General features: G+C 68.8%; 212 protein-coding genes, 1 tRNA gene, 1 other RNA gene and 3 pseudogenes (2 of these 217 only partly in view). 102 read left to right on the top strand and 115 right to left on the bottom strand.

The genetic code is table 11. The features are described 5' to 3' along the window. The 4 genes from ACFO5K_RS14575 to ACFO5K_RS14560 all read left to right on the top strand — a co-directional run. Positions 1–636, top strand: partial view of a CaiB/BaiF CoA transferase family protein gene (locus ACFO5K_RS14575; protein WP_378561823.1) — the 3' portion only. The gene continues 585 nt to the left of window position 1, outside the view; only the last 636 of its 1,221 coding nucleotides appear in the window; its start codon lies off the left edge, out of view; it ends in the stop codon at positions 634–636. A gap of 163 nt (positions 637–799) precedes the next feature. Next, entirely contained in the window at positions 800–1,708 is a 909-nt protein-coding gene (locus ACFO5K_RS14570; RefSeq protein WP_378561820.1) for a hydroxymethylglutaryl-CoA lyase, read from the top strand. 54 nt (positions 1,709–1,762) lie between these two features. Next, positions 1,763–2,539, top strand: coding sequence for an ABC transporter ATP-binding protein (locus tag ACFO5K_RS14565; RefSeq protein ID WP_378561817.1), 777 nt, complete (start codon positions 1,763–1,765; stop codon positions 2,537–2,539). A 50-nt stretch (positions 2,540–2,589) separates the two neighbouring features. Continuing rightward, on the top strand, positions 2,590–5,109 hold the full coding sequence (locus ACFO5K_RS14560; RefSeq protein WP_378563856.1) for an ABC transporter permease: 2,520 nt from the start codon (positions 2,590–2,592) through the stop codon (positions 5,107–5,109). Between the two features lie 116 nt (positions 5,110–5,225). On the opposite strand, the gene ACFO5K_RS14555 is transcribed toward ACFO5K_RS14560, so the two are convergent. The 5 genes from ACFO5K_RS14555 to ACFO5K_RS14535 form a co-directional block, all read right to left on the bottom strand. After that, entirely contained in the window at positions 5,226–6,257 is a 1,032-nt protein-coding gene (locus ACFO5K_RS14555) for an alpha/beta hydrolase (RefSeq protein WP_378561814.1), read from the bottom strand. Between the two features lie 109 nt (positions 6,258–6,366). Next, a complete protein-coding gene (locus ACFO5K_RS14550) occupies positions 6,367–7,539 on the bottom strand; it encodes a VWA domain-containing protein (RefSeq protein WP_378561811.1) in 1,173 nt (390 codons plus the stop codon). Positions 7,540–7,857: 318 nt separating this feature from the next. After that, positions 7,858–10,641: a DUF5682 family protein gene (locus ACFO5K_RS14545; RefSeq protein WP_378561808.1), complete on the bottom strand. Its 2,784-nt coding sequence runs from the start codon at positions 10,639–10,641 to the stop codon at positions 7,858–7,860. A 45-nt stretch (positions 10,642–10,686) separates the two neighbouring features. Continuing rightward, positions 10,687–11,787 carry an ATP-binding protein gene (locus ACFO5K_RS14540; RefSeq protein ID WP_378561805.1) on the bottom strand — a complete coding sequence of 367 codons (1,101 nt, stop codon included), beginning with the start codon at positions 11,785–11,787 and terminating at the stop codon, positions 10,687–10,689. Then, a complete protein-coding gene (locus ACFO5K_RS14535) occupies positions 11,784–14,813 on the bottom strand; it encodes an SWIM zinc finger family protein (RefSeq protein WP_378561802.1) in 3,030 nt (1,009 codons plus the stop codon). Before ACFO5K_RS14535 ends, ACFO5K_RS14540 begins: the two co-directional genes overlap by 4 nt. Before the next feature lie 419 nt (positions 14,814–15,232). Between ACFO5K_RS14535 and ACFO5K_RS14530 the strand changes: the two genes are divergently transcribed. The 5 genes from ACFO5K_RS14530 to ACFO5K_RS14510 all read left to right on the top strand — a co-directional run bounded on the left by ACFO5K_RS14530 (position 15,233) and on the right by ACFO5K_RS14510 (position 20,569). Further along, the gene (locus tag ACFO5K_RS14530; RefSeq protein WP_378561799.1) at positions 15,233–17,674 is read left to right on the top strand and encodes an AAA family ATPase; all 2,442 of its coding nucleotides are present in this window, start codon (positions 15,233–15,235) and stop codon (positions 17,672–17,674) included. 61 nt (positions 17,675–17,735) lie between these two features. After that, entirely contained in the window at positions 17,736–18,110 is a 375-nt protein-coding gene (locus tag ACFO5K_RS14525) for a hypothetical protein (RefSeq protein ID WP_378561796.1), read from the top strand. Positions 18,111–18,173: 63 nt separating this feature from the next. Continuing rightward, the gene (locus ACFO5K_RS14520) at positions 18,174–18,563 is read left to right on the top strand and encodes a YchJ family protein (RefSeq protein WP_378561793.1); all 390 of its coding nucleotides are present in this window, start codon (positions 18,174–18,176) and stop codon (positions 18,561–18,563) included. 19 nt (positions 18,564–18,582) lie between these two features. Further along, positions 18,583–18,858 carry a SelT/SelW/SelH family protein gene (locus tag ACFO5K_RS14515; RefSeq protein WP_378561790.1) on the top strand — a complete coding sequence of 92 codons (276 nt, stop codon included), beginning with the start codon at positions 18,583–18,585 and terminating at the stop codon, positions 18,856–18,858. A 118-nt stretch (positions 18,859–18,976) separates the two neighbouring features. Further along, the gene (locus ACFO5K_RS14510) at positions 18,977–20,569 is read left to right on the top strand and encodes a carboxylesterase/lipase family protein (protein ID WP_378561788.1); all 1,593 of its coding nucleotides are present in this window, start codon (positions 18,977–18,979) and stop codon (positions 20,567–20,569) included. A gap of 57 nt (positions 20,570–20,626) precedes the next feature. Here the strand turns inward: ACFO5K_RS14510 and ACFO5K_RS14505 are convergent, their stop codons facing one another. The 3 genes from ACFO5K_RS14505 to rfbD are packed head-to-tail and all read right to left on the bottom strand — an operon-like array spanning position 20,627 to position 23,504. Then, positions 20,627–21,706 (bottom strand): sugar phosphate nucleotidyltransferase, encoded by a 1,080-nt coding sequence (locus ACFO5K_RS14505; protein ID WP_378561785.1) that lies wholly within the window; start codon positions 21,704–21,706, stop codon positions 20,627–20,629. An 11-nt stretch (positions 21,707–21,717) separates the two neighbouring features. Then, positions 21,718–22,635 carry a glycosyltransferase family 2 protein gene (locus ACFO5K_RS14500; protein WP_378561782.1) on the bottom strand — a complete coding sequence of 306 codons (918 nt, stop codon included), beginning with the start codon at positions 22,633–22,635 and terminating at the stop codon, positions 21,718–21,720. 11 nt (positions 22,636–22,646) lie between these two features. Continuing rightward, positions 22,647–23,504, bottom strand: a complete 858-nt coding sequence (gene rfbD, locus ACFO5K_RS14495) for a dTDP-4-dehydrorhamnose reductase (RefSeq protein WP_378561779.1) — start codon at positions 23,502–23,504, stop codon at positions 22,647–22,649. 151 nt (positions 23,505–23,655) lie between these two features. On the opposite strand from rfbD, the gene ACFO5K_RS14490 reads away from it, so the two are divergent. From ACFO5K_RS14490 to ACFO5K_RS14480, 3 genes are all read left to right on the top strand, one after another. Then, positions 23,656–25,113 (top strand): LCP family protein, encoded by a 1,458-nt coding sequence (locus ACFO5K_RS14490; RefSeq protein WP_449289683.1) that lies wholly within the window; start codon positions 23,656–23,658, stop codon positions 25,111–25,113. 3 nt (positions 25,114–25,116) lie between these two features. Next, positions 25,117–25,830, top strand: coding sequence for a TIGR03089 family protein (locus ACFO5K_RS14485; protein ID WP_378561777.1), 714 nt, complete (start codon positions 25,117–25,119; stop codon positions 25,828–25,830). 113 nt (positions 25,831–25,943) lie between these two features. Beyond that, complete coding sequence (locus ACFO5K_RS14480; protein WP_378561774.1) at positions 25,944–27,272, top strand: cytochrome P450; 1,329 nt, start codon at positions 25,944–25,946, stop codon at positions 27,270–27,272. 80 nt (positions 27,273–27,352) lie between these two features. On the opposite strand, the gene ACFO5K_RS14475 is transcribed toward ACFO5K_RS14480, so the two are convergent. Then, positions 27,353–28,051 (bottom strand): response regulator, encoded by a 699-nt coding sequence (locus tag ACFO5K_RS14475; RefSeq protein ID WP_378561771.1) that lies wholly within the window; start codon positions 28,049–28,051, stop codon positions 27,353–27,355. Then, complete coding sequence (locus ACFO5K_RS14470) at positions 28,048–29,601, bottom strand: sensor histidine kinase (RefSeq protein WP_378561768.1); 1,554 nt, start codon at positions 29,599–29,601, stop codon at positions 28,048–28,050. The genes ACFO5K_RS14475 and ACFO5K_RS14470 overlap by 4 nt, the downstream gene beginning before the upstream one ends. 218 nt (positions 29,602–29,819) lie before the next feature. Between ACFO5K_RS14470 and ACFO5K_RS14465 the strand changes: the two genes are divergently transcribed. After that, a complete protein-coding gene (locus tag ACFO5K_RS14465) occupies positions 29,820–31,289 on the top strand; it encodes a phytoene desaturase family protein (protein ID WP_378561765.1) in 1,470 nt (489 codons plus the stop codon). 39 nt (positions 31,290–31,328) lie between these two features. Here ACFO5K_RS14465 and ACFO5K_RS14460 read toward each other — a convergent pair whose 3' ends face one another. From ACFO5K_RS14460 to ACFO5K_RS14425, 8 genes are all read right to left on the bottom strand, one after another. After that, a complete protein-coding gene (locus ACFO5K_RS14460) occupies positions 31,329–32,267 on the bottom strand; it encodes a cation diffusion facilitator family transporter (RefSeq protein WP_378561762.1) in 939 nt (312 codons plus the stop codon). Positions 32,268–32,583: 316 nt separating this feature from the next. Continuing rightward, the gene (locus ACFO5K_RS14455; protein ID WP_378561759.1) at positions 32,584–33,501 is read right to left on the bottom strand and encodes a cation diffusion facilitator family transporter; all 918 of its coding nucleotides are present in this window, start codon (positions 33,499–33,501) and stop codon (positions 32,584–32,586) included. Between the two features lie 73 nt (positions 33,502–33,574). Beyond that, positions 33,575–34,801, bottom strand: a complete 1,227-nt coding sequence (gene manA / locus ACFO5K_RS14450; RefSeq protein ID WP_378561756.1) for a mannose-6-phosphate isomerase, class I — start codon at positions 34,799–34,801, stop codon at positions 33,575–33,577. Then, positions 34,801–36,024 carry a tobH protein gene (locus ACFO5K_RS14445; protein ID WP_378561753.1) on the bottom strand — a complete coding sequence of 408 codons (1,224 nt, stop codon included), beginning with the start codon at positions 36,022–36,024 and terminating at the stop codon, positions 34,801–34,803. The genes manA and ACFO5K_RS14445 overlap by 1 nt, the downstream gene beginning before the upstream one ends. 241 nt (positions 36,025–36,265) lie before the next feature. After that, positions 36,266–37,645, bottom strand: a complete 1,380-nt coding sequence (locus tag ACFO5K_RS14440; RefSeq protein WP_378561751.1) for a phosphomannomutase/phosphoglucomutase — start codon at positions 37,643–37,645, stop codon at positions 36,266–36,268. 50 nt (positions 37,646–37,695) lie between these two features. Further along, a complete protein-coding gene (locus tag ACFO5K_RS14435) occupies positions 37,696–38,070 on the bottom strand; it encodes a DUF3499 domain-containing protein (RefSeq protein ID WP_378563850.1) in 375 nt (124 codons plus the stop codon). Between the two features lie 85 nt (positions 38,071–38,155). Beyond that, entirely contained in the window at positions 38,156–38,638 is a 483-nt protein-coding gene (locus ACFO5K_RS14430) for a metallopeptidase family protein (RefSeq protein ID WP_378561748.1), read from the bottom strand. 115 nt (positions 38,639–38,753) lie between these two features. Further along, on the bottom strand, positions 38,754–38,987 hold the full coding sequence (locus tag ACFO5K_RS14425) for a WhiB family transcriptional regulator (RefSeq protein ID WP_133733920.1): 234 nt from the start codon (positions 38,985–38,987) through the stop codon (positions 38,754–38,756). 518 nt (positions 38,988–39,505) lie between these two features. Between ACFO5K_RS14425 and cofD the strand changes: the two genes are divergently transcribed. The 9 genes from cofD (at position 39,506) to ahcY (ending at position 47,604) form a co-directional block, all read left to right on the top strand. Next, a complete protein-coding gene (gene cofD / locus ACFO5K_RS14420; RefSeq protein WP_378563846.1) occupies positions 39,506–40,474 on the top strand; it encodes a 2-phospho-L-lactate transferase in 969 nt (322 codons plus the stop codon). Continuing rightward, a complete protein-coding gene (locus tag ACFO5K_RS14415) occupies positions 40,471–41,817 on the top strand; it encodes a coenzyme F420-0:L-glutamate ligase (protein WP_378561745.1) in 1,347 nt (448 codons plus the stop codon). Before cofD ends, ACFO5K_RS14415 begins: the two co-directional genes overlap by 4 nt. Further along, complete coding sequence (locus ACFO5K_RS14410; RefSeq protein ID WP_378561742.1) at positions 41,814–42,335, top strand: NUDIX hydrolase; 522 nt, start codon at positions 41,814–41,816, stop codon at positions 42,333–42,335. Before ACFO5K_RS14415 ends, ACFO5K_RS14410 begins: the two co-directional genes overlap by 4 nt. A gap of 198 nt (positions 42,336–42,533) precedes the next feature. Beyond that, a complete protein-coding gene (locus ACFO5K_RS14405) occupies positions 42,534–43,769 on the top strand; it encodes an alkane 1-monooxygenase (RefSeq protein WP_378561739.1) in 1,236 nt (411 codons plus the stop codon). Continuing rightward, positions 43,766–43,939, top strand: coding sequence for a rubredoxin (locus ACFO5K_RS14400; protein WP_378561736.1), 174 nt, complete (start codon positions 43,766–43,768; stop codon positions 43,937–43,939). The genes ACFO5K_RS14405 and ACFO5K_RS14400 overlap by 4 nt, the downstream gene beginning before the upstream one ends. Then, positions 43,936–44,118 (top strand): rubredoxin, encoded by a 183-nt coding sequence (locus tag ACFO5K_RS14395; protein ID WP_378561733.1) that lies wholly within the window; start codon positions 43,936–43,938, stop codon positions 44,116–44,118. The genes ACFO5K_RS14400 and ACFO5K_RS14395 overlap by 4 nt, the downstream gene beginning before the upstream one ends. Then, positions 44,115–44,774, top strand: a complete 660-nt coding sequence (locus ACFO5K_RS14390; protein ID WP_378561730.1) for a TetR family transcriptional regulator — start codon at positions 44,115–44,117, stop codon at positions 44,772–44,774. Before ACFO5K_RS14395 ends, ACFO5K_RS14390 begins: the two co-directional genes overlap by 4 nt. 152 nt (positions 44,775–44,926) lie before the next feature. Then, positions 44,927–46,063 carry an alkane 1-monooxygenase gene (locus ACFO5K_RS14385; protein ID WP_378561727.1) on the top strand — a complete coding sequence of 379 codons (1,137 nt, stop codon included), beginning with the start codon at positions 44,927–44,929 and terminating at the stop codon, positions 46,061–46,063. Positions 46,064–46,119: 56 nt separating this feature from the next. Beyond that, positions 46,120–47,604 (top strand): adenosylhomocysteinase, encoded by a 1,485-nt coding sequence (ahcY, locus tag ACFO5K_RS14380; RefSeq protein ID WP_378561724.1) that lies wholly within the window; start codon positions 46,120–46,122, stop codon positions 47,602–47,604. Positions 47,605–47,696: 92 nt separating this feature from the next. Here ahcY and ACFO5K_RS14375 read toward each other — a convergent pair whose 3' ends face one another. Beyond that, on the bottom strand, positions 47,697–47,942 hold the full coding sequence (locus ACFO5K_RS14375) for a hypothetical protein (RefSeq protein ID WP_378561721.1): 246 nt from the start codon (positions 47,940–47,942) through the stop codon (positions 47,697–47,699). Positions 47,943–48,169: 227 nt separating this feature from the next. Further along, positions 48,170–48,460 carry a hypothetical protein gene (locus ACFO5K_RS14370; RefSeq protein ID WP_378561718.1) on the bottom strand — a complete coding sequence of 97 codons (291 nt, stop codon included), beginning with the start codon at positions 48,458–48,460 and terminating at the stop codon, positions 48,170–48,172. Between the two features lie 116 nt (positions 48,461–48,576). Between ACFO5K_RS14370 and ACFO5K_RS14365 the strand changes: the two genes are divergently transcribed. The 6 genes from ACFO5K_RS14365 to hpf all read left to right on the top strand — a co-directional run bounded on the left by ACFO5K_RS14365 (position 48,577) and on the right by hpf (position 55,153). Next, positions 48,577–49,224 carry a dTMP kinase gene (locus tag ACFO5K_RS14365; protein WP_378561715.1) on the top strand — a complete coding sequence of 216 codons (648 nt, stop codon included), beginning with the start codon at positions 48,577–48,579 and terminating at the stop codon, positions 49,222–49,224. A gap of 78 nt (positions 49,225–49,302) precedes the next feature. Beyond that, positions 49,303–49,980 (top strand): MtrAB system response regulator MtrA, encoded by a 678-nt coding sequence (gene mtrA / locus ACFO5K_RS14360; RefSeq protein WP_378561712.1) that lies wholly within the window; start codon positions 49,303–49,305, stop codon positions 49,978–49,980. A 70-nt stretch (positions 49,981–50,050) separates the two neighbouring features. Then, positions 50,051–51,775, top strand: a complete 1,725-nt coding sequence (gene mtrB / locus ACFO5K_RS14355) for an MtrAB system histidine kinase MtrB (protein ID WP_378563843.1) — start codon at positions 50,051–50,053, stop codon at positions 51,773–51,775. Further along, entirely contained in the window at positions 51,772–53,586 is a 1,815-nt protein-coding gene (gene lpqB / locus ACFO5K_RS14350) for an MtrAB system accessory lipoprotein LpqB (RefSeq protein ID WP_378561709.1), read from the top strand. The genes mtrB and lpqB overlap by 4 nt, the downstream gene beginning before the upstream one ends. A gap of 33 nt (positions 53,587–53,619) precedes the next feature. Then, the gene (locus tag ACFO5K_RS14345) at positions 53,620–54,267 is read left to right on the top strand and encodes a ComF family protein (protein WP_378561706.1); all 648 of its coding nucleotides are present in this window, start codon (positions 53,620–53,622) and stop codon (positions 54,265–54,267) included. Positions 54,268–54,451: 184 nt separating this feature from the next. Further along, entirely contained in the window at positions 54,452–55,153 is a 702-nt protein-coding gene (gene hpf / locus ACFO5K_RS14340) for a ribosome hibernation-promoting factor, HPF/YfiA family (RefSeq protein WP_378561703.1), read from the top strand. A 51-nt stretch (positions 55,154–55,204) separates the two neighbouring features. On the opposite strand, the gene bluB is transcribed toward hpf, so the two are convergent. The 6 genes from bluB to ACFO5K_RS14310 form a co-directional block, all read right to left on the bottom strand. Continuing rightward, the gene (gene bluB, locus ACFO5K_RS14335) at positions 55,205–55,867 is read right to left on the bottom strand and encodes a 5,6-dimethylbenzimidazole synthase (protein WP_378561700.1); all 663 of its coding nucleotides are present in this window, start codon (positions 55,865–55,867) and stop codon (positions 55,205–55,207) included. A gap of 172 nt (positions 55,868–56,039) precedes the next feature. Beyond that, entirely contained in the window at positions 56,040–57,284 is a 1,245-nt protein-coding gene (locus tag ACFO5K_RS14330; protein ID WP_378561697.1) for a fatty acid desaturase family protein, read from the bottom strand. Between the two features lie 94 nt (positions 57,285–57,378). Beyond that, positions 57,379–58,713, bottom strand: coding sequence for a fatty acid desaturase family protein (locus ACFO5K_RS14325; protein ID WP_378561694.1), 1,335 nt, complete (start codon positions 58,711–58,713; stop codon positions 57,379–57,381). A gap of 197 nt (positions 58,714–58,910) precedes the next feature. Continuing rightward, positions 58,911–60,041, bottom strand: coding sequence for a ferredoxin reductase (locus ACFO5K_RS14320; protein WP_378561691.1), 1,131 nt, complete (start codon positions 60,039–60,041; stop codon positions 58,911–58,913). 102 nt (positions 60,042–60,143) lie between these two features. Continuing rightward, the gene (locus ACFO5K_RS14315; protein WP_378563840.1) at positions 60,144–60,695 is read right to left on the bottom strand and encodes a DUF6912 family protein; all 552 of its coding nucleotides are present in this window, start codon (positions 60,693–60,695) and stop codon (positions 60,144–60,146) included. 10 nt (positions 60,696–60,705) lie between these two features. Beyond that, positions 60,706–62,115, bottom strand: coding sequence for a WS/DGAT/MGAT family O-acyltransferase (locus tag ACFO5K_RS14310; protein WP_378561688.1), 1,410 nt, complete (start codon positions 62,113–62,115; stop codon positions 60,706–60,708). Positions 62,116–62,340: 225 nt separating this feature from the next. Here ACFO5K_RS14310 and secA point away from each other — a divergent pair, with 225 nt between their 5' ends. Beyond that, positions 62,341–65,151 carry a preprotein translocase subunit SecA gene (gene secA / locus ACFO5K_RS14305; RefSeq protein WP_378561685.1) on the top strand — a complete coding sequence of 937 codons (2,811 nt, stop codon included), beginning with the start codon at positions 62,341–62,343 and terminating at the stop codon, positions 65,149–65,151. A gap of 131 nt (positions 65,152–65,282) precedes the next feature. Here the strand turns inward: secA and ACFO5K_RS14300 are convergent, their stop codons facing one another. The 3 genes from ACFO5K_RS14300 to ACFO5K_RS14290 form a co-directional block, all read right to left on the bottom strand. After that, positions 65,283–65,894 carry a Uma2 family endonuclease gene (locus tag ACFO5K_RS14300; protein WP_378561682.1) on the bottom strand — a complete coding sequence of 204 codons (612 nt, stop codon included), beginning with the start codon at positions 65,892–65,894 and terminating at the stop codon, positions 65,283–65,285. A gap of 76 nt (positions 65,895–65,970) precedes the next feature. Beyond that, positions 65,971–66,294 carry a hypothetical protein gene (locus ACFO5K_RS14295; protein ID WP_378561679.1) on the bottom strand — a complete coding sequence of 108 codons (324 nt, stop codon included), beginning with the start codon at positions 66,292–66,294 and terminating at the stop codon, positions 65,971–65,973. Beyond that, complete coding sequence (locus ACFO5K_RS14290) at positions 66,291–66,569, bottom strand: hypothetical protein (RefSeq protein ID WP_378561676.1); 279 nt, start codon at positions 66,567–66,569, stop codon at positions 66,291–66,293. The genes ACFO5K_RS14295 and ACFO5K_RS14290 overlap by 4 nt, the downstream gene beginning before the upstream one ends. A gap of 105 nt (positions 66,570–66,674) precedes the next feature. Here ACFO5K_RS14290 and ACFO5K_RS14285 point away from each other — a divergent pair, with 105 nt between their 5' ends. Beyond that, positions 66,675–68,003 (top strand): phthiocerol/phthiodiolone dimycocerosyl transferase family protein, encoded by a 1,329-nt coding sequence (locus ACFO5K_RS14285; protein ID WP_378561673.1) that lies wholly within the window; start codon positions 66,675–66,677, stop codon positions 68,001–68,003. Positions 68,004–68,217: 214 nt separating this feature from the next. Here the strand turns inward: ACFO5K_RS14285 and ACFO5K_RS14280 are convergent, their stop codons facing one another. From ACFO5K_RS14280 to ACFO5K_RS14255, 6 genes are all read right to left on the bottom strand, one after another. Next, positions 68,218–68,499, bottom strand: a complete 282-nt coding sequence (locus ACFO5K_RS14280; protein WP_378561670.1) for a hypothetical protein — start codon at positions 68,497–68,499, stop codon at positions 68,218–68,220. A 76-nt stretch (positions 68,500–68,575) separates the two neighbouring features. After that, entirely contained in the window at positions 68,576–70,093 is a 1,518-nt protein-coding gene (locus tag ACFO5K_RS14275; RefSeq protein WP_378561667.1) for a class I adenylate-forming enzyme family protein, read from the bottom strand. Continuing rightward, entirely contained in the window at positions 70,090–70,845 is a 756-nt protein-coding gene (locus tag ACFO5K_RS14270) for a glycosyltransferase family 2 protein (RefSeq protein WP_378561664.1), read from the bottom strand. The genes ACFO5K_RS14275 and ACFO5K_RS14270 overlap by 4 nt, the downstream gene beginning before the upstream one ends. Before the next feature lie 10 nt (positions 70,846–70,855). After that, positions 70,856–71,206, bottom strand: coding sequence for a hypothetical protein (locus ACFO5K_RS14265; RefSeq protein WP_378561661.1), 351 nt, complete (start codon positions 71,204–71,206; stop codon positions 70,856–70,858). Between the two features lie 23 nt (positions 71,207–71,229). Further along, a complete protein-coding gene (locus ACFO5K_RS14260; protein ID WP_378561658.1) occupies positions 71,230–72,096 on the bottom strand; it encodes a hypothetical protein in 867 nt (288 codons plus the stop codon). Positions 72,097–72,102: 6 nt separating this feature from the next. Further along, a complete protein-coding gene (locus tag ACFO5K_RS14255) occupies positions 72,103–73,146 on the bottom strand; it encodes a 3-oxoacyl-ACP synthase III family protein (protein ID WP_378561655.1) in 1,044 nt (347 codons plus the stop codon). Positions 73,147–73,255: 109 nt separating this feature from the next. Here ACFO5K_RS14255 and ACFO5K_RS14250 point away from each other — a divergent pair, with 109 nt between their 5' ends. After that, a complete protein-coding gene (locus tag ACFO5K_RS14250) occupies positions 73,256–74,464 on the top strand; it encodes a cytochrome P450 (RefSeq protein WP_378561652.1) in 1,209 nt (402 codons plus the stop codon). 1 nt (position 74,465) lies between these two features. Here ACFO5K_RS14250 and ACFO5K_RS14245 read toward each other — a convergent pair whose 3' ends face one another. Genes ACFO5K_RS14245 through ACFO5K_RS14225 form a run of 5 tightly spaced genes read right to left on the bottom strand, consistent with a single transcriptional unit; the run spans position 74,466 to position 79,377 of the window. Next, positions 74,466–75,104, bottom strand: coding sequence for an ABC transporter ATP-binding protein (locus tag ACFO5K_RS14245; protein WP_378561649.1), 639 nt, complete (start codon positions 75,102–75,104; stop codon positions 74,466–74,468). Next, a complete protein-coding gene (locus ACFO5K_RS14240; RefSeq protein WP_378561646.1) occupies positions 75,098–75,985 on the bottom strand; it encodes an ATP-binding cassette domain-containing protein in 888 nt (295 codons plus the stop codon). The genes ACFO5K_RS14245 and ACFO5K_RS14240 overlap by 7 nt, the downstream gene beginning before the upstream one ends. Next, positions 75,982–76,803, bottom strand: coding sequence for an ABC transporter permease (locus ACFO5K_RS14235; RefSeq protein WP_378561643.1), 822 nt, complete (start codon positions 76,801–76,803; stop codon positions 75,982–75,984). The genes ACFO5K_RS14240 and ACFO5K_RS14235 overlap by 4 nt, the downstream gene beginning before the upstream one ends. Further along, positions 76,796–77,749, bottom strand: a complete 954-nt coding sequence (locus tag ACFO5K_RS14230) for an ABC transporter permease (RefSeq protein ID WP_378563837.1) — start codon at positions 77,747–77,749, stop codon at positions 76,796–76,798. Before ACFO5K_RS14230 ends, ACFO5K_RS14235 begins: the two co-directional genes overlap by 8 nt. A 32-nt stretch (positions 77,750–77,781) precedes the next feature. Then, positions 77,782–79,377 carry an ABC transporter substrate-binding protein gene (locus ACFO5K_RS14225; protein ID WP_378561640.1) on the bottom strand — a complete coding sequence of 532 codons (1,596 nt, stop codon included), beginning with the start codon at positions 79,375–79,377 and terminating at the stop codon, positions 77,782–77,784. 82 nt (positions 79,378–79,459) lie between these two features. Between ACFO5K_RS14225 and ACFO5K_RS14220 the strand changes: the two genes are divergently transcribed. Continuing rightward, positions 79,460–79,795 (top strand): ArsR/SmtB family transcription factor, encoded by a 336-nt coding sequence (locus ACFO5K_RS14220; protein ID WP_378561637.1) that lies wholly within the window; start codon positions 79,460–79,462, stop codon positions 79,793–79,795. A gap of 48 nt (positions 79,796–79,843) precedes the next feature. Continuing rightward, positions 79,844–80,533, top strand: a complete 690-nt coding sequence (locus ACFO5K_RS14215) for a type 1 glutamine amidotransferase domain-containing protein (protein WP_378561634.1) — start codon at positions 79,844–79,846, stop codon at positions 80,531–80,533. Positions 80,534–80,621: 88 nt separating this feature from the next. Here ACFO5K_RS14215 and ACFO5K_RS14210 read toward each other — a convergent pair whose 3' ends face one another. Next, positions 80,622–81,209, bottom strand: a complete 588-nt coding sequence (locus ACFO5K_RS14210; RefSeq protein WP_378561631.1) for a DUF4352 domain-containing protein — start codon at positions 81,207–81,209, stop codon at positions 80,622–80,624. A gap of 26 nt (positions 81,210–81,235) precedes the next feature. After that, complete coding sequence (locus ACFO5K_RS14205) at positions 81,236–81,535, bottom strand: hypothetical protein (protein WP_378561628.1); 300 nt, start codon at positions 81,533–81,535, stop codon at positions 81,236–81,238. Between the two features lie 324 nt (positions 81,536–81,859). Between ACFO5K_RS14205 and ACFO5K_RS14200 the strand changes: the two genes are divergently transcribed. From ACFO5K_RS14200 to ACFO5K_RS14185, 4 genes are all read left to right on the top strand, one after another. Further along, positions 81,860–83,809, top strand: a complete 1,950-nt coding sequence (locus ACFO5K_RS14200) for an N-6 DNA methylase (RefSeq protein WP_378561625.1) — start codon at positions 81,860–81,862, stop codon at positions 83,807–83,809. 275 nt (positions 83,810–84,084) lie between these two features. Then, a complete protein-coding gene (locus ACFO5K_RS14195) occupies positions 84,085–85,614 on the top strand; it encodes a serine/threonine-protein kinase (protein ID WP_378561622.1) in 1,530 nt (509 codons plus the stop codon). 142 nt (positions 85,615–85,756) lie between these two features. Further along, positions 85,757–86,770, top strand: a complete 1,014-nt coding sequence (locus ACFO5K_RS14190; RefSeq protein ID WP_378561619.1) for a DUF3320 domain-containing protein — start codon at positions 85,757–85,759, stop codon at positions 86,768–86,770. 61 nt (positions 86,771–86,831) lie between these two features. Continuing rightward, positions 86,832–87,488 carry a hypothetical protein gene (locus tag ACFO5K_RS14185; protein WP_378561616.1) on the top strand — a complete coding sequence of 219 codons (657 nt, stop codon included), beginning with the start codon at positions 86,832–86,834 and terminating at the stop codon, positions 87,486–87,488. Between the two features lies 1 nt (position 87,489). Here ACFO5K_RS14185 and ACFO5K_RS14180 read toward each other — a convergent pair whose 3' ends face one another. The 3 genes from ACFO5K_RS14180 to aroA all read right to left on the bottom strand — a co-directional run bounded on the left by ACFO5K_RS14180 (position 87,490) and on the right by aroA (position 90,210). Next, positions 87,490–87,807, bottom strand: coding sequence for a hypothetical protein (locus ACFO5K_RS14180; protein WP_378561613.1), 318 nt, complete (start codon positions 87,805–87,807; stop codon positions 87,490–87,492). Positions 87,808–87,898: 91 nt separating this feature from the next. Beyond that, entirely contained in the window at positions 87,899–88,768 is an 870-nt protein-coding gene (rsgA, locus tag ACFO5K_RS14175) for a ribosome small subunit-dependent GTPase A (RefSeq protein ID WP_378561610.1), read from the bottom strand. A gap of 131 nt (positions 88,769–88,899) precedes the next feature. Next, positions 88,900–90,210, bottom strand: a complete 1,311-nt coding sequence (gene aroA / locus ACFO5K_RS14170; protein ID WP_378561607.1) for a 3-phosphoshikimate 1-carboxyvinyltransferase — start codon at positions 90,208–90,210, stop codon at positions 88,900–88,902. 84 nt (positions 90,211–90,294) lie between these two features. Between aroA and ACFO5K_RS14165 the strand changes: the two genes are divergently transcribed. Continuing rightward, positions 90,295–91,080: an SOS response-associated peptidase gene (locus ACFO5K_RS14165; protein WP_378561604.1), complete on the top strand. Its 786-nt coding sequence runs from the start codon at positions 90,295–90,297 to the stop codon at positions 91,078–91,080. Between the two features lie 25 nt (positions 91,081–91,105). Here ACFO5K_RS14165 and ACFO5K_RS14160 read toward each other — a convergent pair whose 3' ends face one another. Together ACFO5K_RS14160 and ACFO5K_RS14155 are read right to left on the bottom strand one after the other, a co-directional pair. Continuing rightward, positions 91,106–91,420: a hypothetical protein gene (locus ACFO5K_RS14160; RefSeq protein WP_378561601.1), complete on the bottom strand. Its 315-nt coding sequence runs from the start codon at positions 91,418–91,420 to the stop codon at positions 91,106–91,108. A gap of 87 nt (positions 91,421–91,507) precedes the next feature. Continuing rightward, complete coding sequence (locus ACFO5K_RS14155; RefSeq protein WP_378561598.1) at positions 91,508–91,999, bottom strand: aminoacyl-tRNA deacylase; 492 nt, start codon at positions 91,997–91,999, stop codon at positions 91,508–91,510. A gap of 140 nt (positions 92,000–92,139) precedes the next feature. Between ACFO5K_RS14155 and ACFO5K_RS14150 the strand changes: the two genes are divergently transcribed. Further along, a complete protein-coding gene (locus tag ACFO5K_RS14150) occupies positions 92,140–92,835 on the top strand; it encodes a sigma-70 family RNA polymerase sigma factor (protein WP_449289686.1) in 696 nt (231 codons plus the stop codon). A 17-nt stretch (positions 92,836–92,852) separates the two neighbouring features. Continuing rightward, on the top strand, positions 92,853–93,110 hold the full coding sequence (gene rsrA / locus ACFO5K_RS14145; protein WP_378563834.1) for a mycothiol system anti-sigma-R factor: 258 nt from the start codon (positions 92,853–92,855) through the stop codon (positions 93,108–93,110). Positions 93,111–93,175: 65 nt separating this feature from the next. Here the strand turns inward: rsrA and ACFO5K_RS14140 are convergent, their stop codons facing one another. Next, positions 93,176–93,250 (bottom strand): 50S ribosomal protein bL37, encoded by a 75-nt coding sequence (locus ACFO5K_RS14140; RefSeq protein WP_022597109.1) that lies wholly within the window; start codon positions 93,248–93,250, stop codon positions 93,176–93,178. 147 nt (positions 93,251–93,397) lie between these two features. Between ACFO5K_RS14140 and ACFO5K_RS14135 the strand changes: the two genes are divergently transcribed. Both ACFO5K_RS14135 and ACFO5K_RS14130 read left to right on the top strand, forming a co-directional pair. Continuing rightward, entirely contained in the window at positions 93,398–93,613 is a 216-nt protein-coding gene (locus ACFO5K_RS14135) for a biotin/lipoyl-binding carrier protein (RefSeq protein ID WP_378561592.1), read from the top strand. Positions 93,614–93,642: 29 nt separating this feature from the next. Beyond that, positions 93,643–95,157, top strand: a complete 1,515-nt coding sequence (locus ACFO5K_RS14130; protein ID WP_378561589.1) for a sensor histidine kinase — start codon at positions 93,643–93,645, stop codon at positions 95,155–95,157. Positions 95,158–95,272: 115 nt separating this feature from the next. On the opposite strand, the gene ACFO5K_RS14125 is transcribed toward ACFO5K_RS14130, so the two are convergent. Both ACFO5K_RS14125 and ACFO5K_RS14120 read right to left on the bottom strand, forming a co-directional pair. Then, a complete protein-coding gene (locus tag ACFO5K_RS14125) occupies positions 95,273–95,527 on the bottom strand; it encodes a WhiB family transcriptional regulator (protein ID WP_022567051.1) in 255 nt (84 codons plus the stop codon). 252 nt (positions 95,528–95,779) lie between these two features. Then, positions 95,780–96,724, bottom strand: coding sequence for a diacylglycerol/lipid kinase family protein (locus ACFO5K_RS14120; RefSeq protein ID WP_378561586.1), 945 nt, complete (start codon positions 96,722–96,724; stop codon positions 95,780–95,782). Between the two features lie 92 nt (positions 96,725–96,816). Between ACFO5K_RS14120 and ACFO5K_RS14115 the strand changes: the two genes are divergently transcribed. After that, positions 96,817–97,266 carry a hypothetical protein gene (locus ACFO5K_RS14115; protein ID WP_378563830.1) on the top strand — a complete coding sequence of 150 codons (450 nt, stop codon included), beginning with the start codon at positions 96,817–96,819 and terminating at the stop codon, positions 97,264–97,266. Here ACFO5K_RS14115 and ACFO5K_RS14110 read toward each other — a convergent pair whose 3' ends face one another. The 4 genes from ACFO5K_RS14110 to ACFO5K_RS14095 are packed head-to-tail and all read right to left on the bottom strand — an operon-like array spanning position 97,267 to position 101,646. Next, on the bottom strand, positions 97,267–97,944 hold the full coding sequence (locus ACFO5K_RS14110) for an endonuclease V (protein WP_378561583.1): 678 nt from the start codon (positions 97,942–97,944) through the stop codon (positions 97,267–97,269). A 5-nt stretch (positions 97,945–97,949) separates the two neighbouring features. Further along, the gene (locus ACFO5K_RS14105) at positions 97,950–98,573 is read right to left on the bottom strand and encodes an acid phosphatase (RefSeq protein WP_378561580.1); all 624 of its coding nucleotides are present in this window, start codon (positions 98,571–98,573) and stop codon (positions 97,950–97,952) included. 7 nt (positions 98,574–98,580) lie between these two features. Further along, a complete protein-coding gene (locus ACFO5K_RS14100; protein WP_378561577.1) occupies positions 98,581–99,825 on the bottom strand; it encodes an Rv3212 family protein in 1,245 nt (414 codons plus the stop codon). A 24-nt stretch (positions 99,826–99,849) separates the two neighbouring features. After that, a complete protein-coding gene (locus ACFO5K_RS14095) occupies positions 99,850–101,646 on the bottom strand; it encodes a DEAD/DEAH box helicase (RefSeq protein WP_378561574.1) in 1,797 nt (598 codons plus the stop codon). 430 nt (positions 101,647–102,076) lie between these two features. Here ACFO5K_RS14095 and ACFO5K_RS14090 point away from each other — a divergent pair, with 430 nt between their 5' ends. From ACFO5K_RS14090 to ACFO5K_RS14080, 3 genes are read left to right on the top strand one after another with little or no spacing between them, the layout of a single operon-like run. Continuing rightward, positions 102,077–103,129 carry an alpha/beta fold hydrolase gene (locus ACFO5K_RS14090; RefSeq protein ID WP_378561571.1) on the top strand — a complete coding sequence of 351 codons (1,053 nt, stop codon included), beginning with the start codon at positions 102,077–102,079 and terminating at the stop codon, positions 103,127–103,129. A gap of 28 nt (positions 103,130–103,157) precedes the next feature. Then, a complete protein-coding gene (locus tag ACFO5K_RS14085) occupies positions 103,158–103,847 on the top strand; it encodes a ferritin-like fold-containing protein (protein ID WP_378561568.1) in 690 nt (229 codons plus the stop codon). Between the two features lie 49 nt (positions 103,848–103,896). Beyond that, positions 103,897–104,124 carry a DUF3107 domain-containing protein gene (locus ACFO5K_RS14080; RefSeq protein WP_378561565.1) on the top strand — a complete coding sequence of 76 codons (228 nt, stop codon included), beginning with the start codon at positions 103,897–103,899 and terminating at the stop codon, positions 104,122–104,124. 59 nt (positions 104,125–104,183) lie between these two features. Here the strand turns inward: ACFO5K_RS14080 and ACFO5K_RS14075 are convergent, their stop codons facing one another. Next, positions 104,184–104,846: a TetR/AcrR family transcriptional regulator gene (locus tag ACFO5K_RS14075; RefSeq protein ID WP_378561562.1), complete on the bottom strand. Its 663-nt coding sequence runs from the start codon at positions 104,844–104,846 to the stop codon at positions 104,184–104,186. Positions 104,847–105,040: 194 nt separating this feature from the next. On the opposite strand from ACFO5K_RS14075, the gene ACFO5K_RS14070 reads away from it, so the two are divergent. The 6 genes and pseudogenes from ACFO5K_RS14070 (at position 105,041) to ACFO5K_RS14045 (ending at position 110,279) form a co-directional block, all read left to right on the top strand. Further along, the gene (locus ACFO5K_RS14070) at positions 105,041–106,129 is read left to right on the top strand and encodes a DUF3152 domain-containing protein (RefSeq protein ID WP_378561559.1); all 1,089 of its coding nucleotides are present in this window, start codon (positions 105,041–105,043) and stop codon (positions 106,127–106,129) included. Positions 106,130–106,238: 109 nt separating this feature from the next. Next, positions 106,239–107,420 (top strand): adenylyltransferase/sulfurtransferase MoeZ, encoded by a 1,182-nt coding sequence (gene moeZ / locus ACFO5K_RS14065; RefSeq protein ID WP_378561556.1) that lies wholly within the window; start codon positions 106,239–106,241, stop codon positions 107,418–107,420. Positions 107,421–107,530: 110 nt separating this feature from the next. Further along, entirely contained in the window at positions 107,531–108,382 is an 852-nt protein-coding gene (locus ACFO5K_RS14060) for a TIGR02569 family protein (protein ID WP_378561553.1), read from the top strand. Between the two features lie 71 nt (positions 108,383–108,453). Beyond that, positions 108,454–108,555 (top strand): annotated as a pseudogene (locus tag ACFO5K_RS14055) (helix-turn-helix domain-containing protein); the annotation flags it as partial. A gap of 48 nt (positions 108,556–108,603) precedes the next feature. Continuing rightward, positions 108,604–109,080: a helix-turn-helix domain-containing protein gene (locus tag ACFO5K_RS14050; protein ID WP_378563827.1), complete on the top strand. Its 477-nt coding sequence runs from the start codon at positions 108,604–108,606 to the stop codon at positions 109,078–109,080. Further along, positions 109,077–110,279 carry a HipA domain-containing protein gene (locus ACFO5K_RS14045; protein WP_378561550.1) on the top strand — a complete coding sequence of 401 codons (1,203 nt, stop codon included), beginning with the start codon at positions 109,077–109,079 and terminating at the stop codon, positions 110,277–110,279. Before ACFO5K_RS14050 ends, ACFO5K_RS14045 begins: the two co-directional genes overlap by 4 nt. 54 nt (positions 110,280–110,333) lie before the next feature. Here the strand turns inward: ACFO5K_RS14045 and ACFO5K_RS14040 are convergent, their stop codons facing one another. Then, positions 110,334–111,815 carry an MFS transporter gene (locus tag ACFO5K_RS14040; protein WP_378561547.1) on the bottom strand — a complete coding sequence of 494 codons (1,482 nt, stop codon included), beginning with the start codon at positions 111,813–111,815 and terminating at the stop codon, positions 110,334–110,336. Between the two features lie 161 nt (positions 111,816–111,976). Beyond that, a complete protein-coding gene (locus ACFO5K_RS14035) occupies positions 111,977–112,666 on the bottom strand; it encodes a FadR/GntR family transcriptional regulator (RefSeq protein WP_378561544.1) in 690 nt (229 codons plus the stop codon). A gap of 335 nt (positions 112,667–113,001) precedes the next feature. On the opposite strand from ACFO5K_RS14035, the gene ACFO5K_RS14030 reads away from it, so the two are divergent. The 6 genes from ACFO5K_RS14030 (at position 113,002) to ACFO5K_RS14005 (ending at position 120,821) form a co-directional block, all read left to right on the top strand. Beyond that, positions 113,002–114,150: an MFS transporter gene (locus ACFO5K_RS14030; RefSeq protein WP_378563824.1), complete on the top strand. Its 1,149-nt coding sequence runs from the start codon at positions 113,002–113,004 to the stop codon at positions 114,148–114,150. A gap of 227 nt (positions 114,151–114,377) precedes the next feature. Continuing rightward, positions 114,378–115,832 (top strand): nitrate/nitrite transporter, encoded by a 1,455-nt coding sequence (locus ACFO5K_RS14025; RefSeq protein WP_378561541.1) that lies wholly within the window; start codon positions 114,378–114,380, stop codon positions 115,830–115,832. A gap of 29 nt (positions 115,833–115,861) precedes the next feature. Next, the gene (gene nirB / locus ACFO5K_RS14020; protein WP_378561538.1) at positions 115,862–118,402 is read left to right on the top strand and encodes a nitrite reductase large subunit NirB; all 2,541 of its coding nucleotides are present in this window, start codon (positions 115,862–115,864) and stop codon (positions 118,400–118,402) included. Between the two features lie 63 nt (positions 118,403–118,465). After that, entirely contained in the window at positions 118,466–118,843 is a 378-nt protein-coding gene (gene nirD, locus ACFO5K_RS14015; RefSeq protein ID WP_378561535.1) for a nitrite reductase small subunit NirD, read from the top strand. Further along, positions 118,840–120,072: a uroporphyrinogen-III synthase gene (locus ACFO5K_RS14010; RefSeq protein WP_378561532.1), complete on the top strand. Its 1,233-nt coding sequence runs from the start codon at positions 118,840–118,842 to the stop codon at positions 120,070–120,072. The genes nirD and ACFO5K_RS14010 overlap by 4 nt, the downstream gene beginning before the upstream one ends. Continuing rightward, the gene (locus tag ACFO5K_RS14005) at positions 120,069–120,821 is read left to right on the top strand and encodes a sirohydrochlorin chelatase (RefSeq protein WP_449289682.1); all 753 of its coding nucleotides are present in this window, start codon (positions 120,069–120,071) and stop codon (positions 120,819–120,821) included. Before ACFO5K_RS14010 ends, ACFO5K_RS14005 begins: the two co-directional genes overlap by 4 nt. Positions 120,822–120,904: 83 nt before the next feature. Here ACFO5K_RS14005 and ACFO5K_RS14000 read toward each other — a convergent pair whose 3' ends face one another. Beyond that, entirely contained in the window at positions 120,905–121,099 is a 195-nt protein-coding gene (locus tag ACFO5K_RS14000) for a hypothetical protein (RefSeq protein WP_378561526.1), read from the bottom strand. Positions 121,100–121,180: 81 nt separating this feature from the next. On the opposite strand from ACFO5K_RS14000, the gene ACFO5K_RS13995 reads away from it, so the two are divergent. Together ACFO5K_RS13995 and ACFO5K_RS13990 are read left to right on the top strand one after the other, a co-directional pair. Beyond that, complete coding sequence (locus tag ACFO5K_RS13995) at positions 121,181–122,419, top strand: hypothetical protein (protein ID WP_378561523.1); 1,239 nt, start codon at positions 121,181–121,183, stop codon at positions 122,417–122,419. 134 nt (positions 122,420–122,553) lie between these two features. After that, positions 122,554–123,519: an alpha/beta hydrolase gene (locus ACFO5K_RS13990; RefSeq protein WP_378561520.1), complete on the top strand. Its 966-nt coding sequence runs from the start codon at positions 122,554–122,556 to the stop codon at positions 123,517–123,519. A gap of 62 nt (positions 123,520–123,581) precedes the next feature. On the opposite strand, the gene ACFO5K_RS13985 is transcribed toward ACFO5K_RS13990, so the two are convergent. Then, positions 123,582–124,013 (bottom strand): Ig-like domain-containing protein, encoded by a 432-nt coding sequence (locus tag ACFO5K_RS13985; RefSeq protein ID WP_378561517.1) that lies wholly within the window; start codon positions 124,011–124,013, stop codon positions 123,582–123,584. Between the two features lie 185 nt (positions 124,014–124,198). Here ACFO5K_RS13985 and ACFO5K_RS13980 point away from each other — a divergent pair, with 185 nt between their 5' ends. From ACFO5K_RS13980 to ACFO5K_RS13965, 4 genes are all read left to right on the top strand, one after another. Then, positions 124,199–124,420, top strand: coding sequence for a hypothetical protein (locus ACFO5K_RS13980; protein WP_378561514.1), 222 nt, complete (start codon positions 124,199–124,201; stop codon positions 124,418–124,420). Positions 124,421–124,554: 134 nt separating this feature from the next. Beyond that, positions 124,555–127,176: a LuxR C-terminal-related transcriptional regulator gene (locus tag ACFO5K_RS13975; protein WP_378561511.1), complete on the top strand. Its 2,622-nt coding sequence runs from the start codon at positions 124,555–124,557 to the stop codon at positions 127,174–127,176. A 108-nt stretch (positions 127,177–127,284) separates the two neighbouring features. Next, a complete protein-coding gene (locus ACFO5K_RS13970; RefSeq protein WP_378561508.1) occupies positions 127,285–128,922 on the top strand; it encodes a class I adenylate-forming enzyme family protein in 1,638 nt (545 codons plus the stop codon). A 47-nt stretch (positions 128,923–128,969) separates the two neighbouring features. Beyond that, positions 128,970–129,302: a hypothetical protein gene (locus ACFO5K_RS13965; protein WP_378561505.1), complete on the top strand. Its 333-nt coding sequence runs from the start codon at positions 128,970–128,972 to the stop codon at positions 129,300–129,302. Between the two features lie 7 nt (positions 129,303–129,309). On the opposite strand, the gene ACFO5K_RS13960 is transcribed toward ACFO5K_RS13965, so the two are convergent. From ACFO5K_RS13960 to ACFO5K_RS13935, 6 genes are all read right to left on the bottom strand, one after another. Further along, a complete protein-coding gene (locus ACFO5K_RS13960; protein ID WP_378561503.1) occupies positions 129,310–129,957 on the bottom strand; it encodes a maleylpyruvate isomerase family mycothiol-dependent enzyme in 648 nt (215 codons plus the stop codon). 99 nt (positions 129,958–130,056) lie between these two features. Continuing rightward, positions 130,057–131,220 carry an NADH:flavin oxidoreductase gene (locus ACFO5K_RS13955; RefSeq protein WP_378561501.1) on the bottom strand — a complete coding sequence of 388 codons (1,164 nt, stop codon included), beginning with the start codon at positions 131,218–131,220 and terminating at the stop codon, positions 130,057–130,059. A gap of 80 nt (positions 131,221–131,300) precedes the next feature. Beyond that, positions 131,301–132,056, bottom strand: a complete 756-nt coding sequence (gene narI, locus ACFO5K_RS13950; RefSeq protein ID WP_378561499.1) for a respiratory nitrate reductase subunit gamma — start codon at positions 132,054–132,056, stop codon at positions 131,301–131,303. Next, a complete protein-coding gene (narJ, locus tag ACFO5K_RS13945; protein WP_378561497.1) occupies positions 132,053–132,733 on the bottom strand; it encodes a nitrate reductase molybdenum cofactor assembly chaperone in 681 nt (226 codons plus the stop codon). The genes narI and narJ overlap by 4 nt, the downstream gene beginning before the upstream one ends. After that, on the bottom strand, positions 132,730–134,379 hold the full coding sequence (gene narH, locus ACFO5K_RS13940; protein ID WP_378561494.1) for a nitrate reductase subunit beta: 1,650 nt from the start codon (positions 134,377–134,379) through the stop codon (positions 132,730–132,732). Before narH ends, narJ begins: the two co-directional genes overlap by 4 nt. A gap of 127 nt (positions 134,380–134,506) precedes the next feature. Beyond that, on the bottom strand, positions 134,507–138,232 hold the full coding sequence (locus ACFO5K_RS13935) for a nitrate reductase subunit alpha (RefSeq protein WP_378561491.1): 3,726 nt from the start codon (positions 138,230–138,232) through the stop codon (positions 134,507–134,509). A 439-nt stretch (positions 138,233–138,671) separates the two neighbouring features. On the opposite strand from ACFO5K_RS13935, the gene ACFO5K_RS13930 reads away from it, so the two are divergent. Continuing rightward, a complete protein-coding gene (locus tag ACFO5K_RS13930) occupies positions 138,672–140,219 on the top strand; it encodes an alanine/glycine:cation symporter family protein (protein WP_378561489.1) in 1,548 nt (515 codons plus the stop codon). 48 nt (positions 140,220–140,267) lie between these two features. Here the strand turns inward: ACFO5K_RS13930 and mtnC are convergent, their stop codons facing one another. From mtnC to ACFO5K_RS13895, 7 genes are all read right to left on the bottom strand, one after another. Beyond that, positions 140,268–140,948: an acireductone synthase gene (gene mtnC / locus ACFO5K_RS13925; protein ID WP_378561486.1), complete on the bottom strand. Its 681-nt coding sequence runs from the start codon at positions 140,946–140,948 to the stop codon at positions 140,268–140,270. Beyond that, a complete protein-coding gene (locus ACFO5K_RS13920) occupies positions 140,945–141,514 on the bottom strand; it encodes a 1,2-dihydroxy-3-keto-5-methylthiopentene dioxygenase (RefSeq protein WP_378561483.1) in 570 nt (189 codons plus the stop codon). Before ACFO5K_RS13920 ends, mtnC begins: the two co-directional genes overlap by 4 nt. A gap of 3 nt (positions 141,515–141,517) precedes the next feature. Next, positions 141,518–143,317 (bottom strand): S-methyl-5-thioribose-1-phosphate isomerase, encoded by a 1,800-nt coding sequence (mtnA, locus tag ACFO5K_RS13915; RefSeq protein WP_378561480.1) that lies wholly within the window; start codon positions 143,315–143,317, stop codon positions 141,518–141,520. A gap of 453 nt (positions 143,318–143,770) precedes the next feature. Then, positions 143,771–143,926 (bottom strand): hypothetical protein, encoded by a 156-nt coding sequence (locus tag ACFO5K_RS13910; protein ID WP_378561477.1) that lies wholly within the window; start codon positions 143,924–143,926, stop codon positions 143,771–143,773. A gap of 205 nt (positions 143,927–144,131) precedes the next feature. Next, complete coding sequence (locus tag ACFO5K_RS13905) at positions 144,132–145,877, bottom strand: NTP transferase domain-containing protein (RefSeq protein WP_378561474.1); 1,746 nt, start codon at positions 145,875–145,877, stop codon at positions 144,132–144,134. 76 nt (positions 145,878–145,953) lie between these two features. Continuing rightward, on the bottom strand, positions 145,954–146,244 hold the full coding sequence (locus tag ACFO5K_RS13900) for an MGMT family protein (protein WP_378561471.1): 291 nt from the start codon (positions 146,242–146,244) through the stop codon (positions 145,954–145,956). 3 nt (positions 146,245–146,247) lie between these two features. Continuing rightward, positions 146,248–147,036, bottom strand: coding sequence for an alpha/beta fold hydrolase (locus ACFO5K_RS13895; RefSeq protein WP_378561468.1), 789 nt, complete (start codon positions 147,034–147,036; stop codon positions 146,248–146,250). Between the two features lie 110 nt (positions 147,037–147,146). Between ACFO5K_RS13895 and ACFO5K_RS13890 the strand changes: the two genes are divergently transcribed. The 4 genes from ACFO5K_RS13890 to nudC all read left to right on the top strand — a co-directional run bounded on the left by ACFO5K_RS13890 (position 147,147) and on the right by nudC (position 156,854). Further along, positions 147,147–150,962: an ATP-dependent helicase gene (locus tag ACFO5K_RS13890; protein WP_378561465.1), complete on the top strand. Its 3,816-nt coding sequence runs from the start codon at positions 147,147–147,149 to the stop codon at positions 150,960–150,962. After that, positions 150,959–154,771, top strand: a complete 3,813-nt coding sequence (locus tag ACFO5K_RS13885) for an ATP-dependent helicase (protein WP_378561462.1) — start codon at positions 150,959–150,961, stop codon at positions 154,769–154,771. Before ACFO5K_RS13890 ends, ACFO5K_RS13885 begins: the two co-directional genes overlap by 4 nt. A 103-nt stretch (positions 154,772–154,874) precedes the next feature. Then, positions 154,875–155,930: a potassium channel family protein gene (locus ACFO5K_RS13880; RefSeq protein WP_378561459.1), complete on the top strand. Its 1,056-nt coding sequence runs from the start codon at positions 154,875–154,877 to the stop codon at positions 155,928–155,930. Positions 155,931–155,963: 33 nt separating this feature from the next. Continuing rightward, on the top strand, positions 155,964–156,854 hold the full coding sequence (gene nudC / locus ACFO5K_RS13875) for an NAD(+) diphosphatase (protein ID WP_378561456.1): 891 nt from the start codon (positions 155,964–155,966) through the stop codon (positions 156,852–156,854). 961 nt (positions 156,855–157,815) lie between these two features. Here the strand turns inward: nudC and ACFO5K_RS13870 are convergent. Next, a complete protein-coding gene (locus ACFO5K_RS13870; RefSeq protein ID WP_378563821.1) occupies positions 157,816–158,046 on the bottom strand; it encodes a mycoredoxin in 231 nt (76 codons plus the stop codon). Positions 158,047–158,136: 90 nt separating this feature from the next. Here ACFO5K_RS13870 and ACFO5K_RS13865 point away from each other — a divergent pair, with 90 nt between their 5' ends. The 3 genes from ACFO5K_RS13865 to ACFO5K_RS13855 all read left to right on the top strand — a co-directional run bounded on the left by ACFO5K_RS13865 (position 158,137) and on the right by ACFO5K_RS13855 (position 161,194). Continuing rightward, a complete protein-coding gene (locus ACFO5K_RS13865) occupies positions 158,137–160,293 on the top strand; it encodes an ATP-dependent DNA helicase UvrD2 (RefSeq protein WP_378563818.1) in 2,157 nt (718 codons plus the stop codon). Positions 160,294–160,402: 109 nt separating this feature from the next. Then, complete coding sequence (locus tag ACFO5K_RS13860; protein WP_378561453.1) at positions 160,403–160,732, top strand: hypothetical protein; 330 nt, start codon at positions 160,403–160,405, stop codon at positions 160,730–160,732. Between the two features lie 138 nt (positions 160,733–160,870). Continuing rightward, complete coding sequence (locus ACFO5K_RS13855) at positions 160,871–161,194, top strand: WhiB family transcriptional regulator (protein WP_378561450.1); 324 nt, start codon at positions 160,871–160,873, stop codon at positions 161,192–161,194. Between the two features lie 73 nt (positions 161,195–161,267). On the opposite strand, the gene ACFO5K_RS13850 is transcribed toward ACFO5K_RS13855, so the two are convergent. The 3 genes from ACFO5K_RS13850 to ACFO5K_RS13840 all read right to left on the bottom strand — a co-directional run bounded on the left by ACFO5K_RS13850 (position 161,268) and on the right by ACFO5K_RS13840 (position 165,176). Continuing rightward, positions 161,268–162,620, bottom strand: a complete 1,353-nt coding sequence (locus ACFO5K_RS13850; protein ID WP_378561447.1) for an ABC1 kinase family protein — start codon at positions 162,618–162,620, stop codon at positions 161,268–161,270. A 46-nt stretch (positions 162,621–162,666) separates the two neighbouring features. Beyond that, positions 162,667–163,542 (bottom strand): TOMM precursor leader peptide-binding protein, encoded by an 876-nt coding sequence (locus ACFO5K_RS13845; RefSeq protein ID WP_378561444.1) that lies wholly within the window; start codon positions 163,540–163,542, stop codon positions 162,667–162,669. A 209-nt stretch (positions 163,543–163,751) separates the two neighbouring features. Further along, a complete protein-coding gene (locus ACFO5K_RS13840; protein WP_378561441.1) occupies positions 163,752–165,176 on the bottom strand; it encodes a zinc-dependent metalloprotease in 1,425 nt (474 codons plus the stop codon). Positions 165,177–165,303: 127 nt separating this feature from the next. Between ACFO5K_RS13840 and ACFO5K_RS13835 the strand changes: the two genes are divergently transcribed. Continuing rightward, positions 165,304–166,332 (top strand): YlbL family protein, encoded by a 1,029-nt coding sequence (locus tag ACFO5K_RS13835; RefSeq protein ID WP_378561439.1) that lies wholly within the window; start codon positions 165,304–165,306, stop codon positions 166,330–166,332. A 40-nt stretch (positions 166,333–166,372) separates the two neighbouring features. Here the strand turns inward: ACFO5K_RS13835 and ACFO5K_RS13830 are convergent, their stop codons facing one another. Further along, positions 166,373–166,951, bottom strand: coding sequence for a PPA1309 family protein (locus tag ACFO5K_RS13830; protein WP_378561436.1), 579 nt, complete (start codon positions 166,949–166,951; stop codon positions 166,373–166,375). A 157-nt stretch (positions 166,952–167,108) separates the two neighbouring features. Here ACFO5K_RS13830 and ACFO5K_RS13825 point away from each other — a divergent pair, with 157 nt between their 5' ends. Beyond that, on the top strand, positions 167,109–170,087 hold the full coding sequence (locus ACFO5K_RS13825) for a UPF0182 family protein (protein ID WP_378561433.1): 2,979 nt from the start codon (positions 167,109–167,111) through the stop codon (positions 170,085–170,087). A 61-nt stretch (positions 170,088–170,148) separates the two neighbouring features. Here ACFO5K_RS13825 and ACFO5K_RS13820 read toward each other — a convergent pair whose 3' ends face one another. After that, entirely contained in the window at positions 170,149–170,736 is a 588-nt protein-coding gene (locus ACFO5K_RS13820; RefSeq protein WP_378561430.1) for a transglycosylase family protein, read from the bottom strand. Between the two features lie 377 nt (positions 170,737–171,113). On the opposite strand from ACFO5K_RS13820, the gene ACFO5K_RS13815 reads away from it, so the two are divergent. The 3 genes from ACFO5K_RS13815 (at position 171,114) to ACFO5K_RS13805 (ending at position 172,102) form a co-directional block, all read left to right on the top strand. Continuing rightward, positions 171,114–171,187, top strand: a tRNA-Met gene (locus ACFO5K_RS13815). A 223-nt stretch (positions 171,188–171,410) separates the two neighbouring features. Continuing rightward, complete coding sequence (locus ACFO5K_RS13810; protein ID WP_378561427.1) at positions 171,411–171,746, top strand: ArsR/SmtB family transcription factor; 336 nt, start codon at positions 171,411–171,413, stop codon at positions 171,744–171,746. A 2-nt stretch (positions 171,747–171,748) separates the two neighbouring features. Then, complete coding sequence (locus tag ACFO5K_RS13805) at positions 171,749–172,102, top strand: hypothetical protein (RefSeq protein WP_378561424.1); 354 nt, start codon at positions 171,749–171,751, stop codon at positions 172,100–172,102. 60 nt (positions 172,103–172,162) lie between these two features. Here ACFO5K_RS13805 and ACFO5K_RS13800 read toward each other — a convergent pair whose 3' ends face one another. From ACFO5K_RS13800 to ACFO5K_RS13780, 5 genes are all read right to left on the bottom strand, one after another. Continuing rightward, a complete protein-coding gene (locus tag ACFO5K_RS13800) occupies positions 172,163–172,420 on the bottom strand; it encodes an HPr family phosphocarrier protein (RefSeq protein WP_378561421.1) in 258 nt (85 codons plus the stop codon). A 23-nt stretch (positions 172,421–172,443) separates the two neighbouring features. Continuing rightward, positions 172,444–174,786 carry a PTS fructose transporter subunit IIABC gene (locus ACFO5K_RS13795; RefSeq protein ID WP_378561418.1) on the bottom strand — a complete coding sequence of 781 codons (2,343 nt, stop codon included), beginning with the start codon at positions 174,784–174,786 and terminating at the stop codon, positions 172,444–172,446. Between the two features lie 44 nt (positions 174,787–174,830). Further along, complete coding sequence (locus tag ACFO5K_RS13790; RefSeq protein WP_378561415.1) at positions 174,831–175,817, bottom strand: 1-phosphofructokinase family hexose kinase; 987 nt, start codon at positions 175,815–175,817, stop codon at positions 174,831–174,833. Continuing rightward, positions 175,814–176,581 (bottom strand): DeoR/GlpR family DNA-binding transcription regulator, encoded by a 768-nt coding sequence (locus ACFO5K_RS13785; RefSeq protein ID WP_378561412.1) that lies wholly within the window; start codon positions 176,579–176,581, stop codon positions 175,814–175,816. The genes ACFO5K_RS13790 and ACFO5K_RS13785 overlap by 4 nt, the downstream gene beginning before the upstream one ends. A 329-nt stretch (positions 176,582–176,910) precedes the next feature. Further along, complete coding sequence (locus ACFO5K_RS13780; protein WP_378561409.1) at positions 176,911–177,120, bottom strand: hypothetical protein; 210 nt, start codon at positions 177,118–177,120, stop codon at positions 176,911–176,913. Between the two features lie 121 nt (positions 177,121–177,241). Between ACFO5K_RS13780 and ACFO5K_RS13775 the strand changes: the two genes are divergently transcribed. Continuing rightward, a complete protein-coding gene (locus ACFO5K_RS13775) occupies positions 177,242–178,417 on the top strand; it encodes an alpha-hydroxy-acid oxidizing protein (RefSeq protein WP_378561406.1) in 1,176 nt (391 codons plus the stop codon). Positions 178,418–178,558: 141 nt separating this feature from the next. Beyond that, positions 178,559–179,329: a DUF6319 family protein gene (locus ACFO5K_RS13770; protein ID WP_378561403.1), complete on the top strand. Its 771-nt coding sequence runs from the start codon at positions 178,559–178,561 to the stop codon at positions 179,327–179,329. A 24-nt stretch (positions 179,330–179,353) separates the two neighbouring features. Here ACFO5K_RS13770 and ACFO5K_RS13765 read toward each other — a convergent pair whose 3' ends face one another. Continuing rightward, positions 179,354–180,856, bottom strand: coding sequence for a diguanylate cyclase (locus tag ACFO5K_RS13765; RefSeq protein ID WP_378561400.1), 1,503 nt, complete (start codon positions 180,854–180,856; stop codon positions 179,354–179,356). Between the two features lie 288 nt (positions 180,857–181,144). Here ACFO5K_RS13765 and ACFO5K_RS13760 point away from each other — a divergent pair, with 288 nt between their 5' ends. From ACFO5K_RS13760 to ACFO5K_RS13745, 4 genes are all read left to right on the top strand, one after another. Further along, the gene (locus ACFO5K_RS13760) at positions 181,145–181,291 is read left to right on the top strand and encodes a hypothetical protein (RefSeq protein ID WP_378561397.1); all 147 of its coding nucleotides are present in this window, start codon (positions 181,145–181,147) and stop codon (positions 181,289–181,291) included. Between the two features lie 75 nt (positions 181,292–181,366). Further along, entirely contained in the window at positions 181,367–182,488 is a 1,122-nt protein-coding gene (gene galK, locus ACFO5K_RS13755) for a galactokinase (protein ID WP_378561394.1), read from the top strand. 152 nt (positions 182,489–182,640) lie between these two features. Further along, a complete protein-coding gene (locus ACFO5K_RS13750; RefSeq protein WP_378561391.1) occupies positions 182,641–184,362 on the top strand; it encodes a sodium:solute symporter family protein in 1,722 nt (573 codons plus the stop codon). A gap of 12 nt (positions 184,363–184,374) precedes the next feature. Continuing rightward, a complete protein-coding gene (locus ACFO5K_RS13745) occupies positions 184,375–184,623 on the top strand; it encodes a hypothetical protein (RefSeq protein WP_378561388.1) in 249 nt (82 codons plus the stop codon). A gap of 3 nt (positions 184,624–184,626) precedes the next feature. Here the strand turns inward: ACFO5K_RS13745 and ACFO5K_RS13740 are convergent, their stop codons facing one another. The 11 genes from ACFO5K_RS13740 to ACFO5K_RS13690 all read right to left on the bottom strand — a co-directional run bounded on the left by ACFO5K_RS13740 (position 184,627) and on the right by ACFO5K_RS13690 (position 197,535). After that, positions 184,627–186,207 carry an alkaline phosphatase D family protein gene (locus tag ACFO5K_RS13740; protein WP_378561385.1) on the bottom strand — a complete coding sequence of 527 codons (1,581 nt, stop codon included), beginning with the start codon at positions 186,205–186,207 and terminating at the stop codon, positions 184,627–184,629. Between the two features lie 158 nt (positions 186,208–186,365). Continuing rightward, positions 186,366–187,877, bottom strand: a complete 1,512-nt coding sequence (locus ACFO5K_RS13735; RefSeq protein WP_378561382.1) for a PepSY-associated TM helix domain-containing protein — start codon at positions 187,875–187,877, stop codon at positions 186,366–186,368. 882 nt (positions 187,878–188,759) lie between these two features. Then, the gene (locus ACFO5K_RS13730) at positions 188,760–189,242 is read right to left on the bottom strand and encodes a hypothetical protein (RefSeq protein ID WP_378561379.1); all 483 of its coding nucleotides are present in this window, start codon (positions 189,240–189,242) and stop codon (positions 188,760–188,762) included. Positions 189,243–189,736: 494 nt separating this feature from the next. Continuing rightward, entirely contained in the window at positions 189,737–191,395 is a 1,659-nt protein-coding gene (locus ACFO5K_RS13725; RefSeq protein WP_378561376.1) for an acyl-CoA synthetase, read from the bottom strand. A 131-nt stretch (positions 191,396–191,526) separates the two neighbouring features. Further along, a complete protein-coding gene (locus ACFO5K_RS13720) occupies positions 191,527–193,152 on the bottom strand; it encodes an acyl-CoA synthetase (protein WP_378561374.1) in 1,626 nt (541 codons plus the stop codon). 159 nt (positions 193,153–193,311) lie between these two features. Beyond that, positions 193,312–193,809: an ArsR/SmtB family transcription factor gene (locus tag ACFO5K_RS13715; protein WP_378561371.1), complete on the bottom strand. Its 498-nt coding sequence runs from the start codon at positions 193,807–193,809 to the stop codon at positions 193,312–193,314. Positions 193,810–193,861: 52 nt separating this feature from the next. Continuing rightward, on the bottom strand, positions 193,862–194,821 hold the full coding sequence (gene sph / locus ACFO5K_RS13710) for a sphingomyelin phosphodiesterase (RefSeq protein WP_378561368.1): 960 nt from the start codon (positions 194,819–194,821) through the stop codon (positions 193,862–193,864). 168 nt (positions 194,822–194,989) lie between these two features. Further along, positions 194,990–195,622, bottom strand: a complete 633-nt coding sequence (locus tag ACFO5K_RS13705) for a hypothetical protein (RefSeq protein WP_378561365.1) — start codon at positions 195,620–195,622, stop codon at positions 194,990–194,992. A 113-nt stretch (positions 195,623–195,735) separates the two neighbouring features. Then, the gene (locus ACFO5K_RS13700) at positions 195,736–196,113 is read right to left on the bottom strand and encodes a hypothetical protein (protein ID WP_378561362.1); all 378 of its coding nucleotides are present in this window, start codon (positions 196,111–196,113) and stop codon (positions 195,736–195,738) included. Beyond that, a complete protein-coding gene (locus ACFO5K_RS13695; RefSeq protein ID WP_378561359.1) occupies positions 196,110–196,424 on the bottom strand; it encodes a type II toxin-antitoxin system Phd/YefM family antitoxin in 315 nt (104 codons plus the stop codon). The genes ACFO5K_RS13700 and ACFO5K_RS13695 overlap by 4 nt, the downstream gene beginning before the upstream one ends. Before the next feature lie 127 nt (positions 196,425–196,551). After that, the gene (locus ACFO5K_RS13690; protein WP_378561356.1) at positions 196,552–197,535 is read right to left on the bottom strand and encodes an AurF N-oxygenase family protein; all 984 of its coding nucleotides are present in this window, start codon (positions 197,533–197,535) and stop codon (positions 196,552–196,554) included. A 206-nt stretch (positions 197,536–197,741) separates the two neighbouring features. On the opposite strand from ACFO5K_RS13690, the gene ACFO5K_RS13685 reads away from it, so the two are divergent. Genes ACFO5K_RS13685 through ACFO5K_RS13675 form a run of 3 tightly spaced genes read left to right on the top strand, consistent with a single transcriptional unit; the run spans position 197,742 to position 200,438 of the window. After that, positions 197,742–198,845, top strand: a complete 1,104-nt coding sequence (locus ACFO5K_RS13685; RefSeq protein WP_378563815.1) for an LLM class flavin-dependent oxidoreductase — start codon at positions 197,742–197,744, stop codon at positions 198,843–198,845. Beyond that, a complete protein-coding gene (locus ACFO5K_RS13680; RefSeq protein WP_378561353.1) occupies positions 198,842–199,468 on the top strand; it encodes an FMN reductase in 627 nt (208 codons plus the stop codon). Before ACFO5K_RS13685 ends, ACFO5K_RS13680 begins: the two co-directional genes overlap by 4 nt. Positions 199,469–199,475: 7 nt before the next feature. After that, complete coding sequence (locus tag ACFO5K_RS13675; RefSeq protein WP_378561350.1) at positions 199,476–200,438, top strand: DUF5996 family protein; 963 nt, start codon at positions 199,476–199,478, stop codon at positions 200,436–200,438. A 28-nt stretch (positions 200,439–200,466) separates the two neighbouring features. On the opposite strand, the gene ACFO5K_RS13670 is transcribed toward ACFO5K_RS13675, so the two are convergent. The 3 genes from ACFO5K_RS13670 to ACFO5K_RS13660 form a co-directional block, all read right to left on the bottom strand. Further along, positions 200,467–200,943: a hypothetical protein gene (locus ACFO5K_RS13670; protein ID WP_378561347.1), complete on the bottom strand. Its 477-nt coding sequence runs from the start codon at positions 200,941–200,943 to the stop codon at positions 200,467–200,469. Between the two features lie 129 nt (positions 200,944–201,072). Next, on the bottom strand, positions 201,073–202,281 hold the full coding sequence (locus ACFO5K_RS13665; protein ID WP_378561344.1) for an acyl-CoA dehydrogenase family protein: 1,209 nt from the start codon (positions 202,279–202,281) through the stop codon (positions 201,073–201,075). A gap of 30 nt (positions 202,282–202,311) precedes the next feature. Further along, positions 202,312–203,706: an acyl-CoA dehydrogenase family protein gene (locus tag ACFO5K_RS13660; RefSeq protein WP_378561341.1), complete on the bottom strand. Its 1,395-nt coding sequence runs from the start codon at positions 203,704–203,706 to the stop codon at positions 202,312–202,314. Positions 203,707–203,963: 257 nt separating this feature from the next. On the opposite strand from ACFO5K_RS13660, the gene ACFO5K_RS13655 reads away from it, so the two are divergent. Further along, a complete protein-coding gene (locus ACFO5K_RS13655; RefSeq protein WP_378561339.1) occupies positions 203,964–204,101 on the top strand; it encodes a hypothetical protein in 138 nt (45 codons plus the stop codon). Between the two features lie 31 nt (positions 204,102–204,132). Here the strand turns inward: ACFO5K_RS13655 and ftsX are convergent, their stop codons facing one another. The 9 genes and pseudogenes from ftsX to ACFO5K_RS13610 all read right to left on the bottom strand — a co-directional run. Next, positions 204,133–205,035 (bottom strand): permease-like cell division protein FtsX, encoded by a 903-nt coding sequence (ftsX, locus tag ACFO5K_RS13650; RefSeq protein ID WP_378561336.1) that lies wholly within the window; start codon positions 205,033–205,035, stop codon positions 204,133–204,135. Continuing rightward, positions 205,035–205,724, bottom strand: a complete 690-nt coding sequence (ftsE, locus tag ACFO5K_RS13645; protein ID WP_378561333.1) for a cell division ATP-binding protein FtsE — start codon at positions 205,722–205,724, stop codon at positions 205,035–205,037. The genes ftsX and ftsE overlap by 1 nt, the downstream gene beginning before the upstream one ends. A gap of 55 nt (positions 205,725–205,779) precedes the next feature. Beyond that, positions 205,780–205,929, bottom strand: a complete 150-nt coding sequence (locus ACFO5K_RS13640; protein ID WP_378561330.1) for a hypothetical protein — start codon at positions 205,927–205,929, stop codon at positions 205,780–205,782. After that, on the bottom strand, positions 205,916–206,773 hold the full coding sequence (locus tag ACFO5K_RS13635) for a mechanosensitive ion channel family protein (RefSeq protein ID WP_378561327.1): 858 nt from the start codon (positions 206,771–206,773) through the stop codon (positions 205,916–205,918). Before ACFO5K_RS13635 ends, ACFO5K_RS13640 begins: the two co-directional genes overlap by 14 nt. Positions 206,774–206,901: 128 nt before the next feature. Further along, positions 206,902–208,020 carry a peptide chain release factor 2 gene (gene prfB / locus ACFO5K_RS13630; RefSeq protein WP_378563812.1) on the bottom strand — a complete coding sequence of 373 codons (1,119 nt, stop codon included), beginning with the start codon at positions 208,018–208,020 and terminating at the stop codon, positions 206,902–206,904. A gap of 111 nt (positions 208,021–208,131) precedes the next feature. Next, positions 208,132–208,602 (bottom strand): annotated as a pseudogene (locus tag ACFO5K_RS13625) (MmyB family transcriptional regulator); the annotation flags it as partial. Between the two features lie 180 nt (positions 208,603–208,782). Continuing rightward, positions 208,783–208,932 carry a hypothetical protein gene (locus ACFO5K_RS13620; RefSeq protein WP_378561324.1) on the bottom strand — a complete coding sequence of 50 codons (150 nt, stop codon included), beginning with the start codon at positions 208,930–208,932 and terminating at the stop codon, positions 208,783–208,785. 192 nt (positions 208,933–209,124) lie between these two features. Beyond that, a complete protein-coding gene (locus ACFO5K_RS13615) occupies positions 209,125–210,048 on the bottom strand; it encodes a hypothetical protein (RefSeq protein ID WP_378561321.1) in 924 nt (307 codons plus the stop codon). Positions 210,049–210,416: 368 nt separating this feature from the next. Further along, a pseudogene (locus ACFO5K_RS13610) lies at positions 210,417–210,521 on the bottom strand (transcriptional regulator); the annotation flags it as partial. A gap of 141 nt (positions 210,522–210,662) precedes the next feature. Between ACFO5K_RS13610 and ACFO5K_RS13605 the strand changes: the two are divergent. From ACFO5K_RS13605 to ACFO5K_RS13570, 8 genes are all read left to right on the top strand, one after another. Further along, positions 210,663–211,247 carry an NADPH-dependent FMN reductase gene (locus tag ACFO5K_RS13605; RefSeq protein ID WP_378561318.1) on the top strand — a complete coding sequence of 195 codons (585 nt, stop codon included), beginning with the start codon at positions 210,663–210,665 and terminating at the stop codon, positions 211,245–211,247. A 63-nt stretch (positions 211,248–211,310) separates the two neighbouring features. Then, positions 211,311–212,096: a histidinol-phosphatase gene (hisN, locus tag ACFO5K_RS13600; RefSeq protein WP_378561315.1), complete on the top strand. Its 786-nt coding sequence runs from the start codon at positions 211,311–211,313 to the stop codon at positions 212,094–212,096. 261 nt (positions 212,097–212,357) lie between these two features. Beyond that, positions 212,358–214,184: a DNA helicase RecQ gene (gene recQ, locus ACFO5K_RS13595; protein WP_378563809.1), complete on the top strand. Its 1,827-nt coding sequence runs from the start codon at positions 212,358–212,360 to the stop codon at positions 214,182–214,184. Positions 214,185–214,248: 64 nt separating this feature from the next. Next, complete coding sequence (locus tag ACFO5K_RS13590) at positions 214,249–214,479, top strand: hypothetical protein (protein ID WP_378561312.1); 231 nt, start codon at positions 214,249–214,251, stop codon at positions 214,477–214,479. Positions 214,480–214,661: 182 nt separating this feature from the next. Further along, positions 214,662–215,300, top strand: a complete 639-nt coding sequence (locus ACFO5K_RS13585) for a YdcF family protein (RefSeq protein WP_378561309.1) — start codon at positions 214,662–214,664, stop codon at positions 215,298–215,300. Between the two features lie 103 nt (positions 215,301–215,403). Further along, positions 215,404–216,342, top strand: coding sequence for an acyl-ACP desaturase (locus ACFO5K_RS13580; RefSeq protein WP_378561306.1), 939 nt, complete (start codon positions 215,404–215,406; stop codon positions 216,340–216,342). A gap of 47 nt (positions 216,343–216,389) precedes the next feature. Next, the gene (smpB, locus tag ACFO5K_RS13575; protein ID WP_378561303.1) at positions 216,390–216,863 is read left to right on the top strand and encodes an SsrA-binding protein SmpB; all 474 of its coding nucleotides are present in this window, start codon (positions 216,390–216,392) and stop codon (positions 216,861–216,863) included. Further along, positions 216,860–217,723 (top strand): DMT family transporter, encoded by an 864-nt coding sequence (locus tag ACFO5K_RS13570; protein WP_378561300.1) that lies wholly within the window; start codon positions 216,860–216,862, stop codon positions 217,721–217,723. Before smpB ends, ACFO5K_RS13570 begins: the two co-directional genes overlap by 4 nt. A 3-nt stretch (positions 217,724–217,726) precedes the next feature. Here ACFO5K_RS13570 and ACFO5K_RS13565 read toward each other — a convergent pair whose 3' ends face one another. Beyond that, positions 217,727–219,025, bottom strand: a complete 1,299-nt coding sequence (locus tag ACFO5K_RS13565; protein ID WP_378561297.1) for an ABC transporter substrate-binding protein — start codon at positions 219,023–219,025, stop codon at positions 217,727–217,729. Positions 219,026–219,173: 148 nt separating this feature from the next. On the opposite strand from ACFO5K_RS13565, the gene ssrA reads away from it, so the two are divergent. The 3 genes from ssrA to ACFO5K_RS13550 all read left to right on the top strand — a co-directional run bounded on the left by ssrA (position 219,174) and on the right by ACFO5K_RS13550 (position 220,457). After that, positions 219,174–219,546, top strand: a transfer-messenger RNA (tmRNA) gene (gene ssrA, locus ACFO5K_RS13560). A 321-nt stretch (positions 219,547–219,867) separates the two neighbouring features. Next, positions 219,868–220,023 (top strand): hypothetical protein, encoded by a 156-nt coding sequence (locus tag ACFO5K_RS13555; RefSeq protein WP_378561294.1) that lies wholly within the window; start codon positions 219,868–219,870, stop codon positions 220,021–220,023. Further along, positions 220,023–220,457 carry a Fic family protein gene (locus ACFO5K_RS13550; RefSeq protein ID WP_378561291.1) on the top strand — a complete coding sequence of 145 codons (435 nt, stop codon included), beginning with the start codon at positions 220,023–220,025 and terminating at the stop codon, positions 220,455–220,457. Before ACFO5K_RS13555 ends, ACFO5K_RS13550 begins: the two co-directional genes overlap by 1 nt. Before the next feature lie 75 nt (positions 220,458–220,532). Here the strand turns inward: ACFO5K_RS13550 and ACFO5K_RS13545 are convergent, their stop codons facing one another. Then, positions 220,533–220,718 (bottom strand): DUF5302 domain-containing protein, encoded by a 186-nt coding sequence (locus ACFO5K_RS13545; RefSeq protein WP_378561288.1) that lies wholly within the window; start codon positions 220,716–220,718, stop codon positions 220,533–220,535. A gap of 86 nt (positions 220,719–220,804) precedes the next feature. On the opposite strand from ACFO5K_RS13545, the gene ACFO5K_RS13540 reads away from it, so the two are divergent. Beyond that, positions 220,805–221,680 (top strand): hypothetical protein, encoded by an 876-nt coding sequence (locus ACFO5K_RS13540; RefSeq protein WP_378561286.1) that lies wholly within the window; start codon positions 220,805–220,807, stop codon positions 221,678–221,680. Here ACFO5K_RS13540 and ACFO5K_RS13535 read toward each other — a convergent pair. Together ACFO5K_RS13535 and ACFO5K_RS13530 are read right to left on the bottom strand one after the other, a co-directional pair. Beyond that, complete coding sequence (locus ACFO5K_RS13535) at positions 221,658–222,518, bottom strand: DUF1266 domain-containing protein (protein WP_378561283.1); 861 nt, start codon at positions 222,516–222,518, stop codon at positions 221,658–221,660. The genes ACFO5K_RS13540 and ACFO5K_RS13535 overlap by 23 nt on opposite strands. A 53-nt stretch (positions 222,519–222,571) precedes the next feature. After that, a complete protein-coding gene (locus tag ACFO5K_RS13530) occupies positions 222,572–222,910 on the bottom strand; it encodes a YnfA family protein (protein WP_378561280.1) in 339 nt (112 codons plus the stop codon). A 55-nt stretch (positions 222,911–222,965) separates the two neighbouring features. Between ACFO5K_RS13530 and ACFO5K_RS13525 the strand changes: the two genes are divergently transcribed. Together ACFO5K_RS13525 and ACFO5K_RS13520 are read left to right on the top strand one after the other, a co-directional pair. Continuing rightward, complete coding sequence (locus tag ACFO5K_RS13525; RefSeq protein ID WP_378561277.1) at positions 222,966–223,769, top strand: DUF6597 domain-containing transcriptional factor; 804 nt, start codon at positions 222,966–222,968, stop codon at positions 223,767–223,769. A 4-nt stretch (positions 223,770–223,773) separates the two neighbouring features. Continuing rightward, on the top strand, positions 223,774–224,259 hold the full coding sequence (locus tag ACFO5K_RS13520) for an NUDIX hydrolase (protein ID WP_378561274.1): 486 nt from the start codon (positions 223,774–223,776) through the stop codon (positions 224,257–224,259). Here the strand turns inward: ACFO5K_RS13520 and ACFO5K_RS13515 are convergent. From ACFO5K_RS13515 to ACFO5K_RS13500, 4 genes are all read right to left on the bottom strand, one after another. After that, positions 224,238–224,633, bottom strand: coding sequence for a VOC family protein (locus ACFO5K_RS13515; protein WP_378561271.1), 396 nt, complete (start codon positions 224,631–224,633; stop codon positions 224,238–224,240). The genes ACFO5K_RS13520 and ACFO5K_RS13515 overlap by 22 nt on opposite strands. A 49-nt stretch (positions 224,634–224,682) precedes the next feature. Continuing rightward, on the bottom strand, positions 224,683–225,096 hold the full coding sequence (locus tag ACFO5K_RS13510) for an arsenate reductase ArsC (RefSeq protein ID WP_378561268.1): 414 nt from the start codon (positions 225,094–225,096) through the stop codon (positions 224,683–224,685). Positions 225,097–225,224: 128 nt separating this feature from the next. After that, on the bottom strand, positions 225,225–226,526 hold the full coding sequence (locus ACFO5K_RS13505) for a D-arabinono-1,4-lactone oxidase (RefSeq protein ID WP_378561265.1): 1,302 nt from the start codon (positions 226,524–226,526) through the stop codon (positions 225,225–225,227). Positions 226,527–226,584: 58 nt separating this feature from the next. After that, a complete protein-coding gene (locus tag ACFO5K_RS13500) occupies positions 226,585–227,262 on the bottom strand; it encodes a TetR/AcrR family transcriptional regulator (protein ID WP_378561262.1) in 678 nt (225 codons plus the stop codon). 131 nt (positions 227,263–227,393) lie between these two features. Between ACFO5K_RS13500 and ACFO5K_RS13495 the strand changes: the two genes are divergently transcribed. Further along, a protein-coding gene (locus ACFO5K_RS13495) for an MFS transporter (RefSeq protein ID WP_378561259.1) crosses the window boundary here: on the top strand, positions 227,394–228,712 show its 5' portion. The gene runs 178 nt beyond the window's last position; the window shows 1,319 of its 1,497 coding nt (coding positions 1–1,319); the start codon lies at positions 227,394–227,396; its stop codon lies beyond the right edge, outside the window.

The raw sequence follows: 228,712 nt of genomic DNA, 5'->3' as shown, positions 1-228,712 counted from the left end.
CCGGTGCCGCAGGTGGAGCGGATCATCGATGTGGCGCTCAACGAGTCGATCCTGTCGGTGATGGAATCGCTGGTGCCCGACCACCTGGCCTACGGGATCACGCGGGAGCGGGTCGGCGGCCGGATGGAAGGCATCGCCCCCAGCAACGCCTACCCCACCAGCGACGGTTACAGCATCATCATCGGCGGCAACGGTGACGCGATCTTCCAGCGCTACATGCGGGTGATCGACCGCCCCGACCTGGCCGCCGACCCGGAACTGGCCGACAACGCCGGCCGCTGGCGCCACCGCGAACGCCTCGACGCCGCGATCGCCGAGTGGACCGTCCGATACACCCGCGACGAGGCGCTGAAGCTGCTCGACGACGCCGCCATCCCGTGTGGCCCCATCTACACCGCGGCCGACATCGTGGCCGACGAGCAGTACCGCGCCCGCAACATGATCCAGTCCTTCCCCGTCGACGTGGGCGAGGAAACACCCAAGCAGGTGGGGTTCCCCGGCATCGTGCCGGTGCTCGGTGGCCGGTCGCTGCCCATCCGCAATGTCGGGCCCGACCTGGGCGAACACACCCGAGAGGTGCTCACCGGACTGCTGGGGATGACGCCGGCCCAGATCGACGCGCTGGAGGTCTCGTGACCAGACGAGTACACGGTCGCCGTCGTCCGCCCGGGCGCAGCAGGTGGGAACCGCGCGGTCCGGGGCATGTGCGTCCGACGGTCCATCCGAATCCGGCCGGTGTCGGTGACAAGCCGTGCGGCGGCGTGATGTGTGTGCCCGCCCGGGAACCGGAGCAGCGGCGATGACGGTGTTGCGTGATGTGACCCTGCGCGACGGCCTGCAACTCACCGGCAAGATGCTGCCGGTCGAACAGAAGGTCGACGTGGTGCGCCGACTGCTGGGCGCCGGTGTGCCCGCACTCGAGATCGGCTCCATGGCCCGCCCCGATCTGGTGGCGCCGATGGCCAACTCGCTCGAGCTGATCGGCGCGCTCACCCCAGATGAACTGGCGAAATGCTGGGTGTGGGTGGCCACACCGCGCCATGTCGAGAAGGCAGCCGCCGCGGGCGCGCGCAACTTCCAGTACTGCTTTTCGGTCTCCGACGCCCACAACAAGGCCAATATCGGCCGCGACACCGAGACCTCGGTAGCCGCGATGCCCGACGCGATCCGGTTGGCGCACGAGGCCGGTGGCCGGATCCAGCTGTGCCTGGCCACCAGCTTCACCTGCCCGTTCGACGGTCCGGTCGACCCCGCGCGGGTCCTCGCCATCGCCGCCGACCCGCGCACCGACGGCGCCGCCGACATCGTGCTCGCCGACACCCTCGGCCAAGCGCATCCCGGCCAGGTGGGCGCGCTGGTCCGCGCGGTCCGCGACACCACAGCGCCGCGTCGCATCGTCTTCCACGGTCACGACACCTGGGGCATGGGCGTGGCCAACACGCTCGCCGCGATCGAGGCCGGGGCGGCGATGGTCGACGGTGCCCTGGGCGGGCTCGGCGGCTGTCCGTTCGCGCCCGGCGCCAGTGGCAACACCGCCTCCGAGGACATCCTGTTCGCCACCCGTCCCGACTGGTTCACCCCGGCGGCGCTGGCGAGCCTGGTCGGTCTCACCGAGGAACTGCTCACCGAGTTGGGCGAACCGAATCGTTCCCGCACAGCGCAGGGTGCGCGCTCGGAAGCCGCGGCATTCGACTGGGTCATCCGGTAGGTCTCGGGGGGTTCCCGGATGGCGCGGGGGCGGGTGTCCCGCCAGACTGGACGCATGACTTCACACCCCGAGGGGACCGAGGCCGTCGAGACGGCGGCCGCCACCGAGACCGCGGCCGCCGCACATGACCTGGTGAAGCTGTACGGCTCGGGAGACACACAGGTCAGGGCCTTGGATGGGGTGTCGGCCACCTTTGCCAAGAGCGAGTTCACCGCGATCATGGGGCCGTCGGGTTCGGGCAAGTCCACGCTGATGCACTGTCTGGCCGGCCTCGACAGCGCCAGCTCCGGTGAGGTCCGCATCGGCGACACCGCGCTCACCGGCCTGTCCGACAAACAGATGACCGCGTTGCGCCGCGACCGGATCGGGTTCGTGTTCCAGGCGTTCAACCTGGTCCCCACGCTCACCGCGCTCGAGAACATCACCCTGCCGCTCGACATCGCGGGCCGCAAACCCGACCAGGAATGGCTCGACACCGTCGTGAAGCGGCTGGGTTTGGCCGACCGGCTCACCCACCGCCCCAGCGAACTATCGGGCGGCCAGCAGCAGCGCGTGGCGTGCGCCCGCGCGCTGGTCGGTAAACCGGAGATCATCTTCGGCGACGAACCGACCGGCAACCTGGACTCGCACTCCTCCGGTGAGGTGCTCTCAATCCTGCGCGCCTCCGTCGACGAATTCGGTCAGACCGTCGTGATCGTCACCCACGACCCGCGGGCGGCCGCCTATTCCGACCGCGTGGTGTTCCTCGCCGACGGACGCATCGTCGACGAACTGCGTGACCCGACCCAGGATTCGATCCTCGACCGGATGAAGGCGCTGGAGAACAAGTGAGCAAGGATTCGATGTCCGGTGCCACCCGGGTGGCCGGTGGCGGCAACCCGATGCGCAAGGTCGCCCTGCGAAATCTCGCCGCGCACAAGGTTCGCTTGGCGCTCACCCTGCTGTCGGTGGTGCTCGGAACCGCGTTCATCTCCGGGTCCTTCGTGTTCACCGATACCCTGCAGCGCACCTTCGACGGGATCTTCGAAGGCCAGGCCCAGGGTGTGGACGTGCGGGTGGGGCCCAAGGAGCGCCAATCGCTGGGGGTACCGAACAATATCGTCGACGCCCTCGCCGACGCCGACGGTGTCGCGCGGGTCGCACCGGCCGTGAACGGGCCGGTGGTGCTGCTCGATCCAGCCGGGGAGAAGGCCGTCCAGACCGGTGGCGCACCGAGTTTCGGGCTTTCGCACCTGCCGCCGGACAAGTCGGTCGAGGAACCCGAGACGTTCATCGCGGGTGGGCCGCCCAGCGAGGCGGGTGAGGTCGCGCTCAACACCAGCGGCGCCGAGAAGGCCGGATTGCAGGTCGGTGACAAGACCAAGGTGCTGGTGCCGTCCAAGGGCGATCCGTTCGAGGTGACGCTCACCGGCATCTACGAGATGCCCGGCGCCGAGGGCGGCGGGGTGGTGGCGGTGATGTTCACCGAACCGCAGGGCCGCAAGCTGTTCACCGACGGCTCCCACGTCGCCTACGCCGATATCGCCGCGGCGCCGGGAGTTTCGGCCGACGCGCTGCGCGACCGGCTCGCCGCCGAGCTGCCCAACTACAAGGTGCAGAACGCCGACGAGGTCCGCGAGGACATGAAGAAGGAGATCTCCGAGGCACTCACCTTCATCAACTACTTCCTGCTCGCCTTCGGCGCGATCGCGCTGATCGTCGGCACCTTCATCATCTACAACACCTTCTCGATGATCGTCGCCCAGCGGTTGCGTGAGCTGGCATTGCTGCGTGCGATCGGCGCCAGCCGTCAGCAGGTCGGGCGGTCGGTGGTCGGTGAGGCCCTCGTGATCGGCCTGATCGGCAGCGTGCTCGGCCTCCTCGCCGGCATCGGGTTGGCGTTCGGGTTGTCGGCCTTGCTCAACGCCTTCGACCTGGGGTTGCCCACCGGGTCGCTCACCGTGCTGCCGCGCACCGCGATCGTCGCGCTGCTGGTGGGGCTGATCGTCACAGTCGCCAGCGCCTACGCACCCGCTCGCCGCGCCGCCAAGGTGCCGCCGGTGGAGGCGATGCGCTCCGAATTCGCCAGCGCCGGTGAATCGTTGCGGCTGCGCACGATCGTGGGCGCGGTGACGGGTGTTGCCGGCGGGGTACTGGTGTACGTCGGTGCGCAGAGCACCGGCAAGGGTGCCGCGATCACCGTGGGTGTGGGGGCGCTCGGTCTGATCCTCGCCGTGCTGCTGGCCGCGCCCGCCCTGTCACGGCCGATGGTGCTGGTGCTGGGTGTGCTCACCCGGCCCTTCGGTCCGATCGGCCAGATGGCGCGCAACAACGCCGTGCGCAATCCACGCCGCACCGCGGCCACCGCGTTCGCGCTCACCCTCGGCCTGATGCTGGTCTCGGCCATCGGCATCCTCGGCGCGTCGGCGAAAACCAGCGTGGATGTGCTCATCGACAAGGGGGTCAAGGCCGAGTACGTGCTGGCCGGCCCGCCGATGATCGGGGTGCCGATCGGCGCGGTCGAGGCCGTACGTACCGAGGTGGACGGGGTCAGCGAGGTCACCGGGCTGCGGGCGGTCGGGTTCCGGTTGGGCGAGGAACAGGTGGGTGCCACCGCGCCCGACGGCCCGCTCGACCCGGTCATCGACATCGACATGATCAGCGGCACCAGCACGGTCGCCGCAGGCGGGGCCCTGGTCAGCGCGACCGAGGCGTCGGATCGCGGTTGGGAGCAGGGCGAGAAGATCACCATCACCAGCCTCGACAACAAGCAGCTCGAACTCACCATCGGCGGCATCTACACCGACTCACCGCTGCTCGGCCCGATGGTCGTCGACCCCGGCGTCTACGAGCAGTTGATGCCCCAACAGTTGCGCGCCAACATCCTGGTGCTGGTCAAGGCCGAACCGGGCGCCGATCTCACCGCGATGCGGGCGAACCTCGAGAAAGCCACGGAACCGTTCGTGGTGGTGCAGGTTCAGGACCACGAACAGTTCAAGGGCGCCCAGGGCCAGCAGATCAACACCCTGCTCGCTATCCTCTACGGCCTGCTCGCGTTGGCCGTGGTGATCGCAGTGCTCGGCATCATCAACACCCTGGCCCTGTCGGTGGTGGAGCGCCGCCGCGAAATCGGCATGCTCCGCGCTGTCGGCACCCAGCGATCCCAGGTGCGGCGCACCATCTACCTGGAATCGATGCTGATCGCCATCTTCGGCGCGATCATCGGTTTGCTACTCGGTATCGCCCTCGGCGTGGGATTCCTGCGCACCCTGCGTGACATGGGCATCGATCAGATCGACATCCCGTGGTCGCAACTGGTGGCGATGCTGATCGCGTCCGGGGTGGTGGGTGTCCTGGCGGCGGTGTGGCCGGGTGTGCGGGCCGCGCGTACGCCACCATTGGCGGCCATCGCCGACCTGTAGCAGTCGCAACCGCTTCCGGCCCGGTGGAGACCGTCGAACGGGGCCGGAAGCGGTGCGAGGATTCGCCCGCAGATCCTGCGTGACGCCGACATGGTGGCGGTTCGTGCCGTCCTCGATCAGCGGGTCCGGCTGCCGACCGACTGCGCCAGGAACGGCCAGGAGGTCTTCAGATCATCCTCCCAGTACCCCCACGAATGTGTACCGACGCGACGGTCGTCCAGCGTGAACGGAATGTCGAGTGCACGCAGGCGGTCGGCGAGGTTCGCGGTGCAGTAGCGCACAGCCGCCTCGATCGGCCCCCCGAAGGCGATCTGGACCGGCAGCGGAATCCGGCCCTCCTGGACTCGGGTATCCGCCGGCGTGTCGTGCGGGGCGGCGGGGATACCGGAACCGGTACTCAGGTAGATCTCGGTGCCACGCAGCCCTTCCGCGTTCACGAGCGGATCATTTGCCCGCCACAGCGGCCCGTTGCGTTGCCCCCACATGTTCTCGATGCTCTGCGCCCCACCCCAGTTCTCGACCGTGATGCGGACGAATTCCTGACCGATGGGGTCCGAAGTCTGCGCGCACCCGCTGTAGGAGGCCACACTGTTCCAGAAACCGGGCTTGGCGATCGCCAGGTTCAGCACCGAGGTGCCGCTCATCGACACCCCCACGATGGTGCGGTTCCCGTCGGCTCGCAGGAATCCCTCGATCACCGGCGGCAATTCCTCGTTGAGGAATGTCTGCCACTTGTTGCGGCCCAGCGCCGCGTCATCGCGCACCCAGTCGGTGTAGTAGGAACTGGCGCCCCCGATCGGGTTCACGACATTGACGTCCTTGCCCCGCAGAAAGTCCACGGCATCGGTCTGCGCGTCCCAGCCGCTCTCGTTCGGCCCGCCCTGCGAACCGTTGAGCAAGTACATAGTCGGCCGCGGGTTCTCGGTGTCCGCGGCGCGGATGACCTGCAACTCGATCGATTTGCTCATCGCCGGGGAGAAGACCGTCACCAGTTGGCGCCGGCCGTCGATGTCGACCGCCGAGACCACGCGCGCGGACTCCGGCTCCGCGACAACCACACTCGCGGGCAGGACCAGCGCAGCCGTCGCCAGCGCGCTCAGCAGCGCCGCGTGCACTGCCGCCGTACGGATCGATCGCGGTGTTCTCACAGGGTGAACCTTTCGTATGCCGGTGGTGGCCACCGGTCGAAGACGAGCGCGATGTCCCACACGCGTGGGGCATGAGCAGAGGTTCGGTGTGTCCCTGTTCGCGGTTTGGTCAGGACGCTGAATTGTTCAGCCGGGTGGTGTGGGCCCACCTGGCTATGTCGCCGCGGTCCAGTGCGGTGGCCAGCAGGTCGGGGAATTTGTCCGGGGTGCAGGCGAAGGCGGGGATACCGAGGCCGGCCAGTGCCGCGGCGTTGTCGTGGTCGTAGGCGGGGGCGCCCTCGTCGGAGAGCGCCAGTAGTACCACCACCTGGACGCCGGCCTCTTTCATCGCACGGCACCGGCGCAGCATCTCGTCGCGGACGCCGCCCTCGTACAGGTCGGAGATGAGCACGAACAGGCTGTCGGTGGGCCGGGTGATCAGGGACTGCGAATAGGCGATCGCGCGATTGATGTCGGTGCCGCCGCCGAGCTGGGTGCCGAAAAGGACGTCGACGGGGTCGCTGAGCTGTTCGGTGAGGTCAACGACCTCGGTGTCGAACACCACCAGGGAGGTTCTCAACGACCGCATTGATGCCAACACCGCGCCGAACACCGACGCGTAGACCACGCTGGCCGCCATCGATCCGGATTGGTCGATCGCCAGCACCACATCACGCTGGACGGCCTGCGACTTGCGGCCGTAACCGACGAGCCGTTCCGGCACCACGGTGCGGTGTTCGGGCAGATAGTTGGCCAGATTCTTACGGATGGTGCGATCGAAATCGATGTCGCGCAGCTTCGGGCGGTGGGTGCGCGCGGCCCGATTGACGGCACCGGAGACCGCGGCGACGGTCTTGGCGGCGATGCGCCGCTCGATATCGCGCACCACCTTCTCGACCACCATCCGCGCCGTGGCCTTGGTCGATTCGGGCATCACCCGGTTCAGGCCGAGCAGCGTACCCACCAGATGCACATCGGGTTCCACCGATTCGAGCAGTTCGGGTTCCAGGAGCAACTGGGTGAGGTCGAGCCGTTGCACGGCGTCGCGCTGCATCACCTCGACCACGGTGGCCGGGAAGTAGGTGCGGATGTCGCCGAGCCAGCGCGCCACCCGCGGCGCCGAACCACCCAGCCCGCCGGACCTTTTCCCCGACGTGCTCGATTCACCGGTGTTGTACAGGGCGCCCAGTGCCTGATCCATCGCCTGGTCGGCGCCGGAACTCAAACCACCGAGCTGTTCCTCGGCGGCAGTGCCCAGCACGAGACGCCAACGGCGGGAACGGGTGTCGTCAGTGTCGGTCATGCTGGGTGCTCCTGGTGGTCGAGCAGTGGGCGGTGTTCGTGGCGCCTGACGGTCCGGACTGTGGCGGATGTTGTCGGGCGGCGGGATGTGAGGAGGCCGGCTGGTGGGCGGTGGCCGAGCGGTGAGTGGGCGGCTGGTCGGTGGGTGGTCGGCGGGTGGGCGGTGACTGACTGGTGGGGCCGGTTGGTGGGCGGTGACTGGACTGGTTGGGCCGGTTGGTGGGCGGTGGCTGACCGGTGGGGGTGGCTGGTGGTCGGTGGCCGACCCGCAGGCGGCGGTTGACCGACGAGTGGGGTCGGTGCACCGGTGAGGTGGGGATCATCTGGCGGCTTCGAGGATTGTGGTGGCCGTTCGCAGCGCCAACTGCCCACGGGCGGGGTCGACGGCTGCGGGCGTCGCGGGTGTGGCGGGGGCGGTTCCGGTGTCGCGCAGGGCTTGTCCGATGGCTCGGCGCTCGCCGGATTCGAAGAAGCCGAAGGTGCGCCGTAGCAGGGGCACCGTCGCGACGAACTGGTCTTCGGCCAGGTCGCGCAACCAGTCGTCGATGCGGCGCAACAGTTCTCGGTCGTGTACCAGGAGCAATCCGCGTCCGCCGAGGAAGCCGTCGATCCAGGCGGCCTTGGCGGCGGGGGTGTTGCCCACGGACAGGGCGGCGGCCAAGCGGCGGGCCGAATCCGCGTCGTCGATACGTTCGGCATCGCAGAGCAGGCGCACCGCGCGGCCACCGATGGCGCCGTGCACATCGTCGCGGTCGGCGATGCGTTGCAGGGTGGCCAGCCATTCGGTGGTGGCGTGCTCGTCGTCGCGGGTGCTGATCGCGATGTGGGCCGCGTCGATCTGGGCGCGCAGGGATTCGGCGGCGTCGGTGTCGAGGCCGGTGACGGCGCCGGGCAGCCCGGCGCAGATGCGCACCAGCAGGCTGTCGGCCACGTGCACAAGGGCCTCGGTGTCGGTGCCGCGCACGTCGCCGTAGCGCAGCGTGCGGGTCAGCCCGGGCAGGGCGCCGAGCAGGTGGGTGACGTCGTGGTCGAGGGCGGCCACCGCTTCCAGCCGCCGGATCAAACCTGCGGTGGCCCCGCCCAGATCGGCGAGCAGGGCCAGCTCGAGCGCGTCGGCGAGTTCGGTGACCGATACGCCGTCGCGGCTCGCGGTGTCGAGGATCTTCGCCTCGGCGGCGGTGCGCAGCGTCGTTCCCCAGATCGCCGCCTCCACGATGCGGACCGCGAATTCCGGTTCCCAGCGCAACGTCCACGTCTCCCGGAAGGTGCCGGTACTGCGGACCTCACCGACGGTCGGGGTGCCCCAGCCGATGCCGAGCAACCGCAACCGGTGCAACAGCTGGGACCGTTCCACATCGCGCGGTTTGCGCAGGTCGAGGTCGACGGTGCGGGCCAAGGCTTCCTGCTTCAGCCGCAGGGTCTTGATCCGTGCCCGCAGATCGGCGGCCAGCGGCACGGTCGGGGTGTCTTCCGGGACCCCGCCCAGCGTCTCGCCGACGACGAGCTCGTCGACGACCAGGCGCAGCATGGTTTCGTCGCCACCGCACATCACCGACCGCACAGCCTCGGTGACCTCCGACAAGCCCGCCAGCGGTCGGCCACGCAACGCGGCCAGGGTGTCGGCCAGGCGCACCGCTTCGATGATGTGCGCGCTCGACACCGGGAGGTCGTGCGCCCGCAGTACTCCGGCGACCTTGGTCAGCCACCGTGCCACCGGACGCTCGGTCTCGGTGAACAGGTGGTGATACCACCCCGGCGAGGTGACACCAGCGCCGTACCCGGACCCAGCGGCCAACCGTGAGTGGGTCCACGGCACCCAGGTCAGTGCCGCTTTCGTCTTCGGTAACCCTTTGAGCAGGCGCGTATCCGGGGCGGCCGGGCCGAGCGGACCGGTGAGCGCGGGCGCGTGCCACGCTCCGCACACCACCGCCAGCCGCTTCGCCCCGCTCTTGAGCACCTGCCGCATCGTCTGCCGCATGTAGGCCTCGCGCCGCAGCGTGTGCTCGTCGACCACCAGCGGTGCGAGCACGGGCTCGTCGGGGTTCGGGCTCTGTTCGGAGACGAATTCACCGGTAAGGAGCTCTGTTCCACCGTGTTCACTCGGCTCGGCGGGCGGTGTCGCTGCTTCGCCGGGCGCGGTTGGCTCGCCGGGCGATGTCCCTGAATCGTCCGGCGTGGTTGGACCGGCCTCGACCGTGGCCGGGGCATTCTCGCGCAGGGCGGCCATCGCTTCGGTGATGGCGTCGAACGCGGCGCTGTCGGGGACCGATTCGACGACGGCGTCCCACCAGCGTTCGGCATCGTCGAAGCCGGCGGCCGCGGCCAGGGCGGCCAGCGGATCGGTGCGGCCGGCGCGGTTGTCCTCCTCGATGGCGAGGACATTGGTTGCGGGCAGGTCGCAGAAGCGCACCGGGACGGTGTGTTCCACGCCGTAGCGCAGCGCCTGCCATTCCGGGGAGAACACCGCGAACGGCCAGAACGCGGCCCGGGCAGGGGAGTCGGGCACATAGGCCAGCAGCGCCACCGGCGGGGCCATCGTGTCGGCGGCGACGAAACCTACGAGCGGATCGGCGTCGGCCGGTCCTTCGATGAGGATCGCGTCCGGGCCGAACTCCTCGAGAGCCTGTCGCAACGAACGCGCCGACCCCGGCCCGTGGTGGCGGATGCCGAAGACGCGGGTCACCGGGGTACCGGAATCGTGCCCGGCAACTGAGCTGCTCGCCTTGCGGGAACTGTCCGTCACGGCCGAGTCGTTGCGCGCGATCGGCTCGCTCCGGCGGCCGCTGAGGGCTGGCTCGCCGCGTCCGTCGGGACGGGCGGTGGGTTCGCTGTGTCCTTCGTCAGGCGTGGTCGGCTCGCTGGGTCCGTCGCCGGGGGCGGTGGACTCGTCGCGCCCGCTGGTACGGGCGGTGGGTTCGCTGTGTTCATCGCCAGCGGTTGGCGCGCTGTGTCCTTCGTCAGGCGTGGTCGGCTCGCTGGGTCCGTCGCCGGGGACGGTCGGCTCGTCGCGCCCGCTGGTGCGGGTGGCGGGTCCGGTTGCCGCGTGTGCGGTGGTATTCGTGCCCGGTGGCGGCAGTGTCCTGCCGTCGGTGTGTCCGCTCATCGGAATCCCCTGTGTGCTGGTCCGTTGGTCCCCGTCGGCTGGGTGTCAGCCGGAGATTTCGCGGCAGGCGCGGTAGAAGTCGGCCCAGTCGGGGCGTTCGCGGACGACGGCCTCGAGGTATTCGGTCCAGACGACGGAGTCGGCGACCGGGTCCTTGATCACCGAGCCGAGGACGGCGCCGGCGATGTCGGAGGCGCGCAGCACGCCGTCGCCGAAGTGCGCCGACAGGGCGAGACCGTTGGTGATCACCGAGATGGCCTCGGCGGTGGACAGGGCGCCCGAGGGGGATTTGAGTTTGGTGCGGCCGTCGGCGGTGATACCGGAGCGCAGTTCGCGGAACACCCGCACCACCCGGCGCACCTCCTCGGCGGCGGCGGGAACAGCGGGCAGTTCCAGTGCGGCACCGAGCTGTTCGACCCGGCGGCTCACGATGGCGACCTCGGAATCCTCATCGGCGGGCAGCGGCAGCACAACAGTGTTGAACCGGCGGCGCAACGCCGAGGACAGGTCGTTGACACCGCGATCGCGGTCGTTGGCGGTGGCGATCACATTGAAACCCTTGGCGGCCTGCACTTCCGCCCCGAGCTCGGGAACCGGCAGCGTCTTCTCCGAAAGGATGGTGATCAGCGCGTCCTGCACGTCGGACGGAATGCGGGTGAGCTCCTCGATCCTGGCGATCGTGCCGGTGCGCATGGCGGTCATCACCGGGGACGCGACCAACGCGGCATCGCTGGGCCCCTCGGCGAGCAGGCGCGCGTAGTTCCAGCCGTAGCGGATCGCTTCCTCGGCGGTACCGGAGGTGCCCTGCACCAGCAGGGTCGAGCGGCCACTGATGGCGGCGCAAAGATGTTCCGAAACCCAGGTTTTCGCGGTACCCGGCACACCGAGCAGCAGCAGGGCGCGGTCGGTGGCCAGCGTGGCGACGGCGACTTCCATCAGCCTGCGGGGGCCCACGTATTTGGGCGTGATCACGGTGCCGTCGTCGAGAGTGCCACCGAGCACGTAGGTCACAACCGCCCACGGCGACAACTGCCACGACGGCGGGCGCGGCCGGTCATCGACGCGGGTCAGCGCGACCAGTTCGTCGGCGAAGGCTTGTTCGGCGTGCGGACGCAGGATGGTGGTGGCGGGTTCGGTGGTGGTCATCGCAGCTCCTCGAGCATGGTGGCGCGATCGGTGAGATCGTGGGCGAGTCGGTGGAATGCCTGTTGCCAGGCGGGATCTTCGGTGGTGTCGGCCAGTGCGGTGACGCGCCCGGCCAGCTCGACGGGCAGGTGGACACCCGCCGCGGTGAGCAGTGCCCGATCGGTGTAGACCCCGGCGTTGGCCTGCGACTGCCGGGCGGTGGTGCGCGCTCGCGCGCCGAGCAGCCGCAGTACGTGTGCGGCCACCGGTTCGGGCCAGGGGTGTTCGAGGCCGGGCAGGATCGCGTGCAGTTCGGTGAGCTGGTGGGCGTCGAGGTCCAGCACGTGTGCGATGCGGTCGGCGCCGGCGAGCAGGGTGAACAGTTCGCGTCTGCGCAGCACGGCCTGTTCGGTCGGTGTCGCGTGGGCGAACAGCTCCCGCGCCCACGCGGTGTCACGTTCGGTGAGGGTGGCATCGACCCAGCCGTCGACGATCGCCCTGGCATAACGGGCAGGCAGCGGCATCGCGAGCGCGGCTGCCGCGGTGCCGGTGGCGGCGGTGCCGATGATGCTCGACCAGGTCGACAGTGGTGCGGCGGCGATCACCTGGTGCAGGGTCTGCACCGAGGCATCGACGGTGTCCCAGCGCAGCTTCGGCTGATCGGTGCTGTCGGTGATGCCGTCGCGGCGGGCAGGCGCGCCGACCTCGGCGGGCACTTCGACCTCGAGCTCGCCCGCGGCTCCCACCCGGACCCAAGCCGAGAGCAGCGCGGCCATCCGCTGCCCGTAGCCCGACCCGGGGAGCCTGGTCAGCAAGCCGGCCGCCGTGCGCCGCACATCCCCGCGCCGGTCGTCGAGTGCCTGCTCGAGCAGCGGTTCGTCCGCCGCGTTCAACCCCTCGCCCAGCATCGCCAGCAGTTCGGCCTTGATCGGACCGGACTCCTTCGGCCACGCCGTGGTCAAGACCCCGAGCGCCGCCGCCGGGTCGACTCGGCGCAACCGCCCGAACCAATCCTTGCGTTCGCCGGCGGTGCCGAACATCCACACATCCTGCCCGGCGACGTCGGCCGCGCCGGGCTGCGGATCGGCAGGTTCGGCCCCACGATCAACCGGCACGGCTCCATCGGCACCACGGCCCTGTCCGGGCGCGCGGTCGCCGGTCGCGCCGCCGCCCGGGCCGGCGGCCACCGCCGATGGTCGGGGTAGCGGCTCGGCCGCCGTCGCCGGGGGCGTTGCGCTCGGGTCGACAGGGAACTCGTCCACCAACTTCGTCCAGTCGGGATTGCGTGCGGCGAGCCAACGACCCCGACCTCCGGCCATGCGCAGCAGGAACGGGCGCAGGCTCGCGTCGGAGGCGGCGGAAAGGGCTTGTACGCACAACACGGCGGGCAAACGGAAGTCCGCATCCGCTGCGGCGCCGAACCATTCGGGCAGGAAGGGCGACTTGCTCGCCAGCAGGTGGCTCAGGCGGTCGGCGGCGCGACGAGGGAGCAGCGGACGTGGATCGTCGGGCGCGGGCACCGGTTTGGCGGCGGTGCCGGGTAGCCGACCGCCGCGCAGGTACAGATCCTGGAGGGCAGCGGTGTCGAGCAGACGGGTGGCGGCTTCGCCGGGGCGCTGCGGTACCGCCGTCGCGACGGCGGAAGCCAGGTGGACGCTGTCCACACCGCGACGGGCGGTACCGAGCAGCGCGACCGACACCAGGTCCGCGAGTTCGGGAGTCGCCACACCGTGGGTGGGAAACTCCGTCTCGAGGTCGATCACCTCACCCGAGCTGAACACCGACACCGGGTCGAAGCCGTCGGCCCGCCATTCGCCGAGCACCGTCACCGGATGACCACCCGACACCGCGATCAACCGCCACGGGCGCACCCCGGCCGGCAGTGGCAGCGCGGTGCCCTCGGCGTCGGCGAGTTGCCAGCGCTGCTCGTCGCACACCGGTACCACCCCGGCCAGCAGCGCCGGCCACGAACGCAGCCACGGGTCATCGCCCAGTGCGCCCGAATAGGCATCCAGGGCATCGCCGATCGTGCTGCCACCGACGGTGGGCACGGTCGTGAACGGTTCGAGGGCGTCGTGGCGAGTGCCCCATTGCGCGCGCAGCGGGGCGGGGCCGGGGTAGTAGTGCAGGTCGGCGTCCACCTCGCTGCCGGGCGGGGGCACCTCACCACTGAAATCCGGTGACCCGAAACGGTGTTCGATCAGTAGCGCCCACCGGCCGTTGCGGCGGCCGCGCAGCCACGTGCGGCGGGTGTGCAACCGTTCCTCCTCGCTCACCCGCATCCCGAGTACGAGCCAGCGGTCCCGTACGGCGGGCTCGTTCAGCACCGTCTCGGCCGGCATCGGGTAGCCGATATGGGTTCGGATGCCCGCTCGCAGCGACTCGGGCAGGGCGTCGAGCCGACGATGGGCCGCCGCCAGCAGATGCAGGCGGGCGTACTCACGCAGCAGCAGTTCGGGCCAGTGCTCGGTGGTCACCACGGCCGCGGGGAGCCTGCGCAGCGCCTCGGCGACGCGGGGGGCCTGCGCGTCGACCATGCGGGCCGCGATCGCCTCGTAGGCGGCGAACGAGCGGTCGGTCTGGGCGAGCCCGGTACGGACCTGGTCGGTCAGCCAGGTCTCCAGTTCGGCGAGCCCCGCAGCCACCCGGCCGCGCCGCTGTTCGGCAGTGGCGGCCGACGCGGCCCCCTTCGCCTTCGGCGCGGCTGTGGCCTTGGTGGCTCGTCCGGCCAGCCACTCGGCTGCGAAATCAGCGGGCGCGTCCCGCTGCGGCACCGCCGCGCCCGACCAGGCCAGCAGTAGCGACAAGGCGTGCTTGCACGGAAATTTCCGGCTCGGACACGAACACTTGAAAGCGGGGCCGGCCAGGTCGACGATCGTTTGATACGGCTTGGACCCGCTGCCCTGGCACAGTCCCCACACCGCCGACACGGTGGCTCCGGTGTCGCGCCAGCGACTCGCCAGCTTGCGCGCGGCAGCCAGTGAGCTCGCATCGGGCGCCAGCGCGCGAACCTGGTCTTCGGTCCACGGTGCGGGTCGGTCGGTCATCGGTTCCCCCGTTCTCTGTCGCCGAAATATCTACCGGAGCCCACCGACAACTGGCGCCGCTGCGCCGAAGCGCCTGGAAAATGCTGCCGCTGTGGAAAATTCGCGCTCCGGGGCTTGCCGCGAACGGTGATGTCTGGCATTCTGACCTGTTCGGCTCGCCCGGACCACCCGCGCTGCTCAACGCAGCGTATCGCGGGTGTGAGCACCTCATCGAGCTGCCCGCCGGGGTGGGCGAGGGGTGGACATCGAGGGTCGGTCGCGGCGTCACGATGGCCATTCCACTCCCGCGGGCAGATTCGCTGGGGCCCAGCGCATCCCCTGGGCGAACGCACGGCGATCGGGTAGCGTCGCACGCAATATCTCGTCGGCCGGAAACCCGGCCGCCTGCGTTGCGCGGGGGCGTGAAGGGGGTGTCGCCGGTGTGCTCGGAACAGATCGCCGAGGTGGTCGCGCGCGAGCTCGACGCCGACCCCGCTGTGGAGCAGCGGGTCGCCGAGTATGTGCTCGCCGCGCTCACCGAGGTCGGCAGTGCGGCCGACACCACCGACTCCGGCGACACGGGTGTGTTCCTGCGGGCGATCACCGTGCACGGATTCCGTGGCATCGGTCCGACGGCCACGCTGCGCCTGAACCCCGGGCCGGGTCTGACGCTGGTCGTCGGCCGTAACGGCAGCGGCAAGTCCAGCTTCGCCGAGGCCGCCGAGTTCGCGTTGACCGGCGGTAACCGGCGCTGGGACGGCAGGACGTCCGCGTGGCGCGAAGGCTGGCGTAACCTGCACGAACCGGACCTCGCCCGGATCGAGGTGGAGCTGCTCACCACGGGCCCGGATCCGGAACTGACCGTCGCCACCCACTGGGCGGCCGGCGCCGAACTGGCCGACGCGCAGTGGACCGAGCAGCGCGGCACCGCACCGCCGACCGTCCTCGACCCGCGCACCACGCGACAGCGCCTTGACCTGTACCGCCCGTTCCTGTCCTACAGCGAACTCGGCGCCCTCGTCGACGGAAAACCGAGCGACCTGTTCGACGCCCTGCACCGTCTGCTCGGCCTCGACCAGCTCGCCGCCGCCGCCGAGCTGATCCGCACGCGCAAGCTCGAACTCGAACGCGCCGTGAAACTCTCACGCCACGACCACGCCGATCTGCTGGCCGAACTCGCCGCGGTCGACGACGAGCGCGCTCGCCGTGTCGCCGAATTGCTGCAGGCGCCCGAACCCGATCTCGACGCGGTGGCCGCGGCGGTGCAGGGGTCGGTACTCGGCGTGGAAAGTCCCGAAGGTCTACGTGCCGTCCTGCGCCTGCGATTGCCCGACGCGGCCCGAGTCGCTGCCGCAGTCGACCGGCTCGTAGCCGCCGCGACCGACCTGGATCGCCACGCCACCGCCGACGCCGAATCCGACCTGCGGATTCTCGAGTTGCTCACCCGTGCAAGAGAACACGTGGTGGCCGCCGGCACCTGCCCCTGTCCGCTCTGCGGTCGCGGCGGCCTCGACGCGGACTGGCTCGCCGACACCGACACCGAGATCGCCCGCCGCAGCGCCGAACTGTCGGCCCTGCGCGCGGCCCGCGCCGAATTCGACGCCGCCCTGGCGCGGGCACGCACGCTGCCCACCGCCCCACCCACTGAATTCGGCGAGCCGACAACCGTTCCCGCACAGGGTGACCCGCTGAGCGGAGGTCGGGAGAAGGTGGCACGGCTCTGGTCGGAGTGGGCCGCACTGGGCGTGGCCGACTACGACGCGCACCTGCCGGACCGGCTGCGTACCGCCCACACCGCCGTCAGCGCCGAACTCGCAGCCCTGCAACGTGATACCCGCGCCGAGCTGGCTCGTCTCGACGCTGTGTGGTCGCCTCTGGTGCCGCGCGTGCTCGCCTGGCTGGACCCCGCCCGCGCGGTCGCCGCCGATGCGGCCGAGTTGCGGGTGGTACGCCGGGCGGCCGACTGGCTCAAGTCGGCCACGGCGCGGATCCGGGGTGAGCGGATGCGGCCGCTCGAGACCACGGCACGCTGGGTGTGGAGCACCTTGCGGCAGCAGAGCAATGTGGAACTCGGTGCGATCCGGTTACAGGGCAGTGCGGGCACGGCGCGGCGGGTGCTGCTCGATGTCACCGTCGACGAGGTGGACGGCGCCGCGCTGGGTGTGATGAGCCAGGGTGAGTTGCACGCGCTCGGATTGTCGCTGTTCCTGCCGCGGGCCACTGTGGAGCACAGCCCGTTCCGGTTCGTGATGATCGATGATCCCGTGCAGGCGATGGATCCCGCCAAAGTCGACGGGCTGGCCCGGGTGCTCGCCGAAGTGGCCTCGACCCGGCAGGTGATCGTGTTCACCCACGACGAGCGGTTGGCCGAAGCGGTGCGCCGCATGCAACTCGACGCCACGGTGCTCGAGGTGCAGCGCCGGGAACGTTCCGTGGTGGAGCTGCGGGTGACCGGTGACCCGGTGCGCCGCTACCTCGACGACGCCCGCTCCCTGCTGCGCACACCGCAGCTGCCACCGGCCATCGCCGACGAACTGGTCGCCACCTGCTGCCGTTCGGCCATCGAGGCGGCCGGTCTGGCCAAAGCCCGCCGCGAACTGCTCGCCACCGGCCTGGCGCACGGCGAAGTGGAACGCCGCGTCCGCAACGCGCACACCACGCGCGCCATGATCACGCTGGCCCTGATGGGCCCCGGCGCCCGCGTCGACGACCTCAACAAGCACCTGAGCGCCGTCGGTGGCCGCTGGCTCGTCGGTGTGCTGCGCGACGCCACCGCGGGCGCGCACGTCCCCATCGACCGTCCCATGCGCGAATTGATCAGTGACACCGAACGATTCATCACGTGGCTGCGGGCCCACGAGCCGGCCGGGGTGCGGGCATGACCGGTCCGACGCCGCCGTGAACCGCCGCAGACCGCGCCCGAGGTTCACCCCGCGCCCCACGGTGGCCGACCGGCTCGCGGCGGCCGAACAACTGCTCGACGGCTCGGTCTCCGATGCCGGTGGGGTGTGGTCGCGTGCGGTGGCATGGATCCTGCGGCTCGCGCTGGAACAGGCGGTCGACGAACTGTGGGCCCAGATCGCCCCCGAGCTCATGCGCTGCCCGATGCGGGCGCAACTGCTGGCGTTGCGGGTTTACGCGGGTCCGGAAACGGCGGGCCGGGTCGGGGCACTGTGGGCGGCGTTGTCGCGTGCCGCGCATCACCTCGATTACGAGATGGCCCCCAGCGTCACCGACCTGAGCCGCTGGCGTGAGCAGACGGCCGAGCTCTGGCGCGCGCTCGAACTGGTGCCCTTGGCGCATCAGCCGCTCCACTGACCCATGGCGGGCGGCCCACCCGTCCGGTTGGCTGCCGCACCGATGACCGGGCAGGATGAGCACATGGGTGAAGCGAAGCCGTGTCCGTGCCGCCGCGGCGAACAGTTCGACGCCTGCTGCGGGCCGATCCTGGCCGGTACGCGCCCCGCACCGACCGCCGAAACTCTCATGCGTTCGCGCTACACCGCCTACGTCGTCGGTGACACCGACTACCTGTTGCGCTCCTGGCATCCGGATACCCGCCCGCCCGCGCTGGAACTGGAGCCCGAGCAGCGCTGGCTGTTCCTCGAGATCGTGCGCGCCGAACGTGGCGGCCCGTTCGACGACAACGGCATCGTCGAATTCATCGCTCATTACCGGCTCGACGGCACGCGCGACACGATGCACGAGGTGAGCACCTTCGTGCGCGTCGAGGGCGCCTGGGTCTACCTCGACGGCACCTTCGCGGCCTGAACCAGCGATACTGCTCTGCGTGCCCCGCATCGCGATCGAATACTGCACCCAATGCCGCTGGCTGCTGCGCGCGAGCTGGATGGCCCAGGAACTGTTGAGCACCTTCGACACCGAACTCACGGAGGTCGCGCTGGTCCCCGGCCAGGGCGGTGTCTTCCGCATCACCCTCGACGGCGACCAGTTGTGGGAGCGCCGAGCCGACGGCGGGTTCCCCGACATCGCTGTGCTCAAGCAGCGGGTCCGCGACCGGATCGCGCCCGAGCGTGACCTCGGCCATGTCGACCGTCGCAACTGAAAGCTACCCGTAAGTAACTGTTACCTGCGAGAACAGTGCGTCCCCGGCGTGGTGATGCGTCACCGAAGTACGCTCGTAGGGAGTCACCAGGTGAGGTCGCCCGGCCAGGAGGTGTGCGATGAGCATTCAGCCCGATCTCGACCCAGCGGCACGCAGTGACCGAACCGAGCCGCTGGCACACACCGAATACGGCACGGTCAGCGGGATCTGGGACGGTTCGGTCGCCGTCTGGCGCAGCATCCCCTACGCCGCCGCTCCCACCGGAGCCACCCGGTTCGCCCCGCCGCGACCACCGCAACCCTGGGGCGGAGTGCGTGACTGCGCCGTTTTCGGCGACATCGCGCCGCAGGCGATGGGCGCGATGGTGCCCGTCGACTCGGATCTGCAGATGGGTGAGGACTGCCTGTGGGTCAACGTCTGGTCGCCGCAGCCGGTTCATCCATCGACACCGGGAAGTGACGACGAACCGCGCCCGGTGATGGTCTGGTTGCACGGCGGCGCCTACTGCCTCGGCACCGCCGCGCAAACCATCTACGACGGCCGCAAGCTCGCCGAAGCGGGTGACGTGGTGGTGGTGACGGTGAACTACCGGCTCGGCGTGCTCGGTTTCCTCGACCTGTCCAGCTTCGGCGACCAGTTCACCGCCAACCTCGGCCTGCGCGATCAGCTGGCCGCGCTGGCCTGGGTGCGCGACAACATCGCCGCCTTCGGGGGCGACCCCGCCAATGTGACGGTGTTCGGTGAGTCCTCGGGCGCCGGCTGTGTCACCGCGCTGCTCACCTCGCCGGCCGCGGCGGGGTTGTTCCACAAGGCGATCGCCCAGAGTCCGCCCGCCACCACGGTATTCGGTCAGGAGCGCGCCGCGGTCGTCGCGCAGCGCTATCTCGAACTGCTCGAACTTGCTCCGGGCCAGGCGGATCAGCTGCTGGAACTGCCGGTCGAACAACTCGTCGAGATCGGCGCCGTCCTGCTCGACGAGGTGCCGACCAGGGAACCGGGCCGATTGGCCGCGGCACCGGTGGTGGACGGTGACCTGCTGCCGGAATACCCGATTCACCGTTTCCAGCAGGGGCTTTCGCACCAGGTGCCGTTGCTGATCGGCACCAACCGGGACGAGGCGTCGCTGTTCCGGGTACTGAAGTCGCCGATCATGCCGGTGACTCCCGACGCGGTGAACGCGATGCTCAACGATGTGGCCGCCTCGCACCCGGAGATGTCGCACGAACGGATCGCCGAGATCACCTCCGCCTACCGCGATCTCACCAAAGTCCGTGGCGCCCTGGCCATGTCGACCGACGCGGCGTTCCGGATGCCGGCCGCCTGGGTGGCCGAGGGGCACGCGCAGCACTCGCCGACCTGGATGTACCGCTTCGACTATGCGACACCGATGTTGAAGGCGGCCCGCGTCGGAGCGGGCCACGCCACCGAATTACCTTATGTCTTCGGAAATTTCGGCACCTTGAACCATGATCCGACCTTCTGGCTCGGTGGGCGCAAGGCTTCGCTCGCGGTCTCGGGCCGGATGCAGCGGCGGTGGATCGCCTTCGCCACCCACGGGGTGCCCGCGGCGCTGGACGGGTCCAAACACTGGCCGCACTACCGGCCCGCCGACCGGACCACGCTGCTGATCGACGCCGTCGACCGCGTGGTCGACAACCCCGACGCCGACCTGCACACCGCCTGGGGTGATCAGGCCGTCGGTTTCAGCTGAGGAGACGACGACGCCGGGCCGTCACCGCGTGATCGGCGAGGGCCCGGCGCCGGTGGTTCACACGTCGGTGGAGAAGCGGATACCGCCGTCGGGAATCACGACTCCCGGCCACACCCGCGCGCCACGCAGCAGTTCACAGCGTGCGCCGACATGGGCGCCGTCGCCGATCACACCGTCACGCACCAGCGCGCGCGGACCGATCCGGGCGCCGAAACCGACGATCGACCGTTCCACGGTCGCACCCGCCTCGACGACCGCGCCGTCGAAGATCACCGCACCGTCGAGTCGCGCACCCGCGCCGATCTCGGCGCCCCGCCCGACCACGGTGCCGCCGATCAGCAGCGCGCCCGGCGCCACCCCGGCACCGGGATGCACCAGCGACTCACCACGCTGACCCGGCAGCGCGGGGGAGGGGGCGATTCCGCGCACCAGGTCCGCCGAGCCGCGCACGAAGTCCTCGGGGGTACCCATGTCGCGCCAGTACGAGGCATCGACGTGGCCCTGTACCCGCGCCCCTTCGGCCAGCAGCGCGGGGAAGACCTCGCGCTCCACCGACACCGGGCGACCGGTCGGGATCTTCTCGATGTACTCGCGGCGGAACACGTAGCAGCCCGCGTTGATCTGATCGGTCGGCGGATCCTGGGTCTTCTCCAGAAATGCGGTGACCCGGCCGTCGTCGTCGGTCGGCACGCAACCGAAGGCGCGCGGATCGCCCACCCGCACCAGGTGCAGCGTCACATCGGCGTTGGACGACTCGTGGGTGTCGAGGATCGCACCCAGGTCGGTTCCGCCGAGCACGTCACCGTTGAACACCATCACGTTGTCGGCGCGCAGCTTGGGCAGCACGTTGCGGATGCCGCCACCGGTGCCCATGGGCTCGGTCTCGGTGACGTACTCGAGTTCCAGACCCAGATCCGAACCGTCACCGAAGTGCTCTTCGAACACCTCGGCCTTGAACGAGGTGCCCAGCACCACGTGGGTGATCCCGGCCTCGGCGATGCGGGCCAGCAGGTGGGTCAGGAACGGCAGTCCGGCCGTCGGCAGCATCGGCTTGGGCGCCGAGAGGGTGAGCGGACGCAGCCGCGTGCCCTGTCCGCCGACGAGGATCACCGCGTCGGTGCCTGGATTGCCTGACATCTGTGTTTCCCCTAGTCGAGGTGGACCGGCCCCTGCGGGCTGGTTCGCGCTTGCTCACGCAGCGCTGATCGAACCGCAATCCGGGAGCGGACCGCAAGTCCGGCCCGCAACGCACCCCGCAGCGGCGCCTGCCACCAGTGCGGATGCCGGTCGGCCTGGAAGCGGTAGGCGCTGGCGTGGTGGGCGGGCAGCATCAGCTCGGGGTGCTTGCCCGCGGCGTGGCCCTTGGCATGGGTGACCTCGGCGGTCGGGACGAAGATGTTGTGCCAGCCCGCCTTGCCCATGCGGTCGCCGAAGTCGACGTCCTCCATGTACATGAAGTAGCGCGAGTCGAACCCGTCGATGGTGTCGAACGCGGCGCGGCGCACCAGCAGGCACGAGCCCGACAGCCAGCCGACCACCCGCTCGGAGATCTCTTCGTTCTCCTGCCGATAACGCACCGACCAGGGATTCTTCGGCCAGATCGTGCCCAGGATCGCGTGCCCGGCGCCATCGGCCAGGCCGGGGACGCTGCGCGCGGACGGGTAGACGCTGCCGTCGGGCTCACGCACCATCGGTCCGAACGCGCCGGCGCGCGGCCAGCGCTTGGCGGCGGCGAGCAGCTTGTCGATGGAATCCACACCCCAGCGGATGTCCGGGTTGGCCAGGATCACGAACTCGATCGACGGGTCGATCTCGGCCACGGCGCGGTTGATCGCGCCGCCGTAGCCGATGTTGCCGCCGGTGCGCAGCAGCCGTACATGGGAGTTGGCCTCGGCCACCAGTTCGGGCACGCCGTCGGTGGACCCGTTGTCGGCCAGGATCACCTGCGGCTTCTCGCTGGTGGCGTCGGCGAGGGTGGTGATGAAGTGCTCGAGGTGCTCGCCCGGTGAATAGGTCACCGTGACGACGGCGAGGCCGGCTGGGGCAGGAGAATCGGCTGCGTTCACGACTGCGGAGCCTAGTCGGACAACCGGCGCAGTGTGTCGGTGAGTGCGGATCGCCAGGAACGCAACGGGGTGAGCCCCGCCTCGTTCCACGCCCGCGGTGACAACACCGAATATGCCGGGCGCGGTGCGGGTCTGGGAAAGGCACTGGAATCGCAGGGCAGCACGCGCGCCGGGTCGGCGCCCAGCTCGGTGAACACGGCGACGGCCAGGTCGTACCAGGTGGCGGTGCCCGCGTTGGTGGCGTGCAGCACCCGGGGCGCGCCGGGCCGGGTGGTGAGTTCGAGCAGGCCGGCGGCCAGGTCGGCGGCGCTGGTGGGCGAGCCGAGCTGATCGTCGACGACGGTGACGGTGTCACGTTCGCGTTCGAGCCTGCGCATGGTCGCCACGAAATCCCCGTCGGCACCGCCGTACACCCATGCGGTGCGCACCACCTGCGCGCTCGGATCGAGTTCGCGTACAGCCTGCTCACCGGCCAGTTTCGATTGTCCGTAGACGGTGGCCGGTCCGGTGGGGGCGTCCGGTTCGTAGGGTGCGCGGGCGGTGCCGGGGAACACGTAGTCGGTGGAGAGGTGGATCAACCGGGCGCCGGCCGCGGCACATGCGGCGGCGAGCACGGCCGGTCCGGTGGCATTGGCGGCGAACGCGGCGTCGCGGTCGGTCTCGGCGGCGTCGACGGCGGTGTAGGCGGCACAGTTCAGTACCACCGTGCCCGGGCTCAGGACGGCGTCGACGGCGCCGCGATCGGTGATGTCGAGGTCGGCGCGGCCCAGCCCGTGCGCCTGCGGTGCCAGGCGCAGGATTTCTCGCCCCAGCAGCCCGTGCGCTCCGGTTACGATCAAGCGAGCGGGGGCGAGGAAATCGGCGTTCACGCGGCCAGTCTGGCACGCCGAGGCACCTGAGGTTGGGCTCGACTGTGGTAACTGTTGGTTAGCCTGCGTGCTGGTGGGTTTGCCGGGGGAGGTGCGGCGCCGAGTTCGTCGAGAGGATGCGCGAGTGCGAGAGTCGACTAGACCGCCAACGGTGTCCACGCCCGTGGGTAGCGTCGGCACGGCCAAGCTGATCGTGGCGATCTCGGCGGTCCTGATCCTGGCCATCACCGGATTCGCCTGGCGCAGTGTCGACAATCTGATCGCCAATATCGACCGTATCGGCGGCCTCGGCCTCGGTGGTGGCCGCGACGGCGCCGTCGACATCCTGCTGGTGGGCATCGATAGCCGCACCGATGCCCACGGCAATCCGCTGACCACCGCCGAACGCGAGATGCTGCACGCCGGCGACGAGGTGGGCACCAACACCGACACCGTCGTGCTCGTCCGCGTCCCCAACGACGGCCGGTCCGCCACCGCCATCTCGATCCCGCGCGACTCCTACGTCGACATCGGCGGCCAGGGCAAAGCCAAGATCAACTCCGCCTACGGCGCGACCAAGGAGACCGAACGCGCCGAACTGCTCGAGCAGGGTGAGTCCGAGTCCGATGCCGAACGCGATGCCACCAAGGCGGGCAGGCAGGCGCTGATCAAATCGGTGGCCGATCTCACCGGTATCACCGTCGATCACTACGCCGAGGTGAGCCTGCTCGGTTTCGTGCTGCTCACCGACGCGGTGGGCGGGGTGGAAGTGTGCCTGAACAACGCGGTGGACGAATGGATGTCGGGCGCGCAGTTCCCCGCCGGCCGCCAGCGCCTCGACGGCAAGCAGGCGCTGAGCTTCGTGCGTCAGCGCCACGACCTGCCCCGCGGTGACATCGATCGCATCGTGCGCCAGCAGGTGTTCATGGCTCAACTGGTCGGCCAGTTGCTCGACGCCAAGATCCTGGCCAACCCGGGCAAGCTCAGCGAGATCAGCGAGGCCGTCGGCCGCACCGTGGTGCTCGACGACGGCTGGGACGTGCTGGGGTTCTTGCAGCAGCTGAAGGACCTGTCCGGTGGTGAGGTGGCCTTCGAGACCATTCCCGTGGCCGACCTCAACAGCATGACCTCCGACGGTGAATCCGTGGTGCGGGTGGAGCCCGAGGCGGTGCGGGACTACATCGCCGGGCTGGTCGGCGAGCAACGGGCCGAGGAGCCGGCCGAGCCGGAGGTGGACCCGTCGACGGTGACGGTGAGCGTGCTCAACGCCGGCGGCACCGCCGGGCTGGCCGGCCGGGTGAGCACGGCGCTGACCGGCGAAGGTTTCCGCGAGGGCCTGGTGGGGAACTACACCGGAGCGAGTGTGACCTCGAGCCGGGTACTGGCCGCCGACACCTCCGACCCCAAGGCTGCCGCGGTGGCCGAGGCGCTCGGTGGCCTCACCGTGGTCGCCGATACGTCGCTGTCGGCGGATACGGTGAGCGTGGTGCTGGCGAGCGACTACTCTGGTCCCGGCTCGGCCGCGGCAGGCATGTTCGATCTCGACGGAACATCCTCGGCGACCGCGACACCGATACCGCCCGCCCCGCCGATCGACGCAGGCCAGAACGGACCGAAATGCGTGAATTGACCCATGCGTGAGCCGAATTCCACACTGACCGATGCCCTCCTCGACCCCATCCTCGAACGCGACCCCGCAGGGCCGCGGGTCACCTGGTACGACGACGCCACCGGCGCCCGGATCGAACTGTCCGGGCTGACGCTGGCCAACTGGGCCGCCAAGACCGCCAACCTGCTGCGCGACGAGTTCGCGCTCAGCCCCGGCGCCCGGGTCGCGGTGCTGTTGCCCGCGCACTGGCAGACCGCCGCGGTGCTGCTCGGATGCTGGTGGGCGGGCACCGAAGTGGTGCTCACCCCGGACCCGGACGCCGACCTGGCCCTGGTCACGCCGGACCGGCTCGACGACGCCGACGGTGTCGAGGAGGTGGCGGTGCTCTCGCTCGACGCGATGGGCACCCCCGTGCGCGACCTGCCGGTGGGTGTCACCGACTTCGCCACCGCGGTGCGCGTGCACGGCGACCAGTTCCTGCCCGGCGGCTTCCGCGCGGCCCTCGACGGTCTCTCGGTCGGCGACGTGCTCGCCGCGGCGAAGAAGTCGGCGGCGTTGCAGGACATCTCGGCCGGCGACCGGGTGCTGTCGACGACGCCGTGGGAGACCGTGACCGAAGTGATCGACGGCTACATCGCGGTGCTCTACGCCGGTGCGTCGCTGGTCCAGGTGGTCAATCCCGATCCCGCCGCCGCCGAGCGCCGGGTCAGCGCCGAACGGGTCACCGTGCGGCGCTGAGCCGCTCGTCTCCTACCGTGGTATAGGTGCCCGTCCGCCCCGGGCACGTGTTGTGTGTCACACCCCGTCCGTACTGTGGAAGTAATCCTTCGGCACGGCAGTAAGGGGCGGGCATGAACGCGCGGTACTGGATTCGGTGGGCGGCTGAGCACGGTATGCCACGGGCGGTGCTGTCCTGGCAGGCGCGCCGCGGCGACCCGTTCGCCACGCTGCTCAGCGGCGAGCGAGGCCTGCACGATCCCTACCCGCTGATCGAGGAGCTGCGTGGGCCGGGTGGTCTGCGCCGCACACCGCTGTCCCTGGCCGCGTTCGAGCACGCGCAGGTGCGCGCGATCCTGCGCGACAGCCGGTTCGGGGTGCGGCCCGCGCTCGGCCAGGACCTGCCCGCGCCGCTGCGCAAGCTCGCCGAACGGGTCACCTTGCCGCCCAACCCGGTACAACCACCGTCGATGCTGGTCCTGGACCCGCCCGAGCACACAAGAATGCGCAAACCGGTGGCCTCGGCCTTCACCCCGCGTGCCATCGCCCGGTTGCGCGACCGGGTGAAAGTGGTCACCACAGAACTGCTCGACGCGATGCCCGCGCACGGATCTGTCGACCTGATCACCGATTTCGCGGCCCGGGTGCCCATCGCGATCATCGCCGAGATGCTGGGTTTCCCACCCGAAGACCGCGAACGGTTCCTCAGCTGGGGCGACCGGGTCACCCCGCTGCTCGACATCGGTACCTCCTGGCGGTCCTACCGGCACGCGATGGCCGCGATCGAGACGATGGACGATCACCTGGCCGACCACATCGCCAGGTTGCACCGGGAGCCGGGCGAGGACATCCTGTCCAGCCTGGTGCGCTCGGGCGAACTGAACATGCGCGAGCTGCAGGCCGGGGCCGCGCTGCTGATGGGCGCGGGCTTCGAGACCACGGTCAACCTGATCGGCAACGCGGTCGCGGCGCTGTCGGCCCACCCGGACCAGCTCGCCCGCGCCCAGGACGATCCCGAACGCTGGCCCGACGTGGTGGAGGAAACACTGCGCTTCGACCCGCCCGTACAGACCACCGCCCGGCAGGCGCTCGAAGACGTCGTGGTCGACGGGGTCACGATCCGGGCAGGCACCACGGTGATCTTGTCGCTGGCCGGCGCCAACCGTGATCCGGCGGTGTTCGCCCAGCCGGACCGTTTCGACATCGATCGGCCCAATGCCAAGGACCACCTGTCCTTCAGTACCGGTGTGCACGCCTGCCTCGGTGCGAGCCTGGCCAGGATGGAAGCGGTGCATGCCCTGCACGCGCTCTACACCAGGTACCCGGACCTGCGATTACGCGGCACACCGGTGCGCCGGAACCTGTTCACCCTGCACGGTTTCGAGCACATGCCCGTCGACCTGGGTCCGGTCGCGCGAATCGGGGCGCCCGAGGGAATGGTCGGCCTCACCCGGCCCGCCTGAATCGCCGGCCTGAATCGCCTGCCTGAATTGCCTGCCTGAATCGCCGGCCCGAACCGCCTGCCTGAATCGCCCGCCCGAACCTAGGTGCCGACCCGCCAGCGGTACCGGGTCTTCGGGCGCCCGGCCCGCCCGTAGTCGGCGCGCCGCTCGGCCAAGCCGTCGTCGGCGAGCTTCTCCAGGTAGCGCCAGGCGGTGATCCGGGAAACGCCGACCGCCGCCGCGGCATCGGTGGCGGTGATCCCGGTTTCGGTCGCGCGCACCGCCCGTGACACCTCCTCTAGGGTGTGCTGCACGACGCCCTTGGGCGCGCCCGCGCGCTGATCGGCGGTGCGCAGCGTCCCCAGCGCGCGGTCGATGTCGTACTGCGACAACGCCGCCTCACCGGCGGGTAGCGCGCTGTCGAAATCACGGTAGCGCTCCAGCTTCTCGCGGAACGCCGCGAAGGTGAACGGCTTGAGCAGATACAGCACCACCCCGTGGGCCACCGCGTTGCGCACCATGGTGAGCTCACGCGCGGAGGTGATCGCGATGACATCGGGGCGCGGTTGCAACCCGTTGAGCGCCGCGGCGACCTCGAGGCCGCTGATATCGGGCAGCGCGATGTCCATCAGCACCAGATGGAACGGGCGGCCCTCGGCGATGGCGGTGGCGGCCATCGTCACAGCGTCGTGGCCGGTGTGGGCGACGCCGCCGGTGGCGAATCCGTCGAGCCGTTCGAGGTAGGCCCGGTGAGCCTGGGCGATCAACGGCTCGTCCTCGACGATCAGGACGCGGATCATGATTTCTCCCTCAACGGAATACGGACGACGACCGCGCTGTGTGGTGCGGCCGTGGTGGTGATGGCACCGCCGTGCCGATCGACGAGGCGGTGCACGAGCGCCAGGCCGAGACCGGCGTGGTCGGACTTGGTGGAGTAGCCACGTTCGGCGGCGCGGGCGAACATCTCGGCCGACATGCCGGGGCCGCTGTCGGCCACCCGCACCCACAGGTGTTGTTCGCGGTGCCCCACCGACACCTCCACGGACTTGTCGGCGGTGCCCGCCGCGGCATCGATGGCGTTGTCGACCAGGTTGCCGACCAGGGTGACGGCCTCCTGCGGTGAGAGCGGGTCGGTGGAGTCCAGCGCGGTGTCCGCGCTGATCGCCAGGCTCACTCCGCGCTCGGCGGCCTGATCGACCTTGCCGAGCAGGAGCGCGGCCAGCGCCGGGTCGCCCACCGCGGCCAGCATCCGGTCGATCAGTACCTGTGAGAGCTGTAGTTCGTCGGTGGCGAAGGCGACGGCCTCCTCGGAGCGGCCCAGTTCCACCAGGGTGATCACGGTGTGCAGCCGGTTCGCCGCTTCGTGTGCCTGCGCGTGCAGCGACTCGGCGAAACCGCGCACCGAGTCGAGTTCGCCGAGCACCGCGCGCAGTTCGGTGTGGTCACGGATGGTGAGCACCGTGCCGATGGCCTTGCCGTCCCAGCTCACCACGTCCTGATTGACCAGCAGCACCCGGTCGGTGGTCACGTGTGTTTCGTCGCGCACCACGCCCCAGGTCATCTGCCGCAGTGAGAGCGGTAGGTCGCTGCGGTGTACCGGGCCCTCGGGCAGGTCGAGCAGGGTGCGGGCCTGATCGTTGACGACCTCCGCCGGTCCGGGGCCCGCGCCGAAGACCACCAGGCCCTCGTGTACCGAGTGCAGCACGGCGTCGTGGTGTTCGTAGAGCACGCGCAGTTCCTCCGGCGCCAGGCCGTGGGTCTGCCTGCGCAGCCTGCGGCTGAGCAGGAACGAGGAGAACCCGGCCAGTGCCAGACCCGCCGCGCTGACCCCCAGGATCACCGGCAGCTGTGAGGCGACCTGGTTGCCGATCCTGGCCCGGGTGACCCCGGCCGAGACCAGCGCGACCACCCGTCCGCCGTCGTAGACCGGGGTGACCGCGCGGATCGACGGGCCGAGGGATCCGGTGAAGGTCTCGGTGAAGGTCTGGCCGGCGAGCGCGAGGTCGATGTTGCCGGTGAACGGTTTGCCGATCCGTTCGGGGTTGGTGTGGGTGTAGCGGGTGCGGTCGGGGGCCATCACCACGATGAAGTCCATGCCGGTATCGGCCCGGATGCGTTCGGTGGTCGGCTGCAGCAGCCCGCTGGGGTAGGGCGAGTACACCGCCGCCAACGTCGAGGGCGCTCGCGCCACCGACACCGCCACGTCGCGGACCTGCAGCTCGGTGGCCACATCGTGATCGCGCCGGGCATCGAGCACCGCCAGCACCGCGCCGGTGCCGATCATCAGCGCCAGCACCACCAGCTGCCAGACGAAGGCCTGTGCGGCGAGCGACAGGCTTCCTCGTCGCATCTTGCCCTCCGACCTAGAACTGAACCTCGTGCACTACAACCACCGCACCGCGGAAACGCGACCATACCCACTGGCTGTACTCAGCGATGATTATCGCCGTTCGCACCGACACCGTGGTCGGGTGGCCCGCCCCCAGTTGTGCGGGCGGCGCGCACCGGCGGACCGGGCCGTTCCGCGTAGGTTGGAGGCAGTTGGTCGGCACGAGGGGAAGGACGGCGATGGCGGAAGTCGTAGTGGTCGGGTCGGGGCCGAACGGGCTTGCCGCGGCGGTGATCGCGGCCCGCGCCGGGTTGTCGGTGCGGGTGCTCGAGGCGCAGGAGCAGCCGGGCGGCGGTTCCCGCACCGCGGAACTGACGCTGCCCGGATTCCACCACGACGTGTGCGCGGGCGCGCATCCGATGGCGCTGGCCGCGCCGTTGTTCCGTGCCTTCGACCTGGCCGCGCACGGTGTCGAACTCCTCACACCCACCATCTCCTACGCCCATCCGCTCGACGGTGGCACCGCCGGACTGGCGTGGCGCAATCTCGAGTCCACGGTCGCCGACCTCGGCCGCGACGGCCCGGCCTGGCGCGATCTGTTCGGCCCGCTGGTCGAGCATTCCGAGGAGGTGGTCGAGCTGGCCATGTCGGACATGCGCGTGCCCCCGCTGCGGGTGCCGACCGCGGTCCGGTTCGGGCTGCGCCTGCTCGAGCAGGGCTCGCCGTTGTGGAACACCCGTTTTCACGGTGCGGCCGCACCGGCCATGCTCACCGGAGTGGCCGCTCACGCCATCACCCAGCCGCGCGCGCTGCCCGCGGTCGGCGCGGCGCTGCTGCTGGGCACCCTGGCCCACGCGGGCGGCTGGGTGATCCCGCGTGGCGGCAGCCAGGCCATCCCGAACGCGTTGATCGCCGAGCTCGAACGGCTCGGCGGGGAGGTGGTCACCGGTCACCGCGTGGACGATTTCGCCGAACTCGCCACCGCGCGGGCCGTCCTGTTCGACACCTCACCCGCCGAATTCCTGCGGATCGCCGGTGACCGCTTGCCCGAGCGTTACCGCAGGCGCCTGGGCCGGTTCCGGTACGGCGGGGCGGCCTGCAAAGTCGACTTCGCGCTGTCGGGTCCGGTGCCGTGGGCGGCGCCGGGCTGTGAACTGGCGGGCACTCTGCACCTGGTGGGTTCGCGTCAGGAGGCGTGGGAGGGTGAACGGCGCGTCGCGGCGGGTGAGTTCGCCGAACGCCCGTACCTGCTGGCCATTCAGCCCGGCGTCGTGGACGGCACCCGCGCCCCGGCGGGCCAGCACACCTTCTACACCTACGCGCACGTGCCCAACGGCTCCGACCGCGACATCAGCGAATCGGTGATCGCCCAGGTCGAACGCTTCGCCCCCGGTTTCCGGGATCTCATCCTGGCACAACACGTCACTCCCGCCGCCTTCATGCCCGACCACAACGCCAACTACGTCGGCGGCGACATCTCGGCCGGGGCGATGTCGTTGCGCCAGACCGCGTTCCGCCCGCTGGCTCGCTGGAACCCGTACTCGACACCCATCCCGGGCACCTATCTGTGTTCCTCGTCGACCCCGCCGGGACCGGGCGTGCACGGCATGTGCGGTCTGCACGCGGCCCGGCACATGTTGCGCACCCGGTTCGGTATCGTCACCGATCCCTTGGACCTGCTGCGCGGCAGCCAACCGGCCTACCGCTGACTCTGCGCCCTACGATCGACTCAGCGCCTTACGTTCGACTCAGCGCTCTACGATGACGTTGTCGGGGCGCAGCGCGTCCGGCTCCAGATAGATCGCGCCGACATTCGGCGCGGCGGCGTGGACGCGCAGGTCGGCCGCGTCGATCGCCGCACCCACCTGCTTGATGTCGAGGTCTGGCAGCATCGCGATCTTGGCGTTCACCAGCAGGTCCTCCGGGCCCAGGTACTGGGTCTGCAACCGGATCACGCGGGCGATGCGCGGATCGTCGAGCAGTGCGGCCCGGATCGCGCTGTCCTCCACCGCGGTCGCGCCCTCACCGATGAGCAGGCTCTTGGTCTCCACGATCAGCACGATGGCGTTCACCCCCAGCAGCAGGCCGATCAGCAGCGTGCCGATGCCGTCCCACACCGCGTTGCCGGTGACCATCGTCATCGTGACGCCGCCGAGCGCGAACACCAGCCCCGTCAGCGCGCCCGCGTCCTCGAGCAGCACCACCGGCAGTTCGGGATTGCGGGTGTTGCGGATGAAGTGCCACCAGGAGTGCTTGCCTTTCAGCGGCACCGACTGCTTGCGCGCGGTGAGGAAACTGCCGCCTTCGAACAGCATCGACACCGCCAGGATCACGATCGCCACCGCCGGTGTCTCGATCTGCTCCGGGAACCGGATCTTGTGGACCGCCTCGTTCAGCGCGAACAGCGACCCCATCGTGAACAGCACCAGGGCCACGACGAACGAGTAGAAGTACCGGTTGCGGGTGTAGCCGAACGGATGCAGCGCGTCGGGCACCTGCTCGGACCGATGACGCCCGACCAGCAGCAGCGCCTGATTGCCGGTGTCGGCCACCGAGTGCACGGCCTCGGCCAGCATCGATGACGACCCGGTGATGAACGCGCCGATGAACTTGGCGACCATGATGCCCGCGTTCGCGGCCAGCGCGGCGACAATCGCGAGCTTGCTGTCTCCACCTCGGTCGGCCATGCTCCCGCACGCTACCGGCTGCTCCCACCCCGTCCCCTCGACCAAGCCCCGTGTCGCGAAGCGCGCTGTGCCCCCTGTTCTCGGCCCGCCCGGCTCTGGACTGAGCGGAGGGTGCGACGAAGGAGTACCCGGAGGGAGGGAAGAGCCGGGGAACAGGGCCGAGAACCGCGGCGCCAGCCGCTATGTCCCTTGTTCTCGGCCCGCCCGGCTCTGGACTGAGCGGAGGGTGCGACGAAGGAGTACCCGGAGGGAGGGAAGAGCCGGGGAACAGGGCCGAGAACACGCGGCACCAGCCGCCATGACACAGCGCCGGCCGCTATGTCACCGCTCGGTACAGGTCTGGTTCGAGGTAGATCAGGTGGGCGGTCGGTACCGCGGCGCGTACCCGGGTTTCGGCGGCGTCGATCGCCGCCGCGATCTGGGCGATGTCCAGGTCCGGTGCGATGGCCACCTTCGCCGCGATCAGCATTTCCTCGGGGCCGATGTACTGGGACTTCAGGTGGATGACCGAGTTGATATGCGCACCGTCGACGAGGTTGTCGCGGATGGTGCGGTCCTGTTCGGGGGTGGCGCTCTCGCCGATGAGCAGGCTCTTCATCTCCACGATCAGCACGATCGCGATCACACCGAGCAGGGCGCCGATGGCCAGGGTGCCGATGCCGTCGAAGACCGGTTCACCGGTGATCATCGTGAGACTCACCGCGCCGAAGGCGATCACCAGACCGATGAGGGCGCCCGCGTCCTCGAGCAGTACCACGGGCAGTTCGGGGCTGCGGGAGGTGCGGATGAACCGCCACCAGCTCCCATCGCCTTTGAGCGGGCGGGATTCGCGCACCGCGGTGATGAAGCTGAAGGTTTCCAGGCCGATCGCGATGCCGAGGATGATGATCGCGACGATCGGCCGGCTCAGTTCCTCGGGGTGCTGGATTTTGTGGATGCCCTCGTAGATGGCGTACACCGAGCCGAGGGTGAACAGCACCAGGGCCACGACGAAGGAGTAGAAGTAGCGGTTGCGCCCGTAGCCGAACTGGTGCAGTTCGTCGGCGTCTTTCGCGGCGGCGCGTTGCCCGAACAGCAGCAGGCCCTGGTTGGAGGTGTCGGCCACCGAGTGCACCGCCTCGGCCAGCATCGACGCCGATCCGGTGATCGCCGCACCGATGAACTTCGCCACCGCGATTCCCGCGTTGGCTGTCAACGCGGCGAGGATCGCCTTCTTGCCACCACCAGCCGACATCTCGGCCCGCCCTTCGGTTCGCTGGACACGTTCGTGCCCGCAACAGCCTAGGCGGCCCGACGGGAATTGTGCGCTACGCCCGCGATTGGCTGCCGACGCAGGCGCTGAACAACTGTGCCTGCCCGTCGAGCGCGCGGGCCCGGATGTCGGTGTCGGCCGCCGAGATCCAGGCCGCGTTGCCGCATTCGACGATGAGGGTGCGCCCGTTGTGGAACAACTCGACCGTGCCGTGGGTGCACAGCACGATGCCGGGTCCGGCGTCGGCGAGGTCGACCGGTTCGGCGCCGGCGGCCAGATCGAAGCGGCACAGGGCGAATTCCGGTGCGGGCGTGCTGTATCGCACGCCACCGTCGGCGCCGGGTTCGGGTTCGATCACCGGCAGGTCGATCGGTTCGAAGTCGAGGACCCGCAGCAGTTCGGGCACGTCGACGTGTTTGGGGGTGAGCCCGCCGCGTAAGACGTTGTCGGAGTTGGCCATGATCTCCACACCGACCCCGCGCAGGTAGGCGTGCAGGTTGCCGGCGGCGAGGAACAGCCCCTGGCCCGGTTCGAGGGTGAGCCGGTTGAGCAGCAGCGCGGCGAGCACGCCCGCGTCACCGGGATAGACCTCGGCCAGTTCCAGCGCGGTGCGCACCTCGGCGGTGAATTCGCGCCCACCGTTGTCGGACAGGTAGCGCACGCACCCTTCCAGCACCGCGGGCAGCAGGGTGGCCAGCGCGGCGGGCGGCAACGTGATCCAGGTGGTGAACAGGGTGCGCAGGCCGGCCGAATCAGGTTGGGCGGCCAGTAGTTCCGCGTAGATGTTGAGGCCGGGCACATCGAGGGCGCGCAGCAGTTCGACAGTGCGGTGCGGGTTGCGGAATCCGGCCAGCGCCTCGAAACGGTCCAGCGCCACGACGAGTTCGGGTTTGTGGCTGTCGTCGCGGTAGTTGCGCAGCGGCGAGTCGAGTGGCACTCCGGTGCGGTTCTCGCGTTCGAAACCCACTCGGGCCTGTGCGGAACTGGGATGGGCCTGCAGCGACAGCGGTTCCTCGGCGGCCAGGATCTTCAGCAGGAACGGCAGTCGCGAATCGAAAGCATCTGCCACGGTGCCCAATTCGCGCGCCGGGTCGGCGGAGAGCACCTCGAGCAGGGAGCGGGGGCCCTCTGCGGCCTTGACATGGGCCGGGTCGGCGGGGTGCGCACCGAACCAGAGTTCGGCCTCGGGGTGCGCCGAGGGCACCGGTCTGCCGCACAGCCGAGCGAGCGCGGTGCGCGATCCCCAAGCGTAAGAACGCAGCGCACCAACGAGTTCCTGCACTAGTAGCGTCCCCCGTCGTCATATGGAGCCGGGTGACTCGCGGCGGCGCCGCGAGCACCCGTCAATCGGAGATAGGCCGCGGCCATATCCAGGCGCAGAGCCAGCACGGCCAACTGCACGAGCTCACTGCCGTGTCCGCCCCCCGCGGCGGAGTCGGCTGCGGCACTTTCCGCGGCCGGGGCCGTGCCGGGTTCGGCGAGCTGGGTTTGCAGCAAGTCGACGTCGGCGTGCACGAGGTCGGCGTCGACCAGTCCGGCGCCCGCGCCTTCGAAGACGGCGAGTTTGCGGCGGGCGGTGGCCCGATCGGGGTGCACGCTGAGCGCCAGGACGCGTACGCGGTCGACCGGGGCGGGGCCGTCGAGTTCCTCGTCGTGGAACAGCGGGTCGAAGCCGGGGGCCGCGCTGCCCGCCGATGCGGCCAGCCGGCCCACCGAAGCGACGGTGTCGGCCAGATCGGCGGCCGAGACGAGTTTGCCCGCGGACTGCAGCAGCACTTCGGCGCCGTGTCCGGCCAATTCGACGGCCGCGGGGGAGTCACCGGCCAGCACCACGCCGACACCCTGCATGCGCGCGGCGAGCGTCTTGGCCGGATTGTGGAAGACCTCGTTGTGTGGTCCGCCGCGCAGGGCTTCGGCGTCGAGCACGTCTGCCAGGGCGGTCAGGTCGGGGGTGATCGCGCCGCTGCGCTGGGCGTCGACGCCGCGCACCACCGCGATGCCCGCGGCGAGGAAGCGCAGCAGCCGGTTGTGGTCGAGCACGGGGACCCGTGGTTCCAGCACGATCGCGCGACCCGCGGCGACCGCACGCAGCGGCCCCTCGTTCGGCGCGGCGATCACCACTTCGGCACTGCGGCGCAGCGCGCGGTCGACGGCGTCGATGAGGCGGGGGTCGCCCGCGTCGTCCCCGGCGACCAGCACCACGTCCAGCGGCCCGACCCACGGCGGCAGCGCGGTGACGGTCACGATCGGCAGCCCGGCCCGGTCGCCGAGGGTGGCGACCAGCAGGCCGGCCGCGCGCGCGGCGCGACCCGAGCCGGCGACGAGGACGAGGCTGCGCGGACGCAGGGGCGAGAGCCGTTCGGTGAGCGAGCTTTCGACGACCGCGGCCGCCGTCGCACGCACCTGGGCACCACCCGAGGCCGCCGAACGTAAGGCGCCTGCGGTGTCGGCCGCCTCCAGCGACGCGGCATCGTCGAGGTCGAATGTCGGTGTTCCAGCGATCATCGCCGAGTCCACCTCCCCTCATCGCGCTGTGTCGTCTGCCGTGGAGCCGTCGGCGAATACAAGGTCCGTGATTCCACTATCCCAGTCCGACGCCGCCGATGCTCGGAATATGCCGACTCCATGTCCATGGTCCCAGTCAGGCGCGGACGATGCTCAGGATCTCGGTATCGAACAGAGCCGTTTGCTTCGGTGGCTCCTGCGTGTGGTTGCACGGTTACTGGTTCCATGTCCATGGTCCCAGTCAGGCGCGGACGATGCTCAGGATCTCGGTCACGAGTGCGTTTACTTCGGCCTGCGATCCGGCTTCGACGTTGAGTCGCAGCAGCGGTTCGGTGTTGGAGGCGCGCAGGTTGAACCAGGCGTGCTCGCCCAGGTCGACGGTGACGCCGTCGAGGCGGTCCACCTCGGTGGTGCGGTCGGCGAAAGCGGCCAGGACCGCGGCGGTGCGCTCGGTGGCGTCGGCGACGGTCGAGTTGATCTCGCCCGAGGCCGCGTACACGTCGTAGGCCGCCATCAGTTCCGAGACCGGTCGCTGTTCTTCGCCGAGCGCGGCCAGCACGTGCAGCGCGGCCAGCATGCCCGAGTCGGCGCCCCAGAAGTCGCGGAAGTAGTAGTGCGCGGAGTGCTCGCCGCCGAAGACCGCGCCGGTGGCGGCCATCTCCTGCTTGATGAACGAGTGCCCCACCCGGGTGCGTACCGGCTTGCCGCCCAGTTCCTCGACCAGTTCGGGTACCGCGCGGGAGGTGATCAGGTTGTGGATGACGGTGGCGCCCGGCTCCTTGATCAGCGCACGCTGGGCCACCAGCGCCGTGATCGCCGACGGTGAGACCGGCTCGCCGCGTTCGTCTACGACGAAGCACCGGTCGGCGTCGCCGTCGAAGGCCAGGCCGATGTCGGCGCCGCTGGAACGCACCAGTGCCTGCAGGTCCACCAGGTTCTTCGGGTCCAGCGGGTTGGCTTCGTGGTTGGGGAACGAACCGTCGAGTTCGAAGTACAGCGGCACGATCGTGATCGGGCCGAGGGCGCCGAGCACGGCGGGCACGGTGTGACCGCCCATGCCGTTGCCCGCGTCGACCGCGATGGTGAGCGGGCGGGTCCGGTCCAGATCCACCAGTTCGCGTAGGAAGCTCGCGTAGTCGGTGAGCAGGTCGGTGTGGGTGGCGGTGCCGGGCGCACCGTCGTGGGTGGGCACGCCCTCGACGATCTCGGCCGCGATGGTGGCCAGACCGCTGTCCTGGCCGACCGGCAGCGCGTTGGCGCGGCACAGCTTGATGCCGTTGTAGCGGGCCGGGTTGTGACTGGCGGTGAACATCGCGCCCGGGCAGCCGAGCTTCCCGGAGGCGAAGTACAGCTGGTCGGTGGAGGCCAGACCGATGTGCACCACATCCAGGCCCTGGGCCCGCACGCCCTCGGCGAACGCCTCGGCCAGGCCGGGGGAGGATTCGCGCATGTCGTAGCCGATGACCACGCGCTCGGCGCCTTCGGAACGCATCAACCGGGCGAACGAGGCGCCGACGTCCCGGACGAACTCCGCGTCGATCTGTTCGCCCACCACCCCACGGACGTCATAAGCCTTGATCACGGCGTTCACGAGTTCGCCAGAGCGCGCGACAGTCGTCATGCGGAGTAGCCTAGCTGGCCCGCGGGTCACCCAGGTGTCCGGCGGCGCGGTTACGGGTCGGGGAGCACGCGCAGGTGGCCGCGGCGGCCGGTGCGGGTGGTGCGCGCGGGTGCGGCGGGGGTGTCGCGGTAGCCCGGCTGGTCGGGTTCGGCGGGGCGGCGGCGCAGGCCGGCTTCGCGGACCGCTTCGGCCAGCGCGGTGAGATCGTCGTCGTCGGGGGTGCTCGACGAGAAGCCGCCTTCGTGGCGCACCAGTTCCCAGCCCTTGGGGGCGGTGATGCGGCAGGCGTGGGTTTCGCACAGATCCCAGGAATGTGGTTCGGCCACGGTGGCCAACGGGCCGACGACGGCGGTCGAGTCGGAGTACACATACGTCAGCGTCGCTACGGCCGGGTTCTTGCAGCCGGGTCGGCAGCAACGACGCATGGGGATCACGACGTCGAGATTAACCCTCCGGCCCACAAAAGTGGATACGGACACGCGGTGATACACCCCCGTAATCGGGGTGTGACTACTCGGGCTCGGGATCGATCAGGTCGGGATCGACTCCGAGATAGGTCGCGATCTGGGCGACGAGTACTTCGCGCAGCAGCTCGACGAGGTCGTCGGGGTCGGCCGCACGCAGCTCGAGCGGTTTGCGGAACAGCACCACCCGGGCGCGGGTGGCGCCACCGTGGCGGTCGACACCGGCGGGAATGAGCCGCGACAGCGGCACCGGTCCGTCGGCGACCACTTCGTCCGGCCAGGTGACCGAATCGGGGTGCAGCGGACGAATCTTCGGCACATCGTCGACGGCGATGTCGAGTTTGGTGAGCCGGTCGTGCCAGCGGGTGTCCAGCGGTGCGAAGGCCTCGAGCACCAGCCGGTCGAATTTCTGCCCTCGCGTGCGCCAAGCGGGCACGGTGGGCGGGAGCATGGGGCCACGGACTCCACGGCCGCGGCGGGTCACCGAACGTGCGGTGGGGGCCGGGAAATGACGCCGGGAACGTGCCATGGGTACTTCGCCTCTCTCGCCTGGACCGATTGACGGGCGTTCGCCCGGAGACACCGACGTACTGCGCCTGCGTGGCTCCGGGCCAGGCCTGGAGAGTCTACTTTCGAACAGTCACTTATCCGATTCCGCGCTTCAGCCTGCGGCGCTCTCGTTCCGAGAGTCCACCCCAGATGCCGAAACGTTCGTCGTGGGCCAGTGCGTACTCCAGGCACTGGTCACGTACTTCACAGCCCAAGCAGATTCGCTTGGCCTCACGGGTCGAGCCGCCCTTCTCGGGGAAGAACGCCTCGGGGTCGGTCTGTGCGCACAGTGCACGTTCCTGCCACTGCTCTTCGATCGACTCGAACATCTCGTCGAAGCCCGTGACGACCAGACTCAGCCGGGGGGCCGCGACTTCATTTGCCACGTCCGGTTCCGGCCAGCTCGTTTCAGCGCAGACAGCGTGAGCTGCGCCTGCTGTGGAATCGGTCGGCGAGACCAGGTTTTCGGTCATCGTTCCGCCTCCTCGCTATGTGTTAGCGCAGAATGATTCTTTCCGTCGGAACAACACGAACCCCGACGGCCCAACACCGCGATGTTGTCTCGCGGGCTTCCCCGAGCCTGTCTTCCGGCGAGCCAAGACCCTCTCGCAAACGCCCCCGCGCTATGTCTTCTCGCGGTGACCGGAATGACATGTCTGTGATTAGACACGCCGCACTTGCCGGTGGTCAACCCGCCGTCACCCTTCCGTTACACTCCGCACCCGCCTTTCGTGTTGATCTTGTTATCTGCTGTGGCAAATGACCAGCAACTTTGCTGGAATTCGCCGCGGAACAAGTCGGCAACACCGACCGCTTAGGCTGTGACCCTGTGACTGCACAACACGCGTTGCGCGCGCCCAAGATCGCCGTTCTCGTCGGCGGCGTCGGCGGTGCACGGTTCCTCCAGGGCCTCCGGCAGCTGCTGCCCGAGGCCGATATCTCGGCCATCGTCAATGTCGGCGACGACGTCTGGATGCACGGTCTGCGCATCTGTCCCGACCTCGACACCTGCATGTACACCCTCGGCGGTGGCATCGATCCCGAGCGTGGCTGGGGTCACGCCGATGAAACCTGGCACGCGAAAGAGGAACTGGCGAAATACAACGCTCAGCCCGATTGGTTCGGTCTGGGCGACCGCGATATCGCCACCCACCTCATTCGCACCGAGATGCTGCGCGCCGGATATCCGCTGTCGGCGGTGACCGAAGCGCTGTGCAAGCGGTGGCAACCGGGCGTGAAACTGATCCCGGCTACCGACGACCGCTGTGAAACCCACGTGGTGATCAGCGATCCCGACAATGCCGGCGAACGCCGCGCGATCCACTTCCAGGAATGGTGGGTGCGGTACCGTGCGGCGCTCCCGACACACGGATTTGCCTCGATCGGCGCCGAACAAGCCTCTCCCGCACCAAATGTGACCGATATCATAGCCGCCGCTGATGCGGTGTTGCTCGCCCCATCGAACCCGGTCGTGAGCATCGGTTCGATCCTGTCGGTACCCGGTATCCGGGGCGCGCTGCGCACTACATCGGCGCAGGTCATCGGGCTCTCACCGATGATCGACGGAAAACCGTTGCGCGGCATGGCCGATGAATGCCTGTCGGCGATCGGTGTGGCGACCACGGCCGAAGCGGTGGGGCGCCATTACGGCGCTCGTTCGGCCACCGGCATCCTCGACGGCTGGCTGGTGCACTCCACCGACACCGCCGAGGTGCCCGGTGTCGAGGTGCGCAGCGTGCCGCTGTTGATGACCGACCCGGACGCGACAGCCGAAATGGCGCGCGCCGCCCTGGAATTGGCTGGTGTGCCGGTATGAGCACGCCCGCTGACCACGCCGCGGAAGAACTGCGGATCCGGCCGGTGACCGGGCTGCCGGAGTTCCGCCCCGGCGACGACATCGCCGAACAGCTCGCCGCGCGCGCGCCCTGGCTCGCCGACGGTGACATCGTGGTGGTCACCAGCAAGATCGTGTCCAAGGTCGAGGGGCGCATCGTCACGGCACCGATCGATCCCGAGGAACGCGACACCGTACGGCGCAAACTGGTCGACGACGAGGCGGTGCGGGTCCTCGCCCGCAAGGGCCGCACCCTGATCACCGAGAACCGGCTCGGCATCGTGCAGGCCGCCTCCGGTGTGGACGGCTCCAATGTGGCCGAAGGCGAATTGGTGCTGCTGCCCGCTGATCCCGATGCCAGCGCGAAGTCCTTGCGCACCGCGCTGGCCGAGCGGCTCGGGGTGGACGTGGCGGTGGTGATCACCGACACCATGGGCCGGGCCTGGCGCAACGGGCAGATCGATGCGGCCATCGGCGCGGCCGGGCTGCGCGTGCTGCACGACTACGCGGGCGCGGTCGACGGGCAGGGCAACGAGCTCCACGTCACCCAGGTGGCCGTCGCCGACGAACTCGCCGCCGCCGCCGACCTGGTGAAGGGCAAGCTCGGTGGTGTGCCCGTCGCGGTGGTGCGCGGGCTGGTGACCGAAGACGACGGTTCCGGCGCGGCGGCCCTGCTGCGCGGCGGGGTCGACGACCTGTTCTGGCTCGGTACCGCCGAGGCCATCGAGCGCGGCCGCAAAGAGGCTGTGCCGCTGCGTCGTTCGGTGCGCGCGTTCGCCGCTGAACCGGTGGACCCCGACCGGATCCGCGCGGCCGTGGCGGTCGGGCTCACCGCGCCCGCGCCGCACCACACCCGTCCGGTGCGGTTCGTGTGGCTGCGCGACCCGCGCCGGCGTGCCCGGCTGCTCGCGGCGATGACGCAGAAGTGGCGCGCCGATCTCACCGCCGACGGGCTCGACCCCGAGCGGGTGGAACGGCGGATCGCGCGCGGGCGCATCCTGTTCGACGCCCCCGAAGTCGTCATCCCGTTCTGTGTTCCCGACGGTGCGCACGACTACCCCGACGCCCGCCGCCAGGGCGCCGAACAGACGATGTTCACCGTGGCCGTCGGCGCCGCGGTGCAGGGCCTGCTGGTGGCGCTGGCCGCTGACGGGCTGGGTAGCTGCTGGATCGGGTCGACCATCTTCGCCCCCGAGGTGGTGCGCGAAGTCCTCGATCTCGACGACGACTGGATGCCGTTGGGCGCCATCGCGATCGGTCATCCGCTCGCCGAGCCTGCCCCGCGCACGGTCGGCTCGCCGGGCGCCGGGCTGGTGGAGCTGTGAGCGCGGAGTCCTTGCACGCCTCGGCGACCGAGCTGCTCACCGACTGGCAGCCCGCGGCGGGACCGGATCGCTCACTGCGCGAAGCGATGCTGGCATTTCTGGGCTCGGCCCCACAGGGCTGTCTGCGCGCGCACGCCCCCGGCCACATCACCGCCTCGGCCATCGTGTTGTCCCATGACCGGCGTGAGATCCTGCTGACCCTGCACCCGCGTGTGGGTCGCTGGATCCAGTTGGGCGGGCACTGCGAACCCGAGGACGAGACCGTGCCCGACGCGGCGCTGCGCGAGGCGGTGGAGGAATCCGGCATCCCGGACCTGCGTTTGGCGCCCGGTCTCTACGGCGCCCAGGCTCATCCGATCACCTGCTCGCTGGGTGTGCCGACGCGACATCTCGACCTGCTCTTCGAAGTTGTCGCCCCGCCCGGCGCGGTGCCGGTACGCAGCGCCGAATCGGCGGATCTGCGCTGGTGGCCGGTGTCGGAGTTACCGCCTGGCGCCGACGTGTTGCTGGTGCCGTAAGGCCCCGTATACATCGCGCTGACCGGTGGAACGGCGGCCGCGTCCCTGATGGGACGTGGCCGCCGTTCCGTTATCCGACTGTTGCAGCTTTACAAATTTCCAAATTTGTCTAGACGGCGGACAGTTCCCGGCTTATCGTCTGTGACACAGAGTTACGCACATCACATGTGTGAGATGTACCTCAGGATGGAGACGACGATGTCGACCGATGCCAACGCGTCCGAGCAGCGGGTGGCGCCGCCGCAGTGGCGCGATTCCAAGCGCTATCTGTGGCTGTGGGGCCTGTTCGCCCCCACCGGGCTGTTCACGATCGCGATCCCGTTGATCTGGGGCCTCAACCAGCTCGGCTGGCATCGCCTCGCCGAGATCCCCTTCTGGCTCGGGCCGGTGCTGGTCTACCTCGTGATTCCCCTGGCCGATCTCTTCTTCGGCCCCGACGGCGACAATCCGCCCGACGAGGTGATGGAGTACCTGGAGAACGACAAGTACTACCGGTACCTGACCTACCTGTACCTGCCGTTCCAGTACGCGTCGCTGATCTTCGCCTGCTACATCATCACCGCGCCGAACCTGCACTGGCTCGGCTTCCCCGGCGGGGCGAACCTGGTGGACAAGATCGGCATCGCGATCAGTGTCGGCATGATCGGCGGCATCGGCATCAACACCGCCCACGAACTCGGTCACAAGAAGGTGGAGCTCGAGCGCTGGCTCGCGCGCATCGCCCTGGCACAGTCGTTCTACGGGCACTTCTACATCGAGCACAACCGTGGCCACCACGTCCGCGTCGCCACCCCGGAGGACCCGGCCAGCTCGCGCATCGGCGAGTCGTTCTGGGCGTTCCTGCCGCGCACCGTCGTGGGCAGCCTGCGCTCGGCCTGGCACCTGGAGAAGCAACGTCTTGGCCGGCTGGACAAGGGGCCGTGGACGCTGCGCAACGACGTGCTCAACGCCTGGGCGATGTCGGTGGTGCTGTGGCTGGGTCTGATCGCGGTCTTCGGGATCGAGGTGCTGCCGTATCTGATCCTGCAGGCGGTGGTCGGGTTCAGCCTGCTCGAGTCGGTGAACTATCTCGAGCACTACGGCCTGGTCCGGCAGAAGACCCCGAGTGGACGCTACGAGCGTCCCGCCCCCGCCCACAGCTGGAACAGCGACCACATCGTCACCAATATCTTCCTCTACCACCTGCAGCGGCACAGCGACCATCACGCGTACCCGACCCGGCGCTATCAGACGCTGCGCAGCTGGGACGGCGCACCGAACCTGCCCAGCGGCTACGCGAGCATGATCCTGCTCGGCTATTTCCCGCCGCTGTGGCGCCGGGTGATGGACAAGCGGGTGCTCGCGCACTACGACGGCGACGTCACGCGCGCCAACATCGAACCCCGGCGCCGGGACAAGGTGCTGGCACAGTACGGAACGGAGGCGGACTCATGAGCGCGTACAAATGTCCGGTCTGCGACTATGTCTATGACGAAGCCAAGGGCGCTCCGCGCGAAGGGTTTCCGGCGGGCACTCGGTGGGCCGCGGTCCCCGACGACTGGTGCTGTCCGGATTGCGGCGTCCGGGACAAGATCGATTTCGAAGCGGTAGGAGTGTCGCAGTGACCGAATACAAGCTCTACCAGTGTGCGCAGTGCGGTTTCGAGTACGACGAAGCGCAGGGCTGGCCCGACGACGGTCTGGCGCCGGGCACCCGCTGGGAGGACATCCCCGACGACTGGACCTGTCCCGATTGTGGTGCCGCCAAGTCCGACTTCTTCATGGTCGAGATCGAACGTTCGTGAGTGTGGCGGGCACGCCGCGCACGGGTGCGCGCATCCCGTACCAGGAGGCCGCGCGGGAACTGCTGCGCAACTCGGTCCTGGACGGGATGCGCGAGCTGCTCACCGAGCGGGATTGGTCCAAGATCACCCTCGGTGACGTCGCGGCTCGGGCCGGGGTGAGCAGGCAGACGCTCTACAACGAGTTCGGTTCCCGCGCCGGTCTGTCCCAGTCCTACGCCCTGCGCCTGGCCGACGAACTCGTCGACCATGTGCGCGAGGCGCTCGACGCCCATGTCGGGGACGCCCGGGCCGCGATCCGGGTCGGCATGGGCGGGTTCTTCCTCGCCGCGGCGGCCGATCCGCTGGTCCGTTCGCTGCTGGCGGGGGAGATGAAGCCGGACCTGCTGCGCCTGATCACCCTGGACGCGGGCCCGCTGCTGGTCCATGCCACCGAGCGGCTGGCCGGGGTGTTCCAGCGCAGCTGGGTCGACGCCACCGATGAACAAGCCGATGTGCTCGCGCACGCGCTGGTGCGGATCGCGCTGAGTTACATCCCGAATCCGCCCGTGCCCGAGCGGGACGCCCCGGCGGAGATGAGTGCGCTGCTGAGCCCGTACGTCGAGGCAATCGTCGAGTCGCGTGGCCTGCGGCTGCCCTACGGTGAGCCGGATCACTGAATCGCCCGATGGACTCTGATTCGCCATGGTGTAACCGTCACCACGTTTATCTCGCTGTCGCTGTGTAACGTGCCGACGGTCTGTCAGTATTCACATCAGTCGGCGATTGGTCTTTTTACAGCGGAGCGGGTGTGCAAACGGTTGGCAAACCGGTGGGTTTTCGTGATCCCAAACGGTATCTCTGGGCTTTGGGGTTGATCGCTCCGGCGTGCGCGCTGCTGCCCTCCCAACTCGTGTACCGCACCGGTGCCGAAGTTTTCTGGTGGATCGGACCGGTGATCGTGCTGATCGCCATTCCCGTGCTGGACTGGATCGTCGGCGAGGACGGCAACAATCCTCGCGACGAGGATTACGAGGCGTTGTCCTCGGATCGCTACTACCGCTGGTGCACCTATCTGTTCCTTCCGGTCCAGCTGATCGGTCTGGTATTGGCCGCGCACATGTGGGCCGGCGACGAACTCGCCTTCGCCGACAAGCTCGGTCTCGCGGCCACGGTGGGCTTCGTGAGTGGCATCGGCATCAACGCCGCCCACGAACTGGGCCACCGGGTGGAGCGTGCTGAAAGATTGCTGTCGAAGCTGGCGCTGGCCCAGTCGGGGTACGGGCACTTCTTCGTCGAGCACAATCGCGGCCATCACGCGCGGGTCGCCACCCCGGCGGATCCGGCCAGTGCCCGGATGGGTGAGTCGCTGTGGGAGTTCTTGCCGCGCAGCGTGATCGGCGGGTTCCGGTCGGCGCTGCAACTCGAGCACGCGCGCCTGGTCAGGCAGGGCCGCGGGTGGTGGAGCCCGAGCAACAACATCCTGCAGGCGTGGGCGATGACCGCGGTGCTGTTCGGTTCGCTGGTGGCGGTCTTCGGCGTGCATATCGTGCCTTGGCTGCTGTTGCAGGCCGTGATCGGATTCGCACTGCTCGAGGCGGTGAACTACGTCGAGCACTACGGCCTGCTGCGGGCCCGCAAGCCCAACGGGCGCTGGGAACGCTGCTCACCGCGCGACAGCTGGAACTCCGACCGCCTGGTCACCAACATCTTCCTGTTCCACCTGCAGCGCCACAGTGACCACCACGCCAACCCGGGGCGCCGCTACCAGACCCTGCGCAGCACCAGTGAGTCACCGCAGCTGCCCGCCGGCTACGCCACCATGATCGTGCTCGCCGCCGTCCCGCCACTGTGGCGGGCGGTGATGGACCCACGGGTGGTCGCCCACTACGGCGGTGACCTGAGTCTGGCGAATGTGGCGCCGGTCAAGCCGCGGCGTTTGCTGGCCCGCAACCGTGCCACGGCCTGAGCCCGGCCTTCGGCGACCGGGGAACGTGAGCGCCCGCAGACGGTAGCCTTGCCACCGTGACGACCTCAGAACTCTCCCCGCGCACCGAGCTCACCGCCGACGTCCGCAACGGCATCGATTACAAGGTGGCAGACCTCTCGCTGGCCGAATTCGGCCGCAAGGAGATCCGCCTCGCCGAGCACGAGATGCCGGGCCTGATGGCCCTGCGCCGCGAATACCACGATGTACAGCCGCTGGCCGGCGCGCGCGTGTCCGGCTCGCTGCACATGACGGTGCAGACCGCCGTGCTGATCGAAACGCTGACCGCGCTCGGCGCGCAGGTGCGCTGGGCCTCCTGCAACATCTTCTCCACCCAGGACCACGCCGCCGCCGCGATCGTGGTCGGCCCGCACGGCACCGTCGACGAGCCCAAGGGTGTGCCGGTGTTCGCGTGGAAGGGCGAGACTCTCGAGGAGTACTGGTGGGCCGCGGAGCAGATGCTCACCTGGCCGAACGAACCGGCCAACATGATCCTCGACGACGGTGGTGACGCCACCATGCTGGTGCTGCGCGGCGCGCAGTTCGAGAAGGCCGGGGTGGTTCCGCCCGCCGAGGACGACCACTCCGCCGAGTACACGGTGTTCCTTGACCTGCTGCGCGCGAGCCTCGAGGCCGACAAGGCCAAGTGGTCCACCATCGCCGAGTCGGTCCAGGGCGTCACCGAGGAGACCACCACCGGGGTGCTGCGGCTGTACCAGTTCGCCGCCGCGGGTGAGCTGGTGTTCCCGGCGATCAACGTCAACGACTCGGTCACCAAGTCCAAGTTCGACAACAAGTACGGCACCCGCCACTCGCTCATCGACGGCATCAACCGTGGCACCGATGTGCTCATCGGCGGCAAGAAGGTGCTGATCTGCGGTTACGGCGACGTGGGCAAGGGCTGTGCGGAGTCGCTCGCCGGTCAGGGCGCGCGCGTGCAGGTCACCGAGATCGACCCGATCAACGCACTGCAGGCGCTGATGGACGGCTACGACGTGGTCACCGTCGAGGACGCGATCGGCGACGCCGACATCGTCATCACCTCCACCGGTAACAAGGACATCATCACCCTCGACCACATGAAGGCGATGAAGGACCACGCGATCCTGGGCAACATCGGCCACTTCGACAACGAGATCGACATGGCCGCCCTGGAGCGTTGCGGTGCGACCCGGATCAACATCAAGCCGCAGGTCGACGAGTGGACGTTCACCGACTCCGGTAAGGCGATCATCGTGCTGTCGGAGGGTCGTCTGCTGAACCTGGGCAACGCCACCGGCCACCCCTCGTTCGTCATGTCCAACAGCTTCTCCAACCAGGTCATCGCCCAGATCGAGCTGTGGACCAAGCCGGCGGAGTACGACAACGAGGTCTACCGCCTGCCCAAGCACCTCGACGAGAAGGTCGCCAAGATCCACGTCGAGGCCCTCGGTGGCACCCTGACCAAGCTCAGCAAGGACCAGGCCGAGTACATCGGCGTGGACGTGGAAGGCCCGTACAAGCCGGACCACTACCGCTACTGATCCTTGAACGACAGTGGCCCGTCGACATCGGTCGACGGGCCACTGTTCGTCAGTCGCGCGAGTGTTCGGCTGCCGCTGCGGGCAGCCGGGAATCAGTAGGCGCAGTTGGACGGGAACTTGGTGTAGTCGCAGGGTTCGATGCTTCCGGTCGCGACGCCGAGCTGACGAAGCAGGCCGGCGAGCGACAAGACTGTGCCGCCGCTCCCGGAGTCGGCCACCGGGGCGGGCGAGTAGGGCTGCAGCGGCAGCGGCTCGGCGCCCGCCGTGGCCGCGCCACCCGCGAGGGCGAAGCCGACGGCGAGGGCGGCAACGGCGGTGCGCAGTGATTTGCGATGCATGGTGACTCCTTGTTCGACGCGGTCCGCCGGGGCCGATGCCCTCGGAATGTGCGGTGATCGCGTTGGCTCGCCAATGACCATGTCAGTTGTCTCCAGAACCCGGTAGCCACGAACCTTGGGGGCCCAAGGCTGGTCCGGCCCGCGAAATCCGGCGGTGAGGACGTGGAGGCCCTGGTCACGGCAACGGCCCGCCGATCGCAGTGATCGGCGGGCCGTTGCCGTGCTGTTTACGGGACCGGGCCGGTGGTGCAGATGGTGATGCCGTCGGCGTCACTGATCGAGATCAGTCCGCACAGCAGCGCGCCGGCGAGGTCGCTCGAGCCCGTGCCGACGGCCGCGTCGTTGCTACCGGTCAGCAGGCCGGGCCCGGAGCCGGTGGTGACCAGCTCGGTGACCAGCTTGCTCAGCGAGGCGGAACCGGCCGGGTCGTCGGCGGCGGCGGTCGGTGCGGTCGCGCCGAGCAGCAGGCCCGCGGTGGCGAGGGTGAAGACAGCGGTGGTCAGGGTGCGTGTGCGCAAGATGGCTCCGATTCTGGGCGCCCGGTCATGTGCCGGAGCGGTGCAGACCACCCTGTCTGCTGGTCGGCCCGATGGCCAGACCGAAGTTATGGGGGCGACGGGTAATCTCTGCGGTCATGGGCGTACTGATTGCGGTGGAGGGCCTCGACGGCGCCGGTAAACGGACATTGATCGAAGGTCTGACCGCCGAATTGTCGGCACGGGGTTTGCGCGCGGGTGCGCTGGCGTTTCCGCGCTACGGCCGCTCGGTGCACGCCGACCTGGCCGCCGAGGCCCTGCGCGGCGCCCACGGCGACCTGGCCGCCTCCATCAACGCGATGGCGGTCATGTTCGCCCTGGACCGGGCCGAGGCGAGCGCGGAGCTGTCGAACCTGTTGGATGCCAACGACATCGTGATCCTGGACCGCTGGGTGGCCTCCAACGCCGCCTATTCGGCCGCTCGCGCCCGGCAGGGAGCCGACGGCGAAATCGTCTCGTGGGTGGGCGATCTGGAGTACGCCCGGCTCGGCCTGCGTCCCCCCGACCTCACCGTGCTGCTCGACGTGCCCACCGAGGTGGCCGCCGAACGCGCCCGCCGCCGTGGCGAACTCGACCGGTCCCGCGCCCTGGACGCCTACGAGCGGGACGGCGGTCTGCAGCAGCGCACCGGCGAGGTCTATCGTGAGCTTGCCGACCGCGATTGGTTCGGCCGGTGGCAGACATACCGATCCGATGACGACAGGCCGACGCTACTCACCTTCTGCACGGAAATTATTGCCGGATAAGGTTGGCTGTGCGACGGGTTCACACCATTTAATGGCGTGGCGGCCCGATCCTGGCCTGGGAGATGACAACATAGGACTATGAAGCCCAAGATTCTGGTCGTCGACGACGATATGGCGCTCGCTGAGATGCTGACCATCGTCTTGCGCGGGGAAGGGTTCGACCCGCACGTGGTCGGCGACGGCACACAGGCCCTGTCGGCGGTGCGGGAGATCCGCCCCGACCTGGTGTTGCTGGACCTGATGCTGCCCGGCATGAACGGCATCGATGTATGCCGCGTCCTGCGGGCCGATTCCGGCGTGCCGATCGTGATGCTCACCGCCAAGACCGACACGGTCGACGTGGTGCTCGGTCTCGAGTCCGGCGCCGACGATTACATCGTCAAACCGTTCAAGCCCAAGGAACTCGTGGCCCGGGTGCGCGCGCGGCTGCGCCGCACCGAGGACGAGCCCGCCGAACTGCTCTCCATCGCCGACATCGTCATCGACGTGCCCGCGCACAAGGTGACCCGCGAGGGTACGCAGATCTCGCTGACCCCGTTGGAGTTCGACCTGCTGGTCGCGCTCGCGCGCAAGCCGCGTCAGGTGTTCACCCGTGAGGTGCTGCTCGAACAGGTGTGGGGTTACCGGCACGCGGCCGACACCCGCTTGGTGAACGTGCACGTGCAGCGGTTGCGCGCCAAGGTCGAGAAGGACCCGGAGAACCCGGAGATCGTGCTCACCGTGCGCGGAGTCGGGTACAAGGCCGGACCGCCGTGATCGGTCCCTGCGGGGCGCCGCGGTGACCGACAGGTTCATCGCGCAGTTGCGACGGTGGGCGACGCCGGTACTGACCTGGTTCCAGAGCATCGGGACCGCGCTGGGTCACCTGTGGCGCCGGTCGTTGCAGTTGCGGGTCATCGTTTCGACACTGACACTGTCGCTCATCGTGATCACGATCCTCGGGGTCGTGCTGACCGGTCAGATCACCGACCGCCTCCTCGAAGCCAAGATCAACGCGGCGGTCGAGGAGATGGATCGGGCCCGTGCCACGATCGAGAGCAAGCTGTCGGGCGTGCACGACGCGGGCAGCCAGCAGCAGCTCGCCGAGGCGCGTAGTGCGCTGTCCAGCCGCGGCGGGACCGGGCAGGGCACCGGGGCGGCGGGCAGTTTCGACTCCGCGCTGGCGATGGTCGGCGGCATGCCGACCCAGGAGATCACCGCGGGCCCGATGCGGGAGGTGCCGCTGGAGCTGCGCCGCTTCGTCCAGCGCAACCAGGTGTCCTACCAGTTCACCACCGTCGCCGACCCGGACGGTTACCGTGGGCGCGCGCTGATCATCGGCAGCCCGAGCGCCGAGGTGACCACCCTCGAGATCTACCTGATCTTCCCGCTGGCCAGCGAGGAGTCGAGCCTGTCGCTGATGCGCGGCACGATGCTCATCGGCGGCATGGTGCTGCTGGTGTTGCTGGCCGCGATCACCGCACTGGTCACCAGGCAGGTGGTGCTGCCGATCCGGTCGGCGGCGCGGATCGCGGGCCGATTCGCCGACGGCAGGCTCAAGGAACGCATGCTCGTGCGCGGCGAGGACGACATGGCCCGGCTGGCGCAGGCGTTCAACGAGATGGCCGAAAGCCTGTCGAATCAGATCACCCAGCTCGAGGAATTCGGCAACCTGCAGCGCCGCTTCACCTCCGATGTGAGCCACGAGCTGCGCACCCCGCTGACCACGGTGCGCATGGCCGCCGATCTCATCCACGGCTCCAGCGACGATCTCGACCCCGCGCTGGCCCGCAGCTCCGAACTGCTGGTCAACGAGCTGGACCGGTTCGAAGGTCTGCTCAACGACCTGCTCGAGATCTCGCGCCACGACGCCGGTGTGGCCGAGTTGCAAGTGGAGTCGCTGGACGTGCGCATGTGCGCGCGGGCCGCCATCTCCACGGTGCGGCACCTGGCCAAGGAGGCCGGCGTCGAGGTCGTGATCGACCTGCCGGAGGACCCGGTGGTGGCCGAGGTCGACCCGCGCCGCGTCGAACGGGTGCTGCGCAACCTGCTGGCCAACGCGATCGACCATTCCGAGGGCAAGCCGGTGCTGATCCGGATGCGTGGCGACGCCGAGGCCAACGCGGTGGCTACCGTCGTGCGCGATCAGGGTGTCGGCTTGCGGCCGGGCGAGGAGAAGCTGGTGTTCAACCGGTTCTGGCGCTCGGACCCGTCCCGGGTGCGTCGTTCCGGCGGCACCGGGCTCGGCCTGTCGATCAGTGTCGAGGACGCCAACCTGCACGAGGGCAGACTCGAGGCCTGGGGCGATCCCGGGGTGGGCGCCAGTTTCCGGCTGCTGCTGCCGATGGTGCGCGGCCGTAAACTCGGACCGAGCCCACTGGCCCTGGAGCCGATGCTGCGCAAGGTCCCCGCGCTGCCCGAGGCCGATCCCGAGCCCGAGGTGGTCGAACCCGCCGGTGCCGAACCCGGTGCCGACGACACCGCGCCCGCGACCGACCCACCCGGCGCCGCCGACGATGCCGCCGACCACGACCGACCGACGTCGACCGAGACCGGAGAACGACTGCCATGACGAATGCGGGTGGTGTGCGCTGGCAGCGGCGGAGCGCCGCGCTGCTCGCGCCTGTCCTGGCCGGGTTGCTGGCCCTCGCCGGCTGCGCCAGCCTGCCGGAGTCCTCGGCACCCCAGGCGCTGGGCACGATCAACCGCGCCCCGACCTCGCAGGGCCCGCCGCCACCATTACCCGGCCGCGATGCCGACCTGCTGATCAGCGATTTCCTCGCCGCCAGCGCCGACCCGAACAACCGGCACGCCGCGGCCCGTCAGTATCTGCGGCCCGAGGCTTCCGCGGACTGGAACGACGAGGCGAGCACCGTCATCGTCGACCGCGCCGACACCCTGCGCGAGTCCCGTTCCGAGAACAAGGCCAGCTATGTCATCCGTGCCCGCAAGGTCGGCGAGCTGTCGCGTGACGGCGCCTACCGGGCCACCGAGGGCATGCTCGAGAACAAGATCGAGATGACGAAGGTCGACGGCGAGTGGCGCATCACCGCGCTGCCCGACGGCGTGGTGATGGAATCGATCGCCTTCGACAAGACCTACCGCCGCTACGTGCTGTACTACGTCGATCCGGGCAGTTCGATGCTCGTGCCCGACCCCCGCTGGATCTCGGCGCCGCGCGACCAGCTCACCGAGCGGCTCATCGGGCTGCTCGCGGCGGGACCGCAGCCGACCATCGCACCGGTTGTGCGCAACCAACTGGCCGACCCGGTGGCGTTGCGCGGTCCGATCACCAAGGCCAACAACGAGCCCGGCGAAGTCGGCGTCGGCATCGGCGGGGTCCGCATCGACTTCACCGGGCTGGGCGGGCTCGGACCGCGCGAACGCGAGCTGTTCGCGGCGCAGGTGGTGATGACACTCTCCGGCGCCGACATCTTGGGCCCGTACGTCCTGCTGGCCGACGGCAAACCCCTCGACGAACGGTTCGCCGAACGGGGCTGGTCGGTCACCGACCTCGATCAGTACAGTGCCTCGGCGCCCGGCCAGAACCGGGTGGGATTGCACGCCCTGCGCGGGGGCAGCCTGGTGCAGGTGACCCCGGACGGCATCGTCACCCCGAGCGGATCCTTCGGTGAGGCCACCAACCTGGAGTCGGTCGGTATCTCCGCCGACGGGCAGTTCGTGGCCGCGGTCGCCGACACCGGTCGCCCCGCCCCCGAACCCGGCCGCACCCTGCTGATCGGCAACTACGGCGCCAAAGCCTTCGGGGTCGTCGAGGCGACGAGTATCGCCCGCCCGTCGTGGACGGCCGACGGCGGCGCCGCCTGGACGGTGCTCGACGGTGAGCGGGTGATCCGGGCGGTCACCGATCGCGCCACCGGCAACGTGTCGTTACAGGATGTGGACACCAGCGCGCTCTTCGACAGCACCGACGAGTTGCGCGCACCGATCAGCGAGGTGGCGGTGTCGCGCACCGGGGTGCGGGCGGCGCTGATCGCCGACGGTGAGGTGTACGTGGCGGTGATCGAACGCCGCGCCGACGGCAAATACGCCCTCACCTCCCCGCTGCCGGTGGCACTGGGACTGAGTACCCCCGCGGTCTCGGTGAGCTGGATCACCGGTGACACGTTGATGGTCGCGCGCGAGGGCAACGTCGACCCGGTGTTCACCGTGTCCATCGACGGCTCCCAGTTCATCCCGGTGACCTCGCAGAACCTGACCCCGCCGGTGCGGGTGGTGACGTCGTCGCCCTCGACCCAGTACGTCGCCGATTCCCGCGCGGTGCTGCAACTACAGACCGCCGACCCCACCCGCAGTGACCGCTTCTGGCGCGAGGTACCCGGGCTGACCGGGGAGATGGTGGTCCCGGTACTTCCGAGCTGAGCCTGTCGGTACCTGCTGCCATGCTCGTCAGCCATGGCGACGGCACTGCTCGACCTCGTCCTGCCCGCCCGCTGCGGCGGATGCGGATCGGCTGGTACCCCGTGGTGCGCCGCGTGCGCCGCCGAGCTGAGCCGGGCCCCGGTCCGGGTGCGCCCACGCGCCGATCCCGGCGTTCCGTGCTGGGCGCTGGGCGCCTACGCCGGCCCCGCAAAACGCGCGGTGCTGGCGGCCAAGGAACACGGTAGGCGTGACCTCGCCGCGCCCCTCGGTCTCGCGCTCGCGCACGCGCTGGCCCGGCTGCGCGCCCCCGATCGGCCGCTGCTGCTCGTGCCCGCCCCGACCAGGCGCCGGGCCGCCCGCGGTCGTGGTGGTGATCCGGTGGCGCGCGCGTCGGTCGCGGCGGCCGGGTGGCTGATCGATTGCCGGATGGTGCCGCTGCTGCGGATGGGGCCCGGCGTCAAGGACTCGGTGGGCCTGCGCACCGCCGAGCGCGCCGAGAACCTGCGCGACAAGATCGTACTCAGCGACCGGGCACGCGATCCGGCCGTCGAAGGCGGAAAAGCCGAGGTCGTCCTGGTCGACGATGTGCTCACCACCGGGGCCACCGCAGCGGAATCGATACGGGTTCTTGGCCGAATCGGCATAGTTCCGTGTGCCGTTTTGGTGACCTGTGCGGCTTGACTGGGCGAAATTTGCGTGAACAGTGGCGCGCTTGCCCGTGGCGGACTAGCGTCGCGATCACACACACCGAACGAGAAGTTTGGGGAGGTGGCGCCGCGGACATTGGTGTCGAGCGAATCCCGATCGGCACAGCTCAATCCCGCCGCACGCGCGCTTTGTGTGCGGCCATATCCGGGAGGTACGCGTGACGACTTCTTCACGGGCATCAGTGCACGATGCTGAACCCATGGCACAGAAAAACGGTGCCACCGAGACGATCGAATTCGAGACCCCGAACGCTGAAGTGGTGGTCTCCGGTCGCAACGTCGAAATCCCCGACCACTACCGAATCCATGTCGCGGAGAAGCTGTCTCGACTAGAGCGCTTCGACCCGTCGATCTTCCTCTTCGACGTGGAACTGTTCCACGAACGGAATCGTCGTCAACGCAAGGCCTGCCAGCGTGTGGAGATCACCGCTCGCGGGCGTGGTCCGATCGTGCGCGCCGAGGCGTGTGCCGACAGCTTCTACGCCGCGCTCGAATCGGCCGTCCAGAAGATCGAGAGCAGGCTGCGCCGGACCAAGGACAAGCGGCGCGTCGTGCACTACGGCGACAAGACGCCCGTCTCGGTCGCCGAGGCCACCGCCACCCTGGTGGACGAATCGCTGTTCACCCCGCCCGACGGGTCGCGGCCCCACGATCACGACGAAGACCAGCAGGATCTGGGTCCGGGCCACATCGTGCGCACCAAGGTGCACACCGCCACCCCGATGTCGGTGGACGACGCCCTGTACCAGATGGAATTGGTCGGCCACGACTTCTTCCTGTTCCACGACAAGGAGACCGACAGCCCGTCGGTGGTCTACCGCAGGCACGCCTTCGACTACGGCTTGATCCGGCTGGCCTGACCACACCGTGACCGACCCGGGCATCCGCCGCAGCGGATGCCCGGACCGCGTTCAGCCGCCGAAGGTTTCGCGGTGCACGGCCTCGTCGAGTGACCGGCGCGCGCGCCAGCCGAACCGTTCCAGGTCCGGCACCTGCTGGAACTCGCGCACCGGTCCCACACACAGCCAGGCCACCGGTCTGATCCCGGCGGGCAACCCGACCAGCTCACTGAGGAATTCCGGGTCGTAGAACGACACCCAGCCCACGCCGATCCGCTCGGCGGTCGCGGCCAGCCACAGATTCTGGATCGCCAGCACCGTCGAATACACCCCGGTCTCGGGCACGCTCGCGCGGCCGAGCACCTGGGGCCCACCGCGCCGGTCGTCATGGGTGACCACGACGCCGGTGCCGCTCTCGACGATTCCCTCGATCTTGATCGGGGCGAAGGTCGCGGCCCGCTCGGCAGGCAGCGCGGCGGCGAACTCGGTCCGCTTGCCCGCCACATGGTCGGCGAAACGGCGCAAGGTGGCGGCCTCGCGCACCACGACGAAATCCCACGGTTGCGAGTTCCCCACGCTGGGCGCACGGTGAGCCGCATCCAGGATCCGCCACAGGGTGTCGTCGTCGATCGGCTCGCCGGTGTACTCGGCGCGCACATCACGGCGCAGACGGATCGCGTCGTAGACACCCAGTCGCTCAGCACTCACGCCGCTCACTCTATTCGGCTGTGACATGGCGGCTGGCGCCGCGTGTTCTCGGCCCTGTTCCCCGGCTCTTCCCTCCCTCCGGGTACTCCTTCGTCGCACCCTCCGCTCAGTCCAGAGCCGGGCGGGCCGAGGACGGGCCGAGAACCGGGCGGCGGCCCGCTGGACGGGAGGCCCGCTGAACTGGCGGGCCGCTGAACGGTCAGGCGGCTGAACGGCGGGCGATGCGGCGTCCGGCGGCCAGGGCGGTCCGCAGGCCGCGCCTGCGCCCGGTCACCGGGTCGATGCTGGGGGAGGTGTTGCCGGCGAACAGGCGCTCGGACTTGGTTTCGGGAGCGTCGTCGGTGGTGTGGCGCAGGTACTTGTTGGGCAACGAGAGCTTGAGGATCGTGCGCCACGACTTGAAGTACTGCACCGGCAGTGAGCCGGTGGTGTAGGGCAGGTCGTACTTCTCGGCCAGCTCGCGCACCCGGACCGCGATCGTGGCGTAGCGGTTGCTCGGCAGGTCGGGGAACAGGTGGTGCTCGATCTGGTGGCTCAGGTTGCCCGACATGAAGTGCATCATCGGCCCGCCGCTGATGTTGGCGCTGCCCAGCATCTGCCGCAGATACCACTCGCCCTGGGTCTCGTCCTCGATGTCGGCCTTGGTGAACTTCTCGGCGCCGTCGGGGAAGTGCCCGCAGAAGATCACCGCGTTGGTCCACACATTGCGCACCACATTGGCGGCGAAGTTGGCGGTGAGCGTGGTGAAGAACGACGGTCCGGTGAGCAGCGGGAAGATCACGTAGTCCTTGGCGGCCTGCTTACCGATCTTCTTCAGCACCAGCTTGCGGTCGGCGTCGAACTGCCGCCACTCGGCCGAGTCCTTGTCCCACTTCTTCTTCGCCACCTTGCCCAGCTCGAGATGCTGGATCGCCACGCCGTACTCGAACAGCGCCTGGAGCACGAAGTTGTACACCGGGTTGCCGAGGTAGAACGGCATCCAGCGCTGGTCGCGGGTCACGCGCAGCAGGCCGTAGCCGATGTCGTCGTCCATGCCGAGCACGTTGGTGTACTTGTGGTGCAGGAAGTTGTGGGTGATCTTCCAGTGCGCCGACGGGCCCGCGTTGTCCCATTCCCACGAGGTGGAGTGGATTTCCGGATCGTTCATCCAGTCCCACTGGCCGTGCATGACGTTGTGCCCGATCTCCATGTTCTCGATGATCTTGGCGGAGCCGAGCAGAGCCACGCCGGCCAACCAGGCCGGGGGCAGGAAGCTCGCGAACAACACGGTGCGGCCGCTGATCTCCAGCGCCCGTTGTAGGCGGATGACGTTGCGGATATAGCGGGCGTCGGCCGCACCTCGCGAGGATTCGATTTCGCGGCGGATCGCGTCGAACTCAGCACCGAGAGCTTCGACATCCGCGGCAGTGAGGTGCGCGTATTCCTTGACATCCGAGATCGCCATGGCGGTTACAGTACCGTAGGTTACGAGAGCGTAGGTTGGCGAGTTCGGACCCAGGATGTGTGAAACGTCCTATTGCGAAACCGAGACGCAGATGTTATCTGAAGCTGCGCGCCCGCTTGCGCAGCGCCTGCTTCTCCTGCCGCGCCCGCGCCTTGATGGCCACCTTGGCCTCACGCAGCACCTCTTTCTCGTGCCGCGCCTTCACCTCGAGTGTCACCTTGGCATCGTGGAGCGCCGAACGCAGCCCGAACCGCTTGCCGGTCTCGGGATCGACGCGCAGGGCCTCGGGCAGCGTGATGCCGTGGAATTTGCGCTCCGAGGACGTCTCGGGCGCATCGTCGGCGGTGCGCTTGAGGAAACGATCGGGCAGCGCGAGCTTGTGGATGGTGCGGAAGGCCAGCAGGTACTGCTTGCCCAGTGAGCCGGTGGTGTAGGGCAGGTCGTACTTGTCGCACAGCGCCCGCACCTGTTCGGCGATTTCGGAGTATCGGTTGCTCGGCAGGTCGGGGAACAGGTGGTGTTCGATCTGGTAGCAGAGGTTGCCGCTCATGAACGCCATCACCGGGCCGGCCTTGAAATTGGCGCTGCCCAGCATCTGGCGCAGGTACCAGGCGCCCTGGGTTTCCCCGTCGAGCTGCTCGACGGTGAACTTCTCGGCGCCGTCGGGGAAGTGGCCGCAGAAGATCACCGCGTAGGACCACAGGTTGCGCACCAGATTGGCGGTCGCGTTGGCCTTGAGCGTGGACTTCCACGCGGGCCCGGTCAGGGCCGGGTACAGCACGAAGTCCTTGGCCACCTGCCGGCCCACCTTGCGGTAGAACTCGCGGTCGGGCGGGGAGGTGACGGCGCCCGGCTTGATCCCGGCCAGCTCCTTCTCGATGCCCAGATCGTGCAGCGCGATGCCCCACTCGAAGGTGGCGGCCAGCAGCAGATTCGCCGCGGGCTGGATGAGGTGCAGCGGACGCCAGGCTTCGTCGCGGGTCATCCGCAGGATGCCGAAGCCGAGGTCCTCGTCCTTGCCCAGCACATTGGTGTAGGTGTGGTGGGAGTAGTTGTGCGCGCGCCGCCACTGCGCCGACGGGCCGGTCATGTCCCACTCCCAGCTGGTGGAGTGGATTTCCGGGTCGTTCATCCAGTCCCATTGCCCGTGGCTCACATTGTGGCCCAGCTCCATGTTCTCGATGATCTTGGCGACCGAGAGCAAAGTGGTGCCGGTGAGCCAGGCCCAGCGCTTACGGCTGCCGAACAGCACGGCCCGCCCCGCCACCTCGAGGCCGCGCTGGGCCCTGATGGCACGACGGATGTACTTGGCGTCGCGCTCACCGCGAGAGGTCTCCACCGAGCGGCGGATCGAATCGAGTTCTTTCCCGAGAGTCTCGATGTCGGCCGACGTCAGATGGGCGAATGCCTGGATATCGGTGATGGCCACCGGGGTCCTCTCTGTTTGGTTGGCGACTGGCGCGCTGTCTCGATCACAACCGAGGCGGGCCGGGGACAGGCGATCGAAGCCGCCTGTCCCCGGCCCAGTGCCGGAACGACACGCAGTGCCGCGACCAGCCGCTGCCGATCAGTCATATAACCGGCGCATTACCCGAGAATACCCGGTGAAACAGGTGGGTGGGGGGATCAGATGTCGAGAGTACAGTCACCCGCCGCGGCGGAGATGCAGGTCTGCACCTTGTCGCCGGGCTGACGTTCGTCGCCATTGCGCAGATCACGGGCGTAACCCGCCGACAGCGTCACCACACAGGTCTGGCAGATGCCCATCCGGCAGCCGAAAGGCAGCTGCACACCGACTGATTCGCCCGCCTCCAGCAGGCTCGTCGCGCCGTCGACGGCGAGGCTGCGCCCGGTGCTGCCGAAGGTGACGGTGCCGCCCTCACCCACCGCGGAGCGTTGCACCTCGAACCGTTCGACGTGCAGCTTGTCCACGACACCCGCACTCTTCCAATGCTGTTCGATCGCGTCGAGCATCGGCGCGGGCCCACACGCCCAGGTTTCGCGCTCGCGCCAATCGGGGTAGAGCTCGTCGAGGCTGGTCAGCGAGAACAGGCCCTGTTCATCGGTGAGCTGCAGATGCGAATCGAAGCTGGGGTACTTGTCGTGCAGGGCGCGCAGTTCGGCGCCGAACATCACGTCGGCATCGGTGGGGGCCGAATGCACGTGCACCACGTCGTGCATCTCGTCGCGGCGATCCATCGTGCGCAACATCGACATCACCGGGGTGATGCCGCTGCCCGCGGTGAGGAACAGCACCTTGTCGGGCACCGGCTGGGGCAGCACGAATCCGCCCTGCGGCGCGGCCAGGCGCACCACGGTGCCCGCGGCGACGCCGTTGACCAGGTGGCTGGACAGCTTGCCCTCCGGCATCGCCTTCACCGCGATCGAGATCAGCCGCTTGCCGCCTTCGCCGGTCCAGTCCGGCGGGCAGGTCAGCGAGTAGGAACGCCAGTTCCAGCGACCGTCGATCAGGATGCCGATGCCGATGTACTGGCCCGGCTGATACTTGAAATCGAAACCCCAGCCCGGCTTGATCACCAGAGTCGCCGAGTCGGCGGTCTCCTTGCGCACCTCCACGACGCGCCCGCGCAGTTCCCGCGCCGACCACAGCGGGTTGGCCAGGTGCAGGTAGTCGTCGGGCAGCAGCGGGGTGGTCACCCGGGCAACCGCGCCTCGTAGCACGTTCAGCTTGCCGCCGCGATCGGCGACCTGCGCGGCCGGTGCTTCGAGCCATTCCCGGAACTTGTTCAGGACCATCTGTGCCGTTACTCCCTGTCGTGCATCCGTGCCACCGTGGGGTGGCTCGCCCGCTGTCAGGTTACGGCATCGTAGGTTCGGTGTCGGCTGCCAGTCGCGATGTCACATCAGATCGAGCAGGAACGGCAGTTCTTGGGTGGCGTACCAGGCCAGTTGGTGGTCCTGGGCGTCACCGAGGACGAATTCGGCGTCGGGATCGCCCAGATCGGCGGCGTCGATCACGTCGACGGCCTTGGCCACCTGTGGTTCGGCCTCGGCGAGGTCCACGTGGACCGCCGCGACCTGGTCGTAGCTGATCGGCCCGGCCAGCTTCACCACCGCGTCGTCGAGGTCGGGGCGCAGTTTCGCGCCGGTGACGTCGGCGGCGATCACGCAGCGCCGATAGATCGGGCCGCCCGGATTCGCGGCCTCGCCGGGGGCGGTGGCGTCGTCGTCGGCGTCGTCGAGCCCGTCGCGTTCGGCGGCCAGCAGCCGCAGCGAGGCCATCGCCGCTTCCGACATGGCGACCTCGGCCAGTTCGTCGTCGTCGCCGGCGGAGTAGGCCTCGCGCAGGGTGGGGGTGACGGCGAACGCGGTCGCACCGAGCGGGAACAGTTCGCGCTCGTCGACGAGACCGCGCAGCATCGGGATGGTGGCGGGGATATAGACGCGCATCTTGTCGTTGTCAGAGACAGGCACCGAGCAACTCCTCCATCGATTCGTGTACCGACGCCGCGAGGACGTCGATATCGGCCATGGCGTCGCGGTCGGCGTTGAGTCCGTAGAAGACCTGACCGTCGTACGAGGTGAGCCCGAAGCTCAACGTCTGATTGCGCAGCAGCGGCGAGACCGGATACATCTCCAGCATGCGCGCACCGCCGATGTACATCGCGGTCTGGGGTCCCGGCGCGTTGGTGATCACCAGGTTGAACGTGTTGTCGGCGAAGGTGCTCGCCGCCCGCACGCTCATCGCGTGCAGGCTGGCCGGCGCGAAACCGGCCAGGTGCACCAGGGTGCGCGCCCGTACCCCGCGGCGTTGCCTGCCCGCGGCTTCGGTGGCGTGGGAGATGTGGGACAGCCGCATCGTCGGGTTCGGTTCACCCACCGGCAGGTCGATGAGGAACGAGGACACCTCGCTGGCCGGGGTGAGCTGGTTGTCGCCGTCGACGTAGACCGACATCGGTACCACCGCGCGCAGGTTCGTCGACTCGGTGAGCGCCTCGTTGCGCGAGAGCAACCAGTTGCGCAGGGCCCCGGTGACCACCGCGAGCACGGTGTCGTTGATCGAGCAGTCGAAGTGCCGCCGGATGGTGCGGTAGTCGTCGAGGTCGGTGCGCACCACATCGAAGCGCCTGCTGCGCGACGTGCGGGCGTTGAGCGGGCTGTCGGGGGCGCCGGAGGTTGCCGCGCGCACCGCGTTGGCCGCGGCGTGCACGGCCATCCTGGTGCCGCGCACCACCCCGAACGCGCTGGACCCGGCATCGCGCACCACTTCGTAGGCTTCGCGCGGCTGCGCGGCCAGTTGCGAGAGCGCACCGGCGAGCAGTTCCACGTCGGTGGGTTCGCGCGGTGCGCGCCAGGCGTCGTCGGCCAGTTCGCGCGGCAGCTGGCTGTTGTCGAGGATCACGTGCCCGATCTCGAGGGCGGTGTCACCGTCGACCAGCGCGGAATGCGACTTGGTGAACACCGCGCTGCGCCCGTCGGCCAGGCCCTCGATCAGATACATCTCCCACAGCGGCCTGGCCTGGTCCAGCGGTCGTGAGGCGAGCCGGGCCACCAGTTCGTAGAGCTGTTCGTCGGTACCCGGACCGGGCAGCGCGGAGCGGCGGATGTGATAGCTGATGTCGAAGCGGCTGTCCTCGACCCACACCGGCCGGCCCAGCGACAGCGGGATCTCGCGCACCTTGCGGCGGTAGCGGGGGACCAGCGGCAGCCGGGATTCGACGAGGTCGATGAGCCGCTCGTAGTCCAGGAGCTGGCCGGTGCCGTCGGGGGAACTGTTCTGGAGGATCGCGAGAGAGCCGATGTGGATGGGGTTGCTGCTCGACTCGAGCCGGTAGAACGCCGCGTCCTGTGGCGTCAATCTCGTGATCACGCGCTCCGATGCTCCTTCCGGTGCCGTATGCGCCGATCGGGCACGCGCTCCATCCTACGTCACGGCAGGTGAATCGCAGTGCCGGGCAAGGGGGCTCGCCGGACGTTGTGACCTGGGCCGATGACTGCCCCCGGTACGCCCGGCGCCGGTACACGGTGCCGGGTACGGTGGTCTGCGGACTACCATCGCCATAAACACACTCCGACCAGAGGACTGACGAGACCCGTGCCTGCGCTGACACTGACGAGGTTGCTACGGATTGGTGAAGGTCGCATGGTCAAGCGGCTTTCTAACCTCGCCGACGAGGTCATCGCGCTCGAAGGTGAGCTCGAGCAGCTCACCGACGAGCAGTTGCGCGCCAAGACCGACGAGTTCCGGCAGCGTCACGCCGACGGGGAATCCCTCGACGACCTGCTGCTCGAGGCCTTCGCCGTGGCCCGTGAGGCATCGTGGCGGGTGCTGAACCAGAAGCACTACAAGGTGCAGATCATGGGTGGCGCCTCGCTGCACCTGGGCAACATCTCGGAGATGAAGACCGGTGAGGGCAAGACCCTGACCTGTGTGCTGCCCGCTTACCTGAACGCGATCTCCGGTGACGGCGTGCACGTCGTCACCGTCAACGACTACCTGGCCAAGCGTGACGCCGAGTGGATGGGCCGAGTGCACCGCTTCCTCGGTTTCGAGGTGGGCGTGATCCTGGGCGGCATGACCCCGGCCGAGCGCCGCGTGGCCTACAACGCCGACATCACCTACGGCACCAACAACGAGTTCGGCTTCGACTACCTGCGCGACAACATGACCCACTCGCTGGACGATCTCGTGCAGCGCGGGCACAACTTCGCCGTGGTCGACGAGGTGGACTCCATCCTCATCGACGAGGCCCGCACCCCGCTGATCATCTCGGGCCCGGCCGACGCCTCCTCCAAGTGGTATGCCGAATTCGCGCGCATCGCGCCGCTGCTGAAGAAGGACCTGCACTACGAGGTCGACATCAAGAAGCGCACCATCGGTGTGCACGAGGCCGGCGTGGAGTTCGTCGAGGACCAGCTCGGCATCGACAACCTCTACGAGGCCGCCAACTCGCCGCTGGTGAGCTACCTGAACAACGCCATCAAGGCCAAGGAGCTCTACACCCGCGACAAGGACTACATCGTCCGCGACGGCGAGGTGATCATCGTCGACGAGTTCACCGGCCGCATCCTCACCGGGCGTCGCTACAACGAGGGCATGCACCAGGCGATCGAGGCCAAGGAGAAGGTCGAGATCCAGCCGGAGAACCAGACCCTGGCCACGATCACCCTGCAGAACTACTTCCGCCTCTACAACAAGCTGTCCGGTATGACCGGTACCGCCGAGACCGAGGCCGCCGAGCTGCACTCGATCTACAACCTCGGCGTGGTCCCGATCCCCACGAACAAGCCGATGATCCGTAAGGACCAGGCCGACCTGATCTACAAGTCGGAAGAGGCCAAGTTCAACGCCGTGGTCGACGATGTGGTGGAGCGGCACGAGAAGGGCCAGCCGGTCCTGATCGGTACCACCAGCGTGGAGCGTTCGGAGTACCTGTCCAAGCAGTTCACCAAGCGCGGTGTGGCGCACAGTGTGCTGAACGCGAAGTTCCACGAGCAGGAAGCCCAGATCATCGCCGAGGCCGGGCGGCCCGGCGCGGTCACCGTCGCCACCAACATGGCCGGTCGTGGTACCGACATCGTGCTCGGTGGCAACGCCGACATCATCGCCGACATCCTGCTGCGCAAGCAGGGCCTGGACCCGGTGACCACCCCCGACGAGTACGAGGCCGCCTGGCATTCCGCGCTCGAGCAGGTGAAGAAGCAGACCGAGGCCGACGCCGAGGCGGTGTGCGAGGCCGGTGGCCTCTACGTGCTCGGCACCGAGCGGCACGAGTCGCGCCGTATCGACAACCAGCTGCGCGGTCGTTCCGGCCGTCAGGGCGACCCGGGCGAATCCCGTTTCTACCTGTCGCTGGGTGACGAGCTGATGCGCCGCTTCAACGGTGCCGCGCTCGAGGCCATCATGACCCGGCTGAACCTGCCCGACGACGTGCCGATCGAGGCGAAGATGGTCTCCAAGGCCATCAAGAGCGCCCAGACCCAGGTCGAGCAGCAGAACTTCGAGATCCGCAAGAACGTCTTGAAGTACGACGAGGTGATGAACCAGCAGCGCACCGTCATCTACGGCGAGCGCAACCGGATCCTGCGTGGCGAGGACATGGAGGGTCAGGTCCAGAACATGATCACCGACGTGGTCACCGCCTACGTCGACGGCGCCACCGCCGAGGGCTACATCGAGGACTGGGATCTGGACACGCTGTGGACGGCGTTGAAGACGCTGTACCCGGTGAGCCTGGATCACAAGCAACTCGCCGGTGAGACCGTCACCGGGGACGCGGGCGAACTCACCCGCGACGAACTGCGCGAGGCCCTGCTCGAAGACGCGCACACCGCCTACGAGAAGCGCGAACAGGAGATCGACGGCCTGGCCGGCGAAGGCGCGATGCGCAACCTGGAGCGTCAGGTGCTGCTCTCGGTCCTGGACCGCAAGTGGCGCGAGCACCTCTACGAGATGGACTACCTCAAGGAGGGCATCGGCCTGCGCGCGATGGCCCAGCGCGACCCGCTGGTCGAGTACCAGCGCGAGGGTTTCGACATGTTCGCGGCCATGCTGGAGGGCCTGAAGGAAGAGTCCGTCGGCTTCCTGTTCAACCTGCAGGTCGAGGTGCAGCAGCCCCAGCCCGAAGGCGTCTCCATCAACAAGGGTCTGCGCTCCCCGGTCGGCACCGAAGCTCCCGCCGCCGAGACCCAGGCACCGCCGGCCCTGCGCGCCAAGGGCATCGACGAGGCCGCTCCGCGCGCCCTGAACTACTCGGGCCCCGCCGAGGACGGCCGCGCCGAAACCCATTCCGACGCCCAGGAATACGGCGGCCAGCCTGCCGGTGGTCAGCCCGCCGGTGGTACCCGTCGCGAGCGCCGCGAAGCGGCCCGCGCCGAAACCAAGGGCGGCAAGCGCCGCCGCTGAGCGGGCGTAGATCCAGCAGTGTGGGCTCCCATGGTTTCCGTGGGAGCCCACACAACACTGGACGATCGCCTGACCGCCTTTGCCGCGGCGTACCTCGCCGCCCCGCGGCATACGAGCGCCGACGAACTCCGTTATGGACGATGCAGTGCGTCGAGGGTTATTGCCAAGGTAACCGGAGCATCCAGAACCAGCGCCGTGCGATGGACTCGGTGCGGCATGTAACGCATCCCCGACCAGTCGAGCCGGTACTCCTCGATCCGGTCGATGAACTCCCAGCTCTTGTCGAAGTGCACGATCAGGTAGACCGGGATGCCTGCGCGCGCATACAGTTGGCGTTTGATCCCGGTGTCATCGTCGACCGTCGCACGAGAGACCACCTCGACGACCAAGGCGATGTGGTCGCGGACGGTGTTCACGTCGTACGGTTCGCAGTCGCGCAGGAAGATGTCGGGATATCGGATGTTCAGTCTCCGGTCGGCGGGGTTCTCCTCCGCGTCGGCAAAGCGCACCGCCACATCGGACGCGACGCGCAGACATGGTCCGGCCGGTTCCCGCGCATCCTCGAGCGCGGCTGCGAGCCGCCGCACAACCCGACTGTGCGCCTCACTCTGCGCCATCGCCCGAACAACCAACCCGTCGACGATCTCGAAATCGCCGAAAGTACTGCTGAGCGCGTCCGGTTCGGCCGCGAGAAATTGCTCGGCAGTGATGCGTTGCGGCCCCTCAGGGTGCACTGCGGTCATTGGTCGATTCCTCCTCGTCGCGGGCCATGAGCCTACCGGCGCCCAACGCCATCGTGGCCTTCCGATACGAGCATGCTCAACTGGCGCGATTGATCGGGTGGACGCGGGAGAGCGCGCGTTTGGCTTCGGCGAGGGAGATGAGCTGGTCTTCGTCGTCGATTTCGGCGACGGCTGCTTCGGCCCATTCGCGCAGCAGCGTGGAGACCCCGACGCGGCGTTCGTCGGCGAGACACTTGAGCCGGCTGTGCAGGCCGAGGGGTAACCGGATGGAGGTGGTCACCATGATGTCTTCGTTGGCGGGCAGGCGTGGTGGGGCTTCGGCGGGGGTGTCGGAGAAGGTCAGCCGATCCATGAAATCGGCGAGTTCTTCTTTACCGGACGGAAAGTCCTGCTCGCTCATGATCGGTTCCCACTTTCCCACTGCTCGAATTGCGCCAGTTCCTCGGCGCGCATCGTGCGCGCACCGATGATCACCCACGTCCAGTCGTCGCGTTGCCGTGTGACCACGATCAACGGGCGACCGGCTGTGGTGCGCCCCCACACCGTCAGGACGGTCACCCGGCCGTCGTCGGCCGGGCGTGGCCACCGTTGTGACGCTGCGAGGACCTGCCGAACCTCGCTGGGTTCGATGCCGATCAGGTGAGCGATCGCCCAATCAGGCCACTCGAAACCCATATGTCCATAATACGCACGTAGTACCACGTGGTGAAAGGCTCGAGCTCTCGTCCCGGTTCGTTACGCTCGCTGTGACCCGGTTTCGACGAAGGCGAGGGTGCGACGGTGCGCACGGAGGCGGTGGAGCGCCCACTCTCGGCAGCGGAACGATGGTTCTGGCTGGTCGACCAGTTGTCGCCCGCCAATTGCGTGGTCCGGCTGCGAGTGCGCGGCCCGCTCGGCGCCTACCGGCTCGAGGAAGCCGCCGCGGCCCTCGTCGCCGAGTTCCCGTTGCTGCGCGCGACAGTCGCCGAGGGTCCCCGCTTCGTCCCGGCACCCGACCCGCATCTGCCGGTTCTGCATCGCATCGTCGCCGCCCCCGAGGACTGGCGCACCGTCTTCGACGACCAGCTCGCCACCGCGATCGATCTGGCCACCGCACCGGGGCGGCTCATCGATCTCGCCTGGCGTCCGGGAACTTCCGACGAGCACCACGACCTGATCCTGGTGCTGTCCCACGTCCTGCTCGACGGCCGTTCGATGGTGGCACTGGGTTGGCGGCTGCTCGCCTACGCCTTCGGCGCCCCGCCCCGGGCGGCACGCCCGCCGATCCCGGCGCCCGACGACCTGATCGGGTCCGCGCACACCGGGCTCCTGCGCTGTCTGCGCGCCAACCTCGCCGGTCAGCTCACCGCCCGCACCCGTCGTGCGGTGAGCCTGCCCGGTACGGCGCCGCCGTTGCCGGCTCGTCGCACCCGCACTGTGCTGCGCACGGTCGAAGGTGATCAGCTCACCGCACTGCAAGCCCACTGCCGCCGGTCGGGTGTCACGGTGAACGCCGTGCTCACCGCCGCGCTGGCCCGCGCCGTCGGCGAATTCGCGCGGCCCGGGCGCCGCGGGGTCGTCGGTATCGGCGTCCCGGTGGACGTGCGCGCCCGGCTGGACCCCGCTCCGGCCGACGACGAACCGGGCATGTTCACCGCCGTGGTGCCCACCTTCGTCCCGTTCGGTCCGGACACCGCCATCCGGGCCGCCGCCCGCACCGCGAAAACCCAACTGGCCCGGCACCTCGACCACCACACCGACCTGTCATCGCTGGCCGCGATCCGCTACGGCTGCCCCCGGACGCTCGAGTCCGGCAGGCGCACAATCGAACTCATCGACCGTCGTGCTCCGTGGAACATCACCGTGAGCAACCTCGGCCGGCTCACCGCACCGGAAACACCGGAGCCGCTCGACATCACGGCGCTGACCGTCGCCGGGACGAATTCCTGCGCCAGCGCGCTGACCGTCGCCGTCGCCACTCTCGGCACCACGCTGTCGATCACTTTCTGCTACGTCGACACCATGCTCGAGCGGCCGGCGATCGACAACCTGGCCGACCGCACTGTCGAGGCGCTGACCAGCCAGGCCGTCAGCGGAATCGCCCCAGTGCGGCAATTCCACCAGCGGTAGCTGTCCGCGAATGCTCCCGGCTATCGGTGCCGCGGCAATGCATCGACCCACCGTTGAGCTGTACGAATTGGTCGGCCGCGTATTCGTCGTCGGCGCACAGTTGCCGGTACGCGGCTCGACGTCGGCCTCGTTCAGTTGCCGGGGGCCGGGCACGGGAGGGCGTACCCAGCGCCGGCCGGAGCTACGACGACTCTCGACCGTGCCGCTCACCCTCTCAGCTGAGCCGGTCGAGGGTGCCGGCTTCCGCGCGCAGCATCAGGAACCTCGGCACCTGGGTGGTGGGGACGGTGATCAGCTGGAAGGTCTGCGCGTCGAGCCGGTCGCAGAACGCGGTCAGCTGGGGGTCCGGAACCGATTCCTTGGCGAGGGCGCACTCCTGGTCGGCGGTGGGCCCGTGAAACAGGCCGTCGGGCCGAACGACATTGGCGTGCCCGGCGCCCGCGGCGATTCCGGTCGCGGTGATGGCGATGACGACGGCGCACAGCAAACGGCGCATTGTTCCCCCTGTGGAGCAGACTCTGGCATCGGCAGCCTAGAACCGAATCCTCAGGGCGCGGGGCGAATCGGTGATCTCAGCTGAGCCGGGCGCGCATCATCTCGCGCAACGCGGCCCGGTCCGGTTTGCTGGTCCGCCCGTGTACCGGAATGCGGTCCACGACCACGATCTCGTCCGGCACCGCCGTGGTGTCGATCAGCTTCGGCAACCGCGCCCGCAGCATGGCCGCCACGTCCGTCGCACCCGGCGCGGTGACCACGGCCAGCACGATCCGCTCGTCGCCGATCTCGTCGGGCACCCCGATCATGATCGCCTCGCGCACCCCGTCGAGTGCGGTGATCACCGGTTCGTACAGGCCGGGGTAGATGTTGGTCTTCCCGCGGATCATCATGTCCTTCTTGCGTCCGGTGAGGACCAGTCGCTCGCCGTCCCAGCGGGCGAGGTCGCCGGTGGCGATCTCGGTGAGCGGTGGTGCGCCGAGGTAGCCGCGGCACAGGTTGGGGCCGGCGAGCACCAGTTCCCCGTCGTCGGCGATGCGCGCCTGTACGCCGCGTACCGGTGCGCCGAGCAGATCACCGTCGTGGGCGAGTTTCGCGGCACCGCTCGCGACGGCGACGGGCAGGATCTCGGTCATCCCGTAGATGGCGAGGAACTCGGTACCCGGCAAGGACTGTTGGGCCCGGCGCAGCAAGGACGCTGTCACCGGCGCCCCACCGAGCGCTACCTGACGCAGCTGCGGGGGAGCCGGCACCGCCCCGGTTTCCAGCGCGTCGAGGGCGACGGCGAGGTCGGCGGGTGTGTAGAAGGCGTGCGTGGCGCTACGCAGATCACGGGTGAACCGCACCGGGTCGATGTGGGTGCCGAACCGCGGATACCTGGGCATCGCCCAGCGCGCGCCCGCCATCAGCGCGGGCAATCCCATCATGAGCTGTTCGGTGTGCAGGAAGGCGCCCGGTGCGAGGCTGGTCTGTCCGCTCATGGCGCTGAGTCCGGCACTCAGCGAAGCGCGGGTGTGCACAACGGCTTTCGGTTCCTCGGTGGTGCCGGAGGTGAACACGATCAGCGCGTCGGCGTCCGGATCACCTTGCGGCAGCGCCGAAACCGGCGCGGCACCGGTGAACCTCCGCAGCGGAGTGGAACGCAGCGGTGTACCGGGCAGCCGGATCCCGCTGTGGATGTGCTCCACATCGAGCTCGCCGAAGCGGGGAAGCGCGAGTCCACGCCTGCGGCCGATCCCGGCCAGCGGCCCGCTCACCGCATAGAGCAGCGATTCGGTTGCCGCCCAGCGTGGTTCGACCAACCGAACACGCTTGGCGAACAACGCGGGGCCCACGCCCGGATCGACGAAGACGATCGTCGCGCCCGCGGCGATCACCCCGAGCGCCAAGCTCACCGAGCAGACACCGGGCCGGATGGAGAACAGCATCCGATCACCCGGCCGCAACCCCGCCACCCTCAGGTTGTGCGCGACGCGCCCCACGACCTCGGCCAGTTCACGATAGGTGAGCGCGCGTTTGCCGACGATGCCCAGCGCCGAAGCGTCCGGGATGCGTTCGGCGTGCGCGGCGAGGCGATCCAGGAAGTCGGCGCTCACCGGATGTCGACCTCGTCGGGCCGGTACCGGTGATCGGCGTACCAGGCCAACGTCTTTCGGATACCCCACGCACGCACTCGTCGATTGGAGCCGTACACCCGCACGTCCCTGCGCAGCCCGTAGTCGGTGGTGATGGTGCGCACCGCGTTCACCAGCGCCCGGTCCTCGTGCAGGTCCTCGATCGCAGTGCGCGGGAAACCGCCTGCGGCGGAATACAGTTCGGCGGTAATGGCCATATTGCACCCCGGTGTCATCACGTACGGCCCGAGATACTTCGGATCACGATTGCCCGAGCGCAGCTTCCCGAACGCGGAAGCCAACTCCAGCGCCACCCGGACGATGGTCCGATCGATCCACGAAACCCCCTCGTCGGTACGCGGAATCAACTGCCCGCTCACCAAACGCAATCCGGAATCGAACCCGGCCCTGATCCGCTGGGTCCAATCGGGTGCGGGCAGACAGTCGGCGTCGGTCCGGGCCAGCAACTGCGCGCCCCGCGAAATAGCGTGCCGCATACCGGTGTCGGCGGCGGCGCCGGTGCCCTTGCGTGCTTCGTTGATCACTTCGATCACCGGCACCGGATGGGCGGCGGCGAAGGCACGCACCACCTCGACGGTGTGGTCACTGGAATTGTTGTCGACCACCACCAGGGTGTAGTCGGTGTCGCGTTGCGCCGCCAGCGCGGCCAGGGTCGCGCCGATCCCGCGTTCCTCGTTGAACGCGGGGACCACCACCCACAGCCGGCCGGTCACGGTGCCGAACTCACCGCTGCGCCCGGCCGAGCGTTTTCCACCAGGTCGCCCCGAACAGCATCGTCATCACCCCGGCCCGTCGCGCCGAGATCCCACGCTCGGTCGCCACCCGCCGGGCCGCCGGAATCTGGGCCGCGTGTACCCCGACGCTCAACACCACATCGACCCAGAACGCGACGCGCAACACCTTGGCCCGGAACGGCCGCAGCACGCCGACGGCCAGGAATACCCAGCCCAGTACCGGTATCGCCCGCAACGCGAGCACCGCCGCCCGGCTCGGTGCCACCACCGGCTCGGGGTCGGCGCGATGACGTCCGGGCCGGGGGACAGGTACCTGCCACGATTCACCATCGGCGGACACGGCATGCAAGGGACGGCTTCTGGTCACTGCACACCCGGCCCGCGGTAGGTGATCGCCGCGGCCGTCGGGCCACCATCGGCGGCGACGAAGAGCAGCGGCCGGTCGGTGTGTCCCGCATCGCGGGCGGCCACGAAGGCGGCGGTGAGTGCGGACGTGTGCGCGTCGCCGACGAAGTCGTCGGTGATCACCGCATCGATGCCGAGTTCGGCGGCCAGTTCGGTGGCGAACTCGGCGGTCGGCTTGCCGCACACCAGGACCACCCGGTCGGCGTCGAGACCGTCGGCCTGCAAGGCCTCTCGGGCCGCGAAAACGGCATGGTCGATGAGTTCTGCTGTACTGGTGGCGAGTTCGACCGTCAGCGACGATCGCCCGTGCGCGCCCATCGCCGCCAGATCCACATACCCCTGCGGATCGGGCAGTGTGTCACCGGCACTCACATGCACACCACCGAAACCCACCGCATCAGCGCGGTTTTCGAGCACCAATGCCGCCCCAACGGGTTCGAACGGGAAATCCGCGTCCGCCCGCATCGACGGGTGTGCGTCACCAGAGACGACCACCACGTGCCCCGCGGGCAGATCGGCCAGCAGTGAGGCGGCCACGCCGATGGCGTTCACCAGTCCACACGCCCCGTTCATCAGGTCGAACGACAGGCACGGCACGTCACCGGGCCGGTAGTCCAGCCCCACGCCGGCGGCCTGCTGGATCAGCGCCGCCACCGCCGGTTCCACGAGATTCGCGTCACGATACACACCCACATTGATCAACGCGTCCACCTGCTCGGGCGGGCAGCCCGCACCGGCGAGTGCCTCGCGTGCGGCCTCGGCCGCCTGTCCTACCGAGCTGACCCCGCCGGTCCGCGTCGTGGCCGAAGAAATGATGATTCCCATACTGTCCTATACCCGAAGTTCACCGATTGTCACCGACAAGAATCCGGCGACCACCCCGGAGGCCGCGGGCACCAGCAGCACCTTCGACCCCGGCGCGAGCAGGCCGCGGCGCAACGCGTCGTGCAGAACCACGAAATGCGAGGTCGACGCGGTGTTCCCGTACTTGTCCAGCACCGCCAGTTTCGGTGGCATGAGCGCGTCGAACTCACGCTCGGCGATCTTGTCGATCAATTCCACGGCGGGACCGCTGAACTGGTGATGAATGAGGTAGTCGTAGCCCTCCGCGGCGAAGTCCGAGCCGCGCTCGGCCAGAAATCGCAGCTGCCGTGAAGTCCACAGCAGATACCTGGACTCGTTGTGCATCGCCCGGTTGTCGGTGTAGAGCGCCACGCCAGGACCCTGGTCGCTGGGCATGCCCAGGCACAGTTTCGCGAACGCCGCACTGGTGTTGAGTTCCACATAGTCCAGGCCCGGTCCGTCGGTGCCGTCGAGCACCACGGCCGCGCCCGCATCGCCGACGGTGAGGGAGGCGAACTGCGGATCGTACTTCTGCGAGATCTCGCGCACCGCGGTGTCGGCGATCGGGGTGATGCATTCGCCGGAGACGACCATCCCGCGACGGGCGGCACCGGAGCGAATCATCCTGTCCAGCAGCAGAACCCCGGTCAGCATTCCGGCGCAGGCGTTGGAGACGTCGAAGTGGACGGCGCGCGTGGCACCGAGAGCGTTGCGCAGCGTCAGCGCGAACGAGGGTTCCAGGCAGAAGTTCGTGCCGCGAGTGCGGGTGATCGAACAGGAGATGATCACATCCAGGTCGGCGGCGGCGTACCGGGAGTTCGCCAGGGCGCTGTGCGCGGCGGCGAGCGCGATGGTGAACGAGTCCTCGGGCCGGCCGGTGGCATCGACCCCGCGGACCCGCCGGGCTCTGACGCCGCTGACCTTCTCCAGATCCAGCGGCGCCTCGACGGCCAATCGGCTCATCAATTCCGCCGTGGTCACCTCGCGGGCGGGCAGGTACGCGCCGACCGCCTCGATTGTCGATCTCACCATGCAAATCACTTCCAGATAGCGCGCGATGCCCAGTTCTCCATCAGCGCCGCACGCCGATCCTAGTCACAGATCTTCCCGGAACGGACCTGCTCAACTAGATTGTGCCGGGGTGTGGAGTACTGCCCGACGTCGTGAACTGACCCTACTCGCCGCAGGTCAACCCTGGTTACCGGGATTGTTGCTGCTGGGCGGGTTCGCGCGACCGATCCGCAAAGTTCCCGCACTGGGCTGGTTCGTCGCCGACCCGCTGGTGGCGCGCCAGATCTACAACGACAGCACCCATTTCAGCATCGTCTCCGAGGGCGCGGCCGGGCACTGGTGGGCGCAGGTGATCGGCGATTGGGTCGAGGACCTGTTCGAAGGCCCCGGCCACACGCAGTTGCGCACCACGGTGCGCGACCTGTTCACCCTCACCCACACCGACGCGCTCGTGCAGCGGGTGCTCGGCGCCGACCTGCGGGGCCTGCGCGACAGACTGGCGGCGGGCGAAACCGTCGACATCGCCACCCGCGCCCAGATCCTGGTCGGTCGCAGCGTGTCCGACCTGGTCGGCATGCGCCCCGAAGACATCTCCGCGGCCATCGGCGGCGACCACACCGACGACCTGGACGCCCTGTTCCTGCGCCTTTTCCACCACGTCGAAGAACTGGTGAACCTGGCCTTCGGCACCATGGCCTCCACCACCCTGGACCCGGTCGCCGTGGCCCGCGCCCGCGCACTGGCCGCCCGACTCGCCGTCAATGTGCCCACCGCCTACGAGCACGCCGCCCCCGACACCACGCTGGGCCGTTGCCGCGAACTGGGCCTGGCGGTCGAGCACGCGGCGGGCCTGGCGATCCTCATGGCCGTCGCGGGCACCGACACCCTCGCCAGCGCGATGACCCGGATGGTCGCGATCATGCACGACTCCGACCAGCACCGGGCGCTGCTCACCGCCCCTGACCGGGTGCCGGACGCGGTCCGCGAAATCCTGCGCGTCACCAGCCCCGCCTACCTCGTCGGCCGTTCGGTCACCGCCGATGTCCGCATCGCCGGCCGCGACCTCCGCGCCGGCGAACACGTCAAAATCCTCACCTGGACCATCAACAACGCCGTCGGCGGCTTCGACATCCACCGCGACTACGTCCCCGAAACCCGCCAACTCTGGTTCGGCGGCGGCCGCCACCTGTGCCTGGGCGCCCAACTCGTCCACTCCGAACTGACCGCCCTGCTCGAATCCCTCATCGCAACCGGGCGTCCCTGGGAAGTCGTCGAACGCCGCTACCGCCGAAAAGTCTTCATCCCCACCTACGAAACCTTGCGCATCCGCCTGGTCTGAACTACCCGGGCGACGTGGCGGTGTCCTCGGTGGTGAGGGTGCCCTCGTGCATCGTGGCGATGCGGTGGCAGGTCACGTCGAGGAGGGGGCGGTCGTGGCTGATCAGCAGGACGCCCAGGTGGTGGTGGGTTCTGACCAGGGTGATGATGGTGGCGGTGGTGGCTGCGTCGAGCATGGCGGTGGCCTCGTCGAGGATGAGGTAGCGCGGGTGCTGGGTGAGGGCGCGGGCCAGGCAGGCGCGTTGGAGCTGGCCGTCGCTGAGGGCGTGGGGGCGGCGGTCGAGTAGGTCGGGGGTGAGGCCGACCGAGGTGATCAGGGCGGTGAGGTCGGGGATGGGGGTGCGGCGGATCCGGGCGGGTTCGGTGATGATCTCGGCGAGGGTGAACTGGGGATTGGTCGCGGCGCGGGGGGATTGGAACACCATGGCGATACTGCCGCGGGCCCGGTTCGGTGGTTTTCCGTCGACGGTCACCCGGCCGGCGCTCGGCGCGCGCAGGCCCGCCAGCACGCGCGCCAATGTTGTTTTGCCGGAACCGGATTCGCCGGTGATACCGACGATCTCGCCGGGGGCGAGCTGTAGGTCGACCTGACGGACGACGGGGGTACGGTAGCCCGCTGTCACAGCTTCGGCGATCAGCATCTCGCCCTCCGGATCATGCGTTGCCCCTGGCGAACCAGGGTGGTGGGGGCACCGGCGTAGGGGCAGATCTCGGACAGGTTCGTCAGAGCGCGCGGTGGGTGCGGCAGTGGGCGCAGACCACGCTCGGGCAGGGCGGCGAGCAGGTCGCGGGTGTAGTCGTGCCGGGGGTCGGCGAGCACCTCGGCGGCCGGCCCCGTTTCCATCAGCCGTGAGGCGTACATGATCGCGAGAGTGTCGGCGATGCCCGCGCGCAGCAGGTGCCCGAGATCGTGGGTGATCAGCAGCACCGCGGCACCGTCGTCGGCGCATTCGCGCAGGAGCCGGCCGATCTGGTCGGTGCGTCCCCGATCGAGCCCGGAGGTCGGTTCGTCGGCGACGATCACCGCCGGATCACCGGCCAGCGCCGCTGCCACCGCCGCCCGCTGGGCCATCCCGCCGGAGAGCTCGTGCGGATACAGCTCGAGCGCGGTGGGGCAGAGCCCGGCGCGGTCGACCAGGTCGGCGGGGCGGTGCGTGGTGCCCAGCGCGGCGATGGTCTCCGCCAGCTGCGCACCGATCGTCCGTACGGGGGTGAAATGGGTGCTCGGCGACTGCGGCACCAGCGCGATGTGCCGCCCACGGAAGGATTCCTCGCCGGCCAGCACGTCGACAACGCGATCACCCAGTGCGAGCCGAACCGACCCGGTGGCCACCGCCTCGCGCGGCAGCGCCCCCAGCGCCGCACCGGCCACCATCGACTTCCCGCACCCGGACTCACCGACCAGCGCGGTGACCGTGCCCGCGGCGAGTTCGAGCGACAACTCGGTCACCGCGTGCACCACCGCACCCCGGCCCACCGGAATCCGCACCGTGAGCGCGTCGATCGACAAGACCCCGGTCATCGCAGCATCCTCGACGGTTTCGGCGGTAGCACCAGCGCCCGCAACGACGATCCGGCGACGGCGACCGCCACCGTGGTGAGCACCAGGAACCCAGCCGGAAAGACCAGCGTCCACCAGCCGCCGAGCAACAGCGACGTGCGCGCCTGTTCCAGCAGGGTGCCCAGGCTGGGTTCGTGCGGTGGCAGCCCGAACCCGAGGAACGACAGGGTCGATTCGTGCCAGATCGCATGGGGCAGCAGCAGTACCACCGCGATCAATGCTTGCGGGGCGACCGCGGGCAGCAGATGCCTGGTCAGCAGGTGCCCGCGCCCGGCACCGGCGAGGATCGCGGCCGAGACGTACTCGCGCTCGCGCAGACTCAGACTCTCCGCGCGCACGATCCGCGCGACCTGGACCCAGTGCGTGAGCCCGATCGACAACACCACCGCCACCGCGTTGCCCCGGAACAACGCCACGATGACGATGCCCAGCAGCAGGTGCGGCAGCGCGTTGGCGGTGTCGGCGAACCGCATCACCGCGCGATCCACCCACCCGCCGGCCAGTGCCGACACCGCACCGATGAACACCCCGAGCGCCGTCGACACCGCCGCGGCACACGCGGCCACCACCAGCGAGGTCCGCAGTGCCGCCGCGATCCGCACGAACAGCGACCGGCCGGCGGCGTCGGTCCCGAACCACCACTGCCCCGAGGGCGCCCGGCGCGCGACCGCGAAGTCGGTGAGCCGGTCGTCGACCCCGCCCAGCCACGGCACCAGCACCGTGTACAGCACCACCGCGATCAGCACCGACAGCGCTAGGTACAGCCGCCGTTCAGCCATCGGCGCGCACCCGTGGATCGAGCAGCACCACCGCGACATCGGCGAGCAGCGAGCCGAGCATGACCGCGCAGGTGGTGCCGACGGTGAGCAGGGCGAGCAACGCCATGTCGAGGTCCTGCGCCGACTGCACGAACGCGCCCGCGATGCCGGGCCAGGAGAAGATCTCCTCCACCAGTACCGCCCCGACCACGACCTCGGGTAGTCGCGCGCCGAGGATGGTCACGAACGGTGCCAGCGAGGTCGGCAGGATGTGGCGGCGGGTGATCGTGGTGGCGTCGATGCCGCGCGTCGCCGCGCCGAGCACGAAGTCCTCACCGCGATGGGTCGACACCGATTCACGCACGGCCAGCAGTAACCACGGCAGCTGCGAGACCGCCAGCGCCGCCGCGGGCAACACCAGGTGTCGCGCCACCTGTCCGGCTCCGACTTCGGCACCCGCATCGGTGAGTCCGGCCGGTGGCAACCAGCCGAGCCCGACGGCGAACAAGCCGATGGCGGCGAGCGACACCACGAACGGCGGCAAGCCTTGCAGCACTACGCACGTGGCGGTGATCATCCGGTCGGCGATCCCACCCCGGCGCATCCCGGCCCACACGCCCGCGACCAGCGCCAGCACCACCGCCACGCTCATCGCGACCAGCACCAGCAACGCGGTCCATGGAATACGTTGGGCGAGAACGTCACTCACCGGCTGCGCGAAGGTGCGGGAGATGCCGAGATCGCCGGTGGCCAGGTCGGCGACCCAGCGCCCGTACAGCTGATACCAGGATGCGTCCAGTCCGAGCTGGTCGGCGAGCAGAGTGCGATCGGTGGTGCTGGTCGTCTCGTAGCGTGCGCCCAGGTAGCCGACCAGCGGGTCGAACGGCGAGATCGCCGCCGCGGCGAACAACGCGGCCGAGACCACGGTCAGCACCGGGATCAGGGTGAGCAACCGGCGCCCGGTCATCGCCGCGAGCCCGCGATCGCGGTAGCGGCGCCTCACGAGCCGCGCGTCCACGTGTGCAGCGACCACCAGGGGCCCCAGGTGACCCCGTGCGCGTGCGGTTCGAGGATCGGTTCCGACACCGTCCACGACGATTCCTTCAGCACATAGGTGTGCTCGAGATGTACGAGGAACACGTGGCTGGGTTGCTGTGCGTACCGGCTCTGCACCGCCCGGTAGGCGGCGGCCCGCTGTGCGGGATCGGTGGTCCGCCTGGCCGTCTCGAGCTGTGCGTCGATGGCGGGATCGGTGTGTCTGCTCGCATTGTCGTAGGGGCTGCCCGTGCCGGGGGCGACCGAGTGCAGGGTGTTGTACGCCTGGGTGTCGGGGTCGTAGGGTTCGCTGCCGCCGCCGAGCAGGATGGCGGCCCGCTCGATGCGCGGCTCGATCCGGTCCCACGACAGCGCTTCGAGGTCGACCGCCACGCCCACACGTCTGGCGTCGGAGGCGAAAGCCAGTGCCAGATCGCGACGCAACGTGTCGGTGGAGTTGTACATCACCGTGAATTGCGCTCGTACACCGTCTTTCGCGCGGATTCCGTCCGTTCCGGGTCGCCAGCCCGCGTCGTCGAGGATCTTTTGGGCTCGTCGCCGATCGAAGGCGAAAGTCACTGCCGGATCGTGGGAGTCGCCGTAGACCTCGGCGAACGGGGTGTAGGCGGGTCGCCCGTAACCGCCGAGGATGTTGTCGATCATGGCCCGGCGATCCACCGCGTGGTTCAGTGCGAGCCGCACCGCCGGATCTCCGGTGACCGGGTGACCCGTGGGCATCGACACCCCACGCCAATCCGCGGAAGTGTTGGAATGTAACGACATCGACGGACGCTGCGCGAAGGTCGCGGCCAGCAGTGGGGGCAGTGCGGTGCCGTCGAGTTCGCCGCCGGCCATCCGCTGCGCGCGGGTGTTGTCGTCGGGAACATGGAGCACGGTCAGGCGCTGCACCGCGGGCGCACCGCCCCAATAGTTCTCGTTCGCCTCGAACACCGCACGTGCCGGTTCCAGTGACGTCAGCCGATACGGTCCGGTACCGATCGGTGCGGTGTTGAGCGGTGATTCGACCGCGGGCGCGGGTGTCGAGACCGCTTCGGACGGAACGATTCCGATGAGCAGTTTGGTGGGGAACGCGGCATAGGGATGGCGCAGGGTGAACCGCACCGACATCGGGTCCGGTGCCTCGACGCGTTCGATCATCGAGAACGACGAACGCACCGGCGAGGCGGAGACGGGATCGAGGATCGCGCGGTAGGTGGCGACCACATCGGCGGCGTCGAAGGCCGACCCGTCGCTGAACCGAACCCCTGTGCGCAAGGGCACCGTCCACACGGCGGCCTCGGCGTCGGCGGTCGGCAACTCGGTGGCCAGCGCCGGGGCCAATCCGGGCAGGCCCGCGCCGCCGGTGAGCCGCAGCAACCCGTCGTAGACCTTCGCCTCACCGGCTGCTCCGTACCCGGCCACGGGGTTGTATCCGCCCAGTTCGTGGGCATCGGCCAGGACCAGCGCGTCGGCGGACCCGCTGTCGGGAGCTCCACACGCGGTCGACATCAGCGCGAACGCCGCCGCCGCGGCGACCAGCGGCCGGGTTCGCACCTTCATCAATCGTCCCCACTCATGTCTACCTGAACAGATGGACAGATAATAGCGGCGCTGTCCATTCGGCGATTAAGCTGAACCCGCCATGGGAGAGCCACGCACACTGCAGGGGTCGCCGGTCGAACTCGGCCGGCGCGCGATCGGTGATGTCGAGATCCGGGCCTGGGCGCAACGTTTCGACCTGCTCTCCGACCCCGGCCGCCTGGAGATCCTGCTCTGCCTGCACCGCACGCCCGGCATCACCGTCGGCGAACTCGCCGCCGCGCTCGACCGCAACGAGAACGCGATCTCCCAGGCGCTGCGGGTACTGCGGCACGAGGGGTGTGTCACCTCGAGCCGCGAGGGCCGCTCGGTCACCAACCGGCTCGCCGACCCGATCATCCACGAAATGCTCCACATCATCGGCGCCGCACACACCTGACGCCGAACGACCGCAGTCCCACGACCCGAACGTTCCGGAGGCGATGAGATGGCGAAAATTCTGTTCGTGATGACCGGTGCCGATCACTGGACGCTGTCCAGTGGCGCCAAGCATCACACCGGTTACTGGGCCGACGAATTCGCCGCGCCCTATCAGGTGTTCACCGAGGCCGGACACGACGTGGTGGTGGCGACGCCCGCAGCTGTGGTTCCGCCGGTGGACCTGGGCAGTCTCGCGCCCAACGCCAACGGCGGGGAAGCCGAGGCGAACAAGGTCGCCGAGATCATCGAGGGCGCGGACCCGCTCGCGCATCCGGTACCGCTCGCCGACGTGCGGCTCGACGACTTCGCCGCGGTGTACTACCCCGGTGGGCACGGCCCGATGGAGGATCTGGCGGTGAATCCCGACTCCGCGGCGCTGCTCGTCGAGACCCTGAACTCGGGCAAGCCGCTGGCGCTGGTCTGCCACGGCCCGGCCGCACTGCTGGCCACCGCGGCCGACGGTCCGTCCCCGTTCGCCGGTTACCGCCTCACCGCCTTCAGTGATGCCGAGGAGCGGCTGGGTGGGCTGGCCGACAAAGCCAAGTGGCTGCTCGAGGACCGGCTGATCGAACTCGGGGCCGACTATCGCTCGGGCGAACCGTTCGCGCCGTTCCTCGAATCCGACCGCAACCTGCACACCGGCCAGAACCCCGCCTCGGCCGGACCGTTGGCCTCGGCGGTGCTCGACGTGCTCTAGCGCTATCGGTCCCGCACATGCGGCAAAGGGTGCGCTCGGGACATGCGTCCGGGCCCAGCACGGCTGCTGGGCCCGAAAGGGGTCGGCGTTATTTCAGTGCCACTCGCGCGCCGTTGGAGAAGGCCGAATCGTGGAATTCGACGGCGGCGGGGACAGTGCCGGGCGGTACGTCGAAGACGAGGACCATCGAGACGTTGTTGCCCGGGTTGATCGCGGCGGAGAGCTGGTCGTTGAAGTTCAGCTCGGCCGCCGTGTCGTTGGCGTACTCGCGGCCCTGGTCGTCGATCAGCTTCTGATCGGAGCCGAAGTAATGCTGGGCGACGTCGGAAGTGTTGGTGACATCCACCGAGACCAGGATGAACTCACCCTGCGCGGTCTGCTGCAGGAACTCGTTGTCGCCGACGGTGCGCACCGGCGGGTCCACCGCGGTGACGGTGAAGCCGAACTTGCCGTCGCGCACTTCCGTGCCCGCGGGTGCGGCCGAGGACCGGGTCTGCTCGTTCTGGGCGACCTCCTCGGCGGCGCTGGTGAGGAGCGCCGCGCACCCGCCGAAGAGCACGAGCACGGCGAGTACGAACCCGCCGAGCACCCACGGCCACACCTTCCGCTTGCGCGGCGGCTGCGAGTAGTAGGGCTGTGGGGGGACACCGGGATTGGGGTAATGGGGATTGGACATGATGATCTCCTGAAGGTTGGGATCGGCTAGGAAAGGCCGTCGAAGCTGCCGGTGGCCATCAGGCTCAGGATGTGCAGCGGGATCTCGCCGTGGGGCACCACCGAGAGCCGGAATACGCCGTTGTTCAGCTCGTCGCAGAGCACGACCGAACCGGGCACGCTGCCGAGGGCGGCCTTGTCGGCGTTGCAGGCCCACTCGGCGCCGTGGCCCGAGTAGTGGCGCACGGTGGTGGCCGCGGCGGCGGTGCCCGCACCGACGGTGCTGACGACGCCGGCGAGGGCGAGCGCGGCGGTGGTGGCGGCGACGGTGCGGGTGATGGTGCGCATTTTTTTCCTCCTGGGCAGGTGTGTTCGCGCCGGGACGAGGTCGTCCGGCGGGGTGGCGGTGGTGGTGACGGCACGACTGGTCGCGGCCGGTGCGGGCCGTGTGCTGCGGGTCTGTGTCGTCGAGTACTCGGTGTGTCCGTGTCCTTGCGGCCACTCCGTTGCGAAGGACGCTACACCGTCGCAACGGGCATGGCAACAGGGAAACAATGTTTTCATCGTTAACCAAGTTCTTGCGCACTGGAACGCGGAAGCTTGTAAACCATGGCATGTAAGGTTTGACCTCGACTACCTCGTCAGCAAGGCTTGGGAGTCGAGAGGAGACCCATGCCAGACTCGACGCCCACCGTCGCCGCCGCCGAGATCTCCCGGCTGGCCGGCGTCACCCGCGCCACCGTGAGCAATTGGCGCCGCCGACACGCCGATTTCCCCGCCCCGGTCCCCGGCGGTTCCGAATCCCGCCCCCTTTTCGACCTGGCCGAGGTGCAGCAGTGGTTGCGCGGGCACGGCATCACCGCCGCCGACTCTCCCGTCCAGCGATTGCGGACCCTGCTGCGCTCCGAAGTCGCACCCGAGGGCGTCGTCGAGCTGATGGAGTTCGTGGCCGACCCCGCGGCCGAGGCCGCCGACTCGGTGCGCGCAGCGGTCCGTGCGGCGATCGACGCGGTCGGTGTGCAGCAGACGCTGGCCGTACTGTCCGAGCGCGGACTCGACGGACCGAGTACCGGCGTCTATCCGACCGACCAGCCCGTCGCCGCTCTGATGGCCGACGTACTGGCCGCCGCTGTCTCACCGTCCCCCCGCTCCGTGCTCGACCCGTCCTGCGGCGGCGGCACCCTGCTGCTCGAGGCGGCCCGCATCGGAGCCGTCGAACTGCACGGTCAGGACATCCTGCCGGTGCAGGCCGGTCGTACCGCCGCCGTACTCAGCACCCTGGTGCCGCAGGCCGACACTGACATCCGGGCGGGCGACGCCTTGCTCGCCGACGCCTTCACCGACCTCGAATTCGACGCTGTCCTGTCCAATCCGCCCTATTCGCAACGTGATTGGGGTGCTGACGAACTCGCTCTCGACCCCCGCTGGGTGTATTCGGTGCCCCCACGTAGCGAGTCCGAACTCGCCTGGGCCCAGCACGCGCTCGCGCACCTGCGCCCCGGCGCGACCGCCGTGCTCCTGCTGCCGCCCGCCGTCGCCGCCCGCTCCTCGGGCAGACGGATTCGCATGGAACTGTTGCGCGCCGGTGCGTTACGCGCCGTGGTCGCCCTGCCACCCGGAGCGTCGACTCCGCGCCAGGTCGGATTGCAGCTGTGGATCCTGCGCCGGCCCGGGATCGGCAATCCCGCCGACACCCTGCTGTTCGCCGACACCACTCGCCTGCCGAATGCTGGTGGGGAACAGCCTGATTGGCCGACACTGGCCCGCACCGTGGTCGAAGCCTGGCAGGCGTTCGACAAAGGCGACGCCGACACCGCCACCGTCGCCGACGTGACCGCGGTGGTCCGCGTGATGGACGTGCTCGACGACGACGTCGACCTCACCCCGGCCCGGCATGTGCGCGCCGTCGTCGACCCAGGCAGTGCGTCCGCGTCGGCTCGCGCCGCGATCGGCGTGCTCGCCGAGTACCTCACCGACCTGCACGCCGCGGCCGAGGCCGTCCGCGACTGGAACTCCGCGCCCGGCACGGTCTGGCGCTATGTGGCCGTGGGCAATCTGATCGCGGGCAAAGCGGTGCGCATCGTCTCCACCACCCCCGAACAGCCGCCCGCCGACACACCGCAACGCCCGGTCCTCACCGGCCACGACCTGCTCGCCGGTCGCGGCCCGTCCGGTATCACTGCCCCGGGCGCTCCCGTCGGTGAGCCGATCCAGGAAGACGACGTCCTGGTCTCGCGCCTGCGCGACGACCACGGTGCCGCCCAGGGCGCGCGCGTCGCCGAAGGCGCCGACATCGGCGCCGCCCCCGGTCCCGGCGTCCTCGTCTTCCGCACCGACCCCACCCGTGTCGACCCCTGGTTCTTCGCCGGCTTCATCGGCTCCCCCGACAACGCCGCCGCCATGTTCGGCACCACCACCATCCGCCTCGACCCCGCCCGCCTGCGCATCCCTTTGCTCCCACTCGCCGACCAGCAGCGCTACGGCGCGGCGTTCCGGAACCTGCACCAACTCCGGGTCGCTGCCCGCACTGCCGCCGAAACCGCAGGCACCGCAGCTGATCTCATCGCCACCGGACTGACAGCAGGCGCCCTGGAACCGAAAGACACGCAGGGCGCTCGGTAGGGCGCGGCGGCCGGCACCCCGGTCGGGTAGTCGTGCATCGGGAAGGCCTTCATCTCGTCACCGAGACCGGTGGCCAGGCCCTTGCTCTCGAGGACCGACTTCAGCGACGGTGCCTTTCGGACAGAGATCGCCTCCCGCGGGTGCCCGTGGCCGCGAAGTGCCCTCAGCGCGTCTCGGTTCGGCCGACTGCCTGCCCGACGGACGGGCGCGCTGAAACAACCGCGGGATCGCAGTATCGTGCGGCATTCGTAGCGGAACTGGGCCGGAGGTTGTGGGTGGGCGAGATCATCGACGGGCGGTACGAGATCACCGGGGCGCTGGGCGCCGGGGGGATGGGACAGGTGCTGCTCGGGTATGACGTGGTGCTGGACCGGCCGGTCGCGATCAAGCGGATCGCGGTGCGGCAGTTCGCCTCCCGTGACGATCTCGCCGAGGAGTTCGTGGCCAGGTTCCGGCGCGAAGCGCGGGTGACCGCGCGGATCCGGCATCAGGGAGTGCCGCAGGTCTTCGACGCGGTACTCGATGCGCGGGCCGACAGTGTGTATCTGGTGATGGAGCACGTCGACGGGGTCACCCTGCGTGACTACCTGTCCGGGGCGGGGGAGTTGCCGATCGAGTGTGGGGTGGCGGTCGCCGCACAGATCGCGACGGTGCTGTCGCATGCCCATGTGCTGCCGGTGGTGCATCGCGACCTCAAGCCCGCCAATGTGCTGGTTGCCCAGGACGGGACGGTGAAGGTGATCGACTTCGGGATCGCGGCGTTGCTCGACGGGAGCACCAGCCGGATCACCCGCACCGGGTCGGTGCTCGGGACCGCCGCGTACATGCCGCCCGAGCTGATCAACGGCCAGGAGGTGGGGCCCCGGGCCGACCTCTACGCGCTGGGCTGCATCATGCACGAGATGTTCAGTGGGCGTGCGGTGTTCGCGGCGCAGTCGGAGTTCGACACGCACAACCGGCACCTGTCGGAACCACCGGCACCGTTGCGCACCCTGCGCCGCGAGGTGCCCCTCGCGATCGAACAGCTGGTCCTGGAACTTTTGGCGAAGGATGCCGTCGACCGCCCGGACTCCGCGCACACCGTCTACGACCGGCTCCTGCCGTTCCTGCCGGCACCGGGCGCTCCGGAAACCGCTGTACCCGCAGGGGGCCCGGATCCGACGCGCATCTTCCGCCGTCCGAACCCACCCGCCGAGGTGGGCGCCGAGCCGATCCGGCCCGCCCGGCGGCCCGCCGGCCCGACGATCCCGGGTGGGTTGCCCGGGGCCGCCGCCCGCTACCGCGAACTGATCGACCTGGGCCGCTTCGCGCAAGCGGCCGAGGTGCTGGCCACCGTCGTCGACGAGGCCGTGCAGCGCTTCGGTCCCGACAGCCCCCAGCTGGGCGACCTGCACCGTGACATCGCCACCGCCTATGCCCACAGCGGCGAACAGCGCCGCGCCCTGACCGAATGGGAGCGGGTCGAGGCGATCGAGGTGCGCGCGGGCGGGCTGACGAGCAGACGCGGGTGGCGGGCACGGGTGGCGGCGGTGCAGTGCCGAGCGGAACTCGGTGAACTCACCGCCACGGCTGCCGTGGACGAGCTGTACCGGCTCTATGGCGAAATACGCTCGGCGGGTGACGAGTTCGGTGCGGACGCGCTACAGGTGCGGTTCGCGCTGGCCGAACTGCTGCCCGGCACGGGCGACCACACCAGGGCCACCCGGTTCGTGGGGCAGCTGCGTGACGACCTCGCGGTCCTGCGCCCCGCTGACGATCCGGTCCGCGCCCGGGTCGAATCACTGGCAGCCGAGCTGGGTTGCTGACGGGGATAGCGTCGGGCGGCTGAGCGCCGGACGATCCGCTCCCCGTCGGGGAGTAAGCTTCGCCCCATTGCCGGCAGGGGAGTGTGTCGGCCGTCGGTGCGGCGGCGAACGAGTATTCCGCGCGGAACGAGGAGTGCGCGCCGTGCAATGGGTCGGCAGGATCGGGTGGATCTTCGGACTGCTCGCCGGGGCGTTCGGCGCGCTGCTCGGCACCGCCGGGTACTTCAGCGGTATCGGCAACAGCTCGCCGTTCGAGATCGTGCTCGCGGTGGTGTTCTTCGCGTCGGGTTCAGCGCTGGCCGGCGTATCGATCTGGCAACTGCTCGTCGGTGACCGGCGCAAACGCCGCGACTACGCTCCGCCGCCGCACTGGGGCACCGGCCCGCGCTACCCCGTCAGCCCGCCGCCACCACCGGTCCAACGCCCGATCACCCCGGCAGAGCCGTACCCCTACATTCCACCGACACCGAACATTCCACCGTCGGCGCCGAACAACCGGCCGTCGTCACCGCATACTCCACCGCCGGCGCCGATCGCCCACACCGTCGCGCAGACCCCCGAGTGGATGACCGGCACCCGCAGCGTCCACCACTGGCTACCCAGCGGCATTCCCTACACCAGCGCGCCGACGAGCGTGCTCGGTTCCCCCGCCGACCTCGACCGCGACAGCGCCGCCACCATCCCGGTCCGGGTACGCGAGGCGGTGCGCGAGATCATCGCGATCGAAGGGCCGATCGAACGCGGCCAGCTCGTGACGCGCGTCGCGCAACGCTTCGGTGTGCACAAGCCCACCGACAAACAACAGATCTGTGTGCTCGGCCAGGTGCCGGAAAGTCTGGTGCGCGCGACACCGTTGGGTGTGTTCGTGTGGCCCTCGGATCTCGATCCCGGCACCTGGCGCGGTTTTCGTTTCACTCCGCCCACCGCGACCCGTGCCATCGACACCATCTGCCCCGAAGAGATCGTGAACGCGATATCGCAAGTGGCCCAACGTAACCGACATACCTTCGACGAGATGATGTGGGCGACGCTCACCCAGTTCGGCCACGAACGTACCGGTGCCGCCGAGGACCGGGTCGAAGCCTGCCTCACCTCGGCCGTGCGCCGCGGTCGTCTCGCCACCGACCCCGACGGCCGCTATAGGGCGATGAACTGAAATGCCGAGGCCCGCCGAAGTGTTCGGTCGGCATAATGTCGATTGTGGGTAGCGAGCTGCGATGAAGTATCAGCGATCGGCTTCTGTTGTCGTGCTGTGGGTGTTGGCGGTCATCTGGGGCACGGTGAGCCTGCTGACAGGAGTGTCGTCGTTGTTCGGAGCTGACGGCAGCGACGGTGAGCTGTTCTTCTTCTCGATCATCGTGGGTGTGCTGCCGCTGGGCGCGGTGATGTGGCACGAACAGGGCCTGGTCCGGCGTCAGCGGCTGGCCGCGGCCCGTCCCGCCGCGCACCGCCGCGTGCCGATGCCGCCTCCGCCACCCCGCCCGCCCGTGCCGCAGCTGCCGAGTCGTTTGCAACAGCCGTGGAATCGGCTCAGCCAGGCGTGGAGCGTGGTGGCGGAACTGCAGCGTCAGGGCTGGATCGATCCCGCCTCCACCAGCGGCCTACCTCAATCGATGCAACGGCTGCACCGTTTGGCCGTCGCCGACGGCATGACCGACCAACTCGGCGGACGACGGTCGAGCGCCGTCGAACAGCAGCTCGAGCGGCTGGGCGACCTGCTGGTGGCGCTCGCCGACGAAGCGGTCGAACACCAGGCCACCATCGGCGCCGACTTCACCCCGGCTACCTTGGCCGCCGCCGCGCAACGTCTGGCCGCCGACCGCGCGGCCTACCGTGAGCTGATGGAACTCGGCGGGGTGTGGGGCGCCGAATAATTCACGCGGGTAGCGCGGGAAGCCTTCTCGGGTGGGTGATCTCGGGGGAGACCGTGACGACGTCGCAGGCGGCGAGCAGCGTGTCGGGCAGGTCCTGGCCGAGATGAGTGAGGCTGGGAGTGACCACGGCGGCGGCTTCGGTGGTGGACACCACGTCGAGCAGGCGCCCGAGCGGGTCGCTGGTGCGGTCGCTGAACGCGACGGTCTTGGTGAAGCGGTAGCCGAGACGCTCGGCTAGGGAACGGATCTGCGTTTCGTCCCAGGATTGGGCGACACCTGAGATGTCGCGGCGCAGATAACCGATCGCCGGAGGCTTCATTGCCATGACGCTACCGCCGACGAGTGTCGCGAGCGTGAACGCGAGCGAACGCGAGTCTCATTCGCAATCAGGCCGAGACCTGGTTCGGTTGCTACCACGCCTCATTCGAGATCAACGCGGTGAGCAGTTGCCGAATCGCCTCCACCCGGCGCTCCGTACCGGGCAGTTGGTCCAGTGCGCATTCCGGGTCGGCGGGCGGGCCGAGGTGGGTGCATCCGCGCGGGCAGTCCTCGATGGCGTCGGCCAGATCGGTGAACGAGGCGATCACGTCGTCGGGAGTGATGTGGGCCAGGCCGAACGACCGCACGCCGGGTGTGTCGATCACCCAGCCGCCCTCGGGTAGCGGCAGTGCCACCGACTGGGTGGAGGTGTGCTTGCCCTTGCCGACCCCCGACACCTCGCCCACCGCCCGATACGCGTCGGGCACAAGACGATTCACCATCGTCGACTTGCCCACCCCGGAGTGCCCGATGAGCGCGGTGAGCCGATCGCGCAGGATCTCGAGCACCGGTTCCATCGGGTCGTCGATGCCGGCGTAGACGATCTTCAGGTCCAGACCCGCGAAGGCGGCGGCGAATTCGGACTCGGCGTGCAGATCGCGTTTGGTGAGCACCAGAATCGGTTCCAGCCCACCGGCATAGGCGGCCACCATCGCCCGCTCCACGAAACCGGTGCGCGGCGGCGGGTCGGCCAGGGCGACGACGATGAACAACTGCTCGGCATTGGCGACGACGATGCGTTCGAACGGATCGGTGTCATCGGCGGTGCGGCGCAGCACGGTCCGCCGCTCGGCGACCCGCACGATCCGGGCCAGGCTGTCGGGCTTGCCGGACAGATCACCCACCACTCCCACCTGATCGCCGACCACGATCGGGGTGCGACCCAGCTCGCGGGCGCGCATGGCGATGATGCGCCGGTCGGCGTCACCGTCGAGCACACAGCCCCAGCGACCCCGGTCCACCGCGACCACCATGGCGGCCTCGGCGTCGTTGTGCTGGGGCCGGGTCTTGGTGCGCGGTCGCGAGGAAGCCTTGCCCGGGCGGACCCGGACATCGGATTCGTCGTAGCTGGCGGTGGACCGGCCCTGGCGACTCAGCGCGCCACTCCCTCACCCGATAAGGCCGGCGCCAGCATCTGCTCCCACAGGGCGACGAAGGTCGGCAGGGTCTTGGCGGTGGTGCCGATGTCCTCGATCTGCACACCGGGCACCCGCAGGCCGAGAATCGCACCCGCGGTGGCCATCCGGTGATCGGCGTAGGAATGCCACTGCCCGCCGCGCAGCGGGGCCGGGGTGATCTCGAGGCCGTCGGCGGTCTCGGTGACCTGGCCACCGAGCCGGTTGATCTCGGCGCTCAGCGCGGCGAGCCGGTCGGTCTCGTGACCGCGCAGGTGCGCGATACCGCGCAGCACCGAGGGCGAATCGGCGAGGGCGGCCAGCGCGGCGACGGTGGGGGTGAGCTCGCCGACGTCGTGCAGGTCGATGTCGATACCGGCCAGGCTCTGCGGGCCGCGCACGGTGAGCACGCCGTCGAAGATGCGGGCCTCGGCGCCCATCCGCACCAGGATCTCGCGGATCACGTCACCGGGCTGGGTGGTGCCACGCGGCCACATCGGCACGCTCACCTCGCCGCCGGTGACCGCGGCCGCCGCCAGGAACGGGGTGGCGTTGGACAGGTCGGGTTCGATCTCCCAGTCGACCGCGCGGATCGGGCCGGGCTGCACCGTCCAGGTCTGCGCGCCGCGGGCATCGGCGGGGGTCTGTACGCGCACATCGGCGCGGCGCAGCATCTCCACCGTCATCTCGATGTGCGGCATCGAGGGCAGCACACCGCCGCTGTGGTGCACGGTGATGCCCTCGTCGAAGCGGGCGGCCGAGAGCAGCAGCCCGGACACGAACTGCGAGGAACCCGACGCGTCGATGGTGACCGTGCCACCGCGCAGCGCGCCGGTGCCGTGCACGACGAACGGCAGCGCGTCACCGTCGACGTCGAGGCCGAGCGTGCGCAGCGCGTCGAGGATGGTGGTGAGCGGGCGGTGGCGGGCCTGCTCGTCGCCGAAGAACGCGACGTCACCCGCGGCGAGGGCGGCGGCGGGCGGCAGGAAACGCATGATGGTGCCCGCCAGACCGCAGTCGACGGCGGCGCTGTGCAGCGGGCCCGGGGTGACCTCGAGTGTCTCGGCGTCGCCGGTGATCTCGGTGCCCAGCGCACGCAGCGCCTGAATCATCAGGTCGGTGTCGCGGCTGCGCAGCGCGCCGGTGATGGTGCAGGGCCCATCGGCCAGTGCGGCCAGGATGAGCGCGCGATTGGTGATGGATTTCGAACCGGGCAGGGTCACGGTCGCGTGGACGGGGACCTCGATGTGGGGCGCTGGCCAGAAACTCACCCGCCCATCCTCTCTCATGTGCGCGCCGAACACACTGCTGGCACACAATTCGGGCCCGTCGATTTCGTCACGGGCCGCGCGGGCGGGCGTATCTTCTTGCTTATGTGCGGACGATATGCGACGACGACCAACCCGGGTCGCCTGGCGGCCGAACTCGACGCGATCGATGAGACCGGGCTCGCCGAGCCCGACGCCGCGGTCAGCTACAACGTCGCCCCCACCACCCAGGTGCTCACCGTGGTGGAGCGCCACGAGCACGGCCATCCCGACGACGACCCGCGCCTGCGGATCCGCCGGATGCGCTGGGGCCTGATCCCGCACTGGACCAAAGCGGCCGAACCGGGCGTGCCCGCCAAGGGCAGACCATTGTTCAACGCCCGCGCCGACAAGGCCACCAGCGCACCCTCGTTCCGGGACGCGACAAAGCACCGGCGCTGCCTGGTGCCGATGGACGGCTGGTACGAGTGGCTGGTCGAGTCGGCGCCGACCGGGCAGGGCAAAGCGGTCAAACGCCCGTTCTACATGTCGCACACCGACGGTTCCCCGCTCTACATGGCCGGGCTGTGGTCGGTGTGGCGCGACCGCGAGCATCCCGCTGCCGAACCGCTGCTGTCGTGCACCATCCTCACCACCGATGCCGTGGGCGAGTTGGCCGACATCCACGACCGGATGCCGTTGCCGATGCCGCGCGAGCACTGGGCGGCCTGGCTCGACCCGGACCACCCCGCCCCCAACGACCTGCTGCGCCCGCCCTCGCCCGCGCAGGTGGCCACGATCGCGGCGCGGCCGGTCTCGAGCCTGGTGAACAACGTCCGCAACAACGGGCCCGAACTGCTGGTACCCGATGGCACCTGCGACGACGAAGCCGGGCAGACCACACTGCTGTGATCGTGCCCGGCCTCGGGTGGACGGCTCAGAGTGAGCAGGGCACCGAATCGGTGGCGATGTTCAGGCCACACTTGATGACTCCGGTGAACAGGTCGATCACCTCGGTGGCGACCCCGCCGCCGAGTCGTTCGGCCTTCTCGGCGCGCTCATCGGTCTCCGGTGCGGCCCGCGGTGTGTCCTTCGGCGTGCTGCCCTGGCCGTTGAGCGGGTAGTCACCGGGTTCGGTGGGCGCCGTGGGTGCCATCGGCGGGACCGCGGTGACCGGCGCGGCGACGGCGACACCGCCGAAGGTGAGTAACAGGGCACCGGTCAGGGTGGCGATCGTCGAACGTGCGGACATTTTTCGCATCACATCCTCGGGTCGATGGGGTCGTACCGGGCGCGGAATGCGTCGCAATGAATTCGGAACGAGACCGTGATCGGATTGCTAGCCGGTGATCGGGGCGGTCACGGCCCCGGTCGCGCGCACCAGATCGGCGGGCGCGAGTTCGATTTCGAGACCGCGCCTGCCCGCACTGCACAACACCCGGTCCCAGCGGAGGGCCGACGCGTCGACGACCGTGGCGAGTTGCTTGCGCTGCCCCAGCGGTGAGACCCCGCCGAGCACATACCCGGTGCTGCGTTCGGCCTTGGCCTTGTCGGCCAGCACCGCCTTCGGCGCTCCCAGCGCCGCCGCCGCGGCCTTGAGCGACAACCGGGCCGGCACCGGTAGTACGGCGACCGCCAGCGCGCCGGTGGACAACTCGATCACCAGCGTCTTGAGCACCTGCTCGGCGACCACACCCAGCTCGGCGCCGAGCGCGCCGACGGCTTCGTCCCCGTAGGACTGCGCGCGCGGATCGTGGGTGTAGGCGTGGACGCGGTGCGCGATCCCCGCCCCGGTGAGGACCTTGATCGCCGGAGTGGACGCCGATGCCATGGTCGTCACCCTAACGCGCGGGAACACCGATGGCGGTGTCTCTGTTGCACACCAATGACAAGCCCGTCCCGAGACGCCCGTGAGGAGAGATAGTGACACTGCTGCTCGAGGAGCGTCCCTTCTCACCCGAGGGTGCGCACTTGCCGATCGATACGGTGTTGCCGGTAGATTCGGTGACTACGGCGATCGAAGGGAATGGTGTGACGAGCGACGACGACGTGGTGCCCGCCGAGGCGTCCGGCTCAGGAGCCGGCGAAGCCGAGCTGGCGGCCCGGTTCGAGCGCGATGCGCTCCCGATGCTCGACCAGCTCTACGGCGCCGCACTGCGGATGACCAGGAATCCGGCCGATGCCGAGGACCTGGTGCAGGAGACGTATGTGAAGGCGTTCCAGGGATTCAAGTCCTTCCGCGAGGGCACCAATCTGCGCGCCTGGCTGTACCGGATCCTGACCAACACCTACATCAACTCCTACCGCAAGAAGCAGCGCCAGCCCGCCCAGTACCCGACCGACGAGATCTCGGACTGGCAGCTGGCCGCCACCGCCGAACACACCTCGACCGGTCTGCGCTCGGCTGAGGTCGAAGCGCTCGACGCCCTGCCCGACGACCAGATCAAGGCCGCCCTGCAGGAGTTGCCGGAGGAGTTCCGGATGGCGGTGTACTACGCCGACGTCGAAGGATTCCCGTACAAGGAGATCGCCGAGATCATGGGCACTCCGATCGGTACCGTGATGTCGCGGCTGCACCGTGGCCGCAAGCAACTCAAGGGTTTGCTCGCCGATGTGGCGCGTGAACGTGGATTCGACCGTGGGGAACGCCAGGAGGTTACGAAGTGAGCGACCCCGATCTGGAGATGGACTGCACCGCCGTACTGGCTGATGTGTGGCTCATGCTCGACGGCGAATGCGACCAGGCCACCCGCGAGCGCCTGCAGGAACACATGGACCACTGCAGCCCGTGCATCGAGGCCTACGGCATCGAGGAGAAGCTCAAAGGGCTGCTCAACCGCAAATGCGGTGGTGAGCACGCGCCCGAGGGCCTGCGTGACCGGTTGAAACTGGAGATCCACCGCTCGATCACCGTCACCAGGGTCGAGCGCACCGAGGATTGATCCGAGGAGCGGACAGCAGAAAAGGGGCACCCGATGGGTGCCCCTTTTCGCGTATCGAGCCTTGCTCAGGCGTTGGGCCGCTTGCCATGGTTGGCTGCGTTGCCCTTACGGCTGCGCTTCTTACGTCCACGCTTACCCATAGGTAGCTCCCTTCTCTGGGTCCTCCCCGCCGGAGCGCGGAGCACAATCTGATCGTCAGCCATTGTTTCACGTGTGGTTGGCTGTAGCTTCGGCGGATACGGCCACCGCCCCGGCGCGGCGGCCGCACAACTAATGAACGGGATGTCATGGGTGAAGAAGTGCGCGCGGAGATGGTCTCGACCGTGCTCGCTGTCGAGGTCGCGGTGGGCCAGCACGTGCGGGTCGACCAGACCCTGGTGCTGCTCGAGTCGATGAAGATGGAAATCCCGGTACTCACCGAGGTCGAGGGTGACATCACCTCGGTCGATGTGACTCCGGGCCAGGTTCTGCAGGCGGGCGACCTGATCGCCACCATCGCGTAAGACCGACAGCGAAGCGGTAGAGATCCAGCGTGGCGACACTGAGCGAACTTCTGGCCGAACACACCGACCTGCCCGGCACCGCCGTGGACCATCTGCAACGGGTGGTGGGCGACTGGCAGTTGCTGGCCGACCTCTCGTTCTCGGATCTGCTGTTGTGGGTGGGGGCGGGACCGGTCACCGACGGTGCCGAGGTGGTGTGCGTGGCCCAGATCCGACCGACCACCGCACCCACCGTGCACCTCGACGACAAGGTCGGCAGCACCGCCTCGCGCACCGACTTCCCACAGGTGTTCGACGCGCTGGTCAGCGGCGACACCGTGCGCACCGACTTCGAGGTCGAAGTGAGCGGGGTCTATCACCCGAGCCCGGTGCACGCGGTGCGCGAGGCGATCCCCGTGCGCTGTGGCGACGACGTGATCGCAGTACTCAGTCGCGACTCCGACCTGCAAAGATCCCGGATTCGCAGCACCCTGGAAACGGCGTACGTGTCGTGCGCCGACGACCTGTGCCAGATGATCGCCGACGGTAGTTTCCCGACCCCCGAGGACAGGGCGGCCACCCATTCCAGCCCGCGTGCCGGCGACGGTTTCATCCGGCTCGACACCAGTGGCCTGGTGGTCTACGCCAGCCCGAACGCGCTGTCGGCCTATCACCGGATGGGGATGCAGTCCGACCTGATCGGCCAGGATCTGGCGGTGACCACCCGCTCGCTGATCACCGACCCGTTCGACGCCCAAGAGGTGGTCGCCGACATCCAGGCCGCGCTGGCCGGGCGCACCGGGCGCCGGATGGAAGTGGAAGCGCGCGGGGCCACGGTCTTGCTGCGCACCCTGGTGATGCGTCCGGGTGGTGAACTGGCCGGGCCCGCGGTGCTGGTGCGCGATGTCACCGAGGTGAAGCGCCGCGACCGCGCGCTGCTCAGCAAGGACGCCACCATCCGCGAGATCCACCACCGGGTGAAGAACAACCTGCAGACCGTGGCGGCGCTGCTGCGGTTGCAGGCGCGCCGCACCGAGAACCCCGAAGCCCAAGTGGCACTGACCGAATCGGTGCGCCGGGTCACCTCCATCGCCTCGGTGCACGAGATGTTGTCGATGTCGGTGGACGAAGAGGTGGACCTCGACGAGGTCGTCGACCGGCTGCTGCCGATCATGGCCGATGTGGCCACTGTGCACACCGCGCGGATCAAGGTGCGCCGCGCCGGTTCACTGGGGGTGTTCTCCGCCGAACGCGCGACGCCGCTGGTGATGGTGCTGACCGAGCTGGTGCAGAACGCGATCGAGCACGCCTTCGACGCGGGCCAGAACGGTACCGTGACGATTCGCTCGGAGCGCTCGGCCCGCTGGCTCGACGTGATCATCAGCGATGACGGTCGCGGGTTGCCCACCGGATTCAGTCTGGAGAGCTCCGACCGGCTCGGGCTGCAGATCGTGCGGACCCTGGTGACTTCGGAACTGGGCGGTTCGATCGGGCTGCATCCCGGCGCCGACATCGGCACCGACGCGGTGTTGCGGGTGCCGCTCGGCCGTCGCTCGGCTCGCTGAACGACGGGTGAAAAACGTTGTAGGGCAACAATAAACCCGGCACCCTGGGGTGCCGGGTTCTCACATGCGTTACCGGACCGGGCTGAATGGTCCGGTAACGCCCGCCTTTTTCTACCTAGACGGAGGTACGCGTACGGGTGCGGGCGTTACGCCGCTTGAGCGCACGACGCTCGTCTTCGCTCATTCCACCCCACACGCCGGCATCCTGTCCGGACTTCAGGGCCCATGACAGGCAATCGGCAGTGACGGGGCAGCGGGCGCAGACCAGCTTGGCATCGGCAATCTGCGCGAGCGCAGGACCGCTGTTACCCACCGGGAAGAACAGCTCGGGGTCCTCATCGCGACAGATGGCCTTGTGGCGCCAGTCCATTCCTCTGCTCCTTTGCGCAGGCGCCACAAAGGGCACCTCTGGTTAGTGGATCGTTCACTTGTGCGACTCGAATGTTTCCGCACGGTTGCTTGTGAATGCTTTCACGATCACCGTAGATGTCAATAGGTCTCCGGCGCACCGTGGGGGAGATCACGCTGAGGTTGCCCACCAGGGGAACCTGCCCGGTCCTTTGTACTCGCGTCCGCGGGTTTTCGCAGCGCAACCCCGAGATTTTTCCGATGAGTCCGTTGCTCAGGACGGTTTGGGGGCTACCACGTCGAGCACACCGGGCACCGATGTGAAATGCACCATCTTGCGTTTTCCGATGAAGTCGCCGTCGATTTGCAGGCCGATCTCCTCGGCGGTCTCGATCCGCACCGAATCGACATCGTCGACTCGGAACAGTGCATCCGCCTTAGGGTTTCCATTCTCGCTCAGCAACTGCCGTGCCAGCAACAGGGTCCTGGTCACACTCATCGAACCCATGGCGAATACGCCCAAACCGGATTCGAACGTGGTGCCGGGATTGGTACGAACCGGACGATCCTCGAGATAGGTCCACGGGCTGGAATTCGTGACGAAGGCGTAATACACCGAGTCCACCGGATCGTGCCCGGGGACCGCCACGGTGACGCTCGGTTCACGCCTGCGCGCCCGGAAGAACTGGCGCACCGTGGTGCGCAGATATCGCGCCGGAGTGGCCTTGCGGCCTTTCGCGCGAGCGGCATCCATCGACTCGCACACATCGGCGTCCAGGCCCACGCCCGCGCTGAATGTGAACCACCGATCATCGGCCAACCCGAGCCCGATCCGGCGGTCGGCGTCGCGGCCGAGCAGATCGATGAGCTGGTTGGTAGCTGTCACCGGATCGGGGGAGATGCCGAGCGCGCGGGCGAACACATTCGCCGAGCCGCCGGGGATCACGCCCAGCCGGGGCCGCCACACCTGGTCGTCACCGACCTGGGGCAGGGGAAGGAATCCGTTGATGGTCTCGTTGACCGTCCCATCGCCACCGTGCACGACGATCAGGTCCATCTGCTGCGTGGACGCCCACTGGGCCAGTTCGGCCGCGTGGCCGCGATGCTGGGTGTGCGCAACGGTCAGCTGCGTTCGGCTCTCCAGCGCGTGAGCGAGCAGATCCCGGGTGGCCGGGGTGGTCGAGGTGGCATTCGGATTGACGATGAGCAGCGTCCGCACTGTGTCGAGAGTAATGCGCGTCTGCGAACAACCGGCGCGCGCCGGGCACCACGACACGGCGTCGTAGGCTGGGGCACGTGACGGAGCACGACATGACCAAAGGTGACCAGCACGGCAACGGACGAGAGGACTCGGCCGGCCTGCCGGGCACGGTGCGGGTGGCCGGGGTGCTGGTGACGCTGGAGGGTCTGGCCGGTGTGGTCACCGCGATCGTGCTGGTGGTGCGGGCGATGACCGGTCACGATCAGTCGGTGGCCAGCGGGATCGGCACCGCGATGTGGTTCGCCGTGCTGTTCGGCGGTGTCCTCGCCGCCGGTGTCGCGCTGCTGCGCGGCAAGCGCTGGGGACGCGCCATCGCGGTCATCGCGCAGGTGCTGTTGCTGCCGGTCGCCTGGTCGTTGCTGACCGACTCGCACCAGCCCCTGTTCGGCAGCCTGCTGGCGCTCGTGGCGGGCGGCGGGCTGGTCGCCCTGTTCGCGCCGGCGTCGAGCCGGTGGATGGCCCAGGAGTACGGCGAGCTGCCGCCCGAGGACCAACGCTAGTCAGCTCGTGGCCGCGCGCAGGGCCGCGCGGCACAGCCGGTCGGCGGCCCGGGTGGTCTCCGGTTGCCGGAACCCGTTCGTGAGGGCGAGCACCTGTGCGCACGCGGTGTCCAGATCGATGAGATGACCGACCGAGACGAACAGTGGTTTCACCCCGTCGCGGGTCCGCAACGCGCGCCCGACGACCGCGCCGTCGATGGTCACCTCGCTGCTGTCACCGCGCCGTGGTCCGGGTGCGGCGTATTCGCCCCACACCGATTTGGCCACCCCGATCGTCGGAATTCCGGTGAGCACCCCGACGTGGCAGGCGAGTCCGAATCGCCGGGGGTGTGCGATGCCCTGCGCGTCGCACACCAGTAGATCCGGTGTGCCGGTGAGCTTTTCCAGCGCCGCTATCGTGGCGGGCAGCTCGCGGAAAGCGAGCAGGCCGGGCACATAGGGGAAATCCGAAATTCCGTGCGCCACCGCAGTTTCCACGGTCGACAAAGTCGCGGTGTCGAGAATTACCGCGGCGGCGGCAACGCTGCCGTCCTCTGCATAGGCCGAATCTATTCCGGCCGCGGTCGCGAACCGCGGTGTCCCGACGGTTTCGGCTCGAACCCGAGGACGCAATGAATCCTGGAGTGCCACAGCCTCTTCCGGTGTCCGTGGCCACGCGTGCGGTAATGCGATGCGCATTCGGCTCAGCGCGCCGTCGAGTTCGGTACCGGCGGTTCGGTGCGCACGGTCAGATTGTGCGCCCAGATGGTGTGGGCGTCGTGGTCATAACCCAGCACGCTGACCGCCCCGGTGGACATCGCGAACCGGCGACCCTCCCGCACCGGGAATTCGGCCCAGCGCGCGATCAGCACCCGGGAGAAGTGGCCGTGGCCGACGAGCACCACATCGCGCCGGGGCAACAGCGTTTCGGCGCGGGCCAGCATACGGTCGGCCCGCGCGCCCACCTGCTCGGCCGTCTCACCGCCGGGGACGGGATGGGTCCACACGGTCCAGCCGGGAACGGTCTCGCGGATCTCGGCGGTGGTGATGCCCTCGTAGTCGCCGTAGTCCCATTCGACGAGATCGTCGTCGACCTCCGCGGCGGCCAGGCCGGCCAGTTCGGCGGTCTGCCCGGCGCGCAGGCGCGGGCTGGTGATGATCAGCGGATCACGCAGCTGCAGCGAAGCCAGGACCAGGGCCGCCGAGCGGGCCTGCGCCCGGCCGAGTTCGGTCAGTGGCAGGTCGGTGTGGCTGGTGTGGCGGCGCTGCGCGGACCAGGTGGTCTCACCGTGGCGCAGCAGGACCAAGCGGGCGTCGGGTGCGGACATGGGTCCATCATGACAGGGCCGCGAGGGCATACAGCCGGCCACCGCGCCGCTCGAAGACGGTGGAGCCGAGCGCCGCGGTGGAAATGGTGTCGCCGTGGTAGTCGCTGCGCTGGACCGGGATTCGTGCCACCACGGCGCCGTCGGCCGGGTCCACCGCGTGCAACCCGCCGACCACCGGGACGAGTAGTTCGCCCGCCATCCGTGCCGGGGTGCCGAGTGCGCCGGGCACCGTCCACATCGGCTGTAATGTGCTGCTGTCCAACGAGATCACGCTCTCGCCGGTGAACACGTACAGAGCCTTGCCCAGCCGGGTCACCGTGGTGCGATCCGACCACGGCGCGGCCAGCGGATGGGTCGCGATCTCGTTGCCGGTACCGTCGTGCACCACCAGCCGGGCCGGCGCGGCCAGGCCCGAAGCGGTCGCCGGGACCGGTGGGTAGTACACGGCGACCTTGTTCTCCGACACCGCGAGCACCCGCACCTCGGGCGCTTCGGCGCCCGGCGCGGTGAGCACCCGCGACCCGTACTCCTCGGGATCGGTGGCTTCCTTGGGCGCAGGCTTCAGCACGGTCAGCCGGGCGGTGGGATCCTGCGGGCAGCGTTCGAGCACCGCGAGGCGGGTGGAACTCGACGCCGCCGAACGCAGCGCGCACCCGGTGCGTGGTTGGGTGTTCGGATTCACCGGGGCATCGACATAGCCGTACTCGAGGGTGCGTACCAGATCGGAGCGCCACAGTTCGAGCCGCTGCGGGCCGAGCGCCAGCAGGTAGGTGCCGTCACCGGAGAGGCTGACGGTGTCGTCGAGGTAGCTGCTGCGGGCGATGCTGCGGGCGCCGGTGTCGGCCGCGAGCATGATGGTCTGGCTGCACCCGCGCTGATCACGATAGGTGGCGATCACGGCACCGTACTGGGTTTCCACCCCGCACAGCGGCATATCGCGGTGGTACCACCAGAGCTGCTCACCGGTGAGCGGATCACGACCGCTCACCGTGCCCTCGTCACCGGTCACCACCACATTGCCCGCCACGAGCGCGCGCGCACTCGCGGAATCGGCCGCGTGCCACTGCTCCTGCAGGGCGGCGGGCAGTTCCGTCGCCGCCACGACCGTCGGGGCGGGGGAGTCCGACACCACCGACTCGGTACCGGTGGCATCGGCACGTGCCCATACCACGATCGCCGCCACCAGCACGGTGACGGCGATCGCTATCGCGGCAAAGATATCGGCGCGGGTCCGCCGCTCCGGTGCGAGCACGACATGGAGTGTAGTGCGGTGCCTTTAAGCGTCCACCGTGACCGCGCCGTCGGGGGCGGTGGTGTCGGTCGACTTGCGGCGGCGCCTGCGACGGGCGGGCTTGGCGTCGGCGGAGTCCTGGTCGGCGTCGGCGGCCGCGGACCCGGTGGTGTCGGCACCGTTGGCGCTCGTCCCGGTGGTGACCGGGTCGGCGGATGCCTCGGAGTCGGCCGCGGTGCCCTGCTCGCCGGTGGCCGCGTCGCCATCGGCGGGCTTGCGGCGACGGCGCCTGCGACGGGCGGGCTTGTCGCCTTCGGCCGCGTCGGCGGGCCGATCCGCCGACGTCGAGTCGCCGCTCGAGCCTCCTGTGGTCGAGCTCTCGCTGGTCGAGCCCTCGGTGTTCGAGCCCTCGGTGGTGGCCGAGCCGGCCTTACCACCACGGGTGCGGCGGCGGCTGCGGTTCGACTTGGGGCGCTCGGTGCGCTCCTCGACGACCACATCGTCGGCTTCGCGGGCCGGCTGCGCCTTGCGGACCACACCGCTGACGCCCTCGGGGATGCCGAGTTCGGCGTACAGGTGCGGCGAACGCGAGTAGGTCTCGGCGGGATCGGGCATACCGAGGCCCAGTGCCTTGTCGATGGACGCCCAGCGATGCAGTTCGTCCCAGTCGATCAGGGTGATCGCGACACCGGTGCGCCCGGCGCGGCCGGTGCGGCCGATCCGGTGCACGTAGGTCTTCTCGTCCTCGGGGCACTGGTAGTTGATGACGTGGGTGACGTCGTCGATGTCGATGCCGCGTGCGGCGACATCGGTGGCGACGAGCACGTCGATGCCGCCCTTGCGGAACTTGGTCAGTGCCTTCTCACGGGCGATCTGGCCGAGGTCGCCGTGTACCGCGCCGACGTTGAACCCGCGCTCGGCGAGATCGTCGGCCACCTTCTGCGCGGTGCGCTTGGTGCGGGTGAAGATCATCGTGGCGCCGCGGGTCTCGGCCTGCAGCACGCGTGCGACCAGCTCGGCCTTGTCCATCGCGTGCGCGCGGTAGACGAACTGCTCGGTGCGGTCGTGCACCGCGGAGTCGTTGGCCAGCTCTGCGCGGATGTGGGTCGGCTTGGTCAGGAAGGTGCGGGCCAGGGTGATGATCGGGCCCGGCATGGTGGCCGAGAACAGCATCGTCTGACGCTTGTCGGGCACCATCGACAGAATGCGCTCGATGTCGGGCAGGAAGCCCAGGTCGAGCATCTCGTCGGCCTCGTCGAGGACGAGTACGCCGATCTTGCCGAGGATGAGGTGGTTCTGGTTCGCCAGATCCAGTAGTCGACCGGGGGTACCGACGACCACGTCGACGCCGTCGCGCAGCGCGGCGATCTGGGTGTCGTAGGGGCGGCCACCGTAGATGGCGGCGACCTTCAAGGGGCCCTGGTGGTTGGTGAGGTACTTGCTCGCGTTCTCCAGGTCCTTGGTGACCTGGACGCACAGCTCACGCGTCGGCACGATGACCAGTGCGCGCGGGGTGCCGTCGAGCGGGGAGGTGCCGGTGTCGGCGCTGGCAATGCGGTGCAGCAGCGGCACACCGAAACCGAAGGTCTTGCCCATGCCGGTGCGGGCCTGACCGATGAGATCTTCGCCGGCCAGTGCCAGCGGCAGGGTGAGTTCCTGAATCGCGAAAGTGCGTTCGATGCCGATCTCACCGAGTGCGCGCACGATTTCTTCGCGCACGCCCAATTCGGTGAAACTCGGCGGGATGTGGGTGGTGTCCAGTTCGGCCGTCAGGAGCGTGTCGGTCACACCGGGTTCCTGTTCGACAGTGAGCTTGCTCAGGGTTCGTGCCTTCCTCGTCATTGCATCTCGCACGCACGAGGTGGGGCGGGCCGGTCGGCCCGCGACGACCACATATCCGCCTGTGATACTCCCCGGGCCAGCGCCGATCGCTTCTGCGTCATCGGCGCGGCACATCGGTGATGCGGATTCGGTGCGCGCACATTTTCCTGGTCAACGCCGTGCCAGCCCGCGCTCTGCGCCGGTGGTGCCACGCCCGCGAAGTACGCCGGGGCGACGAAATTAGCGTTGTCCTTGGTGATTGTAGCGTGATAATGTGCGCAATCCGAATTTCTGGTCGGCCCGATGCTGCCCGAATATCGGTGCCGAATCCGGTGGACCTGCATCGACCGTGTGTCGCAGCACAATTCGGCCGGGCTGATTGTCGCGCGTGTCGCCGGATGTAACGGAGCTCACTGGTACCGGCGGTACCGGGTGTGAGACATTTCTTGTCGTGAGCATCACCGAGACCGTCACCACCGCCGCTCGCAACGCGTGGGCGCTGAGCTTCGGCGCGGGCATCGAGCCGGTCGACCCAACGCCCTCGACCGTGCTGTGGGACGAGCCGCACCGGCTGCTGCGTCGATACGACACCGAATACCGTAGCGCGGCAAGCGATTCCGCGGTCCTGCTGGTGCCGCCGCTGGCGGCCCCGGCCACCTGTTTCGATCTGCGCCGCGACCAGAGCCTGGCCCGCTACCTCGTGGAGACCGGTCGGGCGCCCTACCTGATCGATTACGGCGAGATCGGCTTCGCCGACCGCCGGATGGGTTTCGAGGACTGGGTCACCGACATCCTGCCCGAGGCGATCCGGCGCACCAGCGCTGATCGCGGTGGCGCACCCGTTGACCTCATCGGCTGGTCGATCGGCGGCATGTTCTCGCTGCTCACCGCCGCCGCGAACGCCGAACTGCCGATCCGCTCGATCACCGCGGTCGGCGCGCCGCTCGACTACGACAAAATGCTCGGCGTCCCGCAGTTGCGCGCGGTCGCCAAGCTCACCGGTGGCCGCGCGACCACCGCCGTCGTGCGCGCGGCGGGCGGCATCCCCGCACCGCTGACTCGCCTCGGCTACCGACTGGCCGCCTACGACCGTGAACTGGCGCGCCCGATGTTCATCGCGAGCAATATCGCGCGCACCGACACCCTGGCCAAAATGGAATCCATCGACCGTTTCCAGGCCGCCATGCCCGGCTACCCGGGGCGGTTCTACGGGCAGCTGTGGGGCCGGATGATGCTGGCCAACGACATCGGCAACGGCAAACTCGAACTGCGCGAGCGCACCATCCGGCTCGCCGACGTGCGGGTGCCGGTGCTGCTGATCGGCGGCACCGTCGACGTGATCACCCCCAAAGCCGCCGTCGAGGCCGGACTGCGCACGCTCTCGGGCGCGCCGTCGGTGACCTACGAGGTGGTGCCGGGCAGCCACCTGGGCATCCTGACCGGGCCCGAGGCCCGCGAAACCACCTGGGCCCACCTCGACAAATTCCTGGCCGAACGCGAATGAGGACGGACCAGGACTATTGTTGACGGTCATGGGAGCCCAGATCTCAACCGTGCCGGATGCTGTCGCCACCGAACCGCTCGCCGCCGACCACCCAGGGGTGACCGAACTGTTCGCGGTTCTCGCCTACGGTGAGCTCACGGCCTTCTATCGGCTCGCCGAAGAAGCCAAGCTGGCGCCCTCGCTACGGGGGCGGGTGGCCGTGGCGAAGATGGCCGCCGCCGAACTGGCGCACTTCGAAACCCTCGAGGCCGCCCTGACCGCGCGCGGCGCCGACGCCGAAGCCTCGATGAGCCAGTACCAGGGCGCACTGGACTCCTACCACGCCTCCACCGACCCCTCCACCTGGCTCGAGTCGATGGTGAAGTTCTACGTCGGTGACGGCCTGGCCGCCGACTTCTACTCCGAGATCGCCGGCGTGCTGCCCGCCGACGTGGCCGAGGTCGTGCGCGATGTGCTCGCCGAAACCGGGCACTCGCAGTTCGTGGTCGACGAGGTCCGCAGCGCGGTGGCCGCCAGCCGCTCCGAACGCGACCGCCTCACCCTCTGGGGTCGGCGCCTGCTCGGCGAGGCGATCACCCAGGCGCAGTACGTGATGGCCCAGCGCGACGAGCTCGCCGAACTGGTCCTGGCCGCGACCGGCGACCTCAACGGCATCGCCACCTTGTTCGACCGCATGCAGGAACGCCACGCGGCCCGCATGTCACAACTGGGCCTGTAACAGTAACCTTGGGGTGACAGCACAGGACTCTTACGTTCGGAGGTTGGCCGTGGAGGTCAAGATCGGTATTTCGGATAGCCCGCGCGAGCTCATCATCAACAGCTCGCAGAGCCCCGATGAGATCGAGGCGTTGGTGTCCGATGCGCTGAGCGGCGCCGACGGCGTTGTCTCGCTCAGCGACGAGAAGGGCCGTAGGTTCCTGATCCAGGCGTCGAAGGTCGCCTACGTGGAAATCGGTTCGCCGGCCGCGGGTCGTGTCGGCTTCGCCACGGTCTGAGTCCTGACACCGAAAAGCCCCGCACCGGAACCGGTGTGGGGCTTTTTTCGGGTGCCGAGTCAGGGCGTGGGATGCAGCGGGACGTGCTTGAGGCCGCCCCAGGCCAGCGCGACGGTGGTGTCGACCGCTTCGTCCTTGGGGACCGGGCGATCGGCTTCGAGCCAGTAACGGGCCGAGAACTGGCTCGCCCCGACCAGCCCGACGGCCAGGATGCGGGCCCGGTAGGGGTCGAGGCCGGAGTCGTGGGCGACCAGATCGAAGACCGCGTCGACACAGGCTTCGGTGGCCTGCTCGACGCGGCGCTGCACCTGCGGTTCGCTGGTGAGGTCGGACTCGAAGACGAGGCGGAAACCCTGCATCTCGTTGTCTACGAAGTCGAAGTAGGCCGCGACGGCGGCGCGCACCCGCTGCTTGTTGTCGGTGGTGGAGCGCAGCGCCTGGCGCACACTCGACACCAGGATGTCGACGTAGTTCTGCAGCACCGCCAGATACAGCTCCAGCTTGCTCGCGAAGTGCTGGTAGAGCACCGGCTTGCTGACCCCGGCGACCTGGGAGATCTCGTCCATGCCCGCGGCGTGGTAGCCACGCTGCACGAAGACCTCGCTGGCTGCCAGCAGCAGTTGCTGGCGGCGTTCGTCACGGGGCAGGCGGGTGCCGCGCTTTGCCGGGACCGTCTCCGGCACCGATCGGCGCGAGGTCATGCGGTCCACGAGGTCAGTCATCTCTGCTCTCTTTGTCGACTACGCCGGGTGTGGTGTGTGCGGCCCGGTGTTCCACGAACGATACTCGTCTCGCGTTTCCCCCGAGTGCCGCCCTGGAACTGTAGTACCAGCCCACGGAGTTCGCCGGGCCGTAACCGCGGGATCTCGCGCGGCCGCCCGCATCCCCGATTTGCGCCCTGTGAGAATCTGAAGGGGTGACCGACCGACCGGAACGACCATCCGGCGGCGGGCGCGATGTCGCTCGCCCCACGCAACCCACCGAGTCCGGTTCAGTGACGTCGGCGCCCGAGGGGCAGGAACTGCAGGTCTACGACCCGCTGGGGCTGTATCAACCCGCCGACCGATCCCGCCAGCCACTGCGCGCGCGCTGGGACCCCACCGACACCGGCAACGGCCGCGCCCGCAGCCCGCAGCGAGACGCGAAGAAGCAGAGTGCGATCGGCCGGTTCGTCTCCACCTACGGCTGGCGTGCCTACGCGTTGCCGGTGTTGCTCGCGGTGACGGTGTTCGTCGCCGTCGACGCGGTGCGCCACAGCCCGGCGACCCCGGCCACCGAGCCGGGTTTCGGCGAGCTTAGCCCGAACGTGGCGCAGTCCGGCATCATCGGCGCACCCCCCGGTCACGGGAAGTTCCCCGAGAACCTGCCGCTGGGCGCGCTGCCCGAAGGCGGCGATTTCGCCGAGCGCGGCGGCGGCAACTGGCATGTGGTGCCCGGCACCAGCGCGCAGGTGGGGGCGGGCCACGAACGCGTGTTCCGCTACACCGTCGAAGTGGAGGACGGCGTCGACACCGCGCCCTACGGCGGTGACGCGGCGGTGGCCAAGATGGTCGAGACCACCCTGGCCAATCCGAAGAGCTGGAGCCACGACATCAAGTTCGGTTTCCAGCGCGTCGACGCGGGCGTGCCCGACTTCCGCCTCTCGCTCACCTCGCGCGACAGCACCCGCGCCGCTTGCGGTTTCGAGATTCCGATCGACTCCTCGTGCTACAACGCCGACCTGGACCGGGTGGTGCTCTCGGAGGTGCGCTGGGTGCGTGGGGCGTTGGCTTTCGACGGCGACATCGGCTCCTACCGGCAGTATCTGATCAACCACGAGGTCGGTCATGCCATCGGCTACCACGAGCATCAGCCGTGCGAGGCCGACGGTGGTCTCGCGCCGATCATGATGCAGCAGACCTTCGGCACGAAGAACAACGACATCGCCCAGTTGGATCCGCACGGTGTGGTGCCCGCCGACGGCAAGACCTGCCGGTTCAATCCCTGGCCGTACCCGCGCGGGTAGGGACCGCGCCCATGCGGGAACATGGACGGGAAGAACAGCGCGGCCGGTCACGTTGTAGAGCAGGACGCCACACGCGGCGCCGACCGCACTAGATACAGGAGTTCCCAACGTGTCTTTCAACGGGTCCCTCCCGCCGCTCGTCGAGCCGGCCGCGGAACTGACCAAGGACGAGATCGCGCGCTACAGCAGGCACCTGATCATCCCCGACCTGGGCGTCGACGGTCAGAAACGGTTGAAGAACGCCAAGGTGCTGGTGATCGGCGCGGGTGGCCTCGGCTCGCCCGCCCTGCTGTACCTGGCCGCGGCCGGGGTGGGCACGCTCGGCATCGTGGAGTTCGACGAGGTCGACATGTCGAATCTGCAGCGCCAGGTCATCCACGGCGAATCCGACATCGGCCGGTCCAAGGCCGACAGCGCGCGCGACTCGATCCTCGAGATCAACTCCGGCATCGACGTGCGGCTGCACAAGGTGCGGCTCGAACCCGACAACGCGGTCGAGCTGTTCGCCGACTACGACCTGATCCTCGACGGCACCGACAACTTCGCCACCCGGTACCTGGTCAACGACGCCGCCGTCCTCGCGGGCAAGCCCTACGTGTGGGGCTCGATCTACCGCTTCGAGGGCCAGGTCTCGGTGTTCTGGGAAGACGCGCCCGACGGTCGCGGCATCAACTACCGCGACCTGTACCCGGAGGCCCCGCCGCCGGGCATGGTGCCCTCCTGCGCCGAGGGCGGCGTGCTCGGCGTGCTGTGCGCGTCGATCGGTTCGGTGATGGTGACCGAGGCGATCAAGCTGATCACCGGAATGGGCGAGACGCTGCTGGGCCGGCTGATGGTCTACGACGCGCTGGACATGAACTACCGCACCATCAAACTGCGCCGCGACCCCGAACGCGAGCCGATCACCGAACTGATCGACTACGAGGCGTTCTGCGGTGTGGTCTCCGAAGAGGGTGTCGCCGCCGCGGCCGGTTCCACGATCACCGCCGCCGAGCTCAAGGAGCTGCTCGACGCCGACAAGGTCGAACTGATCGACGTGCGCGAACCGGTGGAGTGGGACATCGTCCACATCTCCGGTGCGACGCTGATTCCCAAGGACCGCATCCTGTCCGGTGAGGCGCTCGCGGACCTGCCCCAGCACAAGCCGATCGTGCTGCACTGCAAGACCGGGATCCGCTCGGCCGAGGCGCTGGCCGCGCTCAAGCGCGCCGGTTTCGCCGACGCCACGCATCTACAGGGTGGTGTGGTGGCTTGGGCCAAGCAGGTCGACCCGTCGCTGCCGGTCTACTGATCGACAGGTCGGGGAAGGCGGCCTCGCCGTTGGTTGCGGCGAGGTCGCAAAGTGAACCGGGCCAGCGTGCCGTGGGGCTCTTGACGCGGAACCAGGGTTACGGTACGGCCGTGACCTCAGTCGAACCTCCCGAACATGTGCGAGCCACATTCGGACTTCGCGAAGTGGCACCGGTGTCCCTCAACGACTGGGACGGCGGCTGGCGGCTGGGTGACGTGGTGCTGAGCCCGGTGGCCGATCACGCGCGGGCCGCCTGGTCGGCGAAGGTGCGTGAGCACCTGGCGGTGGACGGTCTGCGGATCGCGCATCCGGTGCGAGCCACCGACGGCCGGTATGTCGTCTCCGGCTGGCGGGCCGACACCTTCGTCGACGGTGCGCCCGAACCGCGCCACGACGAGGTGGTGTCGGTGTCGCTGCGATTACACAAGGCCACCGCGGAACTGGAGCGCCCACGGTTCCTGGTGCAGCCCCCGGTGGCGCCGTGGGTGGACGTGGACGTCTTCGTCGCCGCCGATCGCGCGGCCTGGGAAACGGTGCCGCTGCGCAGTCTGCGCGCGGGCGGGGTGCCGCTGGCCACCACGCCCGACGGGCAGCGCAGCCTGGAGCTGATCGGTCAGCTGTCCACCCTGCGCAAACCGGTCCGCAGCCCCGACCAACTGGTCCACGGCGACCTGTTCGGCACCGTGTTGTTCTCCGGCGCCCACACCCCCGCCCTCACCGACATCACCCCGTACTGGCGTCCGGCCACCTGGGCCGCGGGCGTAGTGGTCGTCGACGCCCTGGCCTGGGGCGGCGGCGACGACGGCCTCCTGGAACGCTGGTCCACCCTGCCCGAATGGCCGCAGATGCTGTTGCGCGCCCTGATGTTCCGCCTGGCCGTACACGCCCTGCACCCCCGCTCCACCCCCGAAGCCTTCCCCGGCCTGGCCCGCACCGCCGACATGGTCCGCTTGGTGCTCTGACGGCAGCTCGGACGAATCCGGCGTCGGCCTCAGGCGCGCTGTTCACCTGGCCGGATCGGTACAGTTGTGTCATGAATGTCGCCGAGTATGCGGAGCTCGCTGGAGTATCGCCTCGGCGTGTACGTGTCCTGGCCCGAGGCGGCGCGTTGCCCGCTCGTAAGGTCGGTGGCCGGTGGGTGATCGAACCGACCCCGCCGATTCGGCGGGCGGTTCGGCGGCCGTTGTCGGAAGTATCGCGGGGTGCGCTGGTTCGTGCGCTGCACACCAAGTCGCTGGAGGGTTTGTCCGGTCAACTGCGCGCACGCACGGCGCAGCGATTGCGGCTACTGCGCACGGCGCAGGATCCGGCGGAATTGCTGGTCGACTGGTGGGCGGGGCAGGTGCCGACGCATCTCGACGGTGGGTCCAACCTGGTGGTCCACGCCATCGCGGGAAATACGTCGCGGGTGCGCGAGGTTTTGCACCGACCGAGGCGCGAGTACATGCGCTACCCGTCGACATTGGCCCAGGTGGTCCGGGACGAACGCACCATCCAAGGTTTGACCCGCGCGGAATTGGCTGCCCGCGCCGACGTCGACCGCGCACTGGTGGCCGACATCGAGCGAGCTGGGCGACTGAACGACATCACGGGTCTTCGAAAGCTGTTGCGTACCCTGGGAATCGAACCAACCGCCTTGCCCGCGATGGACCTGCGATGACCCGCGTCCTGCACGCGTGGTTGGCGGGGCACTTCGCCGGTAGCTTCACGGCTGAGCGTTCCGGTCTGATCAGATTCGATTACAGCGACAGCGCACCGTCTACACCGATCTCCCTGTCCTTGCCACGTGGCGGCGGGGCCACTCGACGCGCAGCAGTGAATTTCCTGGACAATCTGTTGCCGGACAACGCCTCAGCTCGACATCGGATGGCATCGGTCTACGGCCTCGGTTCGATCGATACTTTTGATCTGCTGGCCGAGGCGGGCGGTGACGTCGCGGGTGGACTGGTGCTGTCCGCGCGCGACGAGCCGCCGACCATCGGGCCTTTGGTGCTCGATCCGGCCACCGACGCGGATGTGGCAGGGCGGATCGACGCGGTGAAGCGGTCTCCTGATCAGTGGGTGGACGCGTCGACACCCGCGCGATTCTCGCTGGCCGGTACGCAAGGCAAGTTCGCCCTCGCTGACATCGGCGGCGAATGGTACTGGTCGAACGCGACGGTGCCGTCGACGCACATCGTCAAACCGGCGCGCCCCGGTCTGGCGGGGCTGGAAGATGTGGAAGCAATGGCGCTGACGCTGGCCGCGCAGGTCGGTGTAGGTGCGCCGAGTGCGCGAGTTGTTCAGGTACTCGACCAAACCGCCTACCTCGTCGAGCGGTTCGACCGAGTGCGGTCCGGGCAGATTGCGGGGCGATTGCATGCCGAGGACATCGCGCAGGCGATGGGCAGGAGCCCAGACGAGAAGTACGGGGTCTCTGCATTACAGGTCCTACGACTGCTCCGCGAGCAGGTCGATGATCAGATCGCCTATGACTTCGTCGGTCAACTGGCGTTCAATACATTCGTGGGCAACGCGGACGCGCACGCCAAGAACTACTCGCTGCTCCTGCGCCACGACAACATCGCCCTTGCACCGATGTATGACGTGGTGCCGGTCGGGCTGTACCCGGAGTTCGATCAGAAGTTGGCGATGCGCATCGGTGGAGCGCGCTACGCGGCCGAGGTCACGCCGGCGCATTGGCGCAAGCTAGCTCGCACATCCGGACTGGCGGAAGACCGCGTCGCGGAAATGGTGGCAACGCTTGCTCTGTCACTGCGTGACGCTGTCGACATGTTGTCAGTCGGCTCGGTGGTCGACGAGGTCTCACGAAGCCGGGACCTCGTATACGCGAACACGAAATCCATCGCGGACAGCTGAATGCCACGTTCGGGTGCGGGTCCGAACGTGGCATTCGATTTGTGCGGGGTCGGCTCAGACGTTGGCGTAGGCCAGCGACGGCATCTTTTCGGTGGCGAAGGTGGAGCGCAGGTAGAACCACCAGGTGACAGCGGCCATCACCAGGAAGGCGACCGCGTAGCCCCAGAAAGCGGGGGTCATCGAGCCGAAGGTGATGTTGGACAGGCGAAGTGCCTGTTGGAGGAGGAATCCGCCGAAGGCACCGACCGCGCCGATCACACCGATCGCGGCACCGGCCTGGCGGCGGGCCGTCGCCTGTGTTTCGGCGGCGTCGAGACCGTGCTCGGCGCCGTACTTCGCGGTGGTGGCCCCGAAGATCGAGGGGATCATCCGGTAGGTGGAACCGTTGCCGAGGCCGGTGAGCACGAACAACAGCAGGAACGCGGTGAGATAGAGCGGGAAACTCCGCATCGAGAGCGCGGCCATGATCAGGCCCACCGCTACCGCCATTCCGGTGAAGACGTAGACGGTGATCCGGGCACCGCCGATGCGGTCGGCGAGCCAGCCACCCACCGGACGGCTGAACGAACCGACGAACGCACCGAGGAAGGCCAGGTTGCCGACCACGGTGATCCAGCCGATCTGGGCCAGATCCGGGAAGTTGGCCTTGATGAGGGTGGGGAAGGCGAAGGAGAAGCCGATGAACGAACCGAAGGTGCCGATGTAGAGCAGCGACATGATCCAGGTGTTGGCGTTGGTCAACGCCAGCTTGTAGGACTTGCCATCGGCCTTGGCCGAGACGATGGAGTCCATGTAGCGCAGCGCGCCGAACACCGCGACCAGCACGAACGGTACCCAGATCAGGATGGCGAGGGTGATGCCGAGGCGGTAGCCCGCGGCATCGTCGGCCAGCAGGTGTGTGCCGAGCGTGATCAGCAGGGGTGCCGCGAGCTGGGTCTGGGCCACACCGAGATTGCCGCCCGCGGCGTTGATGCCGAGCGCGGCGCCCTTCTTGCCCTCGGGGAAGAAGAACGAGATGTTGGCCATCGAGGACGAGAAGTTGCCGCCACCGACGCCGGCCAGCGCGGCCAGCAGCACGAAGACCCACATCGGGGTGCCGGGCTGATTGACGAACCACGCCATGCCGAGGGTGGGGAACATTAACAGTCCGGCGCTGAACGCGGTGAACGCTCTACCGCCGAAGCGGGGGATCGCGAAGGTGTACGGGACCCGTAGGGTCGCGCCGACCAGGCTGGGTACGGAGGTGAGCAGCAGCGCGTTGGCGACGGCGGTGGGATTACCTCGGCCGAGACCTTCCAGGAAGGTGAAGCCCGCGGCGCCCATGGCGGTGACGATGGAACCCCACAGCACCCACACGCTGAAGCCGAGATTCTCGGCGAACACGGAGAACCAGAGATTCTTCTTGGCGGTCTGTTCACCGCCCGAGGCCCAGAAGGCCGGATTGTCGGGTTCCCACCGGGTGAGCCAGCGGCCTCTCTTCTGGTACTCGAACGACGGGGCTTGCGTCGGCTGGCCGGTGGCGGCGATTGCGGTCATCGGCGTCCTCTCGATCGGGGCGCGTATTGCGTTGTCTCGGATCAAGATAGGAGGCGGTTGTTGCGTGCCGATGGCCTCGCGTGACGATGCCGACAACTCCGACTCACCGATGGTGGCCGGCTGGGGTGACCGGACGGAAACCTCGACGTAGGACGCGCTGTTCAGCGGTCCGGCGACTCCGCGCGATCCGGGTATTCGGCGATGAGGGAGCCGAGGAAGCAGCTGGTGGCGCGCATGGCGCGCTCGGAATCGCCGTCGATGACCGCCTGGACGAGTTCGGCGTGCTCGGTGTCGTAGGCGTCGTCGGACTTCGCGGTCCTGGCGTGGATCACCTGTTCGATGACCGGCAGCAGGGAATCGTAGAACTCCAGATACACCGCGTTGTGGCTGGCGACCACGATCGCGCGGTGCAACTCGACGTCGGCGGCGATGGCCACCGGGTCGGCCTCGGACCAATTGCGGTTGCTGCGTTCGGCCAGCAGGCTGCGCAGCGAGGCGATGTCGGCGTCGTCGCGGCGGCGCGCGGCCAGGCCCGCGGCGGTGGTGTCGAGCGCCTGGCGCAATTCGAGGATGTCGCGTTCGTGGGCGTCGGCGAAGTATTTCGCCAGCGTCCCGCCGACCTCGGAGGTGGCGATCACGTAGGTACCCGAACCCTGACGGCGTTCGAGCATCCCGGCGTGGACCAGGGCCTGGACGGCTTCGCGCACGGTGTTGCGACCGGTCCCGGTGAGCTCGGTCAGTTCGGGTTCGGTGGGGATTCGCCGGCCGACCGGCCAACGACCGGAACGGATCTCGGCCCGTAGTTGTTCGGTTACTTGGGCGATGAGGCTTGTTCGCCGGACGGGTTGCACGAGAGCAAGGGTACCGCTGCTCACAAATCATTGCCCCCATGATGGGGTCATCCTATGATTCTGGGGTGACTTCTCCTGCCTCCTCACCCGCCTCTCCGGATACTCAGATGCGCGAGGATGGGCAGGTGGGCGGCCGTCGGGAGGCGATCGGTCCCGTCCACCCGTCTCCTGCGCGTCACCCAGGTGCTGACGAAGGCATCCGGGTCGAGTCGGACCGCCCGGTCGACGTGGCCGGTCGGGCCGACGGGGCAAGCCGTGACGAGGCCACTGATGACGACCAGATCAGTCGCCGTTCCCTGATCGAAGGCCGCCTGCTGGTGCTGGCGGCCATTGTCATGTCGGCGCTCACCCTGCGCGCAGCGGTGACCGCGTTCAGTCCGCTGGCCGAGCGGATCGGCGCCGACATCGGGTACGGCACGGCCATCGTCGGGGTGTTCGGGATGCTGCCGACCGCGATGTTCGCGGTGGCCGGGCTCATCACCCCGTTGCTGGTGCGGCGGGTCGGGCTCGAGCGGACCGTGCTGGTGGCGATGCTGCTGGCCGGGTTCGGGTCGCTGGTGCGGGTGTTCTCCGGCGGGACCGGTGAGCTGCTGACGTTCTCCGGAGTGGCGCTGCTCGGTATGGGCATCGGCAACGTGGTGATCCCGCCGCTGGTGAAGCGGTACTTCTCGGACCGGCTGGCCGTGATCAGTTCGCTCTACATCGTGATGGTGCAGTTGAGCACCGTGATCCCGGCGTTCATCGCGGTGCCGGTCGCCGAGGCGCACGGGTGGCGCATCTCGATGGGTGTGTGGGCGCTGGTCGGCTTCGCCGCGGCGGTGCCGTGGCTGGTGGTCCTGCGGGACCGGCGCGGGCGCGACAAGGTCGACACCACCGCCGTGCCCGCCGAACCCACTGTCGCGGTGGGCAAGGCCTGGCGTTCGCCGGTGGCCTGGGGGATGGCCGGCATGTTCGGCATGACCTCGCTGACCACCTACGCGATCTTCGCCTGGTTGCCGATGATCCTGGCCGACGCGGGCGCGAGCGCCGGTTTCGGCGGCAGCATGGTGGCGTTGTTCGCGCTGATCGGCCTGATTCCGGCGCTGGGCGCACCGACCGTGGTCTCGCGGATGCGCAATCCGTTCCCCGTGGTGGTCGGCTGCATGGTGCTGTTCGTGACCGCCTTCGTCGGCCTGCTCGTAGCCCCCATGCACCTGACGTTGCTGTGGATCGTGCTGTTGGGTCTGGGCCCGAGCACCTTCCCGATGGCGCTGACCTTGATCAACCTGCGCACCCGCACCCCGCAGGGCTCCGCGGCCCTGTCCGGTTTCACCCAGGGCGTGGGTTACGCCGTGGCGTGCATCGGCCCGCTGCTGTTCGGCATGCTGCACACCTGGACCGGTGGCTGGGTGGCGCCGTTCGGGCTGCTGGTCATCGCGCTCGGAGTGCTGCTGCTCGGTGCCTGGCAGGCCTGCAAACCCCGCATGCTCGAAGACACGTGGTGAGCGTCACCTGACCGCTTGATTGTGCCGCCTCACGGGTGCGCGCGCTGATTTCTCGCCGCATTCTTACCTGCGGAAACCGTTGTGTCACCTGCCCGAAACAAAAGGGCCGATCTCACCCGCTGACCGCGCGGCAGGTGAGAAACCGTTGATTCAGGCGACATTTCCCGCAGCATGTCGGCAATACCCGTTTCCTACCGTTGGGCCATCGCACTTTTGGGAGGCCCGACTTGAGCACGCTGAAACGGAACCACGACATCGCGCACTGGGATGCCGAAGATGTCGCGGCCTGGGAGGCCGGCGGCAAGGATGTTGCCCGGCGCAATCTGATCTGGTCGGTCATCGCCGAACACGTCGGCTTCTCGGTGTGGTCGATCTGGTCGGTGATGGTGCTGTTCATGCCCTACGAGCAGTTCGGGATCGACGCGGGCGGCAAGTTCTTCCTGGTCGCGGTCTCTACGCTCACCGGCGCTTTCCTGCGCATTCCCTACACCGTGGCCACCGCCAAGTTCGGCGGGCGTAACTGGACCATGATGAGCGCGGGCATGCTGCTGGTGCCCACGTTGCTCGCGCTGTACTTCATCAACCAGCCCGGTACCTCCTACACCACCTTCCTGATCGTGGCGGCCTTCGCCGGTATCGGTGGCGGCAACTTCGCGTCGTCGATGACCAACATCAACGCCTTCTACCCGCAGCGGCTCAAGGGCTGGGCGCTGGGAATGAACGCCGGTGGCGGCAATATCGGTGTCCCGGTGATCCAGTTGCTCGGACTGCTCGTGCTGGCGACCCTCGGCGCGAACTACGCCTCGGTCATCTGCCTGATCTACCTGGTGTTCATCGCCCTCACCGGTATCGGTGCCGCGCTGTACATGGACAACCTGAAGAACCAGAAGGCCGACATGTCGTCGATGCTGGAGGCCCTGCGGGTGCCGCAGTCCTGGGCGATCGCGTTCCTCTACATCGGCACCTTCGGTTCGTTCATCGGGTACAGCTTCGCGTTCGGTCAGATCCTGCAGATCAGCTTCGCCGCCGGCGGTGACTCCGCGGTCCAGGCGTCGCTGCACGCGGCGCAGATCGCCTTCATCGGGCCGCTGCTCGGGTCGATCTCGCGGCCCTACGGCGGCAAGCTGGCCGACCGGATCGGTGGCAGCAAGGTCACCATCGCCACCTTCTTCGCGATGATGGCCGCGACCCTGCTGGTGATCGTGGCGAGCACGATGAGCGACCGCAACGGTGGGGTCGCCGACGGTCCGGTGATGACCATCCTGGTGGCCGGTTTCATCGCGCTGTTCGTGCTGTCCGGTTTCGGCAACGGCGCCGTCACCAAGATCATCCCGTCGGTGTTCGAGGCCAAGTCCAAGAGCCGTCCCGGCACTGCGGCGGCGCGGGCCGACTGGTCGCGCAACACCTCGGGTGCGCTGATCGGCTTCGTCGGCGCGGTCGGCACCCTCGGCGGCGTCGGCATCAACATGGCGCTGAAGTCGTCGTACTCGGCCACCCAATCGGCCACCGCCGCCTTCTGGGTGTTCCTGTTGTTCTACGTGCTCTGCGCCGCCGTCACCTTCACAGTGTTCCTGCGCCGCCCGAGTTCTGTTCGCGTCCCGGTCGACTCCGATGTGGTGGTCGAAGCAGAGAGCCTGGTCATCGAGGCCGAGCAGTCCACCACTTCGTCGGCTCGCGGCTGACGCGCGACCACTATCAGGAGGCCATCGTCATGAATACTCAGCGCAAAACAGTGGTCGTGGTCGGCCACGGCATGGTCGGACACCGTTTCGTCGAAGCCCTGCGGGCCCGCGACGAGGCCGGGCAGTGGCAGATCATCGTGCTCTCCGAGGAGAAGCTGCCCGCCTACGACCGCGTGGGGCTGTCCTACTACGTCGGCAACTGGAACCCCGACGAACTGGCCCTGCCCGGCAATTCCTACGACGGCGACGAACTGGTGCAGCTGCGGCTGGGCCAGCGCGGCGAGACCATCGACCGGGCGGCCAAGACCGTCACCAGCTCCAACGGTGACGTCATCGCCTACGACGCCCTGGTCCTGGCCACCGGCTCCTACCCGTTCGTGCCGCCGGTGCCGGGCCACGATCTGCCCGAATGCTTCGTCTATCGCACCATCGAGGACCTCGACGGCATCCGCGCGGCCGCCGAAGCCGCCGGGCCCGGCGCGCACGGTGTGGTCGTCGGTGGTGGTCTGCTCGGGCTGGAAGCAGCCAACGCGCTGCGGCTGATGGGGATGACCCCGCACGTGATCGAGTACAACGACCGGCTGATGCCCGCCCAGGTCGACGCCGGTGGTGGCGCGATCCTGGAGAAGCTGGTCTCCGATATCGGCCTGAACGTGCACACCGGGGTGGGCACGGCGAAGATCGTCTCGATCGAGGAAGAGGGCGCCGACAACGTCACCCTGCACCTGTCGGACGAGTCCGAGATCCACGCCTCGCTGGTGGTGTTCTCCGCCGGTATCCGCCCGCACGATGCCCTCGCCGGGTCCGCGGGCCTCGAACTCGGCGTGCGCGGCGGCATCCTCACCGACACCACCCTGCAGACCTCCGACCCGAGCGTCTACGCGATCGGTGAGTGCGCCGCGATCGAGGGCGTCTGCTACGGCCTGGTCGCCCCCGGTTACACCACCGCCGAGATCGTCGCCGACCGTCTGCTCGGCGGTGCGGGCGAGTTCCCCGGTGCCGACATGTCGACCAAGCTGAAGCTGATGGGCGTCGACGTGGCCTCCTTCGGTGACGCGCACGCCACCACCGAGGGCGCGCTCGAGGTGGTGCTGCACGACGCGGCCAAGGGCACCTACGCCAAGCTCGTCGTCTCCGACGACGCACAGACCCTGCTCGGCGGCATCCTCGTCGGTGACGCCAGCCAATACGCGGCGTTGCGCCCGCTGGTCGGTCGCCCGCTGCCGGCCGACGCCGCCGCGCTGATCTCCCCGGCCGGGGCCGAACTCGGCGCCGACGCGCTGCCCGACGACGCGCAGATCTGCTCGTGCAACAACGTGAGCAAGGGCGCCATCTGCGGCGCCATCGCCGAGGGCGCCTGCGACATTCCCGCCGTCAAGGGTTGCACCAACGCCGGTACCTCCTGCGGTGGCTGTGTGCCGATGATCAAGAAGCTGCTCGAACAGTCCGGGGTGGCGCTGTCGAAGGCGTTGTGCGAGCACTTCACCCAGTCGCGCGCCGAACTGTTCGACATCGTCAACGTCACCGGCATCCGCACCTTCTCGGAGCTGATCGCCAAGCACGGCACCGGCGCGGGCTGCGACATCTGCAAGCCGACCGTGGCCTCCATCCTGGCCTCGACCTCGAGCGAGCACATCCTCGACGGCGAGCAGGCCGCGCTGCAGGACACCAACGACCACTTCCTGGCCAACCTGCAGAAGAACGGCACCTATTCGGTGGTGCCCCGGATGCCCGGCGGTGAGGTCACCGCCGAACAGCTGATCGTGATCGGCGAGGTGGCCAAGGAATTCGGTCTCTACGTCAAGGTCACCGGTGGTCAGCGCATCGACCTGTTCGGCGCGCGGGTGGAACAGCTGCCGCTGATCTGGCAGCGGCTCGTCGACGCGGGCATGGAATCCGGGCACGCCTACGGCAAGTCGCTGCGCACCGTGAAGAGCTGCGTGGGCTCCACCTGGTGCCGCTACGGGCAGCAGGACTCGGTCGGCATGGCCGTGCTGCTGGAGAAGCGCTACCGCGGTCTGCGCTCACCGCACAAGCTCAAACTGGCCGTGTCGGGTTGCGCGCGCGAATGCGCCGAAGCGCGCGGTAAGGACGTCGGCGTGATCGCCACCGAGAACGGCTGGAACCTCTACGTCGGCGGCAACGGTGGTCTCACGCCCAAGCACGCGGTCCTGCTGGCCGGCGAACTCGACGACGAGACCTTGATCCGCTACATCGACCGCTACCTGATGTTCTACATCCGTACCGCCGACCGCCTGCAGCGCACCGCACCCTGGCAGGAGGCCCTCGAGGGCGGCATGGATTACCTCAAAGCCGTGGTCTGTGACGACAGCCTGGGCATCGCGGCCGATCTCGAGGCCGCCATGGCCAAGCACGTCGACGGCTACAAGGACGAATGGGCCGCCGTGCTCGAGGACGAGAACAAGCTGTCGCGCTTCGTGTCCTTCGTCAATGCCCCTGACGAAGCCGATCCCACGATCTCGTTCGACGACAGCGGAGAACGCAAGGTCCCGGTGTTGCTGGGGATTCCCGCGGTTGTTGCCTCGGACACAGCACCGATCGGGAAATAAGCGCTTAACCGTGCGGAAACAGTGCGCCTGTACCAATAGGTAGGGCGTTCGGAGGAGGAACCGATGACCGTTATCGATACACCCACCATCACCATGGAGACCACGACCTGGACTCAGGCGTGCCCCCTCGACTTCCTGATCCCGGGCCGCGGCGTGGCCGTGCTGCTCGAAGGCGGCGAGCAGGCCGCACTGTTCCTGCTTCCCGACGGCACGCTCGCCGCGGTGGGCAATGTCGATCCGTTCGGGCGGGCCGCGGTCATGTCGCGGGGTATCGTCGGTGACCGCGCCGGGGTGCCGGTCGTCGCGTCGCCGCTGCTCAAGCAGGCTTTCTCGCTGATCGACGGGCACTGCCTCGACGCGGAGACCACCGCGTTGCCGGTGTATGCCGTGCGGATCGTGGACGGCGTTGTCGCGGTGTCGAACGAACCGGTGCCTTCATGAGCTCTGTACCCGAAGCCGGGCCCCGCCTGGCTGGTTTCACCATCGGCGTCACCGCCGCGCGACGGGCCGAGGAATTCGGCACCCTGCTCACCCGCCGGGGCGCGACGGTGGTGTCGGCGCCGGCCATCCGGATCATCCCGCTCGCCGATGACTCCGAGCTCGAACGCGTCACCGAACAACTGATCGTGCATCCGCCGCAGATCGTCGTCGCCACCACCGGCATCGGTTTCCGCGGCTGGATGGAAGCCGCCGAAGGCTGGGGGCTGGCCGAAACCCTGCGCGACACGCTCGCCACCACCCGGCTGCTGGCCCGCGGTCCCAAAGCCAAGGGCTCGATCCGCGCCGCCGAACTGCGTGAGGAATGGTCACCCGCTTCGGAGTCCTCGGCCGAGGTGCTCGACCACCTGCTCGCCGAAGGGGTGGACGGGGTGCGGATCGCGGTGCAGCTGCACGGCGCCACCACCGAATGGGAGCCGGTACCCGACTTCTGCGAGGTGCTGCGCTGCGCGGGCGCCGACGTGGTCCCGGTGCCGGTGTACCGGTGGGAACCGCCCGCCGACCGGGGCCCGATGGACGCGATGATCGAGGCGATCATCGCGGGCAGCCTCGACTGCGTCACTTTCACCAGCGCCCCCGCGGTGGCCTCGATGCTCATGCGCGCCAAGGAAACCGGGCTGCTCGATGCGCTGTTGCACGCGTTGCGGGGCCGGGTCCTCGCGGCCTGCGTGGGCCCTATCACCGCGGCGCCGCTGGAAGAACTCGGAGTGCCGACGACCATGCCCGGGCGCGCCCGCCTGGGTGCGCTGGCGCGCCACGTGGCCGAGGAACTGCCGCGCCGGGCCGGACGCATCTACGCGGCCGGGCACCTGATCAGCGTGCGCGGTGGTTGCGTGGTGGTCGACGACGAGGTGCGTCAGCTGGCGCCCGCCCCGATGGCGTTGATGCGGGCCCTGGCCCGTCAGCCCGGCCGGGTGGTTTCCCGTGAAGACCTGCTGGCCGCGCTACCCGGTGGTGGCGAGGACACGCACGCCGTGGAGACCGCGATCGCGCGCCTGCGCGCCGGGCTCGGGAAGCCCAAGGCGATCCAGACCGTCGTCAAACGCGGTTACCGGCTCGCCCTGGACACCGCCGACTGCGCCGACACGCCGGTGCCGCAGCCGCCGCGCGCCGCCGGGATCGCGACACCGGCCAGATCGCCGCGCCCAGCCCAGCCGATCGGGGTGTGGTGAGTACGGCCCGGCCGGGGGAACCGGCCCTGGTGCTCGTCGCGCACGGCACCCGCAGCGCGCGCGGGGTGGAGATGATCGCCGCGCTCGCCGACGCGGTGGCCGCCGAACTCGGCGCCAACGGTGCAGGTGCGCAAGAGGCCGCACCGAATCCGGCCTTGCGCACCGCGTTCGTCGACGTACTCGGCCCCTCGCCGTCGGAGGTCCTGCGTGATCTCGACGGACCCGCCGTGGTCGTCCCCGCCTTCCTCGCCTCGGGTTATCACGTGTACCAGGATGTTCCGCGCGAAGTCGCCGAGAGCGGGCACGACGCCGTTGCCGTGACACCGGCGATGGGGCCCGACCCGGCGCTGGCCCGGATCATGGCGATGCGGTTGCGCACTGCCGGGTGGCAGCCCGGTGACGCGGTGGTCTTCGCTGCCGCCGGTTCCTCGGATTCGCGTGCGCGCCAGGATGTTCGGCGCGCCGCCGGAATGCTCGCCGAACAGATCGGCGCTCCGGTGCGGATCGGTTACGTGGCCACCGGAGCACCGCGGGTGCCGGAAGTGGTTGCCACGCTACGTGAGTCGGGTGCACAGCGCGTGTTCGTCGCCTCCTATCTGCTGGCTCACGGACTCTTCCAGCAACGCCTGCACGATGCCGGAGCCGACGGAGTCGCCGAACCCATCGGCGTGCACCCGGCGGTCGTGCGCTTGATCGCCGAGCGCTACCGGGTCGCCGTACAGGAATTGGCGCGCGCTCGCGTTCGGTGAGCCGAAGTGGCCGATCCTCCCGGTACCCCGGGTGAGTCGGACCGACCGTCCGGCAGTTTCCTGCCCGAGATGGTGGGGGTCGGTCATTCGATGCCATGCTGATCGGCCCGCTCTTCGCCGAGGGACCGGAGATCTTCGGGGGCATCACGGTAGGGGTGGACACGCTGACCAAAGCCGTCGAGCCTGTAGCCGAGATAGTCGGTAACGTGCTGAAAGCTGCGTTCGAAGTGCCTGTTGTGGTGAACATGGCCCGCGGCCTGGATGGGCTCGGGTGGCATCGGTGCAGGTCGTCGGCGTGGGGGAGGGGCGGTCGACGGGCGCGATAGGGTGGGGCCATTCCGGTGAAGGGGCACAGGTCGATGTCGGGTTCGTCCGAAGATCAGCAGTATTCGCAGCAGGACGGGGTCACGTCGTATCCCGACGGTCCGGCTCCGGACCAGGGGCGGGCGCCGTCCGCGTATCCGCAGGGTGCGCCCGAGATGGGTGCGCGGCCGGGCGGGCAGCAACCTCCGCAGGCACCGATGACGCCAGCGGACGCCCCGCCCGATCGGTATCCGACGCCGCAACAAGTCCCGGCCGCTTCCGATGCTCATCCGCTGCAGGCGCAGCCCTGGTCAGCGGGCGAACCACCGGCGGACTGGCAGGAAACACGCATACCGCAGCCGCCGACGGCCGCCGCCCCGGCTGGTTGGTATCCGCCGCAGTCCGAGCCCGGCGTCTACCCACCGCAGGCTCAGCCCGGCGCTGTGCCGCCGGGTGCCGGCGCGCCGACCGCGTATCCGCCGCAGGCTCAGCCCGGCGCTGTGCCGCCGGGTGCCGGCCCACCCACCGCGTATCCACCGCAGGCTCAGCCCGGCGCTGTGCCGCCGGGTGCCGGCCCACCCACCGCGTATCCGCCGCAGGCCCAGCCTGCCGCGGTCCCGCCGGGCGCCGGCCCACCCACCGCGTATCCACCGCAGGCCCAGCCTGCCGCCCACCCCGGTGGGTATCCGCCGCAGGCGGTTCCGGCGGGCGGGCAGCCCTTCCCCGGTTCACCGGGGGCCTATCCGCAGCCGGGGCCTTACGCGCCGATGCCCGGCGGTTCGGTAGCTCCGGCCGAGCCGCGCGAAGTTCCGCAGAATGTCCGGATGGCGTTCGTGGCGATGCTGGTGGGCGCGGTCGTCACCCTGCTGAGTGGTGCCTTCGTCTTCACGGCGATCGACGAGATCCGCACCGCCACACTGGATGCCTCCGACGGGGTGTTCCGTGGGTCCGAACTCGACATGATCGTGTACGCGAGTGTCGGCGGTGCCGTGATCGGTGCGCTGATCACCGCGGGGCTGTGGATCTGGATGGCCTTTGCCTGCCGGGCGGGCAAGAACTGGGCGCGGATCACCGCGACGGTGTTCTTCGGGATCAACACACTGATGACCGTGTTCGGGGCGTTCGGGGTGGCCGTCGACACCGCGACGCTCCCGGACTTCGCGTTCACAGCCGCGACTTTCGTCATCGGCCTCGCCGCGGTGATCCTGCTGTGGAACCGCCGGTCGGCGGCGTACTTCGCCCCGCCCGCGCCGGTGTATCCGCCCTACGGCTATCCGCCCAACGGGCCGTGGTGACGGTTGCCCGCCGGATGCGCGGGGCCGTGGCGGGCCCGGAATCGTTGAGCGGAAATTCCGGACGAACACGTACAACACGGACATGAACCGGGTAATGCCGGACATTAGCGGACCGATGCGGCACACTCGTGCGCATGCGCCGGCTCCTGTGCTGTCTGCTCGTCCTGTTCGGTTGCGGTGCGCTCGTCGCGCCCGCCGCCTCGGCCCAGTCGGGGATCCTCGAAGTCCGACCGCTCGGCGGTAGGCAACTCGAGGTCGTCGTCCACTCGGCGGCGATGAATCGCCCGATCACCCTGTGGATGTCGCATCCGGGTGCCGGTGCGCCCGCGTTGTACCTACTCAATGCCGTGGACGGCGGCGAGAGCGGCGGTCCGTGGATGCGCCGCACCGACGTGGTCGACTTCTTCGCCGACAAGCCGGTGAACGTGATCGTCCCGATCGGCGGCCGGGCCAGCATGTACACCGACTGGCAGCGCGACGACGCCGTGCTGGGTAGCAACAAGTGGACCACTTTCCTCACCGCCGAACTGCCTCCGCTGCTCAACGAACGTTTCGGCATGACCGGCGCCAACGGCGTGGCGGGCCTGTCGATGTCGGCCACTTCGGCACTGAACCTGGCCATCGCCGCCCCCGGCCTCTACCGCGCGGTCGGCGCGTTCAGCGGCTGCACCCAGACCGCCGACCCGCTGGCCCAGACCCTGGTTCGTTCCCAGTTGGCCGCGTTCGGCGCCGACGCCACCAATATGTGGGGCGGGCCCGGCGACCCGGCCTGGGCGGCCCACGACCCGGTCCTGCACGCGGAACGACTGCGCGGCACCGCCATCTACCTGTCCTCGGGCAACGGCGTTCCCGGCCCGCACGAGGCGCTCAACGATCCCAGCATCGCGGGCAACGTCGGCGTCCTGGTCGACCGGCTGCTGGTCGGCGGCACGATGGAAGCCGTCGTCGGCAGTTGTTCGCGTCCGCTGGCGGGCCGGTTGGCCCAGCTCGGTATCCCCGCCGACGTGCGCTACCGCCCCTCGGGCACCCACGCCTGGCCCTACTGGCAGGACGACGTCCACGACTCCTGGCCCATGTTCGCCGCCGCCCTCGGCGCCTGACCCGAACACCACGACGGCCGCCGCGGAAGCTTCCGCGGCGGCCGTTCTCGCACGGTCGTCGGTCAGCCGGCCGAGCCGGTGAGCAGGCCGCCCAGGTCGGCCGAGCCGCTGCCGGCGCCGCCGTCGGGCGGGGTGGTCGGCTTCTCGGCGACCTCGACGGTGACGGTCTTGGAACTGATGAGTTCCTGTACCGCTTTGATCTGGTGGGTTCCGGCGGTGGCCGGCGTCCAGGTGATGGTGGCCTTGCCGTTCGACACCGCGACGGGCTCGCCGATCTGGGTGCCGTTGTCGGTGAAGGTCACCTTGAACAGGAACGACGTGGCGGTCACATCGGCGGTGACGGTGTAGGGAGTGCCCACATAGTGGGTGGTGCCGCTGACCGCGATGCTCTGGACGAGCGCCGAGGCCTGCGGTGCCACGAGCACTGTCGCCGCGGCGACCGCGGTGAATGCGGTCAGCCCGAAACCGGCTCGGCGTGCCTGGTAGGTCTTCATCGTTGTTCTCCTGTTCGCGCTTACCACTGCTGTGGTCTGCGCGAGATTAGCCAGCGGATTCGCCCGTTGTCCCAGAAACTGAAAAAGAGGTGTTTAAAAGTATCGGGGCCGCGATGCGCTGGTCTCGGCCGAGTTCATCCAGAAGGTGTGAGGCATCGCGGTGGACCCCCGGTGACACTGGGATCATGTCCACGTCGGGTCCGATGCGCTATCAGTTCGTCATCGAAGGCGAACTGTCCGACCGCGTCCTCGCGGCCTTCCCCGAACTGGTCCGCAGTTCGCATTCGGCGACCGGTACCACCACCCTCTACGGCGCGGTCGCCGACAGTACGGCCATGCGCGGTGTCCTCGCCCGGATCGACACGCTCGGCCTCACCCTGCTCGGCCTGTCCCAGCTGCCGGACTGACCTGATCGCGTCGATCTGGTAACGAGCCGGCTGCGAGCGTCGCACGAGCAAACGCGCGCACGCGGGTTCGCCTACGGTCGATCTCGGCGGAACACTGTCGCCGCCTGCGTGAACAGCGAGTTCAGGAGGTCGTGATGGCGCCGTCGTCAGGTTCGCTGGACTTCCACAGTGAAAGCCCGGCGATAGCTGGGGGCGGGCACGGGGTGGACACCGGGATTCCGGAACTGTCCTTCGCCCCGGTGCCCTGCGCCCGGCTGTACTCCCGTTTCGACCGGGCCGCGGCCGGCGCCGGACACACGGTGCTGGTGTGCGGACCGGCGGGCAGCGGCAAGACGGTGGCACTGGTCGACTGGTTGCACAAGCGGCGGCGCAAAGACGCACCGCACATCGCGTGGCTCACCGTCACCGAACACCTGGCCGAGGACAACGCGCTGCTGTGCGCCATCGCCCGCGCCTTCGGCGCGGCACCGGATCTCGTCGGCGACACCGGTCTGCGCACCCCGATCGATCGCGCGACCGACCTGGTCGACCTGCTGGCCGAGGCCGATCCGGCGGTGCTGGTGATCGACGACGCGCACCTGCTCACCGATCCCTTGCAACTGGCCGGCCTCGAATACCTGCTGGCGCGCCTGCCTGCGCAGCTGACAGTGCTGGTGGCGGGCCGATTCGAACCGCCGCTGCGCTGGCACACCCTCGAGTTGGCCGGTCGGCTCGCCCGGGTGGGGGCCGGCGAGCTGGAGCTGTCGCCGCGACGGGTGGCCCAGTTGCTCGCCCAGCACGGCTGTCACCTCGCCACCGACGAACTCACCGTCGTGCACACTCTCACCCGCGGCTGGGCGGCCCTGGTGCGGATCGCCGCGATCTATCTGGACGCCCACGCCGATGACCGCGGCACCGCGCTGGCCGCGCTGGCCCGCCCCACCCACGCGGTCGCCGATTTCCTCGTCGCCGAGCTCATCGAGTCACTGTCGCCGCGCACCCTCGAATTCCTGCTGGCCACAGCGGTGCCCGCGCACTTCTGCCTGCCGATGGCGGCGGAGCTGGTCGGTGCGGACGCCCCACGCCTGCTCGACGAGCTGTTGCGCGCCAACTTCCCGCTGCACACCAGCGCGCACGGCGGCGAACTCTGGCACACCTATCACCCGATGCTGCGCGCGTATCTGCTGGCCGAGGCGGCGCACAGCAGACCCGAACGTCAACCCGCCCTGCACCGCCGGATCGCGAACTGGTTCACCGCCGAGGGGCTGCCGGGTCAGGCGCTCGAACACGTAGTGGCCGAGCCGGGTGCGCCCGCACTGGCACAGTTCTTGCGCGAGTGGGGCATTCGGATGGTGCTCGACGGCAGCGGTCATGCCCTGCTGGCGGCCATCGAGCACGTACCCGGCCTCACCGAGGACACCTTCGTGCGGTTGCTGCGCGCAGCGGTGGCGGTGGAGTCGGGCGAAATCGCCGCCGCCGAGGTCTATCTGGAGTCCGCGCACGTGGGGTCGTGGCCCACCTCGACGCTGGTGCCGACCGAATGGGTGACCGCACTCGACCACGCGGTCAGTGCGGGAGTCGCTGTGCTGGTGGGTGATTCGGCATCGTTGCCGTGGCCGTTGCCCGAGGTGACCGGTCAGCCCGATCTCGACTGCTACGCGGGAGTGCACTGTGGCAGTGCCGAGGTGTTCGGTGGGCGGGTCACCAGCGGGGCGGCGGCGCTGCGGCACGCCGTCGTGTACGCCGAGGAGGCCGGGCTCGGGCGGGTGGCGGTCCGGGCCAGAACGGCGCTGGCTGTGGCAGCCGGTATCGCGGGCCGGATCGGGGAGCTGCGTGCCCTCGCGGCGGAGTCGATCGATTGCGCCGACCGCTATGAACTCACCGATTCGACCGAGGCCGCGCTGGCCCGGGTGACCGCGGCCTACGGCGCCTTCCAGCAGGGGCTCGAGCTGGAACGGCCACTGCCCGAGCTACCCGGCGACACCGCCGACGAAACGATCATCCCGGCGCCGTTACGGCAGGCCCGCATCGTGCTCGGCCTGCTCACCGCCGAGGCGGCCACCGACCGTACTGCCGTGGCGGGCGCGCTGAGCAAACAGCTGCACCGGCTGCTCGACGAGTCCCCGGCGCTGCTCGGCACGGGTGCGCTGGTCACCGAAGTGCTGTGGCAGCTGTTGCGCAGGCAGGCGCGCACCGAGGCCCAGCACTTGGTGGAGCACGCCAGGCGAGTGCTCGGGGCCACGCCGGACATGGTGCTGGCCGAGGCGGGCCTGGCCGTCTACACCCACCGGCCGGCCATCGTGTCGACCCTGCTCACCCCGGTGCTCACCGCCACGCTGCCGAGCCGGTCACTGGTCACGGCGTGGCTGCTGATCGGGGTCGCGGCCGAGCTGCTCGATCGCCCGCGCAAGGTCGACGATGCCGTCGAACAGGCGCTGGCCCATGCCGACGACGAACAACTGGTCCGCCCGTTCCTGGACGTGCCGGGTGCGGCCGAGCTGCTCGACCGGCTGGGCGGTCGCTTCGGGCGCTTCGACGCCTTCGTCGACCACGTCCGCGCCCACCGCGGCACTGCCGCGGGCGCACCGCGGCTCACCGATACCGAACTGCTGGTGCTGCGTCAGCTGCCGTCCGGGCTGACCGCGACGAGCATCGCCGCCGACCTGGGTGTCTCGGTGAACACCGTCAAGACGCACCTGCGCGGGATCTATCAGAAGCTCGGGGTGAACGCGCGCGGTGCGGCGATCGCGCGGGCGCGCGAGCTCGGCCTGCTGTAGCCCGATTGCCCAGATCTGGTCGATCGTCCGGCGATCCTCGCTAGGGTGTGGTGCACCGCACGTCGGCCGGTGCTCCCGGCCGTCGCGAAGGCGCATGTGGAGGAACCGATGACCGATGCCGTTGATCCCCGGACGATGATGGCGCAGGTCGCCGCGGGTCTCACCGCGCCCGGGGCCCCGTTCGAGATGACCGTCGAACCGGTGCTCGGGGTGCCGATCCCGGTGCTCGCGAACCGCAGCCGCACACTGCGCGAACTACTCGAGCAGTCGCTGTCCTGGGGGCAGCGCGAATACCTGGTTTCCGAGGACCGGCGCCTCAGCTTCGCCGAACATGCCGTGGCGGCCGGCGCGCTGGCGACCGCGCTGGCCCGTGGATACGGCATCGGCAAGGGCGACCGGGTGGGTATCTTCGCCGCCAACGGGCCCGACTGGGTGATCACGTTCTGGGCGGCGCAGTGCCTCGGTGCCATCCCGGTCGGCTACAACGCCTGGTGGGCACCGCCGGAGATCGCCTACGGGCTGGGGCACACCACACCGAAGGTCGTCGTCGCCGACGCCAAACGAACCGCCGTGCTGGCCGAATCGGGCACCGACGTGCCGGTGCTGACAATGGAGCACGACCTGCCTGCCCTGATCGCCGAACACACCGGCGACATCCCGGCCACCCCGCTCGACGAAGACGATCCGGCCGCCATCGTCTACACCAGCGGCACCAGCGGCCGGCCCAAGGGTGTGGTGCATTCGCACCGGAACATGGTGGCCGTCAGCGATTATCACCGCTTCACCGATGCGATGTCGGCCGCTCTCACCGGGCAGGCACCGATCGCACGGCGCTATCTGGTCACCGCGCCGCTGTTCCACATCGCGAGCCTGCACAACCTGGCGATCCCGCGCCTGGTCACCGGCGCGACGGTGGTGTTCCCGGCCGGGGCTTTCGACGTGGGACGCGTCCTCGGGCTGGTCGAACGCGAGCGCATCACCAACTGGGCGGCGGTACCGACCATGGCGAGCCGGCTGCTCGACCACGACCTGTCGCGCTACGACCTGTCCTCGCTGGCGGCGCTGTCACTGAACTCGGCACCGTCGGCACCGGCCCTGCTCGACCGGCTGCGCGCCCATCTCGCCGGCGCGCAACTGTCGGTGACCACCAGTTACGGGCTCACCGAGAGCGGCACTGCCGCGACCGTGGCGACCCCGCTGGATCTGGCGGCCGACCCGGAATCGGTCGGTCGGCCCATCCTCGGTGTCGACGTGCAGATCCGTGACGTCGACGGCGCACCCGTGCCCGATGGGGTGGAGGGTGAGATCTGCATCCGCAGTCCGTACGTGATGCTCGGCTACTGGAACGACGAAGCGGCCACCGCCGCGGCTGTCGACGAGGGCCGCTGGTTGCGTTCCGGTGATTTCGGCACCGTCACCGACGGCCGGCTCACCGTGTCGGGCCGGCGCACCGACCTGATCCTGCGCGGCGGTGAGAACGTGTATCCGACCGAGATCGAGAACGTGCTGGTCGAACACCCGGCGGTGCACGAGTGCGCGGTGTTCGGGGTGGCCCATCCCGACCTGGGTCAGGAGGTGGCCGCCGTGGTGGTCGCCGACACGGGTGCGGTGACCGAGGCGGAGCTGCGCGCCTTCGCCGCCGCCCGACTGGCCTACTTCAAAGTTCCCGCCCGCTGGCGGATCACCGCCGACCCGCTGCCACGTAATGCCACGGGTAAAGTCACGCGACGCGGACTGGCGGTCTGAGGCGGCCTCGACGTCCGCACCCCCGTACCGTAGCGAGAGGACTCCACATGTCGGACGCGAAACGGATCACCTGGGGCAAGCCACGCCATCCCACCGATGCCGACCGCGAGGCGCTGCGCGAGGATCTGCTCGCCCGAGCGCGCGCCGTCCGCGACGACGGTTGGGCGGGTTACCGCACCGAATGGCCCGCCGGCCAGGTCGCGGTGGTCGCCTACGTGCTCGGCGATACCGAGGTCCTGGCCGAACTGGCGGAAACCGAAAGCACCGTGCTGAGCCGCTATGCCGCGGACCTGTTCGGCTTCACCAAGGGCCGCAAGGACAACGAAGCGGGTCTGGTCGCCACGCAGGCATGGTTCGACACGGTGCGCGCGGCGTTGTAGCGGCCTTTCAGTTCGCGTCGGCGGTGATGCGATCGCGCAGCCGTGCGACACCCGGCCCGGAGAGGTCGTCGCAGTAGTCGAGCCGGCCGGCCATCGCCATGGTCAGCGCGATCGTCGTCCCGCTGACCAGCGGCCCGGTGCCGTGGGTGAACGGCCCGTCGCTCGCAGCCAGGCACAGGCCGGCGGTGCGGGTGCGGCTGGGGACGGTGAAGTCACGGCCGGCGAAGAACTCGGCGACCGCGGTGGCTGCTTCGACCGTTGGAGCGGAATTCAGCCCGAGCGGGCGGCGGATGTCCTGGGCGTGGACGACGACCTCGCCGAGCCACGCGGCCGTGTGCCCCGATGCCGCGGTCGTGCTGGGAATGATCGCGGTGAACCGGGCGAGCGTCTCGGCCGGTGTCCTGCCGAGCTGGTCGGCCTTGCGCCGGTCGTTGTGTTCGTCGAAGTCGAACCGGGCGGCGAGGACACTGGTTGCCCAGCGCACCCGTCCGGTGCTCGCCGCGGCGGTGAGATGGGCCAGGACCTCTTCGATGGTCCAGGATCCGCACAGCGATGGTCGATGCCACTGTTCGTCGGTCAGGTCGGCGAGGTCGTCGGCCAGTGCGGCACGCTCGGCCTGCGCCATCGCCCACAGCGCGGTTCGGGAATCGGGCACGGGAACCTCCGGGCACCTGTCGATCGCCGGAACACGGTGGTGCCGAACCGACGTCCCGGAGTAGAGACGGCGCGGACCGTGCGAAGTGATCGGTGCGGCTCAGCTCGTGCGCAGCACGCAGTGGGTCTTGGTGTAGATGCTCGGTACGCATTCGTTGCAGTGGGTGCACAGTGAAGCGACGGTGGGTTCGGTCGACCAGCGCCGGATCAGGTCCGGTTCGCGCAGCAGGGCACGGCCCATCGCGACGAAGTCGAAGCCCTCGGCCCTGGCCTGTTCGGCGGTGGCCAGGTCGGTGATACCGCCCAGCGAGATCAACGGCAGCGTCAGTTCCGCGCGGAAGCGGCGCGCCTTGTCGAGCAGGTAGGCGGGGCGGTAGGGGTATTCGCGCAGGAACTGCTTGCCGACGAGCTGGAATCCCCACCGGACGGGAATCGGCAGGGCCCGCCCGAAACTCTTGCGTGGCGCGTCGCCGCGGAAGATCGCCATCGGATTGAGCAGGGAACTGCCCGCGGTGAGTTCGAGCGCGTCGATGGCGCCGTCGTCCTGTAACCACCGGGCCACCTGCAGGGATTCCTCGATCGAGAAGCCGCCTCGTACACCGTCTTCCATGGTGAGCTTGGCGGTGACGGCCATGGTGTCGCCCACCGCTTCGCGGACCGCGCGCACCACGTCCCTGGCCAGTCGTGCCCGGTTGCGCAACGCCCCGCCGTAATCGTCTTTGCGGCGGTTGAGCATCGGGCTCAGGAACGCGCTGGCCAGGTAGTTGTGCCCGAGATGTACCTCGACGGCGTCGAAGCCGGACTCGCGCGCCAGTCGTGCCGCCCGCGCGTGGTCGGCGACGACTTCGGCGAGGGCACGGGCGTCGGGGACCTTGGTGAACCGCATGCCGAGTGGATTGAACATCCGGCTCGGTGCCAGCGCCGGCGACCGGTTGGACTTCGCGTTCGCCACCGGTCCCGCATGCCCGAGCTGTGCACTCACCGCCGCGCCTTCGGCGTGCACGGCCGCGGTGAGCTCGCGCAGGCCCGGCACCGCTTCCTCGCGCATCCAGATCTGGTGGCGGTCGGTGCGTCCGCCCGGCGATACCGCGCAATACGCGACCGTGGTCATCCCGACGCCACCCGCGGCGACTTCCCGGTGGAACTGCACCAGTTCATCGGTCACCAGCGCCTGCGGTGTGCGCCCCTCGAACGTGGCCGCCTTGATCACCCGGTTGCGCAGGGTGAGTGGGCCGAGCCGGGCGGGTGCGAGGACGTCACTCATGCGCAAAAGTGAAACACGTTACAGTGCCGTGGGCAATGGGTGCCGCCCGCTCGATGGGACGATCCGGTCGACGATGTGGCCTACCAGCGCTCCGGGGTCACCGGTGAATCCCAAGCCTTGGCGAAGCGGGTCTTGTCCTTGGTGTCGACTTCCTTGCGGCGGTACACGATGTAGGGCCGGGTGAGGTAGCCGACGGGTGCGCTGAACATGTGGACCAGCCGGGTGTAGGGCCAGGCCGCCACCAGGACGAGCACCACCAGGCCGTGCAGCTGGAAGGTCCAGGGCACACCGACCATCAGTCCCGGTTCGGGGCTGATCGAGAACAGGCTGCGGAACCAGGGCGAGACCGTGTCACGGTAGTTGTAGGTGCCCCACAGCAGGTTGGAACCCCAGGTGTTGAGTAGGCCGGTGACCAGGGCCAGCGTCAGCAGGGTGTACATCATGACGTCGTTGCGGCTGGTGTTCTTGCGTACCGCCGGAATCACGATGCGGCGGTAACACAGGATCGCCACCCCGGCCACGACCATCAGTCCGGCGACCGAACCGGCACCGACCGCGAGCAGGTGGTAGGTGTGCTCGGAGATCCCCACCGCGGCGGTCCAGGACTGCGGGATCAGCAGACCCGCCACATGCCCGAAGAACACCCCGAGCATGCCGAAGTGGAACAGCGGACTGCCCAGTTGCAGCAGCTTGGACTCGTAGATCTGCGAGGAACGGGTGGTCCAACCGAACTGGTCGAAGCGGTAGCGCCAGACATGGCCGAGCACGAAGGAAGTGGCCGCGATGTAGGGCAGGATCAGCCAAAGGCCCTCGGGCAGCGGGATAGTAGCGTTCATCGGCGGCCTTCTGTCGCGTCGAAGAGGGCGGGGTCCATGGCGAAGGGTTCGAGGCCGACCTCTTCCTCGGGCGGGCCCTGGGCGGCGAGTTCGGCGATCCGCCTGCGATCGGCGGTGGTCACCGGAGGCAGAGTGGCGAGTACTGCCGCGAGGACCCCGCTGTAGGGGGAATTGTTGTCGCCCAGCGAGAGCCGCAGCAGTTCCATCACCGGCACGTGCTCGCCGAGCAGTCGTTCGCCGCCGATCGGGTCGATGGTGGCGGCGAATTCCAGCAGCACCGGCAGGTGGTCGGGCAGCTCCTCGTCGCCCAGTTCCACACCGGCTTGACGGTAGGCGTGCTTGAACCGCAGCAGCGCCATCCCGCGCTTGCGGGTGTCGCCGAAGGCGTAGAAGGTCAGATGCAGGCTGGCGCGGCGGCGCATGTCGAAGGTCTCGACGTAGCTCTGGGCCACCTCGATCGCCGAGGTGTCACGCAGGTAGGTGAGGGTCGCGGTGAAGTGCGCACGCACGTCTTCCGGCAATCGCGCTGCGGCCTCGGACAGTTGGCTGAGCATCGCCAGGGTCTGCTCGCCCGGGTAGTCCAGCAGCAAGGCGGCCAGCCGCCACACGACCCTGCGGTCGTGCTCGGACATCGCCGTAACCGGCTGGGGTCGTTTACGAATGGAAAGCAGACTCATGGCGTGACACCGCTCACGGGCGAGTCGGTGACGGCAGTGTTCTTGTCGCCGTCGCTGCCGTTCGTGGTCGGCACGAGTCCGCTGGTGCTGCGCCCGTCCCAGTTGAGCAAGTTGATCCGACCCGACTTCTCCTCCGGCGCCGCCTGATTGGTGTCGGACAGCGAGAACTTCTCCACGACCTGGTCGAAGGCGGTCATACCCGGCCCGCCGTCGGTGTCGAGGCTGCATCCGGTGGCCAGCGAATCCAGTTCGTGGGCTTTGGAAGTCGCACCCGAGGGGATCACATACCGGTGCTCGTACTTGGCGATAGCCAGCAACCGGTACATGGCCTCGATCTCTTCGGGCTCGAGCCCGATCGACGGCGCGATCCCGGGTTCGGGTTCCTCCCCGAGGTTCACCGAGCGCATGAATGCCCGCATCCCGGCCAACCGCTGCAACGAGGACCGCACCGGGCCCAGCTCACCGGCGGTGAACAATTCGGCCAGATACTGCACCGGGATGCGCAATGCGTCGATGGCGCCGAAAAGGTTTCGCGCGTCCTCGCCGTCGTGACCGGTTTCGGTGAGCACATCCACCACCGGCGACAGCGGCGGTACGTACCAGACCATCGGCATGGTGCGGTATTCCGGATGCAGCGGCAACGCCAGCTGGTAGTCGACGATCAGCTTGTACACCGGTGAATCCTGCGCGGCGGTAATCCATTCCGGTGAGATGCCGGCCTTCTCGGCTTCGGCGATCACCCGCGGGTCGTGCGGGTTGAGGAACACGCCGAGCTGGGAGGTGTACAGGTCTTGCGGGTCGGTGACCTGGGCCGCGTCGAGCACCGCGTCGGCGTCGTAGAGCATCACCCCGATGTAGCGCAGCCGTCCCACGCAGGTCTCCGAGCACACGGTCGGGATGCCGACCTCCACGCGCGGGTAGCAGAACGTGCACTTCTCGGCCTTGCCGGTCTTGTGGTTGAAGTAGATCTTCTTGTACGGGCAGCCGGTGATGCACTGCCGCCAGCCACGGCACTTGTCCTGGTCGACGAGCACGATGCCGTCTTCCTCGCGCTTGTAGATCGCCCCCGAGGGGCACGCTGCGGCACACGAGGGGTTCAGGCAGTGCTCGCAGATGCGCGGCAGGTAGAACATGAAGGTCTCTTCGAACTCCAGTTTCACCTTGTCCTCGAGCTTGCCGAGCAACGGGTCCTTGCCGACCTGCTCGGGGCCCGAGCCCAGGTCGTCGTCCCAGTTGGCGCCCCAGGTGACCTTGGTGTCCTCCCCGGTGATCAGCGACTTGGGCCGTGCCACGGGGGTGGTGTCCATGGGCGGCGACGACAGCAGATTGTCGTAGTCGTAGCTCCACGGCTCGTAGTAGTCGTCGACGGTGGGCAGATCGGGGTTGGCGAAGATGTTCATCAGCCGCTTGAACCGCGACCCGGATTTCAGGGTGAGCTTGCCGCGCTTGTTGAGCGTCCAGCCGCCCTTCCACTTCTCCTGGTCCTCGTACTGACGCGGATACCCTTGCCCCGGGCGGGTTTCCACATTGTTGAACCACACGTATTCGGTGCCACCACGATTGGTCCAGGCCTGCTTGCAGGTGACCGAGCAGGTGTGGCAGCCGATGCACTTGTCGAGGTTCATGACCATGGCAAGTTGAGCCATTACGCGCATGGTTGGTACTCCACTTCTTGTGACCGGCCATTGGATTCAGCGTGGTGACCTCGTCGCACGTCAGTACTCCACTTCTTGTGACCGGCCATTGGATTCAGCGTGGTGACCTCGTCGCACGTCAGTACTCCACTTCTTGTGACCGGCGGCGGATCGTGGTGACCTCGTCACGCTGATTTCCGGTGGGGCCGTGGTAGTTCAGGGCGAACGACTGCTGGGCGTAGCCGCCGATCAGATGGGAGGGCTTGATCAGCACGCGGGTGAGCGCGTTGTGGATACCGCCGCGTTTGCCCTTGGCTTCCGCGGTGGTGTCCTCGGCGCCTTCGATGCGCGGCACGTCGACCGCACGGTCCTGGGCGTGGTACATGAAGACCGTGCCCTCGGGCATGCGGTGCGAGACGATCGCGCGGGCGACAACCACACCGTTGCGGTTGATCGCCTCGATCCAGTCGTTGTCGGCCACGCCGATCTTTTTCGCGTCGCGGTCCGACATCCAGATCGTCTGACCGCCGCGCGAGAGCGTCAGCATGTGCAGGTTGTCCTGGTAGGCGGAGTGGATCGACCATTTGGAGTGCGGGGTCAGGTAGCGCACCGTCAGACCGTTGCCGCTGACATTGCCGATACCGGGCTCGGCGAACAACGCCGACATGTCCAGTGGTGGCCGGAAGATCGGCAGTTGCTCACCGAGTTCGATCATCCAGTCGTGGTCGAGATAGAAGTGCTGACGACCGGTGAGGGTGTGCCACGGCTTGAGCCGCTCTACGTTGATGGTGAACGGCGAGTACCGGCGTCCGCCGCTCTCGCTGCCGGACCATTCCGGTGAGGTGATCACCGGCACGGGCCGCGCCTGGGTGTCGGCGAAGGTGATCCGTTTGCCCTCGGCCTCTGCGGCGAGGTCGGCCAGTTCGGTGCCGGTGCGCCGTTCCAGTGCCTCGAAGCCCTCGACCGCGAGGCGGCCGTTGGTGGTGCCCGACAGCGACAGGATGGCCTCGGCGGCGTGGGTGTCCTTGGCCAGCGACGGCCGCCCGGCGGCGACGCCGGACACGATGGTGCCGTTCTGCCCGGCCAAATATTCGACTTCGGCGTCGGGGTAGGTGGTGATGCCCTTGGTGGTCACGCCCAAGGTGTCGACCAGCGGACCGAGCGCGGCCAGCTTCTCCGCGATCTTGGCGTAGTCGCGTTCGATCTCCACGATCTTGGGCATGGTCTTGCCCGGAATCGGTTCGCACTCACCGGCTTTCCAGTCCAGCACGGTGCCGCCGGCTTGGGCGAGCGCGTCGGGGGAGTCGTGCTGCAACGGCACCGCGACGATGTCCTTGCGGGTGCCCAGATGCTTTTCGGCCAGCCAGGAGAACCCGCGCGCGATCCGGTGGAACGCCTCGAAGTCGGTCTTGGCCTCCCACGGCGGGGAGATGGCGGGGGAGAACGCGTGCACGAAGGGGTGCATGTCGGTGGAGGACAGGTCGTGCTTCTCGTACCAGGTGGCGGCCGGCAGCACGATGTCGGCGAACAGGGTGGTGCTGGTCATCCGGAAATCGAGGGCGAGCAGCAGATCGAGCTTGCCCTCGGCACCTTCGTCGCGCCATTCCAGTTCCTGCGGGCGCACCCCGGTGGCGTCGCTGGTCTGCAGGTTCGATCCGCAGCCGAGCAGGTGCTTCTGGAAGTATTCGTTGCCCTTGCCCGAGGAGCCGAGCAGGTTCGCGCGCCACACGGTGAGCACGCGGGGGAAGTTCTCCGGTGCGTCGGGGTCTTCGCAGGCGAAACGCAGATCACCGGACTTCAGGCCGTCGACGACGTGCTCGGCCGGGGTCTTTCCGGCGGCGGCCGCCTCGTCGGCGAGGTCGAGGGGGTTGCGGTTGAACGTCGGATAGCTCGGCATCCAGCCGAGGCGACTCGCCAGGGCGATGTTGTCGGCGGCGGTGCGACCGGCGAACTTGCCCTTGCCCAGCGGTGAGGCGAACGAGTCCGAGGTGAACGGGTCGTAGCGCCACTGGTCATTGGTGAGATACCAGAACACGGTGCCCTGCATCTGCCGCGGCGGCCGCTGCCAGTCGGTCGCCGAAGCCAGCGTGGCCCAGCCGGTGACCGGGCGGCACTTCTCCTGGCCCACGTAATGCGCCCAGCCGCCACCGTTCTTGCCCTGGCAGCCGGTGAGCAGCGTCAGGGTGAAGAAGGCACGGTAGATCTGATCGGAATGGAACCAGTGGTTGGTGCCCGCGCCCATCAGGATCATCGAGCGACCACCGGAACGTCGCGCGTTGTCGGCGAATTCGCGGCCGATGCGCGCGGCCTGCACGGCGGGCACACCGGTGATGCGTTCCTGCCAGGCCGGGGTGTACGGGGAGTCGGCGTCGTCGTAGCCCTGGGCCCATTCGCCCGGCAGCCCGTCGCGGCCGAGACCGTACTGGGCCAGCAGCAGGTCGAAGACCGTCGTGACACGTTTACCCGCAACAGTTTTCGTCGGTACGCCACGCTGGATCGACCCGGCGACATCGGTGTCGAAGCGCGGCAGCGCGATGGTGGCCGGTGCCTCGTCGGAGTGGCCGAGCAGACTCAGCAGCGGGTTCACGCCCTCGAGATCGAGATTCCACTTACCCGCGTCGCCCTCGTTGAACCGATGCCCCAGTGACCCGTTGGGCACCACCGGATTCGCGTCCTGATCGAGCAGAACCGGCTTGTGCTCGGCGCCCTCGCCGGTGTGGCCGAGGTCGGCCGCGGTGAGGAATTTGCCGGGCAGCGCGGGCTTTTCGCCGTCGGTGCCCGGGTCCGCGCTCTCGTCGAGGCAGATCAGATACGGCAGGTCGGTGAAGGACTTGATGTAGTCGGTGAACATCGGAGTCTGCTTCTCCAGGAAGAACTCCTTGAGAATCACGTGCCCCATCGACATCGCCAGTGCCGCGTCGGTACCGGGTCGTGCGGCCACCCACTCGTCGGCGAACTTGGTGTTGTCGGCGTAGTCGGGGGAGACCACCACCACCTTCTGGCCGCGGTAGCGGGCCTCGGTCATGTAGTGCGCGTCGGGAGTCCGCGTCACCGGGACGTTGGAGCCCCACATGATCAGGTAGCCCGCGTCGAACCAGTCGGCCGACTCCGGCACATCGGTCTGGTCACCGAACACCTGCGGTGAGGCCACCGGCAGATCGGCGTACCAGTCGTAGAAGGAGAGCATGTAGCCGCCGATCAGCGACACGAATCGCGCGCCGGTGGCATGGCTGACCATCGACATCGCCGGGATGGGCGAGAAGCCGGCCACCCGGTCGGGGCCGTACCGCTTGATGGTGTGCACGTGGGCGGCGGCGGCGATCTCGGCGGCTTCCCACCACTCGGCGCGCACGAACCCGCCCTTGCCGCGGGCGTGCTTGTAGGTCTTGGCCTTGACCGGGTCCTCGACGATGGACTCCCAGGCCAGCACCGGATCCTTCAGCTCGGCCTTGGCCGTGCGGTACAGCTCGAGCAGGGCGCCGCGCACGTATGGATAGCGCACCCGGGCCGGGGAATAGGTGTACCAGGAGAACGAGGCGCCACGCGGGCAGCCGCGCGGTTCGTACTCCGGCTTGTCCGAACCCACCGACGGGTAGTCGGTCTGCTGGGACTCCCAGGTGATCACGCCGTCCTTGACGTAGATCTTCCACGAGCACGAACCGGTGCAGTTCACGCCGTGGGTGGAACGCACCACCTTGTCGTGCGACCAGCGGTCCCGGTAGAACGCGTCGGCATCGCGGCCGCCGACCTTGTACACCGACCGGTTGTCCGGCGACACCTCACCGCGCTGGAAGTATTTTCCGAGGTTCAGCAGGGTGTCACCGATATCGGTGGGCGACGGACCATGAGTGCGCGAATTAACCACGACGCCCCCTTCGAGCTTGTGAAATCGGGCTGTTGAGGGCAACTGTAAAGAGGGGGACCGGCCGGTCAAAACGAACTTCTCACACCCATGATCGAGGTGCGGTGAGCTGTGAGGCGGGCGAAATGTGGTGGTCACCGAGGCGCCGGGTGGCCCGGCCGCCGATGACGGTGCGACCAGCGTGAACGGGGTGCGAACAGGGCTGATGCGATGGTGCGGCGGCCCGGCGCCGGGCAGGCGGTGATGCTTCGGAAACGGCTGGTTCTCGGACGGTTTACATTTGTTTACACGCCCCTGGTGACCTGGGTCGCCGCCCTCGCGCGCATGGGGCGGGCTACGCGGCGGGTGCCCGTGGCCGAACTTTATGTACTCAGCAATCCGAGAGCTATGGGCGTGCGATCATGACTCCCTATCATCGATCGCTGACAGGGAGTACGAACCAGTGGCTGATTTCTTGACCACGATCAACGGGTATATCTGGAGTGACTCGTTGGTCTATTTGTGTTTGGCCGCGGGCGTGTACTTCTCGGTCCGGACCAGATTCGTGCAGATCCGCCAGGTCCCGGAGATGGTCCGGCTGCTGTTGAAGGGGCAGAAGTCGGCCTCGGGCGTCTCCTCGTTCCAGGCGCTGGCCATGTCGCTGTCCGGGCGTATCGGCACCGGCAACATCGCCGGTGTGGCCACCGCCATCGCCTTCGGCGGCCCCGGCGCGCTGTTCTGGATGTGGGTGGTGGCCTTCCTCGGCGCGTCGACCTCCTTCGTCGAATGCACCCTCGGCCAGGTCTACAAGACCCGCGACCCGCTCACCCAGGAGTACCGCGGCGGACCCGCGTACTACTTCAGCCGGGCGATGGCCCACACCAAGGCGGCACCGCTGTTCAAGGTGTACGCCGTGATCTTCGCCGCGGTCACCGTGCTCGCCTGTGGTGTGCTGCTGCCCAGCGTGCAGGCCAACTCGATGACCGCCGCGATGAACCAGGCCTGGGGCCTGTCGGAGTGGGTCATCGCCCTCGGCTCCGTGATCGTGCTCGCGTTCGTCATCATCGGCGGCGTCAAGCGCATCGCCGCCTTCGCCTCGGTGGTTGTGCCGTTCATGGCGGTGGCCTACATCCTGATCTCGATGGTCATCGTCTTCGCGAACGTCGGCCAGATTCCCGAGATCCTCACCCTGGTCGTGCGCAGCGCACTCGGACTCGACTCGGCCTTCGGCGCCATCGTGGGCTCGGCGGTCATGTGGGGCGTCAAGCGCGGCGTCTACTCCAATGAGGCAGGCCAGGGCACCGGCCCGCACGCGGCCGCGGCCGCCGAGGTCTCCCACCCCGCCAAGCAGGGCCTCGTGCAGGCGTTCGCGGTGTACATCGACACCCTGTTCATCTGCACCGCCACCGGCTTCCTGATCCTGTCGACCGGCGCCTACCGCGTCTTCGACGGCGAATCGGCCGACGGTGCCGTGCTGCACGAAGGCGGCGCGCTGCCCTCCGACATCGCCGTGGGCCCGGCCTACGCGCAGACCGCCGTCGACACCCTGTGGGGTGGTTTCGGCTCGACGTTCATCGCGGTGTCGCTGGCCTTCTTCTGCCTGACCACGATCATCGCCTACTACTACATGGCCGACACCAACCTGCGGTTCCTGGTCGGCAAGGCCGCCCCCAAGGTGGTCCCCGTGATCCGCGGCACCGTCGGCAGCAACACCACCCTGGTTCTGCAGGCCCTGATCCTGGTGTCGGTCGCGACCGGTGCGCTGTCCACCGCCAGCGAAGCCTGGACCCTCGGTGACATCGGCGTCGGCCTGATGGCCTGGCTCAACATCATCGGCATCCTCATCGTCCAGCAGCCCGCCTTCAAGGCCCTGCGCGACTTCGAGAAACAGAAGAAGGAAGGAAAGGACCCGGTGTTCGACCCGGCCCCGCTCGGCATCCGCAATGCCACCTTCTGGGAGACCTACGAACCGGAAGGCGAACGCGAGAAGGCGACGGTCTCCTCGTCCTGACGTCGACGTCTCGAGGTCCTGGTCCGCGGATCAGGACCTCGAGACGCGTTACGGGGTGACTTCGGTGAACGAACTCACCCAGCGATGCGGTGGCCGTGGGGGATGGGGTTCGCCTCGGCGGTGCACGCCGATCACCTGCCAGCCCGCGGCGACCGCGGCGTCGAGCTCGTCCGGGTGATCGGACAGGAACAGGATCTGCGGCGCCGGGACGGCGATGCGCCCGGCGATCACCCCGTAGGACGCGGCCTCGCGTTTGGGGCCGGCGGTGACCAGGTCGAAGTGGTCGGTGATCAGGCCCGACAGGTCACCGGACTCGGCGAAGGTGAACCAATCCCGTTGATTGCGTTGCGAACCCGAGGAGTACACGTACAGCGGCAGTCCGGCCGCCCGCCAGTCGCGCAGGGCGGGGACCACGTCGTCGAAGAAGCGTCCGCGCAGTTCGCCCGCGCGGAAACCCTCGGCGCAGATCGCGCCCTGGGCGGCCTTGAGCGGTTCGGCCTTCACATCCGATTCCAGCCAGCCGCGCAGGATCTCGGCGACCCGCGCGCTGTCGGCCGCGGGCTCATCGGCGAGCTCGCGGGTCACGGTGAGTACCGGATCCGCTGCGGCACCGGTGTTCTCGGCAAGCCAACCGGGCAGGCGGGCCGCGGTGTAGCCGTAGAGGTCGGTGCGGACCGAATCGGTGGGGCTGGTGGTGCCCTCGATGTCTAGGACGATCGCGCGGGTCATGCGAGCAGTTCGTCGAGCGTGGGGAAGCTCGCGCTGATCGGGTCGCCGGTGAAGTCGCCGATCCAGCCGTCGGCCTCCTCGAAGAAGCGGATGGCGATGAAGTCGGGGCGCGCGCCCATGTCGAACCAGTGCAGCGTGCCCGCCGGTACCGACAGCAGATCGCCCGCCTCGCACACGGTGGCCAGCACGGCATCGTCGAGGTGCAGGTAGAAGCAGCCGCGACCGGCGGCGAAGAAGCGCACCTCGTCCTCGGCGTGGCGGTGCTCGTCGAGGAATTTCGCGCGCGCGCCCGCCGCGGTGGCCGGCCAGGCCGGGTCGGCGTCGTCGGGGCGGATGCGGGCGACGTCGATGTGCCGGTAGCGCAGCGCGGCGTCGAGTTCACCGATGTGCGGCGCGTAGTGGGCCAGCAGGGCGTCGGAATCGGTGGTGGTGGCGTCGGCGACGACATCCCAGCGGGAGAACGCGATGCCGTACTTCGCCAGTTCGGCGCCGATCTCGGTGGGGACGGTGGTACGCACACGCACATCGGTGGCGTTGTCGGCGGCCATCACTTGCAGCAGGGTCATCAACTATCCGATCTCGAGAGGCAGGGCGTCGGTGCGTCCGGTACGGGCGATCAACTCGCACAACGCTTCCAGGCATTCGGCGCGATCACGCGCCTGGGCAAGAGTGTCACCCCAGGTGGTGATGCCGTGCCCGGTGATGAGAAGAACCGGTGCGGCGCCGGGGTTTTCGCGCAGGTAGGTTTCGATGTCGGCGCCGATTCGCGAAACCTGCGGCCAGTTCGGGAACACCGGAATATCGACCGCGGACGGGTCCGGCAAACCGAAGCCCTTGAGTAGTTCGTAACCGGTGATCCGCACGGTGTCGCTGTGGGGTGCGGTGGTGGTCGCCAGCGCGGTGGCGAACGGGGAGTGCACGTGTACCACGGCACCGGCGGGCCGGGCGCGGTACACGGCGGTGTGAATGCTGGTCTCCGCGGAAGGCTTGCGGTGCTGTCCCGGCCGGGGCGTGGTGTCGGCGATGTCGACCAGGACCATATCGTCTTCGGCCAGTTCACCTTTGGACAAACCGCTGGCAGTGATCAGGGCGGTGCCGGTGCGCGGTCGGGCGGCTCCGTCGGCCGCTCGGTCCGGCTCGGCGATGCGCACCGAGATGTTGCCCGCGGTGCCCGGCATCCAACCGCGTTCATACAGCTGGCACGCGACGGCCGCGATCGCCCGTCCTGCCGCAGCGTGTGCGTGCGAAGCGGATGGGCGAGTGCCCATGGCCCCGCCGGGCCTCGTGACCGATGTCGCCGCTTCGCCGCCGAGGGGTGTGCCTGCGACCGCTTCGGACGATCCAGTGTTCACGGCCCGGCCGTTCCCGTCGAAAAGGTCCGAATTCCGGTACACCACACCGTTTTCGGTGACAACCGCCGTGACCAGTTCGGCCGGTGTCACATCGAAGGCGGGATTGAACACGGCGGTTCCCGTGGGCGCGGTGGCGACGCCACCGAATCCGGTGACTTCAGCGGCGGCCCGTTGTTCCACCACGATCTGCGCGCCCGTCGCCATCGCGGTGTCGCGGGTGGACTCCGGGGCCACCACCAGGAACGGAAGGCCGTGGTGACGCGCGGCCAACGCCAGGCCGAAGGTACCGATCTTGTTGGCGACGTCGCCGTTGGCGGTGATCCGGTCGGCGCCGACCAGCACGGCATCCACCTGACCGGTGGCCATCGCCCACGCGGCGGCGGAGTCGATGGTGAGCCGGTGCGGGATACCCGCCTCGGCCAGTTCCCACGCGGTGAGCCGGGCGCCCTGCAACAGCGGCCGGGTCTCGTCGACGAGCACCTCGGCCACCGCGCCGCGCGCGTGCAACACCCGCAGTGCCCCGATCGCGGTGCCGACCGCGCTGGTGGCCAGGCGCCCGGTGTTGCAATGGGTGAGCAGGCGCAGCGGCCGGTCACCGCAGAGTCGTTGCACCAGGTCGGCGGCATGGGTGGCGGCGGCCAGGTTCACCCGGCCGTCCTCGGCGAGCATGTCGAGGGTTTCGGCCAGCACGGCGTCGGCGCCCTCGGCGATCCGGGCGCGCGCCCGCCGCACGGCCCACGCCAGGTTCACCGCGGTCGGGCGGGCGGCGGCGATCCGGTCGGCCGCGGCGTGGGCGGCGGCCACCCCGTCGGTGCCCGTGTGCGTCCTGGTCGCGATGACCACGCCGAACGCTCCGGCGATGCCGATCGCCGGCGCGCCACGGATGGCGAGCGTGCCGATCGCGTCGATGATCGCGTCGACGGTGTCGAGCCGCAGTTCGCGCACCTCGTGTGGCAGCCACCGCTGGTCGATGGTGACGAGCACCCCGTCGTCCCAGATCAGCGAACTGTCATCCATCAGGTTGGGTTCCTCACCGCCGAGTGCCGTCATCGCGCCTGGTCAACGGTATCCGATCGGGCGAGGGCACCGAACCGGCACCTTGACAGTCGGATCCACACATCCAGCCGTTGGGCAGGTGCTGTCGCCTTTGTCGGGGGGGCGGCGGGTGAGGTCGCCTGCGCATCCTCGACGGCGACCGGCCACAGCTGCGGGGCGGTGGGTCAGTCGCGGTCCGGTCCCGGCGCACCGGGCCGTCGACCGGGCGACGGTGCGGAGGAGGGGCCGGGGCGGCGGAATCTGCGTGGGGTCCGGCGCATCGGTGTGCATCCGCCACCTGCTCGACGCGGTACCCGCTCGCGGTCTCGCGGCGGATCGTCGTGGGCCGGACGGATTCGTGGCAGGCGGTGGGCGGTGAGGTCGACGTGGACGAGCCGCCGGTAGTGATACCGGCGGCTCGTCGACACACGTGGATCAGTGATGGCCGGGGCGGCGTGGTTCACGCCGATCGTCCTGACCTGCTCGCCTCATGTCCTGCGAGTCCTCGCCCTGCTCTTGCCGCTGTTGCTGCTGCTGTCGCGGCATCTGTTTGGGCATCTTCTTCGGCGCTTTTTTCGACTTCTCAGCCATCTCCACACGGTCCTTTCCGAGGGATAAGTGATTGGTCTTCACGCACTGTCCGACGCCATTCACCCCACGGTGAGGTGTCTCACGCCTGACCCGATCAACGATAGGCATCACTACGGCCCAGCGGTAGAGCTGAGCGCAAAATAGGTTCACGACCAGCGCGAATGCGGCGTGTTCGGGTCGGTGCGGGTGGCTGTGGCGCCCCGGATCAGCTCGGGAGCGGGAGGAATTCGACGACGGTGCCGTCCACGGCGCCCGGGGGAACGATCACCAGGCCGTCGCGGTCGATGAGACCGGCCAGGTGGGCGGTGCGCACGGTGGCATCACCGGTCCAACCGCCCAGGGGGGCGTAGCGGGCGGGGGTGATGCGCTGGACGGGGCCCGCGATCTGGGCGCCATTGTGCAGCGGGCCGACGATCTTGCGGGGCAGGGCAGTGCCGGTGCGGCCCGCGACGATCGCCGGAGTCAGGGCGAGCAGCACCGCGACGGCCGCGAACGGATTGCCGGGAAGCCCGAGAACCGTGGGGCCGGTGGGTAGTTCGGCGACAACGGTGGAACCACCTGGGCGCAGTGACAATCGGGGGACCACAACGTCGGCGCCGGTACGCGCGATCGCGGTGCGCAGTTGGTCGGCGGCACCGCCACCGGTCGCACCGACCACCACGAGCAGGTCGAAACCATCTGTCGCGGTGAGCATGTCGTCGAAGCCGTGCGCGGTGTCACGCAGGTGTACCCGGTCGACCACCCGCACGCCACATCCGGCGAGCAGTTCGGGCAGCACCGGGCCGATCGAGTCACGGGTCTGTCCGGTCTGCAACGGGCCGGTGCTGCGAATTTCGTCGCCGGTCATCACGATTCGCGCGCGCACCGGGCCACGCACCAGCCCGGCGGTGACCTCCACCGAGGCGGCGGCCGAGCGCAGCGCCGCGGTCACCCGGGTGCCCGCCGGGGCGACGAGGTCCCCGATCTTGCGGTCCTCGCCGCTGTTTCGCACATCCCCGCGCACCGGGGTGCCCGGCAACCGGGACAGTTCGTCACCGGTGACGGTGGCGAACTCGTCGCGCAACACCGAGGTGGTGCCGTCGGGCACGTGCGCACCGGTGGCGATGCGCACGGCCTCACCCGGCAGCAGGCCGACCGGCCGTGCGCCACCGGCGAATCCGATATCGCGGCGCAACTGCCACGGGCCGTCACCACACACCGCGTAACCGTCCATCGCCGAGACGTCGAAACGGGGCAGGGCGCCGGCGGCGGTGATCGGGGCGGCCAGCGCGGCGCCACGCACCTCACCCAGTTCGGCCTCGTAGGCCACCAGTTGGGTCAGACCGGTGGCCAGCTGATCCCTGGCTTCGGTGAGGTCGAGCCGGGCCGCGGCGCGGTCGGCGGCCAGTGTCTCGCGGGCCTTGCGGACCTCTTCCTCGGTGTCACAGTCGCCCGTCCCGGGGAGTTCCACCAGTGTGGTGTCGATGGGCACGATGGCCTTCATCGGCTGATTCACCAGCGCGCCCAGAGCAGCCAGGGCGGCCACCAGCGCGCTGCGCCGCCAGACACCGACCAGATATTGCGGACGCCCGGAAGCATCGATCGCGAACACCGCATCGGTGGTGGACTCTTTTGCGTGGCGCAGTAATTCGCGCACCGTCGCCACCGTCAGGAACGGCATGTCGGCGGCCAGCACCACCACCCACTGCGCCGAATCGGGGCGCAGCGCGCTCAATCCGCTCCCGATCGCGGCGACCGGGCCGGAACCGGGCGGCACTTCCCGCACCTGCGCGAACCGCGAATCCAACTCGGGGCGATGCGGCCCCACCACGACGACCTCACCGCACTCGCGCACCGCAGCCAGCGCCGCGTCGAGCATCGAGCGCCCGCCGACCACGATCGCGGGTTTGTCCACCCCGCCCATCCGGCTGGCGCGCCCACCCGCCAGCACAATCGCGTCGGCGGCGGTCATCGGCTGATCCTGGATCCGGTAGTCGGCACGACAGTCATGCTAGTGCGGCGGCGTGTCGGTGCTCGGCGCGCCGCTGCTAGCACCGGGCTCGGCGGAGGTCGACCCGGCCGTCGGTGATCGGCGTCCCTTCCTCGGCGAGCAGGCGCAGCTGGCGCCCGGCCAAGTGAGCGGCGGGGCGGCCGGACGCGCCGATCACCCGGTGCCAGGGGAGGTCGGCGGAGTCGGTGCGCATGATCCAGCCGACAGTGCGAGCCGAGGACAGGCCCGCCGCGGCGGCGATGTCGCCGTAGGTGCGCACCCGCCCCGCCGGGATGGCGGCGACGAGCGCGCGCACCCGCTCGACCTGTTCGTCGGTGGTCGCGGGCACGGTCTACAGCACCTCGGTGATCAGCGCGGCCGTCTCGGCGGGCCGGGCCTGGGGCACCATGTGGTCGCAGTCCCAGTCGTAGGCGGCGAAGTCGCTCAGCTGCGTGCCGAGGGCGGCGCGGAACTCCGGGCGCACATACGGCGGCTGTACCGCGGCGGCTTGCACCAGCCGGGTCGGCAGGTCGGCGGGCGGCAGCACGAACGGGCGGGCCAGCTGCCCCCAGTAGGAGGTGATGGCAGGCTGGAAGACCCGCCAGCGCACTCGGCCGTTCGCGGCGGGGACCAGGTGCTCGGCCAGCTCGCGCGCCAATTCGGCGGGGTCGACGTCGTCGCGGCCCCACGCGCTGGCCTGCTTGTCGGACCGGGCCTCGGCGAGATCGGTGTAGTCCGGGGAGGCGAGATCGGCCTGCGCCACCTCGGCCATCAGGGCCGGGTCGATGCCGATGGCCGGGTCGAGCAGCACGAGCGCGCGCACCAGCTCGCGATGCGCGCGCGCCAGGTGGATGCCGACCGCGCCACCGAACGAATGCCCGGCCACCACCACGGGACCGTCGGTCTCGGCGCGCACGAGGTCGGCCAGGTCGTTGACCACGGTCTCGAAGTCCCACGGCGGCAGGGAACTGGACCGGCCGTGTCCGCGCAGGTCCGGCGCGATCACCCGGGCCAGCGGCAGATGTCGGACGGCGAGGGTTTCCCACCGGTTGCCGTGCCCGGTCAGACCGTGCAGGGCGAGGACGACCGGACCGTCGGCGGGACCGAAACGGTGCACATGAAGCGAGGACACGACTGCCATTCTGGCCGGTCGCGTGCCGGGGCGCAGCGTGGCCCCGGGCAGGGGAGGACAGGCGTGTCGGACGGGTCTGTTGCAATAGCCGGGTGCGATCGGACAGCTCGGTGCGACTAGTGCGCCGGACAACACCGGCGCCCCGGCCACGAGCCTGGGGCGCGCCTGTTCGCGCGCTGTTCGCCGAACAGGCTCAACCCGCGCCCCCGCGCCCCGGCTGGTCACCCTGGCAGGTACTCGGCGGTCCGGGCACCGGCAAGACGGCATTGCTGGTCGACCTGGTGACCGCCCGTATCCGTGCCGGCGCCGACCCCGAATCGCTGCTGGTCCTCACCCACACCAAACACGCGGCCGCGGCCCTGCGCGACGCGATCACCCACCAGTTGGGGCCGCACGCGGGCGGTATCCCCGGCGCCACCCGTGAACCGATGGTGCGCACCCTGCACTCCTACGCGTTCTCGGTACTGCGCCGCCACGCGGACCTGCACGGCAATCCGCCGCCCCGGTTGCTCACCGGCGCCGAACAGGACGCGGTACTGCGCGAGATGCTGCGCGGCGACCTCACCGACATCGAAGCCGGTGCACGCGAGCTGTGGCCCTCGCGCTTGCACGCCGCCCTCACCCTCGGCGGGTTCGCCGAACAACTGCGTGACCTGATGTTGCGCGCCACCGAACGCGGTCTCGGACCCGAGGACCTGATGGCGCTCGGCCGCGAACACCACAACGACGCCTGGGTGGCCGCGGGCCGGTTCTTCCAGCGCTATGAAGAGGCGTCGATGCTGCGCTGGTCGGTCGGTGTCACCGCACCGGAGGCCACCGCGCCCGCCCTCGACGCCGCCGAACTGGTCGGCGCGGCCCTGGACGCGCTGGCCGGCGACCGGAATCTGCTCGCCGCGGAACGAGAACGAATCCGGTATCTGCTCGCCGACGACGCCCAGCACCTGGACCCGCAGGCCGCCACCCTGGTGCGCGCCATCGGCAGCGGTAGCGCGAGCACGGTGATCACCGGCGACCCGGACCAGGCGGTGTTCACCTTCCGTGGCGCGGACGCCCGCTTCCTCACCGACCTCGACACCACCCCACAACGTCGGATCATTCTGCGCCACAACCATCGCAGCGGTGCCCCGATCCGCCTGGCCACCGCCCGCATCGCCGCCCGCCTGCCCGGCAGCGCACGACACCGCATCGTGCCGGGACCACCGGAGTCCGAGGACGCGACGGTCCCGGCCCAGCTCACCGATGACGTGTCCAGCGGTGGCCTGATCGCCGCGGACGAGCCGCCGCGGGAGCCGGTCGACGGGGCGGTCTCGGCTGACCTGTTCGCGGCTGCCGACCTGTCACCGGAAATCGGGGGCGCTCGTGCTGCCGGTCGGTTCGTCACCGGCGACCCGTCGTCGGAATCAGCAGGTGCGGCGGGACCTGCCGGGCGGCTCGCCACCGACGCCACACCCCCGGCCGACGAGTCGAGTGTGCGGGTGCGGGTGCTCTCCACACCCGCCAAGGAGGCCGCGCTCATCGCCGACCATCTGCGGCGTGCGCATCTCACCGACGGTGTGCCGTGGTCGGCGATGGCGGTGATCGTGCGTTCGGTGCCACTGTCGCTGGCGCCGCTGCGGCGGGCGTTGCTGGCCGCCGGGGTGCCGGTGCGCAGGCCCGCCGTGGCCGAACCGCTGGCGCGCAGGCGCGGTGCGGCGTGGATGGTGCTGGCGCTGCGGGTGCTGCTGGCCGGTGATCCGGCGCGGCCGGGATCGCGGCGGGCGATCGACGCCATGTTCTCGCCCGAGGACGCGATGGATCTGCTCGCCGGCCCGCTCGGTGGCGCCGACCAGATCGCCCTGCGCCGGCTGCGCCGCGGTGTACGCCGCAGCGTCCTCGAACTCGAGCGCACCCGCCCCACCACCGACCCGGACACCGAGGCCGGCGACCAGTTCCTGCTGTGGGACCAAGCGCCCCCACCGGAAATCGCGGAGCCGGCACCCGACCCGTTCGACGACGAGTGGCTACCGCCCGAACCCGTCCCGGACGACCCACTGCGTCCGGAACCCGAACCCGACTTCGACTCCGCCGAACGACTACCCGACGACATCGACCTGCTCGATGCCGAACCCCCGCCGCCCGCACTGGACATCGTCGCGGAGCCCGTCCGACCGGAAACGGCCGCCGTGCCGCTGATCGACCAGTCCTCGGCTGAGGTCCTGCGCGACCTGATCGTCGGAATCGGGGAACCCCGTCTGCTCGACGGCCTGACCGAGGTCGAGGCCGCCCCGCTGCACCGGGTGCTGCGCGCGGTCGGCAAGGCCCGCGAAACCCTGTCCAGGGGGCAAGGTCTCGAAGACGTGCTGTGGACACTGTGGACCAGTTCCCGACTGGAACGCCGCTGGTTCCGGCAGTCGCGCCGTGGTGGTGCCGCGGGCATGCAGGCCGATCGCGATCTCGACGCCGCGGTCGAATTGTTCGACGCCGCGGCCGCTTACGTCGACCGGCTACCCAAGGCGAGCATCGACGGCTTCGTTGAATACCTACTGCACCAGCAGATCCCGCAACAGGGCCGGCCGCTCACCGCCGAAGGCGAGGCGGTGTCGCTGCTCAGTGCGCACGCGGCGGCCGGACGCGAATGGGACGTGGTGGCGGTGGCCGCCGTGCAGGAGGGCATCTGGCCCAACCCACGCGCGCGGGGCACCCTGCTGCACACCGAGGACCTGGTCGACCTGATCGCCGGGGTGGACCCGGGCGCCACCACCAGCCGGGCGGCCCCGATCCTGGCCGAAGAACGCAGGCTGCTGCTGGTCGCGTGCAGCCGGGCCCGCCGCTCACTGCTGGTCACCGCCGTCGAATCCGCGGCGGGCGACCAGGATCTGGTGCCCTCGCGGTTCCTCACCGAACTCCTCGGCGACGACGACACCGGCGAACCCGGTGCGTTGCCGGTCGCCGACCCGGGCCGCGCGCTGGTGATGCACGCCCTGGTCGCGGAGTTGCGCGGGGTGGTCTGCGACCCCGCGACAGCACCCGAGCGGCGTGACCGGGCCGCACGCCAACTGGCCAGACTGGCCGACGCCGGTGTGCCGGGCACCGACCCGGCCGACTGGTACGGCACCGCCGCGCTGAGCTCGGAGCGAGAACTGTGGGACGACGACGATTCGCCGATCGGGCTGTCGCCCTCGACGGTGGAACTGTTGCGCACCTGCCCACTGCGGTGGGCGCTGGAACGCCACGGCGGCACCGACGGCGACAACCCGCACGCGGTGAAGGGCAATCTCGTGCACACCCTGGTGCAGGCGCTCGCGGGCAACGTGCCCGAGAAACAGGTGCGGGCGGCACTGGAGCAGGCATGGCAGGCGATCGACCCGGCCAGCGGCTGGCATTCACGCCAGGAACTGCGCCGCACCGAGACCATGCTGGAAACCTTCCTGGCCTGGGTACGCACCACCCGCGGCGAACTCACCCAGGCCGGGGTGGAGGTGCCCGTGGACTGTGTGCTGCCGCCGCGCGCGGAAGGCGAACGGGCCGTGCGGATTCGCGGCCGCATCGATCGGCTCGAACGGGACGCGCAGGGCCGGTTCGTGATCGTGGACGTGAAGACCGGCAAGACACCGGTCGCGGCCAAGGCGGTCGCCGATCACGCCCAGCTGGCCACCTATCAGGTCGCCGCCGCGCACGGCGCCCTCGACGAGGACGAGACCGCACCGCCCGCCGAACCGGGTGGGGCGCGACTGGTCTACGTCGCCAAACCACACAACAAAACCGGCGCCACCGAACGCGCCCAGAGCGCCCTCGACACCGAGGGTCTGGGCAAGTGGCGCACCACGATTCACGACGCCGCCGCCGCGACCCGCGGACCCGGATACCTGGCCGTGCGCAACGACGGGTGCAGGCACTGCCCGGTCGTGGGTAGTTGCCCGGTGCAGGACACCGGACGCCAGGTGACCGACGAATGAGTGCGCGCGTCACACCGCAACGGCTCTCCGATGCTCTCGGCCTGCCGCCGCCGACCGACGAACAGGCGGCCGTGATCGCCGCCCCGCCCGGGCCCACCCTGGTGGTGGCCGGTGCGGGGGCGGGCAAGACCGAGACGATGGCCGCGCGGGTGGTGTGGATGGTGGCCAACCAGCTCGTCGCGCCCGACGAGGTACTCGGCCTCACCTTCACCCGAAAAGCCGCACAGCAGTTGACTTCCCGCATCCGCACCCGGCTGGCCCGGCTGGCCGGCGCGCCACTGCTGCGCGAGGTCGACCCCAGCGGCGGATTGCGCGCGATGATCGCCGGTGCCGAACCGGAGATCAGCACCTACCACTCGTACGCGGGCCGACTGCTCACCGCGCACGGGCTGTTGCTGCCGGTGGAACCCTCGGCCGCGCTGCTCACCCAGACCCAGCTGTGGCAGCTCGCCCACGAGGTGGTGCGGTCCTGGGACGGTGACCTCGACACCGAACGCACCCCCGTCTCGGTGACCGAAGCGGTGCTTGCCCTGTCCGGGCAGCTCGCCGAACACCTGGTGGCGCCCGAACAGCTGGCCGAGGCGCACGCGGAGCTGGAGAAACTCGTCTACACGCTGCCCGCGGGCCCACGCCAGCGCGGCGGCCCCAGTCAGACATTGCAGAACGTGGTCACCGCCCAGCGCGAGCGAGTCGCGCTGTTGCCGCTGGTGAACCAGCTGACCGAAGCCCTGAACCGCCGTGGCGCCCTGGATTTCGGCTCCCAGATGTCGCTGGCCGCGCAATTGGCCGTCGAACATCCCGAGGTCGCCGCCGCCGAACGCGCCCGGTTCAAACTCGTCCTCCTCGACGAATACCAGGACACCGGCCACGCCCAACGTGTGCTGCTCTCCGCGCTGTTCGGCGAGGCCGCCGCGGTGCGAGCCGGTCGGCCGGTACCAGCCGCGAGCGCGGACGTCGGCCGTGCCGAATTCGATGAGGGCGGCCGCGAACGCCTCGCTGCCGGAGCGACTGCACTCGACCACGACGATCTTTTCGGTCGTGACGGCGGTTTCGGTCACGCTGATCGCGGCGGCGGCGCGGCGGGCCGGTCGCGGCTCGGCGAGGAAGAGGGCGGCCATGGCGGTGACTGTGTGGTCCCCGCTGCGCCGGCGGTGACCGCGGTCGGTGACCCGATGCAGTCCATCTACGGCTGGCGCGGGGCCTCGGCGGCGAATCTGCCGCGGTTCGCCACCGATTTCCCCGCCGCGCCAGGTGTCCCCGCCCCGGTCCTGCCCCTGTTGACCAGCTGGCGCAACCCGCCGGAAGCCCTCGCCCTGGCCAATCTCGTCGCCGACCCGTTGCGGCTGCGCGCGCGAGCGGCGGGCGGGGCCACCGTGGACGCGTTGCGCGCGAAACCCGATGCGGGCGCGGGCACCGTCGAGCTGGCACTCACCGAAACGATTGCGCAGGAACGTGACTGGATCGCCGAGCGGATCGCCCGCGAATGGGCCCGCGCCCGTGCAGCCGAAGAACCACCGCCCACCTCGGCGGTGCTGATCCGGCGCAACGCCGACGCCGCGCCGCTGGCCGAGGCGCTGCGCGAACAGGGGCTGCCGGTGGAGATCGTCGGCCTGGGCGGGTTGCTCGCCACGCCGGAGGTCGCCGATATCGTCGCCACGCTGCGGCTGATCGCCGAACCGGGGACCGGTAGCGCCGCGGTCCGCATCCTCACGGGGGCGCGCTGGCGGATCGGCGTGGCCGACCTGGCCGCCCTGGCCCGCCGGGCCCGGATGCTGTCGATCGGCAGCCTGTCCGGTGACGGGTCCAACGCCATCACCGATGCCGCGGGCCTGGCCACCGCCCTGCGCGAAGTGGCCCCGGAACCCACCGAACAGGCCGGTCTGGCCGACGCCATCGCCGATCCGGGCCCCGCCGACCAGTATTCGGAGGCCGGGTTCGCGCGCATCCTCGCCCTGGGCGCGGAACTGGCCGCCTTGCGTGAGCGCAGCGGCCAGCCGCTGGTCGAACTCGTCGCCGATGTGGAACGGACCATCGGCGTGGGGGTGGAGACCCAGACGCGGCGCGCCATCGCGGGTGGCGGCGCGGGCCGTGAACACCTCGACGCCTTCGCCGAGGTGGTGGCCGGCTACGCCGCCGATTCGCGCGCCTCGCTGAGCGGACTGCTCGCCTTCTTCACCGCCGCGGAATCGGTCGAGAACGGTTTGGAGCCCGGCGAAGTGGAGGTGGCGCGCGACCGGGTGCAGGTACTCACCGTGCACGCGGCCAAGGGATTGGAATGGGAGATCGTCGCGGTGCCGCACGTGAGCGCGACTGTGTTCCCTTCGACCACCGCGCTGAGTACCTGGCTCGGTGCGCTCACCGAACTGCCCACCACCCTGCGCGGCGACCGAGCCCAACCCGACGCGGCCGAAGGTGTGCCGGTGCTCGATGTGAGCCACGTCGGCGATCGCTCCGAACTCGAACGCGCGATCGCCGACCACAAGGACGCGCTCAAGAGCCGCAGGCTCGACGAGGAACGCCGGCTGTTCTACGTCGCGCTCACCAGAACCGAACGGGTGCTGCTGGTTTCGGCCTACTACTGGCCCGAGACCGGAACCTCGCAGAAGGGGCCCTCGGAGTTCCTGCTCGAACTGAAACAGGCGAACGAGGACCCCGGGAGCGCGGCCCACGGTGTCGCCACCATCGCCCGCTGGGACGACAAGCCGGCACCGGACGCGGTGAACCCCTTCGCCGACAACCCCCCGACAGCCCAGTGGCCCCGCGACCCGCTCGGTGACCGCCGCGACCCCATCGAAGAAGGTGCGGTTCTGGTGCGTACCGCTCTCGCCGAGTTACGCAGCAGCCCAACCCGACCCGCTGCCACCACTGTCGGTCCCGCCACCGCGGTCGGTTCCGATGCGGCCGCCATTCCCGCCGTTCCCGCCGTTCCCGCCGTTCCCGCCGTTCCCGCCGTTCCCGCTGATCTCGCCGGTCCCGCCGCAGCCGCCGGTCCCGCCTCCGCCTCCGGTCCCGATGCCGCCCCGGATGGCGATGCCGATGCCGCCGCCGATGGCGATGCCGCTCCCGACGACGACCCGGACGGCTGGGCCAGTGACGTCGACGCCTTGCTAGCGGAGTTCACCGCCGCAGAACGCGCCGAACAACAAGTGGAACTCCCCGGTCAGCTTCCCGCCACCGCCCTGGTGGAACTGCGCGCCGACCCCACCCGCCTCGCCGCGCGCCTGCGCCGCCCGCTGCCGTACCCACCGAACCCGATGGCACGGCGCGGTACCGCCTTTCACGCCTGGGTGCAGTCCTGGTACAGCACTGAACAACTCCTGGGCCTCGACGAACTGCCCGGCGCCGCCGACCGTGGCGACCTGGGTCGCGCCGACCGGGAACTGGCCGCCATGCAAGCCGCGTTCCAGCGCTCACCGTGGGCGCACCGCAACCCCGTCGACGTGGAGGTGCCCTTCGAAACCAGCATCGCCGGCACCGTGATCCGTGGTCGGATGGACGCGGTTTTCGCCGAACCGGGCGGCCGCTGGATCGTCGTGGACTGGAAGACCGGCGCCGAACCCGGCCCCGCCGACGAACCCGCCGTCGCCGTGCAGCTCGCCGTGTATCGCCTGGCCTGGGCGCGACTGATGGCCGCGCGCACCGGTGCCACCGAGGACGCGGTGCTGCAACGAGTCGGCGCCGCCTTCCACTACGTGCGATCCGGGCGCACCATCGCCCCCGCCGACCTGGCCGGTCCCGCCGAGCTCGAGCGCCTCATCCGCGACGCCGCCCCCGAAAACCTCGACACGGGTCCGCGTGCGGACCGCTGAGCCGATAGTCTGCTGATGCCGAAAGACAGCATCGGACGGCAATCCCCACCACCAGCGCCGGAAAACCCGCGGCGCCGACCGCCGAAGACACAGGAGCACAGCCATGTTCGGTGACACGCGTGGCCCCGCCGGGCTCAGTGCCAGTCCCGACTACGCGCTGGTCGGCCTGCTGCGGATCCCCGCAGTTCAGAACAGTCCATGGATCTCGCTCGCCCGGCGCGTGCTGTTCGCCACCGGGCTGCTGTTCACCGCGGCCATGGTCGTCTACATCGGCCGGGACGGTTACCGCGACAGCACCGGCGACCCACTGTCGTTCCTGGACGCGATGTACTACGCCACGGTCTCGCTGTCGACCACCGGCTACGGTGACATCGCGCCGGTCACCCCGTCCGCGCGGCTGGTGAACACGATCGTCATCACCCCACTGCGCGTGCTGTTCCTGATCGTGCTGGTCGGTACCACCCTCAGCGTGCTGACCGAGCGGTCACGGCAGGCGTTCAAGATTCAGCGATGGAGGCACACCGTGCGCAACCACACCGTCGTCGTCGGCTACGGCACCAAAGGACGCACCGCCATCGACGCGATGGTCGGTGACGGCGTGCAGGTCTCCGACATCGTGGTCGTCGACACCGATTCGGTCGCCCTCGAAGCCGCGGCCAGCGCGGGCCTGGTCACCGTGCACGGCTCGGCGACCAAATCCGACGTGCTGCGCCTGACCGGCGTGCAACGCGCCGCGTCGGTGATCGTGGCCACCAACCGCGACGACACCGCCGTGCTGGTGACCCTCACCGCGCGCGAACTGAACAAGACGGCCAAGATCTGTGTCGCCATCCGCGAGGCGGAGAACACCCACCTGGTGCGGCAGTCCGGGGCCGACTCGGTGGTCGTGTCATCGGAAACCGCGGGCCGGTTGCTCGGCATCGCCACCACCACACCCACCGTGGTGGAGATGATGGAAGACCTGCTCACCCCCGAAGCCGGATTCGCCGTCGCCGAACGCACAGTCGAAACGAGCGAGGTGGGCGGGTCGCCACGGCACCTCAGCGACATCGTGCTCGGCGTGGTGCGCGCCGGTCAGCTGGTCCGGGTCGGCGAACCCCAGGTCGACGCCCTCGAAGCGGGCGACAAACTGCTCTACATCCGCAACGGCGGCAAATAGCCGCCGGCCCACGCGGCCGGTTAGGCTCGAACGATGTCGTTCCGGCTCAAAGATGTTCCGCTGCTGTCGCGTTCCACCATCGATCGCGCCGAACACGTGCGCCTCGACCCCGACGCGCTGCGCGAAGGCTGGGGTAAGGCCAAGATCCTGCGGGTGGACCCACGCGGGCGGGTGCGGATGCAAGGGGCCGAGCTCGTGCTCGACGTGGCAACCACCCTCGGCGAACAACCCGCCGCGAACGCCGTATTCCTGGGCGTCGCCCAGGGCGACCACCTGTGGGCGGTACGCGAACCCGAACTCGAAGGCACCCTGCAAGACCTGCGCACCCTCGGCGCGGTCGACGACTTCACCGCCGAACTGCTCTCGACCGCCTACGCGCTGCTCAACTGGCACGACCGCGCCGGATTCCACGGCGGCGACGGCACCAGCACCACGGTGTCACGCGGCGGCTGGTCGCGGCGCACCACCGACGGCGGCGAGGACTTCCCGCGCATCGACCCGGCCGTGATCTGCCTGGTCCACGACGGCGCCGACCAAGTGCTGCTCGCCCGCCAGCACAGCTGGCCCGCGACGATGTTCTCGCTGCTGGCCGGCTTCGTCGAAGCGGGCGAATCGCTGGAACGCTGCGTGGAACGCGAGGTGCGCGAAGAAGTCGGGGTCGACCTGCACGACATCCACTACCTGGGCAGCCAGCCGTGGCCGTTCCCACGGTCGCTGATGGTCGGCTTCGCCGCCGTCGGAGATCCGGCGCAGGAACTGGTGTTCTCCGACGGTGAGATCGCGGAGGCGCACTGGTTCACTCGTGCGGAGGTGCGTGCGGCTTTGGAGGTGGGGGACTGGTCGGTGCGTGAGTCGGGTGCGCGGCTGTTGGTGCCTGGATCGATTTCTATTGCTCGGACGATTATCGAATCTTGGGTGAGTTAGGGGCTGGGGTTTGCGGGGGGCGGGCTGGGGTGGGTGGTCGCCGAGTGCATCGAAGGCAAGCCGTGTGAGTTGGGTGCTGGGGTTCGCGGGGCAGGCTGGGGTGGGTGAGTTGGGTGCTGGGGCTTGCCGGGGCGGGCTGGGGTGGCGCGTTAGGTGCTGAGGTTTGCGGACCGCCTCCCCCCCCGCGCCGGAGACGTCGTGCACGAAGGGTCCGACAGCTCGCCGATTTTCCCGCTGAGTCGTTCGGCAGCTGAAGGTTCGCGGGGGAGTTCGCGGCGGGGCGAGTTCGGCGGCTGAGGTCCGCGGGGGTAGTTCGGTGGTACGGGTGCCGAGGTTGTTGGTGCGGTGGGGGCGCGGGGGGTATTTGGGGTGTGGTGTTGGGGGAAGGTACGGGCTGTGTTTGTTGGAGCGCTGGCGCGCTCGAGTTCGCGGCCCCCACGGGCCGCCGGTCAGCGCTCGAGACTGGCGCTTCGCGCTGCGCTTCGAGCGCTGACCGGCGGCCCGGCCGCGAACCGCCGCTTCGCGGCGGACCCTCCTCGAGGTCGGGTCGTGCGGGGCTGGGAGTGCGGGAGGTGGCGGACTTGGTGTGTGGTGGGTGGCCGGGGAGTGCGGGAGGGTGGCGTAGTCGGGTGGTGCTGGTGGCTGGGGAGTGCGGGAGGGTGGCGCACTCAGGTGATGCTGGGTGGCTGAGGGAGTGCGGTAGGTGGCGGTCTCCGCTGTGCTGGTGGTCGTCGGTGTAATCGTGCAATCGGGCTGCTGCGGGTCAATTTTCTGACTCTGAGCGTCCGATTGCACGATTACACCGGGGCCGGGAGGGCTGTGGTGGACTGCCGGGTGGTGCCGGGCGTCAGACCGTGTACGAGTGCGAGGTCGACGAGCTGATCGGGCCCGTGCGGGTAGATGGCGTACTCGGGTGGTGCTGGGTGGCTGGGCCCGGGACGGCCAGGGGTGGGGGTTGTGCTCAGGGCTGGGTGGACAGTGCTTGCTTCACCTGGGCCAGGGTCGGGTTCGTTGCGGTGGAGCCGTCGCGGTACTTGATCGTCGGGACGACGTGGTTGCCGTTGTTGACGCTGCCGACGAATTCCGCCGACGCCGGATCTTCATCGATATCGATCACGGTGTAGGTGATGCCCGCCTCGTCGAGTTGGGTCTTGAGGCGACGGCAGTAGCCGCACCAGGTGGTCGAGTACATCGTCAGGTCAGGAGTTGATTCGGTCACGCGTGGTGCAACGTCGCGCGGGTGCCCGGTGTTCCGGGCGGGCTCTTGTCGGCGGTCGCTGTCATGATGGTGCCCGTGCCAGCACTCGATCTCACCGCCCTCGACCCGGAACAGGCCGCCGCGGTGCGGGCACCGCGAGGCCCGGTATGTGTGCTCGCGGGAGCGGGCACCGGCAAGACCAGGACCATCACGCACCGGATCGCGCACCTGATCGCGGGCGGTCATGTGAAGGCCGATCAGGTACTGGCGGTGACCTTCACCGCCAGGGCGGCCGGGGAGATGCGCAACCGGCTGCGCATGATGGGGCTGGGTGGTGAGGCGGGGCAGGTGCAGGCCCGCACCTTCCACGCCGCGGCGCTGCGGCAACTGCGGTACTTCTGGCCGCAGGTGGTCGGTGATGTGCCGTGGCGGTTGCTCGACAGCAAGTTCCCGGTGGTCTCGCAGGCCGCGCACCGGGCGGGTCTCGGCACCTCCACCGAACTGGTGCGTGACCTGCTCAGCGAGATCGAATGGGCCAAGGCCTCACTGATCGCGCCCGAGGACTACCCGGCTGCCGCGGCCAAGTACCACCGCGACGCACCGGTGGAGGCGGTCCGGGTCGCACAGGTCTACACCGGCTACGAGGCGGCCAAGACCTCCGCCGACGGCCTGCTGCTCGACTTCGACGACCTGCTGCTGCACACCGCCGCCGCGCTCGAGGACTACCCGGCCGTGGCCGACGAGTTCCGCGGCCGCTACCGCAGCTTCGTCGTCGACGAATACCAGGACGTGACGCCCCTGCAGCAGCGGGTGCTCAACGCCTGGCTGGGCGAACGCGACGACCTCACCGTGGTCGGCGACGCCAACCAGACCATCTACTCCTTCACCGGCGCCACCCCCAACTACCTGCTCGACTTCTCCCGCCGCTTCCCCGATGCCACGGTGATCCGCCTCGAACGCGACTACCGTTCGACCCCGCAGGTGGTGTCGTTGGCCAACCGGGTGATCGGCGCCGCGCGCGGGCGCATCGCGGGCACCAGGTTGGCACTGATCGGTCAGCGCGCCGAGGGTCCGGAACCGGAATTCGCCGAATACCCCGATGTGCCCGCCGAAGCGACGGCTGTCGCGGCGCGGATCAAGAAGCTCATCGCGGCGGGCACCCCAGCCGCCGAGATCGCGGTCCTCTACCGGATCAACGCCCAATCCGAACCGTTCGAGCGGGCGCTCGACGCCCGTGACATCCCGTTCCAGGTGCGCGGCGGTGAAGGGTTCTTCCAGCGCCAGGAGGTCCGGCAGGCGGTGCAGGCCTTGCGCCAGGTCGACGCGCGCGACGACCTGCCCGACGAAGCCCGCAGCGGGGCCGCCCTGATCAACTTGGTCCGCGCCGCGCTGGCCCCGGTGGGGCTCACCGCCGAGGAACCGGCAGGCGCTCAGGCCAAGGAACGCTGGTCGTCACTGCTGGCACTGGTGCAGCTCACCGAGGAACTGGTCGGCCACGACGCCGAGATCGACCTCACCGGGCTGTTGCGGGAACTGGCCATCCGCGCCGAGGCCAAGCACCCGCCGACCGTCGACGGTGTCACCCTGGCCTCACTGCACGCGGCCAAGGGCCTGGAATGGGACGCGGTGTTCCTCGTCGGCGTCAGCGACGGCACCCTGCCGATCCAGCACGTGCTCGGCGACGACGGCAGCGCCTCGGACCCGGCGGCGCTGGAAGAGGAACGCAGGCTGCTCTATGTGGGCGTGACGCGGGCCCGTGAGCACCTCGGGGTCTCCTGGTCGCTCTCGCGCACCGAGGGTGGCAGACGGGTGCGCAGGCGATCTCGGTTCCTCAACGGTCTCGTGCCCGACGACTCACCCGCCTCGCGTATCGCCGGGCCCGCGACCGGTGCCAAGGACGCCGAGGGCAAGCGCCCGCTGTGCCGGATCTGCCTGAAGCCGCTGATCGGCACCTATGCCTCCATGCTCGGCCGGTGCAAACGCTGCCCGGCCGAGATGGACCCGTTGCTGTTCGAGGCATTGAAGGATTGGCGGGCCGAGAAGGCCGAGGCGTTGCGGGTGCGCGATTTCGTGGTGTTCACCGACACCACCCTCACCGCCATCGCCGAACAATTACCCACCGACGACGCCGCCCTGGCCGCGATCGCGGGCATCGGCCCGAAGAAGATCGAACAGTACGGTGCCGACGTGCTCGCGATCGTCGCCTCACGAATGCGGGCAAGCACACAAAAGCCCAGGTAGAAAATAGGTTGTTCGGTTTTCGATCATTGCCTATGGTGGACACCACGCACCGAGAGAGATCTCGGCGCGCGGAATTGTCAGCACACGAGTTCAGGAGGGAGGCAGTCAGATGAACAGCAACACCACGTTCGACGCGATGGGCAATCGCGCACTGGTGAACGAATTCATGGTGTCCGCCTCCCGGGGGGTCCTCGCTCTGCAGGGGACCGGTCTGTCCGGCGTCGATATCAGCGCTGTGCCGATGACTGTCGTTCATCAGCACCCCTCGATTCGTCTCCAGGACAAGCCCAGCGTGGGTTGGCAGCCGGTCGCCGTCTCGGCACCGGCGCTCTTCGCCGATGAAGCCGGATACGCACCGGCATTCGACGGCGGCGCAACCCGCCTCCGCGTTTACCCAGCGACCGTGCTCAGGTCTCGACACAGATGTCGAACTAGGTAGGGAACAACCTCCCAGACCTCCTGGCCACGGATCGCGAGAAGCGAAATCCGTGGCCATTCTTATCGGCTCCTCAGCCGCAGGCACCGGGTTCGCACACCGAACACCACGACCGCTGCAAACGAGCTGAAGGAGAACGACGTGTTCACCGCCCAGGACTGGCCGACGGCCACTACTGACGTGACATGCCGAACCGTGGCGCAGAGCCCTCGCGTCCGTGAGGTCACCAGGACCCTGCCCTGCCGGGCCGGCAATCCCGATCTGTGGTTCGCCGAGAGCCCCACCGATCTCGAGCAGGCCAAGGAACTGTGTGCGGCCTGCCCGATCCGCAAGGGCTGCCTGAGTGCCGCCATCGATCGCGCCGAGCCGTGGGGCGTCTGGGGTGGGGAGATCTTCGACCAGGGTGTCGTGATCGCCCGCAAGCGTCCGCGTGGTCGCCCGCGTAAGGTCGCGATCTCGGCATGAAGCCCGGAAAAGGTATGCACCGCAAGCGAACCGCTCACCGAGTCTCGGTGGGCGGTTCGTTTGCCCGGTAGGGCTAGGAGGCGCGTTCGGCGCGGAAACCCGGCACCCAGGTGCGCACCAATTGCATGAAGGCCAGTTCCGCGTCGAGCTGGGCCAGGATGCCCACCGAGCCGCCGAGCACCCGGAAGATCATCAGGTATTCGGCCGGAAGCTGCAGGGCGCGAGCGGTCTTCATCTCGGGGCTGGTGAACTCCGAGGCTATGCCCGCGACCCGTTGCATCCACGCGCGGGTGAAATGGAAGGTGTCGGTGCGGATCGGGTCGCTGAACGGCCGCAGATACGCCTCGATCTCCTCATGGGTCACGGTGCGACCCGGAATCACCCAGCCGTGTTCGTAGAGCAGGTCGGTGAGCGCGGCATGATCCTCGGCGACGGCCAGGGCCAGCATCCGGCCCAGGACGTCGGGGAAACCGTCGGGCATGGGAGCACACGCGCCGAAGTCGAGCACGGCCAGCTTGCCGTCGGAGCGCACCAGGAAGTTGCCCGGATGCGGGTCGCTGTGCAGCAGACCGACCAGCTCGGGGGAGCAGAAGTGGAAGGTGCCCATCAGCTCGGCCACCCGATCGCGTTGCGCGCGAGTGCCTTCCGGATCCCGCGCGCCCGCGGCGATCAGGGCCGACACCGGGGTGCCCTCGAGCCACTCGGTCACGATCACCTTCGGTGCGCCGGCCACCACCTTGGGGACCACGATGTTCGGGTGCCCGTCGAACGCCGCGGCGAAGCGCCGCTGGTTGGCGGCCTCGATGCGGTAGTCGAGTTCCTCTTCGGTGCGTGCGGTGATCTCGGCCAGCAGTGGTTTCACATCGACGCCGGGCAGTACCGACGACATCAACCCGGTCATCCGCGACAGCGTCTTCAGGTCGGCGCGCAGGGCTTCGTCGGCGCCGGGGTACTGCACCTTCACCGCCACCGCGCGTCCGTCGGACCAGACGGCGCGATGCACCTGGCCGATGCTGGCCGACGCGGCGGGCTCGTCGTCGAAGGACTCGAAGCGTTCGCGCCACTTGGTGCCCAGCTGCTGGTCCAGCACCCGGTGCACGGTCGCGGCCGGCATCGGCGGGGCGGCGGCCTGCAGTTTGGTGAGCGCCTCGCGGTAGTGCTCGCCGAATTCCTCCGGTACCGCGGCTTCCATCACGCTCAGTGCCTGGCCGAACTTCATCGCACCGCCCTTGAGCTCACCGAGCACGGTGAACAACTGTTCGGCGGCCTTCTGGTTCAGCGTCGCGTTGATCTGCTGCTTGTCACCTCCGGCGAGCTTTCTGCCGAACCCGACGGCGGCTCGCCCCGCGATACCGAGCGGAATTTTGGCCAGTTTGGCATTGCGGCTGGAACTGCGGCGCACGATCTCGGACACACTGTCCATCATGGCCGAACCTGTGGCCTGTGTGCCATGGGAATGCTCACACCCGGTGTCATCGCCGGGCTCCCGCCTCGTGCGCGGCCAGTGATCGGCAGCCGCAGTCCGGGTGCGGCGGCCACGGGCGCCGTTGCATCTCGTGGGTGTCGAGGTCCAATTCCACAGTGGCGTCCAGGGTGGCGGGGCGGCGGCGCGGCGAGCACGCGATGATCGACTCCAGCTCACCCAGGGCCAGTGCGGTCGTCGCCGCCACGCCGGCGGGGGAGGCGTGGCCGGTGCGGCCGAGCAGCTGGGCCGCCAGGTGCGGCCAGTCGGCATCGAAGTCGGCGCGGGTCAGATCGGCGCAGCGCAAACAGCTGGTGCGGCCCGGCAGCACCAGCGGTCCGACCACGCCGATGCCGTCGCGCACCCGCACCTGCAGATGTGGCATTCGACGCAGGACCAGCTCCACCGACAATGCGGGATCGATCATCAGCGCGTCGGTGAGCACCACCAGATCACAGCCGTCGGCGCCGACCGGGATCTCGCGCCGGTACTCCCGCGACCGGGTCGGCCGCACGCCCATCCGGCGCAGCCCGACCGTCAGCGCGTCCGAGAGCGGACCGAGGCCGTGCACCGTGACAGCGCGGATCCGGCCCTGTTTGCGTTCGGGTTGCAGGAGCAGCCCGGCACGTTCGATCGCGGTGAGCAGCGCGCTGGTGCGCTCGGGTGGGATGCCGAATTCGCCGGCGCGCCAGATGATCTGTGGCCGCGACTGCAGCCCGTCGAGCAGCCGCAGGAAGGCGAGCACCGTGCCGGTGTCGAGTTCGGTGGTCTCGAGCAGCAGTGCACGTTCGGGATCCCAGCCCAGCTGTACTGTGCCCGACGGGCGAACCAAGGTGGTCACGCGCGGGTGCAGCATCGGTCCGCGGAGCGGCGTTGAGGTCGTCATGCCAGAAGTATCGGCACCACCGCCCACCCGGTTCGGCGCCGAAAGCGTAGTTATCCACAGTTTTTCGGCGTGTCGGCCCGGCGATCTCGAATTGTGAACAGACGATGTACCGCCCGTCGTATCGGCGAGTCGACACGCGAAAGTGCCACGAAGCCGTGTCGCGTGCACCGGCGGCGCGGTTTTTCCGCCGCCGGTGCACGCGGTGTCGGTCAGGGGCGTTCGGTACCGGTGTCCGGGTCGTCACCGGACTCGTCGGACTTCTTCTTCTCGCCGCCCTTGCCTTCGCCACGCTCGCGCGCTTCGGTCTCGGCGAGCTGGGCCAGCGGGTCGTCGAAAGCTCCGGTGCCGCCACCGATCACGGAGTCGATGAAACCGGCCGAGGAGTCCAGATCGCTGGAGTCGGGCAGCAGGTCGGGGTGCGCCCACACGCCGTCGCGGCGCTCCATGCCGGCATCGGTGGTGAGCCTGCGCCACAGCGCCGAGGCCTCGCGCACCTTGCGTGGACGCAGCTCCAGACCCACCAGGGTCGCGAAGGTCTGCTCGGCCGGTCCACCGGTGGCCCGGCGACGGCGCAGCGTCTCCGACAGTGCGGTGGCGCCGGGCAGCCGCTCACCGACCGCATCGGTGACCACCACATCCACCCAGCCCTCGATCAGTGCGAGCAGCGTCTCGAGGCGCTCGAGGGCGGCCTTCTGTTCGGGCGTGGTCTGCGGTTCGAACGTGCCCTGGGAGAGCAGTTCCTCGAGCTTGGACGGGTCGCTGAGCATCGACGGGTCGATGTTCTGCGCGGCTTCCTCGAGCGCGGAGAAGTCCATCTTGATGCCGCGCGCATACGCCTCGACCGCACCGAGCACCTGCTGGCGCAGCCACGGCACGTGTGCGAACAGTCGCTGGTGGGCGGCTTCGCGGGCGGCCAGGAACACCATGATCTCGCTCTCGGGCTGCTCGAGGCCCGCGCTGAACGACGCGATCGCCGTTGGCAGCAGCGCCGCGGTCCCGGCCGGTCCGAGTGGCAGCCCGATATCGGTGGAGGTCAGCACCTCCTTGGCCAGCTGACCGAGCGCCTGCCCGAGCTGGGAGCCGAACGCCAGCCCGCCCATCTGCCCGAGCATGCCCACCATCGGCCCGGCGAATTGCTTGGCCTCCTCGGGCAACTGCGCGGTCCACATGCCCGAGATCTGCTCGGCCACCGGGTCGCACAGGCGCTTCCAGGTGGGCAGGGTCTCCTCGATCCAGTCGTTCGGAGTCCAGGCGACCGTTCTGGTGGCACCGGCGGGCAGCACGGTCGCGCCGTCGAGCCACAGCTCGGCCAGGCGCGACGCGTCGGCCACCGCGGTGGTGGTGCTCGTCGTGATCGGGGCCACGGTGGTGCCGAGCTGCTGGCGGGCCAGCCGCTTGGCCACGTCGTAATTGACCGGCCCCGACTGCGCGCCGCCCGGACCGCCCTGGCCCATGCCGCTGATCATCTGCCCGAGCTGGGTCAGCATCTGACCGAGCTGGGAGGGGTCGAATCCGCCCGCACCACCCGCGCCGAGACCGAACGGGTCCGATCCGCCGGGTCCGTTGCCCTCGTCGCGACGCTTGCCGGAATCGTCGTCGTCGCGGTCCGAGAAGCCGAAGGGGAGATCGCTCATACTTCATACGTTACGCGGGCACCCAGCATCGACGGTGTTCGCGCATCGCGAAATCGGTGACGACGCCCGCGTGGCAAAAGCGTGCCACTGCCGTCGGCGGCCACAGCCGATCACTACTGTGGTCGGAGTGAATCGTCGGATCCTCACCCTGATCGTGGCCTTGGTGCCCGTCCTCGTGCTCGGCGTGGTCGGCAGCGTGGTCACCGTGCCGTTCGTCGCCCTCGGACCGGGCCCGACCTTCGACACCCTCGGGCAAGTCGACGACAAGCAGGTGGTCGATGTCACCGGCGCCCCGCTGGACCCGACCACCGGGCACCTCAACATGACCACGGTCTCGGTGCGCGACGAACTCAACCTGTTCGAGGCGTTCGGCTTCTGGGTCAGCGGTGAGCACGGCCTGGTGCCGCGCGCGGAGGTGTACCCGCCGGAAGTGTCGCGCGAGGAGATCGACAAGTCCAACCAGCAGGAGTTCAAGCAATCCGAGAGCAACGCCGAGGTCGCCGCGCTGAACTACCTGGACATGCCCACAGCGGTACTGGTGCGCGGATTCGGTGACGACGAAGGCCCGGCCGACGGTGTGCTGGAAACCGGCGACCAGCTGATCAGGATCGACGACACCCCGATCAACGCGCCCGAAGACGTGATCGACCTGGTGGCCGAGACGCCGCCCGGCACCACCGTCACGGTCGACTACCGCCGCGGCGACGCCGAGAACAGCGCACCGATCACCCTGGCCGCCCACCCCGAGGACCCGGCCAAGGGTTTCCTCGGCATCATGCTCGGCGAAGGCGGGCGCCCGCCGCTCCAGGTGGAGTTCAACCTCGCCGACATCGGCGGCCCCTCGGCCGGATTGATGTTCAGTCTCGCCCTGATCGACAAACTCTCGCCCGGTGAACTCAACGGCGGCCGGTTCGTCGCCGGCACCGGCACCATCGACGAAACGGGCAAGGTCGGCCCGATCGGTGGCATTCAGTACAAGATGATGGCGGCTCGCGAAGTCGGCGCGGAGACCTTCCTGGTGCCGGCCGACAACTGCAACGAGGCCAGGCAACGCGCGCCCGAGGGCTTGCGACTGGTGAGGGTCGAGACCCTCGACAGTGCGATCGCCTCGCTGGCCGACATCGACGCGGGTCGCGAGCCGATCAGCTGCGGCTGAGCGGGCGGCCCCGGCCACGGTGCGCGGCGAGCGCGACTGCTCACTCCAGCGTGTGGTGCAGCGCTTCGACCAGCCCCTGCGCCAGATCAGGGTAGGTGCGCAGGTCGAGGTCGCCGAAGCCGTCGTCGTCCTCGGGGCGGATCTGCAGCAGGCACAGCGAGGCGCCCTGGCGCAACACGCCCGCGATGAGCCGGGCCTCGCGGCGGCCCGGATGGGCGAGGGCGGCGGCACGCCCGGCCGCGTCGGCGGCTTCGTCGTCGGCCAGCAAGGGAACCAGCGCCTCGTCGAGATCGCTCTCGGCATCGGGCGGCAGTACCACGATCTCCTGCACCAGCACGCAACCTTCGACCGCGGGCGGCCAGGTGGTGGTGGCCAGGAACTCGTCGAGTGCCATCGACCCGCCGGTGATGTCGTCGGGGAAGGCTTCCTGGGCGACGGGCGTGAGCTCACTGCCGTCGTCGAGCTGATCCTGTAGGTCCGGTTCGGCCGCGGCCAGGTCGGCGGTCGGCACCAACGCGAACATCTGCGGCGGATTGCCCCAGCCCTCGGCGTCGGCGAACTCGACGACCTCGCGCACACAGCGGGCGAGGAGAACTTCGGCGTGCTCGTCATCGGTCACCTGTCCATCCAATCATTTTCGCCCCTGCCGCTTACACGGTGTCCGATTTCCGTAGAGTGGGCGCCAACGGTCCGGTTTCGGACCATCCGCAACATCGGACGCGGTGTCGGCGCCGATCAACTCGGCGTCGGACCGCCGGACCTGGGAGAGTGGCACCGTGGGCATGCGGCCCCCCAACGGCTTACCTTCGTTGTCCCGACGCAGCCGTGTGCTGCTGGTGGCAGCTGTCGTGCTCGCGGCACTGCTGCTGTTCGGGCCTCGACTCACCGACGCCTACACCAATTGGATGTGGTTCGGCGAAGTCGGCTATCGCAGTGTGTATCTCGGCGTGTTGCGCACGCGGGTGCTCCTGTTCCTCGTCGTCGCGCTGTTCGTCGGCGTCGTGGTGTGGGCGGCGCTGCTGCTGGGCTACCGGTCGCGGCCGGTGTTCGTGCCCGACGCCGGTCCCAACGACCCGATCGCGCGCTACCGCATCACCGTGATGAGCAAGCTGCGGCTGTTCGGCATCGGCATCCCGGTGCTGCTCGGACTGCTGTCCGGGCTGGTCGCGCAGGCCAATTGGGCTACGGTCCAGCTGTTCCTGCACGGCGGCGAGTTCGGTCAGCAGGACCCGCAGTTCCATCTCGACATCGGGTTCTACACCTTCGACCTGCCGTTCTACCGGATGGTGCTGAACTGGCTGTTCGTCGCCGTGGTGATCGCGTTCTTCGCGAACCTGGTGACCCACTACGTGTTCGGCGGCCTGCGCCTGGCCGGTCGCGAGGGCACCCTCACCAGGGCCGCGCGGGTACAGCTCGCGGTGATCGCCGGAATCTTCGTGCTGCTCAAGGCGATCGCGTACTGGTTCGACCGCTACGACCTGCTGTCGAGCACCCGCAAGGAACCCACCTTCAGTGGTCCGTCGTTCACCGACATCAACTCGGTGTTGCCTGCCAAGCTGATCCTGCTCTCGATCGCGGTGATCTGCGCGGTGGCGTTCTTCGCCGGCATCGTGCTGCGGGATCTGCGGGTGCCCGCGATGGCGGCCGCGTTGCTGGTGTTGTCGTCGATCCTGGTCGGTGCGGTGTGGCCGATGGTGGTCGAGCAGTTCTCGGTGCGCCCCAACGCGGCCGAGAAGGAAAGCCCCTATATCGAGCGAAACATTCAAGCCACGCGTGAGGCCTACGGCATCACCGACGACAACGTCGAGTACCAGAGCTATCCGGGTGAGAGCCAGAAGAGCCCGCTCGACGTCCCCGCCGACGCGGAGACCATCGGCAACGCCCGGTTGCTCGACCCGAACATCCTCTCGCCCACCTTCACCCAGCTCCAGCAGCGCAAGAACTTCTACGGCTTCCCCGAATCGCTCGACATCGACCGGTACACCCTCAACGGGGACACCCAGGACTACATCGTTGCCGCGCGCGAGCTGGATCCGGCGGCGCTGTCGGGCAACCAGCAGGACTGGATCAACAAGCACACCGTCTACACCCACGGCAACGGCTTCGTGGCCGCGCCGGCCAACCGGGTGAACAAGCCGCAGTCCGACGCGCAGAGCTCGACCGGCGGCAGCGACTCGGGTTACCCGCTGTTCATGGTGAGCGACCTGTTCACCGATATCGAGAAGCAGCGGATCAAGGTGGAACAGCCCCGGGTCTACTTCGGTGAGCTGATCGCCGAATCCGATCCCGACTACGCCATCGTCGGCGCCGCCGAGGGTGAGGCCCCGCGCGAGTACGACTCCGACGAGGCCCAGTTCACCTACGACGGCAACGGTGGCGTCCCGGTGGGCAGCTGGTTCAACCGGCTCGCCTTCGCCGCCAAGTACGGCGAGCGCAACATCCTGTTCTCCTCGGCGATCAGCGAGGACTCCAAGATCCTGTTCAACCGCTCGCCGCGCGATCGGGTGCAGAAGGTGGCGCCGTGGCTGACCACCGACGGCAACCCCTACCCGGCGGTCATCGACCAGCGGATCGTGTGGATCGTCGACGCCTACACCACCCTCGACAAGTACCCCTACGCGCAGTCGACCTCGCTCGACGGTGCCGTCGAGGACAGCATCGACAAGAAGACCGGCCGGACCATCCCGCGCAAGGAGGTCAGCTACATCCGCAACTCGGTGAAGGCCACCGTCGACGCTTACGACGGCTCGGTCACCCTGTACGAAACCGATCCCAGCGATCCGGTCCTGCAGGCGTGGCGCGGGGTGTTCCCGAACACTGTCGAGCCGGAGAGCGAGATCTCGCCCGAGCTGCGCGCCCACTTCCGCTACCCGGAAGACCTGTTCAAGGTGCAGCGCGAAATGCTCACCAAGTACCACGTGGACAACCCGCGCGAGTTCTTCACCAACAACGCGTTCTGGTCGGTGCCCAGCGATCCGACGATCGAGGGGGGCAGCTTCAACCAGCCCCCGTACTACGTGCTGCTCGGTAACAAGGACACCAACGAGCCGGTCTTCAACCTGACCTCGGCGATGGTCGGCTACAACCGTGAGTTCCTGTCGTCCTACATCTCGGTGAATTCCGATCCGGAGGGCTACGGCAAGTTCACGATTCTCACGCTGCCGACAGACACCCAGACACTGGGCCCGCAGCAGACACAGAACCGGATAACGACGGCACCCAGGGTGTCGCAAGAGAAAACGTTGTTGTCCAACTCGAACAAGATCAAGTACGGCAACCTGCTGACCTTGCCGGTGGCCGACGGCGGGATCCTGTACGTCGAACCGTTCTACAACGAGCGCAACACCGGTTCGTCGACCTTCCCGCAGCTGCTGCGCGTACTGGTCAGCTATCGCGACGCGGGCGGTGGTGTGCGCGTCGGGTACGCCTCGACTCTGGCCGAGGCACTGAACCAGGTGCTGCCCGGTGCGGGTGCGCTGGCCACCCCGTTCGGCGGTGATCCCTCGACGCGTCCGAAGCCGGAGGCGACCCCGCCGGTGGACGGCACGGGCAGTGGTACCCAACCGCCGGTCGACGACGGGACCGATCCGCTGCCGCCGACCACCGGTGGTGACAGGGACGCGGCGGCCGCCGAACTCGATCGCAAGGTCGAGGCGTTGCGCACCGCGATGCGGTCGGGCAACTTCGAGGACCTCGGCAAGGCCCTGCAGGAACTCGACGCCGCCGCCCAGGCGTACCAGGACGCCGGGCGCTGACAAGCCAGGAAAGGCCCCGCCGGATTCGGCGGGGCCTTTTCTGTTGCAGGGGGAGAGCGGGTCAGCGGCCGATCTGCTGGAGCAGCGGGGAGTAGGCGTCGAGCAGGTCCTGGTACTGGACGACCACGCCGTACTGCTCGGCCAGGGCGAGGCCGGCGGAGGTGGCCTGGTCCACAGCGGCTTGTGCGGCGGTGGGTGCCTCGGCGGGCAGCTCGACCGGCAGGTCGACGGGAAGCTCGGCAGGCAGCTCGAGGGCGGGCTCCTCGACGGCCGGGGCGGGCTCGGGCTGCGGTTCCGGCTCGGAGGCGCCGGACTGCAGGTACTGGCCGCAGTGCGGCCAGGCGCCGACGCCCTGGGTGGCGAGCACGTTCTCCGCCACCCGGATCTGCTCTTCCTTGCTGGCGTTGTGCGCCGAACCCTGGCCACCGTTGGCGGCCCAGGTGCTCTGCGAGAACTGCAGGCCGCCGTAGTAGCCGTTGCCGGTGTTGATGCCCCAGTTGCCACCGCTCTCGCACTGGGCGACGCCGTCCCAGTTGTGGGTGGCAGCGGCGGCAGTGCTGGTGCCGAGGCTGAACGGAACGGCAACCAGGGCGCCGGTGATGGCAGCGACGCCAAGGGCACGGGTGCGGAATTTCCGGGTCTCAGTCATGGGGGAGACGCTAACCAACAAATCTGCGCCGATCACATCTTGATAACGGGACGGTTATGTGATTCGAACAGTCGTCTTTTCGATGTTTATGCGCCGTACCCGGCGGGAATACCTGAACCCCGAGCGGTTTGTTATTGCGGCGTTATGTGCCCGAGATCACGTAGAGATAGTGATGCCGCTCACGCGATTCGCTCTGTTGGCGCCCGATTGCCCGCACGCACCCGGTGGATCAGCGGTCATGGAGGCGCGCGTCACACTTTTCCGCTCGGCAGTAGTGCGCGCGTGGGTGAAGTTCGCGGCAATCAGCCCCGAAACCGCCACTGACATGCTGATTTGTCTTTCACGCTCACCCGTGTGTAATGTTGTGTTCACACCGACGCGGGGTGGAGCAGCTCGGTAGCTCGCTGGGCTCATAACCCAGAGGTCGCAGGTTCAAATCCTGTCCCCGCTACAACAAGTCAAGGCCCGGAACTCAGGTTCCGGGCCTTGTTCTTTTTCCGGGGCGCGGCATCGGCCCGCAGGTCGGCGGATGCCCCGAGCCGCCTCGGTGGGGTGAGCTCAGAGCAAAGGGGTGGGTCGCCTGCATGGCCTTCTCGAATCTCTTCGAGGACTATGGAATGGACCGCTCACAGGCTAACATCTCTTCGAGAACCATCGAAGAGACAAGGAGTGCCGTGCCCCTCGGACGATGGAAGTCGGTCGAACACCCCGACATCGCGAACGTGCAGATCGACGAGGTACTGCATGCGCTCGCCGACCCCACGCGGCGGCGGATCGTGCGAATGCTGATCGAGGAAGGGGACCGCCCGTGCGGCACCTTCGGCCTCGGCATCGCACCGTCCACGCTGAGTCACCACTTCAAAGCCCTGCGCAATGCGGGGCTGATCCGCCAGTTCGACAGTGGCAGGCAACGGATGAACACCACGCGGCTCGTCGAACTCGACGCCAAATTCCCCGGCCTGGTCGATTCGATCTTGTCGCTGGCCGAACCGGAACGGCCGAACGGTTGATGATGTCCTTGATCGTCATCGCGCGAATCGCCGCAATCCCGGTCAGTGTCTGGTTGATCGCCGCCCTGACATTCAACGCCGAATACCGGACCGACAACATCTTCGCGGTACCCGACTTCGCCTTCTCACTGGTCCTCGTGGTCGCGGCCTTCCTGCCTCGCCGCATCGCGGAACCAGCGCTGACCGCGGGATTCTTCTTCGGGTCGGGAGTGATCACCATCGCCGCGCTCGAACGACTCGACCACGGGCAGTCCGGGCAGGCCGTGCTCAATCTGGTGATCGCAGCGGTCTATTCGGCCCTTGCGCTGCTCCTCGTCACTGCCCGCAGCGGACGTGCGACGAGCCGCCTCGCGTGATCTGCCGCGACCCGGCGGAGCGGGACCGAGTCCACGACATCCGCCGGGCCGGGGCCTCGGTCAAGCGTCCAAGTCGCTGGCCACCAGTTCGACGATCCTGTCGAGGGTGGGCTGGTCGTCGGTCGTGACGACCACCTCGGCACCCTGGCCCGCACCCAGGGTCATGATCATCAGGGCCGATCCGGCGTCCACCGGATCGCCGTCCGGCAGGGCGATGGTGACGGGGACGCCGGCCGCGCCGACGGCCTCGGCGATCAGGGCGGCAGGGCGGGCGTGCAGGCCGACCGAGGAGCCGACGGTGACGGTGGTGCTTGGCATGGACTTTCTCCTTGTGTGAGGGATTACGCGGGGGTGAGAACAGGTTGTTTGCGGGTGAGCTCCTTGGCGACGGTGACACACAGGGCCGCGACCACGGTGCCGGCCAGTACCGCCACCACGAACCAGGCGATATGCCCGATCGCGAAGAACACGAAGAAGCCGCCGTGCGGCGCGCTGAGCGTGACCTCGGTGGCCATCACCAGACCACCGGTGACCGCACCGCCGACCATCATCGACGGCAACACCCGCAGCGGGTCGGCCGCGGCGAACGGGATGGCGCCTTCGGAGATGAACGAGGCACCCAGCAGCCAGGCCGCCACCCCGTTCTCGCGTTCGGCCTCGGTGTAGAGGCGCGGGCGCAACATGGTCGACAACGCCATCGCCAGTGGCGGCACCATCCCGGCCGCCATCACCGCGGCCATGATCCGCAACGTGGCCGGATCCGACACCGACAGGCCGGCGGCGGCGAACGAGTAGGCAGCCTTGTTGACGGGCCCGCCGAGGTCGAAGCACATCATCACGCCCAGGATCACCCCGAGCGCGACGGCCGAAGTGCCGGACAGGCCGCCGAGCCACTCCGAGAGCGCCTCGGTGACCGCCGCGAGCGGCTTACCGAGCAACACGAACATCAGGACACCGACGATCAGGGAGGCGAGCAGCGGAATCACCACCACCGGCATCAACCCACGCGCCCACGTCGGCACCGGCAGCTTGCTCACCCACAGTGCCGCGAACCCGGCGACCAGGCCGCCGACGAGACCGCCGAGGAAGCCCGCGCCCACGAACACCGCGATGGCACCGGCGGTGAAACCGGGCGCCAGACCGGGCCGGTCGGCGATCGCGAACGCGATGTAGCCGGCCAGCGCGGGGACCAGGAAACTGAACGCCAGCACACCGATCTGGTTGAGTACCGCACCGAAGTAGGCGGCCAAGCCGCCGTCGGGTAGGTCGGTGATCGAATTGTCGAGCACGATCGAGGCGGAGGTGTCACTGATTTCGTACCCGCCGAGCAGGAAACTCAACGCGATGAGCAGACCGCCCGCCGCGACGAACGGGATCATGTAGCTCACCCCGGTGAGCAGGATCTGCCGCAGCCGGGTACCCCAGCCGATGCCCTTGGCCGCCTTGTCCAGCGTCGGCGCCGAGCCGCCGACAGTGGCCGCGCCCGGGGTGTCGGCGGCGGTCACCGCCTCGGCGATCATCGTGTCCGGTTCGTTGATGGCGCGCTTGACGCCGGACTCGACCACCGGCTTACCGGCGAACCGGGCGCGATCCTTCACACCCACATCGGTGGCGAAGATGACCGCGTCGGCGGCGGCGATGACGTCCGGATCGAGCTTGTCCCCACCACTGGACCCCTGGGTCTCCACCGCCACGTCGACCCCGGCCCGCTCCCCGGCCGCGCTCAACGAGTCGGCTGCCATATAGGTGTGGGCGATCCCCGTGGGGCAAGCCGTCACCGCCACGATCTTCTTGCGAGCGCCTGCGCCTTCGGCCGAGGCCGGAACCGGCGGCCCGCCGCCCGCGGTCGTGTCGTCGGCTGAAGTCGAACCTGTGGGTGCACCCCCGCCGGTCGCAGTACCGCCGCCTGGCGCAGCGCTGCCGCTGGCGGGTGCGTCGCCGCTGGCGGGTGCGTCGCTGCCGGACGGAGCACCGCCGCCGGACGCGTCACCGGGACCGGACACGTCGTCGGTACCGGTACCGGTACCAGCGCCGGGCCCGTCACCGCCACCCGACGCAGCACCGGCACCCGCACTGGGCGCAGCACCGGCGTCTGGTCCAGCGCCGGCCCCACGGGCACCGTCAGCACGTCCGCCAGCGGATTCGGCACCGGCCTGGGCAGCACCGGTTGCCGCACCACCGGTACCCGAGCTGCTGGCGGGCGCGGCGGTGGAGCCCGATGCCGCGGGTGGCGGATGGATGACGTTGTCGACCAGGGAAACGATCTCCGCCGGTGTGCGCGCCGCACGCAGATCCGCGACGAATGCCGGGCGCACCAGGGCGCGGGCCAGGGCGGACAGGAGTTTCATGTGTTCGGCGCCCGCGCCTTCGGGTGCGGCGATGAGGAAGACCAGGTCGGCGGGGCCGTCGGGAGCACCGAAGTCGACACCGGGGGACAGGCGGGCGAAGGCGAGGGAGGCGGTGGTGACCGCGGCCGAGCGGCAGTGTGGGATGGCGATGCCGCCGGGCAGGCCCGTCGCGGAGCTGGCTTCGCGGTCCAGGGCTGCCCGGCTGACCGTGGCGGCGTCGGTGGTGCGGCCCGTGGCGGCGAGCTTGTCGGCCAGTGCGGTGATCACCGACTGTTTGTCGGTGCCGAAATCGGCGTCCAGAGCGATCAGGTCGGGAGTGATGATCGAATCGGCCATCGTCTTGTCTTTCCGGGGGAGGGGTGGAGCCGGGCTGGCGGGGATCAGGTCGGGATCGGGGGCTGGACCGGTAGCGGATGGGCGGTGACCGCGTCGAGCAGGATGTCGGCCGGTCCCGGTAGCTCGGTGCCGGGCAGTGCGGTGGCGGCGCTGCCGTAGGCGACGGCGGTCCGCAGCCGGTCGGCGGGCGCGAGTCCGGCCAGCTCGGCGAGCAGGTAACCGGCCAGTGCCGAATCGCCGGCGCCGACGGTGCTGCGCGCCGCGATCGGGGGCGCCGCGACGAACCACGCGCCCGATGCCGTGACCAGTACCGCACCGGCCGCGCCGAGTGTCGCCAGCACCGCGCCGACGCCGCGTTCGACCAGTGCGGCCGCGGCTGTGGCTGCGGCTGTGGGGTTTTCGAGGTCGGCGGCATCGAGTCCGGTGAGCTGAGCCAGTTCGTCGGAGTTCGGTTTGACGAGATCCGGTGCGGTACCGGCTGTTTCGCCGAACAGTGCGAGCAGGGGCGCGTCGGAGGTATCGACCGCCACGCGGGTGCGCCTGCCATCGGCCGAACCCGCTGTGTGCGTGCGTAATTCGGTGACCAGTTGCCCGTACCAGTCGACGGGCACCTCGGGCGGCAGTGACCCCGACAGCACGATCCAGTCGGCACCAGCGGCCAGTTCCACGAGCAGGGCCGCGAGTTCAGTGAGCTCTTGCGCTGTCAGCGGAGGTCCGGGTTCGTTGATCTTGGTCGTGGTCCCGTCGGTCTCGGCGATGGTCAGATTCATGCGTGGTCCGCCACTCACCGCCACTGCGCGGAAATCGATGCCAGCACTGCGTAATCCGCTCACGACCGGGTCGTTGTCGGTGCCGGGTAGCACGGCCAGCACCGGCGCCCCGCCCGCGGCCGCCACCCGCGCCACATTCACGCCCTTGCCGCCGGGCTGTGAGGTGACCTGCGCCGCGCGATGCACTTGTCCGCGCCGCAGCGGCTCGGTGAGGGTGACCGTGCGGTCCACGCTCGGGTTCGCGGTCAGTGTGACGATCATGCGAGCACCACCTCGATTCCTTCGGTGACCAGTTCCGCGTGCGCGGCGGCCGGGATGTCGGTATCGGTCACCAGGACGTCGATATCGGCGATGTCGCCGAAACGCACGAAGTCCTCACGGCCGATCTTGCCCGCGTCGGCCACCACCACGACCCGGTCGGCGGCGGCGATCATCGCCCGTTTCACGGCGGCCTCCTCCAGGTCGGGGGTGGAAAGTCCGTGCCGCAGGGTGAGCGCGTTGGTGCCGACGAAGGCGACGTCGACGCGCAGTTCGCCGAGCAGTCGCAGCGTTTCGGCGCCCACCGCGGCCTGGGTGAGGCCCCGTACGCGCCCGCCGAGCAGGTGCACCCGCACACCGGCGAATCCGGTGAGCCGGGTGGCGATCGGCAGCGAGTTCGTGACGGCGACGAGGTCGAGGTCCACCGGCAGCGCGGCGGCCACCCGCGCGGTGGTCGTGCCCGCGTCGAACAGCGCGCTGCCACCGGAGTTCGGCAGGTACCGCTGGGCGAGTTCGGCGATGCGGTCCTTCTCGGCGGCCCGGGTGCTGTCGCGTTCGGCGGTGCCGAGTTCGATCGTGGTGAGTGCGCCGGAGCCCACCGCGCCGCCGTGTACCCGCCGGATCAGGCCGATCCGGTCGAGTACCGCGAGGTCGCGGCGCACGGTTTCGGTGGTGACTCCGTACCGGTCGGCGAGTTCGGCGACCGAGACCCGCCCACGCTGCCCGATGAGGGTGGCGATCGCCTGCTGCCGTTCCTCGGCGTACATGAGTTCCTCCGCTGCACTGAATGTGTACTCATGTTGTTTTATGCCCATTCGTGTGGCTTTGTCAATCATTTTTGGTGATGCGAGTCACAATCGTTGCCCTCGGCTATCTGGCGCACAGCTCCGCGAGCTGACCCGCTGGAGTGGTGCCGGCATGCATCGGCCCTGGTAAACGTGACGCGGCCGCGTCGAAAGGCGGGGTCTCCGGTGGGAATTCGGCTCAGTCACGGGCAGCGACGTGACGAGCGCAGGGAGCCACCGCGCAAGGGTGCCGACCGGTCAGCTGCCGAGTACGGCGACGGGTCGGAAAACCGGCCGGAGCCGCCAAGGGGTCAGTCGAAGCCGAGGTCGCTGGTGAGCGGATCACGCAACGCGCCTTCGGCGGCGCGTAGCCGGTCGGTGACCGAGGTGAGCAGATCCATCGAATCCTGGGACAATCCGAGCGCGAGGCGGGTCAGGCGGCGGATGGCCTCACAGGCGATGCTTTCGGCGAGTACGGCGTCCGGATCGGCGGGCGCGGCCGAGGGTTCGACGACGGTCACGACAGGGGCACTCACAATCTCGGAACGCGCTGCTGGGTACGCTGCTGCCTATTTTCGAGTATGACGCACCTTACATGGCCCCGCGGCCTGTGAACTACAGCTCGCATGCGAAAGTTCAGCGATGAGTCAGTTCGCCGACTATCAGAACGAGATCTACCTGGCCGCCCTCGGCGGGATCCAGCCCGAATTCCCCATGGACTACGCCACGCTCGAGCGCAAGGCCACGGCCGCGTTGCCGGAAACGCTGCTGAACTACATCGCCGGTGGCGCGGGCGACGAGCTCACCCAGCGCCGCAATGCCGAAGCGTTCGCCGACTGGGGGTTGTTGCCGCGCATGCTGGTCGGCGCCACCGAACGCGACCTCACTGTCGAAGCGTTCGGTCACCGCTTCGCCGGCCCCCTGTTCATGGCGCCGGTCGGCGTGATCGGTCTGGTCGGTGAGAACGGCCACGGCGACATCGCCTTGGCGCAGGCGTCGGCGCAAACCGGTGTGCCCGCGATGTATTCGACGCTGATGGAGGACCCCCTCGAGGACGTGCGCCCGCACGCGGGGGATACACCCGCGTTCTTCCAGCTCTACACCCCGAAGAACCGTGAGCTCGCCGAGAGCCTGGTGCGCCGGGCCGAGGCCGCCGGGTACGCGGGCATCACCGTCACCCTCGACACCTGGGTGCCCGGCTGGCGGCCACGTGACCTGGCCAGCGGCAATTTCCCGCAACTGCGCGGGCATGTGCTGAAGAACTACACCAGCGACCCGGTGTTCCAGCGGATGGTCGGCTCCGACGATCCGAAAATGATCGTGCTGCACTGGATCTCCACTTTCGGCAACTCGCTCACCTGGGACGATTTGGGCTGGCTGCGGTCGCTCACCGATCTGCCGCTCATCCTCAAGGGCATCTCCCATCCCGAGGACGCGCGCCGGGCGATCGACCTGGGCGCCGACGGTATCTACTGCTCCAATCACGGTGGTCGCCAGGCCAACGGTGGGCTCAGTGCGCTCGAGACCCTGCCCGCCGTCGCCGCGGCCTGCGACGGCCGGGTACCGGTGCTGTTCGACTCCGGCGTGCGCTCGGGCACCGACGTGGTGAAGGCGCTCGGCCTCGGGGCGACGATGGTCGGCCTCGGCAGGCCCTATGTGTACGGCCTCGCACTGGGCGGGGTACGCGGGCTGGTGCATCTGCTGCGCAGCTACGCCGCCGAAGCCGATCTGCTGATGGCGGTCAACGGTTACCCCGACATCGACGCGGTGCGGGCCAACATCCGCCCGAGCAGCCGAGGCAACGTCACCGCCCGCTGAGCTCGTTCGCCGCAAAACCCGCTTCGGAAACGGGTTTTCGCCGCCGGGGTGCGGGCTAGGGCGAAACTTGTCGGTGCTGTGGTGCATCATCGGTGCCACACACACCACGCTCTAGCACGCACCAACCTCCCGGAGTCCACGATGTCCTCGCCGAGCACCAAGTCCGCATCCCGCCGATCAGCTCCCCCGGTTCTGTCCGAGACCGAGCTCGCGCGCATCGCCGACGAGCTCGCCGGGGGTAAACCGCCGATGGTGTGGTTCACCGCGGCCGCCGTCGGCATCGCGGAGGGCAAGTCGGGCAAGGTCGTGGCCCTCGGCGACCCGGCCGACGGTGACTTCCTGCAGGTGCGGCCCACCGGTTCCAAAGATGTGCTCTCGTTCGGCCCGAGCGAGCTGACGCTGACCAAGCCGGCCCGCGGGGCCACCGGTGCGCCGGCCGGATCTGCCAAGACCCGGCCGGCCCCCGCCCCCGAGCCGGGCAACCGAAAGGAAAACCCCGTGACTCCCCAGCCGACCACTTCGTCGAGCCCTGCCCCGGCCGCACCCACCCCCGCGTCGGGCGCTACCGCGCCCGGGGCCGGTGAGGCCACCGCGCCCAAGCCGGCTACGACCCGCCCGGCCAAGTCGGCGGCCGCGCGCAAGTCCAAGGTTCCCGAGGTGACGGTCACCCTCACCGGCACCGCCGACGGCGAGTGGACCGTCGACGTGGTCAACGGCAAGAAGCGCAGCGTGAAGGGGCTGGCGGTGAACAGTGGCGCGGTCGCGCAGGCCGCCAAGATCCTGCACCCGGAGGTCGAGGAAGTTGTGGCGGGCATCCTGGAAGCGGCTCGCGACGCGCAGCAGGCCAAGGTCGCCCAGTTACAGGCCGAACTGGAGGCGGCCAAAAGGCTGCTCGAGGAGCTGGGCGACTGAGCCCTGGCAGGTAGCCGAGCCGCGCTAGACCGCTGTGCTGGCGGGCTTGACGGCCCGGCACAGTGCCCGGCGGGTGCCCGGTTTGCGTAGGTCGTCGTGAAAGGCCAGGCCGAGGCGGTATTCCTTGGCGTGGTACATCGCGGCGTCGGCGTCGCGGATCAGGTCGTAGATCGTGGTCTCGCTCGGACGGGTGTGCAGGCAGGCCACTCCGATGCTGGCGGTGATGGGGATTTCGCCGCAGCTCAGATCGAAGGGCCGTACGAACGCCCCGAGCAGGTGCTCGGCGAGCACGGCGGCCTCGGCGCGGTTGCGCGGGGCGAGCACGACGAATTCGTCGCCGCCGTAGCGCGCGGTGACATCGACGCTGCCGGTGGTGCGGCGGATACGCGCGGCGGCGTGGGCGATGAGTTCGTCGCCGACGGCGTGGCCGTAGCTGTCGTTGACCATCTTGAAGCCGTCCAGGTCGATGAACACCAGGCACAACGGTTTTCCCGCCCATTGCTCGCGGTAGCGGTGCGGTGCGCGCAGCAGCGCCGCCCGGTTGAACAGCCCGGTGAGCAGGTCGTGGTCGGCCCGGTACTGCGCGCGGCGTTCACTGCGCAGGCTCCGGGCGATGGCGCGTTCACTGCGCACCAGAACCCCCACCAGCAGCAGGGTCAGCAGCAGGCAGATCACCACCCGGTCGCCCACACCCAGATCGGCGCCGACGACGCTGATCAGCGAGGCGGCCACCAACGCCACCGCGATCACCCCGGCACGCCTGCGTGAACGGTGCGGATGGACCTCGTCGGAGTCGTGCAGTTCCCGCATCGAGGGGTGCAACGCGGCCAGTCCGGCCAGGAGATACGCCCACTGCTGCGCGACCAGGGTGAACTGGCTGCCGTGGGCGAATGTCCCTGCGGTGGTGAGGCTTTCGAGTACCGCGCCGACCAGTACGGCGATCAGTGCCGCCTGTAGCAGCCGCAGTGATCTCGCCGAGCCCACCGCGGTGGCCAGTGAATGCGCCAGCGCGGTGAGCAGCAGCGCGTCGATCACCGGGTAGGACGCGTTCAGGGCGGCCTCGAAACCGCTGCCGTGCCGCAGAATCGGTGAGATCAGGAACGTCCACGACGCCAGCAGCGCACTCAGGCCGATCAGCATCGAGTCCAGCCAGAGGTCACGGGCGCCGACGATCCGGCGCGGTTGCAACCAGCCGACGGCGGCCAGGCCCAGGCAGCAGTAGGCGGCCAGCGTGCACAGGTCGTCGGCGGGGTGCCAGCCGGCGTGCACGCCGAGTTCGCGAATCGCGGTGCCCGCGGCGAACAGTGGGATCGACGCGGCCAGTAGGTACCAGGCCAACCGCCGGTCGGGCCGGTGTTTGCGCAGGCCCACACCGATCATCGCCAGGCCGGCCACCACGATCACCAGCAACAGCAGTAGCGACAGCGCGCGTACCTCCAGCAGCGCCGCGAGCAGCACCGCCCCAGCCGCCCCCAGCAGCACCGCGCACCAGCGCGTCGCGCCCCGATGTCCGTCGCCGATGCTCATCAGGGCCCCCTAGATCTTGCCGCGCATACGAGCGGCGCCGATCGACCTGTGCGGCCGGTGAATTCGCTCGACTGCGTCGGCCGAGGAGCACCGAGTGTTGTTGTCCGAGCAAATCCCCAGTCGGCAGACGCCGACGCTCAAAACCGTTACAACTCAGACGATCATGACACGTTCGTGGCCACGTTGTCGCCACCTTGACGCCATCCGGGGCGGGACGAGCACCTGCGCGACCTATTCCACCCGGACTCGTGAGGTGACCGTCGACGCCAGTGGAACCGAGATCGGTCGGTGTCGATTCGCCGGTCTTCGATCCCGGTGCTCACCGCCCTGGCAACGGCAATCGAGGTGGTGGTCCCGGACCGCGTCCTGGTGGACGGATCCTGCGACACTGTCGGTGGTCTGTGGCAGGTGCTCGACGAGCTACGACAGCGGTAGCCCGGTCCGCTCCCGGCGCCGGCCATACATCGGTGGGCCGGCGGGGCCCGCCGGGCGAGCGGAAGGGGAGTGCGGGTGGACAGGTGGATCGCGCCGGGCCGGCTCAACGTCATCGGCGAGCACACCGACTACAACGACGGGTTCGTGCTGCCCATCGCGCTGTCGCTGGGCGTGGTCTGCGCCGCGCGGCGCCGCGCGGACCGGCAGGTGCGGCTCACCTCGGCGCAGCGCGCCGGCGAGGTGATCGAGGTGGCGGTCGACGACCTCGCCGCGCAACGGGATCGGCTGCCGAGCTGGGCGCGCTACCCGCTGGGCGTCGTGCACGAGTTCGTGCGCGCCGGGCATCCGGTCGACGGGGTGAGTCTCGACCTCGACGGCGCGGTGCCGATCGGTGCCGGGCTGTCGTCGTCGGCGGCCCTGTGCTGCGCGGTGACGGTGGCGTTGCGCGACCTGTTCGCCGCGGCCCTGCCCGATCGCGCGATGGTCGAGCTCGCCAGGTCGGCGGAGAACAGCTTCGCCGGTGTACCGACCGGTGTGCTCGACCAGTCGGCGTCGATCCTGTGTACCGCCGGTCATGCCCTGTTCCTCGACGTCCGCGCCTTCACCGCGCCGGACGGTCCCGAAACCGATGCGGCACAACAGATACCGTTCGATCTGCCCGCCTCCGGGCTCACCCTGCTGGTGGCCGACACCGGACATCCGCACGACCTGGCCGACGGCGGCTACGCCGAGCGCCGAGCCCAGTGCGAGTCCGCCGCTGCCGCACTGGGTGTCGCGGCGCTGCGCGATGCCACCGGCGCAGACCTGCCACGACTGGCGGACCCGCTGCTGCGGCGCCGGGCGACGCACGTGATCAGCGAGAACGCGCGAGTGCTGGCCGTGGTCGAACTGTTGGGCGCGGGTGCGGACCCGCGGGCGATCGGGGCGCTGCTCAGCGCCTCGCACCGATCCCTGCGCGACGACTTCGAAGTCTCGGCGCCCGCCCTGGACCTGGCCGTCACCGCCGCCCTGGGCGCCGGGGCACACGGTGCGCGGATGGTCGGCGGCGGTTTCGGTGGCAGCGTGCTCGCGCTCGTCGACACCGTCGACACCGCTCGGGTCAGCGCCGAGATCACGCGCCGTTTCGCCGCCACCGGTTTCGCGCCACCACGGCTGTTCCCGGTCGAGCCCGCCGCGGGCGCCCGGAAACTGGACTGACCGATAGTCCATCGGCAATCCGTGGTTTTGCCGGTGGCCTGAGGCACAATCGCCCACAGTAGAACCAGCCGAAACAGTTCGGCGGGCGGCGCGACCCGCACCGTGCACCACGCCCGTACGCCGCCCGGTTCCCACGCCAGGAGGGACTCGCTGTGTCGCTCGCCGATTCACCCGCACTTTCGCTCGACGCGGCCTCGACGCTGCGACTCGATGCGGCACCGGTCGACTACGCACTGGTCGCGCTGTATTTCGTCTTCGTACTCGGCATCGGTCTGATCGCCCGCAGCCGGGTGTCGTCGAGTGTCGACTTCTTCCTGTCCGGGCGCTCACTGCCCGCCTGGGTGACCGGTCTGGCCTTCATCTCCGCCAACCTCGGCGCGGTGGAGATCATGGGTATGTCCGCCAACGGCGCCCAGTACGGTTTTCCGACCTTCAACTACTTCTGGATCGGCGCGGTGCCGGCCATGCTGTTCCTCGGCGTGGTGATGATGCCGTTCTACTACGGCTCCAAGGTTCGTTCGGTCCCGGAATTCATGCGCAGGCGTTTCGGCACCGGCGCCCACCTGGTGAACGCGCTGAGTTTCGCGGTCGCCCAGGTGCTCATCGCCGGGGTGAACCTCTACCTGCTGGGCACCATCGTCAATGTGCTGCTCGGCTGGCCGCTGTGGGTCTCGGTGGTGGCGGCGGCGGTGGTCGTGCTGTCCTACATCACCCTCGGCGGGCTCTCGGCTGCGATCTACAACGAGGTGCTGCAGTTCTTCGTGATCGTCGCGGCGCTGCTGCCGCTGACTCTGGTCGGTCTGCACCGCGTGGGTGGCTGGGACGGCTTGCAGGACAAGGTGAGTGCTTCCCCGGGCGGCGCCGATCAGCTCAACACCTGGCCCGGCAACGCGATGAGCGGGTTCACCGACAACTTCGCCTCCATCATGGGCATCGTGTTCGGTCTGGGTTTCGTGCTCTCCTTCGGCTACTGGACCACCAACTTCGTCGAGGTGCAGCGCGCCCTGGCCACCCACTCCATCGCCGCTGCGCGCCGCACTCCCATCATCGGGGCCTACCCGAAGATGTTCATCCCGCTGATCGTGGTGATTCCCGGCATGATCAGCGCGGTCCTGGTGCCGCAGATGATCGAGTACAAGCAGCAGATGGCCGCGAATCCCGACTTCGAGGGTGAGGTCACCTACAACCAGGCGCTGCTGTTCCTGATGAAAGAGGTACTGCCCAACGGTCTGCTCGGGGTCGGGCTGGCCGGACTGCTCGCGGCGTTCATGGCGGGCATGGCGGCCAACATCTCCGCCTTCAACACGGTGTTCAGCTACGACCTGTGGCAGCAGTACGTGCGCAAGGACCGCCCCGACGGGTACTACCTGAGGGTCGGCCGGCTGGCGACGGTGGGCGCCACGGTGGCGGCGATCTTCACCGCGTTCATCGCGGGCGGATTCAGCAACATGATGGACTACCTGCAGACACTGTTCAGCTTCTTCAACGCCCCGCTGTTCGCGACCTTCATCCTCGGCATGCTGTGGAAACGGATGACCCCGGCCGCGGGCTGGGCGGGCCTGGTCAGCGGCACCCTCGCCGCGATCTTCGTGTTCATTCTCAACGAGACCGGGGTGACGTCGCTGTCGGGGCAGGGCGCGAGTTTCGTCGCCGCGGGTGTCGCCTTCGTGGTCGACATCGTGGTCAGCGTCGCGGTGACCATGGTGACCCAACCCAAACCCGCCGCCGAACTGGTGGGGTTGGTGTATTCGGAGACACCCAAGGAACAGCGCACCGATCCCGATGCCGACACGCTGCCGTGGTACCAGCGGCCGGTCCTGCTCGCGGGCATCGCACTCGTGCTGGTGATCGCGCTCAACATCATCATCGGATAAGGAGCCAGGACAATGCTTTTCGACATCCGCACGATCATCGGTGCGCTCCTCGGCTGCTACGGCATCATCCTGGTGATCACCTCGCTGGTGCAGGACACGGCCGCGCAGTCGGTGAAGACCGGTGGGCTCGACGTGAATCTGTGGGCGGGGCTGGGGATGGGCGGGGCCGCGGTCCTGTTCATCGGTTGGGCGTGGCTTCGCCCGGTGCGAGTACCCGAGCCGCACGAGCAGACGGTGGAGGACAGCACACCGGACACGTGAGATTCAGTCCGGCACCGCACCCGGGACACCATCGCGCACGACGTAACTCGCCCGGGTGCTGATCGGGGCGCCGGGTGTGCGCACATAGGGCACCACGCGGAAATCGGTGCGCCACATCTGGTGATCCAGCGCCACCCGGACATACCCGCGCTGGCGGTTGTGGAACTTCATGTCGGGGTTGGCATCGAGCAGCGCGCGCCCCAGGCCGGTGTCATCAGCACCGTCACCACCCGTGCTGATCGAGGTGCCGACGAACTCGGTGGCCACCACCGGCGATTCGGGGTCGCGGTAGTCGCGGCGCAGGTCGGCGACGAGATTCTCGTGCCGGTCGCCGGTGATCACCACCAGGTTGCGCACGTCGTGGTCGGCGGCCGCGCCGAGCACGGTGTTGCGGTCGGCGATGTAGCCGTCCCAGGAATCGGTGGCCAACCGCAGCTCGGGGCCGGGGTCGTAGTCCGACTGTGCCATGGCCACCTGGTTGCCGAGCACCTGCCAGCGGGCGGTAGAGGTGGCCAGGCCGCCGACGAGCCAGTCACGTTGCGGTGCACCGAGGATGGTGCGGTCGGTGACGTATCGTTCGGCGCAGTCGGCGACCGCGTTGCCGTCGCCGCAGGCCTGGACTGTGCGGTACTGGCGGGTGTCGATCATGGTGAACTCGGCCAGGTCGCCGAAGCGGTAGCGGCGGTGCAGGTGCATGGAAGGGCCGGCGGGCAGCTGCGCCAGGCGCATGGGCTGGTGCTCGTACATGGCTTGCAGCGCCGCGGCTTTGCGCCGCCGGAACAGGGCCGGGATCCGGTACACGTCGAAGCCGAGCCCCGGATGGTCGGCCGCCCAATTGTTGTCGACCTCGTGATCGTCGAGCGTGACCAGCCACGGGAAGGCGGCGTGCGCGGCCTGCAACGGTGCTTCGGACTTGGCCTGGGCGTAACGAAGTCGGTAACCCGCCAGGTCGACGGCCTCGTCGGTGAGTTGCGGTGGCACGGTCGCGCTTCGGCGCGCGAGCACCCAGGACGTCTCGTAGATGTAGTCGCCCAGGTGCACGACGAGATCGAGGTCTTCGGCGCTGAGGTGCTCGTAGGCGGTGTAATAGCCCGAACTCCACGACTGACACGACGCGAACGCGAAGCGCAGCCGGTCGACGGGCCGGTCGGGCGCCGGCGCGGTGCGGGTGCGACCGGTGGGCGAGATGGCCGAGCCGGCCCGGAAACGGTAGAAGTACCAGCGATCCGGGGCCAGACCGCCCACCTCGGGGTGCACGCTGTGACCGAGGTCGCGCGTGGCCACCGCCGAACCACGCGCTACCACTCTGCTGAACCGTTCGTCTTCGGCCACTTCGTAGTCGACGGTCACCGGGCTGATCGACATCCCGCCGTATCCGTCGGGGGCCAGCGGATCGGGCGCCAGCCGGGTCCACAGCACCACCCCGTCGGGCGTGGGTTCCCCGGAGGCCACGCCGAGGGAGAACGGGTCGCCGAGTCGGCGTGGCGCGGGGAACCTGGCGCTGCTCACCGCCGACACCCCCACCAGGGCCGCGACCGAACCGGTCGCGCCCGCGCGCAGGAGATGTCGGCGGGACAGCGTCATCGATTCAGCGCCGGCCGCGGGTGACGGTCACCACCGGGGCGGCCGGACACATCGCCGGTACCCGAGCAGGAAATCTCATTGCGCTCCGATCAGCGGGTACTCGTGTTGTCGTGAGTACATGGGGTGCTTCCTCGTTCGTTCGGCCGACGTTACAACCATCACACGACCGGGTGGGCGCGGGCGGCGAGACCGAGCGCGATATCGATCAGGAAGAAGCCCAGCAGACTCAGCCCCACCAGCGGCAGGAACCACCCCACCGCCCCGGCCGCCACCAGCAACGGCACGGTGAGCCACGGCGAGGTCTTGCGCAGCGCACCCCGGCGCGGCGCGGCCCCGACCGCGAACCGGCTCGTCGCGCGGGTGGGGCGCCGGTGCCACCACATCCGGTAGCCGAGCACGATCACCGTCACCAGGCCGAGCATGATCGCCACCAGCAGCACCTGGTTCGGCCAGCCGAACAGCAGCCCCATGTGGAAGGCGATACCCCAGTTGGTGAGCTTGGCCATCAGTGGCCAGTCGGCGTAGGCGAGCCGGTCGACGACGGTGCCGGTGGGGCCGTCGATCGCGACCGCGTCGACGGTATAGGTGCCGGGCAGCCGCAGTTCCTTGACGGCGAAAGCCGCCGAACCGGCCGGGACGGTGATCTCGGCGCCCTGGGTGATGCCGTTGGCACGTGCGGTGTCGTAGACCTGGTCGAGCTGGGCGATACGGGCGTGCTGATCTAACGGAACGGGAGCCGGATCCGTCGCACCGTGGTGAGCGTCGGCCGTGGTTGCGGCACCGGGTGTTTCGCCGGGCCCAGATCGGGCGGAGCCGGCTGGTGTGGGATCGGTGGCGATGCCGGGCACGGTCGTACTCACCGACGGGGTGGTCCAGCTCAGCGCCTGCCGCAGCGTCGTGACATTTTCCCCGGCGTAGGCCGACCAGGTGACACCGGTGACCGAGAGCAGCAGCGCCACCGGCAGAATCCAGACGCCGATCGCCCCGTGCCAGTTCATCTTCCGGCGCTTGGGCTGCGAAAGATCCGGCGCGAACAACCACCCGGCAGCGCGGCGGGTACGCCGCTTACGCACCCGGTGCACCCACAACACCGCACCGAACAGGGCGATCACCCACAACCAGGAGGCGGCCAACTCGCTGTAGAGCCGGCCGGGCTCACCCAGCTGCAGACTGCGATGGAATTCGCTGACCCACGCTCGCAGGGGGAGCGCGCCACCACTGCCGTAGACGACGGCCTCGCCGACCGGTTGCGCGGTGTGCGGGTCGACGAACACCGACAGACGTTGGGAATCGCCGAGCGCCGGGTCGTCGAACAGCACGCGGGTCGTGTCACCGTCGTGCGGTGCGGGGGCCACGGCCACGAGCGTCAGCTCCGGGCGGGCGGCGACGGCGGCGCCGACCTGCGTCGACAACGCCTGCTCGGCCCCGGTGGTCTCGACCTGCAACAGGTCACGCGAGACGAAACCTTCGATGGTCGGCGCGATGGCGTACAACGCGCCGGTGAGTGCCGCGATCAGAATGAACGGGGCCACGAAGATCCCCGCGTAGAAGTGCAGGCGCATGGCCAGCGGATACAGGCGCATGCGCCCCCTTGCGCGAGGGGCCGCGGCGGTGGTGGTCGCAGATGGGAGGGAACGGTCTTCGACCGGACGGGAGTCCGTGATGCTCATGATGATTCGTTTCTGGAGTGAGGGAACCCGGTGCGACCGGCTCGGCGTGCGAGCGTGGCCGGTGCGATCGGCTCGGCGTGCGAGCGTGGCCGGTGCGATCGGCTCGGCGTGCGAGCGTGGCCGGTGCGATCGGCTCGGCGTGCGAGCCGGCCACTGCGATCGGCGGCCACAGACACCACCGCCCGACCACGAACGCGGATCGCACGGTCACGAACACCGACGCTCGACCACGAACGCGGATGGCACGGTCGCGAACACCGACGCTCGACCACGAACGCTGACGGAACAGTCGCGAACACCGACGGCACAGTCGCGGGGCCGGCTGACGTCGTCCGAGGTCGGCGAGCGTGTGCCGCGAGCTGCAACGGCGCACAACGCGCAACCACGGCACAGCTGTCGGTACTCGCGGTGACCACGCGGAACGGGACGAACCGCGCAGACCGTTGACCGAGATGCGCGTGCCCCGCCGGTGCGCGGTGCACCGGACAGCGAAACCGTGCCTGATCTGCTCTGGTACGGCCATATCCGACGTGAGCAACGCTCGGCAGACGTGCACGGTGCGTGCCGACGGTGTGGGTACCGACGTTCGCCGTGTGCACCGGTGATGACGTGCTTACCGACGTTCGCTGTGTGCACCGATGGTGACGTGCTTATCGACGCTTGCTGTGTGCACCGATGGTGACGTGCTTATCGACGCTTGCTGTGTGCACCGATGGTGACGTGCTTACCGACGCTTGCTGTGTGCACCGGTGATGACGTGCTCACCGGCGGTGTGTACTCGGTGCGCGCCGATGGTGTGCCGAATGCATCTATCGAGCGCAGTCGTACCGATCGCGGGCAAGTGCACGGCCGAAGACGGCCGGTGCACCGGGTGGGGGAAGGTCAGAAAGGAATCGGGTGGGGTGGGGCGCGGGTGTGGCGCGAGTGAGCGGTGAGGATCCGCAGGATTACGCGCGGGCGGTGGGACAGGCGCAGTGGCGCCGGGTCCGGGATACGAGGGGCGCGGTAGCGCTTGGGGAGGACGCGAGCCAGGGCGGTGCGGGCGATGCGATAGGCGGTTTCGGCGCCGGTGATCACCGCGGCCGCCAGGACGGCGGCGAAAGTGTGGGCCGTGAGCATGCCGAGACCGAGGGAGTCCTCGGGGTGATGTGTGTGCCCGGACCAGCTCATCGTGGCGTGCCCGACGAGCTGACCGCCCAGCAGCACCACCACCAGACCCACCGCACTGCTGCGCAGCGGCGCGAGCCCGGCCACGAGCGCACCGACCACCGCCGAGGCTGCCGCCAGCAACACGACCGTGGTGCTCCCCGGCAGCCCGCCATCGGTGATCAGCCCGTGGGCGGCCAGCGACAACGCACCGGACATCGCCCCCGCACAGGCCCCACGCAAACGCGCACCATCGGCGCTCTGTGAGGGTGCGCCACCGGCGCTCTGTGAGGGTGCACGACCGGCGCTCTGTGAGGGTGCGCCACCGGCGCTCTGTGAGGGTGCACGACCGGCGCTCTGTGAGGGTGCGCCACCGGCGCTCTGTGAGGGTGCACGACCGGCGCTCTGTGAGGGTGCACGACCGGCGCTCTGTGAGGGTGCACGACCGGCACCCTCCGAGCGTGCATCACCGGCACGCTGTGGGTGTGCGTCATCGGCACCGTGCGAGCGTGCGTCACCGGCCCCACGCGAGCCCGCACCGTGGGCATCGCGCAGCCGCGTGCCACCGGCACCACGTCCTCGCAGGCCGGCAGCACGCGAGGACGCGCACGCCTGCCCGGACTCGATGCTCACGCTGGTGATGGTAGATCGTCACTCCACGGTGCGGCGGACCGAACCCGGCCCAGGCGGGCTCACCGGGGCCGGGTTGCGGTTCAGGAGCCGTCGAAGTCCATTTCCGTCAGCGGTTTGCGCAGCAGTTTGCCGGTGGCGTTGCGCGGTAGTTCGTCGACGAAGATCACCTCGCGCGGCACCTTGTACCGGGCCAGGTTCTGGCGGACGAACTCCTTGATCTCCTGCGGGTCGCGCGCGGATTCGGGCCCGGGAACCACGATCGCGCGCAGCCGCTTGCCGTAGTCGCGGTCGTCGACGCCCACCACGGCGGCTTCGAAGACGTCGGCGCGGCCCGCGATGAGGTTCTCCACCTCGAGCGGGAAGACGTTCTCGCCGCCGGAGACGATCATGTCGTCGTCGCGGCCGTCGATGTAGAGCAGCCCGTGCTCGTCGAAGTGTCCCACGTCACCGCTGGACATCATGCCGTCGACGATCTCCTTGGTGCGGCCGTCGGTGTAGCCGGTGAAGGCGAATCCGTTGTCCACGAAGATGGTTCCGGTGACGTGTGGTTCGGTGATCGGTTTGCGGTTCTCGTCGAGCAGCACGATCCGGATACCGACCGGCGCCTTGCCCGCTGTGGTCGGTGACCTGCGCAGATCCTGCGGAGTGGCCACGGTCATCACCGCGCATTCGGTGGAACCGTAGAGGTTGTAGAGGCTGTCGCCGAAGTAGTCGAGGCAGCGGGTCACCACATCGGGGGCGATGGCCGAGCCGGCGGCGAAGATCACCTTGATGGTGCGCGGGTCGTACTTCGCCAGGATGCGCTCGTCCAGGTCGAGGATGCGCTGCAGCATGGTCGGGACCACGACGAGCGAATCCGCCTGATATTTCACGATATTGGCGAGCGTGCTCTCCGGGTCGAACTTGCGCTGCTGGAAGATCACCCGGTTGCCCAGGGCCAGACCGAGCGTGAACTGGGACAACCCGGTGCCGTGGAAGATCGGCGCCGCCATGATCATGGTGCCGTTGTTGGGTAGCGGCACCCGGTCGACGAACTGGGCCGAGGCGAACGGGCTCACCTTGTCGCGCGGGGCACCCTTCGGGGTGCCGGTGGTGCCGCTGGTGAGGATCACCATGCCGCCCGCCTTGCTCGGCGGTGACAGCGGCGCCACCGACCGGCCAGACGACAGCGACGCCACGGTGGCCATCGAGGCATCGGTTCCGTGGGCCTCGTCGACCCAGGTGAGCACGCGCGGGATCTCTTCGGGAATCGCGCTCATCAGGTCGAAGAACTCGCTGTCGTGCAGCACCGCCTTGACCTTCTCGCGGGCGGCCACGTCGGCGAACTGTGGTTTGGCGAAGCCGGTGTTCATCAGCACCGCCCGCACGCCGAGTTTGCCCGCGGCGAGCAGGCTCAGCACCATGCCGCGATGGTCGCGGGCCAGTACGGCCACCACGTCGCCCTCGCCGATGCCGTTGGCGCGCAGCCCGCGCGCGAACGCGTTGGACTGTTCGTCGAGCATGCCGAAGGTGAGTTCACCTTTTTCGTCGACGATCGCGCCGGCGTCGGGCCGTGTCTGCGCGGCATGCATGACGACGCCGGCGAAGGGCCCGAACCTCGAGACGTTGCGGAAGGAGCGGGCCGCATGGTCCGGACGCAACGGATTGAACAGTTTGCGGTCGACCATGACCTTGACGCCCAGGGCGAAATCGCCTGCGCGCCGGGCCGTGCCGCTCAGCGCGGGCAGTGACAGAGACATCGAGCAGCCTTTCGGCAGACCGAACCCGCGCACGCCGCGCGGGGCCGGACCGCGTCTTCGAGATCCAGTGCTGGTGCTAACAATAGCAAGCAGTGGCCGCGAGTTGTGGCGCCCGTCTCAGCGCGGTCGCATCACTGTGACACTTCATAGTCGACCAGCACACGGCGCAGGATCTTGCCGGTGGCGTTACGTGGCAGCTCGTCGACGAAGATCACTTCGCGCGGCACCTTGTACCTGGCCAGGTTCGACTTGACGTGAGCCTGCAGTTCGGCCGCGTCGACGGTGTGGCCCTCTTCGAGAACGACGAAGGCGCGCAACCGTTTTCCGAACTCCGCGTCGTCGACGCCGACGACCGCCACGTCGAAGACCTCGGGCCGGGTCACCAGCAGGTTCTCCACCTCCTGCGGGTACACGTTCTCGCCGCCGGAGACGATCATGTCGTCGTCGCGACCGTCGACCATGAGCAGCCCGGATTCGGTGAAGTGACCCATGTCGCCGCTGGACATGAAACCGTCGATGATCTGCTTGTGCCTGCCGTCGGTGTAGCCCTCGAACGGCGCGCCACTGCGCACGAAGATCCGGCCCCTGGCGCCCGGTTCGCGCACCTGCTGGTCGTTCTCGTCGTAGAGGCGGACTTCGCAGGTGATCGGGGAGCGACCGACCGTGCCCGGCGCCTCGGCCAGCTCGGCGGGGTTCGCGATGGTCGCGATGGCCACCTCGGTGGACCCGTAGAGGTTGTAGAGCACCGGCCCGAAGGCCTCGGTGGCCCGGACGCACAGCTCCGGGGTGAGCGCCGAACCGGCGAACAGGATCACCTTCAGCGACGACAGGTCGTATTTCGCGCGGACCTCGGCCGGCAGTTCGGTCATCCGGTGCAGCATCGTCGGCACGCACACCAGCATCTCGACCTTGTGTTCGGCGATGGCGGCGAGGGTGGCCTCGGCGTCGAAGCGGCGGCGCATGACGATCTTGTTCGACAGGATCGTGCCGACCAGCCAGGTGCCCAGGCCGGTGCTGTGGAAGATCGGCGACACGATCATCATCACGCCCTGTTTGGGGAAGGGCACGCGGTCGACGAACTGTGCGGTGGCCATCGGCGTCACCTTGGTGCGCGGGGCGCCCTTGGGCAGGCCGGTGGTGCCGCTGGTGAGGATGATGAAACCGCCCGGTTTGCTCGGCGCGGGCAGGTCCTCGGTGGCGTTGTTCGCGATGAGGTCGTCGAACGTCGTCGTGCCAGCGGGAAGTTCGGTGCCTTCGTCGACCCAGGTGAGGTAGCGCGGGAGGTCGGCGGGCAGGGCGTCGAGCAGGCCGAGGAATTCGCTGTCGTGCAGCACCGCGCGCACCTTCTCGCGTTCGCAGACCTCGGCGAACTGCGGTTTGGCGAAACCGGTGTTCATCAGCGCGATCCGCGCGCCCAGCTTGCCCGCGGCGATCATCGACATGATCAGGCCGCGGTGATCGCGGGCCAGTACGGCGATCACCATGCCCTCGCCGATGCCCGCGTCGTGCAGACCACGGGCGATGGCGGTGGACTGCTCGTCGAGTTCGCGGTAGGTGAGCTCGCCCCGTTCGTCGGCCAGTGCCACCTGGTCGGGCACCACGCGCGCGGAGTGCCGCACCAGGGTGGCCTGCGGACCGTAGATCTTGGACTCTTTCATCGTCCGCAGGGTCTCGCGCGGCTTCTTGGGGTCGGAGACGCCACGCGCACGCAGGACACCGAGCGCTTTCACGCTTTCGAGCAGATGGGCCACGTTCACTCGACTACCTCCACAAACATTGTTGTCTCGATGCCCACCGTAGCAGTCGGTGTGCCCCGCATCACAGCTTTCAATCGGGCAAACGGGACACGCGTCGGCGTCGGGGAGGGTGGTGCCGGTCGCCGGGGCGCCGTGCTCACCAGGTAAGAAGCGGTCTGTTCAGCGCTGCGCGGCCGCCAGCACCGCTAGTAGCGGGACGAGTCTGCCCTCGGGCACCTCGAAGCGACCCAGTCCCGCGGTCTGCAACCAGCCGACCGCGGCGAGCTGGCGCAGATGCTGGTAGATCTCGGGCGAAGTGCCGAGTTCTTCGATGGCGGCCAGGTCGGCGGCGGTCCGGCGGCCGTAGACCACTTCCTGCAGCAGTCGCAGCCGAACCGGATCGGCCAGGGCGGCGAGGCAGTTGGCGGCCTCGATGGTCCACACGTCGCCGACGATGGCGTCGGTGGGGTACTGGGCCTGCCAGTCGAAGCGCTCACCGGTGGGCAGTTGCAGCGCACCGGCGAGCAGTACCCCGCCGGTGCGCTGCCCGGCCTCGGCGAACTCCTCGCGCAATCGCGCCACCGCCCACGGCAGCGGCGCGTCGCCGCCCTCGTGCCGTGCGTGCTCCAGGGCGGCGACGCGCCGTTCCAATTCTTCGAGTCGGTCGACCAATTCCACGCCGTCAACCTACTGGGTCCGCCGGTGCCGCGGGCGCTACGCGGCCGACCGGTCAGCCGGCGTAACCGAATACGGGGTAGTGGTCGCTGTAGTCGGTGTAGGTGTAGGTCTCACCGCCGGTGGTCACGCTCCACGCCGGGCTCTTCACCCGCCGGGTTTCGTTGACGAACGTGCGCGGGGCGGCGCGGTTGGCGATGGGCAGGACGTAGTCGAGGTGTTCAGAGGTGTAGTCGGCGCTGTACTGGTCGACGCAGACCGTGTTGTCGGCGCAGTCCCAGGAGTGTGGATGCCCGGTGTGGTCGGGCGTGACGGCACCTAGTTCGCTGATCATGGCCGGGTACTCGGCACTGGCCTCGATCACGTTCATGTCGCCCGCCACGTACACCGGCTGATCGGCCGGAATGCGCCGGTCGTCGAGGAAGCGGCGGATCTCGGCGCGCTGACTCGCCCGCATGCGCCCGGGTTCACCCGAACTGCAGCCGTCGTCCTCGGACTGCATGTGGGTGCCGATCACGTGCACCGGCCCGCCGGGCGCGGCCAGTTCCACATAGACGAAGCCCTTGTTGGAGAACCAGTCACCGCCACACGCGTCGGCGTAGACGTACTGGATCTTGCGGTTGATCGGCCAGCGGCTGACCACGGCCACGCCACCGTCTTCTGGAGTGAACGCGGAGTAGGAGCCCTGGGTGGCGTCCCAGCCGCTGCGCGAGCGGCCCAGTACCGGGGTCTGGTGCGGGTAGGCAGACTGCAGGTTGCCCAGCATGCGATCGCCGGCGGAGTTGTGGAACAGCTCCTGCAGCACCACCACGTCCTGGTCGGCCAGCACGTTCTGGCCGGCGATGAGGTCGGCGCGCTGCTCTTGGCCCCAGTTCGGGTACAGCGCTTCGGCCAGCATGAACACGTTGTAGGAGGCGATGCGCGGCGCTTCGGCCGGGGGTGCCGCGGTGGCCGGGGTGACGGGGAGAACTACTGCCGCAGTACACAAGGCGGCCAACACTATTCGTTTGAACATGATCCATTTTGATCACGTGTCCAGTTCGCTGGACGGGAATCGCCGAGAAATTCATCGAGCGGTCCGCCCTCCGCTACCGGTCGGTCGCCCAGGTTACGGGGGCCGCCGCCGACCGGCCGCGCACGACTGCTGCCCGTGAGGGCACAACCGTGCGCGGCCGCAGCGGAACTACCTGTTGACAGCGCCGAACGAGGGCTGCTGGATATGCGCGAGCTGGTAGGCGTACCCGTCCGGGTGCGCCTCGTCGACCGGCACCGACCAGCGGTGCCACAGGCTGCCGTACACCGCGGCCACGATCAGGCCGTTGCCGGTCTCCAGCGGTGCGGTACGGATGGTGGTGTCGACCGGCACATCCATGTGCTCGGTGAGCACCGCGGTGCCGCTCTGCCCGGTGGACAGATTCAGCCACATCACCTCGAGCTTCGCGCCGTCCTGTACGGGCGCGATGGTGCCGGGCCCGCCGAAGAAGCCGAAGCGGAAACCGTCGACGTCCAGGGCGATGCCCGAGCCGTACACCCCCGGCCCGGTGCCGTTCTGGCCGATATCGGAGGTGGCGGGGATCTGGAAGGGCTGGGCGGGCAGGGCCACCTCGACCGTGCCGTCGGCGGTGAGCCGGTCCAGCGCCGCCAGCGCGCTCGGGTCGTCGGCGACGGAGGTGCGCAGATCCGAGACGGCCGCGGCCACATCGACGGTCTGGGTGGTGGGGTCGGCGGCCGCGGGGCCGGCGAAGACGAGGGCGACTGCGGCCGATGTGGCAGCGATCGCGGTGGTGCAGCGACGCATGAAACTCAGATGATGCATAACCAGCTCTCCTCGAGTGTTCCTGGTGCAGCTTTTCCTGGTTCGCGCACCGTAACAGGAGACGGATTTCACGTTTGACCACCGCCCCCGTGAACTCGCTGTTCAGCCGGGTGTCACGGCATCGGCGCGACGTGCACCTTGTAGCCCCGGTACAACTCGGGTTTGGCGGTGAGCACCGGCATGTCGAGGTTCTGGGCGGTGAACACGACCGGCGCGATGAGCGGCCAGTCGGTGTGGTCGTCGGCCATCGGCACCGTGGTGCCGGTGCGGATCGCGCCGGCCGCGTCGAGCTCGGCCCAGCGCACCGCGACGCGGTTGTCGAGCAGGCGTCCGAGTTCGTCGATGTTGTCCACGGCTCGCATGGCGGCCATCAGACTCACCGTGGGCACCACCATGATTCGGCGTTGCTGGGTGAACTGGCGCATGATCACCTGCCCGAACAGCGGCGACCGGGCCAATGAGGTGAGTGCGGTGTGGTCGGCGACGCTCACCGGCGGCCCGCGGCCGTGCCGTCCAGCGCGCCCATCACCTTGCTCAGCTTCGCCTCCGCCTCGGCGACGTCGTCGGCGGAATGCTGTTTGATCCGATCGTCGAGCCCGCCGAGGATCTGTTCGCGCAGATCGTCGTTGAAGTAGGCGGGCGGTAGTGCCCCGTGCCGCAATACTTCCGCGGGTACCACTGCGACCAATTCTTTTCCCTCCCGGGTCACGATCACCGGCCGTCCGCTGGCGGACACCCCGTCGAAGACACTTCCGAGCTGACCCCGTAACTCGGTCAGCGGGACACTCTCGTAATCAGCCATATCCCACTGTACATCGCTGTGTACAGTCTGCCTTGCGAACGGCCGAGCTCAGCAAGTGGGGCGCGGCGACTGTCGAACGCGGTGAGCGTAGTGGGGCTCGCTGGGAAACCCGGCGGGCCCCACGGACTCACGCGACCTTGCGGGCCGGTTCGCTGCGGTAGCGGGTGACCGGGCCGTCGATGCCGAGCAGGCGCCAGGTGAGCCGCGCGACGGGGTTCATCAGGCCGCTGTTGGTGGCCAAAGCGCGCACATCACCGAAGATGTTGCGCATCACCGACTGCGATTCCGGGCTGCTCCAGTACGCGTCGCGCATCACCTCGGCCGGGATGTCGAACTTCTGCACGAACTCCTTCGGCGGCGTCATGATCATGTCGAGCATGATCCGCATCGCGATCGGGAACAACACCGACAGCACCGATTTGGTGACCACGTTCATGCCGGGAACATTCCGGCGCAGGTATTCGTGGGCGAAGGAGATGTGGCGAGCTTCCTCGGCCACATGGATCTGCATCACGCGCTGCACCATCGGGTGCAGGTCCACGCCGCCGCGCAGCAGCGACTTCTGCAGGTGGTCGATGGGCTCCTCGCCACCCAGGATCATGGTGAAGAACAGTTCGGGGAAGTACTTCACCGCGGGCCAGATGGCCATGGTGAGCTTGCGGTCGATGGTGCCCATGCCGACCACATCGCGGTAACCGATGCGGTTGATCATCTCCTGGAACATCATCGTGTGGTTGCACTCTTCGGCCGCCTCGTGGGTGATGTACCGGAACTCCGGGTCACCGTTGGGCACCGAGATCAGGTACTGCATCAGCCCACGGATCAGCAGCTGCTCGAAGTCCAGACCCACCTTGGCGATGCCGGCCTGGCGCCACATGCCGATGGCGATCTGCTTCTCGATCGGCTGGGCCTTGTACCAGGGGTGGCGGCCCAACGGGTCCTCCGCCGGCATGATCCAGCGCGGGTCGTCGGCGTGGACGGCGAACTCGGGCGATTCCCAGTCGATGTCGACGTAGGGATCGAAGTGCCGGTTCACCGAGCCTTCGGACAGATTGCGCAGGATCTCGTGGTATTCGGGATCGGTGGCGGTGTTCTTCACTGTCGACAGCATCGGCGATGTCTCCTTCGGTGTGGCGCAGATCCCACGATATATGAGACTTGGAGTCTCAGACAAGTGTGCACCACGGAGTTCTCCGCTCGCGACGCACCCCACGGATCGACGTAGGATGAGGCGACGCGACCAGCACGCCGCACGTTTGACCAGGCAGCCGGGTTCTCCCCGGCTCTGAGCGACCGAGGTGGGACTGCATGAGCGGAATGCAATTCGGGATCTTCTCCGTCGGAGACGTCACCCCCGATCCGACGACCGGTCGAACACCGAGCGAACACGAACGCATCGCGGCCACCGTGGCGATCGCGCAGAAGGCCGAAGAGGTCGGCCTCGACGTCTTCGCCACCGGTGAGCACCACAACCCGCCGTTCGTGCCCTCCTCGCCCACCACCCTGCTGGGCTACCTCGCCGGGCGGACCGAGCGGCTGATCCTGTCCACGTCGACCACGCTGATCACCACCAACGACCCGGTCAAGATCGCCGAGGACTTCAGCGTGCTCCAGCACCTGAGCGAGGGCCGGGTCGACATCATGCTCGGGCGCGGCAACACCGGGCCGGTCTACCCGTGGTTCGGCAAGGACATTCGCGCCGCCGTCTCGCTCACCGTCGAGAACTACGAGCTGCTGCGCGCGCTCTGGGACGAACCGATCGTCGACTGGAGCGGCAAGTACCGCACACCGCTACAGGGCTTCACCCTGGCGCCGCGCCCACTCGACGACGTGGCGCCCTTCGTCTGGCACGCCGCCATCCGCACCCCCGAGATCGCCGAGCTGGCCGCCTACTACGGCGACGGCTTCTTCGCCAACCACATCTTCTGGCCGGCCTCGCACACCGAACGCATGATCGCGCTGTACCGGCAGCGCTTCGCCCACTACGGGCACGGCACCGCCGAACAGGCCGTCGTCGGCCTCGGAGGCCAGGTGTTCATGCGGCCCAACAGCCAGGACGCGGTCGAAGAGTTCCGGCCCTACTTCGACAACGCCCCCGTGTACGGGCACGGTCCGTCACTGGAGGAGTTCACCGCCCAGACCCCGCTGACCGTCGGCTCACCGCAGGAAGTGATCGACCGGACGCTGGGCTTTCGTGACTATGTCGGCGACTATCAGCGTCAGCTGTTCCTCGTCGACCATGCCGGGTTGCCGCTCAAAACCGTGCTCGAACAACTGGATCTGCTCGGTGCGGAGGTGATCCCGGTGTTGCGCAAGGAATTCGCCGTCGGCCGAGGGGACGAGGTACCCGACGCGCCCACCCACGCCTCGCAGGTCGCCGCGGCCCGGAGCCGGGCCGGCGCCGACGAGGACGCGCGGTGAAGAAGATCGCCGTGGTGAGCGGCGGACTGCGCGAACCCTCCTCGACCCGGCTGCTCGCCGACCGGCTCGGTGCGGCGGTGCGGGTCGCACTCGACGGCGAGGCCGAACTGACGGTGCTCGAACTACGCCACCTCGGTCGCGCGATCATGGACGCGATGCTCACCGGCTTCCCGAGCACCGAACTCTCCGCGGCCTTCGACACCGTGGCCGACGCCGACGGCCTGATCGCGGTGACACCGGCCTTCAACGCCTCCTACAGCGGGCTGTTCAAGTCCTTCTTCGACGTGCTGCCCGAGGAAACACTGTCGGACATGCCGGTACTGATCGCCGCGACCGGCGGCACCGACCGGCATTCGCTCGTGCTCGAACACGCGATGCGCCCGATGTTCTCCTACCTGCACGCCATCATCTCGCCGACCGGCGTCTACGCCGCCACCGACGACTTCGGCTCCTGGGAGGCCGGTAGCCTGCGCGCCCGCGTGGACAAGGCGGGCGCCGACTTCGCCCGCCTGCTCACCTCCTGTGGACAACGCCGTCGCCGCGACGTGTTCGCCGAGGAACTCGACGCCATGTCGAGGCTGCTCAACGGACCCGATCGCACCCGCCGCGCACCCGAGGAATGAGGAACCGATGACCCGAATCACTCCACCCAAGGCGACCTGGCCCATCCTGCGGGTCGACTCCTGGTCCGATACCCGCGACACGGTGCACATGTGGTCGCAGATCGTCGGCAAGGTGAAGATGGCGGGCAGCCCGCTGGTGAACCACTGGTGGAACGCCACCTTCGCGGTGAGCGCGCGTGGACTCGCCACCGGCGCCATCCCGGTCGACGGCCGCGCCCTCGACATCGAATTCGACTTCGCCGACCACGAACTGGTGTTTCGTACCAGCGACGGACTGCATGCCGCGATGGGTCTGCGGCCACGCACCGTCGCGGACTTCTACGCCGAATTCGTCGAGGTGCTCGACCGCCTCGACGTCACGGTGCGCATCGAAGCCGCACCCAACGAGGTCGATCCCGCGATCCCCTTCGCGCAAGACACCACCCACCAGTCCTACGACGCCCATGCGATGGGGCTGTGCTGGCAACAACTGGTGCAGATCAACCGGGTCTTCCAGCTGTGGCGCGCGGGTTTCGCCGGCAAATCCAGCCCCGTGCACCTGTTCTGGGGTTCCTTCGACCTGGCGTGCACCCGCTTCTCGGGACGCACCGCACCGCGGCATCCGGGCGGCGCCCCCAACTGCGCGAACTGGGTGATGGAGGAGGCGTACTCCCGCGAATGCGCGAGCGCCGGCTTCTGGCCCGGCGGTTCCGAGGGAATGTTCTACGCCTACAGCTATCCCGAGGCCGACGGCTACTCGGCACAGCCCGCGGGACCCGATGGCGCGCACTGGGATTCGACACTGGGTGAATTCGTCCTGCCCTACGAGGTGGTGCGGCAGTCCGCCGACCCCGACGCCACCCTGCTGCACTTCCTCGACACCACTTACGCGGCCGCCGCCGACCTGGGCGACTGGGATCGCGCGCTACTCGATGTCGACCCGCACCGCCTGGACCGCGAACTCCGCACCGACGACACCACCACCCTCTGAGCCCCGGCGCCTGCCCGGTGCGCGTTCGTCACGGGGCCGACCACACCCGGTAGTCGGCCTCGACGATCTGCGACCAGTCGAGTCCGGTCAGGCCGGTGACGATGTCGATGATGAAGTCCTCGTCGTATCCGGGTTCCAGGCGCGCCTCTTCCGGGAGCACCCCGCCGGCCTCGTCGGCGATCTCACCGCGGGAGTAGATGACCCGCCGGATGGACTGCGCGCCGGAATACCAGGCGAAGCCGTAGGTGTCGGAGACACTGTGGGTGGCGTAGGCGAGCAGCCGCCGCTCACCGGCGATCGCGAGCGCGGCCTCGTCGTCGAAGGTCACCAGAATGTGCGGGTCCAGGATCGACGTCCACCCGCCGACCGCGGCCACCGCGTAATCCACGGGTCGCGAGTACGCACTGCCCAGATCCAGGATCTCCCCGGTTTCGATGGTGTGCCCCGGCAACGCCCCCACCTCCACCGCCCCCGCCACGAGCAGCCCGTTCACATTCCAGCCCATGCCGCCCTCGTTTCCGCCCGCCCCACGGCACGCGATCGTGTCAGCCTAACCAGTGCGGGCGACAACTCGGCCGAACGCAGAACCGGCGCGAGTCGAGTGACCCGCGCCGGTTCCCTGTTGTCTACCAGCTCACTTCAGCTCGGCGCTGGTCTTGCCGAGTACCCGGCGGGCCACGATCAGCTGCTGGATCTGCTGGGTGCCTTCGAAGATGTCGAGGATCTTCGAGTCGCGGCTCCACTTCTCCAGGAGCAGGCGCTGGGAGTAGCCGAGGGTGCCGGCCAGTTCCACGGCCTTGAGGGTGACGTCGGTGCCGGTGCGGCCGGCCTTGGCCTTCGACATCGACGCCTCGAGGGAGTTGGGCTTCTTGTTGTCGGCCATCCAGGCGGCGCGCAGCGAGAGCAGGTAGGCCGCTTCGTAATCGGCTTCCATGCGCAGGAATTCGGCGGCCGCGGCGGACTGGTTCATCGCGGGGGTGTCGTAGGAGATCTCGACACCGGCCTCGGTGAGGATGGCGCGCAGTTCCTCGAGTGCGGCGCGGGCGACACCGACGGCCATGGCCGCTACGAGCGGGCGGGTGTTGTCGAAGGTCTGCATGACCCCCGCGAAACCCTTCTCCACGTTCACTTCCGGCGAGCCGAGGATGTTGTCGGCGGGGATCCGGCAGTCCTGCAGCAGCAGCACGGCGGTGTCGGAAGCCTTGATGCCGAGCTTGTGCTCGAGCCGCGCCACCGACAGACCCGGTGCGTCACGCGGTACGACGAAGGACTTGATCGCGGCGCGGCCCAGGCTCTTGTCGACCGAGGCCCACACCACGATGTGGGTGGCGCGCTCGCCGGCGGTGACGAAGATCTTCTCGCCGTTGAGCACCCATTCGTCGCCGTCGAGCACGGCGGTGGTGGTGACCGCGGCGGAATCGGACCCGAAGGAGGGTTCGGTGATGGCCATCGCGGCCCACACCTTGCCGAAACGTTCCAGCTGCTCGTCGGTGGCCACCGCGGCGATCGCCGCGTTGCCCAGCCCCTGGTAGGGGATGGTCAGCAGGAGGCCGACGTCACCCCACGCGGTCTCGAGGGTGTTCATCAGCGAGGACATGTTGCCGCCGTTGGCATTACCCACGGCGGCGGCCTCGTCACCGCGTCCGCCGGAGGCGCCACCGATCTGCTGGGTGCCCGAGTCGGCGAGCCCTTCGATCATGGCCGACATGGTGTCGAGCTCGACCGGGTATTCGTGCTCGGCGAGGTCGTATTTGCGTGAGATCGGACGGAAGATCTGGGCGGCGACCTGGTGGGCCTGGTTGGCGCTCGCCCTCAGCTTCTTGGGGAGTTCGAGATTGATCATGGGAAGTCTCCTGGAAGGTAAGAAAAGCCGCTACACCAGCACGATGCCCTCGGCGACGCCGATGGCCCGAAGATCGCGATACCAGCGTTCGACCGGGTGCTCCTTGGTGAAGCCGTGGCCGCCGAGCAGCTGCACCCCGTCCAGACCGATCTGCATACCCTTGTCGGTGGCGAGCTTGCGGGCCAGCGCCGCCTCGCGGGCGAACGACAGCCCTTGCTCGGCGCGCGAGGCGCCACGCAGGGTCACCAGCCGCAGACCGTCGAGCTCGATCGCGATGTTGGCCACCATGAACGCCACCGCCTGCCGGTGCGAGATGGGCTCGCCGAAGGCTTCGCGTTCGTTGACGTAGGGAACCACGTAGTCGAGCACGGCCTGCCCGGTGCCGATGGCCAGTGAGGCCCAGCCCAGGCGGGCCAGCTGCACGGCATCGGCGTACTCGGCGGCGCGCGCCTTGGCGTCACCGTCGCCGAGTACCGCGTCGGTGCCGACCGCGACGTTGTCCAGGATCAGCCGGCCCATGCCCGCGGCGCGCAGACCCATGTTGGGGTCGGCTTCGACCGACAGGCCCGCGGACGCGGATTCGACGATGAACAGTGCGGGGCGGCCGTCGAGTTCGGCGGCCACGATGAACAGTTCGGCGTCGGCCGCGGCCGGTACCAGGCTCTTGACACCGTTGAGGCGGTAACCGCTGGGGGAGCGGGTGGCCTTGGTCTGCAGGGCGAACGGGTCGAACAGGGCGCGCGGTTCGCTGATGACCACCGAAGCCTGCGGGACGTTCTCGCCGGTGAAGGCGGGCAGATACGTCTGTTGCTGGGCGTCGGTGCCCCACTGCGACAGCGCCACGGCCACGCCGCTGGGCGCCAGGATGGGCAGCGCCAGGCCCATGTCGCCGTAGGAGAGGGCTTCGGCCACCATGGAATTGGTGACCGCGCCGCGTTCGGCGGCCGCGCCTTCGAGTTCCTCGGGGACGTTGATCAAGGTGATGCCGAGTTCGGCGGCGCGCTCGAGCAGGTCGCGCGGGGCCGCGGCGGCGTTGTCGGCGTCGTAGGCGGCCGGGCGCAGGATCTCCCCGGCGAAGTCGCGCACGGTCTCGACGATCATCTGCTGTTCGTCGGACGGGGTGAGGTCGAAGTAGTCCTTGGTCTTGGCTTCGTTGTCGGGCAGCCGCTGGGGCTTGCCGCCGCCGGTGACCTTGGCGAAGGTGCGGGTAGCGGCGCCCAGGGTGCGGAAACCGGTCTTGGTGCCCTCGTAGGTGACGCGTTCGATGGGCTTGCGCAGGTTGTACTTCTCGGCGAGCTCGGACCCGGTAATCGTGGTCAAAGCCCGCATCGCGGCGCCCATCCAGTCCCGCTTGGGCTGGCTGAGGCCGACCGCGGACGTGTCGTTCGGACCTCGCTTGATCGCGCTGTCTCGAGTGCTCATCATCACCTGATTTCCTCGGCTGTCGGGGCGCTTGCGACCCCGCCTATCTTACTCCTCGGTAAGACTATCTTACTCTTGAGTAAGAAGTGCAAGGATCAGCTGTGGAATCGCCGGATTCTGTCACGCTGAACCAGTGCGCGTCCTAGGATCGGCTTTCGCGCTCGTCCTGCTGGTAACCTCGGGCCGCTACGGCTATCACCGCGACGAGCTGCACTTTCTCGCCCCCGGTCGCCTCCAGATGCTGCTGCGTGCGCCGACGGATGCGCAGCGCGAACCGGCGAGTGCTCGACAACGGAGTCGGCATCGACAACGACGAACAGGGTGCACCGATGTTCGTGTGCCGCGACCCGGTCCGGCCGTGGTCACAGGTGTGGCCCCAGTTGCGCACCCTCGGCTGAATCCGGGCCACGTCGGTGACGCGCCCGGGTCCTATTCGCGCACGTAGAACCGCAGGGTGAGATACGCGGTGACGGCGGCGAAGACGATGCCGACCGGGGCGATCGTCAACGCGACCACGGCGATGTCGTCGCCGGTGATGCGCGGGAAGACATTGCTGTCGAACAGTGGGCCCAACGCTCGGTCGATCACCAAGGGGCGGGCGAGGACCAGGCCGCCGACCGCGAGTACCGAACCGACGAACGCGGCCGCGACCGCCTCGAGCAGGAACGGTAACTGCGTATACCAGCGCGTCGCGCCCACCAGGCGCATGATGCCGACTTCGGTGCGCCGGGTGAACGCGGCGATCTGCACCATGTTCAGCACCAGCAGCATCGCCGCCAGCGCCATCACCAGCGCCAACCCGAACGCCGCGTTGCGCAGGCCGTCGAACAAGCTCACCAACCGGTCGACGAACTCCTTGTCGTTGGCCACGATCCGCACACCATCACGGGTCGCGAAACTGTCGTAGATGTGCTGGTACTGCTCGGCGTCGGTCATCTTCACCCGCAGCGAAGCGGGCAGCGGGGAATCGGTGATGTACTGCACCATCTCCGGCTGATCCTCGAACAGCTTCTTGGCCTCCTCCAGCGCGTCGGCGCGGTTGAGGAACTGCACGCTCTCCACCCCGGAGGTCTGCTTCAAGTCGGTGAGCAAGGTCTTGCACGGTTCGGCGGCGCAGTCGGGATCGTTCTCGGAGATGGCGTCGTCGAGGTAGAAACGCACCTCGAGGCGGCCGATGAAGAAGTTCTCGGTCTTGTCGGCCATCCGCACCGACAGCATGCCGCCACCGAGCATCATCAGCGACACCGCGGTGGTCAGGATCATCGCGACGGTCATCGTCAGGTTGCGGCGCAGACCGTCGACGACCTCGGTGAACAGGAAACTCAGTCGCATTATCGTCCCACCCCGTAGACACCGGTCGCCTCGTCGCGCACAAGTCTGCCGTGGTCGAGTTCGACCACCCGCCTGCGCATCGAGTCGACGATGTTGTTGTCGTGGGTGGCCATCAGCACCGTCGTGCCCACGCGGTTGATCCGTTCCAGCAGCGCCATGATGTCGGCGCTGGTCTCGGGGTCGAGGTTGCCGGTCGGCTCGTCGGCCAGCAGCACCAGCGGCCGGTTCACGAACGCGCGCGCGATCGCCACCCGCTGCTGCTCACCACCGGAGAGCTCCGAGGGCAGCCGGTTGCCCTTGCCACCGAGCCCGACCATGTCGAGCACCTCGGGCACGGTCCGCTCGATGAACTGGCGTCGCTTGCCGATCACCTCCAGCGCGAAGGCCACGTTCTGCTCCACGGTCTTCTGCTGCAGCAACCGGAAGTCCTGGAAGACGCAGCCCATCCGCTGACGCAACTTCGGCACCTTCCTCGCGGGCAACCGGTCGACCCGGAAGTCGGCGACCCGGATCTCGCCCGCGTCGGGCGCGTCCTCCTTGAGCAGCAGGCGCATGAAGGTCGACTTCCCCGAACCGGACGGGCCGATGATGAAGAGGAACTCGCCCTTGTCCACCTCGACCGAAACGTTGTCCAGCGCCGGCCGCGTCGAGGTCTTGTACGACTTGGTGACGTTGCGCATGGTGATCACGAGGAGCCAGTGTAGCCAGCGCTCGCCCGCGTCCCGGCCGGACGCGACGCGCCGATCAGCGTTCGGGCGCGGGATTCACCCAGGTCGGAACCGCATTGAACAGGTTGCCGTCGGGTGTCTTCTCGGTCGGTTTCACGAGCACATAGACGACGAAAGTCGACAGCCACGCCGCCAACAGGATCGCTGTGGACTTACGTGGTTTCACTGATTCCCTCCTTACGCAGGGCCGCGGCGACACGTACCCGCAGTTCACGACCCACTTCGAATTGTTTGCCCGGCAATGTGCGAGCAACCATCCGGATGTTCATCTCGGCGATCGACAGCCCCTCGACACCCATCACCGACGGTTCGTCGAGCAGCAGCGGCTCGAGGCGCGGATCCTGGTAGGCCTTCTGGCACACCTCGTGCAGGACCTCGTTGATCCTGGTGATGTCGGCCTGCGCGGAGACCGGCACGTCGATCGCCGCGCGCGCCCAGTCCTTGGACAGGTTGGTGACCTTCACGATCTGGCCGTTGGGGACCGTGATCACCTCGCCGTCGGAGTTGCGCAGCGTGGTGATGCGCAGGGTGACGTCCTCGACGGTGCCCTCGGCCGGGTCGGCGGAACCGATCACCGCGATCTGCACCACGTCACCGAAGCCGTACTGGCGTTCGGTGATGATGAAGAACCCGGCCAGGATGTCCTGCACGATGCGCTGGGCGCCGAAACCGAGCGCGGCACCGAGCACCGCGGCGGGCGCGACCAGGCCGGTCACCGAGAAGCCGAGCCGGCGCAGCACCTCCATGCCCACCAGCACGTAGACGATGGTCAGCACCACCCAGGTGACCACCTGGGCCAGTGCGTGCCGGTGCTTGGCCGCCTCGGTGCGCACCAGTGCGTCGCTCGTCTGGAAGGTCGAGTCGATCTTGGTGGTCACCCGGTCGCGCAGGAACGCGGCGAACCGGCCGAACAGCATCGCGCCGACGATCAGCAGCACGATCTCGAGGCCGCTCGAACGCAGCCAAGAGGTGATCCCGGGCGCGGTGTCGAGCGCGAGGAGATCGGTCATCGAGTCCCCTCCGGGGCACCGCACAGGCACAGTTTCGGTTCGGTCGAACGCACACCAGAAAGGTTACAGGCAGGTCACGGCGCTCGGTCAAACGTGGTGAAGGACACGGTTTGTCAGCGAACAGGTGGCTACGCGTCGGCCTGATCGCGCATGCGCCAACGGATCCCGGATTCGATGAAGCCGTCGATGTCACCGTCGAGCACCGCGGTCGGGTTGTTCACCTCGTGGTTGGTGCGCAGATCCTTGACCATCTGGTACGGGTGCAGCACATAGGAGCGCATCTGGTTGCCCCACGACGCGCCCTCGTTGGTCTTGAGCGCGTCCATCTGGGCCCGCTCCTCCTGGCGCTTGCGCTCGAGCAGTTTGGCCTGCAGCACGCGCATCGCCGAGATCTTGTTCTGCAGCTGCGACTTCTCGTTCTGACAGGTCACCACGATGCCGGTGGGGATGTGGGTCAGGCGTACCGCGGAGTCGGTGGTGTTCACGCTCTGCCCACCGGGCCCGGAGGAGCGGTACACGTCGACGCGCACGTCGCCGTCGGGGATCTCGATGTGGTCGGTGGTCTCCACCACCGGCAGCACCTCCACCTCGGCGAAGGAGGTCTGGCGACGCCCCTGGTTGTCGAACGGGCTGATCCGCACCAGACGGTGGGTGCCCATCTCGACCGAGAGCGTGCCGTAGGCGTAGGGCGACTTCACCGCGAAGGTGGCGCTCTTGATACCGGCTTCTTCGGCGTAGGAGGTGTCGTAGACCTCGACGCTGTACTTGTGCCGCTCGGCCCAGCGGATGTACATGCGCATCAGCATCATCGCCCAGTCGGCCGCGTCGACACCGCCCGCGCCGGACCGGATGTTGACCAGCGCGTCGCGCTTGTCGTACTCGCCCGAGAGCAGGGTGCGCACCTCCATCGCCTCGATGTCGACGCGCAGCGCGGCCCGCTCGGCGTCGGCATCGGCGGTGGCCTCCTCGGCGGCCGCGCCCTCTTCGGCTTCGGCGAGCTCGTAGAGCACCGGCAGGTCTTCGAGGCGCTGACGCAGCTCCTCCACCCGGCGCAGCTCGTTCTGGGCGTGCGACAGCTCGCTGGTCACCTGCTGGGCGTGGTCCTGGTTGTTCCACAGCTCGGGATCGGCGGCCTGATGTTCGAGCTCATCGATGCGTCGGCGGAGCTCCTCGACATCGAGGACCGACTCGACCGTCTTGAGCGTGGTGTCGAGTTCGGCGAGGTCGGCGATAACGTCAGGATGCACGATGCCCAAGGTTACCGGTCGGCACCGACACCACGAAACACGCGCACCCCTCGCGCACCCCGCGACCGCCCGCAAGCTGCCGGGACGCCGGCCCAGCAACCCGTCCAGCGCCGCCGCACTCCGCTCGTCGGCGGGCAACAGGACATACAACGACTGATCATCGTCGATCGACAGGTCCAGCGATTCGTAGGCCAGGCGCAGCTCGCCCGCATCGGGATGACGCAGCCGGTTGATCCCGCCCGAAGGCGGCAGCCCGGGCACGGCGGCGAGCCGGTCGGTGAACGCGCTGCCCGCGGTGACGGTGAGCTCGTCGACCAGCGCGGCGACCATCGGATCGGCGCGATAGGGCCCCTGTTTGAGCGAGGCGACGAGTTCGTCGGCCGCCTCGCCCCAATCCGGGTACAGCGCACGCGCCCCCGGATGGGTGAACACGAATCGGGCGACATTGGCCGGTTCGCCCTGTTCGAACAGCCCACTGTGCCCCAGCAGCCGCCGATAGCCCTCGGTGCAGGCGAGCACCTCGGTGAACCGGTTGGTGATCGCGGCGGGCGCCGGCTCGAGCTGCGCCAGAATCGCCAGCACGGTCGGCCGCACCGTCCGGTTGGGCCCGGCCTCGGCGGCACCACAACTGAAACCCGACACGCCCTTGGTGAGCTGGTGCAGGTGCACGCGTTCGCGCGGACTCGACCGCAGCGTGTCGGCCAGCGCCGACAGCACCGGCGCCGAAGGATGCCGGTCACGGCCCTGCTCGAGCCGGATCAGCTACTCCACGCTCACCCCGGCCAGCATCGCCACCTCGGCCCGGCGTAGACCGGGCGTGCGCCTGCGCGGCCCCGCGGGCAGGCCCACCGCGGCCGGCGAGATCGCCTCGCGCCTGGTGCGCAGGAACAGCCCGAGCTCGTTGTCACTCACCTGTCCGACGCTACCCAGCCGCGCGCGGTCGACAGTGGCCGTGGCACTACCACTCTCAGCGTGGTCTCCCTGTCGGTGCCGTGACGTCCGGGGCAACCCAAGTTTCACCGAACCACACACAAGGAAGGACCCAGGCCAGATATGCCCTGAACATCCACAATCGGGCTATGCAATAGATGGTGTGCCAGAACTTCAGTGCTCCAGGCCGACGAGACGTCCGCTTTTTATTCGGTCGAGCGCACCTTTGGACTCAAGTTCGTGACGCTGCTCGGGGTGCTCCTTGTAGTAAGCGAGGAGGCACAGCAAGAGGGCTGGGTCAATGCCGAACGATATCGCGGGAAGAACAATCCTTCCGTCACCTCTGTTGCGACCCAATCGCAACATCCTATTTTTTACGATATCAGTCTTGAATTCTCGGTCAGGCCGCGGTGCCAGGCATATGCAGTTGACGTTGTTCACGACCTGTGGCCAAATCTGATCAACATCATCCCACGATACCGATACGGTAACCGGTCCAACAATTCGTAACACTCCGTCCTTGTTGAGCATCAGACTGTTATCGCTGGGACCAATAAAGAGAAATGCAAAAACGGTGGCAAGCAATCCTGCGACTGCGATTGAAATCATAATAGCTAGTGCATCGAAGGTGACCCGATCCCCGTGCCCCTGGTCGCTATGGGTGAGTAATTGCTCAAGAAAAAGCGCCGCCCGCACGAGTAGGAAAATCATTCCTGCAACCAGCCAGACAAAAAGGGTGGCCCGCCAGTACCGTACTAAGCGGACTCTAAGACCGAGAACCTCGCCTCCGGTTCCATGGACGACGATATTTCGAGGTATCCGTTTTCGTCGAGCTCGCAAATGCGGTATGCCCGCCGCCACAAAGGTCATTCCCATAAAAACCGCTACCAGCCCAAATGCCGCCCGTGTTGCGTTTCCGGATTCGGCTGCATCGATGATGTAGGGGATGAACACCAAGGTTACGATCGCGAAGAAGGTGGTGGCTGCAACCGTCTGTATTGCCGGACGTGGTTTTCCCCACTCGCTCCGCCAGGCCGGAAGTGGAACCCTGACCCCGCCGGTTGGGATCAGCGGTGATTTCTTTGAGTGCACCGACATTGTGACTACTTTCTACTTGAACGGCTCTTCAGCGACGTACGCCCCACCGGCTCCTCCGAAGAGTCCGCCGAGGAGGGCGCCACCCGCGCCGCAAGCAATCGGAACCCATGCTCCGACTCCGGTGAGAACAGAATTGCGCACCGAGCCATGCACGACCCATTCCGCCCACTGTGCCACCGACTGCATTGGCGACCGCTTGATCGACCAGCTATTCCGGTCTTTCGAAGCTCATTGATCTTCGCGTTCGCGGTGACGATGCCGCGATCGTGGACCTCGAAGCCCCATTCAAGAAAGGTGTCGTGTTTGGTGAGTACAAAGTCCTTGGCGCCTCGAAGGGCCGTCTTACCCGGCCAGCATCGCCACCTCGGCCGGCGCAGACCAGGCGTGCGCCTGCGCGGCCCCGCGGGCAGGCCCACCTCGGCCGGCGAGATCGCCTCGCGTCTGGTGCGCAGACCGAGTTCGTTGTCACTCACCGGTCCGACGCTACCCAGCCGCGCGCGGTCGACAGTGGCCGTGGCACTACCACTCTCAGCGTGGTCTCCCTGTCGGTGCCGCGGCGCGTGAAGGTGGATGCACCGGCCGATCGGACCGGGATCACGACGAAGGAGAACATCGTGTCCGCACTCAAACTTGCGCTCGTCATCGGTAGTGTCCGCGAGGGCCGCTTCGGTCCGGTGGTCGCCGACTGGTTCGCCCAGCGCGTCGACGACCGCTTCGACGTCGACGTCATCGACCTCGCCGACTTCGAGCTGCCCGCCGAACTGCCCGCGGTGCCGCCGTTGCTGGATCCCGACCCGGTGCGCCCGGCCGGGATGGTCGAGTTCACCGAGCGACTGGCCGCCGCCGACGCCTACGTCATCGTCACGCCCGAATACAACCGCAGCTATCCGGCGGCGCTGAAGTCGGCCATCGACTGGCACTTCACCCAGTGGGACGCCAAGGCGATCGGCTTCGTCGGTTACAGCGGCGGGTCCGGTGGGCTGCTGGCCATCGAGCATCTGCGTCAGGTGTTCAACGAGCTCAACGCCCACACGGTCCGCAACTATGTGTCGTTCCCGCGCTATTACCGGCTCTTCGACGAGAACGGTGCGCTGCTCGAACCGCAGGAGTTCGAGGCGGATGCGGAGGCGATGCTCGACCAGATGCACTGGTGGGCCAGCGCGCTGCGAGCCGGCCGCCTCGCGCAGGCCCTCGTGTGAGCCGCCCGCCCCGTGCAGGTCTCCCCGTGGGCGGTCACACATTCGCCCCATACACTTCCTGACGTGGCTGCTTACACCGCTGACCTGGACCTTGCCCTGCGACTGGCCGACGAGGCCGACGCGATCTCGCGCGAGCGCTTCGGCGCTGTCGACCTGCAGGTCGATTCGAAACCGGACCTCACCCCGGTCTCGGACGCCGACCTGGCGGTCGAACAGGTGATCCGGCGGGTGCTGGCCGAACAGCGCCCCGATGACGCTGTGCTCGGCGAGGAGTTCGGTGGTGAGGCCGACTTCACCGGTAGGCAGTGGGTGGTCGACCCGATCGACGGAACCAAGAACTTCGTGCGCGGGGTACCGGTCTGGGCGAGCCTGATCGCTTTGCTCGAAGACGGTGTCCCGGTGGTCGGCGTCGTTAGCGCGCCCGCCTTGGGCCGGCGCTGGTGGGCGGCGGCCGGGTCGGGCGCGTGGGCACAGGTCCATCCGGGCGCACCCAAGCCCATCACCGTGTCGGCGGTGGCCGACCTGGAATCGTCGAGTCTGGCGTTCTCCAGCCTGTCGGGCTGGCACGAGCGGGGCCTGCGCGAGAACTTCATCGAGCTCACCGACGCCGTCTGGCGAGTGCGCGGCTACGGCGACTTCTTCAACTATTGCCTGGTGGCCGAGGGCGCGGTGGACATCGCCGCCGAACCGGAGGTCTCGCTGTGGGACCTGGCCGCCCTCGACATCCTGGTTCGCGAGGCCGGTGGCGCGTTCACCGCCCTGGACGGGCAATCCGGCCCGCACGGTGGCGATGCGGTGGCCACCAACGGCCTGCTCCACGGCGAGGTCCTGGCTCGTTTGCGCAGCTGAAACCGAGTTGTCCACATGTGGAGAACTCTCGGTCAGCGGCATCGTCGAGTCCGGTGGCCGGGCTGCGCGCCGGGCCCTCGCTCGTAGGATGGCCCGGTGAGCAATTCCGGCGCCACAGCCCCCGATGTCGACGACCTCCCACCCGAAGACTTCCCACCCGACGACGCGTATCCGTCGAGCGGCGGTTACGTCTCCGAGCACGACTTCGACGACACCGGCGGCTTACACTTCGACGATCTCGCCCCCACCCCGGGCCGCGCGGTGGCGGCACCGCGTCATGGCGAAACCGCCGACGAGGTACTGAGCCGGGTCTTCGGCTACGACAGTTTCCGCGGTGACCAGGCGGCGATCGTCGAGCACGTCGTCGGCGGTGGCGACGCGCTGGTGCTGATGCCGACCGGTGGCGGCAAATCGCTGTGCTACCAGGTGCCTTCGCTGGTGCGCCCCGGTGTCGGGGTGGTGGTGTCGCCGTTGATCGCGCTCATGCAGGACCAGGTCGACGCCCTGAGCGCGCTCGGGGTCCGGGCCGGATTCCTCAACTCCACCCAGTCGCCCGACCAGCGGCGCACCGTGGAGGCGCAGTTCGTCGCGGGCGACCTCGACCTGCTGTACCTGGCGCCGGAACGGTTGCGTCTGGAATCGACACTGCGTCTGCTCGAACGCGGCACCGTGGCACTGTTCGCCATCGACGAGGCGCACTGCGTCGCCCAGTGGGGCCACGACTTCCGCCCCGACTACCTGGCGCTGTCGCTGCTGCACGAGCGCTGGCCCGACGTGCCGCGCATCGCGCTCACCGCCACCGCCACCGAGAAGACCGCCGCCGAAATCGTCGAACGGCTCGACCTCGGTGCGGCGAAACAGTTCGTGGCCAGCTTCGACCGGCCCAATATCCAGTACCGGATCGAAGGCAAGAACCGTCCCGACCGCCAGCTGCTCGACTTCATCCGCGCCGAACACCCCGGCGACGCGGGCATCGTCTACTGCTTGTCGCGCAATTCGGTGGAGAAGACCGCGGCCACCCTCAACGAGAACGGCATCCGCGCGGTGCCCTATCACGCGGGATTGGATCACCGCACCCGCGCCGAGAACCAGGCCAGGTTCCTGCGGGAGGACGGGCTGGTCGTGGTCGCCACCATCGCGTTCGGCATGGGTATCGACAAACCCGACGTCCGCTTCGTCGCCCACCTCGACCTGCCCAAATCGGTCGAGGGCTACTACCAGGAGACCGGCCGCGCCGGCCGCGACGGGCTACCGTCCACGGCCTGGATGGTCTACGGCCTCGCCGATGTGGTGCAGCAGCGCAAGATGATCGACTCCAGCGAGGGCGACGCCGCGCACCGCAGGCAGTTGCAGCTACACCTGGACGCGATGCTCGCGCTCTGCGAAACGGTCCACTGCCGGCGCGTGCAGCTGCTGAACTATTTCGGCCAGCCCGGCACCGCCTGCGGCAACTGCGATGTATGCCTGAACCCACCCGAGACCTGGGACGGCACCGTGCCCGCCCAGAAACTGCTCTCCACGGTGCTGCGCCTCAAACGGGAACGCGGACAGTCCTTCGGCGCCGGCCACCTCGTCGACATCCTGCTCGGCAAGACCAATCCCAAGGTCACCCAGCACCGGCACAACGAGCTGTCGGTGTTCGGGATCGGCACCGACCTGCGTGACACCGAGTGGCGCGGGGTGGTGCGGCAGCTGCTCGCGGGCGGGTTCCTCGCAGTACAGGGCGAATACGGCGTGCTGGCGCTCACCGACGCGGCCAACGAGGTGCTGTTCGAGGGCCGAAAGGTGGCGTTGCGCCGCGAACCCGAACGCCCGACCCGCCCGGCGCGCACGTCCAAGTCGGCGAAGGCGTCCGTCGACCTGCCCGCCGCCGACGTCCCCGTGTTCGAACGTTTGCGGGCCTGGCGTGCGGCGACCGCCAAGGAACAGGGCGTACCCGCCTACGTGGTGTTCCACGACGCCACCCTGCGCGAGATCGCGGCGCGCAAGCCCGCCGACCTGGCCGCGCTCGGCACCGTCACCGGGGTCGGCGAGAACAAGCTGGCCCGCTACGGCGAGGGGGTGCTCACGGCACTGGCCGAGGAGTAGCCGCCCGCCACAGCGCATCCGGCAACCCCGCCGGATTCGGGGGGCGGCGCGTTACCGTGGATTCATGGCGAACGGTGAAGGCTCCGAGACAGAGTCGGGCGGGGCGGCCCCGGGCGGCGGAGACGCCGGCGGACCGCCGTCGCACCGGCACGTCGACCCGGTGGTCGCGCCGTCGCTGCTCGGCACCCGTCATCCGGTGACCCGCCGGGGGCGCCCACGCTGGTCGACCGTCGCGCTGATCACCCTCTTCGCCGGCGCCCTCGCCCTCTACCTGGCGCTGCGACCCGGCGGCTGAGATACCGCGCAATGCAGCAACGGCACAAAAGCTTTTGTGATGACGCGGGCCAGCCGATCACCCGGGCCCTTGTGAATTCCGGTAGCCGCAGGTCATAACCCCGGACGGTGTCCGTCTCGCGGCGCACTGTTGGCCTCCTCGACCGATCGAACCGATCGGTCCCGCGCGAGGAGGCGATGGGAATGGTGTGGGTGACCCGGGCGAAACGAGGACTGTGCGCGGCGCTGACCACCACCGGATTGGTGTGCGCGGCAATGCAATCAGCGGGTGCGCAACCATCGGTGCCGGTCGCTGTGCGGGATGTGCACCGGGTGTTGACGCCCACCCTGCCAGGTACTTACGGCGATGACACCGCGGTCGTGATCCTCGGCTACGGCCTGACCCCGGAGGGCGCCATGCGCAAAGAGCTGGTCCGCCGTTTGCAGACCGGCTTCGTGCAGTCGGTCTTCGCGCCCAGCTCACCGATCGTCGTCACCGGCGGGAACCCGCGGGCCGGCACGAGCGAGGCGGACGCCATGGCCGAGTGGCTGGTGTCCGCGGGCATCGACCCGGCCCGGATCCTGCGGGAAACCCGGGCGGAGTCGACCGTCGCCAACGCGCGCAACACCGCCGCGCTGATGGACGAGCACAACTTGCGCACCGCCGTGCTGATCACCTCCGACGACCACGTGCGACGCGCCAGGGCCGCCTTCGACGCGGCCGGTGTCGAGGTGGTCGGTGAGCTGACACCCGGGGCCACCCCGTGGCCGGTGCTGCCGCTGCGGATCGAGCAGTTCGGTCCGGTACTGCCCACCGACCAGTTCGCGCGGCATCCGCTGTGACCGGACACAGACTTTCGCCACTGCGCCCACGGGCACCGATGCGGTGGCTGATCGTGGGTAGCCGGGACGCCGCGTCCCCATCCGCAACTCCGAGGTGACATCCATGCCGCTCCATCTGTCCGACAGTGACATCCTGGCCGAGCTCGAAGCGACCGCCGAAGCCAACCTGAACGACCACCTGGCCAAGGCCAAGACCTGGCACCCGCACGACTACGTGCCGTGGGACGAGGGCCGCAACTTCGCGGCGATGGGCGGCATCGACTGGGATCCCGAACAGTCGAACCTGAGCGAGGTGGCCAAGGCGGCGATGATCACCAACCTGCTCACCGAGGACAACCTGCCCTCCTATCACCGCGAACTCGCCGACACCTTCGGCCTCGACAACGCCTGGGGCACCTGGGTGGGCCGGTGGACCGCCGAGGAGAACCGCCACGGCATCGTCATGCGCGACTATCTGGTGGTCACCCGGGCCGTCGACCCGGTGGCGCTGGAGGCGGCCAGGATGGCACACATGACAGCGGGCATCGCCAAGCCGGAAAAGGGCTCACAGTTCCTGCGCGGAGTCGCTTATGTCACGTTCCAGGAGCTGGCCACCCGGATCAGCCACCGCAACACCGGTGCCCTGTGCGCGGACCCGATCGCCGACCGCATGCTCGCCCGCATCGCCGCCGACGAGAACCTGCACATGATCTTCTACCGCAAACTCTGCTCCGCGGCGCTCGACCTGACCCCCGACGCGGCCGTGTCGGCCATCGCCGATGTGGTGCTGCGTTTCCAGATGCCGGGCCTCAACCAGCCCAATTTCCGCCGCAACGCGGTGCTGCTGGCCAAACACGGCGTCTACGACCTGCGCCAGCACCTCGACGTGGTGCTCAAGCCGGTACTGCGCACCTGGCAGATCTTCGAACGCTCCGATTTCGGCAGCGAAGGCGAACGCGCCCGCGACCAACTGCACGCCTACCTGGCCGACCTCGAGGTCAAAGCCGCACGGTTCGAGGAGCAGCGCGACCGCTCGCTGGCCAGGGCCGCGGCTCGGGCCTGATCCGACCATGGAATAAAGAACTGGCGGCGTCACTTACAGTTGCCATCATGAAGGAGAAAGGCCGGAAGGTCATCGCGACCAACCGCAAGGCCCGGCACAACTACACGATCCTCGACACCTACGAGGCGGGGATCGCGCTGGTCGGCACCGAAGTCAAGAGTCTGCGCGAGGGCAAGGCCTCGCTGGTGGACGCCTTCGCGACCGTCGACCAGGGCGAGGTCTGGCTGCGTGGTCTGCACATCCCGGAATTCAGCCACGGCACCTGGACGAATCATTCGCCGCGGCGCACCCGCAAGCTGCTGCTGCACAAGCGCGAGATCGAGCACCTGCTCGGCAAGTCGAGGGAGGGCAACCAGACACTGGTGCCGCTGTCGATGTACTTCGCCGACGGCAAGGTGAAAGTGGAGCTCGCCCTCGCCAAGGGTAAACAGGATTACGACAAGCGCCAGGATCTGGCTCGCCGTCAGGCCGAGCGTGAGGTCACCCGCGAGATCGGTCGGCGGGTCAAAGGCATGCGTTGATCTCGATCCTGCTCGCCCTGATCGCGGCGACGGGTTACGGAGTCAGCGACTTCTTCGGTGGTATCGCGGCGCGCAGGGTCACTGCCCTGCGCGTCGTTGTCGTTTCCTATCCGTGGTCGGTGCTGTTGGTGCTGCTGATCGCACCGCTGGTCGGCGGGGCCGCCGACACGGCATCGATGCTGTGGGGGCTGGCCGCGGGCGTGGCCAGTGGGCTGGCGGTGTGGTGGTTCTACGCCGCGCTGGCCGACGGGCCGATGTCGGTGGTGTCGCCGGTGACCGCGGTCCTGGTCGCCGGCATTCCCGTGGTGGCCGGCCTGTTCCTCGGTGAACGCCCCGGTGTTATCGCCGTCGCCGGGATCGGGCTCGCGCTGATCGCGGTGGTACTGGTGAGCCGGGAGGCGCCCGACGAGACCACCGAGGAGATCATCGGCGGTCGCGAGCTGCGGTTCTCCCGTCGCGTCGCCCTGCTCACCGTGGGCTCGGGCGCCGCGTTCGGCCTCACGTTCTTCTTCCTGCACGAAACCAGCCCGAGCGCCGGCCTGTGGCCGCTGCTCGGCCAGCGCGCCGCCGCGACGGCCGTGGTGTGGATCTCGGCCCTGGGCGCCCGGGAGTTCGGTGGACTGCACGGTGAACCATTGCGGCTGGCGCTGTGGATCGGCGTGCTGGACGTGATCGCCAACGCCGCGCTGCTCTACGCCTTCCACGGCGCGATGCTGTCGGTGGTGAGCGTGATCGGCTCGTTGTACCCGGCGGCGACGGTGCTGCTGGCGATGGTGCTGCTCGGTGAGCGGATCAGCGCGACGCAGAAGCTCGGTATGGGCCTGGCGCTCGCGGCGGTCGCCATGATCGCCGCGAGCTGAGGCCTACAGCCGCGTGCAGGGCTCCTGCAGGCCCAGCCGGGCCAGCGTCGGGCCCTGATATCCGACCGCGATCGCCCGCGCCCCCATCGGCGCCTCCGCGTCCGGTTCGAACACCGCCGACCACTCCCGGCCCAATTCGGGAGTGGCGGCCCCGACCGGGTGAATGGCGACCATGCCCTCTCCGTCCGGTGTCAGGTCCTCGGCCGCGCGCCGCAGGCCCGCCCTGGTGAGTTCGCCGTTCTCCGCCGCCGTGGTGAGCAGGGCCTCGAGCGGGTAGGAGATGGCCCAGCCCAGCGAGTAACCGAAATTCGCGGGTTCGCCGACGGTGGCCGCCCGAGCACGGCGGGCACCGACGCTGTCGCCCGCCCAGCTGTCCACCGGCGTCATGTAGTTGTAGTACGCGGTGAGCGCGGGTGCGGCGGCCGACTGCAGCAGCGCCGCGTTCCAGGTGGGCAGCGAACCGAGGAACCGGCCGCTGAATCCGGACTTCACCAACTTGCCCACGATCTCGGCGGTCTCGGCGGGGCCGGTGGCCAGCATCACCAGGTCGGGCGCTGCGGCCAGCACTTCGCCCACCGGGCCGTCCTGGTTGCCGACTTCACCGTTGGGACCGGTGTCGATGCGGTCGACGATGGTGGCGCCGTTGGCCAGGGCCCACTTCAACGCGCCGCTGGCGTAGTCGCCGCCGTAGTTGCCGCGATAGGCGACGATGGCGATGTCGCGCGGCGCGTAATGGTTCTCGGTGAACCAATCGAGCCCGGTCACGGCCTCGGTGCAATAGGAGTAGCCGGCGCTGAGCACCAGGTTGCGGTCGGCGCTGCGATAGTTCCAGCCCGACCACTGGGTGGCCGCGGTGCTCACCATGTCGTCGGCGTCCATCTGGTTGAGCATCGCGATGGTCTGGGAGGTGCCGAAACTCATCGCCAAGGCCAGCACGTCGGGCTCGATCTCGGCGTACCCGGCGCGGTGGCTGCCCGGATCCAGCGAGGTGTTGCGGGTGTAGGTGGAGATGTCGACGTCGTAACCGCCGATCCCGCCTGCCTCGTTCACCGCGTTCCAGAACGCCAGCTGGCCCTCGTGCATCGACGCCCCGAGCGCGCTGAACGGCCCGTTCTCCAGATCGGAGAGCACGCCCAGATACAGGCACCCCCGATCCTTGTGCACCGAACCGGGGCACGGGGCGCTGCTCACGCCGGGCCCTCCGTTCGCCCCGCCCGACGAGCAGGCCGTGGCCAGAACGAACGCGGCGACCACCGGGATCGCCGCGAATCGGCGCGACGCACGCCGACTGGTGAATGCCATCAGGTAACTCCTTGTCCAGCCGCCCAGGCGATCTCGCTGTCCCGGTACGGCCGAACGAGAACAGTACCCGCCAACCGCCGGAAAATATGGGGAAGAAACGACGCGCCTGCGGTGTTACTATGACAAGCCCGCAGAGTGCGGGGCGTACGGGGCTGAACGGTTTCGACTGCGTACGTTGATTCAGGGGAAGCGTGTCGGTGCAGGCAAGAGACCACCGTAAGCGTCGTTGCAACCAATTAAGCGCCGATTCCAATCAGCGCGAGTACGCCCTCGCTGCCTAAGTAGCCAGGTCGTCTCTGTCAGTCCGGGTTCGTCCCTCGACCCGGGTACTGGCATCAGCTAGAGGGAATTACCGTCCAGGTCGGTCGCGGATCTGGGCGGGACATCGAACAGCGACTGGGATCGTCATCCGGGCTTGTTCGCGAGACCCGGAGGTCCGAGCAGAGACATAGCGAACTGCACACGGAGAAGCCCTGAAGATGCGGCGGAGGACCCGGGTTCGATTCCCGGCAGCTCCACTCGAGGCCCCTCACCTGACACGAAGGTGAGGGGCTTTTCGTGCCCGACAAGCCACAGAACCGGGCCGTGTCCCATATTTTGCCCACAGCTGGCAGCGGCGTGGCCGCCACGGCGCTGATCCGGGCTAGATTCCTGGCAGCTCCACTTGACGAGAACCCACAGCTCAACGATCTGCGGGTTCTTTGTGTTCGGGCGAGCCTCGGGTTTGGCGGTGAATCATTGTAGGTCCGCCAACTCGGTGTCAGACTGATACGGATCCTCCTGTCGGCGTCTCGATCGGTAGCATCAGGGTCCAGAGCTCAGAACGGATAGAGGTGTGGGTCGTGAAGCGTCGTGCGGTGTCCAAAGAGGCCGTCAAGCGGGTCGTCGTCCGCTCGACCAAGGCTTCCGCGCAGCTCGAGAACCGAGTCGTGCCCGCTGGGTATAAGCGGTCAGCGCGGGTCGAGAGCTTCTTGGTGAAGCGGCGATTGCAGGTCTGATGTCCCTGACGCCGGGCTACGGCGAGACACCGGTCTCCGCGGACGAGGCAGATGCGCTGCTTCCGGGCATCCGGGAATTGCTAGGAGAGCCGGTCAGCAAGACCGCCGTCTATGATCTCGAGCAAGCTGTCCAGGAACAAGTCAGTGAGACCCTGCTGACCGCAGTGCTCGATGACACGCTGACCCCGCACCAGCTGGGCATCGCGGCGCATGCCGAGACGGTCAGGATCCACCCATTCACGGACGGTAACGGCCGAACGACTCGTCTGCTCGCTGACCTCGTCTTTTTGGCCGCCCAGGACGGAGGGGTGTTGGAGCAGTACGATTGGGAGCTCGATAAGCCTCGATATATTGCCTTGCTGCGCGGGTACGACATGCATCGGGACCCTCGTGAACTCGCAGCCTTCATCCCGGTCCGCTCGCTCGATGAATGACCGCAGGGTAGAACGTCCGGTTGCCTTATCCCACTCAGAGCCCCTCACCTGATACAGGTGAGGGGCTCTTGTCTGTCAGCCGCCTGCGCGGCGGCGGAAGGTGCGTTTGCCGCCTGCTGCGGCGGTGGTGCCGCGGAGTTTGGCGGCGTTCTGGGCGGCGCCGCCTACGGTGGCGTTGCCGTTCTTGCGTTCCAGCGCTTCGCGGAACCTGCGTTTGGTCGCCTCTTCAGGCGACTCGGTGACTTCTCGGTCTTCGGACATGCGATAAGCCTGCCACCTCCGCGGCGGCGCGGATACCACGTCGGTACCATCCACGAAAGTGGGGATGCGCAGGAGGGACGTGGCTCGTGATCGAGGTATGGGGCGCGCGGGTCGCGGTTCGGTACGCGCGGGGGCGGTTGGTGACGACGCCGTTGCGGGCCGACAACGAGGTGGCCCTCGATGTGGGGGTGGCCGAGCTGGCCCGGATCGCGTTGGCGACCACCGAGGACGGGAAGATGGCGTTGCTGTTGTTCTTCCGGTCGGCGCAGTTCGTGGTCGATGGTGCGCCGACACAGCGGCAGCCGGTGCCGGTGTTTCTCGAGACCGAGTTGCGTGAGCAGGCGCAGGCCCTGATCAGGGCGGTCGAACGCGATCTGATCGGGCTGCGCCGGGTGTTCCCGCCACGTCCGAATCTGGTGCCGCCGCGTCCGGTCCGGGGCCCGCACGGACCGCAGCGCCCGGACGTGACGGCGGCCGCGGACCGAATGCGGCAGCCGGGCGGCTGCGCCCGCGAGATCGCCATCCTGCACGGTCGCGCCCGCCCCGACGAGTACGTGCTCGAACTGGCCGAAGCCGGTCACGGGGGTGCGCCGGGGATGGTCGCGATCACCACACTGCGGTTGCTGTTCGTTTCCGTCGATTCCATCTACGAGTTCCCCGTCGCGGTCCTGACCGGCACCGCGGTGCGCACCGAACAGCCGGCGACACTGCGGGTTTCGGGTGCGGGCGCCGACCTCGACTTCGTCGGCCACACCGCCACCGACTTGCAACGCGTCGCCGAGGCGACCGGGCTGGCCTGCGAGATCGAACACGCCGACGGGTCCATCGCGCCCACGCTGCCGTCCTCGACCGACCTGTTCGAGGAATGGCAGCTGCTGGTGGAGCGGCGCAAACTGGGGATGGTCTCCGACGAACCGTTTCGCCGTCAGGCCGTCGGGATCATGCTGACCATGCCGGGCTGAACACCGGCGCCCCCGCGTGCAGGGCCACCCGCCGCCACGGACTCGACGGGCGCAGGTGCAGCCCGGTGATCATCCGGCTGCGTTCGGCCACTTGGGTTCTGGCCGCCGACAGATCCTGGGTCGCCGCCCAGAAGATGGCGCCGGTGAGGAACCCGGCACCGAACTGGCGCCAGTTGCGGTAGTGCTGGCGGGCCCGGTCCAAACCGGTGAGCATGTGCTCGAACGACTCGTCCTCGGTGAGATACCCGGCGGTGCAGGCGGCGCGGGCGATGAAGACCAGCCGCGCCAGATCCCACGCGGTGGCATCGGTGTGCAGCGGGGACGGCAGGCTGTCGGTGATGCCGAGTTTGATGGCCTGCAACCAGGCGTCGTAGTCGCGGTCGATGCCGGCCGGACCGCGATAGCCACGGAATCCCGACAGCGTGTGCAGGAATTCGCGGTGCTCGTCGGCCAACCCGGACCGGTCGACCCGGCCGGTGTCGGTGGCCGCGGCGACCGCGAGCGGGTGCACGAGTTCGAACAGTGGCCCGTGCATGCCTGCCAGCAGCCTGCGGATGGTGTCGCGCGCGTCGTCGGCGTGGTCGACGCCCCACGATTCGTGCAGTCCCTCGATCGCGGTTTCGCGCCGGGTCGAGGTGCTGCCCGGTTCTTCGGGCAGGAACGCCACCTCGTCGCAGTAGGCGCCCCAGCTGCGCCCGTAGTAGGCGCCGACCGCCAGCGCGCGGATCCGGTCGGCGTCGTGTGCCGCGCCGGACCAGACATCGGGTTCGGCGTCGATGTCGGAGCCGGGAAATCCCGCGACGCGCGGCTGCTCACCGTGCACTGATGCCTGCTGCATGGAGCTACCCCTCCGCCGAGCCGAACGTTGTGCAGCCGAATCTTACGGACGAGCTATCCGAGTCCGCGCGGTGCGTACATGATGATGCCGACTCCGACCAGGCAGACCAGCGCACCGGTCACGTCCCAGCGGTCGGGGCGGAATCCGTCGAGCGCCATGGCCCACAGCAGTGATCCGGCGACGAAGACACCGCCGTACGCGGCCAGGATCCGCCCGAAGTTCGCGTCGGGCTGCAAGGTCGCGACGAAGCCGTACAGGCCCAGCGCCACCACCCCGGCCCCGATCCAGGCCATGCCCCGCTGCTCGCGCACGCCCTGCCAGATCAACCAGGCGCCGCCGATTTCGGCGACGGCGGCGAGCACGAACAGCAGTACAGAACGCAGTACGGACATGGGCCGACCCTATGGCCGTGTTCTCGTGTCGGTGGGCAGGGCTACCGTCGGAGAGGTGGCGGATTACTCCGAACGCGCGGCACGGCTCGATCGTGCGGTCGTCTGGACGCGCACCGCGGCCGGGCAGACCGGCCCGGTGACCGTGTTTCCCGACGGCTGCATGGACCTGATCTGGACCGAGGGCGCCCTGATGGTGGCGGGCCCGGACGATCACGCCTGTCAGGTCGCCACCGCCGGAGACGCCGAATTCGTGGGTGTCCGGTTCGCGCCGGGCAGCGCGCCCGCATTGCTGGGCGTGCCGGCCGTGGAACTGCTGAACCAGCGGGTCGATCTCGCCGAGATCCTGCCCGCGCGCCGGTCCAGGATGCTGGTCGACCGGCTCGACAACGCGCCCGACCGCGTTGCGGCTCTGGAATCGATCGCGATGCGGTTGGCGGCCGAGGCAGACACCGTGGACCCGGTGCTCACCGCGATCGTCGAGACCCTCGATGCGGGTGGATCGGTCGCGGGCACCGCCGAGCGGATCGGGATGTCGGCACGTATGCTGCACCGGCGCTCACTGTCGGCGTTCGGCTACGGACCCAAGATGTTGGCCCGTATTCTGCGTTTTCAGCGGGCCCTGGCCACGATTCGCGCCGGCGTTCCGGCTGCGGAAGCGGCTGCGGTCACCGGTTTCGCCGACCAGGCACACCTGTCACGGGAATTTCGTGACCTGGCCGGATGCTCGGTGCGCACGCTCCAACCAGTGTCGGCGCCGGGAAAGTCTCATTCGGCAACGCCACGCCGCGAAGTTATGCTCACTGTGCACGCCCCGTCGCATGTGCCAGGCCGAGTCCGAACCACCGACGAGAGGATGTGACCCGATGATCGACGAATCTGTGTATCCCACGCTCCGTATCGAGGCCGAACGAGACGAAGTCCGTCGGCTTGTCGTCGGTGCTGTCGTCGTCCACCACGACCGGGTCCTCCTGCTCCGCCGCCGACGATCGGACGCGCTGGGTGGCCAATGGGAACTGCCGAGCGGGGTCGTCGAACCGGGTGAGGCCCTCGACGACGCGCTGACCCGCGAGGTGGCCGAGGAGACCGGTCTCGAGGTCACCGGCGTCAGCGACTATCTGGGCGAGTTCGACTACCTGTCCGGGACCGGCGCCCGGACCAGGCAGTTCACCTTCGTCGTCGAGGTCGCCGCGACCGAACCGGTGCGCCTGAGCGAGCACGACGCGCACCTGTGGGCGAGGCTGGACGGCGAACCCCCGGTCAGTGACGAGGTCCGCGAGGTACTCGGCCGGTATCAGCGGCGCCTACGCGATCCGCACGGCTGGTCGTCCTATTCGGGCAACGGCGCGTAGAGGTCGATGCCGTGCCCGTCGGGGTCGGCGAGCGTGGCGTAGCGCTGGCCCCAGAAGGCGTCCCACGGCGGCTGTTCCCCGTGGTGGCCCGCGTCGACCAGTTCGGTATAGGTCTTGTCGACCTCGGCCGGATCGGCGCACCGGAACGCGAGGCTGCTGCGTCCGGGGCCACTCGGGGGCTGCCAGCCTGGGGTGAACGAGGCGATCGTCGCCTCGGTGTCCATGAGCAGGCGCATTCCGCCACCCAGCGGTGCCTCGGCGTGGGGTTCGTTCTCCGATCCGTCGGGGAAGGCCAGCCCCAGTCTGCGGTAGAACGCCACCGAGGCGGCCATGTCGGAGACGATGATGGAGACGGCATCGAGTTGTGGAGTCATACCCGCAGCTTAGGTACCGGTTCCGCGCCGGTCTTGAACGAATCGGACCTCAGCGCGCGGGCACGGGCAGCAGTTCCGCGATCAGGTTGCCGATCAGGATGCGCAGGTGGTCGCGGATTCCGCGGACCACCTCGATGGGCTGACCGGCCGGATCCGACAGCACCCAGTCGCGGTAGCTGATGCCGGGAAAGTACGGGCACACCTCGCCGCATCCCATGGTGACCACCACGTCGGAGAGCCCGACTACGTCGTCGGTGAGTACGGCGGGGCGTTGGCCGGAGATGTCGATGCCGACCTCGGCCATCGCGGCCACCGCGGCGGGAACGAGTTCGGGCGCCGGTTCGCTGCCCGCGGTGCGCACTCCGATCCGGTCGCCGGCCAGGGCGCGCAGGAAGCCGGCGGCCATCTGTGAGCGGCCCGCATTGTGGACACAGACGAACAGCACGGTCGGGGTGTGGGCCATGGTCGGCCTTTCAACGCAGGTGCGAAGTTCCTTGCGGCACTTCGAGTTTCCCCGACATCATTCCATCCACGACCCGAGGTGTGGGTTCGGCGGCACAGTTGTCCGCCGGTGTCCGCACCCCGCCCGGCTCAGTCGAGCGGCCCGAGCACCCGGCGCACGTAGTCGTTGGCGAACACCCCGGTGGGGTCGAAACGGCGCCGCACCGCGGTGAACCGGTCGAAATCCGGATAGCGCGCGCGCAGCGTGTCGGCGGTCTGGAAGTGGTGCTTGCCCCAGTGCGGCCGACCGTCGTAGGCGTCGAACACCGCTTCGCAGGCGCGCAGGTAGGGCTGCCATTCCATGCCCTGGTACTGGTGCACGGCGATGTAGCAGGTGTCGCGGCCGGTGGCGGGGGACAGGAACGCGTCGTCGGGGGCGACCCAGCGCACCTCGATCGGCATCGGCGTGCCGAAACGCTTGCCCAGCGCGAGGATTTCGCGCACCGCCGCGGCGCTGTGCGCGCGCGGGACCGCGTATTCCATCTCGTTGAACTTCACCTTGCGCGGGGTGGCGAAGACCCGGTAGGAGCGGTCGACCTGACGGTTGTTGCTGCCCGCGAGCGTGGCGGCGCGGTGAATGGTGGGGATGGTGGCGGGGACGAGCCTGCCCAGCCGGCACAGGGCGTCGTAGAGGTGGTTCGAGATCAGGATGTCGTTGAGCCACTCGGTGAGTTTGCCGCGCGGCTGCTCCAGCGCCTGGGTTCGGTTGTTGGCCTTGGTCATCGCCACCTCGCTGTGGGCGAAGGCGAAGAACTCGAAGTGCTCGTTGCCGTCGATATAGGTGTCGAGGTCGTCGAGCACGTCCGCGAGCGGCACCGGTCGTTCCGAACTCTCCAGCACGAACGACGGCTCGAGTTGCAGTGTCGCCGCGGTGACGATGCCCAGCGCGCCGATGCTGACTCGGGCCGCTTTCCAGCCGTCGGGATCGGTCTGCGCGTTCAGTTCCACCCGGGTGCCGTCGGCGCGCAGGACCTCCACCGAGTGCAGTGCGGCGGAGATGTTGGGCAGCTGGGCCCCGGTGCCGTGGGTGGCGGTGGCGGTGGCGCCCGCGATGGTCTGGGTGTCGATGTCACCGAGGTTGGGGAAGGCCAAGCCGTGTTCGTGCAGCAGCGGGCTTGCCGCGTTCAGGGTGAGTCCGGCCTGCACGCGTACCCGGCCGGTGGCGGTGTCGACGTCGAGCACCTTGTTCAGGTTGGCGAGGTCGATCAGGGTGCCGTCGGTGAGCACGGCATCGGTGAACGAGTGGCCCGATCCGGCGACGCGCACGGTGCGGCCCGCGGCGGCGGACTCGGTGACGATTCGGGCCAGTTCATCGACGTCGCGCGGGGCCGCGACGACGGCGGGTGAGCAGCGCTGCTCGCCCGCCCAGTTCACCCAGGTGCTCTTGGTCATGTGTCCAACAGTAGAGCAGCAACTGTGACGCGCGCTACTGCATCAGGAGAAAAACGCCTCAGCGGCGACGGCCGAGGCAGCCCGCGGCCTTGGCCTGCTCGACCTCGGTATCGGTGAGCGGGTCGACCAGCAGTGGCTGGCGCGGCACCGCATCAGTGCGCACCCCGTTGAGGGTGATGGCCATATAGCGCTGCCACACCGCGGAATTCACCGGACCGGCGAACTCGGCGAAGGCGTTGACCATGTGGATCAGCGCGAAGAAATCGGTGGTGGTGATGTCGGAATGCACCACGCCCGCGGCGCGCGCGCGATCGACGATGGCGCCCACCGCGGGCCGGATCCGGTCGCGCAGTTCGGCGAAGCGGACCGGGTCCTCCTCGAGTTCGAACATCACCTCGCCGAAGCCGCGGTTGGTCGCCAGGTGCCTGCACGCGTGCTCGAAGAACTCGACGAGTCCGAGCCAGGGGTCGGGCTCACGCATCGCCTGGTCGGCCGCGTCGGCGAAATCGACCATGTGCTGGTCGAAGACCTCGGCGATGAGTTCCTTCTTGTTCGCGAAACGCCGGTACACCGTGCCCACGCCGACGCCGGCTCGCTCGGCGACATCGTCGAGGGTGATTTCCAGGCCGTGATCAGCGAAGAGCTCGCGTGCGGCCGCGACGATGCGTTGCTGGTTGCGGGCGGCGTCGGCGCGCAACCGGCGGGGTGGTGTGTCGGTCGACGTGGCGTGTTTCACAGGTGCATCCTACCCATTGCCGGATTAAGTGGAGGTGTCTTCTCCGTTCCTCTGGTAGCTTCGAAATGAAGCGGAGGCGATATCTCCGATTATGCCACCGCGCCGCCATCAGCCGACAAATCAGGGGAGTTATGACCACCACACTCGACACCGGGACGAGTCCCGCGAAAGGCGCGGGTGACCGTCGCGGCTCCCACGCCCTGCGCTGGTGGGTGCTTGCCGTACTCGGCATCGCCCAGTTGATGGTCGTGCTCGACGCGACCATCGTGAACATCGCATTGCCCGCCGCCCAGGCCGACCTCGGCTTCGGCGACGCCGACCGGCAATGGGTGATCACCGGCTACGCGCTCGCCTTCGGCAGCCTGCTGCTGCTCGGCGGCCGCCTCAGCGACCTGTTCGGCCGTCGCAACACCTTCATCATCGGCCTGATCGGCTTCGCGGTCGCCTCGGCGATCGGCGGTGCGGCAGGCAGCTTCGAGATGCTCGTCGCGGCCCGGGTCGGCCAGGGCGTGTTCGGCGCGCTGCTCGCGCCCGCCGCGCTGTCACTGCTCACCGTCACCTTCACCGAACCCAAGGAACGCGCGAAGGCCTTCGGCATCTTCGGCGCGGTCGCCGGTACCGGTGGTGCGATCGGCCTGCTGCTCGGTGGCGTGCTCACCGAATGGGCGTCGTGGCGCTGGGCGATGTATGTGAACCTGATCTTCGCCGCTGTCGCCCTCGTCGGCGCGGTGCTGTTGCTGGCCAAGCACACCTCCACCAGTCGTCCGCAGCTGGACTGGCCCGGCACGATCGCCGTCACGGCCGCGCTTTTCGGTATCGTCTACGGCTTCTCCCACGCCGAATCCGAGGGCTGGAGCGACCCGGTCACCCTGGCGTTCCTGATCGGCGGCACCGTGTTGCTGGTGGCGTTCGGCTGGCTCGAGAACCGGGTCGCCAATCCGCTGCTGCCGCTGCGCATCATCGCCGACCGCACCCGCGGCGGGTCGTACCTGACCGTGTTCGTCATGGGTATCGGGATGTTCGCGATCTTCCTGTTCCTCACCTATTACATGCAGCTGTCGCTGGAGTATTCGCCGATCATGACCGGCGTCGCGTTCCTGCCGATGGTCGCGGGCATGGTGGCCTCCTCGACCACCGCGCCCTCGCTGCTGTTGCCCCGCGTCGGGCCCAAGGTCGTGATCAGCGGCGGCTTCCTGGTCGCCGCGGCGGGCATGCTGTGGCTGACCCAGATCGGCCTCGACACCGCCTATGTCACCCATATCCTGCCCGCGTTGATCCTGCTCGGGCTCGGTCTCGGTGGTGCGATGTCGGTGGCGTTCCAGGGCTCGACCGCCGGTGTGCAGCACGATGACGCGGGTGTCGCCTCGGCGATGGTCAACACCAGCCAGCAGGTCGGCGGTTCGATCGGCACCGCGCTGCTGAGCACGATCGCGGCCTCGGCGATGACCGA

It is taken from the genome of Nocardia halotolerans (genome assembly GCF_042650145.1).
In the GTDB taxonomy this organism is placed as follows: domain Bacteria; phylum Actinomycetota; class Actinomycetes; order Mycobacteriales; family Mycobacteriaceae; genus Nocardia; species Nocardia halotolerans.
The sequence above is the reverse complement of the archived record's forward strand: the minus strand, read 5'-3'. Positions and strand labels throughout refer to the sequence as shown.

What these genes read in the sequence shown, in the direction of transcription:
- ACFO5K_RS13980 (WP_378561514.1), top strand. Translation starts at nt 124,199, where the DNA reads ATGTCCACGTCGGGTCCGATGCGCTATCAGTTCGTCATCGAAGGCGAA.
- ACFO5K_RS13685 (WP_378563815.1), top strand. Translation starts at nt 197,742, where the DNA reads ATGCAATTCGGGATCTTCTCCGTCGGAGACGTCACCCCCGATCCGACG.
- ACFO5K_RS14115 (WP_378563830.1), top strand. Translation starts at nt 96,817, where the DNA reads ATGACCAAAGGTGACCAGCACGGCAACGGACGAGAGGACTCGGCCGGC.
- ACFO5K_RS13840 (WP_378561441.1), bottom strand. Translation starts at nt 165,176, where the DNA reads ATGAGCGATCTCCCCTTCGGCTTCTCGGACCGCGACGACGACGATTCC.
- ACFO5K_RS13910 (WP_378561477.1), bottom strand. Translation starts at nt 143,926, where the DNA reads ATGGCTGAGAAGTCGAAAAAAGCGCCGAAGAAGATGCCCAAACAGATG.
- ACFO5K_RS14010 (WP_378561532.1), top strand. Translation starts at nt 118,840, where the DNA reads ATGAGCTCTGTACCCGAAGCCGGGCCCCGCCTGGCTGGTTTCACCATC.
- ACFO5K_RS14125 (WP_022567051.1), bottom strand. Translation starts at nt 95,527, where the DNA reads ATGGACTGGCGCCACAAGGCCATCTGTCGCGATGAGGACCCCGAGCTG.
- ACFO5K_RS14520 (WP_378561793.1), top strand. Translation starts at nt 18,174, where the DNA reads ATGGGTGAAGCGAAGCCGTGTCCGTGCCGCCGCGGCGAACAGTTCGAC.
- ACFO5K_RS14435 (WP_378563850.1), bottom strand. Translation starts at nt 38,070, where the DNA reads ATGCGTCGTTGCTGCCGACCCGGCTGCAAGAACCCGGCCGTAGCGACG.
- ACFO5K_RS14330 (WP_378561697.1), bottom strand. Translation starts at nt 57,284, where the DNA reads ATGGCGATCTCGGATGTCAAGGAATACGCGCACCTCACTGCCGCGGAT.
- ACFO5K_RS14400 (WP_378561736.1), top strand. Translation starts at nt 43,766, where the DNA reads ATGAGCGCGTACAAATGTCCGGTCTGCGACTATGTCTATGACGAAGCC.
- ACFO5K_RS14180 (WP_378561613.1), bottom strand. Translation starts at nt 87,807, where the DNA reads ATGAAGCCTCCGGCGATCGGTTATCTGCGCCGCGACATCTCAGGTGTC.
- ACFO5K_RS13990 (WP_378561520.1), top strand. Translation starts at nt 122,554, where the DNA reads ATGCGCCGGCTCCTGTGCTGTCTGCTCGTCCTGTTCGGTTGCGGTGCG.
- ACFO5K_RS13800 (WP_378561421.1), bottom strand. Translation starts at nt 172,420, where the DNA reads ATGCCAAGCACCACCGTCACCGTCGGCTCCTCGGTCGGCCTGCACGCC.
- ACFO5K_RS14255 (WP_378561655.1), bottom strand. Translation starts at nt 73,146, where the DNA reads ATGGTGAGATCGACAATCGAGGCGGTCGGCGCGTACCTGCCCGCCCGC.
- ACFO5K_RS14185 (WP_378561616.1), top strand. Translation starts at nt 86,832, where the DNA reads ATGAAGTATCAGCGATCGGCTTCTGTTGTCGTGCTGTGGGTGTTGGCG.
- narJ (WP_378561497.1), bottom strand. Translation starts at nt 132,733, where the DNA reads ATGAGTCTGCTTTCCATTCGTAAACGACCCCAGCCGGTTACGGCGATG.
- ACFO5K_RS14320 (WP_378561691.1), bottom strand. Translation starts at nt 60,041, where the DNA reads ATGGTCCTGAACAAGTTCCGGGAATGGCTCGAAGCACCGGCCGCGCAG.
- ACFO5K_RS13635 (WP_378561327.1), bottom strand. Translation starts at nt 206,773, where the DNA reads ATGACCGATCTCCTCGCGCTCGACACCGCGCCCGGGATCACCTCTTGG.
- ACFO5K_RS13565 (WP_378561297.1), bottom strand. Translation starts at nt 219,025, where the DNA reads ATGGCATTCACCAGTCGGCGTGCGTCGCGCCGATTCGCGGCGATCCCG.
- ACFO5K_RS13585 (WP_378561309.1), top strand. Translation starts at nt 214,662, where the DNA reads ATGGTGTGGGTGACCCGGGCGAAACGAGGACTGTGCGCGGCGCTGACC.
- ACFO5K_RS14475 (WP_378561771.1), bottom strand. Translation starts at nt 28,051, where the DNA reads ATGATCCGCGTCCTGATCGTCGAGGACGAGCCGTTGATCGCCCAGGCT.
- ACFO5K_RS14570 (WP_378561820.1), top strand. Translation starts at nt 800, where the DNA reads ATGACGGTGTTGCGTGATGTGACCCTGCGCGACGGCCTGCAACTCACC.
- ACFO5K_RS13590 (WP_378561312.1), top strand. Translation starts at nt 214,249, where the DNA reads ATGGCGAACGGTGAAGGCTCCGAGACAGAGTCGGGCGGGGCGGCCCCG.
- ACFO5K_RS14460 (WP_378561762.1), bottom strand. Translation starts at nt 32,267, where the DNA reads ATGGCCGACCGAGGTGGAGACAGCAAGCTCGCGATTGTCGCCGCGCTG.
- ACFO5K_RS14550 (WP_378561811.1), bottom strand. Translation starts at nt 7,539, where the DNA reads ATGACCGACACTGACGACACCCGTTCCCGCCGTTGGCGTCTCGTGCTG.
- ACFO5K_RS14430 (WP_378561748.1), bottom strand. Translation starts at nt 38,638, where the DNA reads ATGGCACGTTCCCGGCGTCATTTCCCGGCCCCCACCGCACGTTCGGTG.
- ACFO5K_RS14465 (WP_378561765.1), top strand. Translation starts at nt 29,820, where the DNA reads ATGGCGGAAGTCGTAGTGGTCGGGTCGGGGCCGAACGGGCTTGCCGCG.
- ACFO5K_RS14215 (WP_378561634.1), top strand. Translation starts at nt 79,844, where the DNA reads ATGGCGAAAATTCTGTTCGTGATGACCGGTGCCGATCACTGGACGCTG.
- ACFO5K_RS14505 (WP_378561785.1), bottom strand. Translation starts at nt 21,706, where the DNA reads ATGTCAGGCAATCCAGGCACCGACGCGGTGATCCTCGTCGGCGGACAG.
- ACFO5K_RS14205 (WP_378561628.1), bottom strand. Translation starts at nt 81,535, where the DNA reads ATGCGCACCATCACCCGCACCGTCGCCGCCACCACCGCCGCGCTCGCC.
- ACFO5K_RS14480 (WP_378561774.1), top strand. Translation starts at nt 25,944, where the DNA reads ATGAACGCGCGGTACTGGATTCGGTGGGCGGCTGAGCACGGTATGCCA.
- ACFO5K_RS13655 (WP_378561339.1), top strand. Translation starts at nt 203,964, where the DNA reads ATGCGCAGCGCGAACCGGCGAGTGCTCGACAACGGAGTCGGCATCGAC.
- ACFO5K_RS13965 (WP_378561505.1), top strand. Translation starts at nt 128,970, where the DNA reads ATGTCGGACGCGAAACGGATCACCTGGGGCAAGCCACGCCATCCCACC.
- lpqB (WP_378561709.1), top strand. Translation starts at nt 51,772, where the DNA reads ATGACGAATGCGGGTGGTGTGCGCTGGCAGCGGCGGAGCGCCGCGCTG.
- ACFO5K_RS13675 (WP_378561350.1), top strand. Translation starts at nt 199,476, where the DNA reads ATGACCCGAATCACTCCACCCAAGGCGACCTGGCCCATCCTGCGGGTC.
- ACFO5K_RS13510 (WP_378561268.1), bottom strand. Translation starts at nt 225,096, where the DNA reads ATGGCCCACACCCCGACCGTGCTGTTCGTCTGTGTCCACAATGCGGGC.
- ACFO5K_RS13845 (WP_378561444.1), bottom strand. Translation starts at nt 163,542, where the DNA reads ATGACGACCTCAACGCCGCTCCGCGGACCGATGCTGCACCCGCGCGTG.
- ACFO5K_RS14220 (WP_378561637.1), top strand. Translation starts at nt 79,460, where the DNA reads ATGGGAGAGCCACGCACACTGCAGGGGTCGCCGGTCGAACTCGGCCGG.
- narI (WP_378561499.1), bottom strand. Translation starts at nt 132,056, where the DNA reads ATGAACGCTACTATCCCGCTGCCCGAGGGCCTTTGGCTGATCCTGCCC.
- ACFO5K_RS13975 (WP_378561511.1), top strand. Translation starts at nt 124,555, where the DNA reads ATGGCGCCGTCGTCAGGTTCGCTGGACTTCCACAGTGAAAGCCCGGCG.
- ACFO5K_RS14455 (WP_378561759.1), bottom strand. Translation starts at nt 33,501, where the DNA reads ATGTCGGCTGGTGGTGGCAAGAAGGCGATCCTCGCCGCGTTGACAGCC.
- ACFO5K_RS13545 (WP_378561288.1), bottom strand. Translation starts at nt 220,718, where the DNA reads ATGTCCGAAGACCGAGAAGTCACCGAGTCGCCTGAAGAGGCGACCAAA.
- ACFO5K_RS13790 (WP_378561415.1), bottom strand. Translation starts at nt 175,817, where the DNA reads ATGATCGTCACACTGACCGCGAACCCGAGCGTGGACCGCACGGTCACC.
- ACFO5K_RS13745 (WP_378561388.1), top strand. Translation starts at nt 184,375, where the DNA reads ATGCTTTTCGACATCCGCACGATCATCGGTGCGCTCCTCGGCTGCTAC.
- ACFO5K_RS14155 (WP_378561598.1), bottom strand. Translation starts at nt 91,999, where the DNA reads ATGGCATCGGCGTCCACTCCGGCGATCAAGGTCCTCACCGGGGCGGGG.
- nirD (WP_378561535.1), top strand. Translation starts at nt 118,466, where the DNA reads ATGACCGTTATCGATACACCCACCATCACCATGGAGACCACGACCTGG.
- ACFO5K_RS14300 (WP_378561682.1), bottom strand. Translation starts at nt 65,894, where the DNA reads ATGACCGCAGTGCACCCTGAGGGGCCGCAACGCATCACTGCCGAGCAA.
- ACFO5K_RS13765 (WP_378561400.1), bottom strand. Translation starts at nt 180,856, where the DNA reads ATGAGCATCGGCGACGGACATCGGGGCGCGACGCGCTGGTGCGCGGTG.
- ACFO5K_RS14045 (WP_378561550.1), top strand. Translation starts at nt 109,077, where the DNA reads ATGACCCGCGTCCTGCACGCGTGGTTGGCGGGGCACTTCGCCGGTAGC.
- ACFO5K_RS14440 (WP_378561751.1), bottom strand. Translation starts at nt 37,645, where the DNA reads ATGACGACTGTCGCGCGCTCTGGCGAACTCGTGAACGCCGTGATCAAG.
- ACFO5K_RS13695 (WP_378561359.1), bottom strand. Translation starts at nt 196,424, where the DNA reads ATGGCTGATTACGAGAGTGTCCCGCTGACCGAGTTACGGGGTCAGCTC.
- ACFO5K_RS13920 (WP_378561483.1), bottom strand. Translation starts at nt 141,514, where the DNA reads ATGACCCTGCTGCAAGTGATGGCCGCCGACAACGCCACCGATGTGCGT.
- ftsX (WP_378561336.1), bottom strand. Translation starts at nt 205,035, where the DNA reads ATGCGACTGAGTTTCCTGTTCACCGAGGTCGTCGACGGTCTGCGCCGC.
- ACFO5K_RS14245 (WP_378561649.1), bottom strand. Translation starts at nt 75,104, where the DNA reads ATGCTGATCGCCGAAGCTGTGACAGCGGGCTACCGTACCCCCGTCGTC.
- bluB (WP_378561700.1), bottom strand. Translation starts at nt 55,867, where the DNA reads ATGTCACAGCCGAATAGAGTGAGCGGCGTGAGTGCTGAGCGACTGGGT.
- ACFO5K_RS13795 (WP_378561418.1), bottom strand. Translation starts at nt 174,786, where the DNA reads ATGGCCGATTCGATCATCACTCCCGACCTGATCGCTCTGGACGCCGAT.
- ACFO5K_RS14260 (WP_378561658.1), bottom strand. Translation starts at nt 72,096, where the DNA reads ATGGGAATCATCATTTCTTCGGCCACGACGCGGACCGGCGGGGTCAGC.
- ACFO5K_RS14405 (WP_378561739.1), top strand. Translation starts at nt 42,534, where the DNA reads ATGTCGACCGATGCCAACGCGTCCGAGCAGCGGGTGGCGCCGCCGCAG.
- ACFO5K_RS14425 (WP_133733920.1), bottom strand. Translation starts at nt 38,987, where the DNA reads ATGTTCGAGTCGATCGAAGAGCAGTGGCAGGAACGTGCACTGTGCGCA.
- smpB (WP_378561303.1), top strand. Translation starts at nt 216,390, where the DNA reads ATGAAGGAGAAAGGCCGGAAGGTCATCGCGACCAACCGCAAGGCCCGG.
- ACFO5K_RS14375 (WP_378561721.1), bottom strand. Translation starts at nt 47,942, where the DNA reads ATGCATCGCAAATCACTGCGCACCGCCGTTGCCGCCCTCGCCGTCGGC.
- ACFO5K_RS13905 (WP_378561474.1), bottom strand. Translation starts at nt 145,877, where the DNA reads ATGACCGCCGCCGACGCGATTGTGCTGGCGGGTGGGCGCGCCAGCCGG.
- ACFO5K_RS14540 (WP_378561805.1), bottom strand. Translation starts at nt 11,787, where the DNA reads ATGACCACCACCGAACCCGCCACCACCATCCTGCGTCCGCACGCCGAA.
- ACFO5K_RS14210 (WP_378561631.1), bottom strand. Translation starts at nt 81,209, where the DNA reads ATGTCCAATCCCCATTACCCCAATCCCGGTGTCCCCCCACAGCCCTAC.
- ACFO5K_RS14110 (WP_378561583.1), bottom strand. Translation starts at nt 97,944, where the DNA reads ATGCGCATCGCATTACCGCACGCGTGGCCACGGACACCGGAAGAGGCT.
- ACFO5K_RS13550 (WP_378561291.1), top strand. Translation starts at nt 220,023, where the DNA reads ATGTCCCTGACGCCGGGCTACGGCGAGACACCGGTCTCCGCGGACGAG.
- ACFO5K_RS13740 (WP_378561385.1), bottom strand. Translation starts at nt 186,207, where the DNA reads ATGACGCTGTCCCGCCGACATCTCCTGCGCGCGGGCGCGACCGGTTCG.
- ACFO5K_RS13535 (WP_378561283.1), bottom strand. Translation starts at nt 222,518, where the DNA reads ATGCAGCAGGCATCAGTGCACGGTGAGCAGCCGCGCGTCGCGGGATTT.
- ACFO5K_RS14445 (WP_378561753.1), bottom strand. Translation starts at nt 36,024, where the DNA reads ATGATCGCTGGAACACCGACATTCGACCTCGACGATGCCGCGTCGCTG.
- ACFO5K_RS14315 (WP_378563840.1), bottom strand. Translation starts at nt 60,695, where the DNA reads ATGCGCGTCTATATCCCCGCCACCATCCCGATGCTGCGCGGTCTCGTC.
- ACFO5K_RS13870 (WP_378563821.1), bottom strand. Translation starts at nt 158,046, where the DNA reads ATGTACTCGACCACCTGGTGCGGCTACTGCCGTCGCCTCAAGACCCAA.
- ACFO5K_RS14160 (WP_378561601.1), bottom strand. Translation starts at nt 91,420, where the DNA reads ATGTCCGCACGTTCGACGATCGCCACCCTGACCGGTGCCCTGTTACTC.
- ACFO5K_RS13580 (WP_378561306.1), top strand. Translation starts at nt 215,404, where the DNA reads ATGCCGCTCCATCTGTCCGACAGTGACATCCTGGCCGAGCTCGAAGCG.
- ACFO5K_RS13895 (WP_378561468.1), bottom strand. Translation starts at nt 147,036, where the DNA reads ATGGCAGTCGTGTCCTCGCTTCATGTGCACCGTTTCGGTCCCGCCGAC.
- ACFO5K_RS13730 (WP_378561379.1), bottom strand. Translation starts at nt 189,242, where the DNA reads ATGTCCGGTGCGTTGTCGCTGGCCGCCCACGGGCTGATCACCGATGGC.
- narH (WP_378561494.1), bottom strand. Translation starts at nt 134,379, where the DNA reads ATGGCTCAACTTGCCATGGTCATGAACCTCGACAAGTGCATCGGCTGC.
- ACFO5K_RS13775 (WP_378561406.1), top strand. Translation starts at nt 177,242, where the DNA reads ATGAGTCAGTTCGCCGACTATCAGAACGAGATCTACCTGGCCGCCCTC.
- ACFO5K_RS14295 (WP_378561679.1), bottom strand. Translation starts at nt 66,294, where the DNA reads ATGAGCGAGCAGGACTTTCCGTCCGGTAAAGAAGAACTCGCCGATTTC.
- ACFO5K_RS13505 (WP_378561265.1), bottom strand. Translation starts at nt 226,526, where the DNA reads ATGACCAAGAGCACCTGGGTGAACTGGGCGGGCGAGCAGCGCTGCTCA.
- ACFO5K_RS14345 (WP_378561706.1), top strand. Translation starts at nt 53,620, where the DNA reads ATGGCGACGGCACTGCTCGACCTCGTCCTGCCCGCCCGCTGCGGCGGA.
- ACFO5K_RS13850 (WP_378561447.1), bottom strand. Translation starts at nt 162,620, where the DNA reads ATGATGGACAGTGTGTCCGAGATCGTGCGCCGCAGTTCCAGCCGCAAT.
- ACFO5K_RS14565 (WP_378561817.1), top strand. Translation starts at nt 1,763, where the DNA reads ATGACTTCACACCCCGAGGGGACCGAGGCCGTCGAGACGGCGGCCGCC.
- ACFO5K_RS13725 (WP_378561376.1), bottom strand. Translation starts at nt 191,395, where the DNA reads ATGTCTCTGTCACTGCCCGCGCTGAGCGGCACGGCCCGGCGCGCAGGC.
- ACFO5K_RS13970 (WP_378561508.1), top strand. Translation starts at nt 127,285, where the DNA reads ATGACCGATGCCGTTGATCCCCGGACGATGATGGCGCAGGTCGCCGCG.
- sph (WP_378561368.1), bottom strand. Translation starts at nt 194,821, where the DNA reads ATGTTCAAACGAATAGTGTTGGCCGCCTTGTGTACTGCGGCAGTAGTT.
- ACFO5K_RS14560 (WP_378563856.1), top strand. Translation starts at nt 2,590, where the DNA reads ATGCGCAAGGTCGCCCTGCGAAATCTCGCCGCGCACAAGGTTCGCTTG.
- ACFO5K_RS14510 (WP_378561788.1), top strand. Translation starts at nt 18,977, where the DNA reads ATGAGCATTCAGCCCGATCTCGACCCAGCGGCACGCAGTGACCGAACC.
- rsrA (WP_378563834.1), top strand. Translation starts at nt 92,853, where the DNA reads ATGGACTGCACCGCCGTACTGGCTGATGTGTGGCTCATGCTCGACGGC.
- ACFO5K_RS13735 (WP_378561382.1), bottom strand. Translation starts at nt 187,877, where the DNA reads ATGAGCATCACGGACTCCCGTCCGGTCGAAGACCGTTCCCTCCCATCT.
- ACFO5K_RS13880 (WP_378561459.1), top strand. Translation starts at nt 154,875, where the DNA reads ATGTTCGGTGACACGCGTGGCCCCGCCGGGCTCAGTGCCAGTCCCGAC.
- ACFO5K_RS14230 (WP_378563837.1), bottom strand. Translation starts at nt 77,749, where the DNA reads ATGACCGGGCGCCGGTTGCTCACCCTGATCCCGGTGCTGACCGTGGTC.
- ACFO5K_RS13995 (WP_378561523.1), top strand. Translation starts at nt 121,181, where the DNA reads ATGTCGGGTTCGTCCGAAGATCAGCAGTATTCGCAGCAGGACGGGGTC.
- ACFO5K_RS14040 (WP_378561547.1), bottom strand. Translation starts at nt 111,815, where the DNA reads ATGACCGCAATCGCCGCCACCGGCCAGCCGACGCAAGCCCCGTCGTTC.
- ACFO5K_RS14485 (WP_378561777.1), top strand. Translation starts at nt 25,117, where the DNA reads ATGCGTGAGCCGAATTCCACACTGACCGATGCCCTCCTCGACCCCATC.
- aroA (WP_378561607.1), bottom strand. Translation starts at nt 90,210, where the DNA reads ATGAGAGAGGATGGGCGGGTGAGTTTCTGGCCAGCGCCCCACATCGAG.
- ACFO5K_RS14365 (WP_378561715.1), top strand. Translation starts at nt 48,577, where the DNA reads ATGGGCGTACTGATTGCGGTGGAGGGCCTCGACGGCGCCGGTAAACGG.
- ACFO5K_RS13665 (WP_378561344.1), bottom strand. Translation starts at nt 202,281, where the DNA reads ATGATCAATCTCGAACTCCCCAAGAAGCTGAGGGCGAGCGCCAACCAG.
- ACFO5K_RS14470 (WP_378561768.1), bottom strand. Translation starts at nt 29,601, where the DNA reads ATGCGACGAGGAAGCCTGTCGCTCGCCGCACAGGCCTTCGTCTGGCAG.
- ACFO5K_RS14240 (WP_378561646.1), bottom strand. Translation starts at nt 75,985, where the DNA reads ATGACCGGGGTCTTGTCGATCGACGCGCTCACGGTGCGGATTCCGGTG.
- ACFO5K_RS13515 (WP_378561271.1), bottom strand. Translation starts at nt 224,633, where the DNA reads ATGACTCCACAACTCGATGCCGTCTCCATCATCGTCTCCGACATGGCC.
- ACFO5K_RS13985 (WP_378561517.1), bottom strand. Translation starts at nt 124,013, where the DNA reads ATGAAGACCTACCAGGCACGCCGAGCCGGTTTCGGGCTGACCGCATTC.
- mtnA (WP_378561480.1), bottom strand. Translation starts at nt 143,317, where the DNA reads ATGGATGACAGTTCGCTGATCTGGGACGACGGGGTGCTCGTCACCATC.
- ACFO5K_RS13670 (WP_378561347.1), bottom strand. Translation starts at nt 200,943, where the DNA reads ATGGGCTGGAATGTGAACGGGCTGCTCGTGGCGGGGGCGGTGGAGGTG.
- ACFO5K_RS14085 (WP_378561568.1), top strand. Translation starts at nt 103,158, where the DNA reads ATGGGAGCCCAGATCTCAACCGTGCCGGATGCTGTCGCCACCGAACCG.
- ACFO5K_RS13690 (WP_378561356.1), bottom strand. Translation starts at nt 197,535, where the DNA reads ATGCTGTCGACAGTGAAGAACACCGCCACCGATCCCGAATACCACGAG.
- ACFO5K_RS14290 (WP_378561676.1), bottom strand. Translation starts at nt 66,569, where the DNA reads ATGGGTTTCGAGTGGCCTGATTGGGCGATCGCTCACCTGATCGGCATC.
- mtnC (WP_378561486.1), bottom strand. Translation starts at nt 140,948, where the DNA reads ATGACCCGCGCGATCGTCCTAGACATCGAGGGCACCACCAGCCCCACC.
- ACFO5K_RS13860 (WP_378561453.1), top strand. Translation starts at nt 160,403, where the DNA reads ATGAACAGCAACACCACGTTCGACGCGATGGGCAATCGCGCACTGGTG.
- ACFO5K_RS14235 (WP_378561643.1), bottom strand. Translation starts at nt 76,803, where the DNA reads ATGGCTGAACGGCGGCTGTACCTAGCGCTGTCGGTGCTGATCGCGGTG.
- ACFO5K_RS14075 (WP_378561562.1), bottom strand. Translation starts at nt 104,846, where the DNA reads ATGACTGACCTCGTGGACCGCATGACCTCGCGCCGATCGGTGCCGGAG.
- nudC (WP_378561456.1), top strand. Translation starts at nt 155,964, where the DNA reads ATGTCGTTCCGGCTCAAAGATGTTCCGCTGCTGTCGCGTTCCACCATC.
- ACFO5K_RS14135 (WP_378561592.1), top strand. Translation starts at nt 93,398, where the DNA reads ATGGGTGAAGAAGTGCGCGCGGAGATGGTCTCGACCGTGCTCGCTGTC.
- ACFO5K_RS13865 (WP_378563818.1), top strand. Translation starts at nt 158,137, where the DNA reads ATGATGGTGCCCGTGCCAGCACTCGATCTCACCGCCCTCGACCCGGAA.
- ACFO5K_RS14105 (WP_378561580.1), bottom strand. Translation starts at nt 98,573, where the DNA reads ATGTCCGCACCCGACGCCCGCTTGGTCCTGCTGCGCCACGGTGAGACC.
- ACFO5K_RS13705 (WP_378561365.1), bottom strand. Translation starts at nt 195,622, where the DNA reads ATGCATCATCTGAGTTTCATGCGTCGCTGCACCACCGCGATCGCTGCC.
- nirB (WP_378561538.1), top strand. Translation starts at nt 115,862, where the DNA reads ATGAATACTCAGCGCAAAACAGTGGTCGTGGTCGGCCACGGCATGGTC.
- ACFO5K_RS13805 (WP_378561424.1), top strand. Translation starts at nt 171,749, where the DNA reads ATGTCCTTGATCGTCATCGCGCGAATCGCCGCAATCCCGGTCAGTGTC.
- ACFO5K_RS13770 (WP_378561403.1), top strand. Translation starts at nt 178,559, where the DNA reads ATGTCCTCGCCGAGCACCAAGTCCGCATCCCGCCGATCAGCTCCCCCG.
- ACFO5K_RS13530 (WP_378561280.1), bottom strand. Translation starts at nt 222,910, where the DNA reads ATGTCCGTACTGCGTTCTGTACTGCTGTTCGTGCTCGCCGCCGTCGCC.
- ACFO5K_RS13955 (WP_378561501.1), bottom strand. Translation starts at nt 131,220, where the DNA reads ATGAGTGACGTCCTCGCACCCGCCCGGCTCGGCCCACTCACCCTGCGC.
- ACFO5K_RS14095 (WP_378561574.1), bottom strand. Translation starts at nt 101,646, where the DNA reads ATGACGAGGAAGGCACGAACCCTGAGCAAGCTCACTGTCGAACAGGAA.
- ACFO5K_RS14165 (WP_378561604.1), top strand. Translation starts at nt 90,295, where the DNA reads ATGTGCGGACGATATGCGACGACGACCAACCCGGGTCGCCTGGCGGCC.
- ACFO5K_RS14000 (WP_378561526.1), bottom strand. Translation starts at nt 121,099, where the DNA reads ATGCCACCCGAGCCCATCCAGGCCGCGGGCCATGTTCACCACAACAGG.
- ACFO5K_RS14280 (WP_378561670.1), bottom strand. Translation starts at nt 68,499, where the DNA reads ATGCGCCGTTTGCTGTGCGCCGTCGTCATCGCCATCACCGCGACCGGA.
- ACFO5K_RS13660 (WP_378561341.1), bottom strand. Translation starts at nt 203,706, where the DNA reads ATGATGAGCACTCGAGACAGCGCGATCAAGCGAGGTCCGAACGACACG.
- ACFO5K_RS14030 (WP_378563824.1), top strand. Translation starts at nt 113,002, where the DNA reads ATGTCGGCGCTCACCCTGCGCGCAGCGGTGACCGCGTTCAGTCCGCTG.
- ACFO5K_RS14225 (WP_378561640.1), bottom strand. Translation starts at nt 79,377, where the DNA reads ATGAAGGTGCGAACCCGGCCGCTGGTCGCCGCGGCGGCGGCGTTCGCG.
- ACFO5K_RS13785 (WP_378561412.1), bottom strand. Translation starts at nt 176,581, where the DNA reads ATGTACGCCGAGGAACGGCAGCAGGCGATCGCCACCCTCATCGGGCAG.
- ACFO5K_RS13820 (WP_378561430.1), bottom strand. Translation starts at nt 170,736, where the DNA reads ATGACTGAGACCCGGAAATTCCGCACCCGTGCCCTTGGCGTCGCTGCC.
- mtrA (WP_378561712.1), top strand. Translation starts at nt 49,303, where the DNA reads ATGAAGCCCAAGATTCTGGTCGTCGACGACGATATGGCGCTCGCTGAG.
- ACFO5K_RS14200 (WP_378561625.1), top strand. Translation starts at nt 81,860, where the DNA reads ATGCCAGACTCGACGCCCACCGTCGCCGCCGCCGAGATCTCCCGGCTG.
- ACFO5K_RS14545 (WP_378561808.1), bottom strand. Translation starts at nt 10,641, where the DNA reads ATGAGCGGACACACCGACGGCAGGACACTGCCGCCACCGGGCACGAAT.
- ACFO5K_RS14535 (WP_378561802.1), bottom strand. Translation starts at nt 14,813, where the DNA reads ATGACCGACCGACCCGCACCGTGGACCGAAGACCAGGTTCGCGCGCTG.
- ACFO5K_RS13885 (WP_378561462.1), top strand. Translation starts at nt 150,959, where the DNA reads ATGAGTGCGCGCGTCACACCGCAACGGCTCTCCGATGCTCTCGGCCTG.
- ACFO5K_RS14415 (WP_378561745.1), top strand. Translation starts at nt 40,471, where the DNA reads ATGAGCACGCCCGCTGACCACGCCGCGGAAGAACTGCGGATCCGGCCG.
- ACFO5K_RS13520 (WP_378561274.1), top strand. Translation starts at nt 223,774, where the DNA reads ATGATCGACGAATCTGTGTATCCCACGCTCCGTATCGAGGCCGAACGA.
- ACFO5K_RS13615 (WP_378561321.1), bottom strand. Translation starts at nt 210,048, where the DNA reads ATGTCGGTGCACTCAAAGAAATCACCGCTGATCCCAACCGGCGGGGTC.